General features: G+C 40.8%; 159 protein-coding genes, 2 tRNA genes and 1 riboswitch. Of the genes, 73 read left to right on the top strand and 88 right to left on the bottom strand.

The genetic code is table 11. The features are described from left to right. Positions 1-494, top strand: a 494-nt coding sequence (locus tag H5201_RS00805) for an energy transducer TonB (protein WP_182783478.1), incomplete at its 5' end; no start/stop codon positions are given. Positions 495-640: 146 nt separating this feature from the next. Here H5201_RS00805 and H5201_RS00800 read toward each other — a convergent pair. After that, the gene (locus H5201_RS00800; protein WP_149982278.1) at positions 641-886 is read right to left on the bottom strand and encodes a DUF3297 family protein; all 246 of its coding nucleotides are present in this window, start codon (positions 884-886) and stop codon (positions 641-643) included. Positions 887-965: 79 nt separating this feature from the next. Further along, positions 966-1,127: a hypothetical protein gene (locus tag H5201_RS00795; protein ID WP_182717542.1), complete on the bottom strand. Its 162-nt coding sequence runs from the start codon at positions 1,125-1,127 to the stop codon at positions 966-968. A gap of 111 nt (positions 1,128-1,238) precedes the next feature. Between H5201_RS00795 and H5201_RS00790 the strand changes: the two genes are divergently transcribed. After that, the gene (locus tag H5201_RS00790) at positions 1,239-3,311 is read left to right on the top strand and encodes a TonB-dependent siderophore receptor (protein ID WP_182783476.1); all 2,073 of its coding nucleotides are present in this window, start codon (positions 1,239-1,241) and stop codon (positions 3,309-3,311) included. Next, positions 3,301-4,446, top strand: a complete 1,146-nt coding sequence (locus H5201_RS00785; RefSeq protein WP_182767425.1) for a DUF1624 domain-containing protein — start codon at positions 3,301-3,303, stop codon at positions 4,444-4,446. Before H5201_RS00790 ends, H5201_RS00785 begins: the two co-directional genes overlap by 11 nt. Positions 4,447-4,518: 72 nt before the next feature. On the opposite strand, the gene H5201_RS00780 is transcribed toward H5201_RS00785, so the two are convergent. Further along, entirely contained in the window at positions 4,519-5,829 is a 1,311-nt protein-coding gene (locus H5201_RS00780) for a mechanosensitive ion channel family protein (RefSeq protein WP_149982276.1), read from the bottom strand. A 552-nt stretch (positions 5,830-6,381) separates the two neighbouring features. Here H5201_RS00780 and H5201_RS00775 point away from each other — a divergent pair. From H5201_RS00775 to H5201_RS00765, 3 genes are read left to right on the top strand one after another with little or no spacing between them, the layout of a single operon-like run. Beyond that, positions 6,382-8,655, top strand: a complete 2,274-nt coding sequence (locus H5201_RS00775) for a ferritin-like protein (protein WP_259398452.1) — start codon at positions 6,382-6,384, stop codon at positions 8,653-8,655. Positions 8,656-8,668: 13 nt separating this feature from the next. Continuing rightward, on the top strand, positions 8,669-9,610 hold the full coding sequence (locus H5201_RS00770; protein WP_149982274.1) for a DUF692 domain-containing protein: 942 nt from the start codon (positions 8,669-8,671) through the stop codon (positions 9,608-9,610). After that, positions 9,607-10,485, top strand: a complete 879-nt coding sequence (locus H5201_RS00765) for a DNA-binding domain-containing protein (protein WP_149982273.1) — start codon at positions 9,607-9,609, stop codon at positions 10,483-10,485. Before H5201_RS00770 ends, H5201_RS00765 begins: the two co-directional genes overlap by 4 nt. Positions 10,486-10,530: 45 nt before the next feature. Here H5201_RS00765 and nudB read toward each other — a convergent pair whose 3' ends face one another. From nudB to H5201_RS00695, 14 genes are all read right to left on the bottom strand, one after another. Further along, a complete protein-coding gene (gene nudB / locus H5201_RS00760; RefSeq protein ID WP_182717536.1) occupies positions 10,531-10,974 on the bottom strand; it encodes a dihydroneopterin triphosphate diphosphatase in 444 nt (147 codons plus the stop codon). 65 nt (positions 10,975-11,039) lie between these two features. After that, positions 11,040-11,768 (bottom strand): sulfite exporter TauE/SafE family protein, encoded by a 729-nt coding sequence (locus H5201_RS00755; RefSeq protein ID WP_149982271.1) that lies wholly within the window; start codon positions 11,766-11,768, stop codon positions 11,040-11,042. A gap of 28 nt (positions 11,769-11,796) precedes the next feature. Further along, positions 11,797-12,486, bottom strand: coding sequence for a pirin family protein (locus tag H5201_RS00750; protein ID WP_182767421.1), 690 nt, complete (start codon positions 12,484-12,486; stop codon positions 11,797-11,799). A gap of 116 nt (positions 12,487-12,602) precedes the next feature. Next, positions 12,603-13,499 carry a LysR family transcriptional regulator gene (locus H5201_RS00745; protein WP_149982269.1) on the bottom strand — a complete coding sequence of 299 codons (897 nt, stop codon included), beginning with the start codon at positions 13,497-13,499 and terminating at the stop codon, positions 12,603-12,605. Further along, the gene (locus H5201_RS00740) at positions 13,492-15,345 is read right to left on the bottom strand and encodes a monovalent cation:proton antiporter-2 (CPA2) family protein (protein WP_145240191.1); all 1,854 of its coding nucleotides are present in this window, start codon (positions 15,343-15,345) and stop codon (positions 13,492-13,494) included. The genes H5201_RS00745 and H5201_RS00740 overlap by 8 nt, the downstream gene beginning before the upstream one ends. Positions 15,346-15,397: 52 nt before the next feature. After that, positions 15,398-16,168, bottom strand: coding sequence for a pirin family protein (locus tag H5201_RS00735; protein ID WP_259399643.1), 771 nt, complete (start codon positions 16,166-16,168; stop codon positions 15,398-15,400). Positions 16,169-16,694: 526 nt separating this feature from the next. Next, entirely contained in the window at positions 16,695-17,585 is an 891-nt protein-coding gene (locus H5201_RS00730; protein WP_145240195.1) for a DUF4097 family beta strand repeat-containing protein, read from the bottom strand. Positions 17,586-17,812: 227 nt separating this feature from the next. Beyond that, positions 17,813-20,209 carry a PKD domain-containing protein gene (locus H5201_RS00725; RefSeq protein WP_182783474.1) on the bottom strand — a complete coding sequence of 799 codons (2,397 nt, stop codon included), beginning with the start codon at positions 20,207-20,209 and terminating at the stop codon, positions 17,813-17,815. 317 nt (positions 20,210-20,526) lie between these two features. Next, positions 20,527-21,369, bottom strand: a complete 843-nt coding sequence (locus H5201_RS00720; RefSeq protein ID WP_182717530.1) for a DUF4198 domain-containing protein — start codon at positions 21,367-21,369, stop codon at positions 20,527-20,529. Positions 21,370-21,405: 36 nt separating this feature from the next. Continuing rightward, positions 21,406-21,909, bottom strand: coding sequence for a DUF2271 domain-containing protein (locus tag H5201_RS00715; protein WP_145240201.1), 504 nt, complete (start codon positions 21,907-21,909; stop codon positions 21,406-21,408). After that, a complete protein-coding gene (locus H5201_RS00710; RefSeq protein ID WP_149982265.1) occupies positions 21,909-22,541 on the bottom strand; it encodes a PepSY-associated TM helix domain-containing protein in 633 nt (210 codons plus the stop codon). The genes H5201_RS00715 and H5201_RS00710 overlap by 1 nt, the downstream gene beginning before the upstream one ends. A 76-nt stretch (positions 22,542-22,617) precedes the next feature. After that, on the bottom strand, positions 22,618-23,013 hold the full coding sequence (locus tag H5201_RS00705; RefSeq protein WP_145240205.1) for a YbaN family protein: 396 nt from the start codon (positions 23,011-23,013) through the stop codon (positions 22,618-22,620). A gap of 298 nt (positions 23,014-23,311) precedes the next feature. Continuing rightward, the gene (locus H5201_RS00700; protein WP_145240207.1) at positions 23,312-24,610 is read right to left on the bottom strand and encodes a porin; all 1,299 of its coding nucleotides are present in this window, start codon (positions 24,608-24,610) and stop codon (positions 23,312-23,314) included. A gap of 118 nt (positions 24,611-24,728) precedes the next feature. Next, positions 24,729-25,223, bottom strand: a complete 495-nt coding sequence (locus H5201_RS00695; RefSeq protein WP_145240209.1) for a MarR family winged helix-turn-helix transcriptional regulator — start codon at positions 25,221-25,223, stop codon at positions 24,729-24,731. A 335-nt stretch (positions 25,224-25,558) separates the two neighbouring features. Here H5201_RS00695 and H5201_RS00690 point away from each other — a divergent pair, with 335 nt between their 5' ends. From H5201_RS00690 to H5201_RS00675, 4 genes are all read left to right on the top strand, one after another. Then, positions 25,559-26,410 (top strand): D-hexose-6-phosphate mutarotase, encoded by an 852-nt coding sequence (locus tag H5201_RS00690; protein WP_182739467.1) that lies wholly within the window; start codon positions 25,559-25,561, stop codon positions 26,408-26,410. A 68-nt stretch (positions 26,411-26,478) separates the two neighbouring features. Further along, the gene (locus tag H5201_RS00685) at positions 26,479-27,051 is read left to right on the top strand and encodes a PH domain-containing protein (RefSeq protein ID WP_182739466.1); all 573 of its coding nucleotides are present in this window, start codon (positions 26,479-26,481) and stop codon (positions 27,049-27,051) included. After that, positions 27,044-28,579, top strand: a complete 1,536-nt coding sequence (locus tag H5201_RS00680; protein ID WP_182730692.1) for a PH domain-containing protein — start codon at positions 27,044-27,046, stop codon at positions 28,577-28,579. Before H5201_RS00685 ends, H5201_RS00680 begins: the two co-directional genes overlap by 8 nt. Before the next feature lie 145 nt (positions 28,580-28,724). Further along, positions 28,725-31,565, top strand: a complete 2,841-nt coding sequence (locus tag H5201_RS00675) for a PD40 domain-containing protein (protein ID WP_182783484.1) — start codon at positions 28,725-28,727, stop codon at positions 31,563-31,565. A gap of 34 nt (positions 31,566-31,599) precedes the next feature. Here the strand turns inward: H5201_RS00675 and H5201_RS00670 are convergent, their stop codons facing one another. Both H5201_RS00670 and H5201_RS00665 read right to left on the bottom strand, forming a co-directional pair. After that, positions 31,600-32,745, bottom strand: coding sequence for a lipopolysaccharide assembly protein LapB (locus tag H5201_RS00670; protein WP_182730693.1), 1,146 nt, complete (start codon positions 32,743-32,745; stop codon positions 31,600-31,602). A 46-nt stretch (positions 32,746-32,791) separates the two neighbouring features. Continuing rightward, positions 32,792-33,931 carry a PepSY domain-containing protein gene (locus H5201_RS00665; RefSeq protein ID WP_182783472.1) on the bottom strand — a complete coding sequence of 380 codons (1,140 nt, stop codon included), beginning with the start codon at positions 33,929-33,931 and terminating at the stop codon, positions 32,792-32,794. 300 nt (positions 33,932-34,231) lie between these two features. Between H5201_RS00665 and H5201_RS00660 the strand changes: the two genes are divergently transcribed. The 4 genes from H5201_RS00660 to H5201_RS00645 all read left to right on the top strand — a co-directional run bounded on the left by H5201_RS00660 (position 34,232) and on the right by H5201_RS00645 (position 37,044). Continuing rightward, entirely contained in the window at positions 34,232-34,846 is a 615-nt protein-coding gene (locus H5201_RS00660; RefSeq protein ID WP_149982258.1) for a PQ-loop repeat-containing protein, read from the top strand. A gap of 81 nt (positions 34,847-34,927) precedes the next feature. Next, positions 34,928-35,755: a hypothetical protein gene (locus tag H5201_RS00655; protein WP_182767416.1), complete on the top strand. Its 828-nt coding sequence runs from the start codon at positions 34,928-34,930 to the stop codon at positions 35,753-35,755. After that, positions 35,752-36,237 carry a pilin gene (locus H5201_RS00650; protein ID WP_182717523.1) on the top strand — a complete coding sequence of 162 codons (486 nt, stop codon included), beginning with the start codon at positions 35,752-35,754 and terminating at the stop codon, positions 36,235-36,237. The genes H5201_RS00655 and H5201_RS00650 overlap by 4 nt, the downstream gene beginning before the upstream one ends. A gap of 18 nt (positions 36,238-36,255) precedes the next feature. Then, positions 36,256-37,044, top strand: a complete 789-nt coding sequence (locus H5201_RS00645; RefSeq protein ID WP_182783471.1) for a PhzF family phenazine biosynthesis protein — start codon at positions 36,256-36,258, stop codon at positions 37,042-37,044. Positions 37,045-37,103: 59 nt separating this feature from the next. Here the strand turns inward: H5201_RS00645 and H5201_RS00640 are convergent, their stop codons facing one another. Beyond that, entirely contained in the window at positions 37,104-37,346 is a 243-nt protein-coding gene (locus H5201_RS00640) for a hypothetical protein (RefSeq protein WP_182717521.1), read from the bottom strand. 325 nt (positions 37,347-37,671) lie between these two features. Here H5201_RS00640 and H5201_RS00635 point away from each other — a divergent pair, with 325 nt between their 5' ends. The 6 genes from H5201_RS00635 to H5201_RS00610 all read left to right on the top strand — a co-directional run bounded on the left by H5201_RS00635 (position 37,672) and on the right by H5201_RS00610 (position 45,575). After that, on the top strand, positions 37,672-38,850 hold the full coding sequence (locus H5201_RS00635; protein ID WP_149982253.1) for an efflux RND transporter periplasmic adaptor subunit: 1,179 nt from the start codon (positions 37,672-37,674) through the stop codon (positions 38,848-38,850). 15 nt (positions 38,851-38,865) lie between these two features. After that, positions 38,866-42,036: an efflux RND transporter permease subunit gene (locus H5201_RS00630; protein ID WP_182783468.1), complete on the top strand. Its 3,171-nt coding sequence runs from the start codon at positions 38,866-38,868 to the stop codon at positions 42,034-42,036. Between the two features lie 135 nt (positions 42,037-42,171). Continuing rightward, positions 42,172-42,264: riboswitch (cyclic di-GMP riboswitch) on the top strand. Between the two features lie 119 nt (positions 42,265-42,383). Continuing rightward, positions 42,384-42,950 carry a chitin-binding protein gene (locus H5201_RS00625; protein WP_182761804.1) on the top strand — a complete coding sequence of 189 codons (567 nt, stop codon included), beginning with the start codon at positions 42,384-42,386 and terminating at the stop codon, positions 42,948-42,950. Between the two features lie 102 nt (positions 42,951-43,052). Beyond that, positions 43,053-45,128 carry a S9 family peptidase gene (locus H5201_RS00620; RefSeq protein WP_182739461.1) on the top strand — a complete coding sequence of 692 codons (2,076 nt, stop codon included), beginning with the start codon at positions 43,053-43,055 and terminating at the stop codon, positions 45,126-45,128. A gap of 48 nt (positions 45,129-45,176) precedes the next feature. After that, the gene (locus H5201_RS00615) at positions 45,177-45,350 is read left to right on the top strand and encodes a hypothetical protein (RefSeq protein WP_182717519.1); all 174 of its coding nucleotides are present in this window, start codon (positions 45,177-45,179) and stop codon (positions 45,348-45,350) included. A gap of 24 nt (positions 45,351-45,374) precedes the next feature. Beyond that, a complete protein-coding gene (locus H5201_RS00610; RefSeq protein WP_182717518.1) occupies positions 45,375-45,575 on the top strand; it encodes a hypothetical protein in 201 nt (66 codons plus the stop codon). Here H5201_RS00610 and H5201_RS00605 read toward each other — a convergent pair whose 3' ends face one another. Next, positions 45,576-46,049 carry a Dps family protein gene (locus tag H5201_RS00605; RefSeq protein WP_182717517.1) on the bottom strand — a complete coding sequence of 158 codons (474 nt, stop codon included), beginning with the start codon at positions 46,047-46,049 and terminating at the stop codon, positions 45,576-45,578. 349 nt (positions 46,050-46,398) lie between these two features. Here H5201_RS00605 and H5201_RS00600 point away from each other — a divergent pair, with 349 nt between their 5' ends. Then, positions 46,399-46,608, top strand: coding sequence for a hypothetical protein (locus H5201_RS00600; protein WP_149982248.1), 210 nt, complete (start codon positions 46,399-46,401; stop codon positions 46,606-46,608). Here H5201_RS00600 and H5201_RS00595 read toward each other — a convergent pair. Further along, a complete protein-coding gene (locus H5201_RS00595; RefSeq protein WP_145240252.1) occupies positions 46,605-47,201 on the bottom strand; it encodes an alpha/beta hydrolase in 597 nt (198 codons plus the stop codon). The genes H5201_RS00600 and H5201_RS00595 overlap by 4 nt on opposite strands. 28 nt (positions 47,202-47,229) lie before the next feature. Beyond that, entirely contained in the window at positions 47,230-47,766 is a 537-nt protein-coding gene (locus tag H5201_RS00590) for a YaeQ family protein (RefSeq protein ID WP_145240254.1), read from the bottom strand. Positions 47,767-47,856: 90 nt separating this feature from the next. Here H5201_RS00590 and ylqF point away from each other — a divergent pair, with 90 nt between their 5' ends. Further along, positions 47,857-48,801: a ribosome biogenesis GTPase YlqF gene (ylqF, locus tag H5201_RS00585; protein ID WP_182717516.1), complete on the top strand. Its 945-nt coding sequence runs from the start codon at positions 47,857-47,859 to the stop codon at positions 48,799-48,801. 419 nt (positions 48,802-49,220) lie between these two features. Here ylqF and H5201_RS00580 read toward each other — a convergent pair whose 3' ends face one another. Both H5201_RS00580 and H5201_RS00575 read right to left on the bottom strand, forming a co-directional pair. Beyond that, complete coding sequence (locus tag H5201_RS00580) at positions 49,221-52,169, bottom strand: DUF3857 domain-containing transglutaminase family protein (protein ID WP_182783466.1); 2,949 nt, start codon at positions 52,167-52,169, stop codon at positions 49,221-49,223. Positions 52,170-52,257: 88 nt separating this feature from the next. Further along, positions 52,258-52,842: an ATP-binding protein gene (locus H5201_RS00575; protein WP_182783464.1), complete on the bottom strand. Its 585-nt coding sequence runs from the start codon at positions 52,840-52,842 to the stop codon at positions 52,258-52,260. Between the two features lie 303 nt (positions 52,843-53,145). Here H5201_RS00575 and H5201_RS00570 point away from each other — a divergent pair, with 303 nt between their 5' ends. The 7 genes from H5201_RS00570 (at position 53,146) to H5201_RS00540 (ending at position 61,784) form a co-directional block, all read left to right on the top strand. Beyond that, a complete protein-coding gene (locus tag H5201_RS00570) occupies positions 53,146-54,792 on the top strand; it encodes a methyl-accepting chemotaxis protein (RefSeq protein WP_182717510.1) in 1,647 nt (548 codons plus the stop codon). 279 nt (positions 54,793-55,071) lie between these two features. Then, positions 55,072-56,313: an OprO/OprP family phosphate-selective porin gene (locus tag H5201_RS00565; protein ID WP_145240101.1), complete on the top strand. Its 1,242-nt coding sequence runs from the start codon at positions 55,072-55,074 to the stop codon at positions 56,311-56,313. 12 nt (positions 56,314-56,325) lie between these two features. After that, a complete protein-coding gene (locus H5201_RS00560; RefSeq protein WP_145240099.1) occupies positions 56,326-57,309 on the top strand; it encodes a tripartite tricarboxylate transporter substrate binding protein in 984 nt (327 codons plus the stop codon). 11 nt (positions 57,310-57,320) lie between these two features. Further along, positions 57,321-57,788: a tripartite tricarboxylate transporter TctB family protein gene (locus H5201_RS00555; protein WP_145240097.1), complete on the top strand. Its 468-nt coding sequence runs from the start codon at positions 57,321-57,323 to the stop codon at positions 57,786-57,788. 3 nt (positions 57,789-57,791) lie between these two features. After that, a complete protein-coding gene (locus H5201_RS00550) occupies positions 57,792-59,333 on the top strand; it encodes a tripartite tricarboxylate transporter permease (RefSeq protein WP_145240095.1) in 1,542 nt (513 codons plus the stop codon). Between the two features lie 12 nt (positions 59,334-59,345). Then, positions 59,346-60,968 (top strand): sensor histidine kinase, encoded by a 1,623-nt coding sequence (locus H5201_RS00545; protein ID WP_182783462.1) that lies wholly within the window; start codon positions 59,346-59,348, stop codon positions 60,966-60,968. Between the two features lie 93 nt (positions 60,969-61,061). After that, the gene (locus tag H5201_RS00540; RefSeq protein ID WP_149982231.1) at positions 61,062-61,784 is read left to right on the top strand and encodes a response regulator; all 723 of its coding nucleotides are present in this window, start codon (positions 61,062-61,064) and stop codon (positions 61,782-61,784) included. Here H5201_RS00540 and H5201_RS00535 read toward each other — a convergent pair. The 3 genes from H5201_RS00535 to H5201_RS00525 all read right to left on the bottom strand — a co-directional run bounded on the left by H5201_RS00535 (position 61,781) and on the right by H5201_RS00525 (position 67,470). After that, positions 61,781-63,073: a DUF3472 domain-containing protein gene (locus H5201_RS00535; RefSeq protein WP_182783460.1), complete on the bottom strand. Its 1,293-nt coding sequence runs from the start codon at positions 63,071-63,073 to the stop codon at positions 61,781-61,783. The genes H5201_RS00540 and H5201_RS00535 overlap by 4 nt on opposite strands. 105 nt (positions 63,074-63,178) lie before the next feature. Continuing rightward, complete coding sequence (locus H5201_RS00530; RefSeq protein ID WP_182783458.1) at positions 63,179-66,001, bottom strand: TonB-dependent receptor; 2,823 nt, start codon at positions 65,999-66,001, stop codon at positions 63,179-63,181. A 95-nt stretch (positions 66,002-66,096) separates the two neighbouring features. Further along, a complete protein-coding gene (locus H5201_RS00525) occupies positions 66,097-67,470 on the bottom strand; it encodes a Gfo/Idh/MocA family protein (protein WP_182783456.1) in 1,374 nt (457 codons plus the stop codon). Between the two features lie 263 nt (positions 67,471-67,733). Here H5201_RS00525 and agaR point away from each other — a divergent pair, with 263 nt between their 5' ends. From agaR to H5201_RS00490, 7 genes are all read left to right on the top strand, one after another. After that, the gene (gene agaR, locus H5201_RS00520) at positions 67,734-68,504 is read left to right on the top strand and encodes a transcriptional repressor AgaR (RefSeq protein WP_145240083.1); all 771 of its coding nucleotides are present in this window, start codon (positions 67,734-67,736) and stop codon (positions 68,502-68,504) included. A 42-nt stretch (positions 68,505-68,546) separates the two neighbouring features. After that, positions 68,547-69,830, top strand: a complete 1,284-nt coding sequence (locus H5201_RS00515) for a D-tagatose-bisphosphate aldolase, class II, non-catalytic subunit (RefSeq protein ID WP_182783454.1) — start codon at positions 68,547-68,549, stop codon at positions 69,828-69,830. Positions 69,831-69,847: 17 nt separating this feature from the next. Beyond that, positions 69,848-70,984 carry an SIS domain-containing protein gene (locus H5201_RS00510; RefSeq protein WP_145240078.1) on the top strand — a complete coding sequence of 379 codons (1,137 nt, stop codon included), beginning with the start codon at positions 69,848-69,850 and terminating at the stop codon, positions 70,982-70,984. After that, a complete protein-coding gene (locus H5201_RS00505; RefSeq protein WP_145240076.1) occupies positions 70,977-71,906 on the top strand; it encodes an ROK family protein in 930 nt (309 codons plus the stop codon). The genes H5201_RS00510 and H5201_RS00505 overlap by 8 nt, the downstream gene beginning before the upstream one ends. Further along, positions 71,903-73,075 carry an N-acetylglucosamine-6-phosphate deacetylase gene (gene nagA, locus H5201_RS00500; protein ID WP_182783452.1) on the top strand — a complete coding sequence of 391 codons (1,173 nt, stop codon included), beginning with the start codon at positions 71,903-71,905 and terminating at the stop codon, positions 73,073-73,075. The genes H5201_RS00505 and nagA overlap by 4 nt, the downstream gene beginning before the upstream one ends. Before the next feature lie 145 nt (positions 73,076-73,220). After that, positions 73,221-75,305, top strand: a complete 2,085-nt coding sequence (gene fusA, locus H5201_RS00495; protein ID WP_182757892.1) for an elongation factor G — start codon at positions 73,221-73,223, stop codon at positions 75,303-75,305. Positions 75,306-75,706: 401 nt separating this feature from the next. Beyond that, positions 75,707-76,138, top strand: a complete 432-nt coding sequence (locus H5201_RS00490) for a hypothetical protein (protein WP_182717503.1) — start codon at positions 75,707-75,709, stop codon at positions 76,136-76,138. A 78-nt stretch (positions 76,139-76,216) separates the two neighbouring features. Here the strand turns inward: H5201_RS00490 and H5201_RS00485 are convergent, their stop codons facing one another. From H5201_RS00485 to H5201_RS00430, 12 genes are all read right to left on the bottom strand, one after another. Next, positions 76,217-78,952 carry an ExeM/NucH family extracellular endonuclease gene (locus tag H5201_RS00485; RefSeq protein ID WP_182783450.1) on the bottom strand — a complete coding sequence of 912 codons (2,736 nt, stop codon included), beginning with the start codon at positions 78,950-78,952 and terminating at the stop codon, positions 76,217-76,219. A 142-nt stretch (positions 78,953-79,094) separates the two neighbouring features. Continuing rightward, positions 79,095-80,102 (bottom strand): porphobilinogen synthase, encoded by a 1,008-nt coding sequence (hemB, locus tag H5201_RS00480; protein ID WP_182717501.1) that lies wholly within the window; start codon positions 80,100-80,102, stop codon positions 79,095-79,097. A 9-nt stretch (positions 80,103-80,111) separates the two neighbouring features. Then, complete coding sequence (locus H5201_RS00475) at positions 80,112-81,962, bottom strand: diguanylate cyclase (RefSeq protein ID WP_182717500.1); 1,851 nt, start codon at positions 81,960-81,962, stop codon at positions 80,112-80,114. Between the two features lie 2 nt (positions 81,963-81,964). Further along, positions 81,965-82,747, bottom strand: a complete 783-nt coding sequence (locus H5201_RS00470; protein WP_182717499.1) for a TatD family hydrolase — start codon at positions 82,745-82,747, stop codon at positions 81,965-81,967. Then, positions 82,747-83,277 carry a hypothetical protein gene (locus tag H5201_RS00465; RefSeq protein ID WP_182717498.1) on the bottom strand — a complete coding sequence of 177 codons (531 nt, stop codon included), beginning with the start codon at positions 83,275-83,277 and terminating at the stop codon, positions 82,747-82,749. Before H5201_RS00465 ends, H5201_RS00470 begins: the two co-directional genes overlap by 1 nt. Further along, positions 83,278-84,021, bottom strand: a complete 744-nt coding sequence (tatC, locus tag H5201_RS00460) for a twin-arginine translocase subunit TatC (RefSeq protein ID WP_149982219.1) — start codon at positions 84,019-84,021, stop codon at positions 83,278-83,280. Positions 84,022-84,068: 47 nt separating this feature from the next. Next, positions 84,069-84,401, bottom strand: a complete 333-nt coding sequence (gene tatB, locus H5201_RS00455) for a Sec-independent protein translocase protein TatB (protein WP_149982218.1) — start codon at positions 84,399-84,401, stop codon at positions 84,069-84,071. 5 nt (positions 84,402-84,406) lie between these two features. After that, positions 84,407-84,646 (bottom strand): Sec-independent protein translocase subunit TatA, encoded by a 240-nt coding sequence (tatA, locus tag H5201_RS00450; protein WP_149982217.1) that lies wholly within the window; start codon positions 84,644-84,646, stop codon positions 84,407-84,409. Between the two features lie 80 nt (positions 84,647-84,726). Then, the gene (gene ubiB, locus H5201_RS00445) at positions 84,727-86,331 is read right to left on the bottom strand and encodes a ubiquinone biosynthesis regulatory protein kinase UbiB (protein ID WP_182717497.1); all 1,605 of its coding nucleotides are present in this window, start codon (positions 86,329-86,331) and stop codon (positions 84,727-84,729) included. A 17-nt stretch (positions 86,332-86,348) separates the two neighbouring features. Further along, positions 86,349-86,954, bottom strand: coding sequence for an SCP2 domain-containing protein (locus H5201_RS00440; RefSeq protein ID WP_149982215.1), 606 nt, complete (start codon positions 86,952-86,954; stop codon positions 86,349-86,351). Positions 86,955-86,994: 40 nt separating this feature from the next. Then, positions 86,995-87,750: a bifunctional demethylmenaquinone methyltransferase/2-methoxy-6-polyprenyl-1,4-benzoquinol methylase UbiE gene (ubiE, locus tag H5201_RS00435; protein ID WP_145240051.1), complete on the bottom strand. Its 756-nt coding sequence runs from the start codon at positions 87,748-87,750 to the stop codon at positions 86,995-86,997. A 115-nt stretch (positions 87,751-87,865) separates the two neighbouring features. Further along, positions 87,866-88,852, bottom strand: coding sequence for a diguanylate cyclase domain-containing protein (locus H5201_RS00430; protein WP_149982319.1), 987 nt, complete (start codon positions 88,850-88,852; stop codon positions 87,866-87,868). A 355-nt stretch (positions 88,853-89,207) separates the two neighbouring features. On the opposite strand from H5201_RS00430, the gene H5201_RS00425 reads away from it, so the two are divergent. Together H5201_RS00425 and H5201_RS00420 are read left to right on the top strand one after the other, a co-directional pair. Further along, positions 89,208-90,986: a DUF885 family protein gene (locus H5201_RS00425; RefSeq protein WP_182739449.1), complete on the top strand. Its 1,779-nt coding sequence runs from the start codon at positions 89,208-89,210 to the stop codon at positions 90,984-90,986. A 180-nt stretch (positions 90,987-91,166) separates the two neighbouring features. Beyond that, positions 91,167-92,648: an FMN-binding glutamate synthase family protein gene (locus tag H5201_RS00420; RefSeq protein WP_182717495.1), complete on the top strand. Its 1,482-nt coding sequence runs from the start codon at positions 91,167-91,169 to the stop codon at positions 92,646-92,648. Between the two features lie 89 nt (positions 92,649-92,737). On the opposite strand, the gene mtnK is transcribed toward H5201_RS00420, so the two are convergent. Then, the gene (gene mtnK, locus H5201_RS00415) at positions 92,738-93,955 is read right to left on the bottom strand and encodes an S-methyl-5-thioribose kinase (protein ID WP_182783448.1); all 1,218 of its coding nucleotides are present in this window, start codon (positions 93,953-93,955) and stop codon (positions 92,738-92,740) included. Between the two features lie 132 nt (positions 93,956-94,087). On the opposite strand from mtnK, the gene mtnA reads away from it, so the two are divergent. Further along, complete coding sequence (gene mtnA, locus H5201_RS00410) at positions 94,088-95,113, top strand: S-methyl-5-thioribose-1-phosphate isomerase (RefSeq protein WP_182783446.1); 1,026 nt, start codon at positions 94,088-94,090, stop codon at positions 95,111-95,113. Here the strand turns inward: mtnA and H5201_RS00405 are convergent. Genes H5201_RS00405 through H5201_RS00390 form a run of 4 tightly spaced genes read right to left on the bottom strand, consistent with a single transcriptional unit; the run spans position 95,110 to position 97,312 of the window. Further along, positions 95,110-95,448 (bottom strand): gamma-glutamylcyclotransferase family protein, encoded by a 339-nt coding sequence (locus H5201_RS00405; protein ID WP_182717492.1) that lies wholly within the window; start codon positions 95,446-95,448, stop codon positions 95,110-95,112. The genes mtnA and H5201_RS00405 overlap by 4 nt on opposite strands. Before the next feature lie 24 nt (positions 95,449-95,472). Next, positions 95,473-96,015: an acireductone dioxygenase gene (locus tag H5201_RS00400; RefSeq protein ID WP_182783444.1), complete on the bottom strand. Its 543-nt coding sequence runs from the start codon at positions 96,013-96,015 to the stop codon at positions 95,473-95,475. Further along, positions 96,012-96,698: an acireductone synthase gene (gene mtnC, locus H5201_RS00395; RefSeq protein WP_182783442.1), complete on the bottom strand. Its 687-nt coding sequence runs from the start codon at positions 96,696-96,698 to the stop codon at positions 96,012-96,014. Before mtnC ends, H5201_RS00400 begins: the two co-directional genes overlap by 4 nt. Further along, the gene (locus tag H5201_RS00390) at positions 96,695-97,312 is read right to left on the bottom strand and encodes a methylthioribulose 1-phosphate dehydratase (protein ID WP_149982209.1); all 618 of its coding nucleotides are present in this window, start codon (positions 97,310-97,312) and stop codon (positions 96,695-96,697) included. The genes mtnC and H5201_RS00390 overlap by 4 nt, the downstream gene beginning before the upstream one ends. 90 nt (positions 97,313-97,402) lie before the next feature. Between H5201_RS00390 and H5201_RS00385 the strand changes: the two genes are divergently transcribed. Then, on the top strand, positions 97,403-98,545 hold the full coding sequence (locus H5201_RS00385) for a methionine aminotransferase (RefSeq protein ID WP_182783440.1): 1,143 nt from the start codon (positions 97,403-97,405) through the stop codon (positions 98,543-98,545). After that, entirely contained in the window at positions 98,533-99,321 is a 789-nt protein-coding gene (locus H5201_RS00380; protein WP_182783438.1) for an amidohydrolase, read from the top strand. Before H5201_RS00385 ends, H5201_RS00380 begins: the two co-directional genes overlap by 13 nt. Before the next feature lie 239 nt (positions 99,322-99,560). Here H5201_RS00380 and H5201_RS00375 read toward each other — a convergent pair whose 3' ends face one another. The 4 genes from H5201_RS00375 to H5201_RS00360 form a co-directional block, all read right to left on the bottom strand. Next, on the bottom strand, positions 99,561-100,037 hold the full coding sequence (locus H5201_RS00375) for a hypothetical protein (protein WP_182783437.1): 477 nt from the start codon (positions 100,035-100,037) through the stop codon (positions 99,561-99,563). Positions 100,038-100,490: 453 nt separating this feature from the next. Beyond that, a tRNA-Ser gene (locus tag H5201_RS00370) sits at positions 100,491-100,583 on the bottom strand. Positions 100,584-100,634: 51 nt separating this feature from the next. After that, positions 100,635-100,725, bottom strand: a tRNA-Ser gene (locus H5201_RS00365). A 211-nt stretch (positions 100,726-100,936) separates the two neighbouring features. Further along, positions 100,937-101,077: a hypothetical protein gene (locus H5201_RS00360; protein ID WP_169019719.1), complete on the bottom strand. Its 141-nt coding sequence runs from the start codon at positions 101,075-101,077 to the stop codon at positions 100,937-100,939. 323 nt (positions 101,078-101,400) lie between these two features. Between H5201_RS00360 and H5201_RS00355 the strand changes: the two genes are divergently transcribed. Continuing rightward, the gene (locus H5201_RS00355) at positions 101,401-102,255 is read left to right on the top strand and encodes a diacylglycerol kinase family protein (protein ID WP_220497131.1); all 855 of its coding nucleotides are present in this window, start codon (positions 101,401-101,403) and stop codon (positions 102,253-102,255) included. A gap of 77 nt (positions 102,256-102,332) precedes the next feature. Here the strand turns inward: H5201_RS00355 and H5201_RS00350 are convergent, their stop codons facing one another. Continuing rightward, a complete protein-coding gene (locus H5201_RS00350) occupies positions 102,333-103,268 on the bottom strand; it encodes a DMT family transporter (RefSeq protein ID WP_145240025.1) in 936 nt (311 codons plus the stop codon). 116 nt (positions 103,269-103,384) lie between these two features. Here H5201_RS00350 and H5201_RS00345 point away from each other — a divergent pair, with 116 nt between their 5' ends. Then, on the top strand, positions 103,385-104,827 hold the full coding sequence (locus tag H5201_RS00345; protein ID WP_145240023.1) for a PLP-dependent aminotransferase family protein: 1,443 nt from the start codon (positions 103,385-103,387) through the stop codon (positions 104,825-104,827). Positions 104,828-104,910: 83 nt separating this feature from the next. Here H5201_RS00345 and H5201_RS00340 read toward each other — a convergent pair whose 3' ends face one another. After that, positions 104,911-105,708: a YggN family protein gene (locus H5201_RS00340; RefSeq protein ID WP_182783435.1), complete on the bottom strand. Its 798-nt coding sequence runs from the start codon at positions 105,706-105,708 to the stop codon at positions 104,911-104,913. A 407-nt stretch (positions 105,709-106,115) separates the two neighbouring features. Here H5201_RS00340 and H5201_RS00335 point away from each other — a divergent pair, with 407 nt between their 5' ends. Continuing rightward, entirely contained in the window at positions 106,116-106,304 is a 189-nt protein-coding gene (locus tag H5201_RS00335; RefSeq protein WP_145240019.1) for a PA3496 family putative envelope integrity protein, read from the top strand. A 49-nt stretch (positions 106,305-106,353) separates the two neighbouring features. On the opposite strand, the gene H5201_RS00330 is transcribed toward H5201_RS00335, so the two are convergent. After that, a complete protein-coding gene (locus tag H5201_RS00330; protein ID WP_145240017.1) occupies positions 106,354-106,845 on the bottom strand; it encodes a glutathione peroxidase in 492 nt (163 codons plus the stop codon). A 95-nt stretch (positions 106,846-106,940) separates the two neighbouring features. After that, on the bottom strand, positions 106,941-107,813 hold the full coding sequence (locus H5201_RS00325) for a LysR family transcriptional regulator (RefSeq protein ID WP_149982204.1): 873 nt from the start codon (positions 107,811-107,813) through the stop codon (positions 106,941-106,943). Positions 107,814-107,986: 173 nt separating this feature from the next. Here H5201_RS00325 and H5201_RS00320 point away from each other — a divergent pair, with 173 nt between their 5' ends. Continuing rightward, complete coding sequence (locus H5201_RS00320; RefSeq protein WP_149982203.1) at positions 107,987-109,141, top strand: iron-containing alcohol dehydrogenase; 1,155 nt, start codon at positions 107,987-107,989, stop codon at positions 109,139-109,141. A 27-nt stretch (positions 109,142-109,168) separates the two neighbouring features. Here the strand turns inward: H5201_RS00320 and H5201_RS00315 are convergent, their stop codons facing one another. Continuing rightward, a complete protein-coding gene (locus H5201_RS00315) occupies positions 109,169-109,468 on the bottom strand; it encodes an AzlD domain-containing protein (protein ID WP_149982202.1) in 300 nt (99 codons plus the stop codon). Continuing rightward, positions 109,468-110,172 (bottom strand): AzlC family ABC transporter permease, encoded by a 705-nt coding sequence (locus tag H5201_RS00310; protein ID WP_259398451.1) that lies wholly within the window; start codon positions 110,170-110,172, stop codon positions 109,468-109,470. Before H5201_RS00310 ends, H5201_RS00315 begins: the two co-directional genes overlap by 1 nt. A 123-nt stretch (positions 110,173-110,295) precedes the next feature. Here H5201_RS00310 and H5201_RS00305 point away from each other — a divergent pair, with 123 nt between their 5' ends. Continuing rightward, positions 110,296-110,952, top strand: a complete 657-nt coding sequence (locus tag H5201_RS00305) for a cytochrome b/b6 domain-containing protein (RefSeq protein ID WP_182783433.1) — start codon at positions 110,296-110,298, stop codon at positions 110,950-110,952. A 68-nt stretch (positions 110,953-111,020) separates the two neighbouring features. Here the strand turns inward: H5201_RS00305 and H5201_RS00300 are convergent, their stop codons facing one another. Both H5201_RS00300 and H5201_RS00295 read right to left on the bottom strand, forming a co-directional pair. Continuing rightward, entirely contained in the window at positions 111,021-111,473 is a 453-nt protein-coding gene (locus H5201_RS00300; protein WP_149982199.1) for a cytochrome c, read from the bottom strand. Positions 111,474-111,598: 125 nt separating this feature from the next. After that, the gene (locus tag H5201_RS00295) at positions 111,599-112,069 is read right to left on the bottom strand and encodes a DUF2721 domain-containing protein (RefSeq protein WP_145240002.1); all 471 of its coding nucleotides are present in this window, start codon (positions 112,067-112,069) and stop codon (positions 111,599-111,601) included. Positions 112,070-112,318: 249 nt separating this feature from the next. Here H5201_RS00295 and H5201_RS00290 point away from each other — a divergent pair, with 249 nt between their 5' ends. The 5 genes from H5201_RS00290 (at position 112,319) to H5201_RS00270 (ending at position 124,379) form a co-directional block, all read left to right on the top strand. Then, entirely contained in the window at positions 112,319-116,374 is a 4,056-nt protein-coding gene (locus H5201_RS00290; protein ID WP_182783431.1) for a S8 family serine peptidase, read from the top strand. Between the two features lie 204 nt (positions 116,375-116,578). Then, entirely contained in the window at positions 116,579-120,970 is a 4,392-nt protein-coding gene (locus H5201_RS00285) for a S8 family serine peptidase (protein WP_182783429.1), read from the top strand. 170 nt (positions 120,971-121,140) lie between these two features. Beyond that, positions 121,141-123,321 carry a S9 family peptidase gene (locus tag H5201_RS00280; RefSeq protein ID WP_182783427.1) on the top strand — a complete coding sequence of 727 codons (2,181 nt, stop codon included), beginning with the start codon at positions 121,141-121,143 and terminating at the stop codon, positions 123,319-123,321. 185 nt (positions 123,322-123,506) lie between these two features. Beyond that, the gene (locus tag H5201_RS00275) at positions 123,507-123,878 is read left to right on the top strand and encodes a DUF4870 domain-containing protein (protein ID WP_182717484.1); all 372 of its coding nucleotides are present in this window, start codon (positions 123,507-123,509) and stop codon (positions 123,876-123,878) included. Positions 123,879-123,944: 66 nt separating this feature from the next. After that, complete coding sequence (locus H5201_RS00270; protein WP_182717483.1) at positions 123,945-124,379, top strand: YqaA family protein; 435 nt, start codon at positions 123,945-123,947, stop codon at positions 124,377-124,379. Here H5201_RS00270 and folX read toward each other — a convergent pair. The 3 genes from folX to folM are packed head-to-tail and all read right to left on the bottom strand — an operon-like array spanning position 124,376 to position 126,033. Continuing rightward, entirely contained in the window at positions 124,376-124,735 is a 360-nt protein-coding gene (gene folX, locus H5201_RS00265) for a dihydroneopterin triphosphate 2'-epimerase (protein WP_145239990.1), read from the bottom strand. The two genes, H5201_RS00270 and folX, sit on opposite strands and share 4 nt — an antisense overlap. Positions 124,736-124,739: 4 nt before the next feature. Further along, complete coding sequence (folE, locus tag H5201_RS00260; protein ID WP_145239988.1) at positions 124,740-125,294, bottom strand: GTP cyclohydrolase I FolE; 555 nt, start codon at positions 125,292-125,294, stop codon at positions 124,740-124,742. Positions 125,295-125,313: 19 nt separating this feature from the next. Further along, the gene (folM, locus tag H5201_RS00255; RefSeq protein WP_182735035.1) at positions 125,314-126,033 is read right to left on the bottom strand and encodes a dihydromonapterin reductase; all 720 of its coding nucleotides are present in this window, start codon (positions 126,031-126,033) and stop codon (positions 125,314-125,316) included. A gap of 218 nt (positions 126,034-126,251) precedes the next feature. On the opposite strand from folM, the gene H5201_RS00250 reads away from it, so the two are divergent. Next, positions 126,252-127,148, top strand: a complete 897-nt coding sequence (locus H5201_RS00250; protein WP_182783425.1) for a sulfite exporter TauE/SafE family protein — start codon at positions 126,252-126,254, stop codon at positions 127,146-127,148. Here H5201_RS00250 and nadE read toward each other — a convergent pair. The 3 genes from nadE to H5201_RS00235 form a co-directional block, all read right to left on the bottom strand. Continuing rightward, positions 127,145-127,981 (bottom strand): ammonia-dependent NAD(+) synthetase, encoded by an 837-nt coding sequence (gene nadE / locus H5201_RS00245; protein WP_149982194.1) that lies wholly within the window; start codon positions 127,979-127,981, stop codon positions 127,145-127,147. The genes H5201_RS00250 and nadE overlap by 4 nt on opposite strands. A gap of 110 nt (positions 127,982-128,091) precedes the next feature. Then, a complete protein-coding gene (locus H5201_RS00240; protein ID WP_145239982.1) occupies positions 128,092-128,715 on the bottom strand; it encodes a YceH family protein in 624 nt (207 codons plus the stop codon). Between the two features lie 38 nt (positions 128,716-128,753). Then, positions 128,754-132,119, bottom strand: coding sequence for an ATP-binding protein (locus tag H5201_RS00235; RefSeq protein WP_182783423.1), 3,366 nt, complete (start codon positions 132,117-132,119; stop codon positions 128,754-128,756). 165 nt (positions 132,120-132,284) lie between these two features. On the opposite strand from H5201_RS00235, the gene H5201_RS00230 reads away from it, so the two are divergent. The 3 genes from H5201_RS00230 to H5201_RS00220 all read left to right on the top strand — a co-directional run bounded on the left by H5201_RS00230 (position 132,285) and on the right by H5201_RS00220 (position 136,734). Further along, positions 132,285-134,576, top strand: a complete 2,292-nt coding sequence (locus H5201_RS00230; RefSeq protein ID WP_182783421.1) for a penicillin acylase family protein — start codon at positions 132,285-132,287, stop codon at positions 134,574-134,576. A 308-nt stretch (positions 134,577-134,884) separates the two neighbouring features. Then, positions 134,885-136,417, top strand: a complete 1,533-nt coding sequence (locus H5201_RS00225) for a bifunctional GNAT family N-acetyltransferase/carbon-nitrogen hydrolase family protein (RefSeq protein ID WP_145239976.1) — start codon at positions 134,885-134,887, stop codon at positions 136,415-136,417. Continuing rightward, the gene (locus tag H5201_RS00220; RefSeq protein ID WP_149982191.1) at positions 136,417-136,734 is read left to right on the top strand and encodes a multidrug efflux SMR transporter; all 318 of its coding nucleotides are present in this window, start codon (positions 136,417-136,419) and stop codon (positions 136,732-136,734) included. Before H5201_RS00225 ends, H5201_RS00220 begins: the two co-directional genes overlap by 1 nt. A 56-nt stretch (positions 136,735-136,790) precedes the next feature. Here H5201_RS00220 and H5201_RS00215 read toward each other — a convergent pair whose 3' ends face one another. Next, positions 136,791-137,672 carry a DMT family transporter gene (locus H5201_RS00215; RefSeq protein ID WP_145239974.1) on the bottom strand — a complete coding sequence of 294 codons (882 nt, stop codon included), beginning with the start codon at positions 137,670-137,672 and terminating at the stop codon, positions 136,791-136,793. Between the two features lie 273 nt (positions 137,673-137,945). On the opposite strand from H5201_RS00215, the gene H5201_RS00210 reads away from it, so the two are divergent. Continuing rightward, positions 137,946-138,329, top strand: coding sequence for an MAPEG family protein (locus tag H5201_RS00210; RefSeq protein WP_145239972.1), 384 nt, complete (start codon positions 137,946-137,948; stop codon positions 138,327-138,329). Positions 138,330-138,476: 147 nt separating this feature from the next. Here H5201_RS00210 and H5201_RS00205 read toward each other — a convergent pair whose 3' ends face one another. From H5201_RS00205 to H5201_RS00195, 3 genes are all read right to left on the bottom strand, one after another. Beyond that, on the bottom strand, positions 138,477-139,688 hold the full coding sequence (locus H5201_RS00205) for a TonB family protein (protein ID WP_182783419.1): 1,212 nt from the start codon (positions 139,686-139,688) through the stop codon (positions 138,477-138,479). A 9-nt stretch (positions 139,689-139,697) separates the two neighbouring features. After that, the gene (locus H5201_RS00200) at positions 139,698-140,072 is read right to left on the bottom strand and encodes a BlaI/MecI/CopY family transcriptional regulator (RefSeq protein ID WP_145239968.1); all 375 of its coding nucleotides are present in this window, start codon (positions 140,070-140,072) and stop codon (positions 139,698-139,700) included. Positions 140,073-140,153: 81 nt separating this feature from the next. Continuing rightward, entirely contained in the window at positions 140,154-140,846 is a 693-nt protein-coding gene (locus H5201_RS00195; protein WP_145239966.1) for a pseudouridine synthase, read from the bottom strand. 85 nt (positions 140,847-140,931) lie between these two features. Between H5201_RS00195 and H5201_RS00190 the strand changes: the two genes are divergently transcribed. After that, complete coding sequence (locus H5201_RS00190) at positions 140,932-141,237, top strand: DUF6482 family protein (protein ID WP_145239964.1); 306 nt, start codon at positions 140,932-140,934, stop codon at positions 141,235-141,237. A gap of 46 nt (positions 141,238-141,283) precedes the next feature. Then, positions 141,284-141,694, top strand: a complete 411-nt coding sequence (locus H5201_RS00185) for an N-acetyltransferase (protein ID WP_182717477.1) — start codon at positions 141,284-141,286, stop codon at positions 141,692-141,694. On the opposite strand, the gene H5201_RS00180 is transcribed toward H5201_RS00185, so the two are convergent. The 8 genes from H5201_RS00180 to H5201_RS00145 all read right to left on the bottom strand — a co-directional run bounded on the left by H5201_RS00180 (position 141,687) and on the right by H5201_RS00145 (position 147,839). Then, positions 141,687-142,043, bottom strand: a complete 357-nt coding sequence (locus tag H5201_RS00180; RefSeq protein WP_145239960.1) for a HopJ type III effector protein — start codon at positions 142,041-142,043, stop codon at positions 141,687-141,689. The two genes, H5201_RS00185 and H5201_RS00180, sit on opposite strands and share 8 nt — an antisense overlap. Before the next feature lie 8 nt (positions 142,044-142,051). Further along, positions 142,052-143,164 carry a retroviral-like aspartic protease family protein gene (locus H5201_RS00175; RefSeq protein WP_182783417.1) on the bottom strand — a complete coding sequence of 371 codons (1,113 nt, stop codon included), beginning with the start codon at positions 143,162-143,164 and terminating at the stop codon, positions 142,052-142,054. A gap of 17 nt (positions 143,165-143,181) precedes the next feature. Beyond that, the gene (locus H5201_RS00170; RefSeq protein ID WP_149982187.1) at positions 143,182-143,895 is read right to left on the bottom strand and encodes an HAD-IA family hydrolase; all 714 of its coding nucleotides are present in this window, start codon (positions 143,893-143,895) and stop codon (positions 143,182-143,184) included. 12 nt (positions 143,896-143,907) lie between these two features. Next, positions 143,908-144,873: a tyrosine recombinase XerC gene (locus H5201_RS00165; protein ID WP_182783415.1), complete on the bottom strand. Its 966-nt coding sequence runs from the start codon at positions 144,871-144,873 to the stop codon at positions 143,908-143,910. Continuing rightward, positions 144,870-145,502, bottom strand: a complete 633-nt coding sequence (locus H5201_RS00160; RefSeq protein WP_182717475.1) for a DUF484 family protein — start codon at positions 145,500-145,502, stop codon at positions 144,870-144,872. Before H5201_RS00160 ends, H5201_RS00165 begins: the two co-directional genes overlap by 4 nt. Then, complete coding sequence (gene dapF / locus H5201_RS00155) at positions 145,499-146,329, bottom strand: diaminopimelate epimerase (protein ID WP_145239950.1); 831 nt, start codon at positions 146,327-146,329, stop codon at positions 145,499-145,501. Before dapF ends, H5201_RS00160 begins: the two co-directional genes overlap by 4 nt. Positions 146,330-146,391: 62 nt before the next feature. Beyond that, a complete protein-coding gene (gene lysA / locus H5201_RS00150) occupies positions 146,392-147,645 on the bottom strand; it encodes a diaminopimelate decarboxylase (protein ID WP_149982184.1) in 1,254 nt (417 codons plus the stop codon). Beyond that, a complete protein-coding gene (locus tag H5201_RS00145) occupies positions 147,645-147,839 on the bottom strand; it encodes an LPS translocon maturation chaperone LptM (RefSeq protein ID WP_149982183.1) in 195 nt (64 codons plus the stop codon). The genes lysA and H5201_RS00145 overlap by 1 nt, the downstream gene beginning before the upstream one ends. Positions 147,840-147,987: 148 nt before the next feature. Here H5201_RS00145 and cyaY point away from each other — a divergent pair, with 148 nt between their 5' ends. The 8 genes from cyaY (at position 147,988) to add (ending at position 157,727) form a co-directional block, all read left to right on the top strand. Continuing rightward, positions 147,988-148,311 carry an iron donor protein CyaY gene (gene cyaY / locus H5201_RS00140; RefSeq protein WP_145239944.1) on the top strand — a complete coding sequence of 108 codons (324 nt, stop codon included), beginning with the start codon at positions 147,988-147,990 and terminating at the stop codon, positions 148,309-148,311. Then, entirely contained in the window at positions 148,308-148,964 is a 657-nt protein-coding gene (locus H5201_RS00135) for an alpha/beta hydrolase (RefSeq protein ID WP_149982182.1), read from the top strand. Before cyaY ends, H5201_RS00135 begins: the two co-directional genes overlap by 4 nt. 25 nt (positions 148,965-148,989) lie before the next feature. Beyond that, a complete protein-coding gene (locus H5201_RS00130; protein WP_182767394.1) occupies positions 148,990-149,895 on the top strand; it encodes a DUF2914 domain-containing protein in 906 nt (301 codons plus the stop codon). A gap of 62 nt (positions 149,896-149,957) precedes the next feature. After that, positions 149,958-150,896: a hydroxymethylbilane synthase gene (gene hemC / locus H5201_RS00125; protein ID WP_149982317.1), complete on the top strand. Its 939-nt coding sequence runs from the start codon at positions 149,958-149,960 to the stop codon at positions 150,894-150,896. After that, positions 150,897-152,762, top strand: coding sequence for a uroporphyrinogen-III C-methyltransferase (locus H5201_RS00120; protein WP_182783413.1), 1,866 nt, complete (start codon positions 150,897-150,899; stop codon positions 152,760-152,762). Continuing rightward, positions 152,759-153,868, top strand: coding sequence for a heme biosynthesis HemY N-terminal domain-containing protein (locus tag H5201_RS00115; RefSeq protein ID WP_182783412.1), 1,110 nt, complete (start codon positions 152,759-152,761; stop codon positions 153,866-153,868). The genes H5201_RS00120 and H5201_RS00115 overlap by 4 nt, the downstream gene beginning before the upstream one ends. Positions 153,869-153,906: 38 nt before the next feature. Further along, a complete protein-coding gene (locus H5201_RS00110) occupies positions 153,907-156,600 on the top strand; it encodes a CHASE domain-containing protein (protein ID WP_182739434.1) in 2,694 nt (897 codons plus the stop codon). Positions 156,601-156,725: 125 nt separating this feature from the next. Beyond that, entirely contained in the window at positions 156,726-157,727 is a 1,002-nt protein-coding gene (add, locus tag H5201_RS00105) for an adenosine deaminase (RefSeq protein ID WP_182767392.1), read from the top strand. A gap of 30 nt (positions 157,728-157,757) precedes the next feature. On the opposite strand, the gene H5201_RS00100 is transcribed toward add, so the two are convergent. The 5 genes from H5201_RS00100 to ubiD form a co-directional block, all read right to left on the bottom strand. Further along, positions 157,758-158,171 (bottom strand): CBS domain-containing protein, encoded by a 414-nt coding sequence (locus tag H5201_RS00100; protein WP_149982176.1) that lies wholly within the window; start codon positions 158,169-158,171, stop codon positions 157,758-157,760. Positions 158,172-158,279: 108 nt separating this feature from the next. After that, positions 158,280-158,993: a YafY family protein gene (locus tag H5201_RS00095; protein ID WP_145239926.1), complete on the bottom strand. Its 714-nt coding sequence runs from the start codon at positions 158,991-158,993 to the stop codon at positions 158,280-158,282. Positions 158,994-159,022: 29 nt separating this feature from the next. Continuing rightward, positions 159,023-159,346, bottom strand: a complete 324-nt coding sequence (locus H5201_RS00090) for a hypothetical protein (protein WP_259398747.1) — start codon at positions 159,344-159,346, stop codon at positions 159,023-159,025. 111 nt (positions 159,347-159,457) lie between these two features. Beyond that, entirely contained in the window at positions 159,458-160,171 is a 714-nt protein-coding gene (gene fre / locus H5201_RS00085; RefSeq protein ID WP_182739433.1) for an NAD(P)H-flavin reductase, read from the bottom strand. 86 nt (positions 160,172-160,257) lie between these two features. Further along, on the bottom strand, positions 160,258-161,724 hold the full coding sequence (gene ubiD / locus H5201_RS00080) for a 4-hydroxy-3-polyprenylbenzoate decarboxylase (protein WP_145239922.1): 1,467 nt from the start codon (positions 161,722-161,724) through the stop codon (positions 160,258-160,260). Between the two features lie 166 nt (positions 161,725-161,890). Here ubiD and H5201_RS00075 point away from each other — a divergent pair, with 166 nt between their 5' ends. Continuing rightward, positions 161,891-164,524, top strand: coding sequence for an EAL domain-containing protein (locus tag H5201_RS00075; RefSeq protein WP_182783411.1), 2,634 nt, complete (start codon positions 161,891-161,893; stop codon positions 164,522-164,524). An 84-nt stretch (positions 164,525-164,608) separates the two neighbouring features. Here H5201_RS00075 and H5201_RS00070 read toward each other — a convergent pair whose 3' ends face one another. After that, a complete protein-coding gene (locus tag H5201_RS00070) occupies positions 164,609-166,630 on the bottom strand; it encodes a methyl-accepting chemotaxis protein (RefSeq protein ID WP_182783410.1) in 2,022 nt (673 codons plus the stop codon). Between the two features lie 76 nt (positions 166,631-166,706). Further along, a complete protein-coding gene (locus H5201_RS00065; protein ID WP_182717466.1) occupies positions 166,707-166,991 on the bottom strand; it encodes an MliC family protein in 285 nt (94 codons plus the stop codon). Positions 166,992-167,114: 123 nt separating this feature from the next. Between H5201_RS00065 and H5201_RS00060 the strand changes: the two genes are divergently transcribed. Then, complete coding sequence (locus H5201_RS00060) at positions 167,115-168,035, top strand: DUF808 domain-containing protein (protein ID WP_149982169.1); 921 nt, start codon at positions 167,115-167,117, stop codon at positions 168,033-168,035. Between the two features lie 56 nt (positions 168,036-168,091). Here the strand turns inward: H5201_RS00060 and H5201_RS00055 are convergent, their stop codons facing one another. Beyond that, the gene (locus H5201_RS00055) at positions 168,092-169,381 is read right to left on the bottom strand and encodes a hypothetical protein (protein WP_182783409.1); all 1,290 of its coding nucleotides are present in this window, start codon (positions 169,379-169,381) and stop codon (positions 168,092-168,094) included. A 169-nt stretch (positions 169,382-169,550) separates the two neighbouring features. On the opposite strand from H5201_RS00055, the gene H5201_RS00050 reads away from it, so the two are divergent. Further along, positions 169,551-171,497, top strand: coding sequence for a S9 family peptidase (locus H5201_RS00050; RefSeq protein ID WP_259399642.1), 1,947 nt, complete (start codon positions 169,551-169,553; stop codon positions 171,495-171,497). 93 nt (positions 171,498-171,590) lie between these two features. Here H5201_RS00050 and H5201_RS00045 read toward each other — a convergent pair whose 3' ends face one another. Together H5201_RS00045 and H5201_RS00040 are read right to left on the bottom strand one after the other, a co-directional pair. After that, positions 171,591-172,529: a tetratricopeptide repeat protein gene (locus H5201_RS00045; RefSeq protein WP_182717464.1), complete on the bottom strand. Its 939-nt coding sequence runs from the start codon at positions 172,527-172,529 to the stop codon at positions 171,591-171,593. A gap of 93 nt (positions 172,530-172,622) precedes the next feature. Further along, on the bottom strand, positions 172,623-174,026 hold the full coding sequence (locus H5201_RS00040) for a M20/M25/M40 family metallo-hydrolase (protein WP_182717463.1): 1,404 nt from the start codon (positions 174,024-174,026) through the stop codon (positions 172,623-172,625). A 224-nt stretch (positions 174,027-174,250) separates the two neighbouring features. Here H5201_RS00040 and dbpA point away from each other — a divergent pair, with 224 nt between their 5' ends. Further along, positions 174,251-175,639, top strand: a complete 1,389-nt coding sequence (dbpA, locus tag H5201_RS00035; protein WP_145239907.1) for an ATP-dependent RNA helicase DbpA — start codon at positions 174,251-174,253, stop codon at positions 175,637-175,639. 7 nt (positions 175,640-175,646) lie between these two features. Here dbpA and H5201_RS00030 read toward each other — a convergent pair whose 3' ends face one another. Continuing rightward, entirely contained in the window at positions 175,647-176,231 is a 585-nt protein-coding gene (locus H5201_RS00030; RefSeq protein ID WP_182739428.1) for a DNA-J related domain-containing protein, read from the bottom strand. Positions 176,232-176,310: 79 nt separating this feature from the next. Between H5201_RS00030 and H5201_RS00025 the strand changes: the two genes are divergently transcribed. Continuing rightward, positions 176,311-179,127, top strand: coding sequence for a tetratricopeptide repeat protein (locus tag H5201_RS00025; RefSeq protein ID WP_182767390.1), 2,817 nt, complete (start codon positions 176,311-176,313; stop codon positions 179,125-179,127). Between the two features lie 275 nt (positions 179,128-179,402). Here H5201_RS00025 and rho read toward each other — a convergent pair whose 3' ends face one another. Next, positions 179,403-180,662 (bottom strand): transcription termination factor Rho, encoded by a 1,260-nt coding sequence (gene rho / locus H5201_RS00020; protein ID WP_064666866.1) that lies wholly within the window; start codon positions 180,660-180,662, stop codon positions 179,403-179,405. 181 nt (positions 180,663-180,843) lie between these two features. Continuing rightward, positions 180,844-181,170, bottom strand: a complete 327-nt coding sequence (trxA, locus tag H5201_RS00015) for a thioredoxin TrxA (protein WP_145239901.1) — start codon at positions 181,168-181,170, stop codon at positions 180,844-180,846. Positions 181,171-181,260: 90 nt separating this feature from the next. On the opposite strand from trxA, the gene rhlB reads away from it, so the two are divergent. Together rhlB and gppA are read left to right on the top strand one after the other, a co-directional pair. Further along, the gene (gene rhlB, locus H5201_RS00010; RefSeq protein WP_145239899.1) at positions 181,261-182,538 is read left to right on the top strand and encodes an ATP-dependent RNA helicase RhlB; all 1,278 of its coding nucleotides are present in this window, start codon (positions 181,261-181,263) and stop codon (positions 182,536-182,538) included. A gap of 47 nt (positions 182,539-182,585) precedes the next feature. Then, the gene (gene gppA / locus H5201_RS00005) at positions 182,586-184,079 is read left to right on the top strand and encodes a guanosine-5'-triphosphate,3'-diphosphate diphosphatase (protein WP_182739426.1); all 1,494 of its coding nucleotides are present in this window, start codon (positions 182,586-182,588) and stop codon (positions 184,077-184,079) included. Positions 184,080-184,370 lie beyond the last annotated feature (291 nt).

Genomic DNA, 184,370 nt, shown 5'->3' with positions numbered 1-184,370 from the left:
CTAAACCAGAGCCTAAACCAGAGCTTAAACCGAAGCCTAAACCAGAGCTTAAACCAGAATCTAAGCCCCTAGAGAAACCAGCCCAAGGTGCAGAGGGTGCAAGCTTAGCAATAAATGCAGAGAGCGTTGTCTCTAGTAATAAAAAAGTTGCAACGAATACGCAAAGCTCCCCCCTTAACAAGGGGGCTATTAATGCTAGTTTTGCAAACAAAAAAAACTATGCAACGACCTTATTAACATGGCTAGAAAAGCACAAAGAATACCCAAGAATAGCTAAAAGTAGACGCCAGCAAGGCACTGTAATCGTATACTTTATAGTTGGTCGTGACGGTATGATCGTCACAAGCCGCATAGAGCAAACATCGGGTTACCCAGCGCTGGATGATGAAGCCCTCAAAATGTTACAACGCGCACAGCCATTACCCGCCATACCAAATGGTATCGCAGGCAATAATCTTGAGCTTGTTGTACCTGTTGAGTTTTTTATAAGGTAACGGCTTTTAATTGCCAAGGTATCAATGAGTTTAAATAGAGCCGAGTGCAAAAAGGTATTAAAGTAATGTTATAGCGTTATCTAGCGCTAAGTAAAAATCAGTGATGAAAAAGCCGACAAAAGTCGGCTTTTTCAATTATTTAGCGGTTACTTATAAAACGCTTCTACTGTGCCTTTTACTTTCATAAGTAATGGCTGGCCGCGGCGGTCTAGTGCTTTAGGTGCGGCTACTTTGATCCAACCTTCACTGATGCAGTACTCTTCAACGTCAAAACGCTCTTTGCCGTTAAGTGTAATGCCGATTTCATGCTCGAATACTTCTTCTACATAAAATTTGCTACGTGGGTTGATCGAAAGTTGATCTGGTAATTCTGGTTTATTTGTATCAGTCATAATTGTGATCTGCATTGAATATATTGTGTGCCATTGTAGGCAATACAGGCCTTAGGCTCAATATACTGATCAAAATAAATTAACTGCACAGTTGCTTTGATTGCTTAATACAGTGGCTAATTATTTCGTCACGAGTGACATCTTTGTCAAAGTAATAATCAAAGCGCATAGTGAGGTTAGTCGCTTGCTCTTGCTCAGGCCAATGCCATTTACGAACAAGTTGCAGAGTAGCTGACACCATAGCATTTAGGGTTGGTATTATTTTTTATTAAATTGAACGTTATATTGTATCACTGCTTTGCGATTATGTTATATTATATCCAAACAAGACTAGCAATCATTAAAGTGGATCATGAAGTACTCAGCATTAACTCTTGCCTTTGCAGCACTCTCTTTTGGCTCTAATGCCACAGAATCAGATATAGAAACCATCACAATTGCACATAAACAAGCCTTTAGAGGAGATATTCCTGTTAAAGAGCTGCCGCAGTCAATTACCACATTAAGTAAAGAAATGATGGTTGATAATGGCATCACTAAATTCAGGGATGCACTTGATTTTTCTGCCAGTATTTCTCGCAAAAATAATGGTGGGGCATTGTGGGATAGCTACTCTATAAGGGGGCTATCGGGTAATGAAAATATGCCATCAGGCTATTTAATTAATGGCTTTAGTGGTGGGCGAGGTTTTGCGGGCCCACGTGATGTATCTAACATTGAATATATTGAAGTGTTAAAAGGTCCTGGTTCTGCACTCTATGGTCGCTCTGAACCAGGCGGTACAATTAATATCATTACTAAAAAACCACAGTTCTATCAGCAAGGCCAGTTAAAAGCTGAACTTGGCAGTGATGATCATAAACGTGTGCAAGGTGATTACACTAACGGCCTAACTGAAGATATTGCATTTCGAATTAATGGTGCATGGCAAGATAGTGACAGTTTTCGAGATCACGTACATCATGATAAGTTTGTGATCACGCCTTCGGTGTATTACAGCATCAATGATAAATCGTCATTAACGTATGAGTTTGAGTACGTTGACCAGCAGCAAATGTATGACCGAGGTATTGTTGTACTTAACGATAATTTTGACACCGTAACTAGAAGCCGTTTTTTAGGTAACCCTAATGATGCGCCAACTAAAGTGCACTCTCGCGGACACCAACTTAATTATGACTATGACTTTAATCGCGACTGGTCACTCTTATTGGGCGCTAACCATCGTACCGCTACGTTAACAGGTTTTTCGTCTGATGCTGAACTATCTCCTCCAAGACAGACTTTGTCTTTAGATAATCCTATGCTTACGCGTCAACACCGTTATAGAGATTATTACTCTGATGATTTGTCAGTACGCGCAGAATTAAGTGGTCATTTTGATCTTGCTGATATCACTAACCATGTTTTGATTGGTGTTGATGGGTATGACTATGAGCTTCGCACTGGGCTTTATCGTTATCGTGGTGGTAAAGATACGTACACATTAAATATTTATCAGCCAAACTACAGTGAAGGGCAAGGCCCCGATGTTGCGCAACTGTATGAAAACAATGAAAAGCAAAAGGCATACGGTATTTATGTACAAGATCAGTTAGACCTTACCGAGCGTTTTAAATTAATGCTGGGATTGCGGTTTGATGAAATTGAGCAGAATATTTTCGAGACTAAGTCAGGTGTTGCTTCAGATAGCACGATGAATCGACTTAGCCCACGGCTAGGCATGGTATATGAGCTAAATGATGCGATTAACCTTTATACCAGCTATTCCGAAGGGTTTATACCTTTAAGTGGTACTGACGCTCAGGGTAAATCGTTTGGTTTTGAAGAAAGTGATTCCTTTGAAGTGGGTGTGAAGTTCGGCTTTGACAACGTTAGCGGTACCATCGCTTTATTTGATGCTAGCAAAGGCAACATGTTGGTGGCTGACGATAAGGGTTATTCAAAACCTATTGGTAAAGTAACCAGTAAAGGTATTGAGGTTGATCTGACTGGTAGTTTAGGTGAAAACACTCAGTACACACTTTCGTATGCTTACGTAAAGGCTGAAACAGCCAAAGACATGATTAATGTTGAGTGGTTAGAGCCTATACCTAAAGGTAGCCCGTTAGTTAACGTACCAAAAAATAATTTTTCGCTTTCTTTAAATCACAATACCCGTGTACTTGAGCAAGACATTAAATTTGGTGGTCATTATCAATATATTTCAGAGCGACTAGGCGACCCAGTAAACTTATCTTTTAACTTACCAAGTTATCAGCTGGTGGGTTTATTTGCTCAATGGCAGGCGACTGAACGGACAAATGTTTCACTTAATGTTGATAATGTATTTGATGAAAGCTACATAGCCAGTAGCTACAATGCATTATGGGCCTACCCTGGTGCACCAACACAGTTTAAATTGGGTATAACATATGACTTCTGAACAAGTTAAAAACCGTATTCATAGTATCGATATCATGCGTGGCGTGGTTATCTTATTAATGTTACTTGATCATGTGCGAGAGCGTTTTTTCTCGCAAATGCCGGTATTAGACCCAATGGATGTTGACGTTACCTCTCCAGGGCTGTTTTGGAGCCGTTTTGCAGCGCACTTTTGCGCGCCAACCTTTATCTTTTTAACAGGGCTTTCGGCGTGGCTTTATAGCCACCCAAGCTCAGGTAAAGTGCGCTCTGCTCGTAGTTTTTTAGTTAAGCGGGGGTTGTTTTTAATTGCCCTTGAAGTTACGGTTATTTGCTTTTTGTGGATTTGGTTTATCCCGACTATTTTTCTACAAGTGATATGGGCTATTGGCCTGTGTATGCTGGCTCTGGCATTACTAATTAACTTACCGCAACGACTATTGTTAGCATTGGGTTTATTGATTGTTTTTGGTCATAACTTACTTACACCAATTACCTTCAGTCCTGATGAGTGGGGTTATACCTTATGGACTATTCTGCACGATCGCGGCTTTATCTCTGAAGGTGGTTTAGTTAATGTCAAAATCAGTTACCCAGTATTACCTTGGATTGGGGTTATATTACTTGGTTACTGCGCAGGCCCACTGTATGCACATAACCGAGACAGTGAAGATCGTAAACAGTGGCTGATTGGTTTGGGCTTAGCGTGTCTAGCGTTATTTGCTATTTTACGCGGCTTAAATATCTATGGCGAAACGCTACCTTGGCAGCAGTTTTCAACAGCAGTGCAAACGGCTATGTCGATATTTAACGTTACCAAATATCCACCTTCACTGAGCTTTTTATTAATCACTTTAGCGCTGATGTTTTTTGGCTTATGGTTTTTTGAGCGTCCGTTAAATCGCTTTAGTAATGCTTTAAGAGTGTATGGCTCGGTGCCGATGTTCTTTTATATTTTTCATCTTTACGTTTTATTGATTTTATACACAATTTGCAGTGCTATTTTTGGTGCTAATCATGGTGCATATTTTGCCGTAAATGATATTACATGGATTTGGTTAATTACGGTTGTGTTAGCCGTTACTTTATATTGGCCAACTAAGGCATTTAGTCACTATAAGCGCAAAGCAAATAAACCTTGGTTAAAGTATCTTTAGAGATATAACACTTACTTAGTGGTTAAAAGCGGTGTTATAAGTTTATAACACCGCTTTTTATGCCTTTATTTTTTACATTTTTTTTAGCATGTCTTCATTAAGCACTCTAACTTCGCGTTGCGGGAATGGTATCGCAATATTATGAGCTTTGAGGGTTTCTAGAATAATTAATAGTAAATCACCACCAACCCGGTTTTTACCATCATCAATTCCCTGCATCCAAAATTCCACAAACATATTAATGCCATTATCGCCAAAGCTATCTATTTCACAGTCAGGACGCTCTTCAAATGGTACATCAGGCCCGCTAATTACTTGTGGATGCTCGGCAACAGCTTGTTTAATTATTTCTACCATGGCTCTAACATCGGTGGCGTATGCCACACTAAAATCAACACGGTAGCGCTGTTTTGGGTCTTTATGGGTCCAGTTGGTCAGCAGTGATGAAATAAAGGTTTCGTTAGGAACCAGTATGTCTTTGCCGTCGTAAGTTTCTAAAATTGCATGGCGCATTTTGAACTCTCGAACAAAGCCACTTTTGCCGTTTTCTAACTCAACAAAGTCACCAATGGTGAGTGACTTATCGAGCAAAATAATGATGCCAGAAATAAAGTTGGAGGCGATTGATTGCAACCCTAAACCAAGGCCAACACCTAACGCACCACCAAACACAGCAAGGGCGGTGAGGTTAACACCCATAATGTTAAGCAGTAATAACGCGATGACACAAAACAGGCCAACTTCAAAGAGTTTGGTAAAGACTTCGCGGGTGCTGATATCCAGAGTTTGCTGGTTGCGAATTATAACCTTACCAACATTACTGGAAGCGCGACCTAACCAAAATAAAATAGCCCCAAAAAACAATACCCGAGTTAGGCCATATAAACTGACTTGAATATTGCCTAAATTAATCGAAACCGCTTCAAGGGTTTTAATAAATGCTGGCAAAAAGCCCAGTAGGTGCAACAGCAAAACGGGCAGGCCAACTAACTTAAACAGTGCTGACATAAAAGGGCTGCTAACAAACTCTTTAATAATTGAGTAAGCAAACAGCAATATAGCAATGTTGAGCGCGGTATTCATTAACCACACTTGCAAGTCTACAGTGATGCCGATAGAGGTAAATATTCGCAGTAAAATGATTGCTACTAGCGGGTAAACGATATTGCTAAGTCGAAACAGCATAATGTTTATTGGGTGATCGGACGCCACTTTAGTGTGCTTATCAACGCGCTTTTTAACTGTTTTAGAATAAATCCAATAGGCGGCAGCATAGCTGGTGATGATCACCAATAATTGTAGATACGTTGCTTGTTGGCTAAGCATTGATTGGATCAATAACCAAACAGATTCAAATTGTTTGGAAAAAAACTCACTATCCATACGGAGTACTTTTTTAGATAAAATAAGATCTTTACTATGGCTGATAAGTCTAAAAATTTACAGAATAAATAAACGTATCAATAAATTTGACAAATAGTAGAGCTTTACTGTGTCATTTAGCGTGAGTATTTCACCGCGACTACTGAGTGAGCAAGCTTTTCGGCCGCTTGTCGTTATGCTAGCCAAACAAAGTTAGAGTGTCTATTGGAGTAAATTTGATAATGCTTTTGATAGCATGGGAGTGGCAATAAATAAAAGTTGTAGGTTGTGAGCTTTTGGGACTAAAAAATTATTAGCTTTCATATAGTGCGAAATATCTGCAATCGCAATAAGGACTCACTTATCTAAATGCTTTTAAAATAGTGGTTTTATTATCAATGTTTTTTTAGTCACTTTTTCTTTGGTTTTAAAGTATTAGTTTTACTTCTGTGCCAAATATCTACTTTTGTAATGTATTGTAATACTGCATCGCTGATGAAACCTTCTACACTCATTTGACTTACGCGACAAGTTTCTTGGTCGCATATAACTGTCATCATGGAGCAATTGAAAATGCAGAGTGCACAAAAGGCGGTAAGGATTAACCTCGATCTTGATCTTAAAGTCAGCATCAAACAATACAAAAAAATTAAAGAGCGTCCCGTAAGTTACAAAGACGCTGATATTGCGTGTATAAAAGCCATCGCACAAGCTGCGATTAACGTTGAGTTATTTACCATCCCGTTATATATGACAGGTCTGTATTCAATACAAGGCATGCATGCAATAGGTGGGGATGAAGGCTTGTATCCCGAGCGTTTATGGCCTGGGTTAGGGGCAACAGCAGGCTTTATTCCTAATGAACGAATAGCAAAATTAGATATTACTCCAACGCCAAAACCCAGCAAGCCACTGAGCGTAAATGAACAGGCGTTTAATGCTGTTTATAGTGTGTTTATAGAAGAAATGCTGCATTTACAGTTGGCTTCTAATATCGCCAGTAAACTAAATCTAACTCCTTCATTTACCAGTAATGCACTGCAAACAGAAAAGTTTGGTTGGCATTGTTATGACGATACAACGCAAATCCCGCATATCTTAGATTTTAAAGACTGCAGCCGTGATTTATCAAAACTTAGCCCTAAAGTGAAAGAATACTTTACAACTCACTTTCAGGGTCAAACACTACAAGATATGCGAGTCAATGCAGCGGCATTGACAAAAGAGCAGGCTTTACTGTTTTTATTGATTGAAGAAACCGAGGAAAGTGCAAAAAAATTAATAATCAATAAAGATTTAGATGGCGTTCGCCCTAAATACTTTGAAACAGCTCCTTTTGATTGGTTTAAAGCAACAGATACAGAAGTTGATTTACCTATGTTTGGTTCTATCGGGCATATGTATTGCTGTTATTGGGACTATCTTGAAATTGTGTATGAGGATGGTAGTAGCTTAATTGATATTTTGGTGAATCCAGCTAAACCTGATTCCGTGCAACGTGATTACTTTAATACTCGTGACTCAGCCGAATATAAACCGCAATACCCGGGGATTAATGGTTCAATCAATGAAAGTAATGATCTAGATAAGTTAAAAATTGAGATTGTTAATAATATCAATGCAATAACGGATCAAGGTGAAGGTAAAGGTGTTGTTTCTGAAATCTGCAGCCGCTGGGCGGCAGAGAGTTGGGTAATAACGTATTTGCAGCAACAAACGGTAGCATTGAAAAGCACACCGATTGAGGCAGATGATCATCAGGTCGCTGCTAAGTTTCAACCTAATGCTGATAACCTAAAAGAAGATTACCCAGCGGATAGCGCTGGGCAAAAGCCACTTCCTGTATCTGGTATTGCATGCGCACGTATTACAAATACTAAAAAAGATCATTTTATTACCTTTGCTGATGTACTTGATTTGATTATTCAATATGAATACCAAGAGGGTCAATCTTACAGTGATAACAACGCGGCCCAAGTGTATATGACCTGGCAAACGTGGCATAACTTGTGCGGTAAATTTACAGTAGCAATGCTTAACCCGCAAGGTGGCGATAAGGCTAAGCAGAAGCACCCAGATTTACCTGCTGTAGTTGATGTAGAAAAAGCATTGAATAATTTGTTTTCTAGCCCTGAACGTCGTGCACAAACACATCAAATTTTTAGTGAATCAGCGGTTGGCACTTTAAAAGGACTTACCACAGCATTGGATCGCTATTGGGGTGGTAAAACGACTGAGTTTCCAGGTCCTGCAATGGGGGGGTCGGGCGATCGAGTATCTATTTGTTGGGCTACAACAGGGCAGGCTCCAGATCTGGTTGCGGGTATTGCGGATATGTCTAAGGATGTTTTATACCATGCGTGCCAAGGTATGGATTATACAAAAGAAAATTCAAATAATTTACCTCCCGCAACAGTGTTCCACAGCTGTAAAGGTTCGAACAATTGCAAAGCGCAAGGTGGGTGTGGGTTTGTGCATAGCACAACACCGGGAGGAAGCTGTGGTGGTAGCGCCCCTGCTGATGGTCCATTTAGCGCTCCTGCAAATAACAAATGTAATAATTTAGGTGGTTGTGCTGTGCCGATTTCTGCCTCGCAGCTATTCCCAAAAGAGCCATCAGCAAAACCCCAGATGCAATTATTTGAATTTGGTGATGGACCAGACTATGCATCTACGGCTAAACCATATACCGACCCAGAAACAGGTAAAGTTCTAGAGCAAATGCCATTTAAAGAAGGTGATGCGGTTTACAGTATCGCGTGGCAGGCCTATTGTAATGCAAAAGGAGTGCAAACTACGCCGCCACCTGCAGATGATATTCGCTTAGCGCTTCCGCCTTCAACTTAATTGGATTGAATACATGACATCATACATACAGAAGCAGCCTTTTGCTGCTTCTGCTATTGAGCAAATAAACCCGCTAGGCTTTGGTTTGGGGTTGCGCAGTGAGCATTATCCGTACTTAATGCAAAAACCAGTAACAGGGGTTGATTGGTTTGAGATCATTAGTGAAAATTACATCGATAATTATGGCTATGGCCGTCATGTATTAGAACAATTGATGGCTGATTTCCCTATTGTTATGCATGGTGTGTCTATGAATATAGGCAGTAGCTCTGCGCTTGATTTTGACTATTTAGAAAAGTTAAAAGCATTGGCGGATTTTGTAAAACCAGCGTGGATATCAGATCATCTATGTTGGACAGGCTTTGCAGGAGTAAATAGCCACGATTTACTACCTATGCCGCTTACTGAGGAAAGCTTAAAGCATGTTATTAACCGGGTTAATCAGGTACAAGACTTTTTACAGCGGCCATTAGTGCTGGAGAACCCCTCTACTTATTTAGAGTTTCAAAACTCGTCGCTCACGGAGCCGGAGTTTTTTACGCAGCTGGTCGAACAAACACAGTGTGCTATGCTGCTAGACGTTAATAATGTTTATGTGTCGGCGTATAATCACGGTTTTTGCCCAAGGACATATATAAAAAACTTACCGCTTAAAAGTATTGTGCAAATGCATTTGGCGGGGCCAACACTCAGCGGGCATTGTTTGATAGATACCCATGATAAACCAGTTCCTGAACCTGTATGGGAATTGTATCAACTCGCGCAATCTTTATGTGGGCCTGTCTCGACTTTACTGGAATGGGATGCAAATATTCCTGCGTTTCCTGAATTAGTCGCTGAGTTAAACAAAGCTAAAACTGTATTAGCGGGTCAAATTCCTCATGCTCCAGTACAAAATAACCACCAACAAGGTTGTATTTCTACACCGCTGGTTTTAGCTAAAGAGAAATTATGAGTGAACATTCATTGAGGCAAGTGCAGCATTGGTTGCAAACAGTATTAATTGTTCGTGGTGATTTGGATGATAAACTCTTACAGGCATATGCGCATGATGGCGTTATGCTTGATACGCTAATTAAAAGTACAGATAAAATTTCAGCCCAGCAGCGAGTAGATATTTACGCTGCAGGTTATGTGCTAAGGCTTGTGGATTGTTTACGTTGTGAGTTTTCATTGTTGGCGCAGTATATGGGAGATACGTTATTTTCCACATTTGCTAAAGCATTTATTGTGACGGTGCCTTCTAAAAGTTGGAGTCTATATTATTTAGGTGAGCAATTCGCCGAATTTTTAGCACAAACTAAACCACAAGGTATAATCGATGTTGCTCAACAAACTATGGTCGATTTACCTGCTCAAATAGCCTTATTTGAACGCACCAAGTCTGAGGTGTTAGTAGCCCAAGGTCTTGAAAAAAATGTAACGGCAACCGAGCTTTCTATCGAACAGCAAATGCTCACGTGTTTAGTAAATAATACTGATATTCAAGCGGCGCCTTGTTTGCGAGTAATAACATTAGATTACCCTATTTTAGAGCTCATTTCACAAATTGAAGCCTGCATAGCAAAATTAGAAGTAATGCCTGATGAGTTGATTTTACCTATTCAGCAACCATGTTACCTTGCTTTAACACGTATACATTATAGATTTAGAGTCTGGTCTTTAGCTCATTGGCAGTATTTGCTACTCGGTTTTTGTATACAAGGAAGTAGCTTTAATATGGCGATTAAGCAAACAGCATTACAGCTAGAGGTTTCTAGCGATGAGTTAACCTCAGACGCAATGATGTGGTTGCCACAAGCAATCAATATGGGCTTGTTGTTTCAATAAGTGCTACAAGTAAGCAGTTAACCTAATTGATAACAATTAAATAAACTATAACGCCAAGATTTCATCGCGATTACTTGGCGACCAGGCTTTGTCAGCCGCTTGTTGTTGCGTTAGCCAAATAAAATCAGTGTGCTCATTCGGATCTAAAGTAATGGCGATATCATCGGGTACGCAAATACTAAAAACATACTCAGTATTAATTAACGCATTGGCTTGATAGCGGTGTCGCCATGACTCTCTAATGGTATATTGATTGGTTTTTTGGTGATCACGTATTGTTAAACCCAGTGCGCGGGCATCTATCCCTGTTTCTTCTAATAGCTCACGGTAAGCTGTCACAATAGGCGTTTCGCCTTCATCAATCCCGCCGGTGACTGATTGCCAAAAGTTAGCATCATCGGTACGTTGGATCAGTAAACAGTCTTTATTTTTTTTATAAATAACAACCAGTACAGAGAAGGGTTTACGAAGTGGTTGGTTATTTAACAAAATAGAGCCTTAAATAGCGTTTGTTGAATCAGTTTACCTAACTACGAAATGTTTAACTAGCCAGATCACATCACTAACAACCAAATACCCAGCAACAAGAGTAGTACATTCATTATTTTCAGAAACTGCGAAGTATTGAGTTTGCCCTGCAACCAGATCCCTAAACGATTACCACAAAAAGCAATCGGCAAGCTGGCAAGTGCAATTAATGCCCACTTTATTTCGATTAAACCCAGACTAATAAAGCCAATAAGCTTGACGGCATTCATCATCGCAAAAATAATCGCCACAGTTGCGACAAATCGTTTCGGTGGTAACTTAATGGTACTGAAATACATTATTAAAGGTGGGCCGCCAGCATGTACTAAGGTACTTGCAATACCGGCTAAACCGCCCATAGAGAAGGCACCTAAACGGCTATTTAAGGCACTCAAAGTAAACTTGCTAAAGGCTAAACTGCGAATAGCAAACACTATACATAAAATAGCAATCGCTGTTTTTATAAACGCCGCGTCTAACCAGCCAATTAACGCATGTGCAATAACTACGCCTACCAATAAACCCGGTAGTAAGCGTTTAAGTTGCTGTATATCCCATTGTTGCCAGTAACTTTTTAAACTAAAGACATCGGCAACAATAAGTACCGGTAGCATCAAACCGATTGCGGCAACAGGGGGCATCACTAGCATTAGTAAAGGGACACTAAACACTCCAAGCGCTCCTGCAAAGCCTGATTTTGACACGCCGGTGAGCAATACGACAAATGCGATGATAGAGAGGGTTGTTACTGTCATTAGTTTTTCTACTTACTGATTATTTACTTTATGCTGGTAGATCAAACCACAGCGCTTCTAAGCTGCTGGTGGCTGTTAATGTTACCCGTTCATTGCGATTTAGTGCAAAGGCATCGCCGTTACTAAAATTTTGCTTGTTTGCGTCTATATGCCCGCAGATAATATGCAAATAACCTTTTCTATCCGCTGTTTGCAATGTATGCGATTGACCCGCATCAAGTTTTAAACGATAGATACTAGCATCTTGGTTGATGCTCACGCTGCCGTGTTCGCCATTTGGTGTAACAAGTGGTGTAAGCTGAGTTGTTTGCGGAATACTTTTTTGCTCATAGCTAGGGGCTATACCACGCAATTTGGGTTGTATCCAAATTTGTAAAAAGTGCGCTGTTGCAGAATTTGAAGCATTATATTCGCTGTGCATAATGCCACTACCGGCACTCATCCGTTGCACGTCACCAGCAGGAACAATGTATTCATTACCAGTGCTGTCTTGGTGTTTTAATGCGCCTGAAATGACATAGGAAATTATTTCCATATCTCGGTGTCCGTGAGTGCCAAAGCCTTGGCCTGCAAGTACTTTATCTTCGTTGATCACTCTAAGTACTGACACCCCCATGTGTTTTAGATCATGGTAATGGCCAAATGAAAAACTATGCTGACTTTGTAACCAACCAAGATCAACTTGGCCGCGCTCGCTGGCTTTGCGTATGTAGTGCATAACTTAACTCCTGATTAAACGCTAATTTGAATAGCAGCAGTATAAGTTTTATAAGGAAGATTAAAATCGCTTTTAAAAGGACTATTTGTTCTAATTAATAGAATGAAAGCCCTTGATTAGCAATCAAGATCAGCCTGCATTACTTGATATCGTAACTCGCCAATGAATGTGCGCGCTGCCGGGCCAAGGCGATCACCGTCTTTAAATAGTAAATGTAGCATGGCACTGCGCTTACTATTGTGGCTAAGATTAAGGGGCTTGAGCCGATTTTGTGCTAACTGATTGGTAATCGCTGTGCTAGGTAGCCAAGCAAAGCCTAAGCCGTTGCTGATCATATCAATGGAAGTCCGCATATGGCTTACTGTCCAGCGCTGGTCGGCACCTAACCAGCCACCGTCTTGTTTATTGTGTAAGGCTGAATCGCGTACCACAATTTGTCGGTGCGATTTTAAATCTTCAAGGGTGATAGGTCGGGTGATGCTATGTAACGCATGATCTGGGTGCGCAACAGCAGTAAACTCGATATTGCACAACTCTTCACTAAACCCGGCTTTGCCAGTGAATCCCGATATTGCAATATCGGCACTGGTGTTCTCTAGTAATTCATTCGCGCCAGTCAGTACTGATTCGTATAATTCAATACGTAATAATGGATACATTGCCGAGGTATTGTTGAGTACTTTATAAAGCAGTGCTTGCGGAAAAACTTCATCAACAGCAATACGTAATTTGCTTTCAATCCCCTCACTGAGGGTCTGCCCAATTGCTTCTATTTTGGCGGCTTCATCGAGTAGGTAATTAGCGCGGCGCATCATCATCTCACCAGCTTCGGTGATCACGGTTTTACGTCCTTCAATAGTAAATAACTTAACACCTAAAGCGGTCTCAATTTTACCAACAGCATTGTGAATACTTGATTGGCTTTTATAAATTTTTAGTGATGCTTGATTAAAACCGCCATGTTCAACCACAGCCCTAAACATACGCCATTGCTCTAAAGTTATTTTAAGCATCTTTATGGTTGTCCTCGCAGTCACCTTGGTCACAGGTATTGAGTGATTCTCTGGCACGTTTATCTTGATTGAGTACTTGTTTTAGATCTTCAGTACGTTGGCGTACAGCTACACCATAACTGTGATCATCGCCCCACAGTTTTGCTAGTTGCAGTACTGAGGCACGATCGTGCTCTCTAAATAAGTGTCCTGCGCGCTGCGAGTCTTCTTTTGAATTTCCTAATAGTTCTAGGGTTTCAACGGCAAGGTTGATGGCAGAGTCAACGGTTTCTCGGTTAAACGCATCAACGTGCAAATTAAGTAATTGGTAAGCATGGCGACGATCTTTAGCGCGCGCCACAATCTTTAAGTGCGGAAAGTGTTTGCGGACAAGTTTAACTATTTCGAGAGTTTTGTCGGCATTATCAATAGCAATAACCAGTAATTGTGCGGTATCAGCTCCAGCGGCTTCGAGTAGTTCTTTACGTGCTGCATCACCATAATGCACCGTATTACCAAAGCGGCGCAGCAGATCAATTTGGCTAGGACTGTGATCAAGGACACTAATATCATACCCTTGGGTGCTCAGTAAGCGCCCCATAATTTGTCCAAAACGGCCGTACCCAGCAATGATTACGTGTTTGGCTGGGCTTATCTGCTCTGGTTTATCAAACTCAGGTTTTGTTGTTGTGTTGCTACGTTTTTGTAATGTGTCGTAAAGCATTAATAGTAAAGGGGCTATTAACATTGAGATGGCCACGACTAAGGTGGTTAAGTTGCTTTGTTCTGGGGTTAAAATTTGCAATGTATTAGTCATCGTCAGGAGCACAAAAGCAAACTCACCACCTTGTGCTAAGGCTAAAGTGAATAACAGTTGCTGGGTATGATGAATTTTAAAAGTTCGTGCTAAGGCATACAAAACAGCGGCCTTTACAACAATTAAAGCGGCAACCAATGTAACCACTAAAGTAAATTGATTAAATAACAATGCAAAGTCGATAGAGGCACCGACAGCGACAAAAAACAATCCTAATAACAGTCCTTTAAAGGGTTCTATATCGGCCTCTAACTCATGACGAAATTCACTTTCTGCCAGTACCACACCAGCTAAAAAAGTCCCTAACGCTGGAGATAAGCCAACATTTTGCATAATCAGCGCAATCGCTACCACTAAAAATAACGCAAATACAGTGAATATTTCCCGCATTCTGGTTTCAGCAATGTACCTAAATAGCGGCGCAGAAATATACTTACCAGCTAAAATAATTGCCGCGATCACTGTTACTGAGGCGGTTACTTGCCCCCAAACTGGCCAATCAGCAGTTAGCGAATTATGCGTGCTGGTGGCATTTAACATTGGCTCAAACGCCAATAATGGTAGTAATGCTAAAATAGGAATAACGGCAATATCTTGAAATAGCAGTACCGAAAACGCATTTTGGCCGGCTTCATTTTTCAGCCAACCTTTTTCTTCCAGGCTTTGTAGCACAATTGCTGTTGAAGAAAGCGCGAGCATTAAACCAATTGCTAGTGCTGTTTGCCAATGCATGGCCATAAACCAATAACAAATTGCAAAAATTACCGCGGCTGTTAGGGTTACTTGCAAACCCCCAAGCCCTAAAATAGAGTGGCGTAACTTCCAAAGCCTTGCTGGTTGTAGTTCAAGGCCGACTAAAAACAGCATCATTACTACACCAAATTCAGCAAAGTGCATAACAGACGTTTGATCGCCCACTAACCCCAGCAAATACGGGCCAATTAAAATACCTGCCAGCAAATAGCCGAGTACGGAGCCTAACCCAAGGCGTTTTGCGATAGGCACCGCAACAATGGCTGCGGCTAAATAAATTAATGCGATCTCTAACATAGTTGTCCTTTGCTAATACTGGCTAACTTATTATGCCTTAAAATACTGTTTACTATAGCGGAATAAATTCTTTATCGTCACCAGGGATTTTTGGGAAACGTTGAGTTTGCCAGTCTTGTTTTGCCTGCTCTAAGCGTTCTTTGCTATAAGCAACAAAGTTCCAATGCAAGTATGGGACTTTTTCAAATTTATCGCCACCGAGCAAAATAAAGCGTGCATCACTGGCAAAGTGAATATCAGTATCGAGGTTATCAAGTAGGATAAAATCACCCGCTTGATAATCCTGTTGACCCACGGTAACGCTTCCATAAATAACATATAACGCGGTTTCTTGCTGTGGGTTAGGCGACTTAATTTGACTATTGGCGCTGCCAACCACATCAATATAAAACATGGGGGAGTAGGTTTTAACTGGGGAGCTTAATCCGTAAGCTTCACCAACAATTAAGCGCATCATGATACCTTCATGAATTATGTGTGGTAGTTGCTGTTTTTTTATATGGGTGAATGAAGGCTCAATCTCAGTCATATTTTCTGGTAGCGCAATCCAGCATTGTAAGCCGTCAATATGATGCGGGTTAGCGCGCACTTCAAAGCTTTCTCGTTCTGAGTGAACAATGCCTTTACCTGCCGTCATCCAGTTCACATCGCCTGGGTGGATTTCTAAATTATTACCTAGCGAGTCGCGATGTAAAATGCTGCCGCGAAATAAATAAGTGAGTGTTGATAAGCCTATGTGCGGGTGAGGGCGAACATTGATCCCTTGGCCAACAGGAAAATCGTTTGGTCCCATGTGATCAAAAAAGATAAATGGTCCCACCATTTTTTATCAAAATTAGGCAGTACGCGCTTTACGTTTAAGCCACCAATATCATGTTCAGTTGGGTTGAGTATTTTAGCCATGTTTTGCTCCTTAAAGGTGACCAAGCAGAGTCACGTTGATTCGATTAATTGAATACATAAGTTATAGCCCTAACAATAGATGATCACTTAATTTCGAGTATCACTATTGATGCTTGATTAATAATATACTCACGTTAAAAGAACGAAAATTAGTAAAAATAGGCGTTAATATTCTTTTTTAAAGAATTTTAATGGTGTGTTGTATGGCACTAAAAGGAGCTTTATGCGTAGTAAACAGTGCTTACTATTACTTGTTGATGCTTTTAATGCAAAATACCGTAGGTAGGGAAACTAGCGACGACACATTTACGCTCATCAAGCATTGCGATAAGACGCTGAGGGTATTTGCGATTAGCAAAATATAGCAGTTGTTGTGATCACACGACCGACAACACAAAATTAGACAGTAAAAAACGGCCAATTACTTGGCCGTTTTACATCAAGAGTTAGTTAAGTTTTACTGGGCCGTTGATATTATCGATGCTCAAATCACCAGAGCCAGCGTCAATGATGGTGAGACCTTTACTGTCGTTAACACGAATACTGCCTGAGCCATCCTCAATGGTGACTAGGCCATTTACATGTTCAACATAAATATCACCCGATTCATCTTCAATGGTGATGTAACTGCCTAGAGTTTTGGCATTGATGCTGCCAGAGTTATCGTCAATATCTACGCTGCCAGTGATATTAGTAAGGGTTATATCACCCGAATCATCTTCAATAGTCATATTGCCAGCAACGTTACGTGCAGTAATACTGCCAGAGTCATCACTGATCTCTACATTACCAGTAATATTTTGCAGATCGATATCCCCTGAATCATCGTCAATTGTGACGTGATGACCTTGATCAATACGAATGCTCCCTGAGTCGTCATCTATAATGATATTACCTAGTACACCAGCAATATCTATATCGCCAGAGTCATCGTCAATCTCAAGGTTAAATGAGCTTGGCACAGTAATAACTAAATCAATACTGGGTGAATTACCTTGATATACCACTATTCCTGATGAACTATAATTTTTTGCTATAAGTACGGCTTTATCGCCTTTTTGTTCCAGAGTAAGTATGTAAGGGTCATCACTTTTTGCTGTATAAATAGTGGCATCTACGCTGATGTTAGTTGCTGTGGTTGAGCCGATCACTTTAAGTGAACCCGCCTCAGCATTAATACTTAGTTGCTGTAATTGTGACGCTGATATTGAGCGTTGCTGCTGTTGTTGTATATTGGCTGACGAGGTTGAAACATGCACAATACAGCCACTGAGAAACAATAGGCTAGTGGCAATAGGAAGGGCTTTGGCTAGCAAAGAAAGAGGTTTGTTGATCATTATTTATTTTCTCATTGTTAATTATATTTTACGATTTGCTAATTTATAGCAAAAACAAAGCCAAAATTTAATGATTTGTTTTTATTGGTTTTTATTTTTATTATCAGATAAGTATAGCGAATAAGTGGTCAAAAATACCAAATTTAGGGTTGTTCTTAATATTCTTTAGATTGGATCTGGAAGGTACGCTAAGCCACTTCAACACGCGTGAAGTGGCTTAGTTTTTTCTAATTATTACAAATGGTGATTATCGCTAAGTTTGGGGGCGACTGAGAGTAGTAAATAGCAGTACTTGAATAAGATGTATTGCGCACATTGTCTTCAACCACGGTTATTTCATATGTTGCAGTTACAGGGAGTGCAATATTTAGTGTGCTATCTAGATATGTGTTATTACTTTTTTGTAATATCAAAGGCTTGGTTTCATCATACTGAGCCTGAAAACTATTCGACGTTAAAATAGTATCGATCATTTTAAAGCGCAGATTTACGGTGTCGGGTCCAGTAAAATCAGGACAGACGAATACAGAGACTTCTACATCTTGAAAAACCGGTAGGCTTGTTTGATTAATATTAATGATAAAATCATTTTGTGTTATCGCTGCTGAACTATACTCGCTAGTTGCCAGTCTTTCATCTGCTGTAGAAATACTAACAGTTGCGCCTTGTTCAACACTAACTATTGCCTCAAAGAAGCCGCTGCTATTTGTAGTATGCTGCTTACCATTTATCATCAGTATAGCGTTATTGATACCAACTTTAGCTACGTTGGTAATTTGTCCTTTAACTATGCCTGTTAGTAAAGCGGAATCGGTAGCAGAGATCGCAAACTCCATTACAGCTGCATTGCCCTCAGCATCAGTAACAGTAACAGTGACATTATAGCTACCTATAATATCAGGGGTAAATTCAGCGACGCCATCTTTTATGTTTACCAGTGCTGCATTTGACTCATTAGGCTTGGTAAGCCCCCAAGTATAATTAAGATTGGTCTCTTCAGGGTCGTAACTTTGGCTAACATCAAATGTTACTATATTACCAACAAAAGCCTGACGTAATTGTTCGCCTTTAGAAATAATGACTGGCTTTGCATTGTCTCTAACTATGATAGTGATTGTTTGCGTATCGGAGTCTTTATTACCATCATTGGTACGTAACGAAATAACAAAACTTCCTGCACCTGATGCTTTAAAGTAAGGTTTAGCAACGTCTGTGTTAGAAAGCGTAGCACGTCCTAATGGCGATAAAATTTCCCACTGGTAGGTAAGCTCTTTGCCTTCAGGATCTGTGCTTTGTGAGCCATCAAGTTGAATTTCTTCATCGACTAAAATAGGTGCTACATCAGCAATAATCGCTGTTGGTTTTGCATTGGCTTGAGCGTGAAGAACGCTTATTACTTGCTCAGAATTAAGCTGTCCGTCTGATACGATTAATGTGATCACATAATCACCTTCAATATCAGCACTGATAGAAGGGGTTGCTGTCGTACCTTGGATTAGCTGCGCTTTACTATTCTCAGGTCTGCTTTTTATCTGCCAAAGGTAGCTTAAGGGTTGCCCTTCAGGATCGTTGCATTGTTCGCATTGCAGAGTAATAGTTTCAGCTAAGTTAATGTTTCTCTCAGCTACAAGTTGTGCAATAGGAGCTTGATTTGCTATCTCTACAGTTAAAGTAACTGTGGCGGTATCAGTTTCACCATATTGATCTTTAACTGTTAGTGAGAGCGTGTACTCACCGAGGTCTAAAGAAGAGAAGCCTGCGGTATGGCTTAAGTTATCAGTGAGTGTCGGGTTGCTATCGGCAGGTTGTGCGGTAATAGTCCACAGATAACTTAGTGTATCACCTTGATCAGGGTCACTGCTTTGCTTGCCATCTAATGTGACTATGCTGCGAGGAGCGACGGTTTTATTTTGTACTTTAATAACCGCTTGAGGAGCTGAATTTTCGTATAAAGATTCACTTTTTATCATTACCTCGTTGCTTGCTGTTTCCCCCAGTGAATTAGTAATGGTTAGCTTTATTGCGTAAGCACCTGTTTTATCTGCAATGAATTTGCTGGTAACGCTATTATTATTTTCTATGATTGCATTGCTGGTAAGAGGCTTTGCCGTAAACTGCCATAAGTATTTATTTATTACACCGTTAGATGTGCTACTTAGCGCACCATTTAATGCAACCACATCACCTTGTTTTACTGTTTGAGTAAGTCCTGCATGAGCAATTAATTGCGTTGGATCGGCTTTAATTTCAATTAATTTTTCAACTGGGGCGCTCGAAAGTTTGCCATCGCTCACAACTAAAATTAGTTTATAACTCTTTGCTTCAGCAAGTGATACTTCAACTTTATTTTCATTATCAACAGCAAGAGCGATCTCATTTTGTCCGTCTGCAGTGGTTAAGCGCCATTTATAAACTAATGAATCGCCGTCGGGATCGCTGCTTTTTGTACCGCTAAATGTTAGCGCGGTATTTACCCGCATTTCACCGGTTGGTGCACTGATCATGGCAACGGGTTTATTGTTAGTGACTTTATTGGTTGGTTTTTTTTCTGAGTCACCACCTCCTGAGCCACAGGCTGTGAGAGTTAGGATCAAAGCTAGCTGGATTAAAAAACTCCATTTCATATTACTTTCCTTGTTGTTGGTTTTGTTGTGTTTAGTGGTACTGTAAAGCTAAGCCTGTAGTGCTTGCTATTAAATTTAAATGAGGATTATTTCTGGTTTGAATTAGATTGGTATAAAGTCCATTTTTCATAATATTTATTTCCGTTAAATATTTTATAGTTATGTTAATTTAATTGTTTATAATATGAACCCAAAAGAGGGAAAATAAAAGAATTAAATTCAAATTTTAGAAAAATTTTGGCGCTAAGTTGTTTATGTGTTTATTTCGAGTTGTAGGCCAAGCTAAGTTACTTGGCCTTTATTTTTAATGAGGGGTTTTATTCAGGTGCTACATCTAAGGTAGTAAATAATGAATAACGTACGCTATCGATACCTTTTTCAGTTGAACCTTCGCTCACACTTGCTTCAATAAGGTATAGTCCAGGGTGTTGCCATGTGTTAGTGAAAAAGCCGTTTTTATCTGTGGTTACTTTAACTTCGCCACGTTCGTTACGATAACGTGTATCACCTTTTAAGATGGCAAGTTCTATGTTGGCAGCAGGTTTACCGTCTTTTAATAACTGAAAACGCGCCTCTTCACCAACAAATAAATCATTAGGATGAGTCGGGCCGCTGATCTCTAAGCCTTGACCAAGTAGCGCAGGTTTTGAGGTGCCGTTGCGGCTTACAAATGTATCTACCGTTGCAATCGATTTTGTGGTTTTAATATCGGTTGCATCAGCTGGGATATCTTTACTGTCTTTAGGGCCAAATACACGGCCACGTTCGCCTTTGGCATCTTTATAAAAAGTCATTAGTCGTGGTTCTTGGCTCATCGTTATATGATAAGTACCTTCCCCAGCTAGTTTTACCGCCGCTGAATTTTTACGTTGCAGATAATATGCACGAATTTTATCGCTAACTGGTTTGCCATCAGGGCCGATTGCCATAATCAGATTATCATCATATTCCGCGCCTTTTTGTGCTGGACGATATGCTTTATCTGGTGCGAAAATTTCATTCGAAATACTGGCATCGATCATCACATAATGTGCTTTGTCGCCTGAAAGAGATGTGTGCGAAGGCACTAACCAGCGAGCATGTGCATTGGCATAGCTAGATGCTAGGGCAGTGAAAGTAAGTGCGCCGATAAATGCGCTTTTAAGTAAATTGATTTTCATAGTCTTTCCTTATTTAAATTGTTTTAGCAGCTACATTTACTGACTTTTAATGGTGACGAAGCTTTGTGAAAATTCATTGGTGCCATCGATGGTGATCTTGCCGTCTTTATTTAGATCAAGTTCTACACGGGTGTAATCACGGCCACCTTCTTCGCGAACGACTTCTAAATTAAGTAAATACTTGCCTGCAGCTACGGCTTTGCCATCTAGATCTGTGCCATTCCAGTTAATGGTGTAAGTACCTGGGCGCTTTGTTGCACCTGTTACACCATCAAAGTTAGCGTCACTTTTTCCGGCTTTACGCCACCACTGGCGTAAGTCTTTAAACCATTCTGCTTTTTCAACCCATAAGGCAACCGTGGTTACATGCTTACGCTCTGGGGTTTCTAGCCAAACCGCGACATAAGGTCGATGGTAAGGTTGTACGTCTAGATCAGGTAGGGTTAGTTCTATTTCAAGTTCAGCGGCATTCGCATGAGGTTGAAACAAAGCTGCTGTAAATAAAACAACAGCGCTTATTAAGGTATTAAGTTTTAGCATTAAGACACTCCTTTTAGTTGCGGAACCCAGCATAAATAAATGACTGCTGGTGTTGCGACCCCAAGCACTGTTAGCCATATTCCTACTAAGCGTTTTTTTCTATTTTGAAATAAAATAATCATCCCGGTGATAGCAAAAAAAATCATTAACACGGCTGATATATCAATCACCCAGCTCCATGCTTCGCCGCTATGACGGCCTTTATGTAAATCGCCAATTAAGCTTAAAAAGCCGCCAGTTTGATATTCGAGATTCAGTTCGCCACTGATGAAATTAAGTTCTGCGAAGGCAAAACCTGCAGGCAGTGGGTAGTCGAGCATCACAAGTGCATCTTCTTTTTCCCAGTCGATACTTTTTACTTTAGTTAAGCCATATTGGTTGGCTAAGTAAGCTTCTATTTCAGGGTATAAAATGGGTAAGGTTGCTAGGTTTTCTTGGCCCTGCTCAAGTAATGCACTTGGGAGTGATGTGGTTAGTTGCCCATCACTTTTATCGCCTTCTAGCCAATCAACATGATTAAGTACAATCCCACTGACAGCAAATAAAATAAGCAAAAACAGCAATGCTGTTGATAGATAAATATGCAACGCACGACTGGTACTATATAAAGTTCGTTTATTTATTAACGGCATAAATAATTTAGTAGTTAAGCAATATTATCTACATGGTAATGATTTGCATTAGTTATCACAACATTATTTACGAAATTTACATTGGTAGGTATTTTGAAGGGCGAGAGAGTAAATAAATCATAACCGCTATTTCGATGCAGGCTACCAGCAGTAAAACCCACCACGGCGGTGCACAAAGCAGCAATACAATAAAGCCAAGTGACATACCAATACCCGCAAACCACTTCGCCTTTACGGGTACTACTTTGTACTTTTGCCAATGGCGTAAGGTTACGCCATAACGAGGATGATTGAGTAACCAAGCAGCGAGTTTTGGGGACGAGCGAGTAAAGCACGCTAATGCCAAAATGAAAAAAATAGTGGTGGGCATCACAGGTAAAACAATACCTATAATTCCCAGCCCAACCAAGGCTAGTCCTAATAGTTGATAGCCAATACTTTTATAAGTGGCTAAAATTACTTTTAAATTCATGAATAGACTTGTGCCTGATAAAGTTGAAAACGGCTAAATGCTTGGCAAGCAACGTTAAACAATATGCTGCTAGTTTACTCAGCATTGTCAGTTAATTGTACTCGATGACGTTATACTCTGCCACGTTCAGCGCCTCAGCTTGCGATTCAACCTGATGCCGCTGTTCTTTTTATATCCTATTATGAGTTGATGGGAATGTAATTGCTTGCAGTCATTGCTTACAGCGTTATGACGGATGAGTTTATGAGGAGGTAACCTCTTAAGACTAACCCCCCTAATTACAGGCTGACTTTAAAGATTAAAAGTAATAGCCAATATTAATATTAAATCGACGCTCGGTTTCATTACTATCACCGGCAACAGAGCCACCTACAAATGCTTGATTGCGGGCATGAACTAAATCAAAGTAAGTGAACAAGCCGCCAGCCGCGACGGATACCCCGGTAACATTCATCCAAGTATCGGCAGTGTCATCAGACTTGTTATAGATCGCGCTGTAATCATTATAAAATTGCAGGTTGCTTACTGGACCCCATTCAACCGGTACGCTGTAAGCGACATTAAAGCTACTGGTGGTTGCATCGGTCGCAATAGAGTCATAAAACCCATATGCGCCAACCGCGATACGATTAGTGTCATCGATATTGTAGTCATATTCGCCATGCTGTAGCTGAATATTCCAGTTATTGATAACGCTGTTTACATGCAGTGCCCATGCGTTGTAACTTCCTGCGCGGTCTTGGCCGTCATGTAAGCCACCGGCCAAGCCTGATATTCCGACTTCTGTGGTCATGCCTTTGCCGTGTTCAAAGTAATAGGCGTAGCGGCCGGCAAAGGTATTATACTCACCAAGCCCTTTGCTCGGTTCGGCATAAATACCCTCGTCGACGGTGCGACTACCAACAATATCGTACGAATAGCGATGGCTGCGATCTTCAACATAACCATCGACACCACCGAGTTCGTCATTTTTGAAAAAACCTAAATCGAGCTGCCAGTTATCAGCTACTTTACGTTTAAACATCACGCCTAAATCATGATCGTCTTCTAAACCAACGTAGTAGTTTGCACTAAAGAAATAGTTATGGGAGTTATAAGGATCATTACCAAACGGCACTTTTGTGATACCTACTTGCACTTGCCAGTCGTCAGTAAATTGATAGCCTGCCCATGCTGATTTTATTGCGGTCATGTAATCAAAAAAGCGGATCTCTCCGCCGATCAGGACTCCACCAATATCGCCAGAAACATTTAAACGGAAAATATCAAAATCAAAATCGCCACCACGGTTTTTATTGCCGTCATCATATGAGGTGTGACTGTAGTTAGTACGAATTGCACCACCAAATTTAACTCCGGATAGGGCTGTTTCGGTATTATCTTGAGTTTGCTTTGCGATAGTCTTGGTCTGTTCTTCAAGCTGTTGATTAACTTTAGCTTGTTTTGCTTTTTCAGCCGCAAGCTGCTGTTGCAGTTGCTGCATCTGTTGTTGGAGTTGAGAAAGTTGAGCTTGCATAGCATCAATGTCTGAAGCATATGAGGCGCTGCTTGTTGCGCCTAGCATAGTCGCGAAAGCTAACTTTGATAGTTTAAGCATGATAAATCGCTATTCTTGATATAGGTCTGTATAGAATAGACTAATTGTACCTTTAACCCAAGTTAACTAACCATGCGTTCTAGGGTAATCATTTGTTTAATATGATTTTATAAACTATTTATTCGGTGGGTTTGCCTTCAGCGGCGCGGGTCAGCACACCAACTTCTAATAAAGGAGCTGCATCTATACTTTGAGCATCCATCATAGTAGCAATACGCTGCATTGATGATAGTAGCTGGCTTTGTTCCCACTCGTCTAAGGCTGAGAACTTTTCAATAAAGTGTTCTTGTAACGGTTGTGGTGCTGCTTGCAGAATCGTTTGACCATTTGCAGTGAGGTAAAGACTCACTCGACGTTTGTCTAATTGGCTGCGAACACGCGTCACTAAATCGCGGTTTTCTAAGCGATCCAAGATATTAGTTACAGTTGCAGGACTCAGGTTTACATTTTGGGCAATGCGACTGGCTGTAATACCATCAGTTTGTGCTACTTCAGTCATAATTAATAGCTGCGGACCGGTAAGGCCGGAGATTTTATTTAACTGCTTAGAATGGAGGTCGATCGCGCGGATCACTTTACGTAAAGAAACCAATAATTCGTCATATTTTTTCATTTTTATCTCATTCGCAGATGGTTTGCGGTCAAGGCGCTCGCGCAATCAATAAATATTACACATCTAATAAATAGAGTTCAAATAGATAAGGTCGATTTATACTGTATTATTGGCTTTACACAGAACTGTGGCTGTTTTTTATTTGTTTTGAGTTGAAATTAAATTTAGTTCATTTGCATATTATTTAATTAAACGTTTTTGGTGCTGAGCTTACCTATAAGTCATGACAGAGTGAAAAATTGTAAATTTGACATAAAAACTCACTAAATAATATTTACTAATTGGTTGGGGATTGGGTAAGGTGAGATAGGTTTTTCATTTTTATGGGACGTATAATGAAGTTATCTCCATCTGTAAGCATCGAACAAACTGACACTGGTTTAGAATATATCAATGTTGCAAGCGAGCTTTGTAGCGCTAAAATTTTTCTACAAGGTGCACAACTCACTGAATTCACGCCAAGTGGCAAAAAGCCATTAATTTGGGTATCAAGCGAAGAAGATTACCAAGAAGGTAAAAGTATACGTGGTGGCATTCCTATTTGTTGGCCATGGTTTGGTGTCAATCCAAATCCTGAGTGGCCAATTCACGGTGTAGCACGTACGAGCTTATGGCGAGCAGATGAAGTTGCAGAGCAAGACGATGAAATTCGAGTTAGCTTAACCTTGCCAATGGCACAAGTTGATGAAACCTACTGGCCACACAAATCAAAGCTAAAGGTTGAATTTATACTAACTAATCAGCTTGAAGTGCGTTTAACAACCACTAATTTAAGTAACCAAACTATTACTTTCACGCAAGCGCTGCACACTTATTTTCCAACCCCTGCTATTGAAGAAACTCAAGTGGATGGGCTGCAAGGTTCCAAATATATTGAGTTTAGCGAAGGCCCGTTTGATCAAGATGGACTGGTTGGTTTTGCTCGTGAAACAGATATGGTTTATACCCAAGCCGCAGTTATCCAGCGTATTATTACCCCGGATGGAATTATTGAAGTCGGCCGTGAAAACTCCAGCTCTTGTGTGCTGTGGAACCCGTGGATTGATAAGTCTAAGCGTTTATCTAATTTTGCTGATGATGAATACCATACAATGTTGTGCCTTGAAGCGGCAAATGTAATGGATGATAGTGCGATTGTAGCGCCAGGCGAAAGTCATACCTTAGCGACGACCATTCGCTGGGTGTAATATAGGGCCGCAACTTTGCTATAAATCAAAGCCAACGTATCAAATCGTTGGCTTGTTAAGGAAAAAAAGTGTTCGAAAACCACCAACTGGACGTCTTACCCCAACATCAACAAATAGTATATAAGCCACTGGCAGATAAAGCGTTGCTGCACGCTCAGCTTAACTGGCTGCTGTTTTATCTACCATTAACTGCAATATTAGGCGCTGTTTGCTTTTTTAATCAGGAGTTTGCAGCACTGGCACAAACGAGCTTACTGATTGGTTTACCAATTATTTTAGCTTTATCGCTAGCTTATAACGTTGTCAGTATGCGACTTAAAGGAATTGCTATGCGTGAGCATGATATAGCTTATCGCAAAGGCGTTATTTGGCAGCAGGTGACGATTTTACCTTTCTCACGAGTGCAGCACACAGAAATACATCGTGGCCCTTTGGAGCGAAAACTGGGCTTGGCTAGCTTGCGTTTGTATAGTGCTGGCGGAATGAGCGCCGATCTCAACATTAGTGGCTTAAGTCATGATGATTGTAAAAATATCCGTCAGTATATTCAAAAGTACACTGAAGCAAAACAAGTATCTAACAATACCAGCAATCAAGCCGGTGATAGTGTATTAGCTACTGATGAGTCGTTAAATGGATAATTTGAAATGGCAGCGTGTTTCGTCTTGGTCACTGGTTTATTTTATCGTGCATTTTGCTTTCCGATTTGTCAAAGACGGTGTATTTAACTTACTACCTATTATGGTTGTGTTTGTTACGCAAGTTGAAAATAAGTGGTTTTGGGGGCAAGTTGCATTAGCGGTAGCGATTATTAGCTTGTTAATTTATTCATTTTTTTACTATATTAATTTTCGCTTTTGCATTACTGATGAGCATGAAATATTACTTAATAAAGGGGTGTTTAAAAAAGAGCGTTTAACCTTGAACTTTTTGCGAGTGCAGAATGTTAATATTGCCGAACCGTTTTATTTTAAGCCTCTGGGTTTGGTTAACTGTATTTTTGATGCCGCTGGCAGCACTAGCCAAGAGGCTGTATTACCCGGGGTTACATCGCTATATGCAGAGCAAATGCGCGAGCGAGTATTGGCTTATAAAGAAACCCAACAACAAACTGCAGCTAAGCAGCAACCTGAAGATACACATACCAACGAACCACAACAATGTTTGGTGCTGAGCAATAAAGAAGTTGCAAAATTTGGCTTGATGTCGAATATGGCTATTTTGGCATTAGCAGCGCTTGCACCTTTTATGAATGTTGTGCTGGAGTTTTTAGAAAAAGCGGTGATCAATCGCCTAGAATCATTCTATCAGCAAGAAGTGGGCGTGTTGGTTGATGCTGCAGCACTCGCTGTGTTTTCAATACTTGTGCTTGTTGTGTTGGTTGCCGTTTTATTATCGGTATTAATGTCATTAATCCGCTTTTATAATTTTCAGCTTTACTTTCAGGCCGGAAAATTTAAACGCATTGCTGGATTATTAGAGCGTCATCAGTTGTCGGTGAGTCTTGATAAAGTACAATCTCTGCTGATTAAGCAAAACCTAATTGCACGACTACTTAAACGTTATACCGTGCAGTGCTTGCAAGCAACCAGCGGCGGCTTTAGCGCGGGCGCAAAGAGCAAACAAAGCTTAGTGATGCCAGTGCTTTCACTTGAGCAAGTAAAACAAGTTTGTCAGTGGGTACATCCTTGGCTTAATTTAACCAGTGATGATTTTAAAGCACTCAACTTTAAAGGTGTCGAAAAAGCGTTACTGATCAAAAATCTATGCTTTTATGCTTTGTTACCGAGCGCTTTAATTGCATTTATGGGCTATGCAGGACAAGGTTACAGCCCGGTATATGGCCTGCTTTGTGCTGTATTACTAAGTTCCTTGGTGTACTTATCATATCGACGATACGGTTATTATTTTTATCAATATCAAGGGCGATATTACGCAGTGTTTCGCAGTGGCATGATAAGTGTGCATTATCGAGTGTTTGAACTATATAAAGCGCAAAGCACGCGCGCAGTAAGCACTTATTTTATGCGAAAAAGTGGTTTGAAGAGCTTGTCTATACAACTCGCTGCGGGCACAGCGACTATGCCTTATATCAAAGCAGAGCAAGCCGATAAAATTATCGACTTTATTCTCTGCCAAGCTGAATCGGATCAACGAAGTTGGATGTAATTCACCGCTTTCAAGTTCTTAGGATGGTATTTTATTAGGCTATAAAGCGTAATAGCGGTAACTCACGTTTTCTTACATTTTTATGCTCTCTTTTTAGACTAAGTTATGACAATAATGGGTTTAAAATAAGAGATCAGGGAACATGATGAAAAAAACCTTACTCGCTACTTCGTTATTATTAGCCACACATACACAGGCCGCCGTGCAATGGCAAACTATTCATACCGAACACTTTAATGTTCATTACAGTCAAGAAAATGCAGATTGGGCACGCTCTGCGGCCAATGAATTAGAAATCGTCCGCAGCAAAGTGCTTGAGCAACAAAACCGTGCTTTAGATGAGGCGGTTGATGTGGTGGTGTTTGATCCACTCAATGCCGCTAATGGTTTTGCATTACCGGTTTCAAATAAGCCATTGATGGCGCTTTTTACTACACCACCGCAGTCAGATACAGTGATCTCAAATAATAGTGGTTGGCAGCAATTACTGGTACTGCACGAATATATTCATCTAGTGCATTTAGCACAACCTACCCGCAGTAAATGGCGTCAAGAGCTCAGGAATATTTGGGATTTATACGATATAACACACAGCGAGATGCCTCGCTGGGTGGCAGAGGGTTACGCAACATTACTTGAATCGAAAATGACGGGGCGTGGTCGGTTATTTGATAACTACAGCGAGGCGATTTTAATCGAATTTGCTCAGCAAGGTGCATTGCCCCGCTATGATCAGTTGAATAGTACAGATGGTGGCTTTATGGCTGGCTCTATGGCGTATTTAATGGGCGCCCGATTTTTAGCTTGGCTAGAGAAAAACTATTCAGAGCAAACCCTTGATGCTGTTTGGACGCGTATGCAAGGGGTTAAGCAACGCGAATTTGATGACGCATTCGAAGGGGTCTTTGGTGACTCTGCGAGTAAGTTGTATCGACGTTTTATTGCTGAGTATACCTATCAAGCAATGAGTAAAGAAAGAAGTGAACAGTCACTTACTAGTGAGCTTTGGTTGGCGTTAGATCACTATGCTAGTGGTCCTGCTTTATCACCAAATAGCGAGCAACTTGCAGTGGTGGAGCGTGATCAAGACGGCAAGACTCAGTTAAAACTCTACAGTACTGAGGATAACCTCAAAGCTGCAGAAGAGTTTAACCAAGAGCAACAAGAGCTACTCGCTGATGATCCTAAAGATGTTGCTGATAAACCACCCAAGGTGTTTCAACGTAAGCAAAAGCAAGTCTTGAATCAAATCAATCGTGCGGGTATTCAAAACCCACAATGGCTAAATGACGACGTGCTGTATTTTTCAGCCTACAGCAACGTAGATAATATTGATAATCAGCGTATATCAGATATATTTAGCTGGGATAGGCAAACCGGTGAAGTTACCAAACTAACTGATTTAGCTGGCCTGCGGCGCTTTAGTATTGCAGATAATGGGCAAACACTTTATGGAGAACAGGTTAAAGGAGGTTACTCAGAGTTAGTGCGAGTTGATTTACAAACCGGTCAAGCTCAACCATTATTCGAAAAAAGTCTAGCAACGGTTTACGATTATCCTGTAGTTAGCCCCAATCAACAGCAACTCGCCTTTCTTAAAACTGAGTTTAATCATAATTGGCAATTGTATATACAAGATCTTGATGGACAAAAATCATTTGCTGTACCAATGCCTAAGGGATATCAATACTTATCACAACCAAGTTGGAGTGCGGATGGCAAGCAGCTTTATTTTGTTGCAGGATTAGCTCAGGCAACGGATATCTACCGTTATGATTTAACTACACAACGTTTGTTCAAGTTGACTCAAGGTCAACAAGCGGTTGCTAATCCACTCGCATTATCTGACGGGGATTTACTGTATTTTTCAATCAGTAGTGATGGCCCTGATATTATGCAGCTACAGGTAAATAATAACGAAGAAGAAATCACCGATTTTGCAACTAACAGTATTGCGCCTTTGTTGCTTGTGAATGAGCACACCTTGCCAAAAGCTCAAGTATATCAACAACCCATTGGTGAGCAAACGCACTACGATATTTGGCAGCAAAAAGCCACTTTTGCGTTAGGTGAACAATATCATTCAGCCGCCGCGGCATTATTTTCAGCGAGTATTAAAGGCAGCGATTTACTCAAGCAATTAGATTGGCAGCTGGGCTACAGTGTTGATTTACATGACACTGCACTGCAAGGCATTTATGCCCAAGCACGCTACAGTGCGCTTGCAATCAAGTTTGACAGCCAGTTATTTTCTTATGATTTGAATGCTAGCAAGCAATATCAGCATGGCCTGTTGGCTGATCAGTCAGTGCAAGGCGGCTATATTGCTGCCAGCCTGCCGCTGAGTTTTGGAGAGTTTAAAGTACAGCCAGAACTGGCTTATAACTACTCAGAGATAGATGATGCAAATATCAAGCAAGAGCAGAGTTCACAGTGGCTTAGAGTCGGCTTGAAGCAATCTTGGAGCTATGACAGACAAGATTATGCCATTGGCCAAGCGATTGATGCGCATTGGTATAGTGGCGATAGCGACACACAGAATTGGCAGGGCTATGATGTTGCTGCGCAGCTATTTGGTAAAGCGTGGGCGATACCTATGTATGCAAATTATAGTCAGCAATATCGAGATAATATAGACCTCGTATTAGGTGGTTTTAGCTCTTCATTATTATCAAAGAATGTTCGTAGTGATTATGTATTTGCTCCTGAGTTACCGTTTTATAGTGCCGTTGGCAAGCGTTACCAAGGTTATGGTGGCGGTATTAGCTGGTCAGAAGGCATGCCATGGTTGTACTATCAACAGCATCAGATTGACCAACAGGTATACGGGCAAAGTTATGGTGTGAAATGGCAAGGCCCCTTTAGTTTTGGCTTAGGCCCTGCAGGCCTCAATGATGTGAAACTTGATTTTGGCCTAGTCAGAGTCGAAGGCGACAGCTTTGATGATGAGCTTAGAGGCTGGCTCGGGTTTTATTATTCGTTGTAAACGCTTACGCCTTGAGTCTTTTCACTCAAGGCGGTTATTGGTGACTTCTTATAGCGGCAAGCTTTGCCGCATAAATACTACGTTGTTGATGATCTCTTTCGAGATCCATAGCTTGTTTGAGTAATTTATGAGCGTCATTTAAATTACCTTGCTGATAACGGATTTTTGCAAGAGCTACATAGGGATCAGCCAAATAAGGTGCCTTGTTTATTGCTTCATCTATGTGTTTTTTAGCGCTCATTAAGCGCCCACTCAATGCTTCTGTTTCACCAAGAGCAATTAATTCATAAGGATCTTTTTCTTGAGCACCTAACAATGAATTAATTTGTTCAACTAACATTTCATTGCCAATATCTTCTGCGAGTACTTTGTAATTGCTTAGTAAGTTTAAACTTTGTAATTGCTGATCAAGCGCTGTTTGGTAAATTAATTGACTGGTTGTTTTATCGTTAATTCGACGATGTAATATAGCCGCAAGATTGAATAACTCAGCATCATTTGGGGCGTACTGATTAGCCTTAATTAACAAGCTATACACTTGATTATAATCACTTTCTAGTAAAGCATCAGCCGCTAAATTACTATAATATTTGGCAATGAGATCCTCATAACTAGCACTGCCAACATAAAAACTTCCTCGCGAAGGAAAATAGTCAATAAGTACTCCTGGTCGAATAAAAGTAATTTGATCGTCATCTTCAGTGAAAGGGCTATATAACTTAGTACGAAAATGGTTAGCAATAAATACCAGATTGCCTTCTTTGGCGTAAACAGGCTGGCTTGTCATTTCTTGAAAACCAGTTTCCAGATCAATTAAGTTTGCATAGGCTTGGGTTAATATTGCCAGACTTATACAGTTACCATGAGATAACTCGAGGGTTTGCTCTGCTGTGAGGGTATCGCCATGATAGCTAAAATTACTAAAGCTGCGTTCAATGTAGTTATAAAGAATAATATCGTCAGTTAAACCGTCTTGGCGTTGATTCTCGACATAAGATAGAAAGATCTTAGCTTCATCGTTGGGCAGTTGAAAAATAACTTGTTCTGAAGGGACTTGCTGTAACTCAAAGAGAGTGTGATTTAGTAAACTAGTTAGTGTTGGCGCAACCGTACTCTGCTGTTCTGTGCTTTTACAAGCTGTTAATAAACATATTAATAATAAAGAAAAGTAAAGTTTCATAGTTACCTCAGCGTTTAGATAAAGGTACGCTGAGGTAAAAATTTAATCAAGTATTAAATGCTGTCGCTGTTCGCCTTTGCTCGCGATTTCTTTGTGATTGTTTTTTACGGTTACGGCGGCTAAGCCACAAGTAAAAACCAGTGCCTGCAAGCCATACTGGGCTTAGGCCAATCACGCACCATAAGATTTTACTGAGTAAACCGGCAAAATAACCAAAGTGTAATTTTCTAAAGCTATCAATTACTTTCCAACCAATGCCGACTTCGCGAATATCCCAGTTAGCTATATGTTCACCGGTTTTTTTATCATAAGTAATGGTGTTGGCGTATTCGCTTGCCAGTGGATTGTTGCTATCAACTTCACCAAATAGCGTAATGTTTTCGTCAGGCTCCAGTGGCATAACTAAAAAAGTACCATTAAATGTCGGGATTTGTTTTTTGCTATCATCCAGAATGGCTTGAAAGTTAATGGTATCGCTATGTAAGTTTTTGGTGAGTATAAAATGCTGTTCTTCTGCGTGTTCGACTACTTCGTGATACCACACAGCCCAATTAAAGTAGCCGCCAGTGATCGCCAAAATTAAAATAATGGGTGAGCCAAGTACCCCTGTCATTTTATGAATATCGCTTAGTACAATTTGCAGCGTCGCCTTGAAGCGTACTGAAAATAAACGTTGCCAAAATTTACGATAAATTATTAAGCCTGTAACGGCGAGGATAAATAGAAAGATTGCAAAAAAGAACCCAAGGACGGTGCCTGTTTGACCAGGTAGAGTTTTTAAATCGTTTAGCAAAAATGTGTAATGCAGTTCTAAAAACCAATCTGTGAAGTAGTGACTAGTGCTAACTGGCTGCGAGAGTATTTCGCCAGAATATTGATTGATATGAAATTTATACCAAGTGTCGGTACCGCGTTCGATTAAATAAACCCGATCAGCAGTATCATCATTAAATATTTCCCAACTACCTACTACATAGCTAGGAAATTCATGCTCAGCAACCGCTATTAATTTATCAATGGGTTTGCGTTCTGCGTGACTATCAACGACAAAGTGACTATCTGGCATGAGTAAGCCATCAATTTCACTTTTAAACACTAATACGCTGCCAGTTAGACTGATCACAATAAGTGGAATCAAAGCACAAAGCGCAATCCAACTGTGTATTTTAAAAAGTGTTTTTCTCATAAGGCAAAGAGTCGTCAAAATTAATTTGTTGCATGATAACAATTATCAATGTTATTTCAATTCTATGCGATGAGATGTTTGCTTACTAACGGCAAAGTGTCAGTCGAAACATGGAAACTGTAAGGTTAACTTGCCGCAGGAGTAGTGAGTTTATTTTGTACAAATGGTTGCTTGTTTTTATAGGACCTTTACAATGCCGCGCCTTACATAAAGCATATAAAAACAGTGGTTTACACTGACTTATTGTTTTGTTTATAAGTTGCTAACTTATTAATCAATTACTAACGAACGAGGTCTACTTTGGCGCATTACCTGCCTATTTTATCATCATTTATTTTAGTGTTTAGCTTTTTACCATTACTAAATAAAATTCGTAAAAACCGCAGTGTATCGGGGTTGTCATTATTAATGATGACCTTTGGGGTGGCGCAAAGTATTTATTTTATTGCATTTAATCTCTTTTTTGAACGTTACTACATGGTACTACCGTTTGTGGTGACCGGGTGTTTAAGTGGCTTAATCTTGTATTATTTTGCTCGATATAACGCCAAAACTAGAGAGCGAACTCAGTTGGCCGCTATGTTAGGTTTTTCACTATTACCGTTTTTACTGCTAGTAAACCCACAGCTAGAGACTGCTAATGTACTTACTTGGCTTACTTTTGTTGGCTTAATAATGAGTTCGGTGCGAGTCATGCCGCAAACCTATAAAACGCTGCGCAGCGGAGATATAAGCAACTTAAGTGCTCGTTATTTTAGCTTACAGTTTATTGCTGGTGTGTGTGGTTTATTTGCAGAATTAGCGATGGCAGCACCAAGTACTTCGCATCTTTTAACATTTGTGATGATCTTACTGACTAATGCCGCGCAACTTGGTTGTATTCAATATTATAAAATGCGCCCTGCAATAATATAGAATTGTTTGTTTTAAAAACAAGCGATTCCAAAGTTACTGTTTTTATGGCAAATTACCTTATCGAGATAAAAGGGATAAGGTATGAATTGGAATCAACTAGGTTACTTATGTCGATTATTTTCGCCATTAAGTAACCTTACTCCTGCACAGAAAAAGCAACTAAGTAGTGCCGAGCATTTACGGGTTTATAAAGCTGGGCAGCACAGTAGTCAATTAGCTACAAAATTATCAGCACAGCTTATTGATAACCGTTGTGAACACGAGCAGCAAAGACTTGCGTTATGTTATGAACAATTACCAAATGCAATTAGTACTAACGGCTTTAAATACGCGAGCAGATTAAGCTATCTGGTATTTATTTTTACTGCTTTTATTATCATTAGTCTGATTTATCAGGTTTTTGTTATACCTTCCTTTTCAGCTGTATTGAGTGACTATCATGCTCAATTAAATAACTCGCTTAGTGATGTGGCACAATTTTGGTATATATTTGTATCTCTACAAGGAATGCTTCTTTCATTAATTTTGCTCAGTGTTATACGCCTAAGCCAAATAGGCAATCTACTAAAAGCAGAACCATCATCAAGTTGTATCGATTTTATTATCCCCAAAAAAATTCGCCAGCAACACAGCGAGCTAATTGTAATACTTGAATTTCCTGTAAACGGGGCAAGTGAAAGTATTAGTTTCCCCGAGGTTGAGCATTTACAAAGTTGTCAGTTACATGGCTTAGATATTAGTAAAGAATTTGTGCTTTTAATAAAGCAAAAGCTGGCGGTGTTTAATCAAGATGCTAAAAGGTATTTGAATAAACTCATTACTATTTTCACGATTACTTTAGTTATTGCGATTGCATTATTTTTGAAAGAGGCTTATCGGCCTATCTTCGCATTGGGAGAGATCATATGAAAAATAAAGGATTTACCCTAATTGAGCTAATGGTTGTGATTGCTATCATAGGCATTCTAGCTTCTGTGGCATTGCCACAATACAGTAAATATATACAGCGCAGTGAGCTTGTAGACCCCTTAGCAATGGCTGCCGTTATACGAGAAGATGTAACGACTTTTTATTTAGAGCAAGGACGATTTCCATCAAACAATGAGGAAGCCGGTATACCTGCGAGTAAGTTTTTAATTGGCAATCGAGTAACTGGTATTGTCGTTGATGTTGGGGCTATTCATATTAGCCTTGGTAATAAAGCGTCAGTGCCTTTGCAGGGGACGATATTAACATTTCGGCCAGCTGTGGTCACGGGTAGTCCGGGTAGCCCTATAGCTTGGTTATGTGGCTACGATCAGCCAGTCGCAGGTATGCAAGCAATGGGTGAAAATAAAACCACCGTACCCAAAGATATTTTGCCGTCATCGTGTAAAGAACTTAAATATTAAAATATTATAGGTAAATGAATGCAACTGACTATCCATCAAGTAGACGCTTTTACTAACGAATTATTTAAAGGCAACTATGCAGCGGTTATTGATTTAGATAATTGGCTTGATAATGAGCTGATGCTAAACATTGGCGCAGAAAATAACGTATCCGAAACCGCGTTTACTTGTCGTCAAGCTGATGGCAGCTACGCTATCCGTTGGTTTTCACCATTAATGGAAATAGACTTTTGCGGACATGCTACACTCGCTGCGGCATTTGTGTTGTGCGAACAGCACAATATATCGCAAATTCGTTTTCAAGCTGCTGCAGTCGGTGAGTTAGTTATTAATAAAAATAGCGATGGCAGCTTTGCCATGACTTTTCCAAAACAAACTCCTTTTGTTACAACAGAAATACCCTCTGAGCTATTTGCTGGCTTGTCTATACAACCCGTTAAGGTGTTGAAAAACCAACAAGCTTACTTTGCTATTTATGATAGTGAGCAAGATGTGCTAGATCTTAAAACAGACTCTGCGCTGCTTAAAACATTGTTTCCGCTAGATGTAGTTGCAACCGCACCAAGCGCAAAATACGACTTTATTTCACGTTATTTTTGGCCTGCTAATGGCGGTGATGAAGATTACGTTACCGGCTCAATTCATACCGGTCTTGCGCCTTATTGGGCTAAAGAGTTAGGTAAAACCTCGTTAAGTGCTTATCAAGCTTCTAGCCGTGGCGGACATCTGCATTGTGAAGTTGCTGCGCACACAATTACTGTAACTGGCCATGCTGTGCGCTATATGCAGGGCACCATATATTTATAATGACTATTTAATTGCTACCTTGCGGTAGTTTAATGGTGATTTGCGCGCCATGCGCTGTGTTAGCTAACTGCAGGGGCACTAATTAGGCGCTCATAGCGTGATGCATATTGACCATACACAGGCGTCATAATATCAATATCACCTTGTTGGACGGTCACCACATTGAGCGTACTCGCATTTAGCTGCGGCACAGCAGGTTGCACCGCAAAATAGCTGATGCTTGCTAGCAGTATGAGTGCGGCAACAATGAGGGCTATTTTAACTTTGTTTAGTTTTGTGGTTTTCTCAATATTAATATTCATAATCTACAAATCTACAAATCTACGAGGTTGATAGTGTAGTTAATGAAAGTTTGATGCCAGAAATAAATAATGTTTATTTTCAGTTGGTTAAATTTTTATATGGTGATTCTAAAGTGATAGCTGTTCGATATTGAACACGCAGGTGTTCGGTTTTGAAAATAACAGCAGCCGCAGGAGATAGATTTATTATCCGAAGCTCAGGTTATTTAAATAAGGACTTTGAATCTTTTTGATACGGTTTTGTAACAGTTCCTTACAAATGTCACGTTAATGTTTCATTCAGCTCTGTTATTATGGCTTTAGTAAAATATTTAGGGGACTGATTATGCGAACAACGATATTGAAATGGACACTTCCATTTGTCGCGCTTGGCTTAGGAATTGTTGGCTTTGTGGGAATTAATGCGATTGCCCAAGAGCCAGAAAAAAAAGAAATAGTCGACACTCGGCCGGTTGTAAAAGTTGAGCCTGTAGCTGCCAACGATCATCAAGTGATTATTAATAGCTATGGCGAAGTTAAGCCACTTGAAAGCACGCGTTTATCAGCGCAGGTGTCGGGTGAGGTTGTTAGTTGGCATCCTCACTTTGTTGCTGGTGGTATTGTTGCTCGTGGCGAAACCTTATTTACTATTGAGAAAGATAACTATGAAGCGGCGCTATTACAAGCCCAAGCTGAACTTGCTCAAGCAAAATCACAGTTAATCGAAGAGCAAGCACAAGCACAAGTTGCGGCGGATGAAGTAAAGCGCTTTCCTGGTAAAGAGCGTACTGCATTGTTTTTACGTGAGCCACAAGTGCTTAGCGCGCAAGCATCGGTTAAGTCAGCGCAAGCACGATTAAAGCGTGCGCAACGTGATTTAGATAATTGCGAAGTAACAGCTCCTTATGATGCACTGGTTGTAAGTCGCGATATTGGTGTAGGCCAGTATATAAATATGGGCACACAAATCGGTGAGTTAAATAATATTGAAACAGCCGAAGTGATTATTCCGATCGCTGGCTTTGACAGTGTGTTTTTACCTGAGCGAGTTAAAGGAATTACTGCAACGGTAATAAAAACCGGTTTACATGGGTTTACGCGTCAAGCTGTGGTTGATCGTGATTTAGGTATTGTTGATAGTGCTACTCGTATGAGTAGCTTAGTTGTTCGTATAGATGACCCGTATGGGTTAGTTAATAAACAGCAGGCAATTAAATATGGCAGTTATGTACAAGTCAATTTTGCTGGCACTATGCTTAATAATATCTATCGCTTACCGCAAGAACTGGTGAATAACCAAATGGTATGGATTGTTAATGATGAGCAGCAACTTGAGCCACGTAAAGTGAAAGTGATCCGCGAAGAGGGCGAGTTCTTTTATATTAGTGATGGCTTAGAGGCTGATGATCAATTAGTTATTACCTTACCTGAGTATCCGCAAAAAGGCATGGCAGTGAAAATCGCTGGTGTGCAGGATGTTAAAAAAGTTGATGCACTCGATAGTGCAACCACTGAAAAACTATAAAGGGTAGACTGCGTTATGAGTAACACTGAACTACCAAATACACCAGACTCAACGGTTGAAAAGCAGACCGGTATTATTGCCTACTTTGCTAATAACTCTGTAGCGGCTAATTTAATGATGGTTTTCATTATAGTAATGGGGATCATTAGTTTTTTAACTATCCAACGACAAATGTTCCCGAACATTGAAATTAATTACATTACAATTAATGCGAATTACCCTGGCGCTTCACCGCAAGAGATGGAAGAAAGTATCCTCGTTAAGATTGAAGAATCTTTAAAAGATATTACCGAAATTAAAAAAGGTGTATATCGCGCATTTCGTAATGGCGGCAGCGCCCAGTTAGAAATCAATACTGATGCAGAGCTCACCGATGTACTGGATAAAATTAAGTTGCGGGTTGATGGTATCGCTACTTTCCCCGCAGGCATGGAGCCGGTCACCATAAGTCAAATAGAGTTTCGCCAAGATGTAATAGGCATGACATTAGTTGCCGACCTACCACTGAATGAGCTCAAACCGATAGCTAACCGCATTGAAGATGAGCTATTACAGCTATCAAATGTATCACTGGTGGTCAATGATGTACCACTGGATGAAATTGCCATTGAGATTGAACCAGACACACTACGTCGTTACAACTTAACCTTAAGCGAAGTCGCTGATGCTGTTCGTCGTTATTCAGCCAACTTTTCAGCAGGACAATTAAAAACCGATGCTGGGGTTATTTCTGTTCGAGTTGAAAACCAACTGTATTCAGGTGAGGAGTTTCGCCAAATACCAGTAAAAATTGGTGATAACGGCGCTAAAGTTTTACTGCAAGATATTGCAATTATTAAGGACCAATTCACCGAAGGCGAACGTTACTTTAAGTTCAATGGTGAAAATGCCGTTTATTTATCAGTAAAAGCGACGGAAGAGCAAAGTATTATTCCTGTTGCGGATTCAGTTAAAGCGTTTATTGATCAAAAAAATAAAGACTTACCGCCGGGTGTCCGCTTAGAGCCATTAATGGATATGACCTATTACTTAAATGCTCGCTTAGATATGATGGTAAATAACCTGATCCAAGGTGCAATTTTAGTCGCTATTATGCTTTCTTTGTTCTTGCGCTTTAAGCTTGCGCTATGGGTAATGATTGGCTTGCCGGTATGTTTTTTAGGCGCCATGATGATGATGCCGTTGTTTGGTGTAACCATTAATATCTTGTCATTATTTGCCTTTATTATGGTGCTAGGGATTGTGGTGGATGACGCCATTGTCATCGGAGAAAGTGCCTACACCGAAATAGAGAAAAAAGGCGGTGGAGTTGTTAATGTCGTTAATGGCGCTAAAAAAGTCGCAACTCCTGCAACCTTTGGGGTGTTAACCACAGTTGCGGTATTTGCGCCATTTACGTTATCGACAGGCCCTGAAAGTGCATTCTTTTTTGGGATCGCAGTCGTGGTTATGTTGTGTTTAATATTCAGCTTAATAGAATCAAAGCTTATTCTACCTGCACATATTGCCCATACTAACTTCCCGCCAATTAAGCCAGATAGCTGGCGAGCACGTTTTAATAAACGCTTTTTTGGTTTTGTAAATGGACCATATCGACGTTTTATAGTGTGTTGTGTAGAGTGGCGTTGGGCGGTACTGTTCTCGTTTATTTCATTACTGATCGTCACTTTTGCCTTGATTGCATCAAACAATGTGCGTACTGGTTTTATGCCGAAGATCCCGCATGACTATCCGCAGATCAACTTAGAGATGAATGATAATGTCTCTGATATACAAACCATTGAAGCAATTCGTGAAATCGAAGCTATGGTGATTGCCGTTGATAAAGAGACAGAGCGGGAATATGGTCAAAAACTAATTAGAGATGTACTCGTGTTTAACCAAGGTCGTACTGAAGCGCAAATACTTGCACCATTAGTTGAAGAGGATTTACGTCCTTATAACGCGTTTGAACTTTCTCGTCGTTGGCGTGAAGCGATGCCAACCATTGCTGGTGTTAAGTCGCTTATTATTTATGACGATGTGAATGCTCAAGGTGGTGGTGATGGTGAGTTTGGTTACTTATTATATGGCTCAGATATCGACACTTTAAATGATGCTGGGCGTCGTTTTATTCAATTATTGCAACAACAAGACGGTTTGTTTGATATTAGCTCGACTATTGACCCTGCCAGCAAAGAAGTGCAAATGAGTTTAAAACCTGTGGCTTATGACCTCGGTTTAGACTTAGCCTCAATAGCAAACCAAGTTGGTGCAAGTTTTTACGGTGGTGAAGCACAGCGTGTTATTCGCCGTGGTGAAGAAGTGCGGGTGATGGTACGTTATCCAAAACTAACCCGCGAAGCGTTTTCATCGCTCAAGCATGCAGTTATCACCACACCGCAAGGTAAAGAAGTGTTACTTGGTGATGTGGTCGAGCTGACTGAAAAACCGGGCATTAGCTATATTCGCCGTGAAGGTGGTTATCGTACTGTGTATGTTTATGGCAATATCGATGAAGAAGTGATCGAGCCAAATGAAGTAATTACACAAGTAAAAGACAAGCTATTACCTCAACTAAAAGAAGAGTTCCCAAGCGTTAAATCAGAGCTTGGCGGTGCTATTGAAGAGCAGCAATCACAAGCAAATCAGCAAAAAATGTTCTTTTTTGGTGGCATGATTTTAGTATATATCTTGTTGGCTGTACCTTTGAAAAGCTATGCGCAACCTTTGATTGTAATGTCGGTGATCCCGTTTAGTTTGACGGGGGCTGTATGGGGGCATTATTGGTTTGGCTTAGATCTAACCTTAATGTCGGGCTTTGGTATCATTGCCGCAGCGGGTGTAGTTATTAATGATTCGCTGGTTATGACCGACTTTGTTAACCAAGCTCGCCGTGAAGGTATCGCTATCAAAGATGCGGTGATAGAGGCCGGTTGTGCTCGTTTTAGACCTATATTGCTGACATCTATTACTACATTTGCGGGCGTATTGCCGATTATGTTTGAAACCAGCTTACAGGCTAAATTTGTAATACCTATGGCTGTAGCGCTTGGATTTGCAGTAATGTTTGCAACCTTAATCACGTTAATATTAGTGCCGTGTTTGTACATCATAATGAGTGATGTAGGTAAGGTGTTTAAAGCTTTATTTAATGAAATTATGCTCTTATTTAAAAGTAAACAAGGGCCGCAGTTAGATCGTTAGTTTCAATTTGTTACTACGAACTTTAAAAGCCAATACGTAATGTATTGGCTTTTTTATTTTTATATACCTAAGTATTGCTTTTTATTGGCGGTTACATTCTTTAGTTTGATCTTTGAGCTATGTCACATTATACTCACGCTGTTTTGGCAAACTAATCGAAAGGTTAGGACGCAAAGTTTCCGGTCTAAGGTTTTAGTGTGCTAAAACTAAGATAGCGGGGCCGTTGCACAGGGTAATATTAGCCTCACTGTGTGTCATCAGCCCTACAATATAGTTAAAAAGTATTTCTTTTATCCAATAAATACTGGATAGTACCTATTAGATGTTCTTAAGGTGTTGCTTTGTTTATGCATACGTCATTGGCCTGTGGAAATTGGATGCCAATAGGTTGTCTAAATCATCATACCCAATTATTTGTGGGTGATATGGTGACAGTGACTTTTTATGACACGCAAGGAGAGCTAGTCGATTTATCATTTCAATATGAAATTATCACCGAAGAACAAGGTGAGCCACATAATTGGCCGCGTTTTGTCGCGGAATATATTAATACCCATATACCACTAGTTGAAGCAGGAAGAATGACTGAGCAAGGTTTAGTGGTAGCTTATCGTTCAAACCAGATTTATGCACTTGAAGGCTGCGGGATTACTCGTGCGGAATTAACTTTTCAATGTATTGCTAAATGTGATGATTACCAAGCCGTTAAGCCTGCATATGACTATATCTACCCTGAAAAATGCAGTGTTTATAATGCGGGTGTAAAAGTGTTACAGCCAAAAACAGGCTTAATTTATAAATGCAAACCTTGGCCTTTCAGCCAGTTTTGCAATGTGAAAGAAGAAAATAATCCACTTTATGAGCCCGGTGTGGGACAAAGTTGGGATTTAGCCTGGCAGCAAGTTTCCCCTTAATGCTATTTAGCATTTTTCGGCCCACTCATTGAGTGGGCTTTTTTATGCACTTTTGAAAATTATGTTAAACTCCAGCCATCGAAATTTTTTATTGGTTTTTCTGTGGCTCTATCAAACTTATCGTTGTCTTCACTTCCTAATGCTCCTGTTGCACGTAAACAGCCGCACACGTTAACAACACACCAAAAAATACGCATTGATGATTATTATTGGATGCGTGATGACGAACGTACAGAGCCAGCGATGCTGGCACATTTAGCCGCTGAAAATGACTATTGTGAACAGCAATTAGCACCTATTCAGTCTTTTCAGAAGCAACTGTTCGAAGAACTAAAAGGGCGTATTGTTAAAGACGATAATACTTTTCCCGTTAAAGATGGCCAGTATTGGTATCACTCTGAAGTACGTGGCGATGATGAATATTCTCGCCATTACCGTAGTCGTCAGATGGATGCCGCAGATAAGCAGCTACTGTTAGATGTAAATATACTTGCAGAAGGTTTTGAATTTTATGAATTAGGCGAGGTGGCAATTAGTCCTAATGAACAATTGTTGGCTTACTCTGAAGATACCGATGGCCGTCGTATCTATACCGTAAAGTTTAAAGTTATTGATAACGATGATTTACTTGAAGATGTATTAGAAAACACCGAAGGGCAAATCGTTTGGGCAAACGACAATAAAACGGTTTTTTACGTAAAGAAAGACCTTAAAACGTTATTAGGTTATCAAGTTTATCGCCATGTATTAGGTACTAAGCAAGCGCACGATGTATTGGTATATGAAGAGCAAGATCGAAGCTTTTTTATGGGGCTTGGTAAAAGCCGTGATGAGGGGCTGATCATTATTGATTTAGCCACTACAGAAACGAACGATACTTGGGTGCTAGATGCTGATCAGCCGCAAGGAGTGTTTACTCAGTTACTGCCACGCGAAGAAGGGCATGAGTTTGATGTTGATAAACTCGGCGATACGTTTTATATCGTGACCAATTGGCAAGCTAAAAACTTTCGTTTAATGACGGCTAATACAAGTACCATTGCAGATAAAACACAGTGGCTTGAGCATACCCCTCATCGTGATAGCGTTTTATTAGAAGGCGTAGAGCTGTTTGACGATTTCTTGGTGCTTACTGAGCGCGAGCAAGGACAAACACGCTTTGTGGTCATTAATAAGCAACAGCAGCGTATGACCTTAGAATTTGATGATCCTTGTTATTATGCTGCCATTGCAATGAATCCTGAGCATGATACGTACGTAGCTCGTATTTATTACTCAAGCCTCACCACGCCAGGTTCATTATTTGAAGTAGACTTAAATAATGGTGATAAAACTTTATTAAAACAACAGCAAGTATTAGGCAGTTTTGATCCGCAAAACTATGCCTCTGAAAGATTAATGGTAACAGCGCGTGATGGTATTAAAGTGCCCGTGTCGCTGGTTTATCGTAAAGATAGTTTTGCTAAAAATGGCACTAATCCACTGTTTCAATATGGTTATGGGGCGTATGGCATAACCATTGATCCGAGCTTTTCGAGTACCTCATTAAGCTTACTCGATCGTGGTTTTGTGTATGCTATAGCACATGTTCGTGGTAGTGAGATGTTGGGCCGTGATTGGTACGAGCAAGGCAAAAAACAGCATAAGCAAAATAGCTTTAACGACTTTATTGATGTAACCAAAGTATTGGTTGAGCAAGGTTATGGTGCGCAAGATAAAGTGTTTGCTTCAGGCGGTAGTGCCGGTGGCTTACTAATGGGAGCGGTTGTTAACCAAGCGCCAGCGCTTTATTTAGGAATTGGCTGCCATGTGCCATTTTTAGATGTGCTAACCACCATGCTGGATGAGTCAATACCTCTAACTACCAATGAATACGATGAATGGGGTAATCCAAATGACCCTGCCTATTATGATGTGATTGCTCAGTATTCACCGTATGACAATATTACCGCACAGGCATACCCACATATTTTAGTGACTACCGGTTTGCATGATTCACAAGTGCAATATTGGGAGCCGATGAAGTGGGTGGCTAAAATGCGTGAATATAAAACTGACGATAATATTTTGGTGTTTAAAACCGATATGGATGCCGGTCACGGCGGAGCATCAGGGCGTTTTAAAAGCTTGGAAGAAAAAGCATTAGAGATGGCTTTCTTTATCAGTTTGGCTGATTAAGTGTGATTTTCTATTCAATTGAGTTTCACTATGTTTGGAGGTACTTATATGTTTAATGTACATGGGCGCTGGGAATACTCAATTGAATCACCAACAATATATATCAAAGTGATTGGATGTTTTAATCGAGAAGGTATACAGGCTTTTACCAAGGATGTATTTGCTGATTTAGCAAAGTTGCCGCCTCAATCCATTGAATATGCGGTGATTAACTTAGCTTAGTTTGAATTAGCGATCGCAGATAGCTTGGCGGTTGCAACTGAATACTTTCATGGTGTTAAAGCGCGCGGTTATAAACGTGTTGTTTATATTCAAGCAAGTGCTGTAGCCAAAAGTTTGCTGGAACATATCTGGCGGGGTAGCGATATGGATATACAATTTTACGATGATATTCCAGGTTACTTAGCTAAGCACCCGGAACATCTATATATTAAAACCTGGTTATGATTAATTTAAATAAGCTTTAAGCATCCACACTAGCTTCTCTTGCTCAGTTATATAATCACTCATCAATGAAGCCGTACCTTCATCTTGTGCATCACTTGCTTGCTCTAAAATATCGCGCTGCATTTTAATTAGCGTGCTGTAACCAGCGAGTAAGTTTTCGACTGCAGCGACACCATCACTGATATTTTTTGCTTCTTTAATTTTGCTGATCTCTAAGTAATCAGAAAATGCATGCAGTGGTGCGCCATCAAGCGTTAAAATACGCTCAGCGACTTCATCTACTTTTAAAAGTAATAGGTTATAAATTTCTTCAAACTTGACGTGTAGTTCAAAAAAGTTGCGACCTTTAATATTCCAATGAAAACCGCGGGCATTCATATATTGAATTTGATAACTACTTAGCAGGGTATTGAGTGACTTGACGATATCTTCACTTTTCGCGCTGTTAAGACCAATTGCGTTTACCTGTGACATAACTTCTCCTTAATAAACTGATAAGATGTTTTCTAAACACTGAAGCAAGTATCAGCCATTTTTAGTAATCTGTAAAATGGTTAAAATCGATAACCTTAATAGATTTTACCTATTAACCAACCTGCTGTAGTAATTAATTTGTTCGTACAATAGAGATGGGCTCCAATCTTTAAAAAACCACCCTAAAAATCAAAATAACCGCAAATCGCTTAATAAAAGCACAATAAGATGATCTAAAACAAGCTTTTATAGCAAGCTATTACATGGCGAGTGGTTATTTGATTTAGGTCAAAATTAACGTTTTTAGTCGGCGCATAATCAACACAGATAAATTTGATGGAGAGATAACATGCAGGCTAAAACACAAAAAGAAAGTAAAATGGAATTAGTTGTTATTGGTATAGCGTTGATTGCATTTGTAGTTGGCTTAGTCGGCCATTTAGCAGGAGCAAGCTTTGCTAACTTTGATACCTTTGGTTATATCGCAGCGCCAACACCACTGATCTTAGCAATCATCGCATTTGTTGCCTATAAAGTGGCTGCTAGTGCAGAAGATTAAACCAGCAACTCAACAATATAATTCATCACTTGGCGTGAGTAGATCATACTGGTGTGACTTAAATGAAACACTTTATGTTCTGCCATGCCTTTGAGTTTGGTTTCATCAATTAATACCGTACCATCTGATTGACTACCTTTGGCAATTAGCGGCATGAGGCCGATCGGTAAATCGCCAGCAATACTATAAAGCTTGGCATTAAATGGCCAATCACCATTTTCGGTCAGTAAAAACTCCACACTGTTTTTTAAAAATACATCAAAGCCTTTTTGCTGCATTCTGCGGGCTATATGGCTGCCTTTATGCGGTGTGCCTAAAGTAATAACTTTTGTTACGTTTTGGCTTTGCTCTGAATTTGCAGCAAGGTATGCGCGCGCCACCAGTCCGCCCATTGAATGACAAACAAGGGCCGTATTTTTATCATTAATAAAATTATCAATCTGTTTAAAAATAGCGGCGCGATCGGGAGACAATGTATTGTAAGAGAGGTTGAGAATATCCAACCCAGACTTTTCGAGCTGAGAGCATAAAGGGCGCATTACAAAGCCAGACATATACAATCCGTGTAATACCACAACGCGTTTAACAGTCATACACCCTCTTAATCTATTGAACCTACAATTACATTAATTGTACTGGTTTTATTTCAATGTTAACTGAATCAGAGCTCACCCATACATCACCATCTTGAATGGTAATAGTCAGCGATATATTGCGATCAACCAGCGCTGCCAGCGCTTGAGTTGTAGCAAAATCTAAACTAAAAATACTTAAATTTTTAAACTCATACAATTTAGGTTGATGCTTTTGCCACCAAATTGCTTGGTTGTTTTCACCATAAGTGTATAGCACCACTTTTTTAGCTTTATTACAGGCTTTTTTAACACGCTTTTCATCAGGTAAACCAAGCTCAACCCACAGCTCGATCTCATCGCTATAGCTTTTATGCCACAGCTCTGGTTCATCATCAGCCGATAAACCCTTAGTAAATTCTAAACCATCACAGGCATTAAGTGCATAGGCAAGCAAGCGGATCATCAAGCGTTGCTCGGTTTCTGAAGGGTGTTGTGCCAAGGTTAAATTAAAGTCTTGGTATACGTTGCGGTCCATATCGCTTAGCGATAACTGCGCTTTAATAATCGTCGATTTAAGAGCCATAACAGTTTATTTAAAAAAATTTGCGTCAGTATAGCGCAATTAAGGGCTGAGCCAGTTAAAATAGCCCGAAATTATCTGTAGGAGTTAAAAATGGCTATCCAGTGGTTCCCTGGGCATATGAATAAAGCCCGTAATGAAATTAAAGAAATAATGCCACAAATGGATGTGATCATTGAAGTGCTTGATGCGCGCATTCCTTACAGTAGTGAAAACCCGATGGTGGCGACGTTGCGTGAAGGTAAGCCGGTCATCAAAATTCTAAATAAAGCTGATTTAGCCGATCCTAAAATGACGCAAACGTGGAAGGATTACTTTGAGCAAGAAAATGGCGTAAAAGCGATTGCGTTTGGTAATGATAAAGCGGCTGAAGTTCATCGTATTAATGAACTGTGTAAAAAATTAGTACCACACAAAGTCGGTGCTGATAAGCAAATTAAAGCCATGATCATGGGTATTCCTAACGTGGGTAAATCTACGTTAATTAATGTGTTAGCGGGTCGTATTGTTGCGAAAACAGGCAACGAACCGGCGGTTACTAAAGCGCAGCAACGTATTAAGCTAGAAGACGGCATCATGCTTTACGACACACCGGGTATGTTGTGGCCAAAAGTTGAAAATGAAAACTCAGGCTACCGTTTAGGTGCTACAGGTGCGATACGTGATACCGCACTTGAATATGAAGAAGTCGCTAGTTACACCGCTGAATATCTATTGCGGGCGTATCCTGAACTTTTAAAAGCGCGTTATAAAATTGATGAATTACCTGAAAATGATTGGGAATTTGTTGAAATGGCGGGTAAAAAGCGTGGTTGTATTCGTGGTGGTAACCAAATTGATACTTATAAAATGTCAGAAATTCTAATTAATGAACTACGCGATGGCATAATTGGTCGTATCACTATGGAAACTCCAGCTATGCGTGAAGAAGAAGAAGTGATGGTTGCAGGGCTTCGTGCTGCGGCTGAGGCTAAAAAAGCAGCTAAAGAAGAAGAGAAAAAACAACGTCGAGCACGAGCACGTAAAAACCGCCGGTAATTGTTTTTCCACTGGTTAGCTCACTAAATTACAGACATAAAAAAAGCCCGTAAGGGCTTTTTTAGTTTCATATCTACCGTCACCGATATGAGCAATGTAGCAAGTAAAATAGTAGGGCGGTTACCTGTCACCAACATCAAGGGGCGTTGCGGTTAGTAACAGGTAACCTTAGCTGTTTACGTGCGCCACACGTGTTTCAGGGTCGAGAAACAAATCAGTTTATTCCGTACAAGTCGTTGTGCTTTGCGTCTTGTTGATATTGATTATCAGTTAGATCTTATGATCTGTCAACACCCATTTGCAAATAATTCTCATTTATTTTATTTGCTGATAAAAACAACAAATAAAGCACTTTGTTGGCATTAATATTACACAGCCCGATTTCTTGCTGATATTAGATTATTTTGCATTGCTAATGCTTATGGCGTCTTATTACTTGCAATGCGGTTATTTATTTGTTCTACCAATTCTTTATCTTTGCTTCCTTTGCTATTAACTATAAGTAAAAAGTGCTCGCCTTGTTTGTCGATAACTTTAATCACTGTATTATCAAGTTGTGTTCTGCCATAAGTGACTTCGACGCTAGTAACATCCTTAAAGTGTTTTAAGTTTGATTCAAGTTGGCCTTGTTCATTTTGCCAATAGCTAAAAATGTAGTTGTCGCTTATACCATTGCCGTCGTTACGAAAATCTACCCACGCATCGCTGTAAAAATATAAAACATCTTCATCAATAGGTACTAATTGATGGCGTTTTAAGAATTGCATTTGAAATGACCACAATTTATCGCCTTTTACGATAGCGGTACTCGGTAATAAATAGACTTCTTCCAGTAAGCTTAAAAATAAAATAGGTACCCAGATTATGGCGATAACTATATTTCTTACTCGCCATTTAGAATTGTATGCAAGTGCGTCAGATGATTGGTTTAGGTGTTGAATGTAATTAACTAATGGCAGCCATAAAAATGGCAGGATACAAATAGCTATAGTAGTTGCTTCGTCAATACGGGTCATGAGACTTGCCAAAATAACCAGTAACCACGCAATAATTGCCAAGACGTTTGGCATGATTTTATTTTTATTGTGCTGCGTTTGGCTGTGTGCAACTAGCTCTAAATATAAAGAGTAATAAAAAAATATCGCGAAAATCCCGCGAGCAATCGGCATGATATGACTATTTTGCTGTATTTTAATTGCTTTCCAGTTGCGATAACTCCAGTAGTTAATAAAAAGTCCTAAAGTAAAAATACTATAAAGAATAAACTTTGCATTAGTAACTGGGTAAAACTGCGCATCACTAAATGTTGGGCGCTTTGCTGACTCGATACGCCATGCCACAATAAAAAATATCAGTGCGAGCAGGTAAGCAAGTAATACTACAATGATCCAATTATCGTTTAAATCAAAACTGCTAGTGGTATCTGCAGTTACATATTTAACAATGCCAAACTGCGCATTGTCGATTAGCTTGTCTCGTTCGCTCAGGTACAGTTTAATCTGATCAGCTGGAATATGATCTTGTTTGGCGCTAAATGAAAAATCGAGTGTTAATATATTGTCCGTAAAGTGGATATTCTTTTTGAAATTAAAGAACGCATTATCAATTTCACTTTGCTTATTATCAAAGTGCCAATTTGGTTCTTCAAATTTTATTTTAATAGTTGTTTCAATATTATTTGGGTACTTAAAATACAGCGGCGTTGTGCGATTAATTTGATCGGGTTCGTAAACGCTATTTTGTATCTCTGAGGCATAAAAGTCAGCTCTGAGTCCTTCGTCGTCAGGTTGCCAAAAATCATTAATAAGGTAAAACTCGTCACTTAACAGCTCGCCGTTATTTGTATTCTCAGTTACCGTCATCGGCTTATCAATGGTTATGCCTTGAAAATAGCCTTGGTAATATTCTAGGTAATCTTTCGCTATTTTATCGAGTCCATTGCGGGCTAATGAACTGCGTCTATTTACAGCATCAAACTGGCTATATATGTAACTAGTTTGAAATGTTGTTGGCTGTTCAGGTTTAAGAGCTATGGTGTAGTTATCATGCGTTTTAATTGTAATACCATCGACAGGGGGACTCATTTTTGTAAGCTGTTGCTCAAAAGGTTTAACAATCAATGCATAACCATAATTTGGTTGTGCTAAATGCGCTAAAGTTCCGGTTTGATAGTTTATTGTTGGATCTAGCCAATAACGTTGACCTGCATGCTCAAGCGTGACAATGACATGATCAAATATTTGTGCTGAGGCTGGTAGTTCAATTAACCGTTTACCTTCGTCAGTGTTCACTAATGCAGGATAGGCTTTGATCCCCATTGCTTTAAGTAATGAAATTAGCAGTACGGTTTTGTCTTTACAATCACCATAACGAAGTGCCAGAGTTTCAGATGCCGACGTTGGTTGGTGGGAGTTAGTACCCATCTCCAAGCCTAAATAACGAACCTCGTCTTGACTGAATTTTAATGCAGCGGCGATACGATCGGAGGCTTGTGGATTATGCATGGCTATTTCATCGGCAATGAGTGTTACAGGATCTGTTACTTCTATTGCGGATTGATATAAAGGGGCTGCCCAGTTAGCAACTTCCTGCCATGATTTTAATTCAGAGAAAAAAACCTGTTTATACGGGTTATACCAATATGGTGTTTGGCTTGAAGATGTGATTGTTGCTTGATTGTGTAAGCTGATTTGATAGTCATGACCAACAGCGAGCGGGGTGTCTTTTATGTCAACCTCGCCGTTAATTGTATTGATATAAAGTGGTGTGGGTTTTTGCCATAACACACGCATAAATTGTTGCGCCACCGGTACCGACCAGTTTAATGTGCGAGACGCGCTAAAATGTTGGTAAATAGGGTTGCGGCCAGTAATCGTAAAGCTGTAATCGAGCTGGTCGTTAATGCGCATATCATCAACAATAATATTTAAACTTAGGCTGCCGTTGTAAATTCCATTGGCTAATTCGGTTTCTCGTTGTAAGACCTTAAATTGTGCGCTAGCGAGTTTATTTATGTATTGCCCATCTCGGATAAGGCCAAGACTATTGAGTGTGAGGGTTTGATAACTGGGATCAAAGTCTAAATTAAGTTGGCTAATGTAATCGATGCCAGTTTGGTTCACCGCCTGCATCACAGTACGCGTGTAGCGCTGCTGAGGATGTTGAGCAGATACTTTTATTTGGGTATCAAGTAATCGGTAATAAGTACCATCGACGATTTGGTTGACTGGGATTTCCGTTTTAATCAGTGGCTGTTGTTTCACCCAATCATCTGCAGCTTGGATTTGGTATTCTTGGCTGGTGCTATAAAAACTTATAACTAAAAAACACACACTGAGTGTGAGGCTCGTTAATTGAGTCCATTTCATTATTGTTCTTCTTTTTGGCTGGTTTTAAGTGTCCCTATTGTTGTTAGATTACCAAGCTATGGCTTATAAGCCAATAAAATACAGGGCATTATCTTGGTAAGGTAACTAATACACGAGTACCTTGACCTTCAGGATTGGCTAATAATTGTAACTGACCACCTTGATTACGAATGAGTTCGCGGCTGATCACTAAACCGATCCCTGCGCCTTGCGCTTTTGTTGAATAAAAAGGCACAAATAGGTTTTCAGGATTTGTAATACCAGTGCCGCTATCAAGCAGCTTAATAACAACTTTATCTTTATGTTGTTGCCAGCTAAGAGTAGGTGCGCTTCTACCTCCGGCTTCAAAGGCATTTTTAATTAGGTTGATCAGTGCTTGTTCTAACTGGCCTAAATCTACATTGAAGTGCTGAGCTTCGACCATGGCGCTATCGGTATTGGTTAAATAACGCTGATACTTTGATTTTAAACGGCCAAAGCCACGTATTTTTATTACAAAATCAGCTTGAGTTACGGTGGCTATTTGCAGTTGATTAGCCGCCAATGCGGTAGGTGCTAGCCATGAGTAAATCAGCCAAATAATAAGCGCTATGCTAATAAGTAAGGTACCAAATATGAGTTTTTTACGCTGACTCGGTTTGGTGCTGCGTTTTAAAGTGCTATCTATATCCATGGCATTGGTAATTTGTTGTTAAGGCAATTGAATAGCCTAAAGCGAATAACATGCCAAACTATAAGTGATTGAAATTACTTGGTTTGCTTTTTTATTGTTAGAAGCAGTTTCCCAGCTTTGGGAAAATAAAATTAAAAGTGGGAGTGTGGCTTATAGGGCTTAATAAATATACTTGGAATGGTCGTGGCTATTAGTTTTTTTAATTCTTTTTGTTCATTTAGTTTATTTGTTTTTTCAGGTACATAGCGCTATTTTTCTTTTAAACACATCCTCCCATTGCCCGCAAACTGATAAGTGATAAAAATGAGCCAATTTATAAATAACCTTAGCTTTCGAGTTAAATTTGCTATTCCTGTCGTCGTCGCCTTAGTTATTTTTTCGGTGTTGTCGGGTTACGTGTTGTATACGTTTAAAGAGCAAGCTCGACTTAACAGTTTTATAAGTTTAGAGGTGCGAACGGTGCTGGACGATCTTGAAGACGGCTATCGTGATCTCTTTCAGGTGAAAACGGCAGGTTTGAGCATGGTGCTAGGACAAGGCGACAAACAAAACTATATAGTACAGCTTGCAGAGTACCGAGATAATATAGTCCGTATCGACGCGCGCCTTTCTAGCCCATTAAAGCTGGTGAAGTCTGGCTACATTGATGCGATCAATGCACAGCGGGTTACGAATATCAAAGCCGATGTCGCTATTTGGTCTCGTTACTACCAAGCACTTTTTAGTGATCACCAGCTTGCGGCTAGTTACTTAGCTGAGCATAAACAAGATATGGAAGCAGTGTTGGCGCGTATTCGCAAAAATGTTACTAGCATGCGTGATGAAATAGATGCCAAACTTACAAATTCTTTAATTGAAGTAACCGCTAATCAAGAGTCTGCTAGCTTTGCTTTGCAGTTTGGTATTGTATTGAGCTTTGTTTTATCAATAGCTGCAACTTGGCTGCTGTCTACCGTTATTTTGGCGCCGTTAAAGAAAATGCAGTTAGCATTAGAAAACATAGCTAGTGGCCAAGGCGATCTCACGCAACGGTTAAACAGTGAGTCAAACGATGAAATGGGTGCGCTTGCGCGTTCGTTTAATACCTTTATCAGTAAAATTCATAACACAGTATTGGCGGTTGTCGGCTCGGCTGAACAGGTGCGCAATGAAACTGAAAGTTTGCGCATTATTACTGCAAGTGTATTAAGTGAAGCCAGTAATCAGCAAATAGAAAGTGAGCAAGTGGCAGCTGCGGTAAATGAAATGAGCACGACCAGTGATAACGTAAGCCAAAACGCTAATGATGCGGCCAGTGCCACAAGTACTGCTAATAATGATGCCAATGTAGCAAAAGCCACAATTGAAGAAACCATTTCGTTAATTAATCAACTGGTGACCGACATTTCGGCATCGAGCGACGTAATAAACACCTTAGAGCAAGATGTAATGAATATCGCCACTGTGCTTGATGTTATCCGTGGTATTGCTGATCAAACAAACTTGTTAGCGTTAAATGCGGCCATTGAAGCCGCGCGCGCGGGTGAGCAGGGGCGAGGCTTTGCGGTCGTTGCTGACGAGGTGCGTTCATTAGCGAGTCGCACGCAAGATAGTACCGGAGAGATCAACGCTATGATTGAAAAGCTCCAACAAGGTACCAATCAAGCGGTTGGTGCAATGCAAGCCAGTACCAAAAGCGGTCAACAAACGATTGAGCACTCTCGCGGTGCCGCGCAATCGGTGCAGCGTATTAATGACGCAGTTACCATTATTAACGATATGAACATGCAAATTGCCACCGCTGCCACGCAGCAAAGCCAAGTGAGTGAAGATGTGAATATCAATGTGCAACGTATTGCGACATCAAGTGGCAATATGCTAGACAAAGTGGATCAGGCTGAGCGTGCATGCCAAGCATTGGCACAGCAGTGTCAACAGTTAGACAACCTAGTAAGCAACTTTAAAGTATAAGTATTATCAAGGGGGTGAATTATTTATCACCCCTTAAGATGCCTCTTTTAGCTAAACCTCAATAAATAATCAATTACTATCAACGAGTTATTAAACTGTAGTTTTGTGCATATTGTGCGTGATTTTTATGCGCTAAATGCATTTTAAGCAGATCAATGCAGCTTAAATTCTAAACATTTCGTTAATCTGACGTTAACACTATGCTCGAAGACAGATAGCAGTGTGTAGTCGCTCATCTAACGACAACAAAATCATCAACAGGTGTGGAGAGAACAACCAATGAAAGCAAGTAACACACAATTGGCTTTAGCCATTGCAGCAGCACTAGCAAGTACCTCAGCATTCGCTGCCAATGACACTGAAAAATTACAGCAGCAACTAGACGAACTACAAAAAGAAGTCGCTGCGCTGAAGAAGTCTAGCGGCTTTAATTTGGAATTTGGTGGTCGAGTGCAACTTGATTACAACTATTTTGATGGTGCATATAACGCGAATAATGACGGTGATGCGGGCGGTGATTTTTTTGCGCGTCGTATCCGTACTTATGTTGAAAGTGAGCATGGTAACTGGGATCACAAGTTACTGCTTGAGTTTGCCGAAGGTACAGCAGAAATCGTGATGGCGCGAGTTCGTTATAATTTCGATAATGGTCTAAAAATTAAAGCGGGTAAAATCCGTGAAGACATCACTTTAAATGGCTTAACGAGCTCTAAGCATACCAATACTATAGAGCGCAGTACGCTAGCCAATACTTTCTCGCCGTTCTTCCGTTGGGGAGCGTCAGCGTCTCAATACTTTAAAGACAGTGGTTTTCGTTATGCCGTTGGTGTTTATAAAAATGATGCCTTTGGTGCTACGGGTCATGACGAAGATGATCAACTAACACTCGCTGCAACGGGACGTGTTACTTGGTCAAGCGCAGCCCCAGGCGATGTGATTCATTTAGGTGCGTGGCATTCATACCGTGATATGGGTGGTAACGAGTTAGGTGCGCGCTTTGCCCGTGGCGAAATACGTGAAGCCAATGTACGTCTTGTTGATTATGCGGTGGGTGGTAATGCCGTGGCATTGGATAGTTTGTCGCAAAGTGGTCTTGAGTTTGCGTATCAAGCTGATGCATTAACGCTAGAGGCTGAATACGCAAGCCGCACACTCGATGCTGTTAATGGCGCCGACCCGCTTGATGGCGAGCGTTATGATGGTTTTCATGTATCAGCGAGCTACTTCTTAGGTGGTGAGCAACGCAGGTACAAAGCCGGTTCAGCATTATTTGTACAACCTAAAGGCATTAAAGATGCGTGGGAGCTTGTCGCCCGAGTATCACAAATGGATGCAACAAGTAGCACGCAAGGTACTGAAGTAACTACTTATACCCTAGGCACATCCTATTATATCAGCAGCGATATCAAATTTATGGGCAACTTGATCTACAGCGATGTAGAGGGCCCAGGCGCAACTGCGTTAGTGGGTGATGAAGACTCAGGTATGGGCTTTAGTGCGCGCATGCAGTATTTATTTTAGGAGTAAATTGAGATGAACTTACTTAAAAAATCATTTAAATCATTTAAAACTACGGTACTTGCGGCATCGTTAGTACTAAGCAGTCCGTTTGCTATGGCTGACATTCACTTTTTAGTACCGGGCGGCCCTGGTGGCGGCTGGGATACCACAGCACGCGGTGTGGGTGAAGGTTTAGTGAAAGCGGGTATTGAAGATAATGCGTCTTTTCAAAATATGTCGGGCGGCGGCGGTGGCCGTGCAATCGCTTATCTGATTGAGTCTGGTACTAAAAAAGGCGATATCTTAATGGTTAACTCAACACCTATCGTGTTGCGGGCACTAACCGGTAAAATTCCTTACAGCTACCGTGATTTAACTCCCGTTGCCAGTATGATTGCCGACTACGGTGCATTTGTAGTACGTAACGATTCGCCATTTAAAACCTGGCAGGATGTGATCGCAGCAATGAAAGAAGATTCAGGCTCTGTAAAAGTAGCTGGTGGCTCTGCACGTGGCAGCATGGATCACTTAGTTGCAGCGCAAGCAGTTAAAGCGGCAGGCCTTGACGGACGTCGTTTGCGTTATATCCCTTATGACGCGGGTGGTAAAGCCAAAGCAGGGTTGTTATCTGGCGAGGTTAACTTACTTTCTACCGGACTTAGCGAAGCGTTAGAAGTCGCTAATGGCGGTCAAGCTCGCATTCTAGCTGTGACATCTGGTGAAGCGTTACCAGATTATCCACAAATTCCAACCTTAAAATCACTTGGTTATGATATGGAGTTTGTTAATTGGCGTGGTTTCTTTGCGGCACCCAATTTACCGGCTGATAAACTTGCAGAATACACCGAGAAGTTACGTAAATTACAAACCACTCCAGAGTGGGAAGTAGTCCGTGCACGTAACGGTTGGTTAAACCTATTCCAAGAAAAAGATCAATTTATAAAGTCACTTGAACAGCAAGAAGCACAGCTTAAAGTTGTTATGGAAGAACTCGGCTTTATTCGTACGTCACGTTAATCGAGGCTTTTATGTTGAATCGCGAACTACTAGGGCCAAGTTTATTCTTGGCGCTATTTACCCTCTACGCCATTGTTGCATGGCAAATTCCGTTACTCCCATTTGAAGAGTACGAAACGGTTACTTCTGCCACCTTACCTAAAGTATATGCGGCATTTGGTATTATCGTTTGTCTGCTTTCTATCGGGGCTACTTTACTTAAACCAACTGCAGCCGTTGATGAAGATAATGCGCTCGAAAAGTCACATGTATTGCGAACAATCGGGTTGCTTATATTGATGGTGATATATAGCGCAGCGCTTGAGCCTATTGGCTTTTTAATCTCAACCAGTGCGTTTTTATTAGTTGGCTTTTTTGTTATGGGTGAGCGCCGCAAGGCTATTCTCTTATTGGCCTCTATCCCTGTTGCTGTAGTGTTTTGGTTTTTAATGACCCAAGTGCTCGGTATTTATTTGGTTCCTGGCAACCTGTGGAGTTAAGTTATGTTTGATGGAATTATGCTGGGCTTGTCGACCGTACTCGACTGGAACAATTTATTGTATGTCATAGTGGGTTGTTTTGTTGGTACCTTTATCGGCATGCTTCCGGGGCTTGGGCCAATTACTGCTATTGCGTTAATGATCCCAATTACTTATAGCATCGGTGCCGATTCAGGGATGATTCTGATGGCGGGGGTGTATTACGGTGCAATTTTTGGCGGTTCAACATCATCTATTTTAATTAATGCCCCAGGGGTGGCGGGTACAGTTGCGTCCTCCTTTGATGGCTATCCGCTGGCTAAACAAGGTCATGCTGGCAAAGCATTGGCGATAGCCGCTTACTCCTCCTTTATCGGCGGAACCATAGGCGCAATTTTATTGATGGTTGCAGCCCCCTTGTTGGCAAAAGTATCGCTGAGTTTTCAATCTCCAGATTACGTTGTACTGATGTTTTTAGGTTTAACAGCGATCGCGGCGTTTTCTAATAAAGGGCAATTTTTAAAAGCCATGATGATGACAGTATTTGGCTTAATGCTCGCGACTGTGGGTATTGATCCATCATCTGGTACTGAGCGTTTTACGTTAGGCCAAGCTGACTTACTTGATGGCATTAGCTTTTTATTAGTGGCAATGGCTACTTTTGCACTGGCTGAGGCGCTTATTAATGTAGTGCGTCCAGAGAAAAAAGAAACTAAAAGTATTAATGATTCAGACACACCGCAAATCGGTTCAACTAAATTGACCAAAGAAGAGATCAAAGACATTGCGCCAGTTATTGGCCGCTCGTCTATACTTGGTTTTATTGTTGGCGTATTGCCGGGTGCAGGTGCCACTATCGCTAGCTTTATGGCGTATGCGACGGAACGTAACTTAGCGCCTAAAGGCTTAAAAGAAAAGTTTGGTAAAGGTTCATTACGAGGCTTGGCAGCACCGGAGTCAGCGAACAATGCTGCGTGTACCGGTTCATTTGTACCATTACTTACATTAGGTATTCCAGGCTCGGGTACGACTGCCATTATGTTAGGTGCCTTAATTGCTTACGGTATTCAGCCAGGTCCAATGCTGATGCAAGAAAACCCAAGTGTATTTTGGGCGGTTATCGTTAGCATGTACTTTGGTAACATCGTATTGCTGATTTTAAATCTTCCTTTGATACCATATTTTGCAAAAGTATTAGCGATGCCAAAATCAGTATTAACGATAATGATTTTGTTCTTCAGCTTAATTGGCGTGTATTTAGTTTCCTTTAATACCTTTGATTTATTTATGATGGTTGGCTTTGCTGTGGTGGCGTTGGTATTACGATTACTGGCTTTCCCAATGGCACCATTACTATTAGGCTTTATTTTAGGCGACATGATTGAGCGTAACTTCCGTCGTTCAATGATGATCTCGGATGGTTCATTAAGCTTCTTATGGGAACGCCCACTAACATTGAGCATTTTTATTATCTCAATATTAGTGTTGTTATTTCCATTAAAAGACTTTATAACCCAACGCCGGGCAGATAAAGCGGCGCTTAAAGTGAAGCAAGAGCATGCATAATTGAGGTAAAAAATGAGCTACACCAAGACGCAAAATCCGCTGCAAAACATAGTTAAAAAGCCTAAGCGTTTAGAAACGCGGTTAATAATTTGGGTTACAGGGCTGTGTGTATTACAAGCGGTGTTATTTGGCGGTTTGGTGTATCGAATTACCGCACAAAGTTTGCATGATCACATTGGTGACAAAGCACTCGCTGTGGCGACGAGTATTGCATCAAGCGATGATGTCGTTAAAGCTTTAAAGAACCCTAGTAACTTGGTGGCAATCAACCAAGAAATAGAAAATCTGCGCCAGCTAACTGGCGCAGATTTTATTGTTATTGGTGATAAAAATGCGCATCGAATCGTCCATCCAGATAGCAATAAACTCGGTAAAAAAATGGTTGGCGGTGATAGCCAAGACGCGTTACACGGCGAGCGTTATATTTCAGTGGCGCAGGGCAGCTTAGGTGAATCTATTCGCGGTAAAGTGCCGGTATACGATGAGCAACAAAATATTATTGGTTTGGTCTCGGTCGGTTTTTTAGTGCAATCGGTTGAGCCGTTGATCCGTGATCGGATTGTTGAAATTATGATTTGGGGTTTGTTGTTAGTTGCTTTGAGTATTATTGCCGCTATCTTTATTGGTCAGCGAGTAAGAAATGCCATCTTTGGTTTGCAACCAGATGAAATAGCGAGGTTGTTTTCAGAGCAGGACGCTATTTTAAATACCATGCGTAGCGGTGTTATTGCACTTGATCCCGACGGACGAGTACGCAAACTGACTCAGCGTGCCTGCGAAATTTTAGATAAACCAGTCGCCTGTATTAATCAGTCATTAACTCTGAAAGATTTACTGCCAGAGCATGCTGAGTTTTTATTACGAAATCAGCGTCGTAAAATGGTTGGCTTTGAGTTGTTTGCTGCGGATAAACGTTTGGTGTTGTCGCGTTTTTCATTGCAAGTGCAAGGGCAGGCGGATGGTATTTTACTCACTCTGCGCCCAGCTGATGAGCTTGAATACTTGAGCCAGCAACTTACTAAAGTACAAGCATTTGCCGAGTTGTTAAGGGTGCAAACCCATGACTATTCGAATAAGCTAAATCTAATTGGGGCGCTTATTCAAATGGGTAAAAATGAGCAAGCAATCGAATTGATCGGCCAAGAAAGCCAAGGTTCACAAGCACAGATCCACCATTTATTAGAACGTATTCAAGATCCTGTGTTAGCCGGTTTGCTGGTGGGTAAATACCATAAAGCCCGCGAGTTAAACGTAGTATTGGAATTAAACCCAGAAAGTTTACTTGGTGCCATCGCACGTACTGAAATGTTAGAACGAGTAGTATCAATCTTGGGCAACTTAATTGATAACGCCATTGATGCGGCGATCAGAGCCAGTAAAGATCGAGAACCTCATGTACGAGTCACGGTTGATGAAACGAGTAAGACATTATTGTTTGATGTCGAAGACAGTGGTTTTGGCTTGGGTAACGACCATGAAGTGATATTTACCCCACAATACAGTTCAAAAGCAGGGGCAGAGCATGGCATTGGTTTATATTTAGTGAAAACTAATTTAGATTCGTGTGGTGGTAGTTTAGAAATTGGTGAGTCAGGTTTAAAAGGCGCGCGATTAAGCGTCTATATTCCTAAATAACCCTAAGGTAATTTAGGCTAATAAGCAGTGGCCAAGCAAACAATAATAAAAGTAAATGGGCTAACATTGCAACGCTAAAATGAGTAATAAAAAATGACATATTCAGTAGTTATCATCGAAGATGAGCTCGAAGTTGCACAACTTCTTGCTCAATACCTGCTTTTACCGAATGGGGTTGCGGGGAATCAAACTGCCCGACAAAGCTTGCGTCAAGGTCAGTATCAAGTAGTTGGTATTGCAGCAAACTTAAGTACAGCTACCGCGCTATTACAGGCGATAGAGCCCGATTTGATCTTACTTGATATCCATCTACCAGATGGCAATGGCCTTGAGTTATTAACAGACTTGCGTCGGCGCTCAATTAAAAGCGAAGTGATGCTACTGACTGCCGCCAAAGAAGTCGAAACTCTTGAAAAGGCAATGCAGTTAGGGGCGTGTGATTTTTTGGTTAAACCTTTGATGCTTAATCGACTTGATCAGGCGTTAGCGCGATTTGAGTCACGCCAGCAGTGTTTGTCTGATGCTAACGAGGTGACCCAATCTATGGTCGACACTTTATTTGGCTCAAGCGAACAAAGTAAAGCACCGGTTAGACTGCCGAAAGGGGTTGATCAGCTTACTTTAAAAAAGATTATTGATGCATTTAAAGAGCACAAAAAAACGCCTTTTACAGCACAGCAAATGGGCGATCTTGTAGGAGTAAGTCGCTCAACTGCACGCCGTTACTTAGAATATTTACTAGAGGCAGAGCAAGTCAGTGCCGACCAAAGCTATGGCAGCATAGGTCGGCCAGAGCGCTGTTATAAAATGGCTTAGTTATCTGGCAAAGCGCTTAAGTCTACCTCAGGCGCTTGACCAACTGGGCGTTCAAATTCACTGTGTAATTTAGTTGGGCCTGTAAAAAAGCCAGTGTTGCGTAAGTAAAAACCTGCGTTTTCAGTGCCTCCTTGATAATCCATTCTCGATTGCTTGGCAGCCGTTGCATCATAAGTAAATTGTGCTTTATCAAGAGAGTGCCATTGGCCTTGAGTATCTCTGAGCCACTGATTACTGTATAACGCTTTGCGCTCGAATTGCCCTGCATCAGGGATGAAGTTTTCTAAGAAGCTGTGTGGCCTTGCCACATATGTATCTGTACTAGGGCGTCTAAATGAAGCAATGAACAGCCACTTTGCGGCGATAGGGTCATAAAAATATGCGCTGTAGTCGGTATGATTAGCAAGGTTTTCAGTCGGATTTACTTTCAATAAAAAGCGGTAGGTTTGTTCTGCTTGCCAAGGGAATACTAAATAGCTTTGCCCGCCAGAACCTTCATTACCAAACTTACCGGTATACACATCATGCCCTTTAGCTAATTGCTGAATGCGCATTTCCACAGGAATAGCAGCTGGATCATCGGTCTGAAAAGGACTCCATAGTGAAAATAATACACGGCGTTCAGTGTCAGAGTTTACTTGCATACCAAAGTAACCCTCAGCAAAACCATTGGCCATAAAATACGAGCCTTGATGATCATACCCTTTTGGTACGCTCAGCTCTGAATAGAACCATTGATAGTTTTTAGTCTTGTCAGGTATGGGATAGTTTAAATGCACGGAAGGCCCGCGACGACCCCAATAAATATCATCTTTTACATATAAAGGCGCCGCCGACTCTTTATCTAGCGTGACAATAAGACCTTGAATATCAGCAAAGGTGTCAGCTGTTTTAGCGATACCGGTAAGTTGCAATTGTTGGTATCCGATTTGATCTGGCAGAAACTCGCCAAGATCGATATCTTGAAATTGCTGATTAGTGAGCGTAATTAACTGACTCTGTTGATTAAAGTCGACTTTAAGCTGGCTGCGATCGCCTGCAACTTTTACGCGCAACTTTAAATTAAAAGCCGCTTTTGTTGGCAGGTAAAAGTAGTGATTAACTGGTATTGTAGAGTCTTGCCAGTGCGTGATCCCCACATCACTAATCAGTTTTTTATTTGCTGCGATACTATGGCTAGTAGCACTATTGCCATAACTGGGAATAAAGTAATCCGTGGTTTGGTTTGCCACTGCAAATGGCGAAAATGAAGTCCATAATAATGAACCAATAAATAGTAAAACTCTCATAGTGAGCTCCATAAAAAGCGCCGACAAACGGCGCTAATATAAGAGGGTATACCCAAGCCTCCTTAAGATGTGAATTCTGCATCTTGAGGTGGTGTGGGTATAAGCTTAAAATGATGCTGAAAAGCCAAGGCTAATCGAGCGACCATAGCGCGCTAAGCGACGAATTTGTTCTTCTGTTTTTACGTATGACCACTGTCTTTCATTGGTTAAGTTGGTTACGCTTAAATCAACTCGCACTTTCTCAGTGATATTGTAACTGGCACTGAAATCGTATTGGCCGTAGTCTGCCGCCCATTCTGGTCCGCCCCATGCATCAGGATAGACTAAGTAGTCGTCGCGCCAGTTATAAGCAATACGGGTTTGATAATCACCTTTTTCATAATAAATAACCGCGTTATACGAGTGCTCAGACATCCCCACAAATGGCAGATCATTTAGCTCTTCGTCGTCATAGCTGCTGTCTGTGAAAGTATAGTTTATTTGTACACCTAGGCCATCGAATGGTGCTGGAAGTATTTCGTCAAAAGACTGCTGATAAGCTGTTTCAAAGCCTAAAATTGTTGCGCCTTTTTCCGATGTAGGTGAGATTTTTGTAAAAATTGGGCCTTCTACAGCCACTCCATCTTTAAAATAATTACCCACTTGCGCAGTGCCTACTCGGCCGCGGGCAATCACTGATTCGATGTCTTTATAGTAGGCTGCAAAGGTTAGTGCACCATAGTCAGAGAAATACCATTCAATCGTCGTATCTATTTGATTGGCTCTTAGTGGCTTAATACCCGGGTTTGAGGCATGGTATTCGGCATTATTAAAATCTAAGTAGCTATAAGGCGATAGATAATCTAAGTTTGGGCGTGTGATTACTTTAGCCGCACTAAAACGATAGAGTAAGTCATCACGTAGATGCAATTTAAAGTTTAAGCTCGGTAGTACGTCTGTGTAGCTTTCTTCAGTGGTAGAGCGGGTGTAATAATCTTCAATTTCACCCTCAACGCGATAGCTTAATGCGCCATCTTTTTCGGTTATATTGTAACGAACATTATCAACATCAAAGATGTAACCATCTGATGTGACATCGGTTTGTATTACACGGACGCCCATGTTTAGTGCAAAAGGCAGTTTAGCAATATCGCCTTGTAGATTTGCTTCAACAAAAGCCGCTAAGGTTTGCTCAGTAAGGGCGAATGAATCCTTTGGGCTGTTCTTTGCGACAATTTTATCTTGCGCCGCTTGTGGATTAATTGATTCATAAAAAGCATACAGTTTGTCGTAATTAAAGCTTGCCCATGGATCCGGATGTTTACCAGGCTCACCATCTAAGAAGTTATCAAAGTTAGCTGGCACGAGTACATCTGCTGGTAAACGAAATAGGTTTAAGCCGCCTAGCTCTTCAACACTTGAGTCGTCAAAACTGTCGTATTCTGAGTTTTTAAAATAAGCGCCACCATTACTGAACATTGATGCGTTTTTTGATTTATAAACACTGCGTTCTTTGGTTTGTTTGCCGTAATGAACGCCAAATTGAATATCTTTCACTAGTTCAAAAGAGGGAATATAGGTTGCTGCTAAGCGCACCTCTTCTATTTGGTCTTTCACATCGGTGCCTGAATTGTAGCTGTAATGCGCACCAAAAGGTTGTGCTGCACTCAGTGCTGGGGTCATGGTCACATCTGGCAGCATATTACTACCGGTTTGGTCGATAGTGATACCATCAACAAAACCACGTGCAACAATAAAACGATTGTTACCATTGCTGACATTTTTAGCTTGTGACTGTGAAATATCTAAATCAACCGTTAAGCTCTCTGTGGCATACCAAACCGTATTAAAACCCCATTGCCAAGTATCTGTATTACGTGGCACAGACACATTTAACAGCTCAGCCATTGCGCCATCAACTAGTTCTACATAATTAGCATTACCATCTTCATTGAACTTTACTTCACCGATAGCGGGGATCCCCGGTGTCCAAGATTCATCATAGGTTACAAATGAAATTTGATATTGCTCACCATTGGTTTCGTATTGTGAGTACATGCTGTCAAAGTTAACATCTATACTATCTGACGGGCGCCATTGCAGCGCTAAGCTTGCACCCAGTCGCTCACGCGTATCCTGCCAATTTGAATAACGTACATAGCCTGGAATAATCGATGGGTATGATTGCTCATTATCTTCAAGCTTGCCGTTACCGTTACTATCGATTGGGATACGTACATCAACATTCTCGTCTGGATCATAAAAACCTTCACCTTCATAAGAGTCTTCACGCTGTGTACGTTCAGAATATACCGCTGTAAACAGCGCTCCAAAGGTATTATCAAAAAAGGTATCACTAATTAAAAACGAAGCTTGTGGATTGGTGTCGCCAGTACGTTCTTCATAAATGCCTTTGGCACTGCCTGATAAAGTGAAACCATCTAAATCCAAAGGTTTGCGGGTTTTGATATTGATAACTGAGCCAATGCCGCCTTCTTGTGTTTTACTTTGTGGGGATTTGTATACTTCGAGGGATTGGACTATTTCGGGGGCGATTAAATCAAAATTAAAGTTACGGCTAGAATGCTCTGATGCCATGCGTCGGCCATTAACGGTGGTAACGTTGTAGTCACCACCTAAACCTCGCACGGTAACATTTTGGCCCTCGCCGCCGTTACGCGTAATTGCAATCCCCGTCATCCGTTGCAATGCCTCGGCAATGTTTTGGTCGGGAAACTTACCGATATCTTCAGCAACGATAGCATCCATAACCCCCACAGCTTGTTGTTTTAAATACAGGGATTCTTTAATACTCGAGCGAACACCTCTAACTTCAATTACTTCGACTTCTTTTTCTTTTTTTTTGTCTTCATCAGCTGCCAGCGAGGTGCCACTGAAGATGGCGCTCATAGACAAAAACAGTGTGGACAGTTTTAGTTGTGCTTTCATAATAGTTACCTGTATTTTACTTGTTGATGGTTGTTTTTTATTGAGTTATTGCCACGCGTGTTGAGTGTATTTTTCTCCAACACGCGTGAGGTTAATTACGAAATAATGCCAAGTGGTTTTGCTTGCTGCCAAAGACCACGGGTGAAATCTGGGAAGTCTTTGCTGTTACTTCTATCGGCTACAGAATCAACAGATAGCGGGAAAACAGCTGACCATGCGGCTGCGTCATACACATCTTGATCAAGTGGTTCGCCATTGCGTAGGCAAAAAATAATCCGCCAAAACATCAAGAAGTCCATGCCACCATGGCCGCCGTTGCGTTCAGCCTCAGCGCCCATTTTTTGCCAGAGCGGATGATCGTATTTGTTATACCAATCAGCCATGTCGTAATCCCACTCGTGATAGCTTTTACTGCCACCTTGCTCAAGTGCGATCCTATTTGGAAAGCCAGCAAACACACCGTTAGTGCCTTGAATTAAGTTATGACGAGAATAAGGACGTGGGGTGGTGGTATCGTGTTGCACCATAATGCTGCGACCTTTAACCGTTTTAATAATGCTGGTATTCATATCACCCGCAATATAGTTAAGTTTGTTGCGGCTATGATCTGCGGGGAATTCTTTTTTAGCGTAGGCTGCACGGCCTAATGATGGCGAGCTCATCGAGCTTATATAGTCAAAACGATCGCCACGATTGATATTCATGTATTGTGAAACAGGGCCTAAGCCATGAGTTGGGTATAAATTACCATTAACTGCTGCATGCCATGGTGTACGCCAAGAACCTGTTTTATGGTCAATTTCTTTCATTTGCCAGCGTAGCTCATGGATATATGCTGCTTCACCATGCAACAATTCACCAAAAACGCCTTGGCGAACCATATTAAGAACCATTAATTCGTCGCGTCCGTAGCAAACATTTTCCAACATCATGCAGTTTTTCTGAGTTCGCTCAGAGGTGTTTACTAGTTGCCATGCCTCTTCTACAGTCACTGCTGCTGGTACTTCAACAAAAGCATGCTTGCCGCTTTCCATGGTATCGACAGCCATCGGCGTATGCCACTGCCATGGTGTTGAAATAATAACAATATCAATATCTTGGCGTTCTAGCATACGGCGGTAATCGTGATCGTTTTTGCCATAGGTGTCTGGTTTTTTAAAACCTTTATCAACAACAATCTTCACGGCCCTGTCTACAACGGCCTGATGGATATCACAAATTGCTTTAATTTCAACGCCATCGAGATGACAAAAATGCTTAACAGCACCAACACCACGTTCACCCACGCCAATAAAACCAACCCTTACTACGTCCATTTTTGGCACAGTTAAGCCAAGGGTTGAACGTCCTTGTTGTGCGGTTCTTAATATTGATTTGGAATTGGTGGTAGAAGCACAACCCAAAGCCGCGCTGGTTGCTGCAATTGCGGCCATTGATTGTAAAAATCGTCTACGGTTGAGATCGCCCATAACATTGCCCTTATTGTTTATTATTTGTAAATTTGTTTTCGCAGGCTTTTATTTGTACACACAACAAAATGTCAATGCAAGATAAAAATCTTTCGTTTGCTTTCATTTTTAAGGGTGTTGTTTTTATTTTTTATTTTAAAGTCTTTATTTACAGTGGCTTAATTGCGTTTTTTAATGTTTAAAGATAAATGTAAAAAAATTGAATTGAAAGTAAACGAAAGCTGCGTACAATGAATGAAAGTTAACAATGAAAGAGAGCGGACATGCTTAACACTATCGAAAGGCGTCATGAGATTGTGCAATTGGTCTACAAACAAGAGCGGGTGCAGGTTCCTGAGTTGGCTCAGTTGTTTGGTGTTTCAACGGTAACTATCCGTAACGACTTAAATGAGTTGGATGAAAAAGGATTGTTGGTACGGTCCCGTGGTGGTGCAGTTGCCAGTAATCGCTTAACTCAAGAATTATCATTAAAAGAAAAACACGATGCAAATCGCGGTATTAAAGAGCGCTTAGGTAAATTTGCGGCGAGTCTAATTAAGGATGGTGAATCGATTATTTTAGACTCAGGGACAACAACTGAAGAAGTCGCTAAAAATCTAACCAGCCACCACGGCGTAGTTGTGATGACCAATGGCTTAAATGTGGCGCACTCACTACTTAATGCGCCATCGGTTGAAGTGTTAATGACTGGTGGCACGCTACGTAAAAAATCACTGTCATTTTATGGCCGCCAAGCTGAACAGCACTTACAACAATATCACTTTGATAAGTTAATTTTGGGTGTTGATGGCTTTGAAAAAGATATTGGTATTACAACGCACTTTGAGCTTGAAGCTCTGCTAAATCGGGTGATGTGTGAAGTATCGCGAGAGATCATAGTAGTAACAGATTCTAGTAAATTTAATCGTAAAGGCGTGCATAAAATTATTGCCGCCAGTGAAATAAACGTACTGGTTACAGACAGTGGAATTCCAGCAGAGATAAAAACCGCGCTCGAAGATGCAGGTGTGCGGTTACATATTCTCGATCTTTAACTTTCATAACTAAACAAAGATTATCTAACGAAGAGGCTTGCAATGACGATATTACAGCAATTAATCGCAGCGAATAAACGCGGCGAAAAACAGGGTATTTATGCCGTTTGTTCCGCTCATCCATTGGTGCTAGAAGCTGCCATATTGCAAGCCAAACAAGATAATAGTTATTTATTAATCGAAGCAACCGCTAATCAGGTCAATCAGTTTGGTGGTTATACGGGTATGTTACCTGCTGATTTTATGGCATTTATTGAACAGCTTGCGACAAAGCAAGAGTTTGCAATTGATAAGCTGCTCCTTGGCGGTGACCATTTAGGCCCTGTGTGTTGGTGTGATGAAAGCGCTGAATCGGCGATGCAAAAAGCTGAGCAGTTGATCGCCAGTTATGTTGGTGCAGGATTCAAAAAAATTCACTTAGACACCAGTATGCGCTGCGCCGATGATGAATTAATTTTAGCAGATGAAACAGTTGCAACACGTGCGGCGCAGTTGTGTGCAGTGGCTGAACAAACAGCATTAGATACCTTTGGCCGCAGTGACTTAGTTTATGTTATTGGTACTGAGGTGCCGCCGCCCGGTGGTGCCGATGAGCAAATAGATACGCTTGCAGTCACAGAAACTGACCATGTTGCTAGTACATTGGCATTGCATCACGATGCATTTTTACAGCAGGGGTTATCATCGGCATGGCAGCGAGTAGTTGGCTTGGTTGTACAGCCAGGTGTGGAATTCGATAACACGCAAGTATTTGATTATGATAGCGCTAAAGCGCAACGGCTAAAGCAATATATAAAGGCCGTTGATGGCATTGCCTTTGAAGCACATTCAACTGATTATCAAACGCCCATCGCGTATCAACAATTAGTAAATGATCATTTTGCGATTTTAAAAGTGGGCCCAGAGCTTACCTTTGCTTTGCGTGAGGCATTATTTGCATTAAGCCATATTGAAGATGCGCTAATAGACACTGAGCAATGTTCACATATACGCACTGTTATTGATGCTGATATGCAGCAGTTTCCGAAAAATTGGCAGCGTTTTTATCAAGTTGATAAATCAGTGCAGCAACTTTATCGTCGCTTTAGTTTTAGTGACCGAATCCGTTATTACTGGGGACAACAAGGCAATCAAGCTGCCGTTGATAAGCTATTTAGTAATTTACAAAAACAACCGATACCACTGCCGTTACTAAGCCAATATATGCCATTGCAGTATCTTGCAGTGCGAAATAACACCCTGCAAAACAGCCCTAAATCTTTGGTACTTCATCACATAATGCAAGTAACCAGTCGCTACGCAGATGCGTGTTTTAAACAACAATAGACGTAAGTGAGGTAGTAATGTCTAGTTATTTAGCAATTGATGAAACCCTTTTAGAAGCTAAAAATAGTTTATGGACTGCAAAAGAAATTATGCAGCAGCCCGATTGTTGGCGAGCAACGCTCAGTATTGTAAAAGCTGCACGAGCGCAGCTAGATAGTTGGCTTGCGGGCGTATTAGATAAGCCAAATGCGCAAATAATTTTTACCGGTGCCGGTACCTCAGCTTATGTTGGTGAGGCGGTTGTTGGTTACTTGAATCAACAATTGGATATTGCTTGTCGAAGTGTTAGTAGCACAGAGCTTGTTGCCTGCCCAGAGCAGTATTTACAGCCAAATAAGTCAACTTTATTAGTGTCATTTGCACGCTCTGGCAATAGTCCTGAAAGTGTTGCCGCTGTTGATGTAGTGAATAACTATGTAAAACACTGCGCGCATCTATTTATTACTTGTAACCCCGATGGAGCACTGCATAAACAAGTAGCGCAAGATGAAAACTATTTCTCGTTATTGATGCCTACGCAAACACTTGATCACAGCTTCGCTATGACCAGTAGTTTTACCTCAATGTTGGTGGCAAGTGTGGCAATATTTAGTGATGCAGATAACGCTGTTTTAACTATTGCAGAAGCGGTTGAAAAAAATATTGCTGGTAAATTAGCTGAACTAAAAACATTGGCTGAACTGCCTATGCATCGCTTAGTGTATTTAGGCGCAGGATCCTTAAAAGGCTATGCGCAAGAATCAGCATTAAAATTATTAGAATTAAGTGCGGGTCAAGTTATGGGGTATTTTGAATCCCCGCTTGGTTTTCGTCACGGCCCAAAATCATTGGTTGATGATAAAACCTTAATTGTTTTATTTGGCTCAACTAATACCTATACCAAGCAGTACGATATTGATTTGTTGAATGAGTTACGTCGCGATAATAAAGCTATTGATGTTCACGCCTTGACGCTGCCAGATGACGCGGTGATGCAGCAATTAGACGATGTATTTAATGGCTTATATTATATGGTCTGCGCGCAAATAATGTCGTTCTATAAAGCGTGGCAACTAGGCATTACAGTAGATAACCCATGCCCAACTGGTGAAGTAAACAGAGTGGTGCAAGGGGTGACGATTTACCCGCTAAAACAAGGTGATATTAATGACTAAGCAGTATATTTATGGCATTGATATTGGCGGTAGTAAAATTGAACTTGCTGTATTTGACGCTTCATTAAAGCAACTTGAATCATGGCGCATTGCGACTCCGCAAAATAGTTATCAAGACTTTCTAAATGCGTTAGTAGGTATGATTTTAAGTGCCGATCATAAATATCAATGTCACGGTGCGGTCGGTATTGGTATGCCTGGCATTGTTAATGCGAACCAACAAGTACTGTCGGCTAACGTGCCTCATGCGACCGGTAAAAATGCCGCGCAAGATTTAGCTCAGTTAATAAATCGCCCGGTTGCGATCGAAAACGATTGCCGCTGTTTTGCACTCTCAGAAGCGCGCAGCAGCGTTGGTTTGCAACATACTCGGGTGTTCGGTGCAATTCTTGGTACTGGTGCGGGTGGTGGGCTGTGTATTGATGGTCAATTGTATAAAAGCGCCCAGGGAATTGCAGGTGAATACGGTCATTACGCACTTTCTGCAGTGTTACAGCAGAAGTACCAGTTACCTATTTTAAAATGTGGCTGTGGTTTAACAGGGTGCATTGAAAGTTATATTGCAGGCCCTGGCTTGGCGAGAATTTACCAGCACTTTTCTGGCGAAGTATTAACTACTTTTGAAATTGTTGAAGGGTTGAGAAAAGGCGACGTATTTTGCCAACAAAGCTTTGCCTGTTATTTGGATTTAATTGGCAGTACTTTTGCGGCAATTATTATGGCCTATGACCCTGAGGTGATTGTAGTTGGTGGCGGTATGTCTTTAGTTGATGAACTAATGAGCAAGCTTGAAGAGGCAATCGTACCGTATGTATTTGCTGATATTCGGGTGCCAAAAATAGTACTTGCTGAATTTGGCGATGCCAGTGGCGCTCGCGGTGCCGCTATTTTGGCCAAAGAACAAGTGGGAGCGCTGGCATGATTGGATCCGTTTTTTACGTCAAAGCTGATGTAATTTATTGTCAAGAACGAGTACTTAAAAATCACTTCATGTTAGTTGAAAATGGCATTATTAGTCACTTTACGCAAAACCCTAAAGCCGGTGTGCCTATTGATGATTATGGTAATGCTGCAATTATTCCAGGCTTAATTGATTTACACATTCATGGTCGCGAAGGTTGTGATGTGATTGATTGTAAAATGAGTAGTATTGAAACGATTTCATGCTCACTTGCAGAGCATGGAGTAACAGGCTTTTTAGCAACGACAGTGACCACCGATTGGCAACAAACACTTAATGCTATGAGTGTAATTGGTCAGGCATACACGCAGCAACCTAGCGGTGCACAGGTGCTAGGTGGCTATAGTGAGGGCCTGTTTTTTAGTGAAGTTCATAAAGGTGCGCACAATCAAGATTACTTTTTAGAGCTATCACAGTCGCATTTAGAAGCGATGATTAATGCAGCCAATGGCAGCTTAAAAGTGGTTGCGTTGGCGCCAGAAAAGCCCGGAGCCAATGCGTTAATCAAGTTTCTTACCGAGCAAGGTATTAGAGTGATGTTGGGGCATTGTGATGCCAATTATGAACAAACTCAAAGCGCGCTTGAGCATGGCGCATGTGGTGGGGTGCATGTTTTTAATGGGATGCGTGGCATTCATCATCGTGATCCAGGTTGTGCCGGCGCGGTATTGATGAATGATGACGCATTTGTTGAAGTGATTGCAGATGGTGTACATCTTCATCCTACAATTTTAAAGCTGATCTATAAGCTAAAAGGTCCACAAAAAATCGCTTTGATCAGTGATTGTATCAATGCCGGTGGACTAAATGATGGTGAGTATAAATTGGGTAAAATGGATGTTGTTGTGCAACAAGGTGTGGCGAGAACTGCCTCCGGCTCGTTAGCTGGCAGCACTTTAACGCTTGAGCAAGCAGTTAAAAACATGCATCAGCTAGGCAGTGTTGCGTTACTTGAAGCCATCAATATGGCCAGTATTGTACCTGCGCAATTTTTAAATATTGCAGATGAAGTAGGCTCTTTAGCAACCACTAAACACGCAAACTTTGCTATTTTAGATAGCAATTTTACTATTCAAGCGACCTATGTAAAAGGTCAAAGGTGCTTTTTGAGAACCGCTAATAATGGCTAAAGTGTTCAGTCACTAGCGTTAAAGACCATAGAAAGTAAAATATTATAAAATTGATTGCATTTTAAGCGACATGTATGGTGATGTTCGCTATAAGTAATGCTATACTCCCGCCGAATAATTTTTCGACTTTATTAAGAGTAAAATAATGGCAGATTTATCGAAGTACAGAAACATTGGTATTTTCGCGCACGTTGATGCGGGTAAAACCACGACTACTGAGCGTATCCTAAAGCTTACTGGTCAAATCCATAAAACTGGTGAGGTTCATGATGGTGAATCAACAACTGACTTCATGGAACAAGAAGCTGAGCGCGGTATTACTATCCAGTCTGCGGCTGTAAGCTGTTTCTGGAAAGATCACCGTTTTAACGTTATCGATACTCCTGGACACGTTGACTTCACAGTTGAAGTATACCGTTCATTAAAAGTACTTGATGGCGGCATCGGTGTATTCTGTGGTTCTGGTGGTGTTGAGCCACAATCAGAAACTAACTGGCGTTATGCTAACGATTCAGAAGTTGCGCGTGTTATTTTCGTAAATAAATTAGACCGTATGGGTGCTGATTTTTACCGTGTAACAGAGCAAGTACGTAAAGTACTTGGCGCAAATCCACTAATCATGACGTTACCAATCGGTATCGAAGATGAGTTCTGTGGTGTTGTTGATGTTTTAACTAAAAAAGCATACATCTGGGATGATTCAGGTCTTCCAGAGAACTACACAATTGAAGATGTTCCAGCAGACATGGTAGACAAAGTTGATGAATACTATGAAATGCTTGTTGAAACTGCTGTAGAGCAAGACGACGAACTACTTGAAGCGTATATGGAAGGTGAAGCACCTTCTCTTGAAGATCTTAAGCGTTGTATCCGTAAAGGTACTCGTGACCTTGCTTTCTTCCCTACATACTGTGGTTCTGCTTTCAAGAACAAAGGTATGCAATTGGTACTTGACGCTGTTGTTGATTACTTGCCATCTCCTACAGAAGTTGATCCTCAACCGCTTATGGATGAAGAAGGTAACGAAAACGGCGAGTTTGCAGTTGTATCTGTAGATGAACCATTTAAAGCGTTAGCGTTCAAAATCATGGATGACCGCTTTGGTGCATTAACGTTCGTACGTATTTACTCAGGTAAACTTAACAAGGGTGACACTATCCTTAACGCGTTTACAGGTAAAACTGAGCGTGTTGGCCGTATGGTTGAGATGCAAGCAAACGATCGTAACGAATTAACTAGCGCACAAGCTGGTGACATCATTGCAATCGTAGGTATGAAAAACGTGCAAACTGGTCACACTCTATGTGATCCTAAGCACCCAGTAACACTTGAGCCAATGGTATTCCCAACTCCAGTAATCTCGATTGCTGTACAGCCTAAAGATAAGGGCGGTAATGAGAAAATGGGTGTTGCTATCGGTAAAATGGTTGCAGAAGATCCATCTTTCCAAGTTGAGACTGATGAAGATTCAGGCGAAACTATCCTTAAAGGTATGGGTGAGCTGCACTTAGATATCAAAGTAGATATCCTTAAACGTACTTACGGCGTAGACCTTATTGTTGGTCAACCACAGGTTGCTTACCGTGAAACTATCACTAAAGAAGTTGAAGATAGCTACACGCATAAGAAACAATCTGGTGGTTCTGGTCAGTTCGGTAAAATCGACTACCGTATCAAGCCAGGCGAAGTTGCTTCAGGCTTCACGTTTAAATCATCAGTTGTTGGTGGTAACGTACCGAAAGAATTCTGGCCTGCAGTTGAGAAAGGCTTTAAGTCAATGATGACTCAAGGTGTTCTAGCTGGTTTCCCAGTACTTGACGTTGAAGTTGAGCTTATCGACGGTGGCTTCCACGCCGTGGATTCATCTGCAATCGCATTCGAAATCGCTGCTAAAGGCGCTTTCCGCCAATCGATCCCTAAAGCGGGCGCACAACTTCTTGAGCCAATCATGAAAGTTGACGTGTTCACGCCAGAAGATCACGTTGGTGATGTAATCGGTGACCTTAACCGTCGTCGTGGTATGTTGAGCAACCAAGAAGCTGGTTTAACAGGCGTTCGTATTAAAGCTGACGTGCCGTTATCAGAAATGTTCGGTTACATCGGTTCATTACGTACAATGACATCAGGTCGTGGTCAGTTCTCTATGGAGTTCTCACACTATGCACCATGTCCACAAAACGTAGCTGAAACTGTAATCGCTGCAGAAAAAGAGAAAAAAGCTGCTAAGTAATTAGCCTTTAAACTCTTAAAAAAAACCCGCACCTGTTGCGGGTTTTTTATTGCCAGAAATATTATCCCTCCAACAATCGAATACTTTTTTGTTGTTATGCTAGCAATGAGTCGTTAGCACTCTTAGTCGCTATTGAAGCAAAGAGTTAAATAATAGAAAAAGAATCAACTATTTATTACTGCAGCTTAAACGTTATTCCACTCATAAGTTGTAGTTTAAAAGCTGGCTGTTTTACTAATTAAACTAGTTATTTATAACTAGGTAAAAAGTAGTGCAATTACTTGAATCTTAGTTACTAATACAGGTAGAATACCCGCTTATGCCACCCATATACGCATATTAGAGAAATGGAAGTCTCTCGAATAAAGAGACATATATGTGTACTTTTTTAGGACGTTTATATGAATGCAATTAAATTGAGCCCAAACTGGCTGTTGCAGTTAGTTATGATACTAACCCTTTGTGCAGTTGCTTTTTTGCTAACAATCATCTTTGCTGTTAATCAGACTTTTTTAGCCCTAATTATTGTTCCTGTTATTTTTATTATCTCAATTTTAAGTATCGCCAACTTGCGTTTTATGCATTGCTATAAAGCGGGTATTTACTACTCTCAAGGGTTAAGTAAAAAATATATTAATGCAGATGAAATTGTTGATATTCAATTTAACTCATTAAAATTACTGACTGTATTATCGGTTTCTTTAGAAAATAACAAAGTAATCCACTTTTATAACTGGCAGTTTGACGAGCAAGCCCAGCAGTCAATTAGGTGTTGGTATAGCAAAAAGAAGAATCGCTGTAATAATTCACAGCATACTGAATGTAATGCATAGAAAAGGCCGCAGTTTAGCGGCCTTTTTACTAATCTGAACTCTGCTGAATAAAGCTATTCAAGCAGAGTTTAGTTTATACTACGCTTTTTTACGGCGCAGGAGTGTTAGTGGTAACGCCAGTAACGTTAACCAAAATAATGAACCTGAGTCATCGTCTTCGTCATCAGTTTCATCATTAGCAATATTAATGTACACAAGCTGCGCATTTGATAAATTACCAGCACTGTCTTTTGCTTGTACCATTAATGTGATTTTTCTTTCAAACTCATAGTCTAAATCACCAGCAACGATTAGTTGCCCTTGCTCATTTATAGTTACTGCATCGTGGCCAGATACAATGAAGCCAATAACGGGTGTGTACTGTGCATCGGCATCACTAAAGCTCAATTGACCAATGACAGTGCCAATAGGGCTATTTTCACTGATGTTAAAACTCTGCTCAGGCTCTAGCACTGGAGCTTGTGGCTCAGGCGTTGGCTCTACAGCAGGGGTAGATTGAATATCAATAATTACAGGGTCATGATCAGAGGCACGATAAGCACTCTCTGAATACAAGCTAGCAACTTGAGAATCAGATTTGAACTCTACGTTATAATCCAGACTAATCGGCTCATCAGCATTGATATGCCAGTCTGTCGCTGCGACAACTTTAGCAAGTAAACTTGGACTAGCAACAGCATGATCTAAGCTACCCATACGGCCAGAAAAACTATATGAATAACCAAGAGTGTTACCATCTAATTCTGCAACGACATTTTTAAATCCTTTATCTGCAAATGCACGTATTGGATCTTCCATCGCATAGGCATTCATATCGCCGACTAAAATGATATCTTCATCGTCTACACCGGTTGGCTTGCTATCAAGCCAGTCAGCATAAGCATTGGCACCCGCTACACGGATCTCATTCCAACATGCTTGGCCATCACCTAAATCAGCATTGTTGCCATCAGCACTGCCACAGCTACCTTTGGATTTTAAATGCGCTACAGCAACAGTAAATACTTCTTCTGATTCAAGTGATTTGAAGCTTTGTGCAATAGGTGGGCGGTTACTGTAGTCAAATGGATATTGGGTTGTGATAGCTGCGGTGCCAACTTGTGCGACTTTATTTGCACGGTAGATCAGTGCGGTGGTAATTTCATCAGTACCAATTTTATCTACGTTAAAATTAACAAAGGCGTATTCATTATTGCTATCTTCATCGTTTAACGCATTAACTAGACTAGCAATAGCGCTATTTGCACTGAAACCATCGTTTTCGATTTCCATTAAGCCGATAACATCAGCTTCTATAGCAATAAGTGCACTGACAATTTTCGCTTGTTGGCGAATAAATTCAGCTTCACTATCGGCGCCACGACTGGTTGGGAAACCAGCACCTTGGCCATCACCATTGAAGTAGTTAAGCACATTAAAGCTTGCAATCCGAAGATCTGCATCAGCGTGCAGTTCTGGTGCATCTGTACGTGGATTAGTTGCAACAAAAGTTGGTTGTACTGTTGGGTGAATGCGATAGCGATCAAAGCTGTAACCCATTACACCAGTGATTGCGTTCACAGAATCACCTAAACGTAATGTGTTATAAGCGTCTAAGCCAGTACCTGGGTAAGAAACTGGGTCAAGATTTTGTTTCGTTGAACCATCATCAAGTAAGATTTGTTTCTTGATGTTTTCGGCTTCAACAGCGTTAGCAGCATCACCGGGAAGGGCTATTTGTGTACCTTGATATAAACGTTCTGTGGCAAGACCTACTTCACCATAACGGCCTAAACCATAGTTGTTGCTAACGACCAGCGGTTGTTCTAGTGAAACCAGCATGCCTTCATAAGCTTCTAAATCGGCTACATTATTAACAGGGAGAGTGATGCTTGTTGCTGTTGGCGTTAAGCCTGTAGCACATACTTCCACTTGACTAACATCACCAATTTGGGTGGCATTAAAGTATTCAGCAACACTGCCTTTGACGCGCACATGGTCACCAACATTGACATCGGTATCAGCAAAATAAACAAAGACACCTTCAGAAGTAAGTGGGTTTGTATCAATATCTGCATCAAGTGATGTAATAAAGAAGCCACTTAATTGCTCACTACCTTGAAAATCAGCAGTTACCACGCCTTCCAGCTCAATTTCTGTGTTTAATAGAGGGCTATCACCGCCTTCACCTTGTACAGCGCTGATCAAGGTTTTAGCTGCGCCGCATTCTAATGGTACTAACGGCTCCGGTTCTGGCTCGGGATCTGGTTGGTTGTTTTCACCGTGGAAGCCTAGGCCAGAAAAGTCATCTTTATCAAATTGTAGCCATTGTTCACTAGGATCAAACGCGCTAGTTGCATCAGTGCGACCAGAGGTGACATCTGCCTTACGACGTAGAGTCTTATCTTTAGTAGTTACCCCTCCCGCTGTCCAAACTTCTTGCACACCTACCTGTCCAAAACTATCAATAACAGTATCACCGAGCGTAAGTGTGAAAGCGTCATCACCATTAAAGTTAACAGCACCGCTACGTAAATCTGCTTTAGTTGTTAAGTCATCTAAAGCACGGGTGTCCGTTGTTACAATAACAAAAGTACTATCAGCAGCAAGAGAGCCTGACAATTCTTCACTTGTTGAAACTGTATCACTGCCATTTGAATATAAATTAAGGGTATAGCCGTCGAGAGATATAGCTGTTGATGAGGTGTTGTAGATTTCAATTGCTTTATTGTAACCGCCACCTTCAACATATTCTGAAATAATTAGATTAGCTGAGGCTGGTGCACTGAGGCTTGCAATAACAAGCGCCAATGGCGTTATTTTTGTTTTGAACATTATTATTTTTTCCCGTGTATTGTGTCCCGAATGGGACAAACAGTTTAAGGAAAATTTATGACAAAGAAAATACAAAATGTTAATAATATGAAAATAAAAAGGGCGGTTAATCGCCCTTTTCTAAATTAAATATCTATGAGGCTTATCTTTTAAGCAGTTGTGCAGCTTGTTTTGCAAAATAGGTAAGAATACCGTCAGCGCCAGCACGCTTGAAAGCAAGCAATGACTCCATAATCGTGGCTTCTTCAGCAAGCCAGCCATTATCTATCGCCGCTTTATGCATAGCGTATTCGCCACTCACTTGGTAAGCAAAAGTAGGTACACCAAACTCATCTTTAACCCGGCGTACAATATCTAAATAAGGCATACCAGGTTTGACCATCACCATGTCAGCACCTTCTTGTAAATCCAGCGCTACTTCACGAATGGCTTCATCAGAATTAGCAGGGTCCATTTGGTAGGTTTTTTTGTCCGCACCTTTTAAGTTACCAGCCGAACCGACTGCATCACGAAATGGTCCATAGTAACTTGAGGCATATTTAGCTGAATAAGCCATAATGCGTGTATGAATGTGACCTTCGGCCTCGAGCGCTTCGCGGATCGCGCCAATGCGGCCATCCATCATATCTGAAGGGGCAACAATATCTGCACCCGCTTGTGCATGAGATATCGCTTGTTTAACTAATATTTCAGTCGTGATGTCGTTAATTACATAGCCATTATCGTCGATAATGCCGTCTTGTCCATGCACAGTAAATGGATCAAGCGCCACATCGGTGATTACCCCTAATTCTGGATAGGCTTCTTTGAGTGCGCGTACAGTGCGTTGTGCCAGTGCATCATCATTGTAAGCTTCTTCAGCAAGCAATGATTTTTTGTCCGCAGGGGTGACCGGAAAAATAGCGATTGCAGGAATACCTAATTCAACCAACTCTTTTGCTTCAATCAGCAGTAAGTCAATCGATAAGCGATCTATGCCTGGCATCGATGCAATGGCTTCACGGCGATTGTTACCTTCAAGTACAAATACTGGATAAATTAAGTCATTTACACTGAGTTGATTTTCGGCCATCAAGCGGCGCGAAAAATCATTGCGGCGCATTCTGCGCATGCGAGTATAAGGGAAAAGGTCGAGACCTGATTGGGCCATTATTTGCTCCTAGTCTAAAATTGGAAAACTAACTACACGATTACGCCCACTTTGCTTGGCATGATAAAGTGCTTTGTCGGCGCAGTCGGTGAATAATCCCGGATTATGAATGTCTTCTGCAATGGCGCTATATACACCAGCACTAATGGTAAACTTTATCTGGGTGTTTGCCACTGTAATTGTGGCATCCATGATTGCTTGGCGGATTTGCTCTGCTATTTCTACTGCACCGCCGAGGATGGTGTTAGGTAGTAAGATCACAAACTCTTCGCCACCATAACGGGCTACTTCGTCAAGTGGGCGTTTTAAATGGCTTTTTATAATGTCAGCCACAGCACGGATAGTTTGGTCGCCAATTAAGTGCCCGTAGGTGTCGTTAATGCTCTTAAAGTGATCAATATCGAGCATGACCACACTTAAAGGCGTTTGCTCTCGACGAGAGCGACGCAAGTCCATTACTAGCTTTTTATCGAAATAGCGGCGATTTTTTATTTGTGTTAATGGATCTTCCATATTGATTTGTTCAAGTGCGCGATTCTTTTCTTCAAGCTCTCGCAGGGTGACCTGAAGTTCAAACGTTCGCTCTTCTATATTTGCTTCTAAATCTAACCTAGCTTGTTCTTGTAGTGCTAAACGCTCTTGCAATAAAGCATCTTGTGCTTCACTTTGGGCTATTTTACTCTGCTGTGCAGTAACTTGAGCATCGCGTTCGATTAAAAAGTGTTTGATGGTAGCAAAGCTTAAACTGAGTGAGCAGATTAAAAAGCTAAAAAATACAAACGGTAAACCACGGGTATTAAAATCATAGATGTCAAATACGACAATTATTAGATAGATCTGCGCAGTTAAGAACATTAACATACTACATAAAAGCGCACTCAGAGGCTGCGTTCGCTGTTGCTTAATATCGATCCCTAACGCAGTTATGTGTAACAACATAATCAACACCGGTGCAATTAGGCTGTAATAAAGCATGATATTTGTAGGGAGCAACCAGATAAAAAATAAGCTGATAAAAAGTAACCAGTTACTCCATTTGTGTAAGGGTTGCAGCGCTGTTTTTGTGGGCAGGCGCAATTGTTCAAATAATAGCTTGAATAAGCAAGTGGTTAATATCAGCATGCTAGGCACGGCTAGCTGCTGCAAACTAGGCAAAGACGGGTGGAAATAGCGATAACCAAAGCCATATAAGTAAATCAGTAATAACCATAACGTGATTAAAATACTGCCACTGAGTGCAAAGTAACGTTTTCGTGAAAAGCCAAACATGACCAAGCAAGTGACTGCCAACGATAAAATAAATCCGACGAGCAGGCCGTACATTAAATTAAACTTACTTTTATCTTTTAAATATTCGTCATGCTGCCAAAGACTTAACGGCACTCTAACACCATCTAGACTTTCAACTCGAAGCAGTAATGTTGACTGACTTGCCGGTGGCAGTGTTAGCTTTACTAATAATGATTCTGTATTAATTTGTCGGTTATTGAGTGGTAATACATCACCAATTTCTTTAAACAATAATCTGTTTTGCTTAAAGTAATGGTATACAGCAACTTTATCTAATAACGGATTATCAATGGACAATAAAATTGGTAGCTCTGAATTCTCAGCGTTAACCAGTTGCAGGCGTAGCCATACGGCTTGATTAGTGAGTCCTAAATTGAGCGATTGCTCTGAAAGCTGTTGCCATTGCTGATTTGAAGTGAGCTTGGCTTGCTCTGCTGTGAAAGGCTGCAGGGAATATTCGAAAGGTATATTCACAAGGTGTTTGAAGTGCTTATCTAAGGTGATCTGCGTTGCGTTGGCCGTAAATGAAATAAATACAAAGCTATAAAGCAGCAACCAAACACGCTTCATTATCAGCCCTTGTGGTTGAATAACTGTTGGAAGTTAAGTGTAGTTTGCTTTGCAACAGTTGCAAACTCTAGGCCTTTTAAGGACGCGATAGTTTGGCATATATGTGGTAAATAGCTTGGCTCATTGCGATGCGATTTAGGTTTTGGTGTTAATGAGCGAGGGATCAAAAACGGTGCATCCGTTTCTATTAATAGGCGCTCTAATGGCAGCATAGGCATCAGTTGTTGCAGTGATTTACCGCGACGTTCGTCACAGACCCAACCGGTAATACCAATGTATAAACCGAGCGATAAATACTGTTCTAAGGCGTGCTGATCACCAGTAAAACAATGTAATACTCCACGCACCGAATATTGTTGCAATATTGCCAGCATATCTTCGCTCGCATCGCGCTCATGTAAATATACCGGAAGGTTTAACTCTACTGCCAAAGTGAGTTGTCGGTGCAACACGGAACGTTGAGTCTCGCGGGGAGAAAAGTCGCGATTGTAATCTAATCCACATTCGCCAATCGCTACAACCTCAGGGTGTGCAGCGAGAGTGCGCAGTTGTGTTTCTAGTTTTCCATCGGCTGATTTTGCGTCATGGGGGTGAACACCGGCGGTAGCAAGTAGCTTGTACTGTTGTGCTAAGTTAATCGCTTGCTGACTGGAGTTTATATCGCAGCCAATTAACAGCATTTGGCTAACATTTTGCGCTTTTGCGCGAGCAATGATAGCCGAATGTTGAGCATCAAATTGATGATTGGTAAGATTTACGCCTGCATCAATGAGTGATGTGGTCATTAATTAGTGCGCTTAACGCGGATCGAACGATTCTGGCCTGCTTTTTTTAATAAAAAGGAGTTGAACATACCACGTTCAATAATCACGGTATCATTTTGGTCGATACGCAAGCTATCTGAGCCAATTTGACGCCATTGTTGACCGTTGTCTAAACTAATAATTAATTCACCGTATGGCGCTTCTTTGACGTTGCTAACGACGGCTGATATTTCATTGTCATTATCTCTTGCTACTTCTTTGTGTTCTAAACCAAAATCGTCATTTTTAGTCTTAGCTATTTGCTCATTGGCTACTGCTGCAGCTGTTGGTGCGCCAACGTTAGGGGCTGCTGAGTTGGTAGGTGGGGTTAAGGTTTTTGTTGTTGCTGGCTTACTTAATGATTTACCCGCCATAGTGTTGTCATAACAAAGCAGACGATTGAAGTCATTTTCTACAAATGTACATGCTTGTAAAGCTTGTAAGTTAACTTCATTGGCATGAACAGTAGGAATGCTTAATAAGGCAAGTATTGGTAGTAGTTGTTTTTTCATTTATTCCTCAGACTCATTTTGCTGGGGTTTAGCGCTATAAAAGGATGCTAAGATTAAACCCAATTCAAATAACAGTAGCATGGGAAATGCTAATAATGTTTGTGATAGTACATCCGGTGGCGTTAAAAACATAGCTACAACAAAAACACCGACCACAATATAAGGACGTTTTTCTTTTAAACTTTGTGTTGTGGTAGCGCCACTAAAACACAGCAGCATTATCGCTACTGGAATCTCAAAAGCGACCCCAAAAGCAAAAAATAGCTTCAACGCAAAACTTAAGTAGCTACTAATATCTGGTGCCAACGTCATCATTTCTGGGCCAACGCTAGTAAAAAAGCCAAGAATTATGGGTAGTACTACAAAGTAACAAAATGCGATACCGCTATAAAAAAGTATAATGCTAGATGCTAAAACAGGCATTAGCATGCGTTTTTCATGTTGGTATAACCCTGGCGCAATAAAGCCCCATATTTGGTGTAATATTAATGGAAACGCTGCAAATAAAGCGACAAATAAGGTTAACTTAAACGGCGCAAAAAATGGTGCTGTTACATCAGTAGCGATCATGGTTGCTGTACTTGGTAAGTGCGCAACTAATGGGGCCGCTACAAAACCGTAAATATCGTTCGCAAAGTAAACCAGCGCAATAAAAAATACCAATATAGCTAATAAGGCTTTCATAAGCCTATTTCGCAATTCAATTAAATGACTTACAAAGCCTGATTTAACTTGTTCAGTCATAATTTAACTCGTTACCGATATATAGACCATAGCCAACAAAAATAATTTCATTTTTGTTCATCAATATTCACTTTATCTGTTTGCTCAGAAGATCTTTTTTTATAACTGTGGGTGACTGAGTCCGCTGCCTTTTGTAATTCGCTGACCGAGTCTTTTATTGCTGGACTTAAGTCTTGCATGCCTTGTTGTTCAGCTTTTTTTAAATTTTGGTGTAACTCATGCACTCTTAATTCTTCGTTGACTTCAGCCTTAACAGAATTAGCCAACGATTTTATAGTTTTTACCCAACGGCTAACAGTACGAATAGCAACCGGCAAACGCTCAGGGCCAAGTACCACTAAGCCGACGATTAACACCACAACAAGTTCCCACATACCCATGCTAATTAAGCCTTATGGTCTTCTTTATTTTTATCAACAGACTCTTTGTTTTGTATTGGGTTATTTGCTTGTTCAATTGGTTCTGCTGGTTTATTTTGCTCATCTTCAGAGACTGCTTTTTTAAACCCTTTTACAGCGTTACCTAAATCACCGCCAATGCCACGCAATTTTTTTGTGCCAAAAAGTAACACTATGATTGCTAAAACAATTAACAATTGCCAAATACTAATGCCGCCAAAACCCATGATGTTCTCCACTTATTTAAATACTGTGAATTAAAATTATTGTACTGATTATACTCACCGAGCACTAAATAGCACTTAGTTTATGTTGCGCTGCGCCAAGCAAGTATAAAGCCGCTTAAAGAGCATATCCCAGCAATACCTGCAGCGACAAGGTCATGCTGCAAATAACATAACCCAGAGACTATCATTGCTGAACCAGCAAAAAGACCAAGTAATAATGGCTTGTATGATGGCTGTGGCAGTGGTGCAGGGCTGTTGCGCTGTTGTTTTAGGTTGTGATAAATCAAATCAGGTAACTCAGGCATTTTTTCTGCCCAAAATGGCAAGTTTGCGTATACCTGTTTCAATACCGACCAAGGACCAACCTGTTGCTTTACCCAGTCTTCTAAAAAGGGTTTAGCTGTTTTCCATAAATCTAATTGTGGATATAGCTGACGCCCAAGGCCTTCAACATACAACAAGGTTTTTTGTAGTAGAACTAATTGGGGTTGAACTTGCATATTAAAGCGACGAGCGGTATTAAATAGATTAACTAAGACGTGGCCAAATGAAATCTCTGCTAATGGCTTATTAAAAATCGGCTCGCAGACAGTGCGAATGGCAAACTCAAATTCTTCCACGCTGGTGTCTTTAGGTACCCAGCCAGAATCGACATGTAATTGTGCGACTTGACGATAATCGCGATTAAAAAAGGCAATAAAGTTTTCGGCTAAGTAACGTTTGTCTTCTTTGTTTAGCGTGCCCACGATGCCACAATCAATACCGATAAATTTAGGGTTTTCAGGGCTCTCATAGGATACAAATACGTTACCAGGGTGCATATCAGCATGAAAAAAACTATCACGGAACACTTGGGTGAAAAACACCTCCACACCGCGTTCGGCCAGTAGTTTCATATTGGTGTTTTGCGCAACTAATGCCTCAGTATCAGACACTGGAATACCGTAGATTCGCTCCATGACTAGTACATTTACGCGACTATAGTCACTGTAAACATAGGGAATATAAAGCGAATCAGAACCCTCAAAATTACGCTTTAATTGAATGGCGTTTGCGCCTTCACGCATCAGATCAAGTTCATCAAGTAAGGTTTTTTTATACTCTTTGACTACTTCAACTGGGCGTAACCTTTTCGCTTCATTGATTAACTTGGCCACTACTTTGGAAAATTGTTCCATTAATGCTAAATCAGCGTCAATTTGTTCTCTGATATCAGGGCGAATAACTTTAATAACCACCTTTTGTGGTTGATTATGTTCATCCACTAAAGTAGCAGTATGTACTTGGGCAATGGATGCTGAAGCTAAAGGGGTTTGCTCAAAATCGCTAAAGTATTCACTGATATCATCGATTTCAAGTGCATTTTCAATTAGTTGTTGTGCTAACACACCATCAAATGGCTGTACTTGATCTTGTAGTAAGGCCAGCTCTAAAGCGATGTCTAGTGGTAATAAATCGCGCCGAGTAGATAACATCTGGCCAAACTTGATCCACACCGGCCCCAATTGCTGTAATGCTAAACGCAGTCTTAACCCTGCTGGTTTTTCTGGGTGTTTATTGGTTAGCCAAAATAGACATGCACGGCCAACTTTGCCATACCAAGGTATTTTTTGTGATGGGATCAGTTCATCCAAACCATAGCTAAGGAGGGTTTTTGTGATGTTATAAAGCCGAGCAGCTGACACAGATAATCCTTACTGATTCATTTTGCTTGAAGTAGTTGGTTGATACGTAACTCAAGTTGCGCAACATGTGCTTTGAGTTGACGCGTGTGTTGCTTAAATTGCTCAAGCTCTAAAGGATGAATAGTCACTTTGAGCTCGTCTTGGCATAAAGTAGTGAGCGTTGTAGAGAGTTTCTTGTTGGCTTTTTGACCTTGCTGTTGAGTTTGTTTAACTAATTGCCATAGTTGCTGTGCCGCTGCGTCACCAAGATAATCAGATAAATGTTCAGGCCAATCGATATTAAGCGCAGCGAAAGCATTACTAAACCCTTGTGCAATATTTAGATCACCTTGCAAATCGAGTTTATCTTGGCGGATTAACTGAGTCAGCATTGCAGGGTTTTTAAGTGCCATTAACGTATTAATATCGGCGCTTATCATGCAGTCATATTGCGTTTCGGTAGTGTTGTATAAATGCAGTTGTTGGCCAGTAAACACCACTAAAAACTGCTGTTGCCAATCGCGTATATCAATTAATAAGCGTTGTTGGGCAATTGATGACAGCCTATCGCCAAGAGTGGGGTCGAGCTTAAGTGCCGTATTTAAAATACCTTCGACTAGTGCGACTATGAAATTATTTAACATACAATACCTTAGCAATAAACGTTACTAGCTGGTGTGACGCTTAATATTTGAAGCCACGATGTAATGCTACAATACCACCGGTGAGGTTTTGATAGGTGGTTTGCTCAAATCCAGCCTCGTTCATCATTGCTTTTAGTGTTTCTTGATCTGGGTGCATACGAATTGATTCAGCTAAATATTTGTATGATTCACCGTCGTTAGCAACTAACTCACCCATTTTAGGTAGTAAGTTAAATGAGTAAAAATCATAGGCTTTACTTAACACTTGATGCTCTGGTTTGGAGAACTCCAATACCAGCAGACGACCACCAGGCTTTAAGATTCGGTACATCGAGCGAAGTGCTTTATTTTGATCTGTAACATTACGTAAACCAAAGGCAATGGTAATTAAATCAAAACTATTATCAGGGAAAGGCAGTGCTTCAGCATTCATTTGTACGTAGTCAATATTACCGACAAGACCTAGGTTATGTAGCTTTTCGCGGCCCACTTTAAGCATTGATGAGTTAATATCACCTAATACTACTTGCCCAGTATCACCAACTAGTTGACTAAACTTTGCCGTTAAGTCGCCAGTGCCACCGGCTAAATCCAGCACATGATGGCCTTTACGCACACCTGAGCTGGCAATGGTTTGACGTTTCCATAAACGATGAATACCAAACGACATGAGATCATTCATTACGTCATATTTAGTAGCAACTGAATGAAATACATCGGCAACCATAGAAGCTTTTTCGGTTTCGGCAACGGTTTTATAACCAAAATGCGTGGTCTTTTCAGGATTCTCGTTCATGATTAATCTCTATCGTGGTAATAAAGACTAGTGTACTTGATTGTTACGCCATGGTGCAATTTGAATATGGGGAAAATTGCTTGTGGATCAAGCTTTATTATTTATTCGTTGTGGCTCACTGTCCGGCAATAAAGCTGCTTTGGCCAAGCGATCTTGCTTTATGTGCTGCATTGGAGGCTTTACGGGCAAGATTATTAAAATCTTTTTCGTCTAAGTGCTTGGCAATCCCTAATGACAGGTTGATTGCTGGTAGCTTAATACCGTTTTTAGAACTGACGAATCGCAGTTTCTCGACTCCATTACGGACTTTTTCAGCAATTACATTCGCAGTTTCAGGGTCGATATCGGCCAGTAATACAGTAAAAGCATCTTTGCCAGTACGCCCTGGCAGGCCACTTTCAAATACATACTTTTGAATTTGTTTAGCTACTTTACTTAAAATTACTTCACCAATGATATCGCCGTAGTTATCAATAAAGTGATCTAAGTTATCGATTTGGATGGCAATTGCACACACAGATTTTTTTTGGTTTAACCATAATTGTGTTTGCTGGTTTAAATAATGACGTTTAAAAAGGCCTGTTTGCTGGTCGGTGATGTGTTGTTTACGTAATTGTACGAGTTGTTGTTGGGTTTTCTCTTGTAATCGCTTTGCTTTGATCAGCTCTATTTTAAATTGTTTATGTTGAGTGAGCAGGTGGGCAGTTTGCTTATTTAATGTCTCAAGTGCGAGTTTGCTTTGGCTAACATTATTTTCATCTAATAAATGCACGCATTCGCTGACCTGACTTGCAAAGCGAATGATATCTTTTTCGGTTGAGTGCGCGCTACGTGATAATGAATTAATAACATCATCAACATTGCGTACCATTTTGGTTTCAGCTTGATGAGCTTGATCCATATAATCGAAATACAGTTGCTCTATATAAACACAGTCAATTTCTTGGCCTTGGGCAATTGCACGATCGATAGTGGTATTTAAATCAGAATTAACTTGGCTGATATAGGTATAGACAACGTGATAATTGAGAGGGGTCGGTGGTAATATATGGTGTTCTAAAAAGATACATACCTTGGTCATTTTTTCTTGAGCAATAGCCATGGAATCATGGAACATCATTGTATACACCAATTAAATACACGTAACAGCGAAATTAAATAACCTTCTCCATGAGGTCTTGACGCGATCCTAGCGTATGAGATTGCCTTACATTAATCTGTATCGGGGATATTTAAAAGCAAAAATATGTAATTTGGCAGCGAAATCTCCATTTTTCTCGTTCATTAGCTGGTTTTCTCGACAATCTTACTAGGCAATAAAAATGCTGATTAACTACTAGCCAATAGTCGCGGTTAATTTAACCTTATATTTATCGCCCTTGGTCGCATTTTTTTGGTTATTTGATCTGTCTAGGTTAGGTTAAACATCACGTTTTAAGTAGCAGATCCCTATTATTATGAAAAAATCACCTTCATCGGTTATGCGTCATTCTCTGTTAAGTATCGCCTTGGCATGTACATTAAGTGCGTGCCAAATGACCACGATAGATAGCGACCAACAATTTACGCAAGTGGCGCAATCAATTGTTGATTACCGTAAAAGTATAAGCACGTATAGCAACCCTGAGGGTGTTGATGGCTATTTGTTAACTAATTTATCTGCGGAGTTTCTTGAAAAGAAATACCAACATAACACTGAATTATTAGCGCAGTTAGACGCAATAGATAAAGACAAACTCAGTGATGAAAACCGTATTAACCTCACTATAATTCGCGGCCAAGTACAAAATAGTATCGATGAATATGTATTTAACAGCCACTATATGCCGCTTACTTCTGAATATGGCTTTCACTCGAGTTTATCTTTTATGGTGTCGAGTTCAGATTATAAAAAACTAGCTGATTACCAACTTTATCTACAGCGTTTGCAGCAAGTTCCTCGGTTTTTTGCGCAAAATATCGGTTGGATGCGTAAAGGGCTGGAAGTTGGCTTAACTCAACCTAAGGCTGTATTAATTGGTTATCAAGATTCTATCAGTGCATATATTGTTGATGACGTTACTGAGTCTGAATTTTATAAACCATTTTTAAATAATACCGCTGGTTTGAGTGATAGTGAGTTTTTTGCTTTACAGCAACAAGCTAAAAAAATCATTAAAGAACAGGTGATTACTGCTTATAAAAATTATTTAACGTTTTTTAATGAAGAGTATCAGCCAGGTGCGCGTACTGAAATTGGTATCTCTGCTACACCAAATGGTGCTGCGTTTTATGCTAATCGTGCCAAGTATTACACCACCACAGATATGACACCAAAAGAAATCCATGAACTGGGGTTAAAAGAAGTGGCACGTATTCGTGCTGAAATGGATAAGATTATTGAGCAAGTTGGTTTTAAAGGCACATTTGCTGAATTTGTGCACTTTTTACGTACTGATCCGCAATTTTACGCTAAAACACCGGAAGAGTTATTAAAAGAAGCATCGTACATAGCTAAAAAAATGGATGCACAATTACCTAAGCTATTTCACACCTTACCACGCATGCCTTATGGTGTTGCACCTGTGCCAGCAAGCATAGCGCCTAAGTACACGACTGGCCGTTACTCTGGGTCGAGTCGTGATGATCAAGCGGGTTATTACTGGGTTAACACTTATGCACTTGATAAGCGCCCTTTATATGTTTTAGAAGCACTTACTTTTCATGAAGCTGTACCTGGGCATCATTTACAGATTTCCCTTAATGCTGAATTAGAAAACCTACCAAGTTATCGTCAAGATGCTTATTTATCAGCATTTGGCGAAGGATGGGGATTATATTCTGAATACTTAGGTATTGAAGCGGGCTTTTATCAAGATCCATATAGTAACTTTGGTCGTTTAACTTATGAAATGTGGCGTGCAGCCCGTTTAGTGGTTGATACTGGCATGCACATGTACGGCTGGAGTCGCGATCGTGCGATGAAATTTATGAGCGAAAATACGGCGTTGTCTTTACACAATGTGAAAACTGAAACTGATCGTTATATTTCATGGCCAGCACAAGCACTATCATACAAAATTGGTGAGCTGACTATTAAACGCTTACGCAAAGAAACAGAGCAAGCATTAGGGCAAGACTTTGATGTACGCGAGTTCCATCATCAAATACTTCGTCATGGCTCTGTGCCAATGTCAGTATTAGAAGATCAAATCCATCGATACATTGAAACTGAGTTGACTAAACAAAAAAGCTAGCTTCTATCGACATGGATCGCTGCATTCAGTGCAGTGATCCATTAAAATCCTTTGCTTGAAATTTAATCTGCTTATATGCTCTCTACTGTAATAAGATTTTTACTAATATATTCGCTACTTAGCTTAAGTTTTTAGTATAAGTATTAGTGAAATGAGAAAACAACCAGCAAGGGGCGCTGCATGAGTAATTTAATAGTTTTTAGCATTGATGTGTTTGCCAGCTTATTTATAGTGGTATTTGGGTGTTTAGTTTTAGTTGTTATTTATTTTTATATCAGTGATGTAACTCAATCTAAACAAGCGATTAGACGTAATTATCCGGTAATAGGTCGGTTTAGATACTTTTTTGAGCGCCAAGGTGAGTTTTTTCGTCAATACTTTTTCGCTATGGATCGCGAAGAAATGCCATTTAATCGCGCCGATCGTAGTTGGGTTTATAAAGCGGCTAAAAATGTTGATCGTACCACCGCCTTTGGCTCAACTCAGAGCCTAGAAGTTACCGGGACCGTGATGTTTATGAACTGCGCGTTTCCTACCTTGGACGAAGAAGCGCTTGAACCTAGTGCAGTTACGTTAGGGCCGCATTGTCCAAATCCTTATATTACTAAATCGCTATTCAATATTTCAGGTATGAGTTTTGGTGCGTTATCAAAACCTGCTGTACGTGCGTTATCGCAAGGTGCCAAACTCGCTGGTTGTTGGATGAACACTGGTGAAGGTGGTTTAAGCCCTTATCACTTAGAAGGAGGTGCCGACATTGTGTTTCAAATTGGCACAGCTAAATATGGTGTGCGCGATGAACAAGGTAAATTAAGTCATGAGAAGCTCAAGCAAATAGCTGCGCATGAACAAGTAAAAATGTTTGAAATTAAAATGAGCCAAGGTGCGAAGCCTGGTAAAGGCGGTATGTTGCCAGGCAAAAAAGTGACTGCTGAAATTGCGGCTATTCGTGGTATCCCAGAAGGTCACGATTCAATTAGCCCAAATGGTCATCCTGAAGTTAAAAACCCTGCAGATTTACTTGATATGATTGCCTCGGTGCGCGAAACGACTGGCAAGCCAACCGGCTTTAAAGCGGTTATTGGCGCTTATGCATGGCTGGAAACCTTGTTTGCTGAGATCAATCATCGTGGTATTGAATCTGCGCCCGATTTTATTACCATCGATAGTGCTGATGGCGGTACCGGTGCTGCACCACAACCGCTGATGGATTCGGTGGGTTTACCACTGAAAGAAAGTTTACCTTTGGTTGTTAATATGCTCGAAAAGCATGGCCTGCGAGAGCGAATTAAAGTTATTGCGTCAGGCAAACTGATTGTGCCGTCTAAGGTTGCATGGGCGCTCGCGCTGGGCGCAGACTTTGTTGTATCGGCACGTGGTCATATGTTTGCTTTGGGTTGTATTCAAGCGCTGCAATGTAATAAAGACACTTGCCCAACAGGGATAACCACACACAACGAGCGGTTGCAACGTGGCTTAGATGTCGCCGATAAAGCGCAGCGCGTAGCAAACTACAATAAGTACATTCATTATGGTGCGGGTTTAATTGCTCACTCATGCGGGGTATTTAGTGCCCGTGAACTTGGCCGCCAGCATGTGCGCGTTGTGCAAGAAAACGGCCTGTCAGAGCCGCTTGATAAAATGTATGAAAATTATCAGTAATTTAAAAGATTAGGTAATAGAAGCTAGGTCCCGCCCAAATAGGTTGATAAAAGGCACTAAATAAAGTGCCTTTTGCTATTTTTATAAATTTAATTTAGTTGGCTTATCAATAAAGAGAAAAACTCTTCTTTGTTATTGCAAGTGTGGGCGTTGAGTACTAACTGCTCACCCAGCGCTAAAGTGTGGCGTTGTACGTCTAAACGCGCCTGCGCATCTTCAATGCCATCAATGTCAGCAACGTGTGCTAAGCCGATAGTGCGGCGTATTAGTTCTGTCCCACAGTAACCAATCGCGTCTTGTAATACTTGTTGCATAAAATACTCGCCATAACCAGCGGCTTTTAAATTGTTATCTGTGGTTTGCTCTGCAATAAATGTCAGCCACTGTTGTTCAAACAAAGAATAACTCTCTTGCAGGCAAGTCAGTAAATGGGTGTGATAGTTACGGCGTGTAACAAATTCACTAATACGAGCATTTTGCGCGCAGTAGTTTAATAATAAATTGCCGATAAATGAGCCGATATCAAAGCCAACTGGGCCAAAAAAGCCAAATTCAGGGTCGATCATCTTAGTGGTGTTTTGATCGACAAAAATACTGCCGCTATGCATATCACCATGTAATAGCGTCTGCGGGCATGATAAAAACTTAGCTTTTAGTTTTGCGATCGCTAAATGTAATGCGGTGTTATTTTGTAGTTTATTGACTGTACTTTGCAACTCGCTTGGATAGTTATTACGTTCATGTTCACGCAAGATATCGTTGAAAAACAAATCTTCAGTAATTTGGCACAATTCTGGATTGGTAAACTGACTGATTTTGGCTTTTTTATCTTGCGCGGTTAGGTAAAAGTCTGAGTTATAAAAACCGGTATGGCTTAAGTAGTGAGCTACATGTTGACCTAATAGCGGAAATTGCTCTGCGTTTATTTGTGCGCTACGCAAAATTTGTAAGTGACCAAGATCTTCTAAAATGGTCAGTGCTTGCTCTGGATTATGATGCAATACTTTTGCTGTGTAGTCAGGGCTTAATGCGCCGTGATTGAGTAAAACCTCAGCTTCAATGCGTGCTCGGTCAAGCGTTAATGGCCATGACTCACCCACACAGCGCGCATAAGGCAAGGCTTGCTTTAAAATAACGCTATTACTTTGCTCGTCGCTTATTCTAAAAACGAGATTTAAATTGCCATCTCCAAACTCATACGCCGATAACGTTTGGTCAGGATCAAACAAATCATATCCATCTTTAGTTACAAGATTTTTAATATAATCAATCGCATGCTGTGCATTAAAGGCAACGTATTCGGCCATCGGCGTACTCTCAGAAAATGATAAACGATAGCATTCTATACCTTCAACCGTTTAGATGTCTACACTTCTGTCTTGTGCGTTTTAAAAACTACTGTAAAATAACCTCAGCCTAACGATTATTCAGGATCAATCATGCAAGACCTCATAGCGAGCAGTTTAAAATATCAAAACAATACACTAAGCGTGTTAGACCAATACCTACTGCCGCATCAGCAGGTATGGCACGAATGTGATGATGTAGCCAGTATGAGGGATTTAATTCTAAGCTTAAAAATACGCGGCGCACCGCTGATTGGTTTAGGAGCAAGTTTGCTAGTTGCCCATTTGGCAGAGCAAGGCACAGCTAAAGTAGCATTAGCGCAGGCGATTGATGATTTAGAAGCCACTCGGCCAACTGCGGTTAATTTAATGCATTGTATGGCAAAGTTACGTATTGCATTACAACAAGATGATTATGTAACGGCAATTGTAAGCGCTGCTGTAACATTGTTTAATGAAGATATCGCCTTGTGTGAAAGCATGGCAAATCATGGTGCTGCATTGGTTAGCAGCGGCGATAATATTCTCACACATTGTAATACTGGTGCCTTAGCAACCGCAGGTATTGGTACTGCTCTTGGTGTTATTTATAAAGCGCAGCAACGTCATGGCGATATTCATGTATGGGTGGATGAAACGCGGCCATTATTGCAAGGCGGGCGTTTAACCGCGTTTGAACTTGAGCGCTGGCAAGTACCTTACACCTTAATTTGCGATAATATGGCAGCGAGTTTAATGGCTGATGGCAAGGTTGATAAAATTTTTGTCGGTGCAGATCGTATTGCTGCAAATGGTGACTTTGCTAATAAAGTAGGCACTTATAACTTAGCAGTACTGGCGCATTTTCATGACATCCCATTTTATGTAGTAGCGCCGCTAACAACCCTCGATGTAAACACAGCATGCGGTGCAGACATTGAAATAGAACAACGTAACAGCGCAGAAGTGCGCGGTGTAAGCGGAAGCTTTGGTGAAGCGCTATGGGCACCTACAAATGCTAACGTATATAATCCCGCATTTGATGTAACCCCCGCTAAGCTTATTACCGGCTGGGTACTCGATACTGGCGTTTATGACCAACAACAAGTTTTAGTTGGTGAATTAAAAAGGCTGGTTTAACAGCCTTTTGCCACATACACCCAGGCATTAATGCCGCTGCTAAATGACTCTTCAATACGGATGTAGTCATTAACTTCGTAGCTATCCGCGTTAGCAAGTTCCTCTAAGGTGATAGTAAAAATAGTGCCAGTTACTGTATCTGTTGGCAGGCCTGTTTTAATTAATGCTGGATGAAAACGCTGGCCGCTGCTTTTGTGCACGGCGGCGTCGGTGATCTCAACTTCGCCTAATACGTAACCTTGTAGTGTATCGGCTTGGCCTTCGAGCAAGCGGCTAAAGGTATCAAGCTGTACTTGCTCTAATTGCAGTGTGCCGTATGAAAATAACTTTTCCATTTAAACTCCATTATTAACAGATATCTAGTCTAATAAAGGAAACTGCTTAGCAATCTCAGATTCGGTGCTTTGTGCCACCCAGCCTTCGGTATTATTGAACAAACGGATCGCAGTAAATTCAGGATCGCTGCCCATATCAAACCAATGGGGAGTAAGCTCTGGTACTGAAATTAAATCACCCTGTTGGCAAAGTACTTGGTAAACCTTGTCATTAATATGCAGGCAAAATAATCCTTGGCCTTTTACAAAAAAGCGTACTTCGTCTTCACTATGGGTGTGCTCAAATAAAAACTTAGCACGTAATTCTGCAGCGTTCGGGTTGCCTTTTGCCAGCGAAATAACATCTACAGTTTGATAACCACCTTGTTGCTTTAAGCGTTCAATATCAGCGTTATAGGCGGAAATAATAGCTTCATGACTAGTATCAGCAGTAATCGTTTTTGTTGCTTGCCACTGCTCAAATCGTACATTTACTTTATTAAGCTCGGTGGCAATTTGTGCTGTATCTTGAGTGTTTAATAAAGCATTATTGCCGTTACAATCAGCAAAAATAGTCAGTTGGCTCATGCTAAATGCTCCACGGTGAATTGGCTAAAATCGTTAATATAGTTATGCGCAGGCGAGCTTGCTTGACCATCACGGATCAGGTGCAAGGTTTTTAAACCTGCGGCTTTGGCGGCATCAAGCTCGGCTGCCACATCACTTAAAAATAACACTTCATTAGCGGCAAAAGGTAGTTGCTCAATAATATTGTGATATGAACGTTGCTCTTGTTTAGCGCCGACTTGAGTATCAAAATAATCAGTAAACAAGGAGCGAATATCACCAAAGTCAGAGTAGTTGAAAATTAAATGCTGGGCTTTTACTGACCCTGATGAATACACATACAACTGCTGGCCGGCTTGTTGCTGTGCAACTAAAAAGTGGTAGGCATCTGGGTATAAATGGCCGGTAAAATCGCCATTTTCATAGCCAGTTTGCCAAATCAAACCTTGTAACTGTTTTAATGGAGTGATTTTTTTATCGTCACGGATCCATTCAAGTAAAGTGTTAATTACGACATCAATACTGGCATCTGGCTGTTCAATAACCACTTTTACGGCATAAATTTGTTCAGCTACAGCGCTTTGCTCTTGATGAGTTTTTACAAATTCGGGGAGTTGCTTTGCGGCATATGGAAATAGTACGTCTTTAACAAACGAAATACGGGTAATAGTGCCTTCAATATCGGTCAGCAGTGCTTTGATCATGATTCTAATCCTACTAATTTTAAGCGTTCTATCTCACATGCAAATAAAAACTCAAGGCCTTCTAATTGACGGCGTACTTCACCAATAGTGCGACCCACTACATACAAACCGTGGCCGCGAATAAGCACGCCGTGCTCAATAGGCGTGTGTAAGTGGTGATCGCTCACTAATAAACTCAAGCGATCAATATCTTGGTCGTTATCAAAGATTGGAATACTCAAGGTGTCTAAATGTGAAGTAATGCCGGTTAGTGACTTTTGCATTTCGTAGCCGTGTAAGTCTAGGCTGTGACCTTTAATAACCCGAGATAATACCGTCGCAGCAACCGAATGAGTGTGCAATACATAATTAGCAGCAGGAATAAGTTTATACATGCACAAATGCAATTCGGTTTCAGCTGAGGGTTTGGCGGCGCTAGCGCTACGATTACCGACATGATCCAGTTCAATAAAGGTATGCGACCCTAATTGACCTTTGTCAAAACCGCTGGCAGTAACCACAAAACCGGTGTTAGTTCGCGCTGAAAAATTACCACCCGTAGCTGGCACCCAACCACGTTGACTGATCCACTTTCCTGCTTCTATAAGTTCTGAAATAGCGGTATTGTTATGCATACATTCCTCATACTTTTTTAGACGGCTATACATCTGTTAACAGCAATGATAGCATCGCTTTGGGCGCAAAACCATCATTAAGGGTAACCAGTGTTTGAAAGTAAATTGCCAAATTTAGGCACCAGTATTTTTAGTCAAATGACTGCTTTAGCAAATCAATTCGAAGCGATTAATTTATCGCAGGGTTTTCCTGAGTTTGATGCGCCTGAGCTACTTAAAAAACAGCTTAATCATTATGTGCTTGAAGGAGTGAATCAATATTCACCTTCATCTGGTGTACCGCGCCTGCAGCAACAAATTGCCCAGTTAGCAAAACGAAAATATGCGGCTGAAATAGATGCCGCGCAGCAAGTAACGGTAACCTCTGGCGCGACCGAGGCCTTGTTTGTTGCCATTCAGGCGCTGGTGCGCGAAGGTGATGAAGTCATTGTGTTTGACCCCGCTTATGATTCATACCAGCCAGCGATTGAATTGGCCGGTGGTCAGTCAGTCAATATTGCTCTGCATGCTCCGAGTTATGCAATTGACTGGCAAACGGTGGCTGCGGCTATCAATAGCAAAACGCGGGCTATTATAATCAACACCCCACATAACCCAAGTGGTAAAACGTTAAAACAGCACGATATTAATGCTCTAAAAGCCTTAGTAATTAAGCATGACTTATACCTGATAAGTGATGAAGTATACGAGCATATTACTTTTGATCAGCAACCACATTTAAGTGTGCTGCGTGATAACGAATTGTTTGCTCGCAGCTTTGTGATCTCAAGCTTTGGCAAGACTTTTCACAGCACCGGCTGGAAAATGGGTTACTGCATCGCACCCGCTGCACTTGCGGCCGAGTTTCGTAAAATTCACCAATATGTGACTTTTTCAAGCTTTACGCCGGCACAACATGCATTAGCCGATATGTTAGAACAGCAAGGTGAGCATGTGGATGAGCTCAGTGAGTTTTATCAACAAAAGCGTGATGTACTTAGTAAAGCACTAAAAGATAGCCGCTTTACCATTTTACCAAGTGAAGGCACCTACTTTTTACTGCTTGATTACAGCGATGTATCGGATTTAAATGACGTAGAATTTTGCCAGTGGTTAGTAGAACAAGCAGGCGTTGCAGCCATTCCACTAAGCGTGTTTTATCAGCAACCAAGCAACGATAAAGTTATTCGCTTATGCTTTGCTAAAAATGACGCCACGCTATTACAAGCCGCGGAGATTTTATGTCAACTTTAACCCTAGCACTGATACAAACATCGCTTAATTGGTTAGATAAAGACGCCAACTTGGCACACTTTGGCAGTAAAATAGCTGATATAGATAAATCAGTAGAGCTTATTTTATTGCCAGAAACCTTTGCTACCGGCTTTGCTATTAACCTTGATTGCGCAGAGCCGGATCATCAGTTAAAGCAAGGCAAAGTGCTTGATTGGATGATCGCGTCGGCAAAATCAAGCAATGCGGTAATTGCAGGCTCGGTATTGGTAACGCAAGGAAATAAAAAAGCTAATCGCTTTTATTGGGCATGGCCCAATGGCGAAGTGAAATATTACGACAAACGGCATTTATTTTGTTTGGGCAAAGAAGGTAACTTTGTGAAAGCGGGTGAACGACGCGAAGTGTTCACTCTAAATAGCTTTAGAATTTTACCGCAAGTATGTTACGACTTACGCTTTCCGGTATTTCAGCGTAACCGCAACGACTACGATGTGATGGTGAATGTCGCCAACTGGCCAGCGGCACGACGCAAAGTATGGGATACCCTATTGATGGCGCGGGCGATGGAAAACCAGTGTTATGTGATTGGGGTTAACCGTATAGGTGATGATGGCAACGGCGTCGCACACAATGGTGGCACAGCTGTATATGACTTTAAAGGTGATACGTTAGCAGCCGCTACTGATAACAAAGCTGATGTTGTTATTATCACTTTGGGCAAACAGCCGCTTGAGCTCTTTAAGCAAAGTTTCCCGGCGCATTTAGATGCCGATGGGTTTAGTTTGGGTTATTAAGATAAAGAGACTGTTTAGCCTCTTTACCCGTTTTACACAGAAGCACTGTAGGTGAGTTTGATCGCAGCGAAACCCGACAACATACAAAAAAAAATAATCTACAGGCTTGTATCAATACAAGGCCGTTTATCTGCGATGAATTTTTACCTGCTCACCCAATCGTTACGAGAGAATACCTAGGCTAGGTTAAAGTATTGATTTAATAGGTAGCAACCTATTGCATTACTATGATGTATCAGTTAGTTATCCGGTTTTTTATCTGCATTGTGATTATATGGTTGGCACAATATCTGAATTTCGTGATGCCCATCATATAATTTAAATAACTCATCGCCCCCAGTTTTGTTAAAAAATTGAGATAGGGTTATTTTGTCCTGCTCATACTCCATTAGTAACCAAAAGCCGTAAAAACCTTTAAACCAAAAATAATAGAATATCGCTGCGAAAAAAAATACTAGATAGGCTGCTTTACCTACTTTCTTTTTATATTTTAAACAACTAAGGAACAACCAAATACAACTCAATATTGCTAAAATTAAGAATGCTGAAAAAGGAGTAATAACTACTTCAATGTTGTCCCAGCGAGAGCTTAGACAAGAAGCATATCGGTCTGAAACTATTGTGTAAATTAAAGTGATTTTGAAAAGGAAGTACAATAATACAGTTGTAAAAACTGCATATAAAATACCACTTTCTTTGTCCTCATTGTTATTCAACTTGTAGCCTTAGAAAATATTTTGGTGTTTTTAAAAAGAAAAGTCAGAACGATTTTTGAATTTGGTTTAAGAGCTGACTTATGTGTTCTATTTGATATTACATTACACAACTTAGCGGAAGGGATCTAGAGTTTAGTTTTCTGGCCGCACTGCGTGCGTTTAACTTTGTTCCAGACAAAGTTTGGTCGAACCCTAGTCGAGGGTTCTCACCCGCCTTCATTGGTGTAAAGGTTACGGACATAAAACAATAGGCTTTTCATTCTGAAATTTGTGTCAAACGTGGGGATGGGCTTGCTTACGTCCATGTAACCAATCGCTTCGCGACGCTTGCAGCGGCCTAAAATGTTCCTGACATTTTATCGAACCCTGGTCGAGGGTTCTCACCCGCCTTCTGCCATTTTTAACAACAAAAAAAGCCCCACAATAAATTGCGGGGCTTTTTTCGTTATTAAATGGCGGAGAAGGAGGGATTCGAACCCTCGATAGAGCTACAAACCCTATACTCCCTTAGCAGGGGAGCGCCTTCGGCCACTCGGCCACCTCTCCGGCGCATAAATTGTCATTTTGATAATCGAGTGAACCACCAAAACGTAATAATGGTGGAGAGATAGGGATTTGAACCCTAGAGGGGCTATAAACCCCTGCCGGTTTTCAAGACCGGTGCATTCGACCACTCTGCCATCTCTCCGTTGGGAAAGAATAATACGCAGGTGATTGGGGTGTGTAAATAGGAAAAAGATCGTTTGCTGTTTTTTTGTTCTAAAAAAGAGGTTTTTTTATAAAAAAGGAGTTTTTAGGGAGTTTAAAGAAGGGGTTGCAGCAAACGAGGGAGCTAAATAAGTAGTTTCATTTAGTGGTTGGGTGTTTGCTGCACCGCTAAAGTAATCATGGTTGGGTGATTACTTGTATTGAACTGCGCCGCCAAGAGCTAGCTTTTTGCCGAAACGGTTAAGTCTGGCAAGCATTTTTGCTTTGCGGTTGGTCGGTTTTACTGCAACATGGGTAGCTGCATTTTCGTTTAATGTATTTACTGGGTTCATTACTTTGCTCCGGGTTATGTCTGTTTTGACAACACGGCTATTCTGAGCTTTTTTTGCACAAAAATAAAACGATAAAAATTAGGGTGGTCGGATAGAAATAACTAATCCGAATTGTTTTTATTAAGGTATGATTCAGATAGTACGTACTGAGTATTATGCATGGTTATGAAATTTAAAGTCGCCTAAATCACTTGTTTAAAAGCAATATTACACTACCACTGATATTTTAATGCATTAGATAATAAATAAAGTGACTAATTATTCAGATTAATTTATTTTTTGAAAATGTCTATTTCCCTACTTTTGAATAGGCTGGTATCCAGATGCTAATAATTATTAAACCAAGTACGCAAAAAAAACATAAAAAAAATTGCACTTGGTTATTAGAGCAGTGTCAAAAACGTCAAATTAGTTACACTATTTTTTACACCACAGGACATTTTACCAATGATTGCCAAAAAATAACGGTTTTGGCTCAGTCACAAAAGCGCGTTGTTGTGCTCGGTGGTGATGGCAGCCTGCATTTGGCTGTAAACGCATTGATGGGATTGAGTTGCTCGTTGGCGTTATTGCCTCAGGGGACGGGTAATGATTTTGCACGCGGCTTTGGCTGTTCAAACTCAGCTTGGCGTAATGCTATTTTTAGTGAGCATCAAGTAAAAATCGATATTGGCCAAATAAATAGCCGTTACTTTATTAATATTGCGGGGGTTGGCTTTGATGCGCATGTAGTACAGGCATTGCAAACCAAGCCTGCATTATCCGCTTTAAGTTATAGTTTAGCTGGCTTTAAGTGTTTATTCGTTTATCAGCCTTCTCGCTTGGCTGGGAGTTTTGCAGGGCAGCAATGCGAATATGGTAATTTGATTACTGTATTTGCAAATCATCATTATTTTGGTGGGGGGTTGATGATAGCGCCAAAAGCACAATTGAATAGTGGCTATTTAGAGTGCTATCGCGTGCCTACGCGTGGTTTGTTAGGTCACCTCTACAGTTTTGTGCGCTTATTGCTACGTAAGCACCACGGTATGAAAGAGCTCAACTACCAGCGCTTAGAAATTGCTTATATAAATACGCCTGATTTACCAATCGAAGCAGATGGTGAGCTGGTAGGCGTTACCCCAGCGGTGGTGATTATTCATCCGCTCGCGTTGCGTTTTTGTATGCCGCAATGTTAAATGACGAGTAATATGTTAGTAATAAAAAAGCGCCTAACAAGTATGCGCTTTTGGCGTTAGTTGCGTATATACGCATTCTAACTGGGGATGGAGCGTTTATTAGCAAATGATGCTTTATTAGACTCAATAAACGCTTTAATTCTTTTTGTTGGAGTCAGTACAATAGCATTACCAAGCAGTACTAAACTAAAGCCGATAAACGTATTGGCTTGCCAACTAAAACCTTCAAATAATGTACTTAAAGTCACTGCAACTAATGGAAATAACACAATCACATAGCTGGCACGTTCTGGGCCGATATTTTTTAGTAGTGCAAAGTAACATGCAAATGCAATAACCGTCCCAAACACCGATAAATAAACTAATGAATACCAGTAGCTTGCTGGGGCCGACAGGCTAAAATCGGCACCGCTGATGATTACATATACAAATAAACCAATAGCGCTGTATAACATGCCCCATGCATTGCCCTGCATGACGCCAATACGTTGTTGAGAGTTACGTACGCTGATCATATTCCCTAATGAAGCCACAAAGGTGCCAGCTAAGGCAAGTAGCAAACCGACCAACGCCCCATTACTCAAGTCGAACTGCTGTAATTGTGGCCAAAACAGACTGATGATGCCCAATACCCCTATCAATGCACCCGTATATATACGTTTAGCTATGGGTTTACCAAAAAATAATCGGGTATTTACAATGTTCATTAATAACAACATTGAAAAGGCGATTGATGCCATGGCTGACGTTAAATAATGTTGTGCCCAGTAAAGTACTAAGTAATTAAGGCCAAAGTTACACAGTGCTAGTAATACGAAAAAGCCATGATCGCGACGACTATAATTCATCGGTAATTTTTTAATATTCACCCATACCCACATTAGAATTGCAGCCAAACTAAAGCGATAAAATAGTGAAACTTCAACGGCGATATCGCCAAGTTGAAATTCGATTGCGAGCCAGGTAGAGCCCCAAATTAAAACGGTTAGTGCATAAAGCACGATACTTTTCATGGCCTTGGTCCATTATGTCGATTAAGTGTTTATTTTAAGATACTTCTGTATACTTAACATACACAGAAAACTATAAATGCAACCTATACAGATTGTACGGCTTTAAGGTGTCTACTATGTCGCTGGTGATCAGCAAAACCAACCATGACTTTTTATATCAGCAAGTAATGCAGCTGGTGCGTGAGCTGAGTGAGCAGGGGACACTATTACCAGGCGAAAAACTCCCCTCATTACGTAAAATGGCCACTAAGCTGAATGTCAGTATTCCGACGGTGAAATTGGCTTACCAATCACTTGAGGCACAAGGTTTGGTTGAAGCACGAGAAAAGTCAGGCTATTTTTTAAAAACGGCACATACCCAGTTAGCGCGGCCAAAGCGGGTTAAACTCAATCGTGAGCCAGTTTCGGTCAACATGCAGGTATTAATTGAGCAAGTGTATGATGCAATTCATCAAGCCGATGTCGTACCGTTTGGCATTGCTAATCCTGTTGCTGCCGCTCCAACTGATAAAATGCTAAGTCGTACGATGCGCCGGGTTATGTCGATTGCCGGCAGTCGCGCCATAAATTATGGTGCGATGGATGGTTTTGCACCATTGAAAAAGCAGTTAATCCATCGTTATTTAGATTTTGGCATTGGTGTTGACTCGCAAGAACTTGTGATCACCAACGGTGCTCAAGAAGCACTGGCGATCGCGCTAAAATGTGTCACTAAAGTAGGTGATGTGGTGGCGATCGAGTCACCTTGTTATTTTGGTATCATTGAATTGATCGAAAGCCTGGGCCTCAAGGCGCTCGAGATCCCGCTGTGTCCTGATGATGGGATCTGGCTTGATGATCTGAGCCAGGCTTTACATGATCACGATATTAAAGCCTGTGTGTTCTCTACTTCGATCAATAATCCTGTGGGTAGTTTTATGCCTGATCATAAGCGTAAACAATTAGTAGAGTTATTGGAATCTCAAGATGTGGTGCTAATTGAAGATGATGTGTATGGTGATTTACATTTTACCCCGCAGCGCGGTACACCCGCTCAGGCTTACTCAACAAAAGGGTTGGTATTAACCTGTGCATCGTTTTCTAAAACTGCGGCGCCGAGTTATCGTGTTGGCTGGTTGATTGCCGGAAAGTTTGCTGCCAAAGCGCGTCGCTATAAGCGTGCATTGAGTTGTTCTACTTCATTGATCAATCAATGGACGTTATATGAATTTATAGTTAGTGGTGATTATGATCGTAATATAAAACTACTGCGACAGCGTCTACGTTCTAATAAAGAACGAATGATCTGGTGTTTACAACAGGCCTTTCCGAGTACCGCTAGGATCAGCGATCCGCAAGGCGGATGTGTGATCTGGATTGATTTAGGTGCGGCTTACGATAGTGTAAAACTATTTCAACTGGCATTAGAAAGTGGCATTAGCATTACTCCTGGCTATATTTTTTCAGCCACTAATAAATATCGCAGTTGTATTCGATTAAGTTATGGTTTGCCATGGGGTGAAAAAATTGAACAAGCTATTATAAAGCTAGGTGAGTTAGTGCATTTAGCGAAGAAATAGCATGGCATAAAAAAGCAGCACCTTTAAAAAAGAGTGCTGCTAAAGGGATATCAAACTTTTAGCGTTTAGAACCTGAGTTCAAGTTAGTTATTTTGTTTATAACTAAATAATTGGTAGTCTTTCAATTCTGGAACTAGTTTAACTAATTGTTGCTCTTGATCAGCAATGGTTGAAAAATTACCGCACAGTGCATCAGCGCGTTTTTCAAGTTGGTTAGCTTGTTGCTCAACTTTGGCTTCAATTTCAGCTCCCATATTTTCCATGCGTTGTTCAAAGGCTTGCATATCGCCACCAGAGCCCATTAGTTCTGAACCTACAGCCATTAAAATACTACCCATCGATTGCATCATCGCAGCTTGTACAGCGCTTTCTATTTGCTCATCAAATTGGCTTTCAAAGTTTTCGCCAAATTGGCTAAAGCTTTGTTGGCCCATTACAAAAGCGCCTTGTTGGTAAAAGGTGTTTTGTACTTCTACCTGAATATCAGCCATTAATTCATTAATGCTATCTAGGCCATCGATATTAAATGCATTGGCGACTTCTTCAATGGCGACCCCGGCAATTTTAACGCCTTCAATAGCAATGTTCGCGACTTCTGGTAATTGGCTACGCAGACTGTCTGAATAATTACTGATAGCTTGGTGTTGTTGACTGTTGAGTGTCAAAGTTTGGCCATCAATCATTAACTCGCCACTATTTATAAAAGTCATAGTGTGGTTATCAGCTGTAAAAATTTCTAATTCATTTGGCTTAATACGCACATCATTTTTAAATTCAACGTCACATGTGTCGCCGCTAAAAGAAATATTCGTCTCATTGTCATTGTGTGCCATTGCCCCTGTGGCAATGAATAAAGAACTTATTAATAGTAATTTTTTCATTTTTATTTCCTGCTAATTTGTTGATTATGACCAGTACGCATTTAACGTATTTAATACTTATCAAGTTTAATGCCAATAATTATTGGCATTTAAAAACAATGAGTTAATTGTTTTTTTCCCTTTTTTAATTACATTTAAATGTTATAAAAAAGCCATTTTTTAGTCATTTTGACTAATTTACATTAATACATAAAAGATACTTATCGTTTCGATAAAAAACTCTCACTTTCCAGAACTCAAATTTAGCGCTATTTATTCACAATATCGACATAACACTATTTTAGAATTGCGTTATGGCTTTATTTTGGTGCTTTTTCATACGGTGAAATAGTGCTGAACATTTTTAATTTACCAATGATAGTGATAAAAAATCCTTAATTGGTCTCAAACACTTTATGGAGTGGGTTGTGGGTAAGACATTTAGTTACGATGCGCTAGATGACGATTTTGTTGAAGACGAGTACGAAATGGTCGGGCGTAATCAACACGACAAGAATAAGCAAAAGGTTAAGAAAAAGTTGGAAGACTACCTTGAGCAAAAACGCTTGCGTAAAAACTTGGGCGATGATGACTTAGATGAGTATTTAAACGACTAAGAGATAATTTAAATAAAGAGGCAATTTGCCTCTTTATTGCTTTTAGAGTTTAGATATTACTGCTTTTAAGGGCTTTGATAATAGCACCTTCGATTTGTTGCGGTTTGGTAAATGGTGCAAAGCGTTTAATTGCCTCGCCGTCGCGGCCAACTAAAAATTTAGTGAAATTCCATTTTATTTTGCGGGTTAAAAATCCAGGTAAGGCTGATTTTAAATGCCTGAATACGGGGTGGGCGTTTTCGCCATTAACATCAATTTTGCTCATCATCACAAAATCAACACCGTAGTTAATTAAACAACCTTGCGCTATTTCTTTTGCGCCGCCAGGCTCTTGTTTGCCGAATTGATTGCACGGAAAACCAATAATTACTAACCCTTGATCAGCGTATTTTGCATGTAATTGTTGTAAACCTTCGTACTGTGGAGTGAAGCCACATTTACTGGCAGTGTTGACAATTAACACAACTTTGCCTGCGAAATCTGAAAAATCAATGCTTTGGCCTTGCAGATTGCTGGCTGAAAGTTGATAGAAGTCGTTCATGTTGCTCTCTTGTTATTGTTGTTTGTTAAATTCTATCCTGAGTTGTGACAGACATACAGCTTAAATTATCATCATATTGCATAGACCATTTTATTTTAGCTTGCATGATTAAAGCTTGTGAGTAAATGTTCAATCAATAATCGCACTCTGTACGGCATTAAATCTTTACGTGGATACACTAACCAAGAGGCATTGTCTGTTACCTGAAACTCATCAAGTAAGGTAATTAGTTGCCCGTTTTCAATATACTTATCAACAATATCAGTGGCTAAATGGGCAATGCCCAAGCCTGCTAATGTCGCAGATAATAGTGCGCGCGGATGGTTACTGCGCCAGTTGCCGGCAACTTTTACCTCTTTAATATCGCCGGCAAAATTAAATCGCCAACGTTTCCCCATGGCAATTAAGCAATTATGAGCGGTTAATTGTTGAGGCGTAGTTGGGGTTGGGTGATGTGCTAAATATTCTGGACTGGCAACGAGAGTCATGATTCGCGGGCTAAGTGGTCGTGCAATTAAGTTAGAGTCTTGCATGCGGCCAAAACGGATCGCTAAATCAAAACCTTCTTCAACTAAGTCGACATTACGATTGTTGAAGTCCATATCTACTTCAACCTCAGGGTAGCGTTTTACAAACTCAACAATTTTAGGTGCTACATGACATGCAACAAATTCACCAGCACCAGAAATTCTAATGATCCCTTTGGGTTTACGTTGCTCACCTTGCAGTTGATTATTAGCATCAATTAGCTCTTGTTTAATTGCTTTGAGCTTTACGGCATATTCGCGGCCGGCATCGGTGAGGCTTATTTTTCGGGTAGTACGTTGAAATAGCAATGAGCCTAAGCGGTTTTCAAGTTGCTGTACTTGGCGGCTAATATGTGAAGTTGATACTTCCATGACTTTGGCTGCTTTGGTAAAGCTGCCATGTTCAACCACATGTAAAAATTCATCAAGGCCATGCCACATAATTTAGTTCTCAAATATTAAGTAATTATAGTTTATACCATCTATTGTTGCAGCTGTGCAAAAGTGATTCTCTGAGCTTAGTCTTTAAATTAATGCTTAAATCCCTACAATTAGATGGTCACCAAATTTTAGCTCACACTAAATAATGAGCATCTCTAAGCAATGGAGCAAGCATGTTAAATTTCAGTTTTGCAAACCCAACCAAAATTCATTTCGGCGAACAACAAATCGCTTTAATTAAAAATGAGATCCCTGCAGACGCAAAAGTATTAGTTACTTATGGTGGCGGCAGTATTAAAAGTAATGGCGTCTATGATCAAGTCGTCGATGCGTTAAGTGAACATACGTGGTTTGAGTTTGCCGGTATTGAGCCTAACCCAAGTTATCAAACATGTATGAAAGCCGTTGCTTTGGTTAAAGAAAAGCAAGTTGATTACATTCTTGCAGTTGGTGGTGGTTCAGTCGCTGATGGTAGTAAATTTATTGCCGCAGCAGCTAATTATGACGGCGAGCCATGGGATATTTTATCAAAAGGTGGCGAGATTAAATCTGCTATTGCTCTTGGTGTGGTATTAACGTTACCAGCAACGGGCTCTGAGTCAAACGGCAATAGTGTTGTTTCAAATCTTGACACTCACGAAAAACTTGCATTTGCTAGTCCATTTGTATTGCCAAAATTTGCAGTACTCGACCCTGCAGTGACTTTTTCATTGCCTGAGCGCCAAGTGGCGAACGGTATTGTTGATGCATTTGTGCATACTATGGAGCAGTATTTAACCTACGATGTAGGTGCTAAGCTGCAAGACCGTTTCGCTGAAGGTATTTTAATGACCTTAATCGAAGAGGGCCCTAAAGCGTTCAGTGAGCCTGATAACTATCAAGTACGTGCAAATATTATGTGGTCAGCAACGATGGCATTAAACGGCTTAATTGGAGCGGGTGTACCACAAGATTGGTCCACTCATATGTTGGGCCATGAAATGACTGCGATGTATGGCCTTGACCACGCGCAAACGCTTGCGATTGTATTACCTCGTATGATGGCTGAGCAAACAGAAACTAAGCGCGGTAAAATCTTACAGTACGCAGAACGCGTTTTAGGATTAGATATCAGTGATGAAGATGCAGCAATTGAACAAGCAATTAATGCAACTGAAGCGTTTTTTCACAGTGTGAATATGCCAACGCGTTTAAGTGATTATAACTTAGGCGAAGAAGTCGCTGATAAAATTGTTGAGCAACTTGAACGCCACGGTATGACGGCTATTGGCGAACGTGGTCAGGTCACTCTAGATAAAAGCCGTGCTATTTTATTAGCCAGCGTTTAAAGCTACTTTTAGCGCATTACTAATGTGCTAATTTAAGATCAAAAATAAACCCATACCAACCAGTGTTGTGTAGTAAATGTTGTGCGTTTTATACGCGACAATAATGGCTGCTATTGCCGCACTGAGGTATGGGTTTTGCCAATCTAAATTTATTCCCTCATCTGTTACAAACACTATAGGTACCCAAATCGCGGTAAGTACCGCCGGTGCGCTAAAACTTAGAAACTGCTGCATTTTAGGGCCAACTTTAAATGGTAGGTCACGATGTAAAAATAAGTAACGGGTAAAAAAGGTAATACACGCCATAAGTAAAATAGTGCTCATCATCAGTTATGCTCCAATTTATCTTGGATACGGCTAATAAGGTAACCGATAGTCATCGCCGATAGTGCCGCGGCTACTAACCATAGTTCAAACCCCTGGCTTTTTAAAACGGTAGCGACAACACCAGCGCTTACAACCGTTGCCAATGTAGCGAGATTTTTAATACCAGGAATTACTAATGCAATAAAAGTTGCAGCAATAGCAAAGTCTAAGCCTAAATTAGTGAGATCAGGTAGCAGACTGCCCGCTACGATGCCAATTAATGTCCACAAGTTCCAAGTAATATAAAAGCTAAAGCCGGCACTGAGCGCGTAGATCAAGCGAGTTTTAGTTCGATAAGCTTTGCGATGATGGGAAAACGCAAACAGCTCATCAGTGAGTACAAAGCTTACCGGTAAGCGCCAACGCAGCGGCTGATCAATCACTTTATGACGCACCGCTAAGCCGTATAAAAAGTGCCGTGAGCTAATTATGAAGGTGGTGAATAAAATAGTTAATAAAGGCGTATTGCCAGCCATTAGCTCTATAGCGACTAGTTGGGCGGAACCGGCAAACACTAATAATGACATAGCTTGGGTTTCAAATGCGCTAAAGCCATTTTGTATTGCCAGTGAACCACATAAAATCCCCCAAGGGATCACTGCTAAACACAGTGGTAGCATATCTAAAAAGCCTTTTAGGAGTGCGCGTTTGGTGCTAAGTGTCATTAATATTATTCATTACGGTAATTAATGCCCTTAGTCTGCCATAGATCAATTAACCCTGAACAGCGAAGATGCTAAATTAACAAAAGTTTGAAATAATAAGCTTTTACGCAAAAGAGGTTAAGCATGCACAAAATTAAAGTATGGGATGGGTTTATTCGCAGTTTCCATTGGTTATTAGTTATTGCAATTGCGGCGCTGTATTTTAGTGCTGAAGAAGGCATGATGGAATTACACTTTGTGGCTGGCTTTTTCACCTTAGCGCTACTAGTAACACGCCTTATTTGGGGCTTGATTGGTAGCAAAACAGCTAAGTTAAGTGCATTGCTTCATTCACCTAGCGCAGCACTAAAATCATTTAAACAAACAGATAATAAACCAGGCCATGGCGCAGCGGGCAGCTACATGGTGTTGGCATTTTTTATTTTATTACTGGCGCAGTTAGTAAGCGGCTTAATGACCACCGATGATATTTTGACAGATGGCCCATTAGTGCAGTATGTATCAAGTAATGTAGTTGAATGGGCCGGCTGGGTGCATCATAAAAACTTTGATTTATTGTTGTACGCGATTATTCTCCATATTGTGGCAATTGTAATTTATCGCATCAAAGGCAAAAATTTAGTCAAAGCAATGGTTACGGGCTATGCCGCTGAAAAAAATAATGATAGTAATGAAGAGCTTACAAAATCACCGTGGACTGCGATAATTATTTTTGTCGTTGTATTTGCGGCATTACTGATGACATGGGGCGCAGAACCTGTGGCTTACTTGTTTAGTTAAACGGTTCAACAGATCAAAAGCGGCGCTAATTAAGCGCCGTTTTAGTTTTAAGATGATCGCATTAAAGATTAGTCTTTAAATGATGTGTGGCAATCTTTACAGCCTTTAGCCCATGGGCCAAATGCTTTAGCAATTACTTTTTTATCACCTGTTTGCGCGGCAACGGCTAGTTCATCAGCATATTGTTGGAATGCTACCGCTTTTTTCATAAAGGTTTCGTTATCGCTCCAAATAGCAGGTAATGCAGATGTTTCGCCTTTATCACTGCCTGCAACGAATGCTTCCCATGGCATTTTTGATAATGCAGCGGCATTATTTGCACGGTGCTTAAAACGCTCAGCATCAAAAGGTACTTTGCCCTTTAGCATGTCACCCATATCACCAATTTGGACACGGATCATTGAAAACGCCGCTTGGCGGTACTCAATGGCGTCACTAGGCTCTTCAAATACAGAGTTTGCTGTTGCACCAAATGTTAGTGCACAAAGTGTTGCACCTAAAAATAATTGCTTTAACTTCATTCCTTTTGCCCCTTATATGTAATTCATTGCTTGTATAGCAGCTGTTGTATATCAGCAAGTCAGATTATTCAAGTGTATTGCGGTTAAACTGAACTGTTATTGAATTATAAAACTAAGATCATGCCTTAATTATTTATATCAATGTCAGCAAAGATCATTCCTCTGCGCATACTACGGGTTGCTAAAAATACTTCACCCAGTAATGACATAAATGCACAAATAAGTAGTGCCATTGCGCCAACAAAACAACTGCCGATGGAAACACCTAAATTAACTGATTGGATATGAGACAAAAATAACAGCATGACCACGGCGCAAACAAGTACCGCACTTAATACACTTAAACTAAAGGCAATATGGATACAGCGAGAGCGTTTCAGCAGTGCTCGTAGCTCGGTTGTTAGCGATGAATTAAACTCTTCATCGGTACTTACCTTTAATTTTCGTTCAAGTTGACGAGCACGGTCGGTAATTCGAGCTAAGCGATTAGATAAAACGCCCAGCGTAGCAGCAATACCAGTAATTAAAAAAACCGGCGCAACGGCTGTTTGGATTACTTTTGCCATTGTTAAAATATTTATAACATCAGAGTTCATTGGTTCCCTTTTAGGTATATTGGTGTGCTTTAGTTCTATTTGTTTACAAACATTTACATTTTCACTTTTCAGTTTTTAAACATTAAAAACAGATGTTTAGTGTTATTTTTTTCGGTTTTCTATTTGCCTTTGTAATTTTAATGTAATCGAGTTGTTGTTATTTTGGGTGTTGAAGTTCTATATTAGTCTCGCACTTAATTTATGATCACCAATAAATACAATAATACATAACATATCCCAGGGGAAATCATGTCTAAGAATCTAATAAAAAGAACGGCGGTTGCAACCGCTGTAACAAGTATCTTAGTTACAGGCGCTGTAAATGCAAATACAATAAATAACAGCGTACTTAAGCATACCAGCTACACGCCAGTATCACAGACCGATATTGTAAATAAAAATCAACCATCAGCATACCTTGTTGTTTTAAAAACAAAAACAGCAGCTGATATGATGGAGCAGGGGGTCTACAATGTTTCTGATGCTCGTCAGAGCTATAATCAAGTTGCAACGTTACAAAGCCAAGTTCAAGATAAGCTATTTACCCTTGATAGCAATGTAAAAGTACTTGGTTCAACTAAAATTTTGGCGCCGACGTTAATTGTTCAAGCAAGCCAAGGTGCACTAGATAGAATTGCAAAAGACTCGCGTGTAGAGCGTGTTTTACCTATGTTTGATTACGACCTTCATGTTGCAGCAACTGCTGACTACATCAAAGCGTCACCATTAGTAACAAATGGTACAGTAACAGGTGCAACGCAAACTGTTGCAGTACTAGATACAGGTATTGATTATACTCACAAAATTTTTGGTGGTGAAGGAACTGTTGAAGCTTATGAAGCAGCTCAAGCAGATCCAACTGCAGTGACTTGGCCACAAGGTCAAGTTATGGGTGGTTATGACTTCATGCGTGATGATGCTGATCCAATTGAAAATGATCCAGCTACTCCAACAGAAGAAGATGCAGCAACTAGCCATGGTACATCTGTATCTCACTCTGTCACTGGTATTGCACCAGCGGTGGAGCTATACGTGTATTCAGTGTGTGGCGGTGGTTGTCCAAGTGCAGCACAGGTTTCGGCATTAGAAGCCGCTATGGATCCAAATGGTGATGGTGATTCAGAAGACCGAGTTGATGTAATCAATATGTCTTTAGGTGGAGAGTTTGGTGACACATACATCGGTGGTGGTACGCAGTTTTTAATTCAGCAAGCCGTAGATGCAGGTGTGAACGTTGTTATTTCTGCTGGTAATGATGGTGATAACCCATTCCGCATTGGCGGTCCTTCTACGACGCCAAATGCACTCTCTGTTGGCGCGATGACGCATCCTGCAAATGATGTTGGCGTTGCATCTGGCACAGTTGAAGGTGCAGAGACCACAATTCAGCCGTCAGGTTTTGGTCCACAAACTGCGTTTGTAATGACAGATGCCGATGCTGAAGTTGTTTACCCTGAAGAAAACCAAAATGGCTGCGTGGCATTTTCTGCTGAAACTGACTTTACTGGCAAAGCGGTAATTATTGACCGTGGTGCCTGTAATTTCACTCAAAAAGTATTAAGCGCTCAAGATCGTGGTGCTAAGTTTGTATTTGTAGCAAATAATGTTGATGATGGTACGCCTGCGCCAATGGGTGGCTTTGATGCAGCAGTAACAATTCCTAATGTCGGTATTAATTTTGCTGCAGGGGCAGCAATGAAAGCTGCTTTAACAGCCGGTGAAATGCCAACATATAGCATAACGATTGAACGTAAAGTGCTAGCGGGTGCAGTTGCATCGTTCTCATCTCGTGGTCCATCAATGGATGGTTTACTAAAACCTGAAATTACAGCGCCAGGTACTGATATCATGGTAGCGGCAACTGGTACACAAGATCAATTAGCACCCGCAACAGGTACTTCATTTTCAGGTCCGATCACTGCTGGTGCTGTTGCATTAGTTCGTGAAGCGCATCCAGATCGTACTGCACTTGAAATTAAAGCGACAATCATGAATGCGGCTGACTTAAATGTAACCGTAGAGCCGATTAGTACTAACCCAGATTCTCCACTTGCACCAATTAGTTCTATCGGTGCAGGCTTAGTAAATGTTGACAAAGCTGTTAACTTACCTGTTGCGGCATGGGTTGAAGATGAAACATTCAAAACTAAACAAGCGGCGCTATCGTTCGGTTTAGAACGCATGACAGAAACAACCAGCTTTACAAAAACAGTGACGTTGAAAAATTTCTCTGATGCAGACAAAACATATGACCTTCGTATTGAAGAGCGTTATATGAATGATGTGGATACTGGTGCTGTTAGTTTTGATATTCCACGTAGCGTAACTGTTGCGGCAAATACGGTAACAACATTCGATGTAACCATGACAGTTGATCCATCTAAACTGCATAAGTGGACGTTAGAAAACCCATTTAGCCAAGAGGATCTAGCAGCTCGTAGTCCGTCACTGACTATGGCTGAGTTTGATGGTGCGCTGGTATTTGATGATACTTCAACAGCCGACACAGATCATGACTTGCACATTGTTTACCATGCGATACCTAAAGCCGGTGCTGAATTAGCTTTTTCATATGAAGAAGTTAATGGTGTTGGTGAGTTGGTTGTAACCAATGTGGGGGCGACTACGATATTACCAACTGCAGAATCAGTGGTTGCTACAAGTGAAGAGAACCGCGACGCTGACTTTGATATTCTCTCAACTACATTTGCTGCTTATACGTCTGAGACATGTGAGTCAGGTGTGTTCATTACATCTTCAATTCAATTACGAGATGAAATTACCCACATGCGTCAAATCGGTGTTCGTATGAATCTCGATATTGATAATGATGGTGTTTATGATCACTTTATGATGAATATTAATGATGTTGGCCGTGATGCAGCAATACCTGGGCGCAGCCGTACATTAATTGGTGAAATCGATGCCGCAGGTGAGGATGTGTGGCAGTGGGGTACACCGATGTATCATGCTGCTGGTGAAGATACAGTGACCTTCTCTGGATGTAGTAATTTGTTAGGCTTAGATGCAAATATGCTGGGCAGCACAATTAACATTGCAGCTTCAGTTGGTTATCCAAATTATCAAGCCGGTGTGTTCTCTGAAACCGATAGTGTAGTTGGTTCTACTGTGTTTACAGGTAATCCGGTGGTTACTTTGGAATCGACAGAAGACGCTGAAACTAAATTATCTGAACTTGCTCCAGGTCAGAAGGCTGTAATTAGAGCTGATGGTAATTTCGCATTGACCTCAGCTACAGGGACAGATGTATATACTAATTCAGTAACTGGTGTTCCGGCTGTTCCAGCTGTGCCTAATCTCGTTGTAGAAGAGTTTACAATTAATGAAACTGCACTTGATGGTATTACTATTGGTAGACTTAGTTTTGAAGATACTCCAGCACTACGTATAACAAACTTTACTGTTGTGAGTATGTCTGCTCCAGGCTTAATGATTGATGCTGAAACTGGCGATATCATGGTTGAAGATACGAGTATGTTGGATTTTGAGTCTGACATTAAAGAAATCATTTTAACAGTGAAGGCGACTGATTTACTTGGTACTGAATCTGCAGCAGCCGATATTAAAGTAACGATTACCAATGATGCAGATGAGTTACCAGTTGTAGCAAAAGGGCAAAATTTCAGTATTATTGAATCCGCAGCCGAAGGTACAGTGATTGGCATGCTTGATCATAGTTTGTTTGAAAGTGCGGCAACAATGGTTACTGGTGGTACGGTTGCAAACACAAACTTAATTAGTATTAATAATAAGGGTGAGCTAGTTGTCACTGGCAGCCTAAGTTATTATGCAACTCCAACTATGACTCTTGATGTAACAGTAATGGATGACAGCGGCTTAGAGTCTGAGGTTGTGCAAGTTATGTTGAATGTAACCGCCGATCCTAAATCTCATGCCCCAGTCATTGAGGGTGGTCAAAAATTCAGAACTGATGAAAATGTTGCCATTGGTACCGTGTTGGGTCAATTGGTATTCTCAGACCCTGATATGGATATTTCGCCAATTACTCGTTTTATTGTATCTGGAACAACATTAGTTAGTGTTCAGTTAGATGGTTCAATTGTGACTATGGGTGAAATTGACTATGAGTTTGATAAAGAGATTGTTTTCAGTGTTCAAGCTGAAGATAGCAAAGGTTATGTATCGAAAGCGGTAAGTGTTGAGATTGACGTTAACAATCTACGTGCGAACGATGATGACGACAATGATAGCTCTGGTTCGCTAGCGTGGTTAACGCTGCTTGTAGCACCGTTTGCATTTATGCGTCGCCGTAAACAAAAGTAGTAATATAGCCTCTAAAGGCATATAGCTTTAGTTAAAATACCGCCATTGGGCGGTATTTTTTTTGTTTTAAATTTATTGTTATTACCTAAAATGGTTACATTTTTTATTTCAATGTTGTTTTTTTGTTTCTTGCTGGTGTAGTATTCGGGACTTGATGTTTCTTTTTGGGAGCATTTAATAACAATAATCTCATCAGAGGAATTTATGTCTAACAAGTTAATAACAAAAACAGCCTTATCAATTGCAGTATCATCAGCACTAATGGCGGCATCGGTAAATGCACAAACAGTGCAAGCAGCACACAGTATTACCGCTCTCAATAATTTCTCTACAGCTACATTTAATGAAACCGATGTTAAAGAACAGTTACCATCAGCTCATATGATTGTGCTAAGAGCGACAACCGCTGCCGATCTAATGGCGCAAGGTATTTATCAAATAGGTGACAGCCGTGCAACCATTGCACAAATTGAGCAAGTGCAAAGTGCAGTGACAATTGAACTAAGTAGTCTAGATTTTGGTACAAAAGTAATTGGCCAAACTAAAGTGCTGGCGCCTACTTTGATTGTACAAGCAAGTCCTGAGGCGTTAGAAAAAATTGCCCGTGACTACCGAGTTGAGAAAGTGCTGCCAATGTATGATTATGAATTACATGTCGCCGCATCTGCAGATTATTTAAAAGCTTCACCATTGGTTGCAAATGGGGTTGTAACAGGTAAAGGTCAAACGGTAGCGGTACTGGATACAGGTGTTGACTACACGCACAACGTTTTTGGTGGTGCTGGTACCGTAGAGGCGTATGACGCAGCTCAAGCTGATCCTACCTCTGTAGCTTGGCCGCAAGGCATCGTACATGGTGGCTACGACTTTATTCGTGACGATGCTGATCCAATTGAACATGATCCTGTAGTCGTGATCCCCGATGTTGATGAACCGACCAGTCATGGTACGTCTGTTTCTCACTCTGTTACTGGAATTGCTCCTGAAGTAGAGTTATATGTGTACTCAGTGTGTGGTGGTGGTTGTCCAAGCGCAGCACAAGCATCAGCATTAGAAGCGGCAATGGATCCTAATGGTGATGGCGATATCTCTGACCGCGTAGATGTTATTAATATGTCTTTAGGTGGCGAGTTTGGTGGCACTGAAACTGACGGAGGTACTCAATACTTAATTCAAAAAGCGGTTGATTTAGGTGTAAATGTTGTTATCTCAGCAGGCAATGATGGCGATCATCCTTTTCGTATTGGGGGACCAAGTACCACGCCAAACGCACTTGCAGTTGGTGCGATGACGCATCCAACATTAGATATTGGGGTTGCTTCAGGTACCGTGCTTGGAGAAGAGGTTGTTTTTCAAGTTTCAGGTTTTGGTCCGCAAACCGCATTTGCTATGGCAGATACCGATGCTGAACTTGTTTACCCAACCGCAAATCAAAATGGCTGTGAAGCATTTTCAGAAGACACCGATTTTAATAATAAAGCGGTGCTTATAGACCGTGGTGAATGTAATTTCACGAAAAAAGTACTGCATGCACAACAGCGCGGCGCATCGTTTGTATTTATTGCAAATAACGAAGATGACGGTACTCCTGCTTCAATGGGTGGATTTGATGCCACGGTTACTATCCCAAATATTGGCATTACTTATGCTGCCGGGGCAGCGATAAAAGCGGAGCTTAAAGCATCAGGCAAGGCTGCATATAGCTTAGTTGTTGAGCGTAAAGTAACATCAGGTGCTGTGGCAACCTTTTCATCGCGCGGTCCATCAATGGATGGTTTATTAAAACCTGAAATCACAGCGCCAGGTACAAGCATTATGGTTGCAGCAACTGGTACGCAAGATCAACTAGCTCCAGCCTCAGGTACATCCTTTTCAGGACCGATTACTGCCGGTGCGGTTGCGTTAGTACGCGCAGCACACCCACAGCGTAATGCCTTTGAAATTAAAGCAACATTAATGAATACGGCAGATCTAAATGTGACTAATGAGCCGCTTAGCACAAATCCAGATTCTGAATTAGCACCAATTAGTATGATTGGTGCTGGTTTAGTTAACGTTGAAAAAGCGGTTAATCTGCCTGTTGCAGCATGGGTTGATAATACCGAGTTTAAAACTAAACAAGCGGCATTATCGTTTGGCTTAGAAAACTTTACTGGCGTTAGGTCAATCAGCAAAACAGTCACCGTGAAAAATTTCTCGACACAAGAAAAAACCTACAAATTACGGACTGAAGCACGTTACGAAAATGATAAAAACAGCGGTGCAATCAGTTGGGATATTCCAGCCAGCGTAACAATTCCCGCAGGTCAAACTACAGAGTTTGATGTAACGCTAACGGTTGATCCTAGTAAATTGCACGAGTGGAAACTGGAAAACCCATTTGATGCCGAGTCGGTAGCTGCACGAAGCGCCGCATTAACGCTCGCAGAGTTTGACGGCGCCTTAGTGTTTGACGATGTGGATGATACTGATTCAGATTATGCGCTACATGTTGTTTATCATGCGCTACCAAAAGCGGCTAGTGAATTAAGTATTGCTCCGGAAGTGGTTGGTAATGAGATGCAACTTATCGTTGAGAATACCGGGGCAACAACAGTTTCAACAATGACAGAAAATATTGTTGCAACTGGTAAAGTTAAGTCAGCAGCAGAGGCACCGTTCAATATTCTTGCAACGACATTCAATGCAATAGCAGCTGAAGGATGTGAATCTGGTGTATTAGTTACAGCATCGATTCAGTTACGTGATGAGATCACTCATGTATTCCAAGCAGGTTATCGTTTAGATATAGACACCAACAACGATGGTGCCTATGACTTCCTTATGCAGAACTACAATGACCGAGGTCGTAAAACGACTTCGCCAGGGCGTTCACGTACTGTTATTGGTACTATCGATGACACTGGCGCAGAAACGCTTCGGTTTTTGACACCGTTATATCAATCAGCTGGTGCAGATACCATTACCTTCTCGGTATGTAGCAGCACACTGGGGTTAACACGTGATAATTTAGGTGATCCGTTAAATATTAAGGCATCTGTAGGCTATCCATCTTATGGTGGCGGCGTGTACTTTGAAACAGATAGTCTAGTTGGCGCTACGACCTTTAGTTCTTCAGCGTCAGTGAGTTTAACTGCGGTGGATGGCAGTGATACAGTCGTAAATCAACTTGCGCCAGGTGAAAAAGCGATTGTGAATGCTAGTGCGCCATTTGCTTTTACAGCATCGTCATTACAAGATGTACTGAAATTAGTGACTGCTGAAGACTTAGTGTTACCAAAAACGCAGGCTCCTAAGCTTGCAAATGCATCATTTGATGTTGTTGAAAATGCGGAAAACGGCCATCTCGTTGGCACCTTGAGTGTTGTGGAATCAGATAGAGATTTAGCGATTGCTGAGTTTTATGTGCAATCGCAAACTCATCAAGGCTTTAGTGTTGATAATAAAGGGCAAATTCTTGTATCAAACAGCGAGTTAGTTGATTTTGAAGTTGGTAAGCACATCGCTGAACTAGTCGTTGTTGCCATCGATACTTTGGGAAATACATCAGAGCCTGCTGTTATTACTATTAACATTACCAATGTTGCAGATGAAGCGAGCGAAGTAACCCCAATTATAAATTCTGGCCAAGTATTCTCTGTTGCAGAAAACACCCCAGTAGCTACCGCATTTGCTCAATTAGCTTTCACAGATCCAGATAACAGTTCAATCACTATGTTTACTGTAGCGGGAAGTGATGTAATCACGATTGATAATACGGGGATGCTAACCGTTGCTCAACTACTTAATTTTGAAGAGCAAAGTACTATTACGTTAGAGATAGTCGCAATTGATGAAGATGGTCATCAGTCAGCTGCTGAAATTGTGACGATTAACGTGTTAAATGTCGCTGATGAAGGAGCAGAAGTTGCGCCAATTATCGAAGCCGGGCAAACTTTTAAAGTGCAAGAAAATGCCGTGGTAGGCACTGTGATTGGTCAAATACGTGCTATTGATCCAGATACAGCAGTAACACCAATTGTAAGCTACACAGTGGCAGGTCATAACGGTATTGCAATTGATGAACTTGGCCAAATCACAGTGGTGGGTGACGTTGATTATGATGCAACACCTGAGATAAAGCTGATGGTTAGTGCAACGGATAGTGCTGGTAATCAATCTGCAGCTGTTGAAGTAACAATCACTGTAGCGCAAGATGCATTAGAAAACACGCCAGTTATTGCTGATAAACAACGCTTTAGTGTTGATGAAAATACAGCGCTTGGCACTGTGATTGGTAAACTTAACTTTAGTGATCCAGATGCTGATGTAAGTCCTGTTACTAAGTTTATTGTGTCAGGCACTGACTTAGTCACTGTTAATGCTGCGGGTGAAATTGTTGTTGCAGGTAGTATTGATTATGAATATGAGCGTAACTTTACATTTAGTGTTATCGCTGTTGATAGTGCGGGTAATAACTCTAAAGCTGTTGCTGTTGAAGTACGAGTAAAGAATATTGTGGGCAAAGATGACGATAATAATGACGGTGACAGCGGTTCACTAGCATGGTTAACATTGCTTATTGCACCATTTGCATTTATGCGCCGCCGTAAATAAAAGTAATTGTTTAGTTAGTCATTTTAATTATCAGTGACTAACGAGCAAAGTTAATCAAACAAAGGGAGCTTAGGCTCCCTTTTTACATTGCTTTACAAACTAATATAGGTAATCAACAGCTAGTTAGATATATTGCTAGTAGTGGAATAATAATAACTCTAGGGAATACTATGAAAACACGTCAATCATTTGCGTTAGCGGCTTTGTCGTTAGCTATTTTAGCGGGCTGTAATAAAGCCCCAGAACAAAATAATATAAAATCCGAGGCTGTACAGAGTGAAGCTGCAGTGGTTAATGTAACTGCACCGATAGCCAATAAGATCCCTTTCGAAATGACTATTCATGGTGATACGCGCACCGATAATTACTATTGGATGCGTGACGATGCACGAAAAGATGCAGCTGTCATAGCACACCTTAATGCAGAAAATACCTATACTGATGCGATGCTAAAGCATACTAAAGCTTTACAAACTACTTTGTTTGAAGAGTTAAAAGGGCGCATTCAAAAAGATGATGACTCCGTGCCAACTAAAAGTGGCGATTATTATTATTCATCGCAAACGCGAGGGGATAATGAATACCCGACTTATGTTCGCAGTAGCGATGATAAGGGCACTGATCAACACGTTATATTAGATGTAAATGAGTTGGCAAAAGGCCATGACTATTTCGCGGCAACAGGTTTATCTGTCAGCCCAAATGGTCACTTATTAGCATATGGTGAAGACACGGTAAGTCGACGTATCTACTCTATTTTAGTGAAAGATTTAAAGACCGGTAAATTACTAGAAGATAAGCTCGAAGGGACCGATGGTGATATCGTCTGGGCGAATGATAATAAAACTTTTTATTACATTAAAAAAGACTTACAGACATTGTTAGGTTATCAGGTTTATCGCCATACCTTAGGTACGCCACAAGCACAAGATGAGTTAGTGTACGAAGAGACTAACACAAGTTATTACACTGGCCTTGGTAAGAGTAAAGACAAACAAGAAATTTATATTTGGCATGGCAGTACTAACGCTTCAGGTGTGTCGGTAATTGATGCTAATGACGTCAAGGCGCAGCCAAAGCGCTTAATTGAACGTGAAGAAAACCTAGAATATGATATTGCTAAACTCGGTGATACTTATTACATAGTCACTAACCTTAACGCAGTAAACTTTCAGCTAATGACGGTGGATAAAGATAAAGCGCACGACAAAGCGAATTGGCAAACACTGATCGCCGCGCGTGATGATATTAAGCTTGAAGGCATCGATTTGTTCACTGATCATTTAGTGTATAAAGAGCGTGAAATGGGGCAATCTCGTTTAACGATACGCAACTTAAAGTCGGGTGATGAACAGCAGCTGAGCTTTAATGACAGCAGTTATATGGTCAGAACATATGGTAATAATGAATTAGATAGCGAAAGCTTACGAGTATATTATGCCAGTATGACGACGCCTGGTTCATCGTATGATATCGATTTGAATAGCACAACGAAAACACTGTTAAAACAGCAACAAGTGATCGGTGATTTTAATGCCGATAATTATGCATCGGAGCGACTATTTATTACTGCGCGAGATGGCGTAAAAGTACCGGTGAGTTTAGTTTATCGCAAAGATAAATTCAAAAAAGATGGCACTAATCCATTGTTACAATATGGCTATGGGTCGTATGGGGTAACCATGGATCCAAGTTTTTCTAGTAGTCGTTTGAGTTTACTTGATCGAGGCTTTGTATTTGCTATCGCGCATATTCGTGGCTCGCAGATGCTCGGTCGTCCTTGGTATGAAGATGGCAAGCTACTCAATAAAAAGAATACTTTTAATGACTTTGTTGATGTAACCAAAGACTTAGTTACCCAGCAGTATGGTGCGCAAGATAAAATATTCGCGATGGGCGGCAGTGCGGGCGGCTTATTAATGGGCGCCGTGGCAAACCAAGCACCAGAGCTTTATCAGGGGATGGTTGCGGCTGTGCCATTTGTTGATGTAGTGACCACTATGTTAGATGCGAGCTTACCATTAACAACCAACGAGTACGGCGAGTGGGGCAACCCAAATGACAAACTATATTATGATTATATGCTGTCTTACTCACCGTACGATCAAGTGAGTAAACAAGCGTATCCAAATATGTTGGTCACCACAGGTTTGCATGATTCTCAAGTGCAATATTTTGAACCAGCAAAATGGGTTGCAAAATTACGTGAGTTTAAAACCGATGATAATAAATTACTGTTTAAAATTGATATGGAAGCAGGCCATGGCGGTGCATCTGGGCGTTTTAAAAGCCTTCAAGATACAGCTCTAAATTATGCATTTATCTTAGATCTAGCTGGTATTAAAAAGTAATAACTGATTTTAGTGTTTTACAATTAAGGCGTGACTTAGGTTACGCCTTAATTTTTTGTCTAAATTAAGTGTTGTGGTTTTGCACACTTGCTCGAGCTTAGCAGTATCGACGACGCTGATTAAAATCTAGACATTAAGACTGAAAAAGGTCAGCATATAGGTATTAACGAAATAAGGAGATGGTAATGGAAGATAATCAACAGGTTGAATCAGTTATAGCGAGTAAAGATGAGCGTATGTGGGCGATGTTATGTCATTTAAGCGCATTAGCCGGATTTATTATACCTATGGGTAGTATCATCGGTCCGCTGATTGTCTGGTTAATAAAAAAAGACGAAATGCCATTAGTGGCTGAACATGGGCGTAAATCGCTTAACTTTCAAATCACTATGTTCATAGCATATATAGTGTGTTTGATTTTGATGTTTGCAGTTATCGGGGTAATTCTATTACCTATAGTCGCTATTTTCTCGTTTATTATGGTGGTGATTGGCGCAATCAAAACTAATGACGGTAAAGAGTTTAACTACCCATTTAGCTTACAATTGATAAAATAAACTACTCTTCATTTTTATCAAACCCAGCAAATGCTGGGTTTTTTATATGCATTAATAAAGGCTTCGATGGCTTATTTAACTCTGTTCTTTACTGCGTTTATTTCGGCAACATTATTGCCAAGCTCATCAGAAGTGGTACTCACAGCAATGGTGACCAAAGGAGAATATTTACTTTGGTTGTTATGGCTCAGTGCCACAGTTGGTAACGTACTAGGTAGTTGCGTTAATTACTGGTTAGGCACGCAAGTCATACGTTTTAAGGATCGGAAATGGTTTCCCGTGTCACAGGCAAGTATCGATAAGGCTGCAGAGCGCTTTGAAAAGTATGGTGTTTATAGCCTGTTGTTGGCATGGCTACCAATTATTGGTGATCCGCTAACAGTTGTAGGAGGCATTTTTAAAGTGCGCTGGTGGACATTTTTATGGCTGGTTACCCTTGGCAAAGGCGCACGTTACTTGCTTGTACTAGCCTTTGCCGTTGGGCTGGATAAGTTGTTTTAAGCTTTACTCCAATCGAGTGTTAGCGATACTGAATCTGCAAAACGCAAAGCGTGAGGTTTATCAACTCGCACTTTTGCATAATTCACGCTGCTATGGCTATGGCAAACACTGAGTATTTCTGCCACTAGTTTTTCAAGCAATAAAAAGTGACCTTGTTCAACAATGCTAATCACTTCTTTGGTGATCACTTTATAATTAAGTGCTTGTTCAACTTGATCCGTTTCACAGGCTTGCTCAGCAGGATAGTGAATTTCTAAATTGATCACTACATCCTGCTTTTTCTCACGTTCATCGGGATTAAAGCCAATAAAAGTGCGCAGCCGTAAGTTAGTTACATGGATAATTGCATTGGCCATAGGATCAGCCTTTTACAAGTTGTAAAAACTCATTGCGGGTTTTTGGATCGGCTCTGAAGTTACCTAGCATTACCGACGTACGCATACTTGAGTTTTGTTTTTCAACCCCACGCATCATCATACACATATGTTTTGCTTCCACTATTACACCAACGCCTTTAGCACCGGTGACTTCTTCAACCGCTTTAGCGATTTGATGAGTCAGTTGTTCTTGAATTTGAAAGCGGCGTGCAAACATATCAACAATACGCGCAAATTTCGATAAACCCAGCACTTTGCCGTTAGGAATATAAGCAATATGACAGCGCCCTACAAATGGTAATAAATGATGTTCACACATCGAATAAAGCTCTATATCTTGAATTAAAACCATGTCATCTGCATCAGAAGTAAATACCGCATTATTGGTAATTTCTTCTAATGTTTGACGATAGCCTTTGGTCAAATATTCCATCGCTTTGGCGGCGCGTTTTGGCGTGTCTAATAGGCCTTCACGTTGTGGATCTTCACCTACAGCAGTAATAATTTCGTGGTAACTATTTTTTAATTGATCGTGCATAAATTTCTCGATTAATCCGTTATTTTAAATGTCTGCCACCATCTACGGGTAAAGAACGTCCCGTGATGTAATGGCTGCTAAGCAATAAATCGACGCTGTTTATAATTTCGCGACAACCGGGCTCGATGCCCATTAATGATTTTTTAAGGGTTTTTTCTCGGTACTCATCGCTATCGTGATCATTAAAAATAATTAATGAAGGGGCGATAGCGTTCACTTTAATATTCGGGGCAAACTTAGCTGCAAATGATTTTGTCATATTTTCTAAGGCGGCTTTACTTGCGGCATATGCGATATGCTTTGGACTTCCTTTTTCAACAACATAATCAGTTAAATGAATGATATCAGCAGGGTGTTGCTGCTGTTGCTGGAAATTTAACAGTAACTCGCTAAGCGCTAAGTTAATTAAGTAAGGTGCTTTAGCATGGATCCGCATCATGTTATCAAATAGTGTACTGCTATCTGGATTATTCGCTTCGCAATCCCAACTCGAGGCATTGTGGATCACCGCCTTTAAGCTATTTGTGTGCAGCTTTAATTGACTGACAAACTCATTAATGCCGTTGTCAGTGCTAAAGTCTGCGTAAACACATACAGCACCATGGTCAGATAATTCATCAATAGCGGGATGGCGAGTTCGGTAAGTAACGATAATAGCTTGCCCTTGGGCTATAAAATGTTTTGCCAGTGCTAAACCAATACGTTGGCCGGCACCTGTTATTAAAATGGGCGATGTCATAACTAAATACAAATCCTTAGGTTTTTTAATGCGATGAGCTGGATTACCATGTGTTTACTAACAACTATAAACTAAATTACAGAACTATTTCATCTTTACTGCAAAGATATTGCACTCATATAACAATCTGTTTGTACGCCGTAACGAACAGTTGCGATCATTTGCTCTGCGATGATTGTCAGGCATAATAATAAAACTTCGATTTATGATCCGTAACTATGCAATCATCACCTAAACCCATCCATAAACTGCGTATGATCCCCTGGTTATTTATTGCTGGCGTGTATTGTTCATTAATTGCTTGGCAAGGCGCAAATGCCGCGCTACAAAGTGTTATCGCAGAGTTTAGCATTGCTGTGACTATGGCTTTTGGGTCTTTTGTTGCTGGTGGCACTGCACTTGGTGGTGGCGCAGTAGCATTTCCTGTGATGACTAAGTTACTGGCAATAGATCCTGTAACGGCAAAAGTATTCTCGTTAGCGATTCAAAGTTTTGGTATGAGTGCGGCCGCATTAACCATTATTTTTACCGGTATTCCATATTATCGCCAAGTGGTATTAATCGCAGCTCCTGCTGCGTTAGTTGGCGTATTACTAAGCCTTACTTTTATTGCCGATCAATTACCAAGACTGGTGGTTAAAGGAGTATTTAGCGTACTTTTAATATGCTTCGCATTAACTCTTTTATGGCGTATTTACTGCAGGGTGCAACATGTATGTAGTCAAACCGATATACACGTTAGTACATTTAAAGTTGCATTAGTTGCTGTTATTGGAGGAGTTGCATCTGGCTTAGTTGGTTCGGGAGCTGACATTGCTATTTTTGCGTTATTGATTATCGCCTGCAACGCTAATATTCAAAAAGCGACTGCAACCTCGGTGATTATCATGGCAATAACGTCTGTGGTGGCAAGCATTGCTAACGTATGGTTCTTCAATAGCTTAAGCAGCGAAATACAGTCGTATTTATTAGCGGCTATTCCAGTGGTCGTAGTTGGAGCACCGTTAGGGGCTTATGTTTGTGCTAAAGTGAAAAGCGGGCAATTAATCACATTTTTCTTATTGTTAATTGCCCTAGAAGTGTCATTTACGGTTTATGAGCTTATGACAGCCTAAAGATCGTCGTAAATGGTTGGAATAGCTTGGCGTTTATGTTGAGTGCGTAGATAAATTGCGATGAGTTTTTCACTTACCTCGTCACTGACTTCTTTGCCTTCTAAAAAGTCATCAATTTGTTCATAGCTTAAACCAAGGGCTTCTTCATCAGTAAGGCCTGGGCGATCACACTCTAGGTCGGCGGTTGGCGCTTTATTAACGAGTAAATCGGGTGCACCTAACTGCTTGGCTAATGCGCGTACTTGGCGTTTTGATAAGCCAAATAATGGCGCTAAGTCGCATGCGCCATCACCAAATTTAGTATAAAAGCCAGTAATGTTCTCGGCGCTATGATCAGTACCAACAACGAGGCCTTGGCACAGTCCGGCAATTTCATATTGCGCGACCATGCGTTGGCGGGCTTTCACATTACCTTTAATAAAATCAATTTGTGCTTGTTCCGGCAGTGCATCACCGCAACCTACTACTGCCGCTAATGCTTGCTCATGCATGCCGTCTGCTGCGGGTTTTATATTCACTGTTAGACGTTTATTTGGTTGAATAAAATCAACAGCCAATTGCGCTTCAGCTTCATCAGCTTGCACACCATACGGTAAGCGAACCGCAATAAATTGATACTTGTCGGTTTGTTGCTGCGCATTTAATTCGTTAACGGCGAGTTGGCATAAGCGACCACAGGTAGATGAATCTACACCGCCACTAATCCCCAGCACTAAAGAGCGTGAATGTGCTGCCACTAAACGGTTTTTTATAAAGTTTACGCGGCGTGTGATCTCGTTGTTGACGTCTATATTTGGCTGGACTTTCATTTCTGCCACTATTTCAGCGCGCATGCTGAGCTCTCCTAATAATATTACTGGTTGTCATGGTTATACCAATTAGCTTAAAAGCATGATCTCTATTTAATGTAATTGGAATTATTATCTAATTCAAAGGGTTTAATTTAAAGCCCTAAATGTAGCTTAATTTTTTGTAATTCAGCTTTTAGCTCATCAATTTCAGCAAGTAACTCATTCAACTCGTCAGCTTTGAGTGCTGGCAATTCAGGTGGTTCTACTGCAACAGCACTTTGTGGATCAGCAAATAAATGGCTGTAACGGCTTTCACGTTTGCCGGGTTCTCGTGGGTGTTTAGTCACATGTTCGGCAGTCATCAAGGCATTTAATGCCGACTCAACTTCAGCAACATTATTAAACTCAGCGAGCCGATTACTGCGGGTTCTTAATTCACCAGGGGTTTGTGGGCCACGTAGCAGCATTAAACAAATAATAGCGCGCTGTTGCTCCGTTAACTGTAAATTACCAAATTCAGTATTGCAAAAGCGATGTGCGAACTTAGTTACGCGTCCAGATAACCCTTCGTCTAATGTAACTAACCGCTGGGAAACTAACGAGTCTAGCGCCTCTTGTACTTCAGTTTCGCTGAGCGTGAGCACTGGCTCTCGGTTCGATTTTTGATTGCACGCATTGGTCAATGCATTTAGTGACAGCGGGTAATGCTCTGGTGTGGTGCTTTGTTTTTCAAGTAGGCAGCCGATCACACGTTGTTCAATAGCAGTGAGTTGCATAATAAATCCTTCTTTTTGTTATGCCTTAGCTTACACCTTTATTGTTTGCCAAGCCATTGTTGCAGTTTCGGATTAAGCGCATCAAAATCGAGTGGTTTGGTTAGGTAATCAGTCATTCCTGCACTGAGGCATTTATCTCTATCGCCTTGCATAGCATTTGCGGTTAACGCAATAATAGTTACGTTTTTGTAGTATTCACCCGCATCCCCATTACGGATTGCCTTAGTTGCTTGGTAACCATCCATTTCTGGCATCTGGCAGTCCATTAACAATAGCTTGTATGGTTCTGTGGTTTTGCTTTTTAGTTTTTCAATAGCTTCCAGACCATTTTCAGCGATATCAAAATTAATGCCTGCTTGTTTTAGTAATGCACAGGCAACGACTTGATTTACTTTATTGTCTTCTACCAGCAGGATTTTGTCTTGATTTACAAAGTGTGTATTGTTGATTGCAATACTTGCTGGTAGTGCATTGTTATTTTGTTGTTGCTCGATAAATTTTTCATTCGCCAAAGAATCAAACAAGTCCGAAGGCGTTAGTGGTTTAAAAATCATGCAATCGGCTTCGATTGGCAAGTTTGCATGTGCTTCTTGTGAGAAACTCATTGGCGCCATAAGGATCAGTTTTACGTGATGCTCACTTAGGTAAATTTTCAATGCATTAATTGCAGCAGCGTCGGCTTGCTGAAAAAAGCTATAATCAAGCAGCACAGCATCAATCAATTCATCGCTCGAATTGAGATAATAACTCAAGGCTAGGTAGTTTTTGAGGATATGCGCACGCGCTCCCCACACGTTTAGCTGTTTTTGCGCAATTGAGCTATTTAACGGGCAAGTATCGACAATTAAAATATGTTTGTTTTTAATTAAATGACTCGGTAAGTCTTGTTCTTTACCCAGTAGCGGCTGTACTTTAATGGAAAAAGTAAAGGTACTGCCTTGGCCATAAACACTCGTGACATTGATTTCTCCATCCATCAAATTACAAAGCTGCTTAACAATCGCCAGGCCCAAGCCTGTGCCGCCATATTGGCGAGTAGTTGAGGTATCGGCCTGAGTGAAAGAATCAAATAATGAAGCTTGTTTGTCGGCTTTAATACCAATACCGGTATCAATAATTGAGCAATCTAAAAAAGTCCCGTTAGTGGTATTTTTTAAGTTTGCGCTCACGATAATTTCACCATTATGAGTAAATTTAACGGCATTACCGAGTAAATTATTAATAATTTGGCGAAGCCTATTTGGGTCACTAACAATCTTATTTACATTAATTTTAGTGGCATCTAAAATCAGTTTAGTATTATGTTGCTCTACTTTAAGGGCAAATGACTCGACCACTTCACCGAGTAATTTCGGTAAATTAAAGGCAATCTCTTCGATATCTAATTTACCAGCTTCAATTTTTGAGAAATCCAGAATATCGTTAATTATATTAAGCAGCGATTGTGCTGATGATTGTGCTAATTCAATATGGTGCGTTTGCTGAGGATCTAACTTAGTTTGTTGCACAATATTAAGCATCCCGAGCACACCGTTCATGGGGGTGCGAATTTCGTGGCTCATGCTCGCTAAAAACTCACCTTTAGCGGTTACAGCTTGTTCCGCTGCTTCTTTTGCTGTGACTAATTGTTGCTCGGTTTCTATACGTTGCTCGCTAGAATATAAACTGCCAATTAAAGCGGCAACGGCAATTAAAAAGCTTTCTTCGTTACGCGACCATGCCCGCGGATACTGACAATGCTCAGCACAAACAATACCAATCGCCCCGCTTCCAGTAGGAATAGATACACAAAGCATTGATTTTATATCGAAAGGAGCTAAATAGTGCGCTGTAAGCGGGGCTGTAAATTTATTGCTCAGTGCATTTGAGGCGCGGATCACAGCTTGATTATCAATCGCTGTAAAAAAATCATTTAACTCAGTTTGCTGCCATGCTGGTAACGCAGTGTTATTTGGGGTGTGTTTACCATGATGGGCAAATGATTGCAGTTGATCTCTTGCATCATTGAACAGCCATATACTGGCACGTTCAACATTAAATGCATCGCAAATTGATTGTGTAATGATATCTTTTGCTTGTTTTAAATTACCAGTTAGCACTGCGTTATTAACGGTAAGTGAGGCGAGTACCTCATTGTGCAAAGCAGTTTTACTGCTTTCTAATTCAATGCATTTACGGACGTTTATATCTTGTAAAGAGCCAAAAATCTTAATACAACGGCCATTACGGATTTCGGCCTCACCATGCACTAACACCCATAAAGCATTACCTTTAGAATCGATAACTTCGAGCTCAACTTCGTAACTTTCACCATATTTAATCGCTCGCTCAACGAGCTTTTTTATCGTGTCACGGCTTTCGCCTTCTTTAAAGTAAGAAAAGTTCGTTGGCCAATCAGGTTGTTCGTCTAGCGGATATTTGAAAATGTTTTTGGTCATATCTGACCAATATACTTGTTGTGTTTCAAGGTTAAATGACCAAGCGCCAATTTTTGCAAGACTACTCATTGTCACTAGCATTTTTTCATTTCTTAGCTGGCGATTGAGCATTTTTAAGAATAATAAGAAAGCTAAAATTAGTAACCCGCAAATAGTAAATATTGCTAATCTCAGCGGCCAAATCGCAGAGTTCGGAGGTGCCCAACCAACTTTAGGAGTAACAAAAATTTCCCACTCGCCACCTTGAAAGGTTAAAGTAAATTCCAGAGGGTTACGCTCTAAAATATCCGCTTTACCACGGAAAAACTCTCCTTTTAGACCCAAGCCATTGCGCCCTTGAATGGCGACATCATAGTCTTCTTCTAGTTCGAAAATACCCGCTCTTTCATATATTTTGTCTATGTCGAGTACCACCGAGAGCAGTCCCCAAAAATGGTTGTCAGGGGGAAGGTAAACAGGGACTCGGGCAATTAATGCCTCACCACCTTGCACTAATGTAAGTGGGCCTGCCATAACTATTTCATTGTTATCACGCGCACGAATTGCATCTGCACGTTGTGCTTTGTTCTCTAAAAAGTTTAGCCCTATGGCTTTTTCATTGCCTGCCAATGGGTAAGTCATGCGGATCACCATATTAGGTGCACCACCGATATTGCGTAATTCAGATGAGGTGTCGAATAATGGTGCGGCAATTTGGGCAAAACGTTGTTGATCTAAATTAGGCTCTGCAGCAACTGCAACAGCTAAACCACGCACTAATTGAATATTCGATACTAATGTTGATTCAAGTTGAGTTCGGTAGCTACTTACTTCAGATAAAATTAATAGTCGATGAGATTCTTGGGCACGTTTATAACTGATCTGATCAAGCACTAAACTGATTAATAAAATAAAAACGAGCGAGCACCAAAATATCAGTTTAAATTTGTAGACTTGTTTGTGATCATCTGTTTTTAACAATGGCATTAGCGACTTGTGCTTTTATATTTGGCTGTTCAACTATAGTCAATTTATCACGGAAATAAAAATAGTCCGATCAATTGAGCTATTTGTTTTTTTATTTAAATTACCGCACTTTTTTCATAAAACTATGGTTATGATAGAGCTAATCAAGAGTAAAAGGACTGGTTCATGTTTAAAATTATCAAGTGGTTGGTGTTAGCAATCGTAATTTTAGGATTAGCTGCAACAGCAGTTATTTATGGTGTACTGTCAGTTAGCTTACCGGCGCTTGATGGTAATGGGCGTAGTAACCAAGTCAGCCAAGCGGTAAAAATCTCCCGAGACCAACTGGGTCAAGCAGTTATTTCAGCTGAGAACCGCCTTGATGCTGCGTATGGTTTAGGTTTCGCACATGGTCAAGACCGATTTTTTCAAATGGATTTGTTGCGCCGTAATGCTGCAGGTGAATTGAGTGAACTGTTTGGCAAAGCAGCATTAGGTTTGGATAAAAAAATGCGCTTCCACCAGTTACGAAAACGCAGCGCTGCGATTGTTGAGCAATTGCCTCAAGCAGATCAAGCATTATTAACAAGTTATGCCGCTGGCGTTAACGAAGGCTTAGCACAGGTAGGTTTTAGCAGTTTTGAATATTTACTAACAGGCGCTGAGCAAAAGCCTTGGCGCAGTGAAGACAGTCTGTTAGTGATTTACAGTATGTACTTAGATTTACAAACGGCGACCTTCGAACGTGACCAAGCGTTAATTCAAATTGCCGATATTTATGGCCCAGAAATGGTCAGTTTTTTAACTCAACCCAGTCAATATCAAGCGGCTTTAGATGGCAGCACACTCGCACCTTATAATTTAACTATTCCTGAATTTCCTAAGCAAACCTTACAAGCTTTACTCAGGATTGATGCAAATCAAGAACGTGGTAGTAATAACTGGGCGGTGACTGGGCAGTTAACTACCACAGGTGCTGGGATGCTGTCGGATGATATGCACTTGTCGATGGCGGTGCCGGTTATTTGGTATCGTGCGCAACTTAACTATGCAATGTCAGGAAAAGTGAGCCAAGTGACAGGGGTTTCCTTGCCTGGCGCACCAGCAATTGTGGTGGGAACTAATAACAATATTGCCTGGGGATTTACTAATGGTTACCTCGATACTGCCGATTGGGTAGCATTAACTGATAACAGTAAAACATGGCAAGAAGTTGAGCAAATAGCACTACCCGATGGGTCAATTGAAGAATATAAGCTGACATTGAGTGAGTATGGTCCAGTGCGAGAAATAAATGGCAAGCCTTATGCGCTTAGCTGGGTTGGCCATCAACCTTATGCAGTCGATATGGATTTATTGAAATTAGAACAAGCAACCACAGTCGATGACGCGCTGCTGATTGCCAGTGAAGTAGGTATTCCAGTACAAAACTTAATGGTGGTAGATAGCCAAGGCAATGCGGGTTGGAAAAATATGGGAGCCATTCCAGGGCGTATTAAGCCCAGTGAACTAGCTGTTCAGGAAAATGACTATTCAGCACTTTGGCAGCATAATGAACAGCAAAGGCCGGAAGTTAAAAATCCTGTTGATGGCCGTTTATGGACTGGGAACTCTCGCGTTGTATCGGCTTTGGATGACCAGCGTTTTGGTAATGGTGGTTATGCCTTGGGAGCACGATCTAGTCAAATTCGTGATAGATTGTATGAAAAGCAACATTTTAATGAAGCTAATTTTAACCAGTTGCAGCATGATAATCAGGCGCGCTTTTTACAACCGTGGCATAGCTTATTGCTGCAACAGCTTAATAGAAATAGTTCGGCTAATCAGCAGTACATAAAAGAGTTAGAGAACTGGCAAGGTTGCGCCTGTGCAACGTCAATAGGCTACACGCTGGTTAGGCGTTATCGTGATGAAGTTATCAATAGTGTATTTACGGCTATGCAAGCAAATTTACAGGCTCAGGGCGGTTCATTAAAGTATGTTAAACGTGATTTAGAGCCGGCAATATGGCAGCTTATTGAACAGCAACCAGATAGCTGGTTAAATCCACAATTTGCTGATTGGGATGCACAATTAACTGATTCATTTAGTCAAGTTGTCAGTAATTTAAGTAAAGAGTTTGGCAGTAACTTAAAAGGTTGGCAGTGGGGGACAGTTAATGAATTGGTTATTGAGCATCCATTCGCACAGCAAATACCACAACTAAGTAAATTATTAAATATGCCGACAGCGCCAGGATTTGGCGACAGTTATATGCCAGCAGTGCAGGGGCGTAGTTTTGGTGCGTCACAGCGATTTATTGCTCAACCTGGGCATTTAGAAAACGCCATAATGGCCATTCCCGGTGGCCAGTCAGGTCATCCACTATCGCCATTTTATCGCGCAGGATTTGATGACTACGTAGCTGCAAAACCAACGCCGCTATTACCGCAAACACTAATGCATGAGATCACAATATTACCTGCAAATGAGCTTTAAATGAGTAAAGCCACCTTGTTTTGAGGTAGTGGCCGCTTGATTTCGGCCATTACTTTTACTCTTATAAAGTGCAATTAACCTAAGCTTTAGGTCGAAAACCGCTAAACCAGCGTTAATGTTAGCTGAGCAAAGAGGTGTAAAACTAAAAATTTATACCTACTTATACTTACTTCAACACTGTTGTTGGTGCTATCTTAAAAATAAACCAGCGCTAGGTATGCTGCACTAAGCAAGCGTTCAGAGCTGATCACGTATTATGCGCGTATTGAACTATCAAATTTAATGTCCTACGCCTAAAGGAGTTGTGTATGTCGGCAGAAAAAACCCATCTTGAGATTTGTAATTTAACTAAAGAGCAGTATCCACAAGTAAAAACTTTGATGGATCAGGCTTATCCAGATTTAGGTGGTGCATGGCCAAGCCATACTATATTTAGACTGATTGACCAGTTCCCTGAAGGGCAGTTGGGCATGGTGGATGATGGCGTGCTGGTAGGGATTGCGTTGAGTGTGCAAGTTGATTACACGCGCTTTTCTAATCCGCACACCTATGAAGATATTGTTGACGGCCATGACCGGGTATTTAGTGACCCCGATGGTGATGCGCTGTATGGGTTAGATGTGGTTATTTCGCCTACTCATCGTGGTATGCGTTTAGGGCGCAGGCTTTATGATGCGCGTAAAGAATTATGTCGTCAGTATAATCTGCGGGCTATTTTGGCGGGCGGACGTATTCCGCGTTATTACAATCATAGCAGTGACATGAGTCCAACAGAATATATTGCCAAAGTCGATCATAAAGAGCTGTATGATCCAATTTTAAGTTTTCAATTGTCGAATGATTTCCAGGTTAAACGCTTACTTAAAAAGTATTTACCGGAAGATCAAAATTCGGTGGGTTATGCCACGCTACTTGAGTGGAATAACATTATGTTTGAACCGACCGACACGGTACTTGAATCAACGAAGTCGATAGTGCGAGTAGGCGCAGTGCAATGGCAAATGCGCAGTGTTGAGTCGGTTGAAGAAATGCTCACGCAGGTCGAATATTTTGTAGACACAGTGTCTGATTACAAAAGTGATTTTATTCTTTTTCCGGAGTTTTTTAATGCGCCACTAATGGGGCTTACAGAGCAAAGAAATCAGACTGAGGCTATTCGTTATTTAGCCGAATACACGGAGACTTTTCGTGATGCGATGTCGCGTATGGCGATTGAGTATAATGCGAATATTATCACCGGCTCAATGCCGCTTGCTGAAGGCGATAAAATCTATAATGTCAGTTATTTATGCCATCGCAGTGGTAAAATTGACGAACAACGTAAAATTCATATCACGCCTCATGAACAAAATGACTGGGTGATTCAAGGTGGTGACAAAATTGCGGTATTTGATACTGATGCTGGACGCGTGGGTATTCAAATTTGTTACGATGTTGAATTTCCTGAATTGTCACGTATTTTAGCAAAACAAGGTCTCGATATTCTGTTTGTGCCATTTTGGACCGACACCAAAAATAGTTATTTACGAGTACGCCACTGCGCGCAGGCGCGGGCCATTGAAAACGAATGCTACGTGGTTATTGCCGGCTCGGTAGGTAACTTACCAGAAGTTGAAAGTCTTGATGTGCAGTATTCACAATCAGCGGTATTAACACCGTCTGATTTTTCGTTCCCTCATGATGCTACGCTTAATGAAGCAACCCCCAATACTGAAATGCTGTTATTTAGTGATTTAGATATGGATAAATTAAAAGTTCTGCACAGTGAAGGCACGGTGCGTAACTTAAAAGATCGTCGTGAAGATCTGTACGATGTAATATTGAAAAAGAGAGAAAATTAATGGCGTGGATTTATTTAATTATTGCAGGCTTGCTGGAAATTGGCTGGCCTGTAGGATTAAAAATGTCGCAAGAGGGTGAACATCGCTGGTTAGGTATTGGCATTGCAGTGGCGTTTATGGTCGCCAGTGGTTTTATGTTATGGCTGGCACAGCGTGATATTTCGATGGGGACTTCCTACGCTGTGTGGACAGGTATTGGCGCGGCAGGAACATTTTTAGTAGGGATACTATTTTATAATGATGCAGCAACATTCGGCCGTATTGCCGGTGTATTAATGATTATTAGCGGCGTTATCACATTGAAAATCAGCCATTAATTCAGTGAATTAAAAAATCGAAAGGCGGCCATGTTGCAGTGAGCCGCCTTTGTTGTTTATATCGAAGGTAACATGACTAATACTGCGGCTATAGCAATTAACACCAGCCCTGCGGTATCTTGACGTTTTAAAGGCTGCTTGAGCCATAAAACTGAGATCAAGATTGTAAAAAATACTTCTACTTGCCCTAAGGTTTTGACATAGGCAACATGCTGTAAACTCATCGCACTAAACCAACCAATCGAGCCTATGCAGCTAAAAAAACTCACCGCACTGGTGGTTTTTTTATGGTTCCACATAGCTCGAAATGTTGAGCGTTCCCTTACTGTAATATAACCACATAGCATGATAGTTTGCAGGCTGATAATAAGCAGTAAAACCCATGCTGCGGAATAAGGAAACGACAGGCCTGAGTTTAGGCTTGCTTCGCGTATCCATGATGAGGAGAGTGCAAATGCTGTCCCACAGGCCAAGCCTAGTAAGGCTGTTTTTAAGCTAAAGTGCTTAATGTTAGCAATTCCACTTAATAGTAATACTGCAATTGAGCCAATAAACACGCCAAGCCAGCCTAATAAAGATAGCGTTGCGCCAAAAAATAATACTCCTAGTATAGCCGCAACAAGAGCTTCACTTTTTGCAAGACCAGCACCAACAGCAAAGTTATTCATTTTAAATAACGTCACCATTAATCCTGTTGCAATAATTTGCACTATGCTCGCGCCGACAATGTAGCTAATAAAAGCGAGGTTGAAGGTGGGTAAGGGAGCATCTTGATAGAGATATAATGAAATGAGGTATGCCAAAGCAAGTGGGCTTGCAAGTATAAAGCGCGCTAAGGTGACGCCTGCAACACTCACATGCGCACTTAGTTTACTTTGTAAAGCGTTGCGCCACGACTGCATAAAAGCGGCTAAAATAGTTAAAAAGATCCAAGTCATAATGAAAAAACAGCAATTCACAGAGGCGGATAAGTTACCAGTGCCAGAGCTCTAAAGCGAACTAAGATTCCATAAAATGAAAATATCTTTGCTGCGACAATATGCCACAGCTGCAAATCCAACTTTTTGGGCTATAGTTATCGCGATGTTATTGTTAGTCGCAATGCCTTGTATTTATTTCATATAAGTCATTGCGGCTTTTTTATTACTCAAGTCAATTACGCGATCAGTTTAGCTGTGCTAAGTTAATGAAAACTATGATTAGGAGTAACGATGACGATATTACTTATTTGCGCACTACTTGCTGTACTGATGCCTTACTTTGCCAAGGCCCCCGTGGCATTTGCAATGAACAAGCTCGATGGCTACGATAATAAGCAGCCAAGAGAGCAACAGTCTAAGCTCACCGGATTTGGCGCAAGGGCGCTGGCAGCACATCAAAATTGTTTTGAATCATTGGCCGTGTTTGCTGTAGCGTTAGCCACCGTGCTGGGCACTAATAATGTTCACCAAGTTACTGAGCTATTAGCCATTACTCATATTATTGCCCGCGTTCTATATTGTGCTTTTTACTATCTAAATTTAGACGTACTGCGTTCTTTATCATGGCTGGTTGGTTTAGCTGCTGCAGTCGCTATGATTGTTGTGTGCTTGTAATACCAATCGTGTTAAGTTACTGACCATTTATTTAGCTCGCTAGAATGGTTAAATATTTAAGTCGATTGGTATAAGCTTTGTTTTTTAAAACGCTAAAGCAAGCGGCTTCAATAAGGCGCTTGCTTTAGGGTCTTTGGTTGTTAAAATTTACTTAGCCGCAACAGTCACCTTTTCAATCAGTTGTTCTGATTTGTAATTACTGTCAATTGCAAAGTCTAACTGTACCAATACATCTTTAAAGCCTGAATTTGAAGGCTTATATTGCCATTGCATTAGCGCTTTTTTTGCCTCTTTATCGAATACTCTTTCAGGTTTGGCATTCACAACCGACACATTTTGTGTCTTTCCGGCTGGGCTAATATCGTATTTTAATACTACTGAACCGCTGATACCTTGTTCAGCTGCCTGTATCGGGTAAATAGGCTCAATACGCATGATGGGTGAAATAGCTTGCACCTTACTTATTGCTTCAGGTTGTTTTGCGATAGCAAAGCTGCTGATCATACCCGCTGCAAAAATAAGTAAAGCGCCTTTGGCAATCATTGAGCTATTGCCGGTGTGTTTGATTTGATTGAGTCGTTGTAACATCGTGTTTTTATCTCCATAGTGTGAGTAAGCTATTAACCCTGCACGGCTATTTGCTGCACAGTTGATCAGAGCTTTACTGTATAAAATGCGTTGTTGAGTAGTTTTATTGGTCAGTACTTTTTCGTCGCACGACAGCTCTTGCAAGCGTCTAAAGCTCATGTAGCCAAGCCAAGCCAGTGGATTAAACCAAATCAGCAATGTGGCCATTAATGCCAGCGCATTAAATAAATTATCGGCGCGTTTTATATGTACTTTTTCATGTTCAATGATCAGCGTTAACGCAGTGCTATCAATGTGTTGTGTATAGGCGGTTGGTAGGACTAGCTGATTACTGAATAGCCCTATAACCATTGGTGTACTAACGGCGCTACTTTGTAATAGTTGCATGTCGGGATGTGCGTCAATCAGCACTTTATCATCAAGATTGGTTAATCGTAATTGGTTGATAAACCGCAGGTGTACCACGATGGCAGTTAACGCCAGTATGCTAAATATAGCGCTATAAACTAGTACCCAACTAATACTAATCGTTGTTGAAAAACCTTGCTTGGGGCTGATCAGCATAGTGCTAATGACGTTGTTTGGCAGCGGCTTAAAATGCTCTGGCATATTTGCTAGCGGTAATGTGATTGGTAACATTAGCCATAACTTATAGACAAAGTTAGCATTGAGCCATTTTAGTGAATAGCGTTCTAAAACCAGCAAACTGAGTATCAGTAAGCTGATTAATAGTTGCTGCTCAAGAAGCCAGTTAAAGGTGTTTTCTAACATATTAAGCCCTTACTTTTGCTGTTTTTCCCAGTCATCAATCACCTTTTTAAGTTCGTTGATGTCTTGTTGAGAAAGTTGCTCAGATTTAGCAAAACCGCTGACTAACGGCGCGATACGGCCACTAAAAAAACGCTCAATAAAATTTTGACTTTCTTTTAGCGTGTATTCAGCGCGTTCCATGCAAGGAGTGTAAATATACTGGCGGCCATCTTTTTCAAAGCTGAGTGCGCCTTTTTTTACTAATCGACCGAGTAAGGTTTTAATGGTTTTTTCGTGCCATTGTTTATCATCGCTTAAACGCTCGATAATTTGGCTTGCTGTAGCAGGGTAGTTCAGCCAAAGTGCATCGAGCACTTCAAATTCTGCTTTTGATAATTCAATCATATATATATTGCCTACAGGTGTAATCTTTAACTTAAGATTACACCTGTAATCAAACTTTGCAACTATTTTATATAAAAATAATTAGTTTTTTAAAATGTCAGATTTATTTATTTTACGATAGGTATTTTCTGGCAGGCTTAGGGTGGCCAAATTAAGCTCGGCAATTTGTTCTCGGTAAAGGTCAATCACTTTATAGCCACAGTAATGGGCCATTTTTCGGATTTGGCGATTCAGCCCTTGCTTTAAAATAATACTAAATTGGCAGTCGGCTACTTTCTCCACGGTGCATGGCAGTGTGATATGTTTATCAACAGGCACACCATTTGCCATTTTTTGGCTAAAGCCATCATTAAGCGGTTTATCAACAGTGACTAAATAACGTTTTGGCTGGTGGAAGTCAGGATGGATCAGCTGATTACAAAACTCACCATCATTAGTCAGTATTAACAGACCACGAGAATCTTTATCTAGCCTGCCAATGGGGTATACGCGGGTGTCTGTTGGTAGATGGTGAATTAAGCTGCTAGGGTCATGTTGATTGAGTTTACAATCAATTCCTACCGGTTTGTGATAGGCATAATAAACGCGCGTTGCTTTACCTTGTACACGCGTGTTATTGACGCGTATATCGTCGTTATCATCAACGTGATCAATATGATTGGCTGGGCGGTTATTTACGCTCACCACACCTTCATCAATCAGCCGCGAGGCTTGTTTACGAGAACAAACGCCAGCATGGGCAAGGTATTTAGCTAGACGAGTTTTCTCGCTCATAAATTAAGTCGCTTCGGTTTAAATTGATCAAAGTATATCAAAGCAACGTACAGATAACTTAATCCACTGTAAAAAGGGTTTCACCATGGCGATAAAATTATCAGAACTTAAAAACCATCAGCCTTTGCAAAAAGTTATTGTTCACTCATTGGAAATGGCTTTATACCAAGTGTCGGTGATGATCAACAATGTTGAGTATTATGTAACGGATGAGCAAGGGGAGTTTATTCGTGGCTTAAGTCCATTGCATATTCAAAAACGACTCGACCACCTTAGTTATGCGCAAATGGTATTGCGTCATACCAGTGCATACGATGAAATGTGTGGCCAGAGTGAAAAAGTGGGCAGTAATATGCTTGAGGTGCCTTACGGTAAAAATCATTTATATTAACTTGCTAGTCATTTAAACTGACCTTTTAACTTGGTAAAAAGCGACCATGTATCAGTTTGAAAATGATGATTCACAGGTATTAGAACAGTTATTGCGTGAGCAAATAGTTGCTTATAATCAAGCTTACTTTGATGCACAAAGACTGCCATTGGGGTGTAAATTTGTTGATGAAAATCAGCAAGTGGTGGCGGCTGTAGCTGCTCAATTATTTGGTAACTGGTTACAAATAAATTGGCTTTGGTGTGATGAAAAAGCACGCGGTCAAGGCCTAGCTAGTAAGTTACTTAGCGCGATCGAATTAAAGGGTAAGCAGTTAGGTGCGCTGCAAGTTCAGCTTGATACTTTAGATTTTCAAGCTAAACCATTTTATGAACATCGTGGTTATGAAGTTAAATATCAACTCGATAATTATCCTCGCTCTGGCACCCGCTACTTTATGGAAAAATCACTTAGTTAGCTGTTAATGGTTCGCCATCAAAAGTAATGCCCAAGAAGGGGGTTACTTCTGGTGCTAACATAAATGTGCGAATGTTCATGTGATCGTGCTCATTAGGATTGCCAAGTACATCATCACGATAAAACGCGCCAAAGCAATCTAGAGTATTTTGTTTACTTAGTTGGTTTAGTTTAGCAAAAGCAAAAATTTTACATGAGCCATTATTTTCACCAACGGCACTTTTTAAGCCGTGGTTATTGAATGCGCAGGCTGTAAAAGTATAGTTTGCTTCAATCACTGCCATCGTATCGGCAAATGCAATGGTGTGTGGCTCATTAGCCAGACGGCTTAAAAAATCGTTGAGTGTCATAGTCATCCTTATTTAGCTAACTCTAGCTGATTAGTTTGTTGATTAATATTAAATTTAAACAACTGTAAAAAATTCATGCCGAGTAATCCATACCCACTATGGTTATCAATTACTAACACTTCAAAGTTTTCAATATATTGCTGGCCAATTAAAATTGAATCAAGTTGGTAACGTTTTGCGATTACTTGGCCGTTGGCGGTATTGATGCTTAAGCTATCAATATAGTCGGGTATTGGCCGTAATGCTTGAAATACGTTATTTGGTAATACGGTAAAGCTTGCCCCGGTATCTATCATTAGTTGGGTGTTGAGCGCATCGTTGATTTGCATATCTAATAAATAGTGTGCGCCGTATGGACGTAATGGCACCAGATCAATACCGCTTTGCGCTTGTGCTATGCGTGTTTGTAATTCAGCAACTTTCGCTTGTAATGGATGCTCCAAAGGAAAGCGATCTAATGTTGCTTGCGCGCTTAGCAGGTCACCGAGATGGTAATACGCATTAGCTAGTGCGAATAAGTAATTAGGATTTTCGTTATCATAATCAAGCCACACTAAGGTTTGATTAATGGTTTTTTGCCACGCGTGCTGCTCTGTAAGCGTTTTTATTTGTGCGATGGTCAATTGTATTAAACGCATATTAATGGCTGCTTGCTGGCTTTCATTGGCAAGTGATTGCAATGATAATAACGCAACAATAGCTTGGTGTAGCTGCTGGTTTTTCACTAAACGTTCGGCATCAAGCTGTAACATATTTATATCGTATGGATAGCTATTTAAAAATAATTGCAAAAAAGTCTCAGCAGCTGTGAGCTCATTATTTTTTAACCAGTTATCGAGTTTATCTAACCATAAAAAGTAAAGTTGTTCAGCTTGTAATGGCTGGCTTGTAGTTAATGCTTGGTAGCTGGCTAAGGCAGCCGTAAACTGTCGCTGATTAAATTGCTGTAGAGCTTGCTGATAGAGTGATTGCTGATTGTTTTCAACGATAACTGATGGCGACAATTTAACGGCTGCTTGTGGGGCTGTTGCTTGCTGTTGTGGCCACAATAAATAGCCATTAAGTGCCACTGATAGCAGTAGCAGCAGCGTGATAAATTTAGTAACAGCAGTCCCTTTCATTGCTCGCTCCTAGAATATTATGGCTGGCTTAAAAAGTGTTTAAGCGCTTGAATATCAGTTATTTCAATATCGGCTAAGCCTTTGTAGGCATATTTAGCTGGTTGGTCATTTAACCAAAGTGACTGACAACCCGCATTATGCGCACCTTGTACATCGGTGTCTAAACTATCACCAATGTGCAAAATGTGCTGGGTTGGGACGCCAAGCGCGGCGGCGGCCTGTTCAAACATCGTGGTATGAGGTTTAGCTTTACCGTGAATACCTGCTTGTAAAACCAGTTCAAATACACCATTTAAGTTAAAACGTTCAATTTCTACATTACCATTGGTAATAGCAATTAAGCGATAGCGTTTACTCAGTTGTGAAAGTAAATCGAGCACTTTATCATCCACTACAATTTGGCTGCGGGCATCAGCAAATGCTTGATAAGCATTATTAGCATGGTGTTCGAGCTCTGCGTTTTGATAACCAAGCTTTGCCAGTGCTGTACGCAGAGTGCTTTTGCGCCACTGCGTAACATTGTCGACTAACTCGGGGTTATCAAGTAGCGCCTGCTCACGGCATTGTTGCCAATAGTCTTTACCTTGTGCTTGCCAGTTTGGCAATGCATTTAGATAATTTATCTGTGCTTGAACGGCTGCTGTAATTATCGGATGGTTATTGTATAAGGTGTCGTCTAAGTCAAAACTCAATACGGTAAAAGGTGAAATGGCACGATTAAAGCGGATCATATAAGCTCCTGGCTAGTCGGTATTTGAACGTTTTTTAGCGCGAGGGTGCGTGTTGTCATACACTTTAGCTAAATGCTGAAAATCTAAATGGGTATACACTTGGGTGGCCGATAAACTGCTGTGACCCAATAACTCTTGTACTGCTCGCAAGTCACCCGATGATTCTAAAATATGTGATGCAAATGAATGGCGTAATTTATGTGGGTGTACTTGGCTGCTAATACCTTGTTTTATTCCCCACTCTTGCATGCGAAGCCGAACGTGACGTGCTGAAATACGGCACTTTTTGCTACTGACAAATACTGCAATTTCTTCTGGATGAGCAAATTGAGGGCGTAGTTTAAGCCATTTATTTAATGATTCTAGCGCCTTGCCTCCCACTGGTAACAGGCGTTCTTTGTTGCCCTTACCGCGGACTAATATTTCCCCCGCACTGCGATTTATATCTTGTATATTGGCACCAACTAACTCACTAATTCGTAAGCCAGACGAATACATCAGCTCCATCATCGCCTGATCGCGAACTGCAAGAGGATCATCATCGTGAATATCAAGTAACCGTGCCATTTGGTCTACATCAAGGTTTTTAGGCAGGGGTTTGGCAAACTTGGGGCCTTTGATTGCTTCTGCCGGATTATGATAATGGTTTTGTTGACAGTTATCTTTGGTCTTTAAAAACTTATACAAACTGCGAATGCAGCTGAGCTTTAAACTAATCGTACGGCCACTTAGTTGCTTGCTTCTAAGCTGCATGCTGTAACGGCGTATATGCTCACCCTGTACGCTTGACCAATCATTACACAGTTTGCTGAAATACAATGCAGCGAAGTTAAGTTGGCTGGTGTACTGGCTGATAGTGTGTGGTGAGTATTGTCTTTCGAAGCGCAGATAATCACTAAATAATAGGATTGGCGTGCGCCACTTATCGCTTAGTTTGTCACATAATTGCTCAACATTTGGCGGCTGCTGCTCGCTCATGCCTGCTCTAGTTCCAATTCCAACAGTCTAAGTTGCAGTGAGCGAACAAACTCAAGTACAAATAAACTATCTTTTGCCGGTTCGAAGTGGTTTGCATCATCACTGCCAAAGGCCAAAATAGCGATAGGGTGCTGACTGTTACCAATTAAATAGAGCGCAGTTGATTGTGTAGCAGGGCTGAACAGTAAATCTCGCTCTTGCTGATTTACGCGACCCAGATAAACGCCATTATGCTCTAAGCGGTGTTCAATTAGTTGCGCAAACTTTTTATCATACTTAAGCAAGTGGCATTCATTAATCGCCGGATTAGTACAAATAATATTGCGTAAGTTTATTGCTAAAGTTTTAAAGTCGTAGTTAGTCCAAAGCTGGCGATGACACTCGCTGAACAAGCTATAAATTAGCTCATTTTCTTTTGCGTGCTTAATTAAGCTGTCAATTTTGCTTTTCAACATGGTGTTGTGTTCACGCAATTGACGCTGTTGGATGTGCACCAATGAGGTTGCGCCTTGTACTTGCTGCAGCTCAAGTTGGGCTAATAGTGCTGGATTTTGAGCTAAAAACAATGGGTTTTGTTGTAAAAACTCACTCACTTGCTCACTAGTTACTTGGTCGTTTGAGTTACTCATAAAGCGACCTGCCCATCAAATACATGCTCTGCAGGGCCGGTCATTCGCACTGGATGGCCTTCACCTTGCCAGCGAATTTGCAAACTACCGCCCGGTAAATCGACCTGTACTGTAGTGGATAATTTACTTTGAATTTGGCCAATTACCATTGCTGCACATGCGCCTGTACCGCAGGCGAGCGTTTCGTTAACGCCACGTTCCCAAACTCGCAATTTAATATGCTCAGAATTAATCACTTGCATAAACCCCACGTTAACGCGCTGTGGAAAACGTTCATGATTTTCAAGTAGCGGGCCTAAAGTGCTGACGTCAGCTGTCTCTATATCATCAACTTCAAGTACACAATGTGGGTTACCCATTGATACTGCACCACTAAATACGGTGTGTTCTTCTGCTCGAATAATATAAGTCAGTTCACGCTTAGTCGCTTTGAGTGGAATTTTGCTCGGTTCGAAATTAGGGTGACCCATGTTGACGGTGACTTGGCCATCTTTTTCTATGTATAAGGTTAAATTACCTGATTTGGTAGATACGGTGACTTTATGTTTATTAGTAAGGCCTTTCATCCGTACAAAACGGGCAAAACACCGAGCACCATTGCCGCATTGTTCTACTTCGTTACCGTCAGCATTAAAAATACGATAATGGAAATCAAGATCGGGAGAATAAGGCGCTTCAACCATTAATAGTTGGTCAAAGCCGATGCCGAAATGGCGATCTGCCAGTTTTTTTATTTGGTCTCGTGACAAGAAAACGTTTTGTGTAATGTTATCAATTACAACAAAATCGTTGCCTAGGCCGTGCATTTTGGAAAAATTAACTAACATAGCGCTCTAATTCGGGTTGCTCTGCGCTAATCATGCCACAGAGCAGCCTCGTTACAAAAAGTTTATGGTAAAATTTTCTCGCCTTGCCATAGACTTTCCAGAGTTTCACGCGCGCGGATCAAATGACTCTGCTCGCCATCGACCATGATCTCTGCCACACGTGGCCGTGAGTTATAATTTGAGCTCATGGTAAAGCCGTAGGCACCAGCGCTGCGCTGGGCAAGTAAATCACCTTGTTGTAAGGCTAACAGGCGATCTTTACCTAAAAAGTCACCGGTTTCACACACCGGACCGACAATATCAAAGTTGTATGTGGGTGTGTCGTCATTACGAGGCGTTACCGGCACAATTTTTTGCCATGCTTGATATAAAGCAGGGCGCAACATATCGTTCATACCGGCATCAACGATTGCAAAAAACTTATCTTGGTTTTGTTTTATAAACTCAACTTTTGTAACCAAAATACCCGCATTGGCAGCAATCGCACGGCCCGGTTCAAAAATAAGCTCTAAGTGTTGATAATCAGTTAAACGATCGGTGATATGTGCCACATATTCACTTGGATGCGGTGGCGCTTCGCCATTGTATGGTACGCCTAAACCGCCGCCAATATCTAAGTGGCTGAGTTCAATACCGTTGGCTTTTAAATCGTCAATTAGAGCCAGTACTTTGTCTAGTGCTTCGAGAAATGGTTTGATTTCAGTCAGCTGTGAGCCAATGTGACAATCAACCCCGGTGATTTTTAGGCCAGGCAATGACGCAGCATACTGATAAACACTTGTTGCAGTAAGAATATCGATACCGAATTTATTTTCTTTTAAACCCGTTGAAATATACGGATGGGTTTTCGCATCGATATCAGGGTTTACACGAATTGAAATTGGCGCGACTAAATTAAGTTCGCTGGCAACGTGTGAAATACGATCTAGCTCTGAGACAGACTCAACATTAAAACATTTAATCCCGAGCTTGAGTGCGTAGGCAATTTCGTCAGCTGTTTTGGCAACCCCTGAAAAAACCACTTTACTAGCGTCGCCTCCGGCCGCAATGACGCGGGCAAGCTCACCTTTAGAAACAATATCAAAACCTGAGCCCAAACGTGCCAGCACATTTAAAACAGCAATGTTTGAATTGGCTTTTACAGCATAGCAAACTAAGTTTTTATGATTGGTCGCGGCCTGTGCAAAGGCAAGGTAATGACGCTCAAAGGTTTTGCGAGAATATATATAACAAGGCGTACCGTATTGTGCGGCGAGCTCCTTGACAGCGATGTCTTCAGCATGCAGCTGATTATTTTTATAGTCAAAAAAGTCCATTATTGGTCCTGTTTCGATTCAGTTGTTGATGACTGTGTTTGCGTAACTGGAGTTGTTACTTGTTGTGGTTTATTTGGCTCGGCTTTATCTTCTGGCAAATACAGTGGCCCGCTTTGTCCGCAGCCAGCTAAAGTGATGAGTAGTACACCAAGTGGGGAAAGTCGTTTTAATTGTTTAAGATGCATCTCTTTCATTAGATTAATCGTGTTGCTGGCTTTATAATCGCAGATTAACAGAATATCTAAAAAATGCAGCTATTCGCGGATGAATTTATTCCTGTTACACTAGCTGCATGCAATTCGTACCGAATATCTGGCTAAATGCCCGTAAAAGGAAATAATAATGACTGATCATGAATACCACCAATTAGCCGAAGCTCTTATGTTTACCATTGAAGAACAAGTGGATGACTGTGAAGCTGACTTAGACTATGAATCTGCACAAGGTATTTTGGAGATTATTTTTGCTGATCGCAGTAAAATTGTGATTAATAAGCAAGCTCCTTTGCATCAAGTATGGGTTGCGACTAAGTTTAATGGTCACCATTTTGAATTGCGTGGCGATAAGTGGATTGATAATCGCTCGGGCGCAGAATTTTGGCAGTTTATGAATGAAGCAACAACGCGTCAAGCTGGCCAAACGGTAGAATGGCAATCAGCACTATGAGTTTAGAGTTTGTAGAATACGCGGCAAAAGGCCAGCATCAAGCAACGATTATTTGGTTACATGGTTTAGGCGATTCAGGCGATGGATTTTTACCTGTCGCATCGCAACTTGCATTGCCTGATGAATTAGGTGTGCGGTTTGTGTTCCCGCATGCTCCGGTACAACCGGTCACCATAAATGGTGGTATGGCAATGCGTTCTTGGTATGATATTAAATCTATGGATCTAGACAAGCGTGCTGATGAAACTGGGGTACGCGAATCAGCGGCGAAGGTTGAGCAGTTGATTGAGCAAGAGCTTGGTAAAGGTATTCCTGCAGATAAAATAATATTGGCTGGTTTTTCTCAAGGTGGCGTTATTGCGCTACATTTAGCACCGCGTTTAACTCAGAAACTGGCAGGTGTAATGGCGCTTTCGACTTATATGTGCGTGCCAGATAAGTTAACGGCTGAAGCTAAACATACAGATTTGTCGGTATTTATGGCTCATGGTAGCCAAGATCAAGTAGTACCTTATGATGCAGGTCGTCATGCGTTTGACATACTTACAACGCATAACATGGATGTAAGTTGGCAAGATTACCCAATGGGCCATCAGCTCTGCGGGGAAGAACTAATGGCTATTCGCCACTGGTTGATCGCGCGCTTAAGTTAAATAGTGTTGAGTAGCCGAGGCTAAAATGAAACAAAAAATAGTGATCACTGCAAGTATGAGTCGAGAGGCTGCACCTATCGCGCCTGAGGTAACCTATCAATGGCATTGGCAGCGCATTGTTACCGTTACGCTACTGATGATATTTGCGTTAGTTATTTTTACTTATAGCCTGTTGAGCTCCGTTAATGCTGAGCAAAATGATCAACAACAACCCCTTGATAGCCCCGCCGAGTCTGTTGCACAGACAAGCGAAGAAGACGCGCCTTTAGCATCTTCAACAACGGTAGCAGACAATACAGAGTTTGAGGTAATCAGCGAAGCGTCGACGCTCACTGATATTAATGCTGATGATGGTAATGATGCTAGTGTAGTGGATGATAAAAGTGAATCGCTAGAAATGGCGATGATAACTGATAGCCCAGAGCAGCAAATTGTTGATAGTAATCAGCCCGAACAAAGCCAAGCACTTGCAGCTAATACTATTGTTGCTACAAATACCAATAATGAGCCAGTAGAGAGTGACGTTAGTGCGGAGCAACCAGATAGTTTTGCTACATCCGCACATATTGCCAGCGTTGCTCTTGGTGCAAAAATTGATACCGACAAAGTAAGCCGCGCAGTATTGACCCGTGAAGTGGTTGATCGTGAACCCGTTAATGTTTTTAAAGCGGATGTGCGTTTAAATGAATTTACTGAAACAATGGCATTTTTTAGTGAGCTTAAAAATATGCAAGGGCAGACGGTCAAGCATGTTTGGCGCTATGAAAATGAAGTGCTAGATAGTATTGAGCTTGGTGTAACGTCTCCTCGGTATCGCACTTACTCTAATAAAACTATTTTACCTGAACAAGTTGGCAACTGGCGTGTTGATGTTGTTGACGAACAGGGCCATTTATTGGCACAAAAAGAATTTCGCATTTTAGCTGAGTAAGTGTTTATTCACCTTTAGGCTCAGCAAAGAAAATTAATTGGACTCCTTTTATGACTGAAAACGTGACAAAAAAACCTCAACTTATTCGTATCGCTACGCGTAAAAGTGCATTAGCACTGTGGCAGGCTGAATTTGTAAAGGCACAGCTAGAGCATTTCCATGCCGGCATTACTGTTGAGCTAGTACCAATGTCGACGCAAGGAGATATTATTCTTGATACACCACTTGCAAAAATCGGTGGCAAAGGACTATTTGTTAAAGAGCTTGAGCAGGCCATGTTAGATGGCCGTGCAGATATCGCTGTGCATTCAATGAAAGATGTACCTGTTGATTTTCCTGAAGGGTTAGCACTGCATACAATTTGTGAACGTGAAGATCCACGCGATGCATTTGTGTCAAATACCTTTGCCAACATTGCACAGCTACCACAAGGTGCTATTGTTGGTACATCGAGTTTGCGTCGTCAGTGTCAAATTCGTGAACTGCGTCCTGATTTAGAAATTCGTGATTTACGCGGTAACGTCAATACTCGCCTAGCTAAGCTTGATGATGGCCAATATGATGCGATTATTTTAGCTGCTGCTGGCTTAATTCGTTTACAGATGCATGACCGTATTAAAGCATTTATTGAACCAGAAGAATCGTTACCAGCGAATGGTCAGGGCGCTGTAGGTATTGAATGCCGTATTGATGACGAGGTTACCCAAGCGTTACTTGCACCACTTGAGCATAACGAGACACGTATTCGTGTTAATGCCGAACGTGCAATGAATCGCCGTTTAGAAGGTGGTTGCCAAGTACCAATTGGCGCTTATGCTTTAGTTGATGGCGAGCAAGTACATTTACGTGGTTTAGTGGGCGCAATTGATGGCAGCGAAATTTTACGCGCTGAGATCAGTGGTAAAGCAATTGATGCTGAACAGCTTGGTGTGCAACTGGCTGAACAGTTACTTGCTTTAGGCGCAGATAAAATTTTAGCTGAAGTATATAGAGACGCATAAATGTCACAGATCCTGATAACTCGCCCACATGGAAAAGGCGCCGACCTTGCAGAGCAACTGTCGCAAGGGGGTTATCAGGCGACTTTATTTCCGGTTTTGAAAATTGATTACTTAACCCCAGATAATACTCAACTGACCCCTTTACTGAATGCAGATAAAATTATTTTTATCTCCCAAGATGCTGTCAAAGCATTGTTGGCACTTAAACCCGATATCAATACTAAAGCGCAATTTTATGCCGTAGGTGAACAAACGGCAGAGGCCATTTGGCAGGCATTCGGCGTACGAGCAGCCGTGCCTAAACTGCATGATTCTGAAGGATTACTGGCTTTAAAATCATTACAGCAAGTTGATGGTCTAAATATAGTGTTGGTTAAAGGTAAAGATGGCCGAGCAACGATTGCAAAAAACTTAAAGCAACGTGGGGCATTTTTAAATAATTTAGTGGTTTATCAACGAGGCCCTGTAGAAGGTAATGCAACTGACTGGCTAGACCACTGGCAAAGCCTTGATGTTAAAGGTATAGTCATAACAAGTAATGCGGCAGTTGATGCGATTTTTCGTGAATTGGGCGCAAAACAATTAGAGTGGATCAGACAGTGCCAGTTTTATGTTGCCAGTGCTCGCATTAGTGAATACCTTGCGGCGCAACAGATTGACTCGGCAAATATACACATTGCTGCAGGTGCAAGCGATAGCGCTATGTTTACTTGTATTAGCGAAGGTAACATTATGAGTGAAGATACAAAGCCAACATCACAGCTTGCTGACCCTAAAGCAACGCCAAGCAGTTCAACCAAGGCGAATGCTAAGGTTGCAGACTCTGCTTCGGCAACAAAAAAAGACTTTGCTATGAAACAAGAAACGAACCAAAAAAACAAACAAAAAATAAGTAAAACTGGCAGCTTAGCATTACTTATCTCGTTGATTGTGGCCTCTGGTGTTGGTTTTCAGTTTTACCAAAAACTTCATACACAACAGCAAGCAAATCTGTTAGTTAATCAGTTATCAGCTGACAACCAATTACTCGGTAAAGAGCTGCAAGCAGTGAAAGTTGCGCAGCAAACCTTGCAACAAGCGCTGTTTAATAGTGAGCAAAAAGTTGCTGCTAGCTTAGCTGAAAATGCAGATAACACGGCAAAACAATTAGCAGCCGCCTTGCAGCGTGCAGAGCAACAAACATATAGTCTTAATCCACAAGAGGTGACTAGTTTGCAGCGTATGGCTGAGTTTAAACTGTGGGCTGAGCATGATTATAATGGAGCGGCGGCAGTATTAACTCGATTAGATACGTTATTAGCAGAGCATCCAGGAACTGGCGCTATTCGCCAAGCAATTTATCAAGATTTGCAAGCGCTTAGCACTGTTGAGCCGGTTGCAATAGAAGCAATTTATTTAAAGCTGCACGGTGTACTTGGGCAAGTAGATAAGCTCGTTTTCAATGCGGTGGCATTACCACAAGAAGTAGATCAAAAAGAGCAACATGTATTGAGCGAAAACGTTAGTGATTGGCAGCAAAATTTAGCTAATTCGTGGCAGCAATTTAAAGATAACTTTATTAAAATTCGCCAACGTGAAGATATCGCTATTGAACCTTTATTGACAGAGTACGAGCGTCATTTGATCCAACAGCGATTAAGTTTATATTTATCGCAAGCTCAAGATGCGCTTTTGACTAAACAAGCCAGTATTTATTTTACTGCTCTGAGTCAAGCCGAAGTATTAGTAAAAGATTATTTCCAACATGATGAAGCACTAACTAAAAGTACGCTTAAAGCGCTGCAGGAGTTGAGCAAAGAGCAGTTAAACTTTAGTCCAGCTATCACTTTGCAAAGTACTGAGCAGATCAAGGAGTGGGCAAAATGATCCGCTTAATATTGGTTATTTTAGCAGTTGCTGTATTACTTGCTTTATCGCCTATGTTAATAGGTGAAGTGGGTTATGTATTAATTTCGTTTAATAAAACTACTATTGAAGGGTCTATCGTTGCTTTTTGCGCGACCATTTTGGTTATCGCGCTGGGTTTGTATTTAACTTATAAGCTTATTAGTTATATTTTGTCTTTATACAGCAATACTCGCCATCGTTTTTTTGCCCGTAGTGAGGAGCGTAAACAAGCGGCGATTGAACAAGCTGTATGGAGTCTGATCAGTGGTGATAGCGAACAGCTAGAACTGGCATTGGGGAACAATAGCGTGGCTGATAATTGGCAAGATGTGCGCTATGCGTTATTAGCTAAAGCGGCTTTACAAAATAATGACACAAGCAAAGCGATTGGATTACTTGACCAAATTTCACCAGAAAACCAACTAAAAGCGGCTAAACTCTGGTTAGCCAGTGGTGATTGCAGCACAGTAAGCAGTGAATTAAAAGCGTTAGCGGAAGCTAAAAAAGCCACCGCGCTGGAGCTGAAATTGTATGCCGAAGTACTTGTGCAACAGCAAAAATGGACTGCGCTTGAGCAGTTTATGCCGCGTTTACTAAGTAAAAAAGCGTTAACAGATAGCCAATGGTCGATATTATTAACCACCTACTTTATGGCACAGCCAGAATCGCAATTAACCGATAAGTATCAGCAACTATCTAAAAACGTAAAAGTAAAAGCGCATAGCTGTTACTTAGCTGCGATGGCAAAAGCTGGGCGTTTAAATGAGATTGAATTAAGTTTACTTAAAATGCTGAAAAAACCAGAGCAGCATATTGAGCTTGCACATATATTAAAAGTGTCCGCCCCTGGAGACGCATTAAAGTTACAGGCGAGTTTACAAGATACTTTAAAAAAAGAGCCGGATAATCAAGCATTGTTACTGGCACTTGCATGCTTAGCTAATGCTCATGGTGAGTATGAGCTTGCTGCTCGGGTGTTCGATAAAGCGTTAAACACAGAGAACAGCAAAGAATATTTAGTACAAGCACAGCTTAGTTATAGTAAAAGCGCACAACCCCAAAAAGCACTCGACCTTTATTTGTAATTACAGTTAGTTGAGGCCTGAATAGGAGCGCCAGAGCATTGCAAAATATATTTACTCTGACGTTTGGTTTAACTTTTGCTTATTTTATTACTGGGTTTTTCAGTAATTCGCTGCTCGCTATTGATGGTTATGCTGTGGCTTCGTGGCCACCATCAGGCATTGCCCTTGCAGGGTTTTTATTGTGCGGGCGACGCGCCTTAGTTGGGGTTTTGCTCGGTGCTTTACTCACCAATATGATTCATCTCGATCGTGTTGCTGATATTCTGCATTGGCAGGTTTTCTTACAAGCTTTAGCTGTATCTTTTGCAGCCGTTTTGCAGGCCTGGGTAGGCTGCTATTGCATCGTTAAAATAATTAAAGCTCCGCTAGACTTATCCTCTTTAAAACACAGTGTACAAAGCTTGATCATTGCAGGGCCTGCTTGCTGTGTGATTGCTGCAGCGATAGGCACTAGCTTATTGGTGTCCAATAATATAATACCGGTACATACCGCTTTTGATAACTTTGTGGCGTGGTGGATTGGCGACAGTATTGGGGTGTTAATTTTTACACCGTTAATATTGGCGGCTTTTAATTACGAGCAGATGCGCCATCGCTTACAAGTAATTTTACCTTCAATCCTTATTTATGTCGTTATAAGTATTAGCTTTTATGCTGCGGCAAGTGTGAAAAAAGACAAAGATATTCAAAAGCAAGAAGCAAAAGTAGCTGAAGTGCGGTTGGAAATAAATCATAAATTAGATGAGGTATCGGCGCATTTAGCTCTGCTTTCTACTTTTTTTGCCAGTAGTGATGAAGTCAGTTACGCTGAATTTAAGCGTTTTACTACAACTCAACTTAATTACAGCAATGAAGTACTTGCCCTAGAATGGGTGCCAAATGTACCTTTATCAACGGTTGCTCAATACCAACAACAAATTCGTCTAGAAGGCTTTAATGAATTTTATATAAAAGAGCAATCACCCCAGCAACAATGGCAGAGTGTGACGAAACGGGACAGTTATTACCCTGTACAGTATGTACATCCGATGTTGGGTAATGAAGGGGTAGTAGGTTTTGATTTAGCCTCAAATGCGCAAATCCGTGATGTGATGATGATGTCAAAAGCATTGAATGAGTTGATTATTAGCGAGCCGATGAAGCTTGTACAAAGCAACAATGATGATACTGGGGTATTATTTTTCTTTCCGGTTTTTGGTGACTTAGATATGCAAGGTGATTTTAGGGGCTTTGTGGTTGGCGTTATTAACTTAGCGCGCTTGGCTGATACTTTGCAGTTTAATCATCGCAGTCAAATAAGTATGCACTTCTACGATGTGACTGATGCGCAGCAGCGACAACTAATCTACCGCGCATCTCGCACTGATAGCGAACTGCTGAGTGAATACCAGTTAGTTATCGGGCAGCGAATTTGGCAAGTTCAGTTATTTGAACCAACAACACAAACGTCATGGATAATGTACTGGTTTGCACAAATATTAGGGATGTTATTTGTTTGGTTACTGATCACTTTTTTAATCTCAGTGACCGGCACCAATATTCAGGTGCGCGAGCAAGTTGCTCAACAAACACGAGTGTTGCGTCAAGAAAAACAAAAAGCAGATGAAGCAAGTCAAATCAAAAGCCAGTTTTTAGCGAATATGAGTCACGAAGTACGTACTCCGATCAATGGCATTAAAGGTCTGCATTATTTAGCGTTGCAGCAGCAAGATTGGCAACAAGCCCGCCATTATATTGAACAAGCTGATGGTGCGCTGAGTGTGTTGCTGCGAGTATTAAATGATGTACTCGATTTCTCTAAAATGGAAGCTGGCAAACTCGATTTAATACAAGAGCCTATCGAGTTAAATCAGCTTATTGATGAATTAGTTAATTTGGTGCAATTCGACGTTGACATTAAGTCGCTGAAATTAATATTAGAACTAGATAACAGCGCAGATCTACAGCTAGATAGCGACCCAATACGTTTAAAGCAGGTCTTGCTAAATTTATTAAATAATGCGATTAAGTTTACCGCTACAGGCACAATCACACTCAAAGTATGGCAGCAGCAAGACGTCACTTACTTTAGTGTCAGTGATACTGGTATTGGTATTAGCCAAGTAGCTCAACAGCAACTTTTTCAACCATTTGCACAAGCCGATAGCTCTACCTCGCGACAGTTCGGCGGTACAGGTTTGGGGTTAAGTATTTGCAAAAAGTTGGTTGAATTGATGGGAGGAAATATTAGTTTAGTAAGTGAGGAAGGACAAGGTTCAACTTTCACTTTTACCTTACCACGTATCTCGCCTCTCACTAAAGCCGAGCAATTAGAGCCTCTCTTTGCTGAGATTGACACGAGTACTTTATCGCTTGCTGAATTTAAGATCCTATTGGTGGAAGATAATCCGCTAAACCAACATGTTGCTACCGCTATATTAAAAACCAAAGGGTGTATTGCTGATGTTGCCAGTGACGGTTTTGAAGCCATTGAGAAGGTCTCTGAAACCCGTTATGATTTAGTGCTTATGGATATTCAAATGCCTAATATGGATGGTTTGCAAGCCACTAAAGTGATTCGTGATGAGCTATTTATACATCAGCTTCCTATTATTGCTCTGTCAGCAAATGCTCATGATGATGATGTTAAAAAAGCTCTCGCAGCTGGTATGGATGGCTATTTAACAAAACCAATCGATGCCGAAAAGCTATTTAAAACCATATGGCATTACCTACAACAGAGTACTGATTAATTTTTAGTACTTTTATCGATCGGGGCTGACAAATGACCTCAATAATACAAACAAAATGATCTAAACTTGAATTACCGATTTAAGTGCGTATGATCCGCGCAAATTAACTGAACTGAGTGCTAATTATGATCAATAAAAAACTCCCTTTGCTAGATATCCATCGCCATTTAGATGGTAATGTCCGCGCGCAAACTATTCTTGATTTAGGTCGTCAGTTCAATATTAAGCTGCCTGCTGATAATGTTGCAGACTTAATACCGCATGTGCAAGTTATCGATCCTGAGCCTAACTTAATGGCCTTTTTACAAAAGCTTGACTGGGGCGTCACGGTATTGGGTGATTACGATGCGTGTCGGCGTATTGCTATCGAAAATATTGAAGATGCGCAAGCACAAGGTCTTGATTATGTAGAGCTGCGTTTTAGCCCTTACTACATGGCACAAAGCCAAGGCTTACATCCACAAGGTGTGGTTGAAGCTGTAGTTGATGGTATTAAAAGTGCGACTCAAAGTAGCACGGTTAAAGCTAACCTGATTGGTATATTATCACGTACTTATGGCACTAAAGTTTGCCAGCAAGAGTTAGATGCCTTACTCGCGTTTAAAAATGATTTAGTTGCAGTGGACTTAGCTGGTGATGAAATTGGCTTTCCGGGCGAGTTATTTGTCGATCACTTTAAGCAAGTACGTGATGCTTACCTTAGCGCAACGATTCACGCCGGTGAAGCTCTGGGAGCTGCCAGTATTTGGCAAGCAATCAATGAGCTAGGTGCTGAGCGTATTGGCCATGGTGTCAAAGCTATTGAAGATGCCAAGCTAATGGACTACCTACGTGATAAACGCATAGGTATTGAATCGTGCCTAACTAGTAACGTGCAAACCAGCACAGTAGCCAGTTTAGATGTGCATCCACTGAAGCGCTTCTTAGATCATGGTATTTTAGCGTGTATTAATACCGATGATCCCGCAGTGGAAGGCATCGAAATTGAACATGAATACATGGTTGCAGGACCTGCTGCAGGCCTTACTCAGGCTGATATGGAAAAAGCCCAAGCCAATGCACTTGATATTGCATACTTGAGTGATGCTGAAAAACAGCAACTAAAGCAAGCAGTCGCTGCTCGATAGTTACGATGCACAAGCCATTAAATTATGCGCCTAATGCTCACGTTGGCAGCTTAGGTAGTTATCAAACATGGCTTTAAGAATATCACTACGGCCTATCATGCCTATGACCGTAGTGCCTTCTACAACAGGGTAGTTTTTCGGCTTACCGGTTTTCATTTGCTCTGCAAGTTCCATTATGTTGGTGTCGCCGTTGACGGTTACAACCTCGGTTTGCATCAGTTGTGAAACCTTAACCACACCGTCACAAAAATAACTATTTTGCATTAACGGTTTTAGCAGTTCTTGCTCAGAAATAAAGCCCACTAAACATTTATTATCATCAAACACTGGCGCTCCCAGTAGTTTGAATTTTTGTAGTTCTGCAATTGCTGTGGTCATCTCGGTTTCAGGGGTTATATGCGGTAACTTGCGCTGCATAAAATCTTTTACTTTGGTGTTTAACATTTGGGTCTCTCCCAATTAATGAGTTATTCAAAGTATGGTTAAGGATTGGCCGTTTGTGAAATTGTTTATGTTGATTGCGCTGATAGGTAACAACAATCACAGCTAAATTTAATTATGAGCCAGACCATCAGAGTGAGTTTGGTATTTGGCTTTCACTAACTCCATATAATGCGCTAAGCTTTTTTGTGAATTAGTATCAAATGCCTTGGCGAGTGGAATAATGCTTTGAATACGATCTAAGCGAAACTCTCGGTAGTCACTGCGCAACTGACAATAAGCGATAAGAGTCCACTTTGCGCCCCAATATACCAGTCCTAAAGGGTCGACAATACGCTGAGTTGGTCGTTGATTAACATCTAGATAATGAAATTCAATGCAGGTTTTATTAGTGATGGCTTTACGAAGTATCAAAGTGGTCGTTTGGTGGCTTTTATCGTGATGAAATGCAGAGACTAAATACGGCAGCTCTGCAACGCGTTGCTTTAACTTGTTAGGCAACACAGCATTAATTTTAGTCATTGCAGCTTGGGCATTCGCCGCTAACTGTGGATCAGTCCAAGCGCTGACCATTTTACTACCTAACAACAGTGCTTGTAGCTCCTCAAGAGTAAACATCATCGGTGGTAGGTCGTAATCGGTAATTAAATAGCCAGTGCCTGCCTCACCTTCAACGGGCACGCCCGAGCTCTGTAAGTGCTGAATATCGCGATAAATTGTTCGCTGAGATACCTGTAATTTATTGGCAAGTTCGTTTGCAGTGATCGCAAAGCGGCGACTCTTAAGTATGTTTACTAATTGAAATAGCCGCTCTGATTTGTGCATTGGTTATCCTTGTTTTCAAAAATACAGTGTTAGCTTTGTTGGCAAGCTGTTTGGCTAAGCACTTCAAAACGCTCCAGCTTTATCGATTCTTTTGCAATGAGAGAAGTGTACTGTTGGCAAATAGCATTATCAAAAAATGTATCACGCAGTTTTTGGGCATCAGCAACCGTAGCAAAATAAATGATACTACTATATTGCTGGGTATCGGCTTGTTTAGCAAGGGAGCGGTAAAGTACGCCTGATTGGTTATCAATATAACGCTGAAAATCATTATTAGCGATATGGAACTGCGCTAAATTTGTATCAGTCTTTAGTTTGAAATTTACAACTTCGATTAAATTTGTGGTCATCATAGTTCTCCTTGTTTAAGAAGAGCTAAGTAAATCATAGCGGGCTGTCAGGGAGTGTCAGTAACCAGCTTACGGATAAAAATTAAGCTGGTTACTCTGGTTACTCTGGTTATACTATTTTATAAATGCAAATGCATCGGCGTACATGTTTTCGCGAATTGCACCATGTGCTAGGAAATCATCGCGGACAATACCTATCATGTCAAAACGCCCTGCCATGTAAATATCATATGGGGCAAGCGATACGATATCGTTCATCACCGCTTTATGTACGTAGCCTGTGTGGCCTGTCCAGCTAGCTGTTGGGTTTTCAACTACTGGTATAAAGGTAAAGTTTTCACGGCTATCGGCCCATGTTTGCATTTCAGTATGCGCATACAAGGCTGACTCTTCACGCACACCCCAATAGAACAATACCGGACGCTCACAACCGATTTCACTTAAATGATCAGCTATAGATTTTGCGTATGAAAACCCAGTGCCGCCAGCGAGTAAAATAATTGGGCGTTCGCATTGGAGACGCAACTGTGAAATGCCTAAGCCGGCTTCAATCAACACCTGAGTTTTCTCAGCATGGGCTTGGCGAAGATGCTCTAAAGTTTGCATTGCATATGAATCAACTGCAGATGCGCCAATATGGAGTTCTAGCTCATCAGACTGTGAAGGGCGGCTGGCAATTGAAAACGCGCGCTTGTCTTTTTCGCCAAGCACTACTTGCAAATATTGGCCAGCTTCAAAGGTGACGCTTTCAACAGGTTTTAAAATTACTTTGTGAACAAATTCAGTGAGTGGGCTGATAGCGACAACTTCAGCGTGTAATGTTTGCATGTTTTACCTTAAATTAGCGGATACGCACTTTATTTGAACAATAATAACATATCCGCATAGTGAGTTTATAGCCTCTAAAAGAGCTGTTAAAGAATATCTAAGCTTTGCCAGATTTCATCGACGCGATCTTTAGTCGCTTGATCCATCACAATGGGTTCGCCCCACTCACGAGTGGTTTCGCCGGGCCATTTATTAGTGGCATCCATACCCATTTTTGAACCAAGACCTGAAACCGGTGATGCAAAGTCTAAATAATCAATCGGAGTGTTTTCAATTAGAGTAGTGTCGCGGGCGGGATCCATACGTGTAGTAATCGCCCAGATCACGTCATTCCAATCACGTGCGTTAACGTCATCATCACAGACAATGACAAACTTTGTGTACATAAACTGACGCAAGAACGACCATACCCCCATCATCACGCGCTTGGCATGACCTGGATATTGTTTTTTCATTGTCACTATCGCCATACGATATGAACAGCCTTCTGGCGGTAGATAAAAATCGACTATCTCAGGAAATTGCTTTTGTAAAATAGGTACGAAGACTTCATTGAGTGCGACCCCTAAAATTGCCGGCTCATCTGGTGGACGACCAGTAAAAGTGCTGTGATAAATAGGATCTTTACGATGTGTCATGTGGGTCACGGTCATAACAGGGAAGTTATCAACCTCATTGTAATAACCCGTGTGATCGCCATAAGGGCCTTCAGGTGCCATTTCGCCCGGCATTATATAGCCTTCAAGAACTATTTCAGCACTGGCAGGAACTTGTAAATCATTGGAGATCGACTTAACTACTTCTGTTTTGCTACCACGTAGCAAGCCGGCAAAGGCGTATTCACTCAAGGTATCTGGCACTGGCGTGACGGCACCTAGGATTGTCGCAGGATCAGCACCCAATGCTACCGATACCGGATAAGGTTGGCCTGGGTTTTCTTTACACCATTCTTGAAAATCGAGAGCACCGCCACGGTGTGATAACCAGCGCATAATGATTTTATTTTTACCGAGTAATTGTTGGCGGTAAATACCTAAGTTTTGGCGTTTTTTGAAAGGTCCTTTGGTGACGGTTAAACCCCAAGTGATTAATGGAGCCACATCACCAGGCCAGCAGTGTTGAATTGGCAGCTTAGTTAAATCAACATCATCGCCTTCTAGAATAACTTGCTGACAAGGCGCTTTTTTAACTTCTTTGGCAGGCATATTTAATACTTGCTTAAACACTGGAATTTGGCTAAATGCTTCTCTAATGCCTTTTGGTGGCTCTGGCTCTTTTAAAAATGCCAGCAACTTACCGACTTCCCGTAGTTCGCTAACGTGTTCTTTACCCATTCCCATGGCAACACGCTCTGGTGTACCAAATAAGTTAGCTAGTACGGGGATATCATAACCTTTAGGGTTTTCAAACAATAAAGCGGGTCCCTTAGCACGTAGTGTGCGGTCGGCAATTTCGGTCATTTCAAGATAAGGATCAACTTCTTGGTGAATACGCTTCAGTTCACCTTTTTTTTCTAATAAATCGATAAAATCACGTAGATCTTTGTATTTCATTGTGGGCCGCTTTAAAGCTTAAAAGACTGTTGGCATTATACTTAAATAAAGACGTTAAGCGAATTAATGAGGTGTTTTTAGAGCGCATTTAAGCGATCATTTTTGTTACATTATAAGGTGAGTAAGCTATAGTTTAGGACAAATGTTTGAAATGAGTTTTTGATTAATGGGTGGGCTTATCGTAAAAACATTTATCAAGGCTGTTCTTCTTTGCTGTGTAATTACCTTTGTAGATCAAGTAAGTGCTAAGCAATCATTAAATTCCGCGCTCAATGTGCCGCTTTTTAATGAGCACAGTGCCGTGATGTTAGTGGTAGAACCGCAAACGGGTGAAATTAAATTTGCTAATAAAGCAGCGGCAGCATTTTATGGTTACAGTATTGCGCAATTGCAAACAATGCGTATCCAGCAAATTAATATATTTACTGAGCAACAAGTTGCACAGGAACGCCAAGCTGCTCTGAGTAAAGGGCAAAACTATTTTGTTTTCAAACACCGATTAGCGAGCGGTGAAACACGTACCGTTAGCGTTTATTCAGCCCCATTTACAATTGAAAATAAAGATTTTTTATTTTCTGTCATACATGATATTTCATCTCAACGTAACCTTGAAAAAGCGCTTTGGCATTATCAAGAAAATCTTGAACAATTGGTTGCCATTCAAACTAATGAAATAGAACAAAAACGCACCGATCAATTGCTGTTAGCGCTAATATCTATTTCTGTACTACTAATACTGTTAGCGACTTTAACCATGTTAGCTTTGCGATTACGCCGAGCTAAAAAATCGGCGCAAAAAGACAGTGCGACGCTAAAAGCGATTTTCAATAGTATTGATGATCTGCTCGTTTACACGGATGTCGAACATAGGGTCATTACAGCTAATACTGCGGCTGTGCAAAAGTTGACGGCAGGCGAGCCACTGAAGGATAAAAATATTTACTCATTTACTGAGTGTTCGAAAGGAGTAGTTGGGGTTGATAGTGAGTGTCAATTTCACGGAGCTAAAGAGGTATTTTGGGGAGAGGCACGAGTAACCGCAGTTATCGACGAAAAAAATAGCAAAATTGGTGAAATACATTTAATTCGTGATATCACTTTAAAATTAAAAGCACGTCAACAACAACGACTCGCGAGCACGGTATTTTCAACAACTAATGAAGGTATTTTAGTTTCTAATCGTGATAATGAAATTCAAGCTGTAAATAAAGCCTTCACACAGATCACCGGTTATCAAGAACAAGATGTGCTTGGTAAATCACCTGCAATATTAAATTCGGGCCATCATAAACCATCGTTTTTTAAAGTGTTATATCGACGTTTAAATGAGGCTGGGCACTGGGAAGGTGAAATATGGAACCGCCGCAAAGATGGTAGTATTTACCCGAGCTGGGTCAATATTTCGGTAGTATTTGACGAGGAAAAAGACATTGAAGTTTATGTTGCCTTATTTAACGACATTTCTTTACGCAAAGAAAATGAACAGGAAATGTGGCTACAAACTAATTTTGATACCTTAACGGGTTTGGCAAATCGCTATCATTATAATAGCAAGCTAGATCAAGAAATGATCCGTGCGACAGCTGATAATAAGCGTTTGGCAATTTGTTTTATTGATTTAGATCGGTTTAAAAGCGTTAACGATACCTTAGGGCATAATAGTGGTGATTTACTATTACTTGAGGCTGCCAAAAGGCTTAAAGCATGTATGCGCAGCTCTGACGTAGTTGCCCGTTTAGGTGGCGATGAGTTTGCGCTATTACTGCCAGGGATCAATAAGTTAGCAGATATTGAGCGACTAGCTACAAAAGCTCTGCTGGCGCTTAGTTCTTCATTTAAAATTGGTGAGCAAGATGTATTTGTATCCGGCAGTATGGGGATCACTATTTTCCCCGACGATGGCAGCGATCGAAAAATATTACTACGTAATGCTGATAGCGCTATGTACAAAGCTAAAGCGCAAGGGCGAAACTGCTTTGAGTTCTTTACCAGTGGCTTGCATGAACAAGCGACTGCTCGCAGTAGGCTCGAAAATGCTCTTCATAAAGCGCTTAGTAATAACGAGTTTACCGTTTATTTTCAGCCAATTATTAGCCACGATAAAAAAACGGTCGGCTGTGAAGCATTATTGCGATGGCATAGTGCGGAGCTTGGCGATGTTTCGCCGGCACAATTCATTCCTGTATGTGAAGAGTTAGGATTAATCATTCCCATTGGTGAGTGGGTACTCAGAGAAGCATGCCGCGAAGCTGCTAAGTGGTGTGGTTGTTTCGGTGATCAGTTTTTTGTTACGGTAAATATGTCTAGCGTGCAATTTATTCGCCAAGATATTGAAGCGTTAGTTAAAAGTGTTCTACAGGAAACGCAGTTATCAGCTCAGTGTTTAACCCTTGAAATTACAGAAACGCTACTTGCTGATAATAGCTCAAATATTTTGCAGCAGTTGCAAGCATTACGCGGAACCGGCGTGGGTTTAGCAATTGATGACTTTGGCACCGGTTACTCATCGTTGAGTTATTTAAAGCGTTTTCCGCTGAGTAAGTTAAAAATAGATCGGGAGTTTATAAAAGACTTACCGGATGATCTTGAAGATTGTGCGATGGTTAGTGCAATAATTTCAATGGCTAGTAACCTACAGCTCAAAGTTGTTGCCGAAGGAGTTGAAACCTTTGCACAGCTGGCTTTTTTAAACGCTCTAAATTGTGATTATATTCAAGGTTTTTTATACAGCAAACCACTGCCTGCGGCACTATTTGATAAATACATTAGGGAGTTTATCGCGGAGCAAAATAATAAATAAGTTGCTACACGCCACTGCAACGTTATTTCTGTGGCGTGTATTTATCATTATCACAATAGCTGCAGATGGGTTTTATATTCAGAGTTAGAACTTAAATCTTTCTACTGCGCTGGTTAATGAGTGAGCGAGTTGGTTAACGTCTTCACTTTGATTGGCGAGTGACTTTGCATGTTCGGCATTCGTTTGTGCTTGCACCGTTACTTGCGCCATAATCTGTTTTATCTCATTGCTGTTATCAAGCTGGTGATGTGATGAACTAGCAATTTGCATACTCATTTGGTTAATTGTCACTAAAGTACTTTTTATTTTATCCACCGCTTGGTTTAATTCACTACTATTTGCTACACATTCTTTTGCTTGTTGTTGCCCATCGTTAATTTCATGATGAGCAGTATTGGCCTGATGTTGCAGTGTTTGGATCATTGTATGTATTTCGCTAGTCGAGTTTTGCGTTCGTGCAGCTAAAGAGCGAACTTCATCTGCCACAACAGCAAAGCCTCGGCCATTTTCTCCTGCACGGGCAGCTTCAATAGCAGCGTTTAGCGCAAGTAAATTAGTTTGTTCAGCAATACTGCTAATTGTATCCACGATTGCGCCAATTAATTGTGTGTGTTGGGTTAGCTCATTAGTACTTTGTACAGCTTGATCAAGCCGAGTCAGTAACGCTGCAATACGCTGGCTGTTACGATCAGCAATCTGATTTACATCATTGGCAAACTGCGAAGCGTTAGCAACTTCATTAGAGGTGTTATCAGCTCGTTCACAGACCGCTTGGGAATTACTATGCATGCTATGCGCCACCGAGTCGGCCTCTGCAATACGATCTAATTGCTGCTGTGCTGCTTCGGTCATATGTTGGCCTTGTGCACTGGTTTGAATTGCTGATTGATCTAAGGTGTGGGCGTTATCACTTATCGCACTTAGTAATGTACTTAGATCATCGCTTAATTGATTGATATTGTTTAAAAGTACACCAAATTCATCATCATTATGGGGCTTTGTACGTTTCGATAAATCCCCAGAAGCGATACGTGATAGTGCTTTATTTACAGCATTGAGTGGTTTTAACATTGCTTTGGTGGTTAAAAAGCAGATCAAGGCTGCAAACGAAATAAGCACTAAACTTATAATAATCGCGAGTCGCGAACCTGTAGTGATCACCGACTGAGCATCCGCCTGCAAGGTATCAAAGCGTTTATCGGCTAAATGATTTAACTCAATAATGAGCTGCTCGGTAAGTTGAAACTGTTGCTGGAATGCAGCAAAGGCTTGCTCGGTCGCAACTTTGCTGGTCAAAAGAGTACTTTGTTGCTGGTACAGTGTTGCCAACTGTTGATTAATTAAGCTGAGAAGGTCTTTTAGGTTGCTGAAATTTGTTTGATTTTTTAACTCACTCGCTTGCTGTTGTAGGTATGTAAAATTAGATTGGATATTGTCTAATAAAAAAGCGGTATCTTGTTGGTGTTCTGTGAGTGTTTGTAGGGAACTAATGTGGTTGATGCTCTTAACATTATTGCCTAAGGTGAATAGTAAGTCGTCAATGCGGGTCGCGGTACCAACAATAGCGGCTAATAACGATTTTTGCTCCGGTGTTACTTCGATTAGTTCTAAATCAAGTAAGCCACTACTTAAGTCAGCAAGATTATTAGCGTAATCATTTGCTAATGAGGTAACCTGAGTTGCTGCTGTTAGGCCTTGTTGTTTGGTGTTAAACATTGTTGCGCTAGTGGTACTAAATTGCTGATAGCGTTGTGTTATTTTCGATAGTAATTGCAGCATTTGCGGTTGGTCGTGTAGCTGAGAGCTTAATTCTTCTAGCTTGGTTTTAAATAAAGCTTGTTCTTCATGAGTTCTCTGTTGCTGCTGTTGCAAACTGGCTTTACTTGTTTGGCTGTATGCAACGGCATTAAATTTGGTGATTGATAACAGCGATAACCGCAAGGCATGACTTTGCTGTTGTACCGGTACAGCTAAAGTTTCTATATCCGAAGTGGCGTGATTAATTTGTCCTAATGACCAGTAAAAAAAACTACTGCTGGCGAGCATTAAAAAACCAATTGTGGCAAAGGCAAAAATTAGTTTCGTTTTAATAGCAATAGCGCGCATAGTAAACCCGTAAATACTTAATTATTTATGAGTGTAGCAGTATTTTTATAAATTATAAGTTTGGCGAGCGATTGTATTACTCTAAATTACAGTGATATTTGTTGCCATCAATTATCAACATAGCTTCATTCCCTTTGGTCCAAAACAGCACATCTTCATTGGTATATTTTACGCCCGAGGCACTGATTTGTTTGGTCAGCGAATGATCTACTTGATTGTAATTTAGCGTGGCACTTTCTTCATCATTACTGGTAATAACGGCGCTTAGCTGGCTATCGCAGGAGAAAGACTGACTATTTAATTGTTCTGTGCATGCACTGAGGCTAATAACACCGAGTGCAATTAATAGGGTTTTATACATTAACAAGTACCTTGGCTAAATGTGTTGAGCAACTAGCATAGCAAACGAAAATTAACCTTTGGTGAAAATACTCGTTTAGGCTATGTTGATAATTATAAATTTTTTAACTGCAAAGGAAATGAGATGGCAGGTACTAACCTATTGACATTATTGGACGATATCACCACTTTATTAGATGATATTGCCACTATGAGTAAAGTCGCCACGAAGAAAACTGCGGGTGTTTTAGGGGATGATTTAGCTTTAAACGCGCAACAAGTGACAGGAGTCACTGCCGATCGTGAGCTACCGGTCGTGTGGGCGGTAGCGAAAGGCTCATTTTTAAATAAAGCTATTTTAGTTCCTGCAGCGTTATTAATAAGTGTCTGGCTGCCTTGGCTTATTACACCTTTATTGATGGTTGGTGGATTATTTTTGTGTTTTGAAGGTGCAGAAAAGTTAGTTGAAAAGTTATTACCAGCTACGAAAAATGATGATGTAGATGCTGTCGAAAATTTAGATTTAGTTGAGTACGAAAAACAAAAAGTAAAAGGGGCTATTCGAACCGACTTTATTTTATCGGCAGAAATAATAGTTATCACTCTAGGCACCGTGGCGGGTGCAAGTTTACTAAATCAAGCGCTAGTCTTAAGTGTTATTGCGGTGATCATGACCATAGGCGTTTATGGGTTAGTGGCAGGGATTGTAAAACTCGATGATGCTGGTTTGTATTTGCTTAACCAAGCACAGCAAACAGGAAACCGTTTTAAAGCATTATTAGGTAAAGGTTTATTAGCCGCAGCACCACGTTTAATGGCGTTTTTAGCATTTGCAGGTACGGTAGCGATGTTTTTAGTGGGTGGAGGAATTTTAGTGCATGGTATTAGTGTGTTGCATCATTGGCAAACCGCTGTTGCTGAGTTTGCACTGGCAAACTTAGGTACGCTGGGAGAGATTATTGCGCCTTTACTGTTCGATGGTTTATTAGGTGTATTAGCCGGTGCGATTGCTGTGTTAGTTCATCATGGAATTGTCAGCATGAAAGCAAAAAAGCCAGCAAAGTAAATTTGCTGGCAATGAATTAGCAAGGGAATGCTATGAAAGTTATTTGCTTGAATTAATTAGTGTTCATGTTTTGATTCAGCAGCTATACCTAACCAGGTAATTTGATTAGGGATAAAATCAAGGTTAAGAATAGTTTTAGTCGTTTGCTCATGGGTGTCGATACTTAATACTGTTTGGTTGTTTGCATCACTGATATATAAAGTATCGTCGGCCGCTGAGGCCGCGAGTGCATAGTTACCAGCTGGGTTTTCGAGTACTTTAAAGCGTGCGCTGACTTGCCAATCATCTTCAGCATGTAGCACTGACAAGAAACCATCACTTTCAAGTACATAAAACTCGCCGGTAATCCTATCCAGTGCACTTGCTAATACGGTATTTTCAGTATTTTGTTGCCATGCAAGCTGTGTCATTTCAGCTGATGCTGGGTCGATGGTGTAAAAAAGCTTACTTTGTGCAATACCTAAAAATAGTTCGCTGTGTTCACTCGCTTTAATTGTGCCAATACGCGTACCTTCAGCAAAGTTGTTGAGATTAGCTACTTTGGCTGCGTTAAACACATTATCTTTTTCAGTTATAACTAATACACCATCGCTACAGCCAAAAGCGATATGCTGGTGATTTTGCGCACTGCCATGTAGTGCAGGGCAATCCACTGCAAACCGCTGTTCTTGATGAAAGTGATCACCATGAATATGCAGTTGTTCAACATAATTTGGCAGCACGCTAGTTATATCTTCGCTGCGATAAGTTGTGATTACCGATTCACCGCGAATTTGCGCTGTACCATGCATGGCATTGTTAAAGCTATGTGCTGCTAACGTTTTCCCAGCAGCAAGTGATTCATCACTTAATAACACAAAGCTTGCAGGGATCCCTGCATCAAGATCGCCATCAAAAAACAGTGCAGCTTGCTGTCCACTAACATCAAAGTGGGTTGGTTTACTATCGTTAAAGATTAAATCATGCAGCTCGGGTTGCTGTTCATAACTATGTTGGTGATCACCATGATCTTCTGTAAATAATCCACCGTCAATGAACTCAACATAATTTTCTGCTCGCTGGATCAATACTGCATAACGGAAATTAGGACTGGCATATAGACCACTTATTACGTTGCTGGTATTAAAGGTCTCCAGCAACGAGTTGTTGTCAGCGTTAAAAACAGATACGTTAGCAATATCAGCATGGCTAATCGCTAATCGCCCTTTTGCAGTGATTTCAGTGTGGTCATGGTCATCTTTCTGCTCAGCATTTTTATCTACAAGATCATCAATTTCACTGTTACAGGCACACAGTACAGCAACCATAGAGGCAATTAAGCAAGTTTTAAAGTTAGGTAAAATCATAAACAGTCCGGTGTTTTGTTATAATATATCGGTAATGTTATAATGTAATCTTAACAAAGTAAATAAGTACTCTTCGTTCTTTACTTACGTATTTGGATGGATATCTATTTAAAACCTTATTGGGTACAATTGTAGCAATTATAAAAATATAAATTTAAAAGAATGTTGTATGAGCAAAATGATGCAGTTGATTGTTGTTATTACTTTGTGTGTTGTCAGCTTCATGAGTGATGCAAATCAATCAGCTCCAGCAGTCGATGACTTCAGCCGCAGCAGTGAATATAGCCAAGTTAAAATCTCTCCTAAGGGAAGCTACCTTGCAGTAATTATGCAACCTGAAGGTAAAAAAGTGCTGGTTATTTTAGATGCTAAAAAATTTACAATTCACCACGCTATTAATTTTGAGAGCAATGCCCAAGTTGGTGCTTATCATTGGGTAAGTGATGATCGGGTTGTAGTTGCAAAAGAATACTTACACGGCTGGCAAGATCACCCTGAATATTATGGTGAATTATATGGCGTGAATGCTGATGGCTCAAAAGCTAAGTACTTAGTTGGCTATCTTGGCGAAATGCAAACTGGCTCTCATATCAAAAAAGCCACACCACTTTATGGCACCTCTTATTTGCTGGATCCTTTAATCCACGATGAAGATAAAATGCTTATAGTGACTTACCCGTGGACATCAAGTAGTGAACCGCACACGGTTGTTTATGAGGTTGATATTTTTTCAGGGAAGCGTCGTAAAGTTACGCGCTCCCCGTCACGTATGGCCAACTTTTTGACCGACCATGAAGGAAATGTCAGAGTGGCTGTTTCCAGTGATGATTATATTAAGTCTACAATACATACCCGTGAAAAGTCAGGTGGAGATTGGCAAGCACTTGATTTAGGTGATTTGACTTACAGTGATGTGGAGTTGCACGCTTTTGATAGTAGTGGTGATGCTGTCTATATCACAGCATCAATAAGTGGTGAAGCTCAAGGCTTATATAAATTGAATCTAAAAACCAGAGCAGTTGATTTAATTCATAAAGAAGAGAAAGTCTCACCAAAGCAAATATGGGTCGATGAAGCATCAAAAGAGCTATTTGCGATTGAAACCGAACTAGGTTATCCAACTTATGCTTTTGTCGATGGGCAATCAGATAAAAGCATGCGTTTAAAATCATTAATCTCCGCTTTACCTGGTGAACAAGTGCAACTCGTTAGCAGTACTGAAGATGGCGACACTAATATTATTTATGCCTCTAATGATCGTAACCCTGGACAATATTATTTATTCGATGCCAAAAGTAATAACTTACGATTTTTGTTTGCATCCCGTCGTTGGATTGATGCAGAACAAATGGCGCAGACCAAGCCTGTAAGTTATACCAGTCGAGATGGTTTAACTATTTATGGCTACTTAACAGTACCGAATAATACCATAGAAAAAAACTTACCTTTAGTGGTTATGCCACATGGTGGTCCACATGGCCCGCGCGATTGGTGGGGATTCGACCTTGATGCACAGTTGCTTGCAAGCCGTGGTATGGCCGTACTAAAAGTTAATTTTAGAGGTTCAGGTGGTTTTGGCCGTAACTTTGAGCATGCTGGGCATCGAAAATGGGGAGCTGAAATTCAATTTGATATTATAGATGGTGTGAAGTATTTAGTTGAGCAGGGTACAGTTAATAAAAACAATATCTGCATTATGGGCGCGAGCTTTGGTGGATACTCAGCGTTACAAAGTGCGATTTTAGAACCTGATATGTTTAAGTGTGCGATTGGCGTTGTTGGCGTTTATGATTTGCCCTTAATGTTTAAAGAAGGGGATGTTGCGGAGCGCGATAGTGGCCAACGTTATTTACAGAATGTATTGGGTACAGATGAAGCGCAACTAAAGGCTTTTTCACCTAGCTATAATATTGATAAGTTAAAGGCTCCAGTGCTGATAGTGCATGGTGGTGAAGATCAGCGTGCACCGATTGAGCAAGCCGAATCACTGATTGCGGCTCTTAAAAAAGCTAAACATCCTTATATATATGAACTGCTTAAAGATGAAGGGCATGGTTTTTATAAGCAAGAACATCGCACTCGTTATTATCAACAAGTGCTGACCTTTTTAGACTAACACTTAACAATGTAACAGTCGTATTTACGTGTTAAATGGCAAGCTAAAAGCTTGCCATATTTATATCCACTTGTTGTAGGTAGTTTGGCTATATTAACAGGAATACTCAAGGCACAGCTCTTTGAGTTGTAATTTGGCTTTGTGGTTATTTTGCCCTGCAGCTTGTTGATACCAATAAATAGCTTGGCTGATATCTTTTTCTACCCCTTCACCATCACGATACATTTGCGCAGTATTAAGCTGACCCCATTGTGAGCCTTCTTTGCTGGCGAGTAAAAAGCTTTCGAACGCTTCAGGAAATAACCCATCTTTGTAATAGATGATGCCTTGCTGATTATTTTTATTAAGCTTCACCCCTTCATATAGCGGTTTAGGGCGTGGTGGGAACATCACAAAACCACCATATAAGCTATATGCGTAAGGGCGCAGTACATCATAAATAGCACCTTCATCATATAAACGCTGTACTTCGCTGCGCGGTAAAGTAATTGTTTTTGATGAAAAATAATCTTTTTGTACCAATAAGCTGGTACGCATAGCCATAGTAATGCCGCTGTCGCGTTTATAGCGATAATTGCTGATTTGAAAGGTGATATTTTGGTCATCAAACTCGAGTACTTGGGCTACTTTTAGGTTTTCAGGGCGCAATGGTTCGTTAGAAAACTTATCAGCATGTACCAAGTAAGTATCGAATGCTTGTGGCTGGCTGAGTATTGCTTGTTTGGCTTTTAGCTCATCAAGATGTTGTGTATAAAAGTAAATAGATAACCAGATAAGTAATATCGAGCCTATAAAATATTTGATCAAAGAAAGCTTTTCTAACCATGGCAGTTGCATAATTGAAAGCTGTACATTGTGCTGGCAATGGCTACACTGGTATTGATAATGCCATGCTAATGGCAGCATAGGGACAATTGAAAAACGCAAAAAGCGGCTGTGGTTTTGTAGTCGATAGTCATCATGATGACAGTGTGGGCAGGTTTTTATTTGGCTGAAAAACGACAATGAATCGCTGGTATTGAATAGTAGCATATGACCTTTTTTCCCTTCCTTGTTTTACGTTAAATTAAAACAAGGAAGGTTAGATGCAAAGCAGAAAACTGTAAGAAAGTATGTTTGGTTAGCTTATTTGCTTGCTACAGGCTTTGCTTTAATTGTAGTTTTAGCATCAGCTGCCATTAACGCAAATACAGCATATGCTGCGGTATTTTGCTTAAGTTTAGCCGGATCGATCTTATCAAGCGTATCATCAGCAGTGTGATGGTAGTCAAAGTAATCAGTACCGTCTTGGTGCAGCTCAAAAATTGGCGCGCTGGTGGCATTTTTAAATGGAATTAAATCAGGCCCACCATTAGCGCTATTTTTACCTATGTATTCAACATTTAACGGCGCAAGTTGCTTGGCTATTGCACGCACTACTGGCAACGAGGCTGCAGATACATTCGATTCAAAGCCATACACTACATCAGCACCAAAGTCAGATTCAGCGGCGGCAACAATTTTATCAAGTTCATTTGCATGCTTTTTAAAATAAGCTTTAGCGCCCCATAATCCTAGCTCTTCGGCGGCAAATAACACTACACGAATGCTGCGTTTAGGGCGTTTTATTTCACTAATATGTTTGGCAGCAGCCATGGTTAACGCAACGCCTGCACCATCATCAAGTGCGCCAGTGCCTAAATCCCAAGAATCTAAATGACCGCCAATCAGTACGTATTGTTCAGGGTTTTGTGTGCCATTGAACTGACCAATCACGTTATAGCCAGTACCTTGGCCGCGATCTTCAGTTTGCACATTGATATTTACGGTAACATTTTTACCTAGTGCAACTAAGCGAGCTAGCTGATCTGCATCAGGATTAGCAATGGTCACATTAGGGATTTTCGTAACACCTTCTTGATAGTGACTGCCACCGGTATGAGCAAAGCGGTGATGTGCGGTGCTAACAGAACGCATCATATAACCAATCGCGCCTTTTTTTGCAGCCTCAACTGAACCTGTTGAGCGAGCACGAACAGCAGGACCATAACCATTGCCATCAATATGGCGGTTCATATGGTAATTTATATAAGCTATTTTACCTTTTAAGCTGTTTGCTGGTGCTGCGATAAGTTCATCAAGCGTTTCAAATAATACAACTTCAGCGGTAATGCCATCTTTTGGTGTGCTAACGCTGTGGCCTAATGCTGTTAGGTGCAAAGGTTGCTCGCTTGGCGTTAAAATTTTGCCACTTTCACTAAAACGACGCCACTCAGGGAAGGTTGCCTCTTCTAGCCATACTTTATCAAAACCAAGCTCTTTAAATTTAGCTTGGGCCCACGCAACGGCTTTTTTATCATTTTCTGTACCAGGTAAGCGAGGTCCTATTTCAGTAGTAAGCGATTCAAGCAATTGATAGCTTAACTCGCTGTTACTGGCATTAGTTCTTAGTTCGGTGACTTGCTGAAGTTGCTTTGCGGTAAATTCAGGCTCGGCGGCATTGGCTAAAAAGCTGCCGGCTAGCAGTAATCCGGTGATGATTTTTTTCATTATTGACCTGGTTATATTTTCAAGTGAGGGTTATTAAAGCATTTAATACTGAGCAACAAAAGTAGATGAGATAAATGCCTATCGGTGGTGATGTTATGGTGAATGTTTATTGAGAATATGGTCAGCTTAATGGTAGCAATTTGTATATTCTGCTATTATGCAGCATAACTAAGTCGGGCATCTGCAGCGGCTTTTCATGTTTACTTATTGCACTGGAAATTACTTTGACCGCTACAGCTTTTTCATCACTCGCTTTACCATCAGGTTTGGTCGATAACTTATCGACTTTAGGTTACACCCAAATGACCGCTGTACAGGCGCAAAGCCTGCCGCCAGTGCTTGAAGGTAAAGACATCATTGCACAAGCTAAAACTGGCTCAGGTAAAACTGCCGCATTTAGTTTAGGTGTGTTGGCCAAGCTTAATGTTAAGCGTTTTCGTATACAGTCTTTAGTGCTTTGTCCAACCCGTGAGTTGGCTGAGCAAGTAGCTGTGGAAATGCGTAAATTAGCGCGTGGTATTCACAATATAAAAATATTAACTCTATGTGGTGGCGTGTCGATTGGTCCACAAATTGGTTCACTAGAGCATGGTGCACATATTATTGTTGGCACACCTGGGCGTGTAGATGATCATATTCGCAAAGGTACGCTACGTTTAGATGATGTAGACACGCTAGTACTTGATGAAGCCGATCAAATGCTTGATATGGGCTTTCAAGACACTTTGGATGCAATTATTGAGCGTATTCCAAAACAGCGTCAAACTTTATTATTTAGCGCCACTTTTCCGCGCGCAATAGAAGCGATTGCCAAGCGTGTATTAAGCAATCCTGTTATGGTGAAGGTTGAAGAAGAGCAAGAAAAAAGTACTATTAAACAGTACTTTTATAAAATGGATAATAACAAACAACGTTTTAATACATTAAAATTGTTGCTGCTGAAGTTTCAACCAGAAAGTTGTGTGGTGTTTTGTAATACCAAGGTCGAAACTCAACAGGTGTGTGATGATTTAGCTGATGAAGGCTTCAGTGCCGTGTCATTGCATGGTGATTTAGAGCAGCGAGATCGTGAGCGCACCTTGATCCACTTTGCTAATAAAAGCGCCTCGATTTTAGTGGCCACTGATGTAGCCGCTCGTGGTTTAGACATCGATGATATGGATATGGTGATTAACTACCACCTTGCCCATGACCCACAAACCCACGTACACCGTATTGGTCGAACTGGTCGTGCTGGTAAAAAAGGCATTGCATGCTCTATTTATGGCGATGCAGAACAATTCAAAGTGGCACAAATTGGTGACCATTATGAATGTGATTTTTTACCAGAACAATTACCGCCGTTTAGCCTACTTGAAAAGCCACCATACAAACCACAAATGGTGACACTAATGATCGATTCAGGTAAAAAGCAAAAGGTACGCGCAGGTGATATTTTAGGTGCATTAACCGGTAAAGATGGTGTTGCCGGACGTCAAGTCGGTAAAATTAATGTGCTTGATAATGTGGCTTTTGTGGCTGTCGAACGTAATAGCTCAAAGCCCGCGCTACGAAAATTAACGGAAGGTAATATTAAAGGCCGTAAAATTCGTGCCCGTCGTTTAACTCGTTAATTATTGCTTATGATGCTTTTGAGCAGCTTGCCCTAAGCTGCTCATATTCATTTTTTAACTGTTTAAACTGCTCTGCATTACCATGTTGTTTATCTGGATGATATTGTGTTGCCAACTGCCGCCAGCGCTTTTGCAATGCCTGCATAGAAAAATCGTCAGGTAATTCCCAGTGCTTTAATAATGTCTGGCGTTGTTGTTGATCAAGCGTATTTATTGTTGGTGATGCACGAAAAGTACGCCAAAATTTATCTAACAGTGATTTAACTTCTGTTATCGAGGCATCGTAATTTTGCCAATCTAGATAGTACGCTTGTAATGAGTCATGCGCTGCAATGGTTATCTTATCTGGATTATCGGTGAGCTCTATATGTAAACTGGCTACCAATAAATATTGATTTGGCAACAGTTGTTGCTGCAGTTGATAAAGTGCATTCATAATTAAAAAGTTACGCTTAAACAGATCACGGTATGGATCTGTATCTAAGTCATTAATTACACCACGCTCAGATAATTCCAATGCTAAAGTGTGAACCTTCCAAATGTGCTTCGTTAAAATTAACTCGAAAATCTCATCAATCAGTGGGTTAAGCATTGTTTACAGTCTAGTTATTGGTGTATCTTGACTAAACTATCATAGCTTCTACTGCTAACAAAATTCCAAGGAAAAAATTATGCTGGGTCAGTTTAAGCGCCTATTATTTATTTGCTCGATTAGTGTGCTTGGCGTTTTTTCTCAATCAGGTAATGCTCAACAACCAATCGCACTTTTTGAACAATTTAAAGTTACGGATGAATGGTCTGAAAAGCAGCTGTTAGCTACCCAATTATTGTCTACGCAATTATCAAATCAACAACAAGTTGCTATTTATTCTAGTCTAGCAGAGCATGCGTTTGAGTTGAGTAATTATCCCCAAGCATTGCATTATTATCAGTTGCTTGAGCAGCATAGTACATTTGAAAATCTGCCTGAGTTACATTTTCGAGCAATAAAAATGCAGGGCGTGGTGCAATATTTTCAAGGTTTATTACAACAAGCCATTATTGATTACAGCCGTGCGTTAAACTTAGCGGTACGTTTAAAGAGTCCATTAAAACAAGCCAATTTGCTAAGTAATATTGGCCTTGCATATTTTAATATGCACAACATGGAGCTTGCTTTAGATCATTACCAGCAGGCAAAAGCACTTTATGAAATAGATGGTAGCGCGCAAGACAAAGCTGATATTCTTCATAACATTGCGGGCATCTATATTCGTTTATCTAGCTATGATTCGGCACTCGAAATTTATCGCGAAGTGCTCGATGTATTTCAGCAATTGGGTGATGAAGAGGGGATTGCTCGTGCCTATGGCAATATGGGTGTTGCTTATACTGAGTCGGGTCAAAATCAATTAGCGTTGCACTATTACCAGCTCGCTTTACGCTATTATCAAAGTGTAAATGATGCCTATCAGTTATCTGTACAGCATACCAACTTAGCTAACATAAATTTAAAAATAGATGAGTTGGATGCAGCTTTGTATCACGCACAAGCAGCTCAAAAGTACGCCCAGCAAATATATAATCAATCCTTACGATTAGCCTCCTTACATGTTTTAGCTAAAGTGCAATTAGTGATGGGGGATATTGATATTGCGGAGCAAAATTTACAACAATCAATATCACTAGCCAAAGAATATAAAGATGAATTGCGCATTAAAGACGGCTTAGGTATCGAGGCGTTGTTAAGTGCTGGTGCCGGTGACTATAAGCGGGCTATTCATCTGCACCAACAGTTTGTCGATTATCAACGTAGCATAACCAGTGAAGAGGTTATGAAAGCGTTAAATGTATTTCAGTCTCAGTTTCAGTCGAACCAGTTAAACCAAGAAATTAAACAGCTTAAACAAGAGCGTAGCCTACAAGAATTAAAGATTGAAAAACGCTCACAGTTAACTATTTTACTGTCTATTGTGCTGATGTTGGTATTGATCTGTGCAGTTGTATTATATCGCCGTGCAATCGAAAAAAAGGCCAAAACCCAATTAGAGCAAAAAGTTGAGCAACGTACTCAAGAATTACAATATGTGGCACAAGAGCTACGTGCCGCGAATCAAGTTAAGAGCCAGTTTTTGGCTAATATCAGCCATGAAATACGCACACCACTTACCGCTATTTTAGGGCAAACAGACGACTTATTGCATGGTTTATATCAGCCCCAGCAATTACAAACAGAATTGTTAGTTATTAAAAAACATAGCGATCATTTAAAAGATTTGATTAATGATGTGCTCGATATTAGTAAGATAGAAGCAAACCGTTTAGATTTACATGTTAGCGAGTTTGACCTCGTGGAGCTTGTAAATGATGTTTATGCTATGTCAAGTATGCAGGCTAAAAGCAAAGGCTTAACGCTGCTATTAGAAAATCACTTAGGCTCGAGTTATTGGACTAAGTTAGATATGATCCGCGTCAAGCAAATACTAATAAACCTACTGACTAATGCGATCAAATTTACCGAGCACGGCAGTGTTACTCTGGATATTAATCACACCGAACAAGGCGTATGCTTTAAAGTGATTGATACGGGGATTGGTATGAATACAGAGCAAATAAAAAACATTTTTGAATGTTTTCAACAAGGCGATAATACCATCACTCGCAGGTTCGGTGGTTCAGGACTTGGTTTGAGTCTTTCCCAGCAATTAGCAATTATGATGGGGGGTTATATTAGTGTTGAAAGTGAGCATGGTAATGGCAGTGAGTTTATTTTTAATGTGCCATGTAAAGAGTATGCGCCAACCCTTCTTGCTACCGACAACTCAAAACCAGCTGCAACTAAAGGTCTAGTTGGGCGAGTATTATTAGCAGAAGATCATCCCGACAATCGTAGACTAATAACGCGCTTTTTAAAGTCGATTGGCCTTGAAGTGATCTCAGTAAGTAATGGTGAGCAAGCAGTTGAACAGTGCCTCAGTGAATTTCCAGATGTTGTTTTATTAGATATACAGATGCCAGTAATGGATGGCCTTAGTGCATTTGAACTGTTAAATAAGTGTGGTTTTAATAAACCTATTTTTGCTTTAACAGCTAATGCAATGAGTCATGAAATAGATAATTACTTAGCGATGGGATTTACTGGCTATTTAAGTAAGCCAATAGAAAAAGAAGCGTTTTATCAGGCACTCGCAGCGCATTTAAATAGCACCAGCACGCTACCTTTAGCTAATCCTGATATTAGCGATTTAGTGACGAGTTTTATTGCCAGCTTTGATGATGAAATAGCGTCACTTACACAGCACCTTGCAGCAAAGGACTATATTGCATTACAGCAAGATAGCCATCGTATCCTTGGTGCCGCACAGATATTTTCATTAACTGATGTAGCTAATGCAGCGATGTGCTTAGATAAATCACTCTTATCACAAAAACATAACCCCAGCAGTGATGCCGACATAAAAGAATTAGTAGATGATTTGATTAAGCAGCTATCACAACAGCTGACTTAAAAGAGCGATATATAAGCTTAATGGGTCGTTACATTAAGGCTATAAGTTACTACTAACCAATAAAGCGAGTTGAGCGTTTTATTGAGTGGCATTACTGTGTGCTAGATTTAAATAATCGCAGTTTTAATATTTACTCAATACTGCGCAGTCTGATTTTCGTCTATAGGAAACAGAGCAAAGAGATTAATAAAACAAATTTATAATAGGAGTGAGATTTAGGGATAGGCAAAAAAAATGCCTGTATTAACAGGCATTTTAGAATCTAGTAAAGAGAATTATTGACGCTTCATCGAATCAAAAAATTCATCATTCGTTTTGCTCATAGAGAGTTTATCAATTAAAAACTCCATGGCATCAATTTCAGACATTTCATGAACTATTTTGCGTAAAATCCACATTTTTTGTAGTTCATCAGGTTTAGTCAGTAGCTCTTCGCGACGGGTACCTGAGCGGTTAAAGTCGATTGCAGGGAATACACGTTTTTCAGCAATCTTACGATTTAAGTGTAATTCCATATTACCAGTACCTTTAAACTCTTCGTAGATAACTTCATCCATCTTAGAGCCGGTATCGATAAGCGCAGTTGCGATAATAGTTAAACTACCGCCTTCTTCAACGTTACGCGCAGCACCAAAGAAACGCTTTGGTTTATGCAGGGCGTTAGCATCAACACCACCAGTAAGTACTTTACCTGATGAAGGAATTACCGTGTTATAAGCACGTGCTAAACGTGTGATTGAATCCAGTAAGATGATTACATCTTTTTTGTGCTCAACTAAACGTTTTGCTTTTTCAATTACCATTTCAGCAACTTGTACGTGACGGCTTGCTGGTTCATCAAACGTTGATGCAATAACTTCACCTTTTACTAGGCGTTGCATCTCAGTAACTTCTTCTGGACGCTCATCGATAAGTAGTACCATCAATGTCGCATCTGGGTGGTTATGGGTAATCGATTGCGCAATATTTTGTAGTAGCATTGTTTTACCCGCTTTAGGCGGTGCTACTAATAAACCACGTTGACCACGGCCAATTGGTGAGGCTAAATCAAGTACTCGAGCAGTGATATCTTCGGTGCTACCATTACCGCGTTCCATACGTAAACGTTCGTTTGCATGTAGCGGGGTAAGGTTTTCAAAAAGAATTTTCGTGCGAGAGTTTTCAGGTTTATCAAAATTTACTTCGTTTACTTTTAGTAATGCAAAGTAACGTTCACCGTCTTTAGGTGGACGTATGAGACCCATTATAGAATCACCAGTACGCATACTAAAACGACGAATTTGGCTAGGTGATATATAAATGTCATCAGGACCAGCAAGGTAAGAGGCTTCTGATGATCTTAAGAAACCAAAACCATCCTGTAAGATTTCTAATACACCACCGCCAAAAATGTTCTCTCCACTTTTGGCGTGGGCTTTAAGGATAGCAAAGATAATATCTTGCTTTCTTAAGCGGGCTACGTTTTCGAGCCCCATGGACTCAGCTAAGTCTACAAGTTCTTTGATCGACTTGTCTTTTAATTCGCGTAAATGCATATTGGTGGGTTCTTTATTACAGTTATCATGCTCATATAATCGATATTGATTAGTGAGAGAGGTTTGTTGGTAAACTAAGGATTAGTTGGCTTTATAAACTAGCAGGTCATTCGCTAGGCGTCCAGTCTTTATACAAAAAAAATTAAAAAAAAGGGCAGTTGCCCTTTTTTTAGGCATATTTTTAGATGTTGTTTTCTAAAAACTCAACAAGTTGAGTTTTAGAAAGTGCACCAACTTTAGTTGCCGCAACTTGGCCTTCTTTGAAAAGAAGTAACGTAGGGATACCACGAATACCAAATTTAGGTGGTGTGCCAGCATTTTGGTCGATGTTTAATTTACCGATTACAACACGGCCATCAAACTCTTCTGCCACTTCATTAAGAATTGGCGCGATCATTTTACACGGTCCACACCATTCTGCCCAAAAATCAACTAATACAGGCTTGTCTGATTGTAAAACGTCAGCTTCAAAGCCATCGTCAGTTAATTGAATAATTTTCTCGCTCATTGCGCTCTCCGATAAGTTAGGCGAATTATTTAATGCGTATTTAAACACTCTTGTTTCTTATTGCAAGTTTAAACGTTATGCTTAAACGCTATGACTAAGACACATTTGACCGATAAAAAGTTTTCAGACTTTGCTATTGCACCGGAAGTGGTTGCCGGGTTAACCGAAAGTGGGTTTGAATATTGCACACCCATACAAGCTAAATGCCTACCTTTTATTTGTGATGGCCGCGACATTGCGGGTCAAGCACAAACAGGTACAGGCAAAACGTTGGCGTTTTTAACTGCCACGTGCCATCGGTTATTACAATCTAGCAAAGCACCTAGTAAACATCCAAGAGCCCTGATCATGGCCCCTACTCGGGAGCTTGCGATTCAGATCCACAAAGATGCAAAAATTTTAGCGCCACACTGTAATCTTAACTTAGGTTTAGTATATGGTGGCGAAGATTACGAAAAACAACGTGCACAATTAGAAAAAGGCGTTGATATTTTAATTGGCACCACAGGGCGCTTAATCGATTTATATAAACAAGGGTGTTACACCCTCAATGAAATCGAAGTAGTGGTACTTGATGAAGCCGATCGTATGTTTGATTTGGGTTTCATAAAAGACATTCGCTATATGTTCCGCCGTATGCCGGATACATCACAACGCCTTAATTTATTATTTTCAGCAACGTTATCGTATCGCGTTCAAGAACTGGCGTTTGAGCACATGACAAACCCAGAGCATGTACAAATTGAACCCGATGTGAAAACTGGCAAGCGCATTGTTGAAGAGTTATTTCATCCTTCTCAAGAAGATAAAGTTAAGCTGTTATTAACTTTGATTGAAGAAGAATGGCCTGAGAAAGCCATTGTGTTTGCAAATACTAAACATAGCTGTGAAACGGTTTATGCATGGTTAAAGTCTGATGGACACCGGGTGGGAATGCTCACTGGTGACGTAAATCAGAAAAAACGCCAATCAATTTTAGCGCAATTCTCTAAAGGTGATTTAGACTTCCTTGTGGCAACAGATGTTGCTGCTCGTGGCTTACATATCCCTGAAGTGAGTCATGTATTTAACTTCGACTTACCAGATGATTGTGAAGATTATGTTCATCGTATTGGCCGTACAGCACGCGCTGGGGCATCAGGTAAGGCAATTAGTTTTGCATGTGAGCAGTACGCATATAATCTTCATGAAATTGAAGAATACATAGAGCACAGCATTCCTTTATCACATTATGATAAAAGTGCATTGCTTGATGATTTAACTAAGCCTACTATTCAAAGAAAGCGTAATTATTCAACAGGCCCACGTAGTCGTAGTAACAACAGCGGACGTAGACCAAACAATAGTTACCAAAAAGCACGGTCGTAATTGCGACCGTCGTTATAGTCGTAGTAGTAACTAGAGGTTTTTGAACGGTGGGGCAACTTAAACCGCAAAAAAATGTTTATGCAGTAATTGATTTAGGATCTAACAGTTTTCACATGTTGATCGCTAAGTCAATTGCTGGCGGCTTACAAACAATAGGCCGAGTTAAACGCAAAGTCAGATTAGCCGCTGGGCTAAATGATGATAATTTACTGAGCACAGAAGCAATGCAACGAGGCTGGGAATGTCTCGCACTATTTGCAGAGCGTCTTCAAGATATCCCTAAAAACAACATTACTATTGTTGCCACCGCTACTTTGCGCTTAGCAACGAATGCTGATGAATTTAAAATCAAAGCCGAGCAAATCCTTGCGCATAAAATTAATGTCATTAGTGGTGAGCTAGAAGCGCGCACTATTTATAAAGGCGTTGCGCATACATCTTCATGTAGTGGTCGCCAACTAGTAATAGATATTGGCGGTGCCAGTACTGAGGTAGTTATAGGTAAGGGATTCGACGCACTACATTATAAAAGCCTAAACATGGGCTGTGTTACCTACCTAGAACGTTACTTTAAAGACTGTAAACTCAATGACGCTAATTTCAATGCTGCTATTAAAGCCGCACGAGTAGTTATTGATGATATAGCGCCAAGTTATAAAGTGGCGGGTTGGGAGATTGCATCAGGTGCATCGGGTACTGTACAAGCTATCCAAGAAATTATGGTGGCACAATCACTCGATGAAACACTGAGTTTAGATAAACTCAATAAAATTAAAAAGCAATCGATCGCCTATGAGACCATCGCTGAGCTCGATTTACCTGGGCTTAGTGAAGAAAGACGTTTAGTTTTTGTGTCAGGGCTCGCTATTTTAATTGCTTTATTCGAAGCGCTTGAAATTGATAAAATGGGATTAGCAGGAGGCGCACTTCGTGAAGGTGTGCTTTATAGCATGGTCCCTGAGTTTCATAATCATGATATTCGAAAGCGCACTGTTGATGGCCTGATGAGCCGTTATCATGTCGATCAAAAACAAGCGAACCGAGTTGCAGAACTCGCCAGTCACCTCGCAGCTCAAGTCAGCGAGCAGTGGCCACTATTCAACAATAGTGGCCTGCCTTTACTAAAAGCGATTGCGCAATTGCATGAGATTGGTTTGTTAATTGAGTATAAGCAATATCAAAAGCACACCGCTTATATTTTAGAAAACACCGATATGCCAGGCTTTTCACAATCGGAGCATAAAATTATTGCGGCTGTAGCGAATGCACATCGTTCAGATCTGCAAAAGAATGTTTTTGAGTATTTAGGCTGCCATGCTCAGCTTACTCAGTATGTAACACGGTTGCTTAGGATCGCAGTGATCTTATCAATGCGTCGCCAAGATGATGTATTACCAAAATTAGTATTAACTGTTAATAATGACGCTCTAACACTAATATTTGAAAATGATTGGCTAAAAGCGCACCCGCTAATGGCAAGTGAGCTCCAACAAGAGTCTAAACAGCAAGCAAAAGCTGGTTGGAAGTTTATTGTTAAGTAACAAAAGGGCTGTAAAAGCCCTTTTATTGTATTAAAAACCACCTTTATGCACTAAATTTGTTCGAACAGTCAATTAAATCAAAAAAGATCAAAAAAAGTGTTGATCTGTTTTTGGATCTCCCTATAATGCGACCCCACTGAGACGGGAAACGCCAACGCATAGCGAGGCACGAACAACTCAGAGAGTTAAATAAAACTTCGGTTTTAAATGTTCGCAAGAAAGTTTAAAACTAAGTGTTGACTCGAAAAATAAAGGATGTATTATACGCATCCCTAGCGACAATGTCGCAAC

The organism is Pseudoalteromonas sp. SG43-6 (assembly GCF_014164365.1).
GTDB lineage: Bacteria > Pseudomonadota > Gammaproteobacteria > Enterobacterales > Alteromonadaceae > Pseudoalteromonas > Pseudoalteromonas rhizosphaerae.
The sequence above is the reverse complement of the archived record's forward strand: the minus strand, read 5'-3'. Positions and strand labels throughout refer to the sequence as shown.

Excerpts from the sequence above, each read along its gene's own strand:
- H5201_RS00070 (WP_182783410.1), bottom strand. The coding sequence starts at position 166,630 with ATGCGCGCTATTGCTATTAAAACGAAACTAATTTTTGCCTTTGCCACA.
- H5201_RS00355 (WP_220497131.1), top strand. The coding sequence starts at position 101,401 with ATGCTAATAATTATTAAACCAAGTACGCAAAAAAAACATAAAAAAAAT.
- H5201_RS00090 (WP_259398747.1), bottom strand. The coding sequence starts at position 159,346 with ATGATGACCACAAATTTAATCGAAGTTGTAAATTTCAAACTAAAGACT.
- tatC (WP_149982219.1), bottom strand. The coding sequence starts at position 84,021 with ATGACTGAACAAGTTAAATCAGGCTTTGTAAGTCATTTAATTGAATTG.
- lysA (WP_149982184.1), bottom strand. The coding sequence starts at position 147,645 with ATGGACTTTTTTGACTATAAAAATAATCAGCTGCATGCTGAAGACATC.
- H5201_RS00210 (WP_145239972.1), top strand. The coding sequence starts at position 137,946 with ATGACGATATTACTTATTTGCGCACTACTTGCTGTACTGATGCCTTAC.
- tatB (WP_149982218.1), bottom strand. The coding sequence starts at position 84,401 with ATGGGTATGTGGGAACTTGTTGTGGTGTTAATCGTCGGCTTAGTGGTA.
- H5201_RS00315 (WP_149982202.1), bottom strand. The coding sequence starts at position 109,468 with ATGATGAGCACTATTTTACTTATGGCGTGTATTACCTTTTTTACCCGT.
- H5201_RS00770 (WP_149982274.1), top strand. The coding sequence starts at position 8,669 with ATGACATCATACATACAGAAGCAGCCTTTTGCTGCTTCTGCTATTGAG.
- H5201_RS00550 (WP_145240095.1), top strand. The coding sequence starts at position 57,792 with ATGTTTGATGGAATTATGCTGGGCTTGTCGACCGTACTCGACTGGAAC.
- H5201_RS00695 (WP_145240209.1), bottom strand. The coding sequence starts at position 25,223 with ATGAAAAAATATGACGAATTATTGGTTTCTTTACGTAAAGTGATCCGC.
- H5201_RS00715 (WP_145240201.1), bottom strand. The coding sequence starts at position 21,909 with ATGCTAAAACTTAATACCTTAATAAGCGCTGTTGTTTTATTTACAGCA.
- H5201_RS00185 (WP_182717477.1), top strand. The coding sequence starts at position 141,284 with ATGTATCAGTTTGAAAATGATGATTCACAGGTATTAGAACAGTTATTG.
- H5201_RS00225 (WP_145239976.1), top strand. The coding sequence starts at position 134,885 with ATGTCGGCAGAAAAAACCCATCTTGAGATTTGTAATTTAACTAAAGAG.
- H5201_RS00115 (WP_182783412.1), top strand. The coding sequence starts at position 152,759 with ATGATCCGCTTAATATTGGTTATTTTAGCAGTTGCTGTATTACTTGCT.
- H5201_RS00160 (WP_182717475.1), bottom strand. The coding sequence starts at position 145,502 with ATGAGTAACTCAAACGACCAAGTAACTAGTGAGCAAGTGAGTGAGTTT.
- folE (WP_145239988.1), bottom strand. The coding sequence starts at position 125,294 with ATGCACGATCAATTAAAAAATAGTTACCACGAAATTATTACTGCTGTA.
- H5201_RS00295 (WP_145240002.1), bottom strand. The coding sequence starts at position 112,069 with ATGAACTCTGATGTTATAAATATTTTAACAATGGCAAAAGTAATCCAA.
- H5201_RS00425 (WP_182739449.1), top strand. The coding sequence starts at position 89,208 with ATGAAAAAATCACCTTCATCGGTTATGCGTCATTCTCTGTTAAGTATC.
- H5201_RS00230 (WP_182783421.1), top strand. The coding sequence starts at position 132,285 with ATGTTTAAAATTATCAAGTGGTTGGTGTTAGCAATCGTAATTTTAGGA.
- H5201_RS00735 (WP_259399643.1), bottom strand. The coding sequence starts at position 16,168 with ATGGTGGGACCATTTATCTTTTTTGATCACATGGGACCAAACGATTTT.
- H5201_RS00340 (WP_182783435.1), bottom strand. The coding sequence starts at position 105,708 with ATGAAAAAATTACTATTAATAAGTTCTTTATTCATTGCCACAGGGGCA.
- H5201_RS00555 (WP_145240097.1), top strand. The coding sequence starts at position 57,321 with ATGTTGAATCGCGAACTACTAGGGCCAAGTTTATTCTTGGCGCTATTT.
- H5201_RS00780 (WP_149982276.1), bottom strand. The coding sequence starts at position 5,829 with ATGGATAGTGAGTTTTTTTCCAAACAATTTGAATCTGTTTGGTTATTG.
- H5201_RS00270 (WP_182717483.1), top strand. The coding sequence starts at position 123,945 with ATGGCTTATTTAACTCTGTTCTTTACTGCGTTTATTTCGGCAACATTA.
- H5201_RS00705 (WP_145240205.1), bottom strand. The coding sequence starts at position 23,013 with ATGAATTTAAAAGTAATTTTAGCCACTTATAAAAGTATTGGCTATCAA.
- rhlB (WP_145239899.1), top strand. The coding sequence starts at position 181,261 with ATGACTAAGACACATTTGACCGATAAAAAGTTTTCAGACTTTGCTATT.
- H5201_RS00285 (WP_182783429.1), top strand. The coding sequence starts at position 116,579 with ATGTCTAACAAGTTAATAACAAAAACAGCCTTATCAATTGCAGTATCA.
- dapF (WP_145239950.1), bottom strand. The coding sequence starts at position 146,329 with ATGTTAGTTAATTTTTCCAAAATGCACGGCCTAGGCAACGATTTTGTT.
- H5201_RS00605 (WP_182717517.1), bottom strand. The coding sequence starts at position 46,049 with ATGTCACAGGTAAACGCAATTGGTCTTAACAGCGCGAAAAGTGAAGAT.
- H5201_RS00565 (WP_145240101.1), top strand. The coding sequence starts at position 55,072 with ATGAAAGCAAGTAACACACAATTGGCTTTAGCCATTGCAGCAGCACTA.
- H5201_RS00100 (WP_149982176.1), bottom strand. The coding sequence starts at position 158,171 with ATGTTAAACACCAAAGTAAAAGATTTTATGCAGCGCAAGTTACCGCAT.
- H5201_RS00505 (WP_145240076.1), top strand. The coding sequence starts at position 70,977 with ATGACTAAGCAGTATATTTATGGCATTGATATTGGCGGTAGTAAAATT.
- H5201_RS00200 (WP_145239968.1), bottom strand. The coding sequence starts at position 140,072 with ATGATTGAATTATCAAAAGCAGAATTTGAAGTGCTCGATGCACTTTGG.
- trxA (WP_145239901.1), bottom strand. The coding sequence starts at position 181,170 with ATGAGCGAGAAAATTATTCAATTAACTGACGATGGCTTTGAAGCTGAC.
- H5201_RS00510 (WP_145240078.1), top strand. The coding sequence starts at position 69,848 with ATGTCTAGTTATTTAGCAATTGATGAAACCCTTTTAGAAGCTAAAAAT.
- H5201_RS00305 (WP_182783433.1), top strand. The coding sequence starts at position 110,296 with ATGCACAAAATTAAAGTATGGGATGGGTTTATTCGCAGTTTCCATTGG.
- H5201_RS00745 (WP_149982269.1), bottom strand. The coding sequence starts at position 13,499 with ATGCTTAAAATAACTTTAGAGCAATGGCGTATGTTTAGGGCTGTGGTT.
- H5201_RS00195 (WP_145239966.1), bottom strand. The coding sequence starts at position 140,846 with ATGAGCGAGAAAACTCGTCTAGCTAAATACCTTGCCCATGCTGGCGTT.
- H5201_RS00575 (WP_182783464.1), bottom strand. The coding sequence starts at position 52,842 with ATGGATATAGATAGCACTTTAAAACGCAGCACCAAACCGAGTCAGCGT.
- H5201_RS00470 (WP_182717499.1), bottom strand. The coding sequence starts at position 82,747 with ATGACCACATCACTCATTGATGCAGGCGTAAATCTTACCAATCATCAA.
- H5201_RS00755 (WP_149982271.1), bottom strand. The coding sequence starts at position 11,768 with ATGACAGTAACAACCCTCTCTATCATCGCATTTGTCGTATTGCTCACC.
- H5201_RS00215 (WP_145239974.1), bottom strand. The coding sequence starts at position 137,672 with ATGACTTGGATCTTTTTAACTATTTTAGCCGCTTTTATGCAGTCGTGG.
- H5201_RS00785 (WP_182767425.1), top strand. The coding sequence starts at position 3,301 with ATGACTTCTGAACAAGTTAAAAACCGTATTCATAGTATCGATATCATG.
- H5201_RS00775 (WP_259398452.1), top strand. The coding sequence starts at position 6,382 with ATGCAGAGTGCACAAAAGGCGGTAAGGATTAACCTCGATCTTGATCTT.
- H5201_RS00250 (WP_182783425.1), top strand. The coding sequence starts at position 126,252 with ATGCAATCATCACCTAAACCCATCCATAAACTGCGTATGATCCCCTGG.
- folX (WP_145239990.1), bottom strand. The coding sequence starts at position 124,735 with ATGGCCAATGCAATTATCCATGTAACTAACTTACGGCTGCGCACTTTT.
- H5201_RS00075 (WP_182783411.1), top strand. The coding sequence starts at position 161,891 with ATGGGTGGGCTTATCGTAAAAACATTTATCAAGGCTGTTCTTCTTTGC.
- ubiE (WP_145240051.1), bottom strand. The coding sequence starts at position 87,750 with ATGAACGAGAATCCTGAAAAGACCACGCATTTTGGTTATAAAACCGTT.
- H5201_RS00280 (WP_182783427.1), top strand. The coding sequence starts at position 121,141 with ATGAAAACACGTCAATCATTTGCGTTAGCGGCTTTGTCGTTAGCTATT.
- H5201_RS00360 (WP_169019719.1), bottom strand. The coding sequence starts at position 101,077 with ATGAACCCAGTAAATACATTAAACGAAAATGCAGCTACCCATGTTGCA.
- H5201_RS00690 (WP_182739467.1), top strand. The coding sequence starts at position 25,559 with ATGAAGTTATCTCCATCTGTAAGCATCGAACAAACTGACACTGGTTTA.
- H5201_RS00725 (WP_182783474.1), bottom strand. The coding sequence starts at position 20,209 with ATGAAATGGAGTTTTTTAATCCAGCTAGCTTTGATCCTAACTCTCACA.
- H5201_RS00625 (WP_182761804.1), top strand. The coding sequence starts at position 42,384 with ATGCATACGTCATTGGCCTGTGGAAATTGGATGCCAATAGGTTGTCTA.
- H5201_RS00040 (WP_182717463.1), bottom strand. The coding sequence starts at position 174,026 with ATGAAAAAAATCATCACCGGATTACTGCTAGCCGGCAGCTTTTTAGCC.
- H5201_RS00655 (WP_182767416.1), top strand. The coding sequence starts at position 34,928 with ATGAATTGGAATCAACTAGGTTACTTATGTCGATTATTTTCGCCATTA.
- H5201_RS00030 (WP_182739428.1), bottom strand. The coding sequence starts at position 176,231 with ATGCTTAACCCACTGATTGATGAGATTTTCGAGTTAATTTTAACGAAG.
- H5201_RS00330 (WP_145240017.1), bottom strand. The coding sequence starts at position 106,845 with ATGAACGACTTCTATCAACTTTCAGCCAGCAATCTGCAAGGCCAAAGC.
- H5201_RS00590 (WP_145240254.1), bottom strand. The coding sequence starts at position 47,766 with ATGGCTCTTAAATCGACGATTATTAAAGCGCAGTTATCGCTAAGCGAT.
- H5201_RS00400 (WP_182783444.1), bottom strand. The coding sequence starts at position 96,015 with ATGAGCCAACTGACTATTTTTGCTGATTGTAACGGCAATAATGCTTTA.
- H5201_RS00645 (WP_182783471.1), top strand. The coding sequence starts at position 36,256 with ATGCAACTGACTATCCATCAAGTAGACGCTTTTACTAACGAATTATTT.
- H5201_RS00665 (WP_182783472.1), bottom strand. The coding sequence starts at position 33,931 with ATGAGAAAAACACTTTTTAAAATACACAGTTGGATTGCGCTTTGTGCT.
- H5201_RS00515 (WP_182783454.1), top strand. The coding sequence starts at position 68,547 with ATGACGATATTACAGCAATTAATCGCAGCGAATAAACGCGGCGAAAAA.
- ubiD (WP_145239922.1), bottom strand. The coding sequence starts at position 161,724 with ATGAAATACAAAGATCTACGTGATTTTATCGATTTATTAGAAAAAAAA.
- H5201_RS00165 (WP_182783415.1), bottom strand. The coding sequence starts at position 144,873 with ATGAGCGAGCAGCAGCCGCCAAATGTTGAGCAATTATGTGACAAACTA.
- H5201_RS00065 (WP_182717466.1), bottom strand. The coding sequence starts at position 166,991 with ATGTATAAAACCCTATTAATTGCACTCGGTGTTATTAGCCTCAGTGCA.
- H5201_RS00800 (WP_149982278.1), bottom strand. The coding sequence starts at position 886 with ATGACTGATACAAATAAACCAGAATTACCAGATCAACTTTCGATCAAC.
- agaR (WP_145240083.1), top strand. The coding sequence starts at position 67,734 with ATGCTTAACACTATCGAAAGGCGTCATGAGATTGTGCAATTGGTCTAC.
- H5201_RS00240 (WP_145239982.1), bottom strand. The coding sequence starts at position 128,715 with ATGCAACTCACTGCTATTGAACAACGTGTGATCGGCTGCCTACTTGAA.
- H5201_RS00205 (WP_182783419.1), bottom strand. The coding sequence starts at position 139,688 with ATGTTAGAAAACACCTTTAACTGGCTTCTTGAGCAGCAACTATTAATC.
- H5201_RS00095 (WP_145239926.1), bottom strand. The coding sequence starts at position 158,993 with ATGCACAAATCAGAGCGGCTATTTCAATTAGTAAACATACTTAAGAGT.
- H5201_RS00025 (WP_182767390.1), top strand. The coding sequence starts at position 176,311 with ATGCTGGGTCAGTTTAAGCGCCTATTATTTATTTGCTCGATTAGTGTG.
- H5201_RS00650 (WP_182717523.1), top strand. The coding sequence starts at position 35,752 with ATGAAAAATAAAGGATTTACCCTAATTGAGCTAATGGTTGTGATTGCT.
- H5201_RS00570 (WP_182717510.1), top strand. The coding sequence starts at position 53,146 with ATGAGCCAATTTATAAATAACCTTAGCTTTCGAGTTAAATTTGCTATT.
- H5201_RS00325 (WP_149982204.1), bottom strand. The coding sequence starts at position 107,813 with ATGTGGCATGGCCTTGATGAATTTTTACATGTGGTTGAACATGGCAGC.
- nadE (WP_149982194.1), bottom strand. The coding sequence starts at position 127,981 with ATGCGCGCTGAAATAGTGGCAGAAATGAAAGTCCAGCCAAATATAGAC.
- H5201_RS00050 (WP_259399642.1), top strand. The coding sequence starts at position 169,551 with ATGAGCAAAATGATGCAGTTGATTGTTGTTATTACTTTGTGTGTTGTC.
- H5201_RS00540 (WP_149982231.1), top strand. The coding sequence starts at position 61,062 with ATGACATATTCAGTAGTTATCATCGAAGATGAGCTCGAAGTTGCACAA.
- fre (WP_182739433.1), bottom strand. The coding sequence starts at position 160,171 with ATGCAAACATTACACGCTGAAGTTGTCGCTATCAGCCCACTCACTGAA.
- H5201_RS00405 (WP_182717492.1), bottom strand. The coding sequence starts at position 95,448 with ATGGAAAAGTTATTTTCATACGGCACACTGCAATTAGAGCAAGTACAG.
- H5201_RS00145 (WP_149982183.1), bottom strand. The coding sequence starts at position 147,839 with ATGAAAGAGATGCATCTTAAACAATTAAAACGACTTTCCCCACTTGGT.
- H5201_RS00490 (WP_182717503.1), top strand. The coding sequence starts at position 75,707 with ATGAATGCAATTAAATTGAGCCCAAACTGGCTGTTGCAGTTAGTTATG.
- H5201_RS00055 (WP_182783409.1), bottom strand. The coding sequence starts at position 169,381 with ATGATTTTACCTAACTTTAAAACTTGCTTAATTGCCTCTATGGTTGCT.
- H5201_RS00730 (WP_145240195.1), bottom strand. The coding sequence starts at position 17,585 with ATGATCAACAAACCTCTTTCTTTGCTAGCCAAAGCCCTTCCTATTGCC.
- H5201_RS00740 (WP_145240191.1), bottom strand. The coding sequence starts at position 15,345 with ATGTTAGAGATCGCATTAATTTATTTAGCCGCAGCCATTGTTGCGGTG.
- H5201_RS00310 (WP_259398451.1), bottom strand. The coding sequence starts at position 110,172 with ATGACACTTAGCACCAAACGCGCACTCCTAAAAGGCTTTTTAGATATG.
- H5201_RS00120 (WP_182783413.1), top strand. The coding sequence starts at position 150,897 with ATGTCACAGATCCTGATAACTCGCCCACATGGAAAAGGCGCCGACCTT.
- H5201_RS00670 (WP_182730693.1), bottom strand. The coding sequence starts at position 32,745 with ATGAAACTTTACTTTTCTTTATTATTAATATGTTTATTAACAGCTTGT.
- rho (WP_064666866.1), bottom strand. The coding sequence starts at position 180,662 with ATGCATTTACGCGAATTAAAAGACAAGTCGATCAAAGAACTTGTAGAC.
- H5201_RS00420 (WP_182717495.1), top strand. The coding sequence starts at position 91,167 with ATGAGTAATTTAATAGTTTTTAGCATTGATGTGTTTGCCAGCTTATTT.
- cyaY (WP_145239944.1), top strand. The coding sequence starts at position 147,988 with ATGACTGATCATGAATACCACCAATTAGCCGAAGCTCTTATGTTTACC.
- H5201_RS00350 (WP_145240025.1), bottom strand. The coding sequence starts at position 103,268 with ATGAAAAGTATCGTGCTTTATGCACTAACCGTTTTAATTTGGGGCTCT.
- H5201_RS00045 (WP_182717464.1), bottom strand. The coding sequence starts at position 172,529 with ATGCTACTATTCAATACCAGCGATTCATTGTCGTTTTTCAGCCAAATA.
- H5201_RS00790 (WP_182783476.1), top strand. The coding sequence starts at position 1,239 with ATGAAGTACTCAGCATTAACTCTTGCCTTTGCAGCACTCTCTTTTGGC.
- H5201_RS00615 (WP_182717519.1), top strand. The coding sequence starts at position 45,177 with ATGTTTAATGTACATGGGCGCTGGGAATACTCAATTGAATCACCAACA.
- H5201_RS00530 (WP_182783458.1), bottom strand. The coding sequence starts at position 66,001 with ATGAAAGCACAACTAAAACTGTCCACACTGTTTTTGTCTATGAGCGCC.
- ylqF (WP_182717516.1), top strand. The coding sequence starts at position 47,857 with ATGGCTATCCAGTGGTTCCCTGGGCATATGAATAAAGCCCGTAATGAA.
- add (WP_182767392.1), top strand. The coding sequence starts at position 156,726 with ATGATCAATAAAAAACTCCCTTTGCTAGATATCCATCGCCATTTAGAT.
- hemB (WP_182717501.1), bottom strand. The coding sequence starts at position 80,102 with ATGGCCCAATCAGGTCTCGACCTTTTCCCTTATACTCGCATGCGCAGA.
- mtnA (WP_182783446.1), top strand. The coding sequence starts at position 94,088 with ATGCAAGACCTCATAGCGAGCAGTTTAAAATATCAAAACAATACACTA.
- H5201_RS00170 (WP_149982187.1), bottom strand. The coding sequence starts at position 143,895 with ATGATCCGCTTTAATCGTGCCATTTCACCTTTTACCGTATTGAGTTTT.
- H5201_RS00475 (WP_182717500.1), bottom strand. The coding sequence starts at position 81,962 with ATGAAGCGTGTTTGGTTGCTGCTTTATAGCTTTGTATTTATTTCATTT.
- H5201_RS00710 (WP_149982265.1), bottom strand. The coding sequence starts at position 22,541 with ATGCCGTTAATAAATAAACGAACTTTATATAGTACCAGTCGTGCGTTG.
- H5201_RS00275 (WP_182717484.1), top strand. The coding sequence starts at position 123,507 with ATGGAAGATAATCAACAGGTTGAATCAGTTATAGCGAGTAAAGATGAG.
- H5201_RS00130 (WP_182767394.1), top strand. The coding sequence starts at position 148,990 with ATGAAACAAAAAATAGTGATCACTGCAAGTATGAGTCGAGAGGCTGCA.
- tatA (WP_149982217.1), bottom strand. The coding sequence starts at position 84,646 with ATGGGTTTTGGCGGCATTAGTATTTGGCAATTGTTAATTGTTTTAGCA.
- H5201_RS00320 (WP_149982203.1), top strand. The coding sequence starts at position 107,987 with ATGTTAAATTTCAGTTTTGCAAACCCAACCAAAATTCATTTCGGCGAA.
- H5201_RS00525 (WP_182783456.1), bottom strand. The coding sequence starts at position 67,470 with ATGGGCGATCTCAACCGTAGACGATTTTTACAATCAATGGCCGCAATT.
- H5201_RS00680 (WP_182730692.1), top strand. The coding sequence starts at position 27,044 with ATGGATAATTTGAAATGGCAGCGTGTTTCGTCTTGGTCACTGGTTTAT.
- H5201_RS00675 (WP_182783484.1), top strand. The coding sequence starts at position 28,725 with ATGAAAAAAACCTTACTCGCTACTTCGTTATTATTAGCCACACATACA.
- H5201_RS00175 (WP_182783417.1), bottom strand. The coding sequence starts at position 143,164 with ATGAAAGGGACTGCTGTTACTAAATTTATCACGCTGCTGCTACTGCTA.
- H5201_RS00235 (WP_182783423.1), bottom strand. The coding sequence starts at position 132,119 with ATGCCATTGTTAAAAACAGATGATCACAAACAAGTCTACAAATTTAAA.
- H5201_RS00600 (WP_149982248.1), top strand. The coding sequence starts at position 46,399 with ATGCAGGCTAAAACACAAAAAGAAAGTAAAATGGAATTAGTTGTTATT.
- mtnK (WP_182783448.1), bottom strand. The coding sequence starts at position 93,955 with ATGGCCGAATACGTTGCCTTTAATGCACAGCATGCGATTGATTATATT.
- H5201_RS00700 (WP_145240207.1), bottom strand. The coding sequence starts at position 24,610 with ATGCTTAAACTATCAAAGTTAGCTTTCGCGACTATGCTAGGCGCAACA.
- H5201_RS00180 (WP_145239960.1), bottom strand. The coding sequence starts at position 142,043 with ATGACACTCAACGATTTTTTAAGCCGTCTGGCTAATGAGCCACACACC.
- H5201_RS00390 (WP_149982209.1), bottom strand. The coding sequence starts at position 97,312 with ATGCATAACAATACCGCTATTTCAGAACTTATAGAAGCAGGAAAGTGG.
- mtnC (WP_182783442.1), bottom strand. The coding sequence starts at position 96,698 with ATGATCAAAGCACTGCTGACCGATATTGAAGGCACTATTACCCGTATT.
- H5201_RS00485 (WP_182783450.1), bottom strand. The coding sequence starts at position 78,952 with ATGTTCAAAACAAAAATAACGCCATTGGCGCTTGTTATTGCAAGCCTC.
- H5201_RS00750 (WP_182767421.1), bottom strand. The coding sequence starts at position 12,486 with ATGCACTACATACGCAAAGCCAGCGAGCGCGGCCAAGTTGATCTTGGT.
- H5201_RS00795 (WP_182717542.1), bottom strand. The coding sequence starts at position 1,127 with ATGGTGTCAGCTACTCTGCAACTTGTTCGTAAATGGCATTGGCCTGAG.
- H5201_RS00560 (WP_145240099.1), top strand. The coding sequence starts at position 56,326 with ATGAACTTACTTAAAAAATCATTTAAATCATTTAAAACTACGGTACTT.
- H5201_RS00290 (WP_182783431.1), top strand. The coding sequence starts at position 112,319 with ATGTCTAAGAATCTAATAAAAAGAACGGCGGTTGCAACCGCTGTAACA.
- H5201_RS00720 (WP_182717530.1), bottom strand. The coding sequence starts at position 21,369 with ATGAAAATCAATTTACTTAAAAGCGCATTTATCGGCGCACTTACTTTC.
- H5201_RS00300 (WP_149982199.1), bottom strand. The coding sequence starts at position 111,473 with ATGAAGTTAAAGCAATTATTTTTAGGTGCAACACTTTGTGCACTAACA.
- H5201_RS00060 (WP_149982169.1), top strand. The coding sequence starts at position 167,115 with ATGGCAGGTACTAACCTATTGACATTATTGGACGATATCACCACTTTA.
- H5201_RS00595 (WP_145240252.1), bottom strand. The coding sequence starts at position 47,201 with ATGACTGTTAAACGCGTTGTGGTATTACACGGATTGTATATGTCTGGC.
- H5201_RS00135 (WP_149982182.1), top strand. The coding sequence starts at position 148,308 with ATGAGTTTAGAGTTTGTAGAATACGCGGCAAAAGGCCAGCATCAAGCA.
- H5201_RS00635 (WP_149982253.1), top strand. The coding sequence starts at position 37,672 with ATGCGAACAACGATATTGAAATGGACACTTCCATTTGTCGCGCTTGGC.
- H5201_RS00190 (WP_145239964.1), top strand. The coding sequence starts at position 140,932 with ATGGCGATAAAATTATCAGAACTTAAAAACCATCAGCCTTTGCAAAAA.
- H5201_RS00580 (WP_182783466.1), bottom strand. The coding sequence starts at position 52,169 with ATGAAATGGACTCAATTAACGAGCCTCACACTCAGTGTGTGTTTTTTA.
- H5201_RS00465 (WP_182717498.1), bottom strand. The coding sequence starts at position 83,277 with ATGAAAAAACAACTACTACCAATACTTGCCTTATTAAGCATTCCTACT.
- nagA (WP_182783452.1), top strand. The coding sequence starts at position 71,903 with ATGATTGGATCCGTTTTTTACGTCAAAGCTGATGTAATTTATTGTCAA.
- H5201_RS00640 (WP_182717521.1), bottom strand. The coding sequence starts at position 37,346 with ATGAATATTAATATTGAGAAAACCACAAAACTAAACAAAGTTAAAATA.
- H5201_RS00345 (WP_145240023.1), top strand. The coding sequence starts at position 103,385 with ATGTCGCTGGTGATCAGCAAAACCAACCATGACTTTTTATATCAGCAA.
- fusA (WP_182757892.1), top strand. The coding sequence starts at position 73,221 with ATGGCAGATTTATCGAAGTACAGAAACATTGGTATTTTCGCGCACGTT.
- H5201_RS00765 (WP_149982273.1), top strand. The coding sequence starts at position 9,607 with ATGAGTGAACATTCATTGAGGCAAGTGCAGCATTGGTTGCAAACAGTA.
- H5201_RS00630 (WP_182783468.1), top strand. The coding sequence starts at position 38,866 with ATGAGTAACACTGAACTACCAAATACACCAGACTCAACGGTTGAAAAG.
- H5201_RS00380 (WP_182783438.1), top strand. The coding sequence starts at position 98,533 with ATGTCAACTTTAACCCTAGCACTGATACAAACATCGCTTAATTGGTTA.
- H5201_RS00545 (WP_182783462.1), top strand. The coding sequence starts at position 59,346 with ATGAGCTACACCAAGACGCAAAATCCGCTGCAAAACATAGTTAAAAAG.
- H5201_RS00535 (WP_182783460.1), bottom strand. The coding sequence starts at position 63,073 with ATGAGAGTTTTACTATTTATTGGTTCATTATTATGGACTTCATTTTCG.
- H5201_RS00440 (WP_149982215.1), bottom strand. The coding sequence starts at position 86,954 with ATGTTAAATAATTTCATAGTCGCACTAGTCGAAGGTATTTTAAATACG.
- H5201_RS00220 (WP_149982191.1), top strand. The coding sequence starts at position 136,417 with ATGGCGTGGATTTATTTAATTATTGCAGGCTTGCTGGAAATTGGCTGG.
- H5201_RS00430 (WP_149982319.1), bottom strand. The coding sequence starts at position 88,852 with ATGGCTATTGCTCAAGAAAAAATGACCAAGGTATGTATCTTTTTAGAA.
- folM (WP_182735035.1), bottom strand. The coding sequence starts at position 126,033 with ATGACATCGCCCATTTTAATAACAGGTGCCGGCCAACGTATTGGTTTA.